Annotated in this window: 160 protein-coding genes and 2 pseudogenes; 69 read left to right on the top strand and 93 right to left on the bottom strand. The window is 64.5% G+C overall.

Annotated features, from left to right (window positions below):
- Both AC5RT3_RS13285 and AC5RT3_RS13280 read right to left on the bottom strand, forming a co-directional pair.
- On the bottom strand, positions 1-265 hold a 265-nt coding region (locus tag AC5RT3_RS13285), incomplete at its 3' end, for a phage holin family protein (protein ID WP_494124380.1).
- Positions 262-1,122, bottom strand: a complete 861-nt coding sequence (locus AC5RT3_RS13280) for a hypothetical protein (protein ID WP_494124379.1) — start codon at positions 1,120-1,122, stop codon at positions 262-264. The genes AC5RT3_RS13285 and AC5RT3_RS13280, both read right to left, overlap by 4 nt.
- Positions 1,123-1,381: 259 nt before the next feature.
- On the opposite strand from AC5RT3_RS13280, the gene AC5RT3_RS13275 reads away from it, so the two are divergent.
- Positions 1,382-1,996, top strand: coding sequence for a MarR family winged helix-turn-helix transcriptional regulator (locus tag AC5RT3_RS13275; RefSeq protein ID WP_494124378.1), 615 nt, complete (start codon positions 1,382-1,384; stop codon positions 1,994-1,996).
- 52 nt (positions 1,997-2,048) lie between these two features.
- Here AC5RT3_RS13275 and AC5RT3_RS13270 read toward each other — a convergent pair whose 3' ends face one another.
- The 11 genes from AC5RT3_RS13270 to AC5RT3_RS13220 all read right to left on the bottom strand — a co-directional run bounded on the left by AC5RT3_RS13270 (position 2,049) and on the right by AC5RT3_RS13220 (position 12,889).
- A complete protein-coding gene (locus AC5RT3_RS13270) occupies positions 2,049-3,197 on the bottom strand; it encodes a baeRF2 domain-containing protein (protein ID WP_494124377.1) in 1,149 nt (382 codons plus the stop codon).
- Positions 3,194-3,412 carry a hypothetical protein gene (locus AC5RT3_RS13265; protein WP_494124376.1) on the bottom strand — a complete coding sequence of 73 codons (219 nt, stop codon included), beginning with the start codon at positions 3,410-3,412 and terminating at the stop codon, positions 3,194-3,196. The genes AC5RT3_RS13270 and AC5RT3_RS13265 overlap by 4 nt, the downstream gene beginning before the upstream one ends.
- A 105-nt stretch (positions 3,413-3,517) precedes the next feature.
- Positions 3,518-3,853: a hypothetical protein gene (locus tag AC5RT3_RS13260; RefSeq protein WP_494124375.1), complete on the bottom strand. Its 336-nt coding sequence runs from the start codon at positions 3,851-3,853 to the stop codon at positions 3,518-3,520.
- A 47-nt stretch (positions 3,854-3,900) separates the two neighbouring features.
- A complete protein-coding gene (locus AC5RT3_RS13255; RefSeq protein ID WP_494124374.1) occupies positions 3,901-5,157 on the bottom strand; it encodes a D-arabinono-1,4-lactone oxidase in 1,257 nt (418 codons plus the stop codon).
- 53 nt (positions 5,158-5,210) lie between these two features.
- Positions 5,211-5,441, bottom strand: a complete 231-nt coding sequence (locus AC5RT3_RS13250) for a pentapeptide repeat-containing protein (RefSeq protein ID WP_494124373.1) — start codon at positions 5,439-5,441, stop codon at positions 5,211-5,213.
- A 159-nt stretch (positions 5,442-5,600) separates the two neighbouring features.
- On the bottom strand, positions 5,601-7,361 hold the full coding sequence (locus AC5RT3_RS13245; RefSeq protein ID WP_494124372.1) for an amidase: 1,761 nt from the start codon (positions 7,359-7,361) through the stop codon (positions 5,601-5,603).
- Complete coding sequence (locus AC5RT3_RS13240) at positions 7,358-8,440, bottom strand: agmatine deiminase family protein (protein ID WP_494124371.1); 1,083 nt, start codon at positions 8,438-8,440, stop codon at positions 7,358-7,360. The genes AC5RT3_RS13245 and AC5RT3_RS13240 overlap by 4 nt, the downstream gene beginning before the upstream one ends.
- A gap of 45 nt (positions 8,441-8,485) precedes the next feature.
- Entirely contained in the window at positions 8,486-10,192 is a 1,707-nt protein-coding gene (locus AC5RT3_RS13235) for an amidohydrolase (RefSeq protein WP_494124370.1), read from the bottom strand.
- A complete protein-coding gene (locus AC5RT3_RS13230) occupies positions 10,192-11,418 on the bottom strand; it encodes an MFS transporter (RefSeq protein WP_494124369.1) in 1,227 nt (408 codons plus the stop codon). The genes AC5RT3_RS13235 and AC5RT3_RS13230 overlap by 1 nt, the downstream gene beginning before the upstream one ends.
- Before the next feature lie 105 nt (positions 11,419-11,523).
- Positions 11,524-12,147: a TetR/AcrR family transcriptional regulator gene (locus tag AC5RT3_RS13225; RefSeq protein WP_494124368.1), complete on the bottom strand. Its 624-nt coding sequence runs from the start codon at positions 12,145-12,147 to the stop codon at positions 11,524-11,526.
- 28 nt (positions 12,148-12,175) lie between these two features.
- Entirely contained in the window at positions 12,176-12,889 is a 714-nt protein-coding gene (locus tag AC5RT3_RS13220) for an alpha/beta fold hydrolase (protein ID WP_494124367.1), read from the bottom strand.
- A 111-nt stretch (positions 12,890-13,000) separates the two neighbouring features.
- On the opposite strand from AC5RT3_RS13220, the gene AC5RT3_RS13215 reads away from it, so the two are divergent.
- Both AC5RT3_RS13215 and AC5RT3_RS13210 read left to right on the top strand, forming a co-directional pair.
- Positions 13,001-14,575 (top strand): sodium-dependent transporter, encoded by a 1,575-nt coding sequence (locus AC5RT3_RS13215; protein WP_494011349.1) that lies wholly within the window; start codon positions 13,001-13,003, stop codon positions 14,573-14,575.
- Complete coding sequence (locus AC5RT3_RS13210; protein WP_082978922.1) at positions 14,572-14,709, top strand: methionine/alanine import family NSS transporter small subunit; 138 nt, start codon at positions 14,572-14,574, stop codon at positions 14,707-14,709. Before AC5RT3_RS13215 ends, AC5RT3_RS13210 begins: the two co-directional genes overlap by 4 nt.
- 54 nt (positions 14,710-14,763) lie before the next feature.
- On the opposite strand, the gene AC5RT3_RS13205 is transcribed toward AC5RT3_RS13210, so the two are convergent.
- Positions 14,764-16,221, bottom strand: coding sequence for an arabinan endo-1,5-alpha-L-arabinosidase (locus tag AC5RT3_RS13205; protein ID WP_494011348.1), 1,458 nt, complete (start codon positions 16,219-16,221; stop codon positions 14,764-14,766).
- Positions 16,222-16,519: 298 nt separating this feature from the next.
- Here AC5RT3_RS13205 and AC5RT3_RS13200 point away from each other — a divergent pair, with 298 nt between their 5' ends.
- The 7 genes from AC5RT3_RS13200 (at position 16,520) to AC5RT3_RS13170 (ending at position 24,410) form a co-directional block, all read left to right on the top strand.
- Positions 16,520-17,851 (top strand): ABC transporter substrate-binding protein, encoded by a 1,332-nt coding sequence (locus AC5RT3_RS13200; protein WP_494052679.1) that lies wholly within the window; start codon positions 16,520-16,522, stop codon positions 17,849-17,851.
- A 17-nt stretch (positions 17,852-17,868) separates the two neighbouring features.
- Positions 17,869-18,777, top strand: coding sequence for a carbohydrate ABC transporter permease (locus tag AC5RT3_RS13195; protein ID WP_494011346.1), 909 nt, complete (start codon positions 17,869-17,871; stop codon positions 18,775-18,777).
- An 11-nt stretch (positions 18,778-18,788) separates the two neighbouring features.
- Positions 18,789-19,742 (top strand): carbohydrate ABC transporter permease, encoded by a 954-nt coding sequence (locus AC5RT3_RS13190; protein ID WP_494011345.1) that lies wholly within the window; start codon positions 18,789-18,791, stop codon positions 19,740-19,742.
- Positions 19,743-19,745: 3 nt separating this feature from the next.
- Positions 19,746-21,104, top strand: a complete 1,359-nt coding sequence (locus AC5RT3_RS13185; RefSeq protein WP_494124366.1) for an arabinan endo-1,5-alpha-L-arabinosidase — start codon at positions 19,746-19,748, stop codon at positions 21,102-21,104.
- The gene (locus AC5RT3_RS13180; RefSeq protein ID WP_494011343.1) at positions 21,097-21,738 is read left to right on the top strand and encodes a YesL family protein; all 642 of its coding nucleotides are present in this window, start codon (positions 21,097-21,099) and stop codon (positions 21,736-21,738) included. Before AC5RT3_RS13185 ends, AC5RT3_RS13180 begins: the two co-directional genes overlap by 8 nt.
- Positions 21,739-21,859: 121 nt before the next feature.
- Positions 21,860-23,365, top strand: a complete 1,506-nt coding sequence (gene arfA, locus AC5RT3_RS13175) for an arabinosylfuranosidase ArfA (protein WP_494011422.1) — start codon at positions 21,860-21,862, stop codon at positions 23,363-23,365.
- Position 23,366: 1 nt separating this feature from the next.
- Positions 23,367-24,410 carry an arabinan endo-1,5-alpha-L-arabinosidase gene (locus AC5RT3_RS13170; protein ID WP_494011421.1) on the top strand — a complete coding sequence of 348 codons (1,044 nt, stop codon included), beginning with the start codon at positions 23,367-23,369 and terminating at the stop codon, positions 24,408-24,410.
- A gap of 2 nt (positions 24,411-24,412) precedes the next feature.
- Here the strand turns inward: AC5RT3_RS13170 and AC5RT3_RS13165 are convergent, their stop codons facing one another.
- The 3 genes from AC5RT3_RS13165 to AC5RT3_RS13155 form a co-directional block, all read right to left on the bottom strand.
- Positions 24,413-25,441, bottom strand: coding sequence for a LacI family DNA-binding transcriptional regulator (locus tag AC5RT3_RS13165; protein WP_494011342.1), 1,029 nt, complete (start codon positions 25,439-25,441; stop codon positions 24,413-24,415).
- A gap of 95 nt (positions 25,442-25,536) precedes the next feature.
- Entirely contained in the window at positions 25,537-26,700 is a 1,164-nt protein-coding gene (gene rsgA / locus AC5RT3_RS13160; protein ID WP_494124365.1) for a ribosome small subunit-dependent GTPase A, read from the bottom strand.
- A 236-nt stretch (positions 26,701-26,936) separates the two neighbouring features.
- A complete protein-coding gene (locus tag AC5RT3_RS13155; RefSeq protein WP_494011340.1) occupies positions 26,937-27,173 on the bottom strand; it encodes a zinc-ribbon domain-containing protein in 237 nt (78 codons plus the stop codon).
- 149 nt (positions 27,174-27,322) lie between these two features.
- Here AC5RT3_RS13155 and AC5RT3_RS13150 point away from each other — a divergent pair, with 149 nt between their 5' ends.
- Positions 27,323-28,474 carry a GGDEF domain-containing protein gene (locus AC5RT3_RS13150; RefSeq protein ID WP_494011339.1) on the top strand — a complete coding sequence of 384 codons (1,152 nt, stop codon included), beginning with the start codon at positions 27,323-27,325 and terminating at the stop codon, positions 28,472-28,474.
- A 34-nt stretch (positions 28,475-28,508) separates the two neighbouring features.
- On the opposite strand, the gene AC5RT3_RS13145 is transcribed toward AC5RT3_RS13150, so the two are convergent.
- Positions 28,509-29,615 carry a LacI family DNA-binding transcriptional regulator gene (locus tag AC5RT3_RS13145; protein WP_494011338.1) on the bottom strand — a complete coding sequence of 369 codons (1,107 nt, stop codon included), beginning with the start codon at positions 29,613-29,615 and terminating at the stop codon, positions 28,509-28,511.
- A gap of 173 nt (positions 29,616-29,788) precedes the next feature.
- Between AC5RT3_RS13145 and AC5RT3_RS13140 the strand changes: the two genes are divergently transcribed.
- From AC5RT3_RS13140 to AC5RT3_RS13120, 5 genes are all read left to right on the top strand, one after another.
- A complete protein-coding gene (locus AC5RT3_RS13140) occupies positions 29,789-30,646 on the top strand; it encodes an ABC transporter substrate-binding protein (protein WP_494011337.1) in 858 nt (285 codons plus the stop codon).
- 79 nt (positions 30,647-30,725) lie between these two features.
- Complete coding sequence (locus tag AC5RT3_RS13135; protein WP_494011336.1) at positions 30,726-31,514, top strand: amino acid ABC transporter permease; 789 nt, start codon at positions 30,726-30,728, stop codon at positions 31,512-31,514.
- Entirely contained in the window at positions 31,511-32,290 is a 780-nt protein-coding gene (locus AC5RT3_RS13130; protein WP_494124364.1) for an amino acid ABC transporter ATP-binding protein, read from the top strand. Before AC5RT3_RS13135 ends, AC5RT3_RS13130 begins: the two co-directional genes overlap by 4 nt.
- Positions 32,290-33,333, top strand: a complete 1,044-nt coding sequence (locus AC5RT3_RS13125; RefSeq protein ID WP_494124363.1) for a Gfo/Idh/MocA family protein — start codon at positions 32,290-32,292, stop codon at positions 33,331-33,333. The genes AC5RT3_RS13130 and AC5RT3_RS13125 overlap by 1 nt, the downstream gene beginning before the upstream one ends.
- Before the next feature lie 87 nt (positions 33,334-33,420).
- Complete coding sequence (locus tag AC5RT3_RS13120) at positions 33,421-34,542, top strand: NAD(P)/FAD-dependent oxidoreductase (protein WP_494124362.1); 1,122 nt, start codon at positions 33,421-33,423, stop codon at positions 34,540-34,542.
- Positions 34,543-34,588: 46 nt separating this feature from the next.
- Here the strand turns inward: AC5RT3_RS13120 and AC5RT3_RS13115 are convergent, their stop codons facing one another.
- Positions 34,589-36,115: a SulP family inorganic anion transporter gene (locus AC5RT3_RS13115; RefSeq protein ID WP_494103653.1), complete on the bottom strand. Its 1,527-nt coding sequence runs from the start codon at positions 36,113-36,115 to the stop codon at positions 34,589-34,591.
- Positions 36,116-36,404: 289 nt separating this feature from the next.
- On the opposite strand from AC5RT3_RS13115, the gene mptB reads away from it, so the two are divergent.
- Entirely contained in the window at positions 36,405-37,988 is a 1,584-nt protein-coding gene (gene mptB, locus AC5RT3_RS13110) for a polyprenol phosphomannose-dependent alpha 1,6 mannosyltransferase MptB (RefSeq protein ID WP_494124361.1), read from the top strand.
- A 16-nt stretch (positions 37,989-38,004) separates the two neighbouring features.
- On the opposite strand, the gene AC5RT3_RS13105 is transcribed toward mptB, so the two are convergent.
- The gene (locus AC5RT3_RS13105) at positions 38,005-39,264 is read right to left on the bottom strand and encodes a glycosyltransferase 87 family protein (RefSeq protein WP_494124360.1); all 1,260 of its coding nucleotides are present in this window, start codon (positions 39,262-39,264) and stop codon (positions 38,005-38,007) included.
- A 28-nt stretch (positions 39,265-39,292) separates the two neighbouring features.
- The gene (locus AC5RT3_RS13100; RefSeq protein WP_494124384.1) at positions 39,293-40,615 is read right to left on the bottom strand and encodes a glycosyltransferase family 87 protein; all 1,323 of its coding nucleotides are present in this window, start codon (positions 40,613-40,615) and stop codon (positions 39,293-39,295) included.
- 330 nt (positions 40,616-40,945) lie between these two features.
- Between AC5RT3_RS13100 and AC5RT3_RS13095 the strand changes: the two genes are divergently transcribed.
- Entirely contained in the window at positions 40,946-41,149 is a 204-nt protein-coding gene (locus AC5RT3_RS13095; RefSeq protein ID WP_494124359.1) for a hypothetical protein, read from the top strand.
- Positions 41,150-41,198: 49 nt separating this feature from the next.
- Here the strand turns inward: AC5RT3_RS13095 and AC5RT3_RS13090 are convergent, their stop codons facing one another.
- The 8 genes and pseudogenes from AC5RT3_RS13090 to AC5RT3_RS13055 all read right to left on the bottom strand — a co-directional run.
- Complete coding sequence (locus AC5RT3_RS13090; protein WP_494011328.1) at positions 41,199-41,456, bottom strand: DUF3072 domain-containing protein; 258 nt, start codon at positions 41,454-41,456, stop codon at positions 41,199-41,201.
- A 1,405-nt stretch (positions 41,457-42,861) separates the two neighbouring features.
- A complete protein-coding gene (locus AC5RT3_RS13085; protein ID WP_494011327.1) occupies positions 42,862-44,178 on the bottom strand; it encodes an ATP-binding protein in 1,317 nt (438 codons plus the stop codon).
- 122 nt (positions 44,179-44,300) lie between these two features.
- Complete coding sequence (gene aceB / locus AC5RT3_RS13080) at positions 44,301-45,947, bottom strand: malate synthase A (RefSeq protein WP_494011326.1); 1,647 nt, start codon at positions 45,945-45,947, stop codon at positions 44,301-44,303.
- Positions 45,948-46,019: 72 nt separating this feature from the next.
- Positions 46,020-47,351, bottom strand: coding sequence for an isocitrate lyase (aceA, locus tag AC5RT3_RS13075; protein WP_494011325.1), 1,332 nt, complete (start codon positions 47,349-47,351; stop codon positions 46,020-46,022).
- Between the two features lie 247 nt (positions 47,352-47,598).
- Positions 47,599-49,044, bottom strand: coding sequence for a dihydrolipoamide acetyltransferase family protein (locus AC5RT3_RS13070; RefSeq protein ID WP_494011324.1), 1,446 nt, complete (start codon positions 49,042-49,044; stop codon positions 47,599-47,601).
- A gap of 2 nt (positions 49,045-49,046) precedes the next feature.
- On the bottom strand, positions 49,047-50,153 hold the full coding sequence (locus AC5RT3_RS13065; protein ID WP_494011323.1) for an alpha-ketoacid dehydrogenase subunit beta: 1,107 nt from the start codon (positions 50,151-50,153) through the stop codon (positions 49,047-49,049).
- The gene (pdhA, locus tag AC5RT3_RS13060; protein WP_494011322.1) at positions 50,150-51,355 is read right to left on the bottom strand and encodes a pyruvate dehydrogenase (acetyl-transferring) E1 component subunit alpha; all 1,206 of its coding nucleotides are present in this window, start codon (positions 51,353-51,355) and stop codon (positions 50,150-50,152) included. Before pdhA ends, AC5RT3_RS13065 begins: the two co-directional genes overlap by 4 nt.
- Positions 51,356-51,730: 375 nt before the next feature.
- Positions 51,731-51,896, bottom strand: a pseudogene (locus AC5RT3_RS13055) (3-hydroxyacyl-CoA dehydrogenase family protein); the annotation flags it as partial.
- A 26-nt stretch (positions 51,897-51,922) separates the two neighbouring features.
- Here AC5RT3_RS13055 and AC5RT3_RS13050 point away from each other — a divergent pair.
- From AC5RT3_RS13050 to AC5RT3_RS13040, 3 genes are all read left to right on the top strand, one after another.
- Entirely contained in the window at positions 51,923-52,102 is a 180-nt protein-coding gene (locus AC5RT3_RS13050; RefSeq protein ID WP_494011321.1) for an IS1096 element passenger TnpR family protein, read from the top strand.
- A gap of 314 nt (positions 52,103-52,416) precedes the next feature.
- A complete protein-coding gene (locus AC5RT3_RS13045) occupies positions 52,417-53,643 on the top strand; it encodes an NAD(P)/FAD-dependent oxidoreductase (RefSeq protein ID WP_494011320.1) in 1,227 nt (408 codons plus the stop codon).
- A gap of 28 nt (positions 53,644-53,671) precedes the next feature.
- Positions 53,672-54,055: a RidA family protein gene (locus tag AC5RT3_RS13040; RefSeq protein ID WP_494011319.1), complete on the top strand. Its 384-nt coding sequence runs from the start codon at positions 53,672-53,674 to the stop codon at positions 54,053-54,055.
- A 91-nt stretch (positions 54,056-54,146) separates the two neighbouring features.
- On the opposite strand, the gene AC5RT3_RS13035 is transcribed toward AC5RT3_RS13040, so the two are convergent.
- Positions 54,147-55,133 (bottom strand): Lrp/AsnC family transcriptional regulator, encoded by a 987-nt coding sequence (locus tag AC5RT3_RS13035; protein WP_494011318.1) that lies wholly within the window; start codon positions 55,131-55,133, stop codon positions 54,147-54,149.
- Between the two features lie 121 nt (positions 55,134-55,254).
- On the opposite strand from AC5RT3_RS13035, the gene AC5RT3_RS13030 reads away from it, so the two are divergent.
- The 6 genes and pseudogenes from AC5RT3_RS13030 to AC5RT3_RS13005 all read left to right on the top strand — a co-directional run.
- Entirely contained in the window at positions 55,255-56,574 is a 1,320-nt protein-coding gene (locus AC5RT3_RS13030; protein ID WP_494011317.1) for an Nramp family divalent metal transporter, read from the top strand.
- Positions 56,575-56,597: 23 nt separating this feature from the next.
- On the top strand, positions 56,598-58,034 hold the full coding sequence (locus AC5RT3_RS13025; RefSeq protein WP_494011316.1) for an amidase: 1,437 nt from the start codon (positions 56,598-56,600) through the stop codon (positions 58,032-58,034).
- Positions 58,035-58,311: 277 nt separating this feature from the next.
- The gene (locus tag AC5RT3_RS13020; protein WP_494011315.1) at positions 58,312-59,571 is read left to right on the top strand and encodes a CaiB/BaiF CoA transferase family protein; all 1,260 of its coding nucleotides are present in this window, start codon (positions 58,312-58,314) and stop codon (positions 59,569-59,571) included.
- A 2-nt stretch (positions 59,572-59,573) separates the two neighbouring features.
- Positions 59,574-61,106: a carboxyl transferase domain-containing protein gene (locus tag AC5RT3_RS13015; RefSeq protein ID WP_494124358.1), complete on the top strand. Its 1,533-nt coding sequence runs from the start codon at positions 59,574-59,576 to the stop codon at positions 61,104-61,106.
- A gap of 292 nt (positions 61,107-61,398) precedes the next feature.
- On the top strand, positions 61,399-61,830 hold the full coding sequence (locus AC5RT3_RS13010; RefSeq protein ID WP_494011313.1) for an acyl-CoA thioesterase: 432 nt from the start codon (positions 61,399-61,401) through the stop codon (positions 61,828-61,830).
- A gap of 162 nt (positions 61,831-61,992) precedes the next feature.
- Positions 61,993-62,535 (top strand): annotated as a pseudogene (locus AC5RT3_RS13005) (saccharopine dehydrogenase NADP-binding domain-containing protein); the annotation flags it as partial.
- Here the strand turns inward: AC5RT3_RS13005 and AC5RT3_RS13000 are convergent.
- Entirely contained in the window at positions 62,470-62,697 is a 228-nt protein-coding gene (locus tag AC5RT3_RS13000) for a hypothetical protein (protein WP_494011425.1), read from the bottom strand. The pseudogene AC5RT3_RS13005 and the gene AC5RT3_RS13000 overlap by 66 nt on opposite strands.
- A 314-nt stretch (positions 62,698-63,011) precedes the next feature.
- On the opposite strand from AC5RT3_RS13000, the gene AC5RT3_RS12995 reads away from it, so the two are divergent.
- Positions 63,012-63,383, top strand: coding sequence for a hypothetical protein (locus AC5RT3_RS12995; RefSeq protein ID WP_494011424.1), 372 nt, complete (start codon positions 63,012-63,014; stop codon positions 63,381-63,383).
- Positions 63,384-63,424: 41 nt separating this feature from the next.
- On the opposite strand, the gene AC5RT3_RS12990 is transcribed toward AC5RT3_RS12995, so the two are convergent.
- The 8 genes from AC5RT3_RS12990 to AC5RT3_RS12955 form a co-directional block, all read right to left on the bottom strand.
- Positions 63,425-63,991, bottom strand: coding sequence for a recombinase family protein (locus tag AC5RT3_RS12990; RefSeq protein WP_494011312.1), 567 nt, complete (start codon positions 63,989-63,991; stop codon positions 63,425-63,427).
- A gap of 374 nt (positions 63,992-64,365) precedes the next feature.
- A complete protein-coding gene (locus tag AC5RT3_RS12985; RefSeq protein WP_494011311.1) occupies positions 64,366-64,572 on the bottom strand; it encodes a hypothetical protein in 207 nt (68 codons plus the stop codon).
- Between the two features lie 98 nt (positions 64,573-64,670).
- Positions 64,671-65,861, bottom strand: coding sequence for a 4-hydroxybenzoate 3-monooxygenase (locus tag AC5RT3_RS12980; protein ID WP_494011310.1), 1,191 nt, complete (start codon positions 65,859-65,861; stop codon positions 64,671-64,673).
- A gap of 145 nt (positions 65,862-66,006) precedes the next feature.
- Positions 66,007-66,999: a fumarylacetoacetate hydrolase family protein gene (locus AC5RT3_RS12975; RefSeq protein WP_494011309.1), complete on the bottom strand. Its 993-nt coding sequence runs from the start codon at positions 66,997-66,999 to the stop codon at positions 66,007-66,009.
- Between the two features lie 11 nt (positions 67,000-67,010).
- Positions 67,011-68,081 (bottom strand): amidohydrolase family protein, encoded by a 1,071-nt coding sequence (locus tag AC5RT3_RS12970; RefSeq protein WP_494011308.1) that lies wholly within the window; start codon positions 68,079-68,081, stop codon positions 67,011-67,013.
- Between the two features lie 34 nt (positions 68,082-68,115).
- On the bottom strand, positions 68,116-69,162 hold the full coding sequence (locus tag AC5RT3_RS12965) for a cyclase family protein (RefSeq protein ID WP_494052693.1): 1,047 nt from the start codon (positions 69,160-69,162) through the stop codon (positions 68,116-68,118).
- Positions 69,159-70,121, bottom strand: coding sequence for a fumarylacetoacetate hydrolase family protein (locus tag AC5RT3_RS12960; RefSeq protein ID WP_494052694.1), 963 nt, complete (start codon positions 70,119-70,121; stop codon positions 69,159-69,161). Before AC5RT3_RS12960 ends, AC5RT3_RS12965 begins: the two co-directional genes overlap by 4 nt.
- A 6-nt stretch (positions 70,122-70,127) precedes the next feature.
- Entirely contained in the window at positions 70,128-71,147 is a 1,020-nt protein-coding gene (locus tag AC5RT3_RS12955; RefSeq protein ID WP_494124357.1) for a VOC family protein, read from the bottom strand.
- Between the two features lie 456 nt (positions 71,148-71,603).
- Between AC5RT3_RS12955 and AC5RT3_RS12950 the strand changes: the two genes are divergently transcribed.
- The gene (locus AC5RT3_RS12950) at positions 71,604-71,780 is read left to right on the top strand and encodes a hypothetical protein (RefSeq protein WP_494124356.1); all 177 of its coding nucleotides are present in this window, start codon (positions 71,604-71,606) and stop codon (positions 71,778-71,780) included.
- Between the two features lie 104 nt (positions 71,781-71,884).
- Here the strand turns inward: AC5RT3_RS12950 and AC5RT3_RS12945 are convergent, their stop codons facing one another.
- The 6 genes from AC5RT3_RS12945 to AC5RT3_RS12920 form a co-directional block, all read right to left on the bottom strand.
- A complete protein-coding gene (locus AC5RT3_RS12945) occupies positions 71,885-72,181 on the bottom strand; it encodes a hypothetical protein (protein WP_494124355.1) in 297 nt (98 codons plus the stop codon).
- A gap of 121 nt (positions 72,182-72,302) precedes the next feature.
- Positions 72,303-72,956, bottom strand: coding sequence for a TetR/AcrR family transcriptional regulator (locus tag AC5RT3_RS12940; protein ID WP_494052698.1), 654 nt, complete (start codon positions 72,954-72,956; stop codon positions 72,303-72,305).
- Positions 72,953-75,394, bottom strand: coding sequence for a beta-glucosidase family protein (locus AC5RT3_RS12935; RefSeq protein ID WP_494124354.1), 2,442 nt, complete (start codon positions 75,392-75,394; stop codon positions 72,953-72,955). Before AC5RT3_RS12935 ends, AC5RT3_RS12940 begins: the two co-directional genes overlap by 4 nt.
- Positions 75,395-75,405: 11 nt before the next feature.
- Positions 75,406-76,542 (bottom strand): LLM class flavin-dependent oxidoreductase, encoded by a 1,137-nt coding sequence (locus AC5RT3_RS12930; RefSeq protein ID WP_494011300.1) that lies wholly within the window; start codon positions 76,540-76,542, stop codon positions 75,406-75,408.
- Positions 76,543-76,586: 44 nt separating this feature from the next.
- Entirely contained in the window at positions 76,587-77,561 is a 975-nt protein-coding gene (locus AC5RT3_RS12925) for a LysR family transcriptional regulator (RefSeq protein ID WP_494011299.1), read from the bottom strand.
- A gap of 115 nt (positions 77,562-77,676) precedes the next feature.
- A complete protein-coding gene (locus tag AC5RT3_RS12920) occupies positions 77,677-78,879 on the bottom strand; it encodes a flavin reductase family protein (RefSeq protein WP_494011298.1) in 1,203 nt (400 codons plus the stop codon).
- A 266-nt stretch (positions 78,880-79,145) separates the two neighbouring features.
- Here AC5RT3_RS12920 and AC5RT3_RS12915 point away from each other — a divergent pair, with 266 nt between their 5' ends.
- On the top strand, positions 79,146-80,723 hold the full coding sequence (locus AC5RT3_RS12915) for an MFS transporter (protein WP_494011297.1): 1,578 nt from the start codon (positions 79,146-79,148) through the stop codon (positions 80,721-80,723).
- A 92-nt stretch (positions 80,724-80,815) separates the two neighbouring features.
- Here AC5RT3_RS12915 and AC5RT3_RS12910 read toward each other — a convergent pair whose 3' ends face one another.
- Positions 80,816-84,169 carry a glycosyl hydrolase gene (locus AC5RT3_RS12910; RefSeq protein WP_494124353.1) on the bottom strand — a complete coding sequence of 1,118 codons (3,354 nt, stop codon included), beginning with the start codon at positions 84,167-84,169 and terminating at the stop codon, positions 80,816-80,818.
- Between the two features lie 260 nt (positions 84,170-84,429).
- Here AC5RT3_RS12910 and AC5RT3_RS12905 point away from each other — a divergent pair, with 260 nt between their 5' ends.
- The 4 genes from AC5RT3_RS12905 to AC5RT3_RS12890 all read left to right on the top strand — a co-directional run bounded on the left by AC5RT3_RS12905 (position 84,430) and on the right by AC5RT3_RS12890 (position 88,620).
- Complete coding sequence (locus AC5RT3_RS12905; RefSeq protein WP_494124352.1) at positions 84,430-85,746, top strand: ABC transporter substrate-binding protein; 1,317 nt, start codon at positions 84,430-84,432, stop codon at positions 85,744-85,746.
- Positions 85,747-85,779: 33 nt separating this feature from the next.
- Positions 85,780-86,736, top strand: a complete 957-nt coding sequence (locus tag AC5RT3_RS12900; protein ID WP_494011294.1) for a carbohydrate ABC transporter permease — start codon at positions 85,780-85,782, stop codon at positions 86,734-86,736.
- A gap of 7 nt (positions 86,737-86,743) precedes the next feature.
- Entirely contained in the window at positions 86,744-87,580 is an 837-nt protein-coding gene (locus AC5RT3_RS12895; protein WP_494011293.1) for a carbohydrate ABC transporter permease, read from the top strand.
- 203 nt (positions 87,581-87,783) lie between these two features.
- A complete protein-coding gene (locus AC5RT3_RS12890) occupies positions 87,784-88,620 on the top strand; it encodes an aldo/keto reductase (RefSeq protein WP_494124351.1) in 837 nt (278 codons plus the stop codon).
- A gap of 221 nt (positions 88,621-88,841) precedes the next feature.
- Here the strand turns inward: AC5RT3_RS12890 and AC5RT3_RS12885 are convergent, their stop codons facing one another.
- From AC5RT3_RS12885 to AC5RT3_RS12855, 7 genes are all read right to left on the bottom strand, one after another.
- Positions 88,842-89,408: a recombinase family protein gene (locus tag AC5RT3_RS12885; protein ID WP_494011291.1), complete on the bottom strand. Its 567-nt coding sequence runs from the start codon at positions 89,406-89,408 to the stop codon at positions 88,842-88,844.
- Positions 89,409-90,329: 921 nt separating this feature from the next.
- Positions 90,330-91,997, bottom strand: coding sequence for a hypothetical protein (locus AC5RT3_RS12880; RefSeq protein ID WP_494124350.1), 1,668 nt, complete (start codon positions 91,995-91,997; stop codon positions 90,330-90,332).
- A gap of 134 nt (positions 91,998-92,131) precedes the next feature.
- The gene (locus AC5RT3_RS12875; protein WP_494124349.1) at positions 92,132-96,757 is read right to left on the bottom strand and encodes a hypothetical protein; all 4,626 of its coding nucleotides are present in this window, start codon (positions 96,755-96,757) and stop codon (positions 92,132-92,134) included.
- Positions 96,758-98,300: 1,543 nt separating this feature from the next.
- On the bottom strand, positions 98,301-99,110 hold the full coding sequence (locus AC5RT3_RS12870; RefSeq protein ID WP_494011289.1) for a hypothetical protein: 810 nt from the start codon (positions 99,108-99,110) through the stop codon (positions 98,301-98,303).
- 800 nt (positions 99,111-99,910) lie between these two features.
- On the bottom strand, positions 99,911-100,759 hold the full coding sequence (locus AC5RT3_RS12865; protein WP_494011288.1) for a TRADD-N-associated membrane domain-containing protein: 849 nt from the start codon (positions 100,757-100,759) through the stop codon (positions 99,911-99,913).
- Positions 100,760-102,214: 1,455 nt separating this feature from the next.
- Entirely contained in the window at positions 102,215-102,739 is a 525-nt protein-coding gene (locus AC5RT3_RS12860) for a DUF6119 family protein (protein WP_494011287.1), read from the bottom strand.
- Positions 102,740-102,961: 222 nt separating this feature from the next.
- Positions 102,962-103,903 carry a LysR family transcriptional regulator gene (locus AC5RT3_RS12855; RefSeq protein ID WP_494124348.1) on the bottom strand — a complete coding sequence of 314 codons (942 nt, stop codon included), beginning with the start codon at positions 103,901-103,903 and terminating at the stop codon, positions 102,962-102,964.
- A 122-nt stretch (positions 103,904-104,025) separates the two neighbouring features.
- On the opposite strand from AC5RT3_RS12855, the gene AC5RT3_RS12850 reads away from it, so the two are divergent.
- The 4 genes from AC5RT3_RS12850 (at position 104,026) to AC5RT3_RS12835 (ending at position 107,637) form a co-directional block, all read left to right on the top strand.
- Complete coding sequence (locus AC5RT3_RS12850) at positions 104,026-105,018, top strand: DUF1852 domain-containing protein (protein WP_494011285.1); 993 nt, start codon at positions 104,026-104,028, stop codon at positions 105,016-105,018.
- 20 nt (positions 105,019-105,038) lie between these two features.
- Entirely contained in the window at positions 105,039-106,085 is a 1,047-nt protein-coding gene (locus tag AC5RT3_RS12845) for a methionine synthase (RefSeq protein ID WP_494011284.1), read from the top strand.
- Between the two features lie 2 nt (positions 106,086-106,087).
- Complete coding sequence (locus tag AC5RT3_RS12840; RefSeq protein ID WP_494011283.1) at positions 106,088-106,660, top strand: flavin reductase family protein; 573 nt, start codon at positions 106,088-106,090, stop codon at positions 106,658-106,660.
- A gap of 212 nt (positions 106,661-106,872) precedes the next feature.
- Positions 106,873-107,637 carry a YoaK family protein gene (locus AC5RT3_RS12835; protein ID WP_494011282.1) on the top strand — a complete coding sequence of 255 codons (765 nt, stop codon included), beginning with the start codon at positions 106,873-106,875 and terminating at the stop codon, positions 107,635-107,637.
- 650 nt (positions 107,638-108,287) lie between these two features.
- Here AC5RT3_RS12835 and AC5RT3_RS12830 read toward each other — a convergent pair.
- Together AC5RT3_RS12830 and AC5RT3_RS12825 are read right to left on the bottom strand one after the other, a co-directional pair.
- Positions 108,288-108,866: a hemerythrin domain-containing protein gene (locus tag AC5RT3_RS12830; RefSeq protein WP_494011281.1), complete on the bottom strand. Its 579-nt coding sequence runs from the start codon at positions 108,864-108,866 to the stop codon at positions 108,288-108,290.
- A 247-nt stretch (positions 108,867-109,113) separates the two neighbouring features.
- Positions 109,114-109,572, bottom strand: a complete 459-nt coding sequence (locus AC5RT3_RS12825; protein ID WP_494011280.1) for a hypothetical protein — start codon at positions 109,570-109,572, stop codon at positions 109,114-109,116.
- Between the two features lie 353 nt (positions 109,573-109,925).
- On the opposite strand from AC5RT3_RS12825, the gene AC5RT3_RS12820 reads away from it, so the two are divergent.
- From AC5RT3_RS12820 to AC5RT3_RS12810, 3 genes are all read left to right on the top strand, one after another.
- Complete coding sequence (locus AC5RT3_RS12820) at positions 109,926-112,142, top strand: catalase (protein WP_494011279.1); 2,217 nt, start codon at positions 109,926-109,928, stop codon at positions 112,140-112,142.
- Positions 112,143-112,330: 188 nt separating this feature from the next.
- On the top strand, positions 112,331-113,530 hold the full coding sequence (locus tag AC5RT3_RS12815; RefSeq protein ID WP_494052759.1) for a pyridoxal phosphate-dependent aminotransferase: 1,200 nt from the start codon (positions 112,331-112,333) through the stop codon (positions 113,528-113,530).
- Complete coding sequence (locus tag AC5RT3_RS12810; protein ID WP_494103612.1) at positions 113,527-114,486, top strand: 2-hydroxyacid dehydrogenase; 960 nt, start codon at positions 113,527-113,529, stop codon at positions 114,484-114,486. The genes AC5RT3_RS12815 and AC5RT3_RS12810 overlap by 4 nt, the downstream gene beginning before the upstream one ends.
- 153 nt (positions 114,487-114,639) lie before the next feature.
- Here AC5RT3_RS12810 and AC5RT3_RS12805 read toward each other — a convergent pair whose 3' ends face one another.
- Both AC5RT3_RS12805 and AC5RT3_RS12800 read right to left on the bottom strand, forming a co-directional pair.
- Positions 114,640-116,919, bottom strand: coding sequence for a beta-L-arabinofuranosidase domain-containing protein (locus tag AC5RT3_RS12805; RefSeq protein ID WP_494124347.1), 2,280 nt, complete (start codon positions 116,917-116,919; stop codon positions 114,640-114,642).
- Between the two features lie 135 nt (positions 116,920-117,054).
- The gene (locus AC5RT3_RS12800; RefSeq protein ID WP_494011275.1) at positions 117,055-118,113 is read right to left on the bottom strand and encodes a TerC family protein; all 1,059 of its coding nucleotides are present in this window, start codon (positions 118,111-118,113) and stop codon (positions 117,055-117,057) included.
- 249 nt (positions 118,114-118,362) lie between these two features.
- Here AC5RT3_RS12800 and AC5RT3_RS12795 point away from each other — a divergent pair, with 249 nt between their 5' ends.
- Positions 118,363-119,028 carry a GntR family transcriptional regulator gene (locus tag AC5RT3_RS12795; protein ID WP_494011274.1) on the top strand — a complete coding sequence of 222 codons (666 nt, stop codon included), beginning with the start codon at positions 118,363-118,365 and terminating at the stop codon, positions 119,026-119,028.
- The gene (locus tag AC5RT3_RS12790; protein ID WP_494011273.1) at positions 119,025-120,200 is read left to right on the top strand and encodes an MFS transporter; all 1,176 of its coding nucleotides are present in this window, start codon (positions 119,025-119,027) and stop codon (positions 120,198-120,200) included. Before AC5RT3_RS12795 ends, AC5RT3_RS12790 begins: the two co-directional genes overlap by 4 nt.
- 122 nt (positions 120,201-120,322) lie before the next feature.
- Here AC5RT3_RS12790 and AC5RT3_RS12785 read toward each other — a convergent pair whose 3' ends face one another.
- From AC5RT3_RS12785 to AC5RT3_RS12770, 4 genes are all read right to left on the bottom strand, one after another.
- Complete coding sequence (locus tag AC5RT3_RS12785) at positions 120,323-120,895, bottom strand: MOSC domain-containing protein (RefSeq protein WP_494124346.1); 573 nt, start codon at positions 120,893-120,895, stop codon at positions 120,323-120,325.
- A 34-nt stretch (positions 120,896-120,929) separates the two neighbouring features.
- Positions 120,930-123,320 (bottom strand): ATP-binding cassette domain-containing protein, encoded by a 2,391-nt coding sequence (locus tag AC5RT3_RS12780; RefSeq protein WP_494124345.1) that lies wholly within the window; start codon positions 123,318-123,320, stop codon positions 120,930-120,932.
- A gap of 76 nt (positions 123,321-123,396) precedes the next feature.
- Positions 123,397-123,816: a VOC family protein gene (locus AC5RT3_RS12775; RefSeq protein WP_494011270.1), complete on the bottom strand. Its 420-nt coding sequence runs from the start codon at positions 123,814-123,816 to the stop codon at positions 123,397-123,399.
- Positions 123,804-124,193 (bottom strand): helix-turn-helix transcriptional regulator, encoded by a 390-nt coding sequence (locus AC5RT3_RS12770; protein WP_494011419.1) that lies wholly within the window; start codon positions 124,191-124,193, stop codon positions 123,804-123,806. Before AC5RT3_RS12770 ends, AC5RT3_RS12775 begins: the two co-directional genes overlap by 13 nt.
- Before the next feature lie 280 nt (positions 124,194-124,473).
- On the opposite strand from AC5RT3_RS12770, the gene AC5RT3_RS12765 reads away from it, so the two are divergent.
- Entirely contained in the window at positions 124,474-124,902 is a 429-nt protein-coding gene (locus AC5RT3_RS12765) for a CBU_0592 family membrane protein (protein ID WP_494011269.1), read from the top strand.
- 24 nt (positions 124,903-124,926) lie between these two features.
- On the opposite strand, the gene AC5RT3_RS12760 is transcribed toward AC5RT3_RS12765, so the two are convergent.
- The 12 genes from AC5RT3_RS12760 to AC5RT3_RS12705 all read right to left on the bottom strand — a co-directional run bounded on the left by AC5RT3_RS12760 (position 124,927) and on the right by AC5RT3_RS12705 (position 136,842).
- Positions 124,927-125,175, bottom strand: a complete 249-nt coding sequence (locus AC5RT3_RS12760) for a hypothetical protein (protein WP_494124344.1) — start codon at positions 125,173-125,175, stop codon at positions 124,927-124,929.
- A 117-nt stretch (positions 125,176-125,292) separates the two neighbouring features.
- Complete coding sequence (locus AC5RT3_RS12755) at positions 125,293-126,279, bottom strand: 3-hydroxyacyl-CoA dehydrogenase family protein (protein ID WP_494124343.1); 987 nt, start codon at positions 126,277-126,279, stop codon at positions 125,293-125,295.
- A gap of 2 nt (positions 126,280-126,281) precedes the next feature.
- A complete protein-coding gene (locus AC5RT3_RS12750) occupies positions 126,282-126,770 on the bottom strand; it encodes a ribose-5-phosphate isomerase (RefSeq protein ID WP_494011266.1) in 489 nt (162 codons plus the stop codon).
- Positions 126,767-128,551 (bottom strand): dihydroxyacetone kinase family protein, encoded by a 1,785-nt coding sequence (locus tag AC5RT3_RS12745; protein WP_494124342.1) that lies wholly within the window; start codon positions 128,549-128,551, stop codon positions 126,767-126,769. The genes AC5RT3_RS12750 and AC5RT3_RS12745 overlap by 4 nt, the downstream gene beginning before the upstream one ends.
- A gap of 52 nt (positions 128,552-128,603) precedes the next feature.
- Positions 128,604-129,605 (bottom strand): sugar phosphate isomerase/epimerase family protein, encoded by a 1,002-nt coding sequence (locus AC5RT3_RS12740; protein ID WP_494011264.1) that lies wholly within the window; start codon positions 129,603-129,605, stop codon positions 128,604-128,606.
- A gap of 2 nt (positions 129,606-129,607) precedes the next feature.
- A complete protein-coding gene (locus AC5RT3_RS12735; protein WP_494011263.1) occupies positions 129,608-130,726 on the bottom strand; it encodes a Gfo/Idh/MocA family protein in 1,119 nt (372 codons plus the stop codon).
- Positions 130,711-131,412, bottom strand: coding sequence for a ThuA domain-containing protein (locus AC5RT3_RS12730; RefSeq protein WP_494011262.1), 702 nt, complete (start codon positions 131,410-131,412; stop codon positions 130,711-130,713). Before AC5RT3_RS12730 ends, AC5RT3_RS12735 begins: the two co-directional genes overlap by 16 nt.
- Positions 131,413-131,433: 21 nt before the next feature.
- Positions 131,434-132,438, bottom strand: a complete 1,005-nt coding sequence (locus AC5RT3_RS12725) for a sugar phosphate isomerase/epimerase family protein (protein WP_494052772.1) — start codon at positions 132,436-132,438, stop codon at positions 131,434-131,436.
- A gap of 31 nt (positions 132,439-132,469) precedes the next feature.
- Positions 132,470-133,660, bottom strand: a complete 1,191-nt coding sequence (locus AC5RT3_RS12720) for a Gfo/Idh/MocA family protein (protein WP_494124341.1) — start codon at positions 133,658-133,660, stop codon at positions 132,470-132,472.
- A 14-nt stretch (positions 133,661-133,674) separates the two neighbouring features.
- Positions 133,675-134,502, bottom strand: coding sequence for a carbohydrate ABC transporter permease (locus AC5RT3_RS12715; RefSeq protein WP_494124383.1), 828 nt, complete (start codon positions 134,500-134,502; stop codon positions 133,675-133,677).
- A 79-nt stretch (positions 134,503-134,581) separates the two neighbouring features.
- A complete protein-coding gene (locus AC5RT3_RS12710) occupies positions 134,582-135,517 on the bottom strand; it encodes a carbohydrate ABC transporter permease (protein WP_494011259.1) in 936 nt (311 codons plus the stop codon).
- Positions 135,514-136,842 (bottom strand): extracellular solute-binding protein, encoded by a 1,329-nt coding sequence (locus AC5RT3_RS12705; RefSeq protein WP_494124340.1) that lies wholly within the window; start codon positions 136,840-136,842, stop codon positions 135,514-135,516. Before AC5RT3_RS12705 ends, AC5RT3_RS12710 begins: the two co-directional genes overlap by 4 nt.
- Before the next feature lie 232 nt (positions 136,843-137,074).
- On the opposite strand from AC5RT3_RS12705, the gene AC5RT3_RS12700 reads away from it, so the two are divergent.
- Complete coding sequence (locus AC5RT3_RS12700; RefSeq protein WP_494011257.1) at positions 137,075-138,169, top strand: LacI family DNA-binding transcriptional regulator; 1,095 nt, start codon at positions 137,075-137,077, stop codon at positions 138,167-138,169.
- Here the strand turns inward: AC5RT3_RS12700 and AC5RT3_RS12695 are convergent.
- Positions 138,132-139,238: a GTP pyrophosphokinase gene (locus AC5RT3_RS12695; RefSeq protein ID WP_494052773.1), complete on the bottom strand. Its 1,107-nt coding sequence runs from the start codon at positions 139,236-139,238 to the stop codon at positions 138,132-138,134. The genes AC5RT3_RS12700 and AC5RT3_RS12695 overlap by 38 nt on opposite strands.
- 302 nt (positions 139,239-139,540) lie before the next feature.
- Here AC5RT3_RS12695 and AC5RT3_RS12690 point away from each other — a divergent pair, with 302 nt between their 5' ends.
- Positions 139,541-140,929 carry an APC family permease gene (locus AC5RT3_RS12690; protein ID WP_494124339.1) on the top strand — a complete coding sequence of 463 codons (1,389 nt, stop codon included), beginning with the start codon at positions 139,541-139,543 and terminating at the stop codon, positions 140,927-140,929.
- A gap of 66 nt (positions 140,930-140,995) precedes the next feature.
- Here the strand turns inward: AC5RT3_RS12690 and AC5RT3_RS12685 are convergent, their stop codons facing one another.
- Positions 140,996-141,652, bottom strand: coding sequence for a cyclodeaminase/cyclohydrolase family protein (locus AC5RT3_RS12685; protein ID WP_494011254.1), 657 nt, complete (start codon positions 141,650-141,652; stop codon positions 140,996-140,998).
- 52 nt (positions 141,653-141,704) lie between these two features.
- The gene (locus AC5RT3_RS12680) at positions 141,705-142,025 is read right to left on the bottom strand and encodes a hypothetical protein (RefSeq protein ID WP_494011253.1); all 321 of its coding nucleotides are present in this window, start codon (positions 142,023-142,025) and stop codon (positions 141,705-141,707) included.
- A 99-nt stretch (positions 142,026-142,124) separates the two neighbouring features.
- On the opposite strand from AC5RT3_RS12680, the gene AC5RT3_RS12675 reads away from it, so the two are divergent.
- Together AC5RT3_RS12675 and AC5RT3_RS12670 are read left to right on the top strand one after the other, a co-directional pair.
- Positions 142,125-142,925, top strand: coding sequence for an alpha/beta hydrolase (locus tag AC5RT3_RS12675; RefSeq protein ID WP_494124338.1), 801 nt, complete (start codon positions 142,125-142,127; stop codon positions 142,923-142,925).
- 42 nt (positions 142,926-142,967) lie between these two features.
- Positions 142,968-143,906: a carbohydrate kinase family protein gene (locus AC5RT3_RS12670; RefSeq protein WP_494124337.1), complete on the top strand. Its 939-nt coding sequence runs from the start codon at positions 142,968-142,970 to the stop codon at positions 143,904-143,906.
- Positions 143,907-143,993: 87 nt separating this feature from the next.
- On the opposite strand, the gene AC5RT3_RS12665 is transcribed toward AC5RT3_RS12670, so the two are convergent.
- Positions 143,994-145,175: an ABC transporter substrate-binding protein gene (locus tag AC5RT3_RS12665; protein WP_494124336.1), complete on the bottom strand. Its 1,182-nt coding sequence runs from the start codon at positions 145,173-145,175 to the stop codon at positions 143,994-143,996.
- Between the two features lie 213 nt (positions 145,176-145,388).
- Between AC5RT3_RS12665 and AC5RT3_RS12660 the strand changes: the two genes are divergently transcribed.
- The 8 genes from AC5RT3_RS12660 (at position 145,389) to AC5RT3_RS12625 (ending at position 153,703) form a co-directional block, all read left to right on the top strand.
- Complete coding sequence (locus tag AC5RT3_RS12660) at positions 145,389-145,931, top strand: TetR/AcrR family transcriptional regulator (protein WP_494124335.1); 543 nt, start codon at positions 145,389-145,391, stop codon at positions 145,929-145,931.
- A complete protein-coding gene (locus AC5RT3_RS12655) occupies positions 145,928-146,281 on the top strand; it encodes a DMT family transporter (RefSeq protein ID WP_494052779.1) in 354 nt (117 codons plus the stop codon). Before AC5RT3_RS12660 ends, AC5RT3_RS12655 begins: the two co-directional genes overlap by 4 nt.
- Positions 146,278-146,607 carry a DMT family transporter gene (locus tag AC5RT3_RS12650; protein ID WP_494124334.1) on the top strand — a complete coding sequence of 110 codons (330 nt, stop codon included), beginning with the start codon at positions 146,278-146,280 and terminating at the stop codon, positions 146,605-146,607. Before AC5RT3_RS12655 ends, AC5RT3_RS12650 begins: the two co-directional genes overlap by 4 nt.
- A 67-nt stretch (positions 146,608-146,674) precedes the next feature.
- Complete coding sequence (locus tag AC5RT3_RS12645; RefSeq protein WP_494052781.1) at positions 146,675-147,268, top strand: TetR/AcrR family transcriptional regulator; 594 nt, start codon at positions 146,675-146,677, stop codon at positions 147,266-147,268.
- Positions 147,269-147,632: 364 nt separating this feature from the next.
- Complete coding sequence (betA, locus tag AC5RT3_RS12640) at positions 147,633-149,336, top strand: choline dehydrogenase (RefSeq protein WP_494052782.1); 1,704 nt, start codon at positions 147,633-147,635, stop codon at positions 149,334-149,336.
- 30 nt (positions 149,337-149,366) lie between these two features.
- Positions 149,367-150,917 (top strand): aldehyde dehydrogenase family protein, encoded by a 1,551-nt coding sequence (locus AC5RT3_RS12635; protein WP_494124333.1) that lies wholly within the window; start codon positions 149,367-149,369, stop codon positions 150,915-150,917.
- A gap of 120 nt (positions 150,918-151,037) precedes the next feature.
- Positions 151,038-152,642 (top strand): APC family permease, encoded by a 1,605-nt coding sequence (locus AC5RT3_RS12630; RefSeq protein ID WP_494124332.1) that lies wholly within the window; start codon positions 151,038-151,040, stop codon positions 152,640-152,642.
- A gap of 101 nt (positions 152,643-152,743) precedes the next feature.
- Positions 152,744-153,703, top strand: coding sequence for a lipid kinase (locus tag AC5RT3_RS12625; protein ID WP_494124331.1), 960 nt, complete (start codon positions 152,744-152,746; stop codon positions 153,701-153,703).
- 6 nt (positions 153,704-153,709) lie between these two features.
- Here AC5RT3_RS12625 and AC5RT3_RS12620 read toward each other — a convergent pair whose 3' ends face one another.
- Both AC5RT3_RS12620 and AC5RT3_RS12615 read right to left on the bottom strand, forming a co-directional pair.
- The gene (locus AC5RT3_RS12620; RefSeq protein ID WP_494124330.1) at positions 153,710-155,008 is read right to left on the bottom strand and encodes a Y-family DNA polymerase; all 1,299 of its coding nucleotides are present in this window, start codon (positions 155,006-155,008) and stop codon (positions 153,710-153,712) included.
- A 24-nt stretch (positions 155,009-155,032) separates the two neighbouring features.
- Entirely contained in the window at positions 155,033-155,464 is a 432-nt protein-coding gene (locus AC5RT3_RS12615; protein ID WP_494053745.1) for a LexA family protein, read from the bottom strand.
- A 116-nt stretch (positions 155,465-155,580) separates the two neighbouring features.
- Between AC5RT3_RS12615 and AC5RT3_RS12610 the strand changes: the two genes are divergently transcribed.
- From AC5RT3_RS12610 to AC5RT3_RS12600, 3 genes are all read left to right on the top strand, one after another.
- Positions 155,581-156,399, top strand: a complete 819-nt coding sequence (locus AC5RT3_RS12610) for an HAD family hydrolase (RefSeq protein ID WP_494124329.1) — start codon at positions 155,581-155,583, stop codon at positions 156,397-156,399.
- 111 nt (positions 156,400-156,510) lie between these two features.
- Entirely contained in the window at positions 156,511-156,759 is a 249-nt protein-coding gene (locus AC5RT3_RS12605; protein WP_494011238.1) for a hypothetical protein, read from the top strand.
- A 46-nt stretch (positions 156,760-156,805) separates the two neighbouring features.
- Positions 156,806-157,618 carry a glycerophosphodiester phosphodiesterase family protein gene (locus tag AC5RT3_RS12600; protein WP_494124328.1) on the top strand — a complete coding sequence of 271 codons (813 nt, stop codon included), beginning with the start codon at positions 156,806-156,808 and terminating at the stop codon, positions 157,616-157,618.
- Positions 157,619-157,636: 18 nt separating this feature from the next.
- On the opposite strand, the gene AC5RT3_RS12595 is transcribed toward AC5RT3_RS12600, so the two are convergent.
- Positions 157,637-158,092, bottom strand: a complete 456-nt coding sequence (locus AC5RT3_RS12595; RefSeq protein WP_494053742.1) for a hypothetical protein — start codon at positions 158,090-158,092, stop codon at positions 157,637-157,639.
- Positions 158,093-158,228: 136 nt separating this feature from the next.
- On the opposite strand from AC5RT3_RS12595, the gene AC5RT3_RS12590 reads away from it, so the two are divergent.
- A complete protein-coding gene (locus tag AC5RT3_RS12590; RefSeq protein WP_494011235.1) occupies positions 158,229-158,450 on the top strand; it encodes a DUF6480 family protein in 222 nt (73 codons plus the stop codon).
- Positions 158,451-158,516: 66 nt separating this feature from the next.
- On the opposite strand, the gene AC5RT3_RS12585 is transcribed toward AC5RT3_RS12590, so the two are convergent.
- The 3 genes from AC5RT3_RS12585 to AC5RT3_RS12575 all read right to left on the bottom strand — a co-directional run bounded on the left by AC5RT3_RS12585 (position 158,517) and on the right by AC5RT3_RS12575 (position 163,023).
- Positions 158,517-159,581 carry an EAL domain-containing protein gene (locus AC5RT3_RS12585; protein WP_494053741.1) on the bottom strand — a complete coding sequence of 355 codons (1,065 nt, stop codon included), beginning with the start codon at positions 159,579-159,581 and terminating at the stop codon, positions 158,517-158,519.
- A 214-nt stretch (positions 159,582-159,795) separates the two neighbouring features.
- Positions 159,796-161,331: a putative bifunctional diguanylate cyclase/phosphodiesterase gene (locus AC5RT3_RS12580; protein WP_494053740.1), complete on the bottom strand. Its 1,536-nt coding sequence runs from the start codon at positions 161,329-161,331 to the stop codon at positions 159,796-159,798.
- 21 nt (positions 161,332-161,352) lie between these two features.
- Positions 161,353-163,023 (bottom strand): sensor histidine kinase, encoded by a 1,671-nt coding sequence (locus AC5RT3_RS12575; RefSeq protein ID WP_494104411.1) that lies wholly within the window; start codon positions 163,021-163,023, stop codon positions 161,353-161,355.
- 82 nt (positions 163,024-163,105) lie between these two features.
- Between AC5RT3_RS12575 and AC5RT3_RS12570 the strand changes: the two genes are divergently transcribed.
- From AC5RT3_RS12570 to AC5RT3_RS12545, 6 genes are all read left to right on the top strand, one after another.
- Entirely contained in the window at positions 163,106-163,492 is a 387-nt protein-coding gene (locus tag AC5RT3_RS12570) for a SpoIIAA family protein (protein WP_494011231.1), read from the top strand.
- 170 nt (positions 163,493-163,662) lie between these two features.
- The gene (locus AC5RT3_RS12565; RefSeq protein ID WP_494124382.1) at positions 163,663-164,421 is read left to right on the top strand and encodes a class I SAM-dependent methyltransferase; all 759 of its coding nucleotides are present in this window, start codon (positions 163,663-163,665) and stop codon (positions 164,419-164,421) included.
- Between the two features lie 135 nt (positions 164,422-164,556).
- On the top strand, positions 164,557-165,006 hold the full coding sequence (locus AC5RT3_RS12560) for a hypothetical protein (RefSeq protein WP_494124327.1): 450 nt from the start codon (positions 164,557-164,559) through the stop codon (positions 165,004-165,006).
- 91 nt (positions 165,007-165,097) lie between these two features.
- Complete coding sequence (locus AC5RT3_RS12555; RefSeq protein WP_494053737.1) at positions 165,098-165,514, top strand: hypothetical protein; 417 nt, start codon at positions 165,098-165,100, stop codon at positions 165,512-165,514.
- A gap of 41 nt (positions 165,515-165,555) precedes the next feature.
- Positions 165,556-166,365: an SDR family oxidoreductase gene (locus tag AC5RT3_RS12550; protein WP_494124326.1), complete on the top strand. Its 810-nt coding sequence runs from the start codon at positions 165,556-165,558 to the stop codon at positions 166,363-166,365.
- Between the two features lie 64 nt (positions 166,366-166,429).
- Positions 166,430-167,554: a glycerate kinase gene (locus AC5RT3_RS12545; protein ID WP_494124325.1), complete on the top strand. Its 1,125-nt coding sequence runs from the start codon at positions 166,430-166,432 to the stop codon at positions 167,552-167,554.
- A 34-nt stretch (positions 167,555-167,588) separates the two neighbouring features.
- On the opposite strand, the gene AC5RT3_RS12540 is transcribed toward AC5RT3_RS12545, so the two are convergent.
- The 4 genes from AC5RT3_RS12540 to AC5RT3_RS12525 are packed head-to-tail and all read right to left on the bottom strand — an operon-like array spanning position 167,589 to position 169,566.
- A complete protein-coding gene (locus AC5RT3_RS12540; RefSeq protein ID WP_494053734.1) occupies positions 167,589-168,332 on the bottom strand; it encodes an MBL fold metallo-hydrolase in 744 nt (247 codons plus the stop codon).
- A gap of 38 nt (positions 168,333-168,370) precedes the next feature.
- On the bottom strand, positions 168,371-168,715 hold the full coding sequence (locus tag AC5RT3_RS12535; RefSeq protein WP_494053733.1) for a LuxR family transcriptional regulator: 345 nt from the start codon (positions 168,713-168,715) through the stop codon (positions 168,371-168,373).
- Between the two features lie 25 nt (positions 168,716-168,740).
- Positions 168,741-169,046, bottom strand: a complete 306-nt coding sequence (locus tag AC5RT3_RS12530; protein WP_494053732.1) for a DUF6766 family protein — start codon at positions 169,044-169,046, stop codon at positions 168,741-168,743.
- Positions 169,030-169,566 carry a DUF6328 family protein gene (locus AC5RT3_RS12525; RefSeq protein ID WP_494053731.1) on the bottom strand — a complete coding sequence of 179 codons (537 nt, stop codon included), beginning with the start codon at positions 169,564-169,566 and terminating at the stop codon, positions 169,030-169,032. The genes AC5RT3_RS12530 and AC5RT3_RS12525 overlap by 17 nt, the downstream gene beginning before the upstream one ends.
- Before the next feature lie 219 nt (positions 169,567-169,785).
- Here AC5RT3_RS12525 and AC5RT3_RS12520 point away from each other — a divergent pair, with 219 nt between their 5' ends.
- From AC5RT3_RS12520 to AC5RT3_RS12510, 3 genes are all read left to right on the top strand, one after another.
- On the top strand, positions 169,786-170,685 hold the full coding sequence (locus tag AC5RT3_RS12520) for an SDR family oxidoreductase (protein ID WP_494124324.1): 900 nt from the start codon (positions 169,786-169,788) through the stop codon (positions 170,683-170,685).
- A gap of 59 nt (positions 170,686-170,744) precedes the next feature.
- Entirely contained in the window at positions 170,745-171,107 is a 363-nt protein-coding gene (locus AC5RT3_RS12515; RefSeq protein ID WP_494053730.1) for a hypothetical protein, read from the top strand.
- A gap of 189 nt (positions 171,108-171,296) precedes the next feature.
- Positions 171,297-172,166, top strand: coding sequence for a glycosyltransferase family 2 protein (locus tag AC5RT3_RS12510; RefSeq protein WP_494011220.1), 870 nt, complete (start codon positions 171,297-171,299; stop codon positions 172,164-172,166).
- Positions 172,167-172,289: 123 nt separating this feature from the next.
- Here the strand turns inward: AC5RT3_RS12510 and AC5RT3_RS12505 are convergent, their stop codons facing one another.
- The 6 genes from AC5RT3_RS12505 to AC5RT3_RS12480 form a co-directional block, all read right to left on the bottom strand.
- A complete protein-coding gene (locus tag AC5RT3_RS12505; RefSeq protein ID WP_494053729.1) occupies positions 172,290-174,242 on the bottom strand; it encodes a BCCT family transporter in 1,953 nt (650 codons plus the stop codon).
- Positions 174,243-174,585: 343 nt separating this feature from the next.
- A complete protein-coding gene (gene fdhD, locus AC5RT3_RS12500) occupies positions 174,586-175,461 on the bottom strand; it encodes a formate dehydrogenase accessory sulfurtransferase FdhD (protein ID WP_494053728.1) in 876 nt (291 codons plus the stop codon).
- A complete protein-coding gene (locus AC5RT3_RS12495) occupies positions 175,458-176,783 on the bottom strand; it encodes a molybdopterin molybdotransferase MoeA (RefSeq protein ID WP_494124323.1) in 1,326 nt (441 codons plus the stop codon). Before AC5RT3_RS12495 ends, fdhD begins: the two co-directional genes overlap by 4 nt.
- Positions 176,784-176,976: 193 nt before the next feature.
- A complete protein-coding gene (locus tag AC5RT3_RS12490) occupies positions 176,977-177,852 on the bottom strand; it encodes a bifunctional 5,10-methylenetetrahydrofolate dehydrogenase/5,10-methenyltetrahydrofolate cyclohydrolase (RefSeq protein ID WP_494053726.1) in 876 nt (291 codons plus the stop codon).
- Positions 177,849-178,505, bottom strand: coding sequence for a cyclodeaminase/cyclohydrolase family protein (locus tag AC5RT3_RS12485; protein ID WP_494124322.1), 657 nt, complete (start codon positions 178,503-178,505; stop codon positions 177,849-177,851). Before AC5RT3_RS12485 ends, AC5RT3_RS12490 begins: the two co-directional genes overlap by 4 nt.
- A 3-nt stretch (positions 178,506-178,508) precedes the next feature.
- Positions 178,509-178,663: glycine cleavage T C-terminal barrel domain-containing protein (locus tag AC5RT3_RS12480; RefSeq protein WP_494124381.1), on the bottom strand; the 155-nt coding region annotated here is incomplete at its 5' end.

Genomic DNA, 178,663 nt, shown 5'->3' with positions numbered 1-178,663 from the left:
GCATCAGGGCGCCGAGGGCGAACATCAGGGCCAGGGACAGGAAGAGAAGGACGAAGTGTCCGGCCACGCCGGCGCCGGCGAGCATCCCGCCGCCCTTCCCGGCGCGGGTGGCTGACTGCTTGGCTTCGGCCTTGGCCAACTCCACTTCCTGGCGCATCAGCGTGGACAGGTCCCGGGTCACATCGCCCAGGAGCTCGCCAAGGGAGGCGTTATCGGCCTTTTGATGCGCCGCACTCGGCGGCGGCTCAGGAATCTGGCTACTCACAGCTGCCGTCCTTCCGTTGACCGGTAGGTGCCGTCGGCAGCACGGTAGCTGCCGTCCTCATCCCGGTAAGGGTCATCCTCGAAGCGGAGCGGAGTGTCCTCTGTGGTACCCGCCGGCAGGGTGGAGGTGGATACCGGCGCCCCGCTGCCCACGGTCGGTTCCGTAAAGAGATCATCGGTGCCCGCGGCGTAGACCGTCTCCTGGCGGAGCCGAGCTACGGGCGGGGTGCCGGAGTACTGCCCGGAAAGGCCGGCGCTGGGGCGTGTTGTCGACGAGGTTTCCGGGGCGCCTGCGGTCAGGCCACGGGTGAGGCGGCCGGCCAGGACGCCGGCACCGGCTGCCAGCAGCAGGAAGGTTCCGGGGCGGTTCCGGGCAAAGCGCTGGACTTCGGTCAGAAGGTCCCCCGGTTCCTTGTTCTCGAGCCAGGTGGCCATGGAGGAGGTGCGTTCAGCGGCCTGCCGGATGAGGTCGCTGGCCATGCCCTGCTGGTCCGGGGCGTCAGCCATGCTCTGCAGCTGGCCGGAGATGGTGCGGATCCCCTCGGCCGCCTTCTGCTGCTGCGTGCCGGCCTGGCTGCTCAGGCCTGACTTGGCCTGGTGCAGCAGGTCCTGCGCGCTGTTCTTCGCCTCGGCAGCCACATTGGCAGCCTCACTCTTGGCCGTCTGGGCCACGCCCTGGGCTGCCGCTGCTGCGTCGCCTGCAACGTGTGAAGCCTCCTCCTTGGCCGCTTGGGTCTTGGAGGTGCCGGAGGCGTCCGCGGCAGTAGTGGTGAAGCTGGCGTCAGCTCCTGTGGCCGGTGTGGCGTATGGATCGGCCGGCGTGGTCTTCGGGGTCTGGGGCCATTGGTTCTCTGTCATCGGGCTCTCTTTCTCAAGGGTCAGCTGGCGATCAAGAACCAGCAGTGCTGGCGATTAGTAAGCATGGTTACTAACTAGATACTAAGCACACTTTGCTTTTGATGCGCAAGGGGCATTGGTTGCCACTTCTGATTTTCCGAAGCCGGCACATGGGAGGATAGTAAGCCTACTTGCGAATATGATGCTAAGCATGCTTATTGTAGGAGCGTAGAGAAGCAGGCTCACCCGCCCATTGCCACCTACAGGAAGGCCACGGCCGATGACGAGCAACCTTGATCCCGACGCCCGGAACAGCTACCGCCTCATTACGTTGGCGGCGCGCCTGGTCCAGCGGCGGCAGGATGATGCGCTGGCTCATCTGGGCTTAACCCGGGCGGCTGTCATTGCGCTGGAAGGGCTGGCCGCGGGTCCCCTGAACCAGGAGCAACTGGCCGAGGCTATCCGAGTGCAAAGCCAGACTCTTGGCCGGATCCTTGCCCGGCTGGAAGCAACGGGCCACATCACCAGGAAGCGGCAGGCAACGGACCGCAGGCAACTTAAAGTGGAACTTACCGAAGCCGGCTTCGCGGCCTTGGAAGCTGCCCGGCACGCCGAGATCAATGCCTACCCGGATGACCCCAGCATTGGCTGGAAAGTGCTGCAGGACGAGTTGACCAAATTCGTCACTGCCCTGCCTGCAAGCCGGCACCCGGAAGTAGTCCCCTTCGTGGCACCCGACCACCGGACGCGCAGGCCGCACACGTCCAGGCCGGGGGGCCGGCGGGGTCCTGACCAACCGCTGCCGTCGGAAGCGGGCCAGCCAATGGAGCCGCACCAGCAGCAAAGTCCGGACCAGCAGCATGGACATGCCGCCGGTCCGGAGGAAAAGGCCTAGCGCTGGTTGCCGTCCTCTTCCTAAGGCTGCCCGCTATGCTGGTTCAGCCCGGCTACCCGGTGGGTACGCCGGTGGGTACGGCCGGTCCAGTGGACCAGCGAAGCAGTGCGGCAACGTCCACGCCGTCCGGCAGGACGGGGCCGGGGACCAGCAGGACCCGTGCATCCGTGAATGCGGCTGCCCTCAGCAGCGCCGCAGGTGCGGGAACCTTCCCCAGCACTCCAGCAGCCAGGGACTCCTCTTCGGCAGTGGCCACCCAGGGTTCGGCATCAAGTGCCAGCAGGGTCCGCTCCGACAATGCGGCGTCATCCAGGATCAGGACATCCACCTGGGCCTGCTGCAGGGCATGGACCACAGCCCCGATGCCGGTGGCCGACTCCGGATTTGCCTGGCCTTCCTGCGTGGCCAGCCGGTCCATAACCTCCTGCTGCTCGGCAGCCCAGAGTTCCGCGACGCGCTGGTTCACCTGATCGGTGAGTTGCTGTTCATCGGCCCCTGCCGTGTGCGTGTGGGAGTCGACCATCGAAACCAAGGCCTGCGTGGATTTCGAGAGCTGGTCCTGTACCAGTCCGCGGGCCCGGATGTCGCCTGCCAGGACCACCAGCCTGGCCCCGCTGTCACCGACGATCCTGTCGATCTCGCCGGCAACCTCGTCCGCGTTGCGGCGCCAGACGTCCTCCGTGTGGTGCTGGAACCGGAGATGGGCCCAGCCCCCGCCCTGGAACTTGCTCACATGCTCTGTCTCGCCCTGCACTTCCTGGGTGCTGGCAGGAGCGCCAGAACCGGCGTGGTACAACCTGATCTCCCCGTGTTCGCGGCTTACTTCCGCAACCACGTAAGGGAACTCTTCGGGCCGGTGTTTTACCAGCGGCAGCAGATCGGGAACCGGGTCCACGGAGATCCGTTTCGGTAGGACCAGCTCGCCGGGGAGGACCTCGTTAACCGCCGCCTTGCCCTGGTTGACCAGGACAAACCGTGCCACCGGGGCCGGAACGCCGGCCGCAGGCGTCACGGCCTGTTCAATGGCGTCCAGACCCTGCGCCGCGGCTCCTTCAGACTGCAGCCGGGTCCGCAGATTGCCGGGCAGGACGTCCCCGGCTTCCAGGGTGTCCACCGTTCCAGTTCCCGCGTTGACGTAGGCGGTGCACCATGGCCCGGGCAGCCGGTACAGGTCAGCGTAACGCTTGAGGCTTCCCGTCACTGTTCTCCCTCCTCATCATCATCGAGGGGGTCCGGTGCTGCGACGGGGTTCAGTGCCTCCTGGACCTCGGAAGGATCCGTGCTGTCCGGAAACGGCTCGGTCTCGCGGAATTCTTCCGCGTGGGCCGGCTGGTTCCCCCGGACGGCCCCTTGGGTCTCGTGTTGCATCTGGTCATCCAGATTGGAACCGTGTTTGGCGTTGCCTCGTTCGGCCATGACGATCTCCTTCGCGCGTGATTAGTATCACAGGCTTACTAGTTCGTCATTTCACGGTAGCACCGCCATGCGGGCGACTGAAGGGGGATCCAGCGGGCAATTCGCCTAAGCCGGGCAGGCGTCCTTCAGTGCCCGGACTGACTCTTCCGGCACCTGGTCGCCGGCCTGCGCAATCTCGCCCAGCGGCGTCGTAATTTCCGCGGAAACACCTGCCGTACGGGCTGCGGAGACCAGTCCGGCCAGGACCTGCTTGTCCTCCACGCTCACCAGTCCGTCCTGGACCACGGCACAGATCTGCCGGTTCACTTCGTCCGCGGCCGCCGTGGCAACCTTGGACGCGGCGTCACTGGCGGCATTGGTGGCGGCCTCCTCCACGGCGCCGCAGCCGGCAAGCAGCAGCATCAGGGGGACGGCGGACAGGGCGGCAAGGCGGCGTTTCATTCTTCCAGCCTAGCCGCTGCTCCACCGCCGTCCCGGGCCGGGGCGTGTCAGCGCGAACTGACCGCCGGCACACCGAGGACGCTGTCCAGCAGCCCGTTCCGGAACTTGCCGTCCGGGTCATGTGCTGCTGCCAGCGAGCGGAATCCGGCAAATCGGGGGTACAGCTGCTCCCAGTCGTGGCCGCCAGGTGAGAACAACTTGCCCCAGTGCGGCCGGGCCCCGAAGGGACGGAGCCGGTCCTCAAGTTCGGGAAGCAGGGCTTCCACCTCCGGCTGCAAGGGCTTCCAAGTGAAGTGCAAGGCGACGCTCTGCTGGCGGTAGAACGGGCTGAGCCAGAAATCGTCGGCCGCACCGGTGCGGATCTCCGAGACAAACAACAAAGGTGCCAGCTTGTCCGCCAGCCCCCGCAGCGCGTCGATGGCGGCGGGTGCGTGTTCCAGCGGAAGGATGAATTCGCTTTGCAGTTCCTCGCCCTTGCTGGGCGTGAACTCGTGGCGGAAGTGCGGCAACCGGTCAAGCCACGGACCGGCCTCGTCCAGCTGCTGTGTGCAGTTCTCTGCGGACATGTCCGGCAGCGGGTGCCGGGGCCGGGTGGCCGCCGTCGCGCCGAAGAGGTCGGCCAGGGGCGGTTCGTCATCGAGTGCCTTAAGCCAGACCTGGCTGATGGCATCGCCGGCGTAGTTGGTGAAGAGGCTTACGCTGTAGGCGCTGGACACCAGGGCGGCGAAGTTTTCCAGAGCCCGGTCCCACGGCAGGTCCTCGAATACCCGCTGGCGCATCCGGAAGCTGGGCTGGACGGACAGCTCCAGGCCCGTGACGACGCCGAATGCCCCCAGTCCCACCACGGCGGCCAGGAACTCGTCGCCGTCCGCGCGGGACAGGGTGGCCACGTCACCGCCGGGCCGGACCAGCTCGATGGCCTGGACGGCGCCCGCCAGGGACTGGTTGCCAACGCCGGACCCGTGCGTGCCGGTCTGCACCGCGCCTGCCACCGATATGTGGGGCAAGGAAGCAAGATTATGGATGGCCATGCCCTGCCCTTCCAGGGTGCGGCACAGCTCGCCATAACTGATGCCGCCGCTGACCCGGACTGTGCCTTTCGCGGAATCGGGCTCGATCTGCCGGGGCAGGGCATCCAGCACAACGTGCACGCCGTCCGTGTCGCCCACCCGGTTGAAGGAGTGCCGGGACCCCAGCGCCTTCACCCGGGGCGAGCGGGCAACAACCTCGGCCAGTTCGGCCACGGACCCGGGCCGCTGCACCTCGCGGGATGAGTAGTGGAGGTTTCCTGCCCAGTTCTTCATAAAGTCGGCTTTCGGTCGGCGGGGATGGCTCCCTCCACTGTCAGCGCTAACAATCATGGTGTCAAGGCGAACAGCAGTCCGACCTGCCCGTGATTAAGACCCAGCCTGAGGCTTCCAATGCTCCGGATGGGCCAACGCCCGCGGCAGCCGCGTGGCCGAGGTTCCCCGGTTGCGCTGACCTGCGCCTGCGTGAGGAACAGTGCCCCGGCGAGGTTGGCGCCGTCCAGCCTCGCATGGCGCAGGTCCGCCCCGCACAGCTGGCGGTTGCGCAGACCGGCGCCCACCAGGTCCGCACGGCATGCAGGCTGCCGGCATCACCGCGCCGCAAGGTTGGGGCACGGCGAGGCCGGCGGTTTGCGATGGCAAAGTCCACCGAGCGGGTAAAGCCGAATGCTGTGCAGCACAGCGCGAAGCAGTGTGAGCAGTGAGGCCGCAGCTGGTCCTCAGGCGTCCGTGGCAGGGGTGCGCGGCGGCGGGACGCGGCGGCTTCCGGTGGCCTCGAAGGCTGCGGCCAGGTGCAGCAGTGCCGAATCGCTGTACGCCTTGCCGGCGAAGGTGAGGCCAACCGGCATTGCAATGTCCGGGGCCAGCCCCATGGGCACCGTGACCGTGGGAATGCCAAGGTGCCGGGGGACCAGGTTCCCGTTGGCCACCCAGACGCCGTTGCGCCAGGCGAGGTCAGCCGAGGCTTCGTTGACGTCGGCATCCGCCGGGCCGATGTCCGCGGCTGCAGGGAAAACGACGGCGTCCAGGCCAAGCCCATCCATCCACTCCTCCAGGTCCACCCGCCGCGTTTCCTCCAGCCCCCTCAACCCTTCCTCGAGGTGCGGAATGTCCACGAGGGAGGGAACCCCATGCTTACGGATCCAGGCGGGGTAGTCGCTGATGTCGTCGTCGAACCCGTCGTACCGGTCCGGCAGGGAACCGTCCGGAGCGGGGAAGATGGCGGCACCGTCGACGTCGGCCAGCCGGTTGAGGTGCGGGTCCCCGTTGGCGTCGAGGAAGTCGTTCCATGACCAGGCGGAGAGGTCCACGATCTCGCGGCGCAGGTACTCCGGCGGTACCAGGCCGCGGGTGGCGATGGTGGGCGCGCCGGGACGGTCGCCCTCATAGTTGGACACCACCGGGAAGTCGACTTCGACGACGTGGGCGCCCGCGGCTTCGAGATCCCGCCGCGCGGCATTCCACAGCTCGATGAAGGACTGCCGTGTTTCGATGCGCTGGCCGGTGGGGCCACCGATCCCGCCGTCCGGTGCTGTTCCGGCCTCCGGGTCCGCGTTGATGTACATCCGCGGGATCCCCAGCCGCTTGCCGGCGAGCACACCTCTGGCGGCGGCACTGTCCCGTACCGCGAGGTCCAGGTAGGAGGCCGGGCGGATCTCGGAGGCCTTGGGAATCGGCACCCACTGCTGGACCCGCCAGAAGTCGCCCCGGGTTTCCGCGTCGTCTGCCACCACGGCGTCCAGGACCTCGAGCAGGTCATTCATGGTCCGGGTGTGCGGCACCACTACGTCCATGGTGGGGACCAGCGGCCAGTTGCCCCGGACGGAGATTACACCGCGGGAGGGGGTGTAGGCGCAGAGGGCGTTGTTCGACGCCGGCGCCCGGCCTGATGACCAGGTTTCCTCCGCAAGCCCGAAGGCGGCGAAGCTGGCGGCCGTGGCCGTGCCGGAACCGTTGGAGGACCCGGAGGCAAAGGCGGCGGTGAGGTAGTCCGCGTTGTAGGGGCTTTCGGCGCGGCCGTATACGCCGCGCTGCATACCTCCGTTCGCCATCGGCGGCATGTTGGTCAGCCCGATCAGGACGGCACCCCCTGAGCGCAGCCGCTCGATGGTGAAGGCGTCCTTCTGCGCCACCAGGTCCTTGAAGGCGGCGGATCCGGCGGCAACAGTGAGGCCCCGCGCCTGGTAGCTGTCCTTCGCGGTGTAGGGGATACCGTCCAGGGGGCCCAGGGTGGCGTTCCGGGCGCGGCGTTCGTCGGATGCCCTAGCGTCGGTGAGGGCGTCCGGGTTCATCACCACCAGCGCATTCAGATGTATACCGGAGGGGTCATACTTCTCGATCCGCGCCAAATACAGCCGCACCAGCTCCTCGCTGGTGACCTCTCCCGCCTCAAGCGCCGCACGGAGATCGCTGATGGAGGCCTCGACGACGTCGAAGCGGCCCTTGGTGCCCGGCGTGCCGGCTGTTTCGGCGAGCCTCATGCCGCACCTCCCCGCGTGGCCGGCTGCTGCTGGGTGATGCAGTGGATGCCGCCGCCGAAGGCGAAGATGTCGCGTGCGTCCACCAGTTCCACGGTGCGGCCGGGATAGGCCCGCTCCAGGATGCCGGCGGCGATGGCGTCATTGGGGTCGTTGAAGGCGCACAATACCACCACGTTGTTTGCCACGTAGTGGTTGATGTAGGACCAGTCCACGAAGCCTTCATCGTCCTTCAGCGTGGTGGGGGCAGGGACGTCGATGATCCGCAAGGGCCGGCCCTGTGCGTCCAGCTGGCCCGTGAGGGCTGCCTTCAGCTGCAGGTAGACAGCGTGGTCCGGGTGGGAGGGGTCATCCTGGCGGTGCAGCAGGATGGTGCCCGGGCCGGCGAAGGCGGCCACGATGTCCACGTGCCCGCGGGTGCCGAACTCGTCGTAGTCGCGGGTGAGCCCGCGCGGCAGCCAGATGGCCTTGGTGGTGCCCAGCGCGGCGTGGACCTCGGCTTCCACCGATTCCCTGGTGGCTCCCGGGTTGCGGCCAGGATCCAGCTGGACGGTCTCGGTCAACAGCACGGTCCCGTCACCGTCCACATGGAATCCCCCACCCTCGTTGACCAAGGCGCTGGACCTGACGGGAACGGAACTTTCAGCCGCGATGATGCGGGCAACGTCCTGGTCCTTGTCCCACGCGGCCCACTCCTGCGCGCCCCACCCGTTGAAGATCCAGTCCACGGCAGCCAGCGAGCCGTCCTGCTGGTGCACGAAGGTGGGCCCGCTGTCCCGGAGCCAGGCGTCATCGAGGGGGACTTCGAGCACCGCGATGCCGTCGCCGAGCCATTCCCGGGCTGCGGTGGCATCACGGGGATCGGCCACCACAGTAACGGGTTCGTAGCGGGCGATGGTCTGGGCCACCTTCGTCCAGGCGGCGCGGGCGCGGTCCAGGGTTGCACTTCCTACTTCGCCGAAAGTGTCGTTCGGCGGCGGGAAGGCCATCCAAGTGCCCTGGTGGGCGTCCCATTCAGCGGGCATGGAGGTTGCCGGTGCGGGTTTCGCTGCGACTGCGGTGGGGGCGGGAGCGGGTTTCATCGGTATTCCTGGGTCTTTCGGTCTGGCTTGTGGAGGGAAAACGTCTTAGGCGGGCTGGCCCACGCGGGCACTGGTTACGGCGGGACGGCCGGCCGGGGAGGCTTCGGCGTCGTATGCCACCTTGCCGCCTACTACGGTGAGCCGGCTGGAGTTGGTGAGCAGTTCGGCGGCGTCTGCCTGCAGCGGGTTGGTGTCCAGGACGGTGAAGTCCGCCAGGTAGCCGGCGGCGATCCTGCCCTGGCGGTCCTCGGCGCGGCAGGAGTAGGCGGCGTCCCGGGTGGCGTGGCAGAACGCATCAGCAAGTTCCAGGGCGTAGTGGGGCAGGTTTGCTTCCAGCGCGGGGTCAAGGGCGGAGCGGCGGGTGGCGGCAACGTACATGTTGGGCAGCGGCTGGTGCGGTGCCGTCGGCGCGTCGGTGCTCAGTGCAAGCGTGGCGCCGGCCTCCGTGAACTCGGTCCAGGGGAAGGCCCGCTCGCAGCGGTGGTCGCCCAGCATGCTGCGCCAGTTGTCCTGGATGGCAGGGTCGGCGTGGACGGGCTGCATGGAAGCCACGACGCCGAGGGCGGCCAGCCGCTTTACGTTCGCCTCGGTGACCGTTTCCAGGTGTTCGATGCGGTGGCGGCGGTCCCGCGGACCGTTGCGGCGGTACGCCTCTTCCAGCGCATCCAGGGCGATGTCCGACGCTTCGTCGCCGATGGCGTGCAGGGCGATCTGCAGCCCCGCAGCATCCGCCGCAACCACGACCGGGGTCAGGGATGCGCGGTCCCAGACAGGCTCGGCGCTGCTGCCGTCGGCGTACGGCTCCTTCATGGCGGCGGTGCAGCTGTCGATGACCCCGTCCACCATCAGCTTGATGCCGCAGATCTGCAGCCAGTCATCGTGCAGTTCGGCCGCCAGCCATGCCGCCTTGGCCACCTGTGCCAGATTGTCGGACGCCGCTTCGTGGCGGGCCACCAGGAGGTGTCCCTTGACCCGAATGGGCAGCGTGCCGTTCCGGCGTTGCATGGCGCGGCGGAAAGCGGCAAGGTCGTCGTCCTGCACGGCCATGTCCACGGCACTGGTCACGCCAACGGCCAGGTAGTTGGCGAAGGCCTCCTCCAACTGGGCGTCGCGGTCCTGGTCCGTGGCATGCGCCGCAAGGGCGGGCCAGATTATTTGCTGTACTGCCGTTTCATACAGCACCCCGTCAGCCTCACCCGTCTCAGGGTCCCGGCCGATGCGTCCGCCGATGGGGTCCGGGGTGTCTCCGTCGATGCCCAGTTCAGCCAGGGCAGCGCTGTTGACCCAGACGGAGTGCAGGTCATTGGCGTCCAGGTAAACGGGGCGGTCCGGGACCGCTGCGTCCAGCAGCTGGCGGGTAGGGGCCTGCCCGTCGAGGGCGCTGTGGAGCCAGCCCGCGCCGAGGATCCGCGGTGCATTGCTGGCCGCGGCAGAATCCCGGAGGCGCTGCTGCAGGTCGGCGAGGCTGGCGGCGTCCCGCAGCTGGACCTTCTGCAGGGCCTGGCCCGTCATCAGCAGGTGGGTGTGCGCGTCGACGAAGCCGGGCAGGACAAAGCGGTCTTCAAGGTCCACTTCCACAGCGCCTTTCCCTGCCGCGCTGCGGGCACCGGCTTCGTCTCCCACGTGGATGAACTGTGATCCTTCCACCACGAAGGCTTCCGCGGGAGTGCCATCGGCCGTGAACACGGCGGCGTTGGTATAGAGCGTGCGTGCAGGCAAGGGACTGCTTTCCTTCAGGTCGGGGAGGGACATTAGACGATGACCGCCTTGTTGATGTTGGTCGAAGGGTTGCCGGCCGCCTCCCGGTCCATCCGGACGGACAGGCGGGAGATCAGGACCAGCGGAACCGCCAGGACCAGGGTCATGCCCGCCAAGACGTAGCCGAGGACGTCATACCCTGCCGAAGCCGAGACGAACGTTCCGAAAAACGGGGCGAACGAGGAGCCGATCAGGTAGACGCCGAGCACCGGGGCGGACCAGCGCCCGGATGCGTCCAAAGCGGCCGCGGTGGCCACAATGTAGATGAAGGCCAGCATGTAGATGGTGTTCCAGGCGATGATCACGGCCATGTACAGGCTCGGATCGGTGACGGTTCCGGACAGCATCTTCAATGCTGCCCCCGCTACCAGCGCCACGGCCAGCGGCGCTGTCCTGCCGAGCCGGCGCCCGGCGAGCCCGATCAGGCCCGAGGCGAGGAGCCCTCCGAGGGTGGAGAGGCTGAGGACCAGGCCCATGCCGGTTTCGTCGAGCTGCGCCTGGTCGGCTCCCATGGTGGCGGCCACAGCCCAGAGGGAGTCCTCACTGAGGGCCCACAGGGCGAAACAGGCCAGCAGGCCGACTCCGGCGAGGGTTGTGGATCGGGAGCCCTTGCCCGGCGCGGCGGCTTCCCGTGGTCCGTCTGTGCTACCGGCAGGGTTGCCCGGCAGCCAGGCCGTGGTGAACAGGGCGGCCAGGGCAAGGCCCGCGAGCAGGCCGAACGCGCTGCCCATGCCGGCGCCCACGGCCGGGATGACGAAAAGAATCACGGAAACGATCACGCGGTTGGCGAAGCCGCTGAGGCCCGAGGCGCGGTCCGGGTTGCGAAGGGCGCCCAGTGCGGCGCCGCCTGCCGAGACGGCCCCGCCCGCGCCGAGCCCGCCGAGCAAAATACCGGCGACGACGACGGGAACGGACGGGATGAAGGCCGCGGCTGCGAAGCCTGCCGCAGCAAGCCCCAGGCCGGCGCGTGCCACCAGGTATCTTCCGTTTCCCGCTGCCAGCCTGGACGTCAGCAGGCATGCCACGGCACAGGCGAGCAGCGAGCCCGTCATCAGGGTGCCGGCTTCGGTGTCCGAAAAGCCGAGGTCGCCGGTCAGGGCGACGATCATGACGGGAACCAGGTTGGCGGTCATGAAGCCGACAACGCTGATGCCGAAGACGGAAATTGCCCGGCGCGGCGTCAGGGGTACGCGCCCTGTGGTGGGGTCGTCCTGGGACATGGACTTCTCCTTGCTGGGGTGGAGTGAATGCCGTCACAAAATGAATGGCCTTCATTTATTATGAAGATGCACCCCGCCCAGCACAAGTGTTTTAGTGAAAGCCTTTCAGAAACTTATCTTTGTGACCTGTCTTATCCCGGCCACGATGGTCTCCAATCCGAAAGCGAAGGCGGCGTCGGAGCGCTCCGCAGGGGAACCCAGTCCGGCGATGGCTGCCGTCAGCGCAGGAAATTCCCCGGGCGGGGGAGACCAGACGACGTCGGGGGCAGTCAGTTCCAGTGCCGAGCCAAGGACCAGGTAGTCCACGGTGGTGATGGCCGGGACGATGACCGAAGGGTCAAGGCCTGCCCTGCCCAGGACGATCGCCATATCCTCGTAGATCCGCATCACGCCCAGGTCCTGAACGGTCTGGGTTACCAGGAGCGGCACCAGGCGCGGGTGGTCCACCAGGCAGTCACGGTATTCGTGGGCCAGCGTCCGGAGTGCCTCGTCCCAGGGCAGGCTTGCAGGATCAAAGTGCCTCCGCCCGGCGAACTCCGAGAAGACGAGCCCGCGCATCAGCTCAATAATGTGCTCGCGGTTGTCGATGTGGTTGTAGAGGGAGGCCTGGCTGACGCCAAGTTCCCTGGCCACTTTCGGAAAACTGAAATCTCCGGTGGCATCAACCAGGGACAGGGCGGCGCGGATGATGCCATCCACGGACAGCAGCGGTGATCGCGGGCGCGGCATGGGAACTCCTAAGCACAGGGCGGTCCGTTCAATGTAGCTGGCCGTTCCGGTCCACGGCGGCAAGGATGGCCCCTGCCAGTTCCGCCGGCCTGGTGAACTGCGGCCAGTGGCCTGTGGGCAGGTCCACGTATTCCACGTCCCGGATCCGGGCAAGCTCTGCCACGAATGGATGGCCTGCCTCGATCCATTCGCGCAGCATGGCAGAGGGAAATTCGCAGGCGATGACTGTGGCGGGGACGTCGTAGCGCCGCTCGTCGTGCAGGTGCTGCGGATCGTAAGCCACGCCCCTGGGCTGCGGAATGGCCCCTGCGCGGAACTTCCGGCGAAGGCCGTCGTCGAGGTCCACCAGGTCCGCGTCTTCGAATCCTTCCCAGGGCGGAAGCAGAACGTCCTCGCCGTCTGCCGGCAGTTCATCGTTGATCACGCCGCCCTCACCAAGGGGGCCGCTGTCCACGTAGACGGCCCGCGCAATCCTGTCCGGGCGGGCATCAACCACCCCGTGGATGATGGCCCCGCCGCCGGAGTGGCCCACCAGCACCACCTTTCCCTCGGTGGCGTCCACTTCCGACACCACGGCGTCGATGTGCTGGCGCAGGCCAATCCCGGCACGGTTGGCATCCACAGACTCCAGGCCGGGGAGGGTGAGGGGATGAGTGCGGTGTCCCGCAGCCTCGAGCGCCGGCGTCACCTCCTCCCAGGAGGAAGCGTCCAACCAGAAACCGGGAACCAGGATGATGTCCATGACGGAACCCTACTCTCCGGGGGCGACAAAAAGGCCCCGGCCAGGCCTCCCCGGGTGCGCAAACAGCAGAGGGGGCTTTTGCAGGCGGAAGGGCAGCAGTAAAGTCCGGACATGACTGCTTCCTCCCCAGCGCAGCCCGCCAGTCCGGCCAAGCGCGAAACATTCTCGTCCCGCCGGCTCTTCATCCTCTCCGCCATCGGCTCGGCGGTGGGGCTGGGCAACATCTGGCGCTTTCCCTACATCGCCTACGACAACGGCGGCGGTGCGTTCCTCATCCCGTACCTGGTGGCCTTGCTCACGGCCGGCATCCCGCTGCTGTTCCTCGACTATGCCGTGGGCCATAAGTTCCGCGGCTCGGCGCCGTTGGCCTACCGGCGGCTGCACCGTGTCGCAGAGCCGCTCGGCTGGTGGCAGGTGCTGGTCTGCTTCGTGATTGCTGCCTACTACGCAGTGATCATCGCCTGGTCACTGATGTACACGGTTTTTTCCTTCACAGAGGCGTGGGGTGACGACGCCGAGGGCTTCTTTTTCGGGAACTTCCTTAGCGTCGCCGAGGCTCCCGGCCTGGGCTTCGAGTACGTGCCGTCCGTGTTCTTCCCGCTGCTTTTGATCTGGGCCGCCGTCATCTTCATCATGGTGGCCGGGATACGGAAGGGCATCTCCCGCGCCAACGCCGTCCTGCTGCCGCTGCTGATGGTGATGTTCCTCCTCCTGGTGGTCCAGTCGCTCTTCCTTCCGGGAGCGGCTGAAGGCCTAAACGCCTTCTTCACCCCTAATTGGGCGGCGCTCGCGGATCCTGGCGTCTGGGCGGCAGCCTACGGGCACATCTTCTTCTCCCTTTCCGTGGGGTACGGCATCATGGTCACCTATGCCTCCTACCTGAAGCGCCGGACGGACCTGACGGGCTCCGGCATGGTGGTGGCCTTCTCCAACTCGGGCTTCGAGATCCTGGCCGGAATCGGTGTCTTTGCCGCCCTGGGCTTCATGGCCCAAGCAGCGGGTACTGCGGTGGACGAAGTGGTGACGCAGGGCATCGGGCTGGCGTTTGTCGCGTTCCCCACCATCGTGTCCCAGGCCCCGTTCGGAGCTCTCATGGGCGTTCTGTTCTTCGGGTCGCTGGTTTTCGCGGGCATAACGTCCCTGATCTCGGTTCTGGAAGTCATTGTGGCGGCGGTCCAGGACAAGCTCGGCTGGGGCCGGGTCCAGGCGTCGCTGGTGGTCAGCGGTCTGGTGGCGGCGGTCTCGCTGGGACTTTTCCCCACGGCCACCGGCCTCTACCTGCTGGACACCTCTGATGCATTCGTCAACAGCTTCGGCATCACGCTCGGGGCCCTGGTCACTGTCGTGGTGCTCGCGTGGTTCCTGCGCAAACTGCCTCTGCTGTCCGCGCACCTGAACAGGATCTCCACCGTCAAGATGCGGCGCACGTGGATGATCCTGGTGGCCGGCGTCGTTCCATTGGCGCTGATCTACATGGTGTCGAACGAGTTCATCAGCAAGATCACCGCCACCTATGAGGGTTACCCGGAATGGTTTGTGGGCATCTTTGGCTGGGGAATGGCCGGGGCCTTGGTGGTGCTGGCACTGGCACTGACATTCATCCCTTGGAGCCACCGGTCCAAGGCCCACCACGACCCCGAATACGACGCCGTGGTGGCCGAAGAGGAAAAGGAGAAGGCACTGTGACGCCGATAGCCATCACTATGATGATCATCGCTATCCTCACCGTCTGGGGCGGCCTGGCCCTGGCCCTGCTGAACCTGAAACGGCACCCGGAGGACGAGGGCGCGCTGCCTGAGGAGCACGCCCCGGAGCTCTGATGGAACAAGGTTACGGGGGAGTGCAGCACCGTTGAATGGCGCTGCACTCCGCCTTCACCTGCCGGGAGGAGCGGGGAAGCCGACGGCGTCAGTGGCAGCCTTGCCGTGGGCGTTCTGGAACACTGCCCGGACCAGAAGGCCGGCATGGTCATTTGCGTTAAAGGAAACTTCGAGCACCGAGCGGTAGGTGCCTTCGTCCGTGCGCTTCGTCACGGGCTGGTGGTCCGCTGGGCGCCAGCTTGCGCCGCCGTCGTTCGACAATTCCCATACTGCTACCGGACCCGGCGTGCCGCCCGCGGTGGCTGTGATAGTGGCGGCACTGCCTGCTGCGGTGGCCTTTGGCTGCTTCAGGATCGACGGCGTTTCCACGCTCTGGTTGAACACCGGCCAGCCGTCAGCCCAGTCAATTTTCTGGATGCCGAGGGTGGGGAAGTACGGAAGGTCCCCGTTGGAACCGTCGTAGTAGTGGAAGGCCAGGTAGTCGCCAAAGACGGATTGACCACCCGGGCCGGTGATCGCGCCGTGCGAATCAAGCACCACGGATCCGCCACCGCCGAACATGTCGCGCCCTTGTTTGTCCAGGTACGGCCCCTTGACAGAGGTGGAACGGCCCACGGCCACCTTGTACGTCGAATCAGCGCCGCGGCAGCAGGCGTCAAACGAGACAAAGAGGTAGTAGTGGTCCCCGTGCTTGGTGATGTACGGCGCCTCGATAGGGTTCCCGGGCATGAACCGGTCCGCAATATTCACAGTCTTGGACTCCCATCCGGCAACCGGCTTTCCGCTCGGCCACTCAATGGGGAGCAGGAAGATGCCGTACCAGAACGAGCCGATGGCCATGTAAGGGGTTCCGTCGGCGTCCTCGATGATGCCGGCGTCGATGGCGTTGAAGGTCTTGGCGGGATTGCTCGGGTCGAGGCCGGTGGCAGGTGAGGAGACCACCAATCCCTGGTCAACCCATTCATAGTCAGGATCGCTTGGGTCAAGGGTGGTGTTGGTGGCAACGGCCGTCAGTGACTTGTTGCCGCCGAATCGTGACGCCGAGTAGTAAAGGTAGTAGGTGCCGTTGTGTTCGGTGATTTCCGGTGCCCAGAGGTTGCCGGGCAGTTCGCCGTCGGAGAAGTGCTCGTCGATCCACGCCGGGATGCGGTCCCAAACCGTTCCGGTGTACTCCCAAGTTGTCCCGTGGTCGCGGGAACTCCACATCTGAATGGTGCCGCCGTTCTCCCGGTTCACCAGGCCGGTGGAATAGACATACCAGGTGCCGTCGTCGGCAATAATCAGCGCCGGATCATGAATGGGCGAGGTCTGTCCCACCACCGTTTTCCCGCCGGGGGGATCGAAAGGGAGCTTCTGCTGGCCCGGGGGCTTTTCGGACTGGCTGACCTGGCTTTGGGCAGCCGGGGTAAGGGCGGGGCCGGGGGCGGCCGCCGTGGGGAGGGCTGCTGCCAGGGCAAGGGTTGCAGCGGCTGCCAATCCTGCGGCGCGCAGCACCCAGGGACGTGACTTCATCACGTGGTCCTTCCGGGAGAGAGGGCTGGTCGGCAGCAGGGATGCGCGGCACCGGGGTCTCTTGCAACGTTGTAAGAAAAATATGGCATGGATCACGTTGCCCGTCAACGACGGCGGAGGCTGGCCCGAAAACAAATCCCCCGCCTCCTCTTGACGGCGCAGGAAACGCTGTGTGAAGGTTCTTACAACGTTGCAAGAAATCGCCCCGGATGCCGGTCCGCCACCGCGGACAGTGGGGCTTTCCGTACCACCCCACCAATACACTTGTGTGCTCCACTCAACCCGGAAGGACTGCGTGATGATGAAGTCACGTCCCATGGCCGCGACCCTGGCGCTCTTTACCGCCGCCGGCCTGATGCTTGGCGGTTGTTCCGCCCCCTCCGCCGAGGACAGCGGCGAAAAGAAACTCACGTTCATGTTCCGGGGAGGTGAGGACGAGAAAAAGGCCTACGAGAAGGCGGTCTCCCAGTTTGAAGCGGACAACGGGGTGGACGTGGAAATCATTGTCACCACCGCAGACCAGTACGCCACCAAGCTGAAGGCAGCTATTGCCGGCAAACAGGTTCCGGATGTCTTCTACATCGGCCCCGGCGACGTCCAGGCCTATGTGCAGAACGGCATCGTCAAAGACATCACTGAGTACGTTGAGGGTTCGGACACCATCGACCTGGACAACATCTGGGAATACGGCGTGGACAGCTACCGGTATGACGGCAAGCGCGTCGGCGAGGGTGCCATCTACGCCCTGCCCAAGGATGTGGGCCCGTTCTCCTTCGGCTACAACAAGACCATGCTGGAAAAGGCAGGAATCCCGCTGCCGGACAAAGACAAGCCATACACGTTCGACGAGTTCGTGGCCGCCGCCAAAAAGCTCACCCAGGACACCAACGGCGACGGCACCCTTGACCAGTGGGGCACCGGCCTGAACGTCCAGTGGAACCTGCAGCCCTTCGTCTGGTCCAACGGCGGCGACTGGCTCAACGAAGACCGGACAAAGGTGACGGTGGATACGCCCGAGTTTGCCGAATCCCTGCAGTGGTTCGCGGACCTGCAGAACGTCCACGCCGTTACGCCGTCCGTGGCTGAGGCGCAGACCTTGGATACCTACCAGCGCTGGATGAAGGGTGAAATCGGGTTCTTCCCCATCGCCCCCTGGGACCTGTCCACTTACCAGAAGCTGGGCTTCGAATGGGATGTCATTCCGTACCCGGCCGGTGACAGCGGGGAAACCGCCAGCTGGATCGGCACCCTGGGCATCGCCGTCTCCGAAAGCACCAAGCACCCGGAGGACGCAGTCAAGCTCGTGGAGTACTTGACAGCCAACAAAGAGGCCCAGCAGAGCCTGGTGGATGCCGGCATCCAGATCCCCAACCTCAAGGACATGGCCGAGGCCTGGGCTGCGGACACCAGCACCAAGCCGGCCAACAAGGAAGAGTTCCTGCAGATCGTGAAGGACTACGGCCGCGCCCTGCCCGGCGGCAATACTTTCAACGCCGAGTGGTACGACGAACTGTTCACCAACATCCAGCCCGTCCTGGACGGCAAGCAGACTGCCGCCGACTACCTGAAGGAAGCGCAGCCCAGGATGCAGGAATTCCTGGACGCCGCCAACCAGCAGGCCGGAAACTAGCGGGAGGGATCACCGGTATGACAACAACCATCACGCGCCCGCGCCGCTCGCGGCTCCACCGGAAGGAACACCAGGCGGCCCTCGCTTTTGTTGCCATACCGGTGATCGGTTTCCTCCTCTTTACGCTCTTCCCACTTCTTTTCTCGGTGTATGCCTCCTTCACCAACTGGAACGGCATCTCGGCACCGGTCTTCAAGGGTCTGGACAACTACACCAAGATGTTCGGTGACCGCTACTTCCTTCAGTCGCTGTGGAACACCTTCTACATGATGATCGGGATTCCCATCGGGCTGGCCATCTCGCTGGGCCTGGCGCTGGCGATGAACCGGAAGATGCGCGGAACCACCTTCTTCCGCACCGTCTACTACCTCCCGGTGATCTCCTCGATCGCCGCCGTCGCGATTCTTTGGCAGTGGGCCTTCAACGGCGACTTCGGTCTGATCAACCAGGGCCTGGCACTGGTGGGGATTGACGGCCCCAACTGGCTCCAGGACACAAACACCGTAAAGCCGGCCCTCATCATCATGGCCATCTGGAAGGGCCTGGGATATTCCATGCTGCTCTACCTTGCCGCCCTCCAGTCAGTGCCCCGGTACCTCTACGAGGCAGCGGCCCTGGACGGCGCATCGGCCTGGCAGCAGTTCCGCCACATCACCATCCCCATGGTCCGGCCGGTCACGTTCTTCCTGATCGTCACCAGCATCATCGGCGGCTCCCAGATCTTCGTGGAAATCAACATCATGACTCCCACGGGCGGCCCCGAGTTCCAGTCCGCTTCCATTGTTTGGTACATCTGGCAGAAGGCCTTCGACAACCTCCAGATGGGGTACGCCTCCGCCATGTCCGTGGTCCTGGGGCTGCTGGTTTTCGCCATCACCTTCATCCAGTTCCGGCTCAACCGCCGCAACCAGTTCTCCATCGATTGAGGCAGGCAGCCATGTCCGCACAGAACGTCATCACCACCCCTCCGCTGGAACCCACGCAGGAACTTCCGGGCGCCGGCGGGGGCGCGGGCTCTACCGCGTCCCGCACCAAAAGCGGCCGGCCGCGCTCCACAAGGGAAACGCTCCGCCTCGGCAACGTCATCACCACACTGATCCTGAGCGTGGGCGCGATCGTCATGATTGCCCCGCTGGCGTGGACCTTCTCCACCTCCCTCAAGACGAAGGACGGGGTGTTTGCGCTTCCGCCGCAATGGATTCCGGACCCCTTCGTCTGGGAAAACTACGCCCGCATCTGGACTGCCGGCCCGCTCCTCAGCGGCATCCAGAACAGCCTGATTGTGGCCTGCTCGGTGACCATCGTGGGTTCATTGACGTCCGCGCTCGCAGCCTTTGCCTTTGCGAAGATGCGGATGCCCTTCAAGAACGTCCTGTTCCTGGGGCTCCTGTCCGGCCTCATGATCCCGTTCCCCACCCTGATGATTCCGCAGTTCACCATCTTCGCCAGCATCGGCTGGGTAGACACACTCCTGCCGCTGATCGTGCCGGGACTCTTCGGGAACATCATCATGATTTTCTTCCTGCGCCAATTCCTGAACAGCATCCCCGATTCCATCGTGGAGGCGGCCCGCATTGACGGGGCCTCCTACCTGCAGATCTTCTGGACCCTCATCATGCCGGCCATCCGGCCGGCCCTGGCCGCGCAGTTCATCCTCTGGTTCATGGCCATGTGGAACGACTATCTGGCGCCCATCATCTACCTGAATTCGCCCGGCACCCAGACGCTGCAGCTGGTGATCGCGAATTTCAATGCCCAGTACGCCATCCAGACGGACTACCCGTTGATCATGGCGGCGTCCTTCGTGGCGCTCCTTCCGGTGCTGATCGTCTTTGTGGTCTTCCAGCGCCAGATCATCGAGTCCATTGCGCTTTCCGGATCCAAGGGCTGAGCCGTGGCTACCGACACTGATCTTTCCCGGGAACTGCTTCCGCTTCCCGCGGGTGCCGCCTCGCCGTCTGCGTCATGGGGCTCACGTCACGCCCACGACCCTACGGTGGTGCGGGACGACGACGGCACCTACTTCATGTTCTCCACCGACGCCATTGCCAATTCGCAAGACATTCCCGCAGGGGTACATATCAGGACCTCCACCGACCTGGTGGAGTGGACCTACGCTGGTACTGCCTTAGGCGGCGTCCCGAAACCCGCCGCAGCCTGGTCCGGCGCGCAGGGGCTGTGGGCGCCTGACGTGGTCCGCTGGCCCGGCGGCGGATGGCACATGTACTACTCGGCGTCGACCTTTGGCTCCAACACCTCCGCCATAGGCCTTGCTGTTGCTTCGTCACCGGCCGGCCCCTGGGAGGACCGCGGTCTTGTGGCGGCCACCCGCTCCGGCGAACATTCCCAGAACGCCATAGATGCGGCGGTCACCTTCGATGCCGACGCAAAGCCATGGCTCACGTACGGGTCCTTCTTCTCGGGCATCTATACCCTGCCGCTGGACGCCGAAACGGGCCTGGCCCTGGTGGAGGGGGACCTCGGAACGGTCATCGCCCGCCGCCCCAAGTCGGTGGAGGGTGCCGTGGAGGGTGCCTTTGTCCTGTACCGCCCGGAGGAAGATGCGTACGTCCTCTTTTGCTCCTACGACTCCCTGTTCAGCACCTACAACATCCGGGTGGCCCTGGCGGACTCCATCACCGGCCCCTACTGCGACTTCCTGGGCAACCCGATGACCGACCTGGATTCCGCGCCTGCCTCAGTGGGCACCAAGGTCCTGGGCAGCTACCAGTTCGACGGCGGCACGGGCTGGCTCGCGCCGGGCCACAACTCAGTCCTGACCCAGGAGGGGCCGGACGGGCGGGCCGAGCATTTCGCGGTCCACCACGTCCGCTTCGCGGCTGATCCCAGCCAGCATGTGGTCCAGCTGCGCCGGATCCTTTTCACCGCATCCGGCTGGCCTGTCGTCTCGCCCCAGCCCTTCGCAGGGGGAGAGCGTGAGGCGCTGTCCGCGTCCGTTCCGGTGCAGGGAACCTGGCAGGTCCTCCGCTTCGCCCCGGAGACATCAGACCTCGTCCCGGCGGTGGCCCTGGGCGTCGAGTGCATTGACGCCGCCGGCGCAGTTTCCGATGGTGCCCCCGCACGGATGAGGCTTCGCGTTGCTGCTCCTGGCGGGTCCGATGGTGCCGTTGAACTTGATGCCGTGGTTTTCGCTTCATGGGACTGGTCCCGCAACCGCCCGGCCCTGTCCTTCAGCGGCCTGGACCAAGACGGGGTGGTTTGGAGCGGAACCCGGGAGTCAACGCATGAATGAGCTGCCGCTGGGGTGGGCCGGCCGCGTGATGGGCTGGCTCCGCTTCTGCACGGCTCTGGTCCTGGTCAACGTGCTCTTCGTGGCCGGGACCCTGGCCGGACTCCTGGTCCTGGGCTTGTTCCCTGCAGCCGTGGCCGCCAGCACGGTCCTGGCCAGGCTGCGGGACGGTTCTGCCGGGGGCCACCTGGCACGCGACTTCGTCACCGCCTACCGGTACCAGTTCCGGCACGCCAACCTGGTGGGAGGCGCCTTCTGGATCACCGGCGTCGTACTGGTCCTCAACTTCTGGACCCTGCTGGGTCCGGCAGGGACCACGATGCCCCACGTGGTGCGGGCAGTCCTGCTGGTACTGTCCGCCGTGGCTGCCGCCGTGACCGTTGCTGCAGCCGCCACCGCGGTGTCCATCTGCACCCGTTACCGGGACACCGTCAGCAAGACATGGCGGGCGGCGTTCATGCTGCCGGTCATCTCGCCCGTCATGAGCCTTTCCCTGCTGGCCACCCTGGCAGCGGCCAGCGTCATCTTTTCCGGAATGACGGTGCTGGTGCCCCTGGTCGGCGCGTCGCTTCCCCTGCTCCTGTCCGGATGGCTTGTGGGCCGCAGGCTCGGCGGACTGGAACCCGCAAGCCCATAAGCCAGCCTGCTCCCCAAGCATTCTTTCCATCTTGTCCTTCGCTAGTTATACAACGTTATAAAGAATAGGAACCCCCGTGACCATCACCTCCGCCGCTGCTGAACAGACCGACCTGGCTGTCGTGGCACCAACTGTCATCACCGTGAACCGGGACGCCGTGGTGGCCCCCGTCAACCGCCGGATCTTCGGCTCCTTCGTGGAGCACCTTGGCCGCTGCGTCTACGACGGAATCTACGAGCCCGGACACCCCACGGCCAATGAGGACGGCTTCCGCCTGGACGTCATTGAACTGGTGAAGGAACTCGGCTCCAGCACCATCCGCTACCCCGGCGGCAACTTCGTCTCGGGCTACCGCTGGGAGGATGGCGTGGGCCCCCGTGACCAGCGCCCCGTCCGGCGGGACCTTGCCTGGCACTCACTTGAATCCAACCAGGTGGGCCTGGACGAGTTTGCCCGCTGGTGCAAGCTCACCGGCTCGGAACTCATGATGGCCGTCAACCTGGGCACCCGGGGCATCGAGGCCGCCCTGGACCTGCTGGAGTACACCAACCACCCGTCCGGCACGGCACTCAGCGAGCAGCGCATCGCCAACGGCGCCAAGGACCCCTACAACATCCGCATGTGGTGCCTGGGCAACGAGATGGACGGGCCCTGGCAGATCGGGCACATGTCCGCCGAGGACTACGGGAAGCTGGCCGCCCGTACCGCGTCGGCCATGAAGACGGCGGACAAGAACCTGGAGCTGGTGGTCTGCGGCTCCTCCGGGTCCTCCATGCCCACGTTCGGCGAGTGGGAGCGCGTGGTTCTGGAGCACAGCTACAACTACGTGGACTACATCTCCTGCCATGCCTACTACCAGGAGCGCAACGGCGACCTGGGCTCCTACCTGGCGTCCTCGCTGGACATGCAGTATTTCATTGAGACAGTGGTGGCCACGGCCGACCACGTCAAGCACAAGCTCAAGAGCAAGAAGACCATCCAGCTGTCCTTTGACGAATGGAACATCTGGTACCTGGACGAGCACCAGGCTTCTGACGAGGTCAATGAAGAATGGACGCACGCGCCGCGCCAGCTGGAGGATACCTACTCCGTTGCCGACGCCGTGGTGTTCGGCAACCTGCTGATGACGCTCCTGAAAAACCACGACAGGGTTGCCGCAGCCTCCCTCGCCCAGCTGGTCAACGTGATCGCGCCCATCATGACCGAGCCCGGCGGTGACACCTGGCGCCAGACCACGTTCTTCCCGTTCTCCGTCACGTCCCGGCTTGCCAAGGGCGAGGTGCTCCGTCCCCGCATTGAGGCCGGAACCTACACGACGGCGGTGTACGGCGAGGCCCCGCTGGTGGACTCCGTGGCAACCAACGACGCCGCCACCGGAGAGTCTGCCCTCTTCCTGGTCAACCGCAGCCAGACCGAGTCCATCGACGTGACCATCAACGTCGCCGAACTCAACGCCACGGTGGTCACTGAGGCAGTCACCCTGCACGATGAGGACGTCTACGCCAAGAACACCCTCCAGGACCAGGACCGCGTTGGCCTGAAGCAGCTCGACGGCGTTGTCCTGGACGAGGGAACGCTCACGGTGACGCTTCCTCCCGTGTCCTGGTCCGCCGTCGCGCTTGGCTGACGTGCCGTTCCACGCCAAACGCGCCGCTGCCCGCCGCCCGCCCAGGACATGGCCCGGGGCCTGGCTGGCAGCGGCGCTCGCCGCCGTCGTCCTTCTCCTCGCCGGATGTGCGGCACCCGGCACGGCGACCGAGGCGAAGCCCGCCGGGCTCACGGGCGATTTCTTCACCCACGATCCTGCGCTGGTCAAGGGGGAGGAGGGGGAGCCGTGGTTCATTTACTCCACCGGCAACGGGCAGGTGGCGGACGGCAACATCCAGGTGAGGCGGTCCGCGGACGGCGTGGACTGGGAGTATGCCGGTGAAGTGTGGCAGGAAAAGCCTGCATGGCTTACCGAGGCGGTGCCGGGGGTGGACAACCTGTGGGCGCCGGAACTCTACGAGCATGACGGGATCTGGTACCTCTACTACTCCGCCTCGACGTTCGGCAGGAACCTTTCTGTCATCGCCCTGGCCACCAACACCACGCTGGATCCCGCGGACCCCGACTATGAGTGGGTGGACCGGGGCCAGGTGATCTCGTCCAAGGGGGAGCATTTCAATGCGATCGACCCGGGCATTGCCGAGGACCAGGACGGCACGCCCTGGCTGTCCTTCGGCTCCTTCTGGACGGGGCTGCAGCTGGTGGAGCTTGAGTGGCCGGGCGGCCTGCGGGCAGGGACGGAAGAACCGGTGGCCATCGCGGACCGGAAGGCCCCGCCCAACGCGATCGAAGCGCCCTACATCCTGCCGCATGACGGCGCCTACTACCTCTTCTTCTCCCGCGACTTCTGCTGCAAGGGGCTGGAGAGCACGTACAACATCGCCGTGGGGAGGTCGGACAACATCACCGGCCCCTACGTGGATGCGGACGGCAAGGACCTGCTCGACGGCGGCGGCACGCCTTTGCTGGCATCCGAGGCCGGGCGCGTGGGGCCAGGCGGGCAGTCCGTTTCCGGGAACGTCCTCGCCTTCCACTACTACGCAGAGGAACTGGACGGCGCCTTCCGGCTGGGGCTTGCCGAGCTGGAGTGGAAGGACCGCTGGCCAACGGTGCGGTGGGAGTAGGCCTACGCGGGGATGGCCTGTGCGCGTCCCACAGTTGACTCCCGCGGCACCACCTGGAATGCCGTCTCGACCTCTCGGGGCGGCATTCCGGCAGGGTCCTTGATGCGGTCCATCAGCATCCGGATGGCAGTCTCCGCAATCTCCGTGCGGCCCGGGTCCACGGTGCTAAGGGTGGGAAGGGAGTACCGGGTTTCATCGAGGTCATCGAAGCCGATCACCGCCACATCGTCCGGCACGCGGAACCCGGCCTCCTGAAGCACCCGCACGGCGCCTTGGGCGAGCGTGTCATTCAACCCGAAGACAGCATCGAACCCGGCCCCGCGGTCAAGGAGGTCGTGCATGGCGGCGGCGCCGTTGGACCGGTGCCAGTCCACGACGTAGGCCACGATGCCGTCGTCGTACGGAATGCCCCTCGCCTCAAGGGCCTCGCGGTAACCCCGCAGGCGGAGGCCGGCGGAACCGATGACCTCACCCTCGTGGGCGCCCACCACGGCGATCCGCTTCCTGCCCAGGTCCAGCAGGTGCTCGGTGGCGGCGCGGGCCGCCGTCACGTTCTGCATGGTGACGTGGTCGGAAGCGCTGCCGAAGATCCGCTCTCCAAGGAGCACTATGGGCACCTCGGCCTTGATCAGGTCCGCGTCCTCCTGCCCGAGCGCCAGAGGGCTGAAGATCAGGCCGTCGGACATCTTCAGCCGTGGGCTGGCCATGACCTCAAGCTCCCGGTCGCGGTCCGCGCCGGTCTGCTCGACCAGCACCACCAGCCCGCACTTGGCCGCCGCCTCGATCACGGCGTCGGCCAGCTCGGCGAAGTACGGAAGGCTCAGCTGGGGCAAAGCGAGCGTGATGGCGCCGGTGTGTCCGGAACGAAGGCTGCGGGCCGTGAGGTTGGGCCGGTAGCCCAGTTCACGGATAGCCTGCTGGACCTTGGCCCGGGTGGATTCCCGGACATGCGGGTGGTTGTTGATGACGTTGGACACCGTCTTGAAGGACACGCCCGCAACCCGGGCAACATCGTGGAGCGTGGCCGCCATGGATCCCCCTGCAAAAGGTCTGAGGCCCGGAGGCCGGTTACGCTGATTTTACAACGTTGAACGCCTTTAGCGCGCTCCTCCCGGCCCCCGGACCCTCACCGCAGCCGCTTCCGGTCCTTCCCGCCGGCGCGGTCCTGCCGTTCCGCCAGGTCCCGCTCCGCCCAGCGCTGCGACTTCCCGGCTGACACCACCTTCTGGTGCCACTCCCGGTGGTACGCCCGCTGGGCGGCCACGCTGCTGCGCCGGGCCAGGGCGGCAAGCTCGCGCTGCAGCTTCCGGTAGCTGTGCCAGCGCCGCTCGGGAAGGGTGCCGTCCGCGAGGGCCTGCTGCACGGCGCAGCCTGGTTCGCCCTGGTGGGAGCAGTCCGAGAACCGGCATCCCGCAGCCAGTTCCTCCACGTCGCCGAACATCTCCTCCAGGCCGTCCTCGGCGTCGAACAGCCCGAAGCCGCGCACCCCCGGCGTGTCCATCAGCACGGTCCCGTTGGCAAGTGGCACCAGTTCCCGGGACGTGGTGGTGTGCTTGCCCTTGAAGTCGCCGGAGCGCACCGGACCGGTGTGCTGGACCTCGCGGCCGACCAGCGCGTTGATCAGCGTTGACTTGCCTGCGCCGGACGGTCCCAGGAGCACGATGGTGCCGCCCGCAGGGATGTGCTGCAGCAGTTCGTCGATGCCGTCGCCTTTTTCTGCGGACGTGGTCACCACGTCCACCCCGGCGGCCTGGAGGATGACTTTCCCGACGACGTCGTCCGCCACGGCGGCGAGGTCGGCCTTGGTGATGATCACCAGGGGAGTGGCGCCGGAGTCCCATGCAGCCACAAGGGTCCGCTCCAGCCGGTTGTGGGTCAGGGGCCGGTCCACCGGCACCACCACACCCACCACGTCCATGTTCGCCGCCAGGACCTGTTCCGCGGACGAATCCTCGAAAGCGCGCTTGCGGCTGAGTTCGGACAGGCGCGGCAGGACGGCCAGGATCTGGCGTTCGCCGGCGCGGTTGGGGCCGGTCCACACCCAGTCGCCGGTGACGGGAACGCCGCCGGCCAGGGGGTAGGGAAGGCGCAGGAGGCCGTTGCCGACGGCGACCAGCAGCCGGTTGCGGTCCACCCGGACCACCCGCCCTCGTCCGGTGGCGCCGGGGCACGGGTGTTCGTTGAAATGCCGCGCTACTGGCGCCGCATAGCCAAAGGCGGTGGGGCCTTCGAAAAGTAACTTGTTGCTGATTCCAGTACTGTCCAGGGCGTTGCCTGAAGAAGTGTTCACTGTGGTTTCCTCGGGAAGATCTCCCGATGCACCAGGGCGCGTCAGGCGACGCTGATGCAGGCGGGGGAGTGGGGCTGGTTGATGGATGCGGGGCGCTCCGGGCGCGCGGCAGCTGCAGTCATCAAAACCACCTCCATTCCCTCCAGGGGTCCTCTCCGCTCTGCCGGGGACGGCAGGGGCGACCGTGTCCCACTCTAGCCGCGGCCGCCGTGGCGGGCCAGAGCCAAACGGAAAGCTTAGCGCTGCAGTTCCAGGGCCCGCTTCTGCCGGCCGGAGATGGACGAGACGTAGCCGCAGTTTGAGCAGGTGATGTTGTATTTCCGGGACGTGGTGAACACCGGGATGAAGAACAGCGTGAACTTGGTGGCGCGCTCTTCCAGGTGGTGGTGGACGAAGGAGCGGCAGTACTGGCAGGTTGCAGGCTTGCCGGGGAGCGCCTTGAGTACCGTCTTGAAGCCGAAGAGGAGGAGCATGGCGGGGCCTTTCGTGGTCCTGTGCTTATCGAACCACCTTAGGCGGTTTCGCCGCGGTTGTTCATGGGTACGACTGCTGATGCGCGTGCCGTTGCGGTGCAATACTGAGGGTCGGCACAGGCATTCGGCGTTGGGGGGACTTCGAAGACATGGTTCTGGACACCACCACGCTCAGGATCGCCTTCGGCCTGATGGCGCTGGTCCTGGTGGTGCTCTTCTACTTCTCCGCTTACCGCATCACGCGCTCGCCGTACAGCGGCTGGTGGTGCCTGGCGCTCGTGTTCTTCCTCGCCGGATCCGCGTGCTTCCTGCTGGACGGGACGGTCCACCAGGTGTGGGCCAACCCGCTGGGAAACGTGATGCTGGTACACGGCGGGGTAGCGGTGTGGGCGGGTGCCCGGTCGCTGCGGACTGTGCCGCCGCCGAAGTGGGCGTTCACCGGGATCCCGCTGGTAACGCTGGTGGCCTCCGTGGTGGACAGCCCGGCCACGAATACCTGGTCCGGCGGTCCGGTGTTCCTCGCCGCGATGAGTGTCAGCATTGGGCTGGCATCCCGGGAGCTGTGGCGCCTGGAGCCCGGCTACTCGAGGGTCCGGATTCCCATGGCAGTGGCGGCCGGGGGCCTGGCCGCCTTCTACTTCCTCCGGTGGATCGCGTTCCTGGTCGAGGGGCAGAACGGGCCCACGTTCACCACCGTGTTCGGCTCGGCGGTGACCACTCTGGTGACCATGGTGCTGCTGGTAGTGGTGTCTTTCAGCATGGCCGCGCTAAGCAGTGAACAGCAGACCCGCGCCCTCCGCGTGGTGGCCTCCCGTGACGACCTGACCGGGCTGTTGAACCGCAAGGCCTTCATCGACCTTGCCGCCGAGCTGCTCTCCGACCGGGCCATCACCCGCGGCTCCGGCGCCCTGATTCTGGCAGACCTGGACCACTTCAAGGGTGTTAACGACACGTACGGCCACGCCGCCGGGGACAGGGCGCTGCAGCGGTTCGCCCAGTCCTGCACCGAGACGGTCCGGTCCACCGACCTGGTGGGCCGCTATGGCGGCGAAGAATTCGTGCTTTTGATCCCCGGTGCCAGCGCGGAGCGCGCCGAGCTGATCGCTAAGGAGATCAGCCGCCGGCTCGCCGCCGGACCTGCCGCGGACGGCATGGAGATGCCCACTGTCAGCTACGGAATTTCCATGTACGACGCCGATACCTCCGACGTGGAGAGCGTCATCGCCGCCGCCGACGCGGCTTTGTACGTGGCAAAGTCAGAGGGCCGGAACCGCACGGCCCGCAGCGACCGGCTCCTGTAGGGAGAGCCAAGCGGGACGCCGCCCCCGCCGAGGCCTAGTTCAGCCTGGCCGCGAGCTGCTCCTGCGGGGGTTGCCCCACAGCCGGGCAGGGTCCCACCGAACCGCGCCGGACAAGAGTTGCCGTGAATTGTGCCGGTGGGGCAGGTGCAAGGCCCTCCATCTGGCGGATCAGCGCCTTGGCTGCAGCCACACCCATGTTGTAGACCGGCTGGGCGATCACGGTCAGGGGTGGTGTGGTGAGCCGGGTCCAGGGGAAGTCGTCGTACATGAGGAATGAAACATCGGCCGGAATGGACAGCCCAAGTTCCTGGATCGCCTCCACCACGCTGAGGGCGATCAGGCCATCGGAAGCGACCACTGCAGTGGCCTGCTCCGGCCCGCGAAGGACTTCCCGGGTGATGCTGCGGATGGAGTCAGCGTCGCCGGCATTGAGCCGGACGAGGTCCTCCGGAAACGGAAGGCCAGCCGCCAGGAATGCCTTCCGCATTCCCTCCAGCCGGTCTGCGATCTGCGACGAATCCAGCGCCATTTCCGGGGTGTAGGGAGCCTCGGTCCGCAGCGTGGAAACGAAGGCAATCCTGCGGTGGCCGGCGTCGAGAAGATGCTGCGTGGCTTCCAGCGAAATCTTCACCATATCCACCGCTACCGTCTCCACGCCCAGGTCTCCGCCGGTCCGGTCAATGAAGACCAAGGGGCGGCCTGACTGGTGCACCTGCTGCAGGTGCCCGGTATCCACCGATGATGCGGGGGCAACGATCAGGCCGTCCACGCGCTTGTCCAGCAGGACCCGGACGGCGTCAACTTCAGCCCCCCGGTCTTCGTCAGTGTTGACCAGGATGACGTTGTAGCCAGCCTTCTTGGCGGTGTCGGTAATGCCCCGGGTAGCAAGTCCGAAGTGGGGGTTTTCGATATCGCCGACCACCACGCCGATGGTGTGGGATTTCCCTGTATTCATGCTGCGTGCAAGCTCGTTCGGACGGTAGGACAGTGCCTCGGCTGCGGCGAGGACACGTTCACGGACGTCATCGCTGACAGCACCGTAGTTGCCCAGCGCCCTCGCGGCCTGGGCCTTGGACACCTGGGCTGCCTTGGCGACGTCGGCAACGGTTACGTCCCGCCGCCTCGTTCCTTCACCGTTCATCTTCACCTTTCGACGGGCTGTTGACGGCCCCTGTGACTTAGGCTACATTTCTATCAATCGATGTGAGTCCGGTCTCAATCCTAGGTGGTGAGACCGGACTCAACAAGAAACATCGGCCACTTTCTTTGGCGGCCCTGACAGCACCGCCTCCCCATCAACGATTGGACAACGCTGTGAAAAAGCTGAACTTCCGTCCCGCCGGCATCGCCGCGGCTGCCTTGGCCGCAGTCCTGGCGCTCTCCGGCTGCGGCTCTACCACCGCCGCCTCCACCACGGAGGACAATCCCTACGGCCTGATCCAGCCCGGCACCATCCGCGTGGCGAGCCTGGGCGACTCGAAGCCCTACACATTTGCCGATGCCTCTGGCAACTTCACGGGATTCGACGTGGAACTCTTCAAGGACGTGGCCCACCGCGCCGGCGTAGACAATGTGGTCTTCACCGGGCAGGACTTCTCCGGGCTCCTGGCCGCCGTGGCCAACGGCCAGTTCGACGCCGGCGTGGCCGCAATCGGCATCACGGACAAGCGCAAGGAGACCGTGGACTTCTCGGATGGCTACCTTGCCGGCTACCTGACCGTCATCACCACGAAAACCTCCGGCATCACCGGCGCCGACGGCCTGGCAGGAAAGCGGCTCGGCGTGGTTCAAGGCACACTTCAGGAAGCCTATGCCGTGAAGAACTTCACGTCCGCCAGCCTGGTCCGCTTCCCGGACAACAACACCGCCATCGCAGCGGTCAACAGCGGCACCGTGGACGCACACTTCCTGGACTACGAGGCCGCGAAGGCCTACCAGGAACAGCACGGCCTGGTCAGCGCGGCTGACATTCCGTCCTTCGACGCCCCGGCCGGATTCGCCGTGGCCAAGGGCAAGACGGCCTTCAAGGAGGCCCTGAACAAGGGCCTCGCCGAAGCGATGGAAGACGGCACCTGGAAGGAGCTCTACCAGAAGTGGTTCCCGGGCTCCCCGATGCCAGAGCAGTACCTGCCCAAGGCCGAGCAGACCGCCGCAGCTGAGCCGGCCAAGTAGTCCCACGGACATCTGACCGGGCGGGCCGCCTCAAGCGGCCCGCCCGGAACCTCCAAACAATCTACGTCTGAGAGCAACCATGGACTGGTTCAACACCATCATCCGTACCTTCTTCGACTTCGGCGCAATGGCCGAGGTCCTGCCCCAACTCCTGGCGGTCGGCCTTCTCAACACGCTGATCATCTCCATCGCCGCAACCGTCCTTGGCACGGTGCTGGGAATGGTGGTCGCCGTCATGGGCATTTCACCGTCCAAGTGGCTGCGGGTTCCGGCCAGGATCTACACGGACCTTTTCCGCGGCCTGCCCGCCATCCTCACCATCCTGCTGATCGGCCAGGGCTTCGCACGCCTCAGCCAGTCGATTTTTGGTCCTTCGCCCTACCCCCTGGGGATCATCGCCCTTAGCCTGATCGCCAGCGCATACATCGGCGAGATCTTCCGTGCCGGCATTCTCAGCGTGGACAAGGGCCAGGGCGAGGCCTGCCGGGCCCTGGGCATGAGCTACGCCAAGTCCATGGCACTTGTTGTGGTGCCCCAGGGCATCCGCCGGGTGCTTCCGGCGTTGGTAAACCAGTTCATCGCAATCGTCAAGGATTCCTCCCTGGTCTACTTCCTGGGGCTGCTCGTCACCGAACGCGAACTCTTCCGCGTGGGACAGGACGCCGCCGTGCTGTCCGGGAACCTTTCCCCGCTGGTCGCTGCGGGCATCCTGTACCTGGTGATCACCGTTCCGCTGACGCACCTGGTGAATTACTTCGACAACAGGTTCCGCACCGGCCGCCGTCGTGCCGCACCGCCCACCAGCGGTTTGAACGAAGTCAAGGAACTCGATGCGGCCTCGCCGCTCATCACCGGGAGCAACACATGAACCTGCCAACCACCACCAGCAACAACGCCTCCCAGGACGTCCAGACGTTCCACGGCTCGAGCCTGGAGCTGCGCAACCTGACCATGGCCTACGGGGACATCGAGGTCCTGCGCAACGTCAGCCTCACGGTTGCCCCGGGCACCACCACCTGCATCATCGGCCCCTCGGGTTCGGGCAAGTCCACCCTGCTGCGCGGCGTCAACCGGCTGCACGAACCCAGGAGCGGCGACGTGCTGCTGGCCGGCGAAAGCACCCTCACCGCCAATCCGGATACCCTTCGGACCCGCATCGGTATGGTGTTCCAGCACTTCAACCTTTTCCCGGACCACACCGCCCTGGAGAACGTGGCACTGGCGCTATGGAGCGTCAAGGGCATGCCCAAGGCCCAAGCGATGGAGCGCGCCCGCCGCGGACTGGCCGAAGTGGGACTTGCGGAGCGCGCCGACCATCGGCCCAGGGACCTGTCAGGCGGCCAGCAGCAGCGCGTTGCCATCGCCCGTGCGCTCGCCATGGAACCCGAGGTCATGCTCTTCGATGAAGCCACCAGTGCCCTGGACCCGGAACTGGTCAAGGGCGTCCTGAACCTCATGGCAGGGCTTGGCCGCCGCGGGATGACAATGCTGGTGGTCACCCACGAGATGGGCTTCGCCCGCAAGGTCGCGGACCAGGTGGTCTTCATGGACGAAGGCGAAGTGGTGGAGGCAGGAACACCCGCCCAACTCTTCGACAACCCCCGCAGCGAACGCCTGCAGCGGTTCCTCTCGGAGGTGCTCTGATGCGGACCGTTGGAGCGGCACCCATCCGTACTGCCGTCGTCGGCTTTGGAATTTCCGGCCGCGTGTTCCACGCGCCGCTGATCGCCGCCAATCCAGGCTTCTCACTCGACGTCATCGTCACCTCACACCCGGAACGGGTGGCCGAGGCGGCCAGGCTCTACCCGCAGGCCCGGATCCTGCCCACCCCGGAGGAGCTCTTCGCGGAGGCGGGAAACCTCGACCTGCTGATCCTTGGCACTCCGCCGGACACCCACTTCGGGCTGGCCGCCACGGCCATCGCCCATGGACTGCACGTAGTGGTGGACAAGCCGTTCGTGCCCGCGTCGCACCTTGGCGAGGAACTGATCAGCAGGGCAGCCGACGGCGGCGTGCAGCTTACTGTGTTCCAGAACAGGCGCTGGGACGCCGACTTCCTGACCCTCCGGAAGGTCCTGGCATCAGGAGCCCTCGGGGAAGTCAGCAGCTTCGAATCACGGTTCGAGTGGTGGCGTCCCGAAGGGTTCGGCAATTGGCGGGACACGGTCTCCCTCGCCGAAGGCGGCGGCATCCTGCACGACCTGGGGGCACATCTGATCGACCAGGCCATCCGGCTGTTCGGCCCGGTGGACAGGAGCTACGGGGAGACGGCAAACCGTGGACCCCACCCGGATGCCGCAGACACCGAAGCCTTCGTGTCGCTGCTGCACGCGTCGGGTGTCCGCTCGAGGCTGTGGATGAACGGCATGGCCGCCCAGGCCGGGCCGCGCTTCCACGTCCTCGGCTCCCGCTCCGGCTACACCAAGTGGGGACTGGACAGCCAGGAACCCGCCCTGGCTGCCGGCCTGCCGCCGTCGGACACCGCCTATGGGGTTGAACCCCAGGAGCGTTGGGGGCTCCTGGGAGTGGACGGCGAAGCAAAGCCCGTACAACCGGAGCGCGGCGCGTACCCGCAGTTCTATGTGCAGCTTTCCGCAGCCTTGCGGGGGGAGGGCCCACTGCCCGTGGACCCGGCCGAACCACTTGAGGTGCTGAGGGTGATCGAGGGCATCCACGCCCTGGCCTGATTCCACCGTCCGGTTCCTTCCACGACTTTTCCTCCCTCAACGCCTAACAGCGTTCCCATCATCATGTTTTTCACAGAAAGGGACACCATGTCCTCTGCAGCATCCGCCAAGCGCGTCGCCATCATCGGCGGCGGCATCCTGGGAGTCTCCACCGCCGTGCACCTGCTCCGCGAAGGCGCCTCCGTGATCCTGCTGACCGAACGCGGCCTGGCCAGCGAAGCCAGCGGGCGGTCGCTGTCGTGGCTCAACTCCGCAGGCGAGCGGTCCACCCCCTACCACCAGCTGCGGATTGCCGGCGTGGACCGGTACCGCACCCTGTTCGCATCCGATCCCAGCCGGGAATGGCTCCAGTTCGGCGGCGGCCTGATGTGGAACGCGGACGGACAGCAGGCTGACACCGAGGCCCGGCACGCCTACGAGAAGTCCATCGGCTACGACTCCAAGCTCCTTTCTCCCGGTGACATCGCGTCCGTTACCCCCGGCATCGACGCCGCCGCTGTACCGGACAACGCCATTTTCAACCCCGGCGAGGGCTGGGTCAGCCTGCCCGACCTCATCGACTTCCTCATGGAGGAATTCCACTCCCGCGGCGGTGAACTCGTCCTGAATGCGGGCAAGACTTCCGTGATGGTGGAGGAGGGACGCGCCACGGGCGTGAAAACGGCCGCCGGCGGGACCTACCCGGCCGACGCTGTCCTGGTTGCATGCGGCGCGGCGACGCCCGCCGTCGTCGCACCCCTTGGCATCCGGATCCCCAACGGGTCACCGGTGTCCATGCTGGTGCTGACCAAGCAGGTGCAGCACGACGTCGCCGCGGTGATGAACACCCCCCGCGCCGCGCTCCGGCCCAACCCCGGCGGCACCTTCGCGCTGGACCACGACTGGTACGAGGAGCGCATCACCGAGCACGGGGACGGCTCCTTCAGCATCCCGGATGAGGTGGTACAGGAACTGGCCGACGAGGCGTCGAAGCTGGTTGCCGGCAACCCGGAACTCAAGCCTGCATCCTGGAAGATTGGCTACAAGCCGATCCCCGGCGACGGCGAGCCGGTCCTTGGCGAACTGGGGCAGGTGCCCGGCTGCTTCGTCGCCTTCACCCACTCCGGCGCCACCCTGGGCCTCATTGCCGGTGAGCTCCTGGCCGGGGAGATCCTGACCGGCAGGAAGCACCCCATGCTCGCCACCTTCCGGCCCGGGCGGTTCTCCTAGTCCAGGACGGCCGGCGGGGGAGCCGCAGGGCCCTTTCCCAGGGTTCCTAGTTAAGCTTCCCCGCCAGCCGCTCCCGCATCGAGACGCTCGCAGCGTTCAGGCCGATCAGCTCCACCTCGCGGCCGTGGCGCCTGTACTTCTCGGTGACGGCGTCCAGGACGGCGATGGTGGAGGCGTCCCAAAGGTGCGAGGCGTGCAGGTCCACCACCACGCGGTGGATGTCCGGTGCCGCGTCCAGGGCGTACTCGAACTGCGTGTAGAGGTCATTGGAGGAGGCGAAGAAAAGCTCGCCGTCCACGGTGTAGGTGGCCACGTTCTGCCCGTTGACCTCAAGCACCGTGCGTTCCACGGTGACGAAGTGGGCCACGCGGCGGGCGAACATGGCCATTGCGGCCAGCACGCCCACGCCCACCCCGATGGCCAGGTTGTGGGTGGCCACCACCGCGGCCACGGTGATGAGCATGACGGCGGTTTCGGACTTGGGCATCCGCCGGAGGGTCCGCGGCGCGATGGAGTGCCATTCGAACGTGATGGCGGAAACGAAGATCATCACCGCCACCAGCGCGGCCATGGGGATGAGCCCGACGACGTCGCCCAGCACCACCACGAGCAGCAGCAGGAAGACGCCGGCCAGGAAGGTGGACACCCGGCTGCGCGCGCCCGACCCCTTCACGTTGATCATGGTCTGGCCGATCACGGCACAGCCGCCCATGCCCCCGAGGAATCCGGTGACGATGTTCGCCACGCCCTGGCCCCACGATTCGCGGGTCTTGTTGGACCGGGTGTCCGTGATGTCATCCACCAGCTTGGCGGTCATCAGGGACTCCAGCAGCCCCACCAGGGCCATGGACAGCGAGAACGGGGCCAGGATCTGGAAGGTCTCCCATGTCAGCGGGACGTTCGGCACGAAAAGTGACGGTAGGCTCTCCGGAAGCTGGCCCTTGTCCGAGACCGTGGGCACGTCCACGCCGGCCAGGACGGCAAACACGGTGAGCAGGACGATCGCCACCAGCGGCGAGGGCACCGCCGTCGTAATCCGTGGCAGGCCCACCACGATCACCAGGCCCACCGCAACCAGGGGGTAGACCATCCAGGGGACGTCAACCAGCTCCGGGAGCTGGGCCATGAACACCAGGATGGCCAGCGCATTGACGAAGCCGACCATGACGGACCGGGGAATGAAGCGCATCAGCCGGGTCACCCCCGCGGCGGCAAGCAGGATCTGGAACACTCCGGCCAGGATCACCCCGGCAATGAGGTAGTCCAGCCCATGGCTGCGCATCAGGGGTGCGATCACCAGCGCCACGGCCCCGGTGGCTGCGGAGATCATCGCCGGGCGTCCGCCGACGAACGCGATGGTCACGGCCATAGTGAAGGACGCGAACAGGCCGATCCTCGGGTCCACGCCGGCAATCACGGAAAAGGCGATGGCCTCCGGGATCAGGGCAAGGGCAACAACCAGGCCGGCAAGGGCCTCTGTCTTCAGTCGGCGCGGTGAGCGGAGCGTGGCCCGGACCGATTGCAGCTGCTGGGGCGGAGGCGCTGCAACCGGAGAAGCGGGAGATACGGCCATGGCGGGCTCCGTTCAGGTTGGGAAGGCGCGTGGGAGCCTTCAGGTGGTGGGAAAGGGGCGCCGCGGTGCGCTCGAAACTGGGGGCACGGGCGGCGCAAGCGTGCTGCCGGACCGAGCCCCTTCAACCTTACGCGGAACGCACAGCCCGCCCTGTTGCCAAACTGTGCCTTGCCGGCCGCCCGCAGCCCGGGGGCGGCCGGAAGGCCTGCTGATAAAATGGCCGGGTTGCAGGGCGGCCTTTCTGCTGGTCCAACCAGCGCCGTATCGAAGTAGGGGACCAGACACAATCATGACGGCAGGCGGGTCACATCTCGGGACTTCGGAGAGCCAGCCGGCAGCGCCGGTCAAGGCCTCCGCGCCGGCCGCCGGACGCGCCTACCTGGCAATCATTGAAGGGTTCGTCGGCGCTCTCATGATGTTCGTCGGTTCCATCGGAACCGGCTGGATCGCCAACGGCTCGCCCATGATCCGCCAGCCCGTGGTCATCGCGCTCCGCACCGAGGGCTGGGGCGTCACCGTCTCCACCGTCCTGCTGACCGTTGGCGCCATGGTGCTGATGCGGTCCTGGCTGCGGCTGGGGCAGCGTCTGGCCGAGTGGGGGAAGTCGTCCCTGCGGTCAGTGGTGATTGCCATTTCCGCCTGGTCCCTGCCCCTGCTGTTCTGCGTGCCCGTGTTTTCCCGCGACGTCTATGCCTACACCGGCCAGGGGCGGCTGGTGCAGGAGGGCCAGAACCCCTACGAAGTGGGCATCTCCACGCTCAGCAACTGGTTCGCCCTCGGCGCCGACCCCGCCTGGGCGGAAAACCGGACCCCCTATGGGCCGTACTTCCTGTGGCTCGCGCGCGGGGTGGTGGGACTGACCGGGGCGCAGCCGGACGTCTCCGTCCTCCTCTTCCGCCTGCTGGCCGGCGTCGGGGTCCTGCTCTGCGTCGTCTACGTGCCCAAACTGGCGGAGCTGCACGGCATCAACGGCGCACGGGCACTCTGGATCGCCGTGGCCAACCCGCTGTTCCTGATCAGCTTCATCGCCAGCGCCCACAACGATGCCCTGATGGTGGGCCTGGCCGTGGCCGGCGTCTACTTCGCGGCCACCCGCCGCTACATCCTGGGGATCCTCCTGGTCACCGCGTCGATCGGGATCAAGCCGATCACTGTCCTCCTGCTGCCGTTCCTTGGAGTGATGTGGGCGGGGCCGTCCGCCACCTGGCCGCGCAAGTTCCTGATGTGGGGCGCGACGGCGGGACTCAGCTTCGGCGTGCTGCTCCTGAGCGGCATCCCCTACAACCTGGGCATCGGCTGGACCTGGGCCATCATGGACCCCACCCCCGGCTACACGGGGTATTCGCCGTCCGGCTTCCTGGGCCAGCAGGTGGAAATGCTCGCCAACGCGCTGGGGCTCCCGGGCGGCACGCTCGCCACCTGGTTGCGGACCGGCATGAAATGGGCCGCCATCGCGCTTGTCCTGCTGCTGATGTTCCGCGGCGACTACTCCCGTGCGGTGCGCCGGATGGCCCTGGCGTTCACCGCCGTCGTGATGCTCTCACCCATCATCCAGCCCTGGTACATCCTCTGGTTCCTGCCGTTCCTGGCCGTCACCGGGATCCGCGACGACTGGCAGATCCGGTCCCTGTACGTGGGCGTCACTTTCTTCGTGGTGTTCGGGGCGCAGGACCAGCTGTCCGTATGGTCCTTCGTGGAGCTTCCCATCGATGCGTCCACCCTGGCGTTCTTTACCGCGCTCGCCTTTACGTTCTACCTGCTGTTCCTGGACGTGCACACCCGCAAGCTGCTGATCCAGGGCAAGCCCTGGGACCTCGCCCGGCGCGGCTGGCAGTGGCTGCTTGCTTGGCGGGGACGCGCGGTCAGCCGCTGACCCCTGGGCCTGAGCCCTAGGCGTTCGCGGCGGGAACCGGCACGGCCTTCTTACGGCCAAGCTCCGCCGTCCGCTGCACCGACCACCAGAGCAGCACCACCAGCAGGACGTTGCGGGCCGTAAGGATGGCCGCCATGACCGGGTGGGCGTGGATCAGCGGGGTGTAGAACAGCGGGTAGATCACGAAGGTGGTCATGGCGATGCCCATCAGCAGCGCTGCCGGAACTTTCCAGCGTTCCCAGTCGTGTGTCAGCCCGGCAATGACCACCGGGGCCAGCCAGATGATGAACTGCGGCGAACCCACCTTGTTGAACACGATGAATGCGGTGACCATCATGAGGGAGCCTTCGAGGAACAGTTCCTCGCGTTCGGCCCCTCGTTTCATGGCGCGGACCAGCAGGATGGCCGCTCCAATGGCGGCGAGGATGAGCAGCGGCTGCATCAGGAACGCGGCGGTGGCGGCGCCCGGACCGTAGACCTCAGTGGAATTGATGGCGGTGTTGTCCGCCATCTTGGAGCCGGCAATATTGAAGACGCTCAGCCACACCCACGGTGTGGAGAAGGTGGCTTCGAGCTGCATGCCGCGCTCGCCCTGGTTCAGGAGGAAGTCCAGAATGTGCGGCAGGCCGCCGGACAGCCACGTGCCCAGGGTGACGACGGCGGTCACGGCAACGCCGGTCAGGACCACCTGGATCCGCTTGTGGCTGGCGATCACGATCGGCGCCAGCACAGCCGCCGGCCAGACCTTGATCCAGGTGGCGATGCTGAGCAGGACGCCGGCCACCACCGTCCGCTCGGCTGCATAAAGCAGTGCGATCAGCACGATGGGTGCGGTGATGCCCTCCACCCGGGCGAAGCTGAGGTAGCCCATGAAGACGGTGAAGAACAGCCACCACCAGGCCGGGGCAGTGCCGGTCACCTTCCGCGGGCCGCGGGTCAGGTAGAGGAGCCCGACGGCGTTGAGGGCAGTGATGATCAGGAACCAGGCCAGCAGGTAGAGGTCCGGCCCGGCGATGTTCGCCAGGAAAATGGGGATCTGCGCCAGCACCGGGTAGACCCACGGGCTGATCTTCCCGTCCAGGTCCGCGGGGTTGTACCCGTCCAGGGCCCACTGGCGGTACTGCTCCGTGTCGCTGAACGTGTCGCCGTGCAGGAAGAAGGACGCCATCCAGCCCAAAAAGTAGAGATGGACGACGGCGAAGCCCCACCACACGCTGGACGGGCGGGCGAACCAGTCCACCACCCGGGCGGGGAGGACTTTGCTGCGGACCGTCACCAGGCGGTCAAAGAACCTCGCGGAAATCTCAGGACTCCTTGAGCGCAGGGGCGGCGGCCGGAGCCTTTTTGCCCAGCAGGTATAGGCGCCGGACGCTCCACAGGAACAGGACCACCAGGAGGACGTTGCGGATGGTGAGCACCAGGGCCATCCAGGGGTTGTTGTGGCTGAGCGCGTCGTAGAACAGCGGGTAGATGAAGTAGGTGGCGACCGCAATAACGATCAGCATGGCAGCCGGGACGCGCCAGTCGCGCCAGCTGTGGGCCAGGCCGACGGCGACGGCGGGGGCGAGCCACACCATGAACTGCGGCGAGCCCACTTTGTTGAAGACGACGAACGCGGTGGCGAGGGTGAGGGCCCCGGCGAGGAGCAGCTCGGTACGGTCCACGCCGCCGCTGACCTTTCCGTTGTGCTGCTTTCCATTGTGGAGGGCCCAGAAGGTCATGCCGGCCACGAGCAGTGCAGCCAGGATCAGGAGCGGCTGCATAAGGACGGACATGACGGCGGTGCCAGGCCCGTCCACCTGCATGGAGTTGATGGCGGTGTTCATGTACATGCGGGAATCGCCTATATTCAGGACGGAGAGCCAGAGCCAGGGCGTGGTGAAGGTGGCCTCGAGCTGCATGCCGCGGTCGCCCTGCTGGGTGAGGAAGTTCAGCAGCTTGGGGACGCTGCCCACTGCCGCTGCCAGCGCGACGACGCCCGCCGTCGTCGCAAGCCCTGCCAGTACCACCAAGATCCGGTTCCTGACGACGGCGAAGAGGGCCAGCATGACGGCCGCCGGCCAGACCTTCACCCAGGTGCCGATGGCCAGGAGGACAGAGGCGATGAACGGCCGGTTGACGCCGTAGGCCAGTGCCACCAAGACCAGCGGGGCGGTGAGTCCGTCCACGCGGGCGAACCCCAGCCAGCCCATGAGGAAGGTGAACACCAGCCACCACCAGCCGGCGGGGATTGCTTCCAGATGGCGGCCGCGTGCCGTGAGCTTCAGGAGCGCCCAGCCGTTGAGGAGGGTGGTCATCAGGACCCAGAGGAAGAAGAACGGTCCCGGCCCGGCGATGCCTGCGATGGCCATGGGGATGAGCGCGAGGATCGGGTAGACCCAGGGGCTGGGGCCGCCGGTAAGGTTGGCGTCGTCGAACCCGGCCATAGCCCAGTCGCGGTAGATGAAGGTGTCACTGAACGCCTCGCCGCGCAGCGAGAGTGACGCGGAGAAGATGAGGAAGACAAGGTGGACCACGATGAATCCGCCCAGCAGTCCGCGTCCCGTGTTCAGCCGGGCCCGGACCGGTGCGGGAAGGATGACATTGCGGATCCTGGTGAGATTGCCGAAGAGAACGTCGGTGGAAATGGCGGGATCCTTGTCAGTTGTGGCACACGTGTGGTGTTGCGCTGGTGCTTGGTTCTGCCGCGTGGCGGTGTCTGCTGGCATCGGAGCCGGCTGGAATCAGCGTTCGCCCCGGGTTTAACTTTAGTTGACCGCCCATTGGACGCCGTAATCACCATGCGACGGAAAACGCTATCCGCTCTGACCTGCGGTTATTTTTCTCCAGTTGTTGGCGTTCCGATGATCCGGCATCATGATTGGACGGCACCCAGGTGCCTTTTGTCGTCTGCAGCCTTGGGGAGCGCAGGCGGTTTGCCCTGCCCCTCTCCCCGCGATCTACCTAAGGCTCTACCCATGAACTTCCCCCTGACCCTCACCGTGGCCGACCGCCAAAGCATGGACAGCGAACTGGACGCTGCCGTCTCCGCCGCAAAGGCTCGTGCCCTTGCCGACCGGCGGCACGGCATTTTGGTCACGCGGCATGCCGCCAACACGTTCACGATTTCCCTGAGCGAGTCCGTGCCCTTCGGCCTCACGCGGGAACAGCAGGCCTGGTAGGCCCCTTCCTGGATGCCGGCGTCTTCCACCGGCGCTCCAGGTGCTGCCGCTAGCTCGCGGCGCCATCCCCGTCACCCGACACCCGGCCGCTGCGCTGCTGCAGCCGGTCGATGTGCTTGGACGCCTCCGCCTTGCTGAGATCCGCGGGTAGCTCTTCCCCTGCCTCCCGTGCGAGCGTGTCGAGGTAGCTGCGCTGTGCCGCGGTCATGGGCTCGTCACCGGTCACCCAGTCTTCGGGATCGCGGTTGAGCCCTGCATCGGGCTCAGGTGTGGAGCTGCCGATGGTGTCTTTCCCGTTGTTGTCCATGGGTTGAAGTCTAGAGGCGGGGTGGGACATTTTGGGAAGCATGCTTGCCTTTTGATGCGGCGGCGCCCCCTGGGCTGCAGCGTGATTCGTCTGTCAGATATAGATCTCAGACCTGCCTACGACGGCGTCCGGAAATGCCGCAGGGACCCTATCCCGACGCGCTGTACGTAGCTACCTGACGTCAGGTTGGGGTGTGCCGTACCTTACAGGAGCAACGCCCCCAAAGGCTCCTAGCCCCTACGCCCTGAAACTGCAGCTAAGGAGTGGTGCTCGTCACCGGTTGGGTTGGCCCATCCTGGCAGACAGTACGAACCTGCCGAGCGTCCCTCCAGCGGTACGTTCGTCTACCTCTTCCATAAGAGAGCTTGAGTCGGATGATGCCTTGATCCGAAGACAGGTATTCAATTACCCCACGTGCAATAACCAGACCGTCGTCGAGCACCTCAACCTCATGACCCAGTCTGAGCCCTTTCCAATCCGCTCCTTGAATAATGTCCTCGTGAGTAGCGTCTGAATGTGATGGCAGCTGAGAGCTGGTGTTGGTTACCCGCGTTTTCGCCAGAAAGAGCAACGTCAGATCGCGGGCAACAGCTTTCTGGGCGTCCGCATGATTTTCGTACCCTGTGCCCTTGTGTTTCTTTCCATACTTCAAGGCTAGGGAAGCCTCGTCACCGTTTCGTTGGGAAGAGAGCGGATCGTGAAAGATTACATCCGCGCTTTGCCGAGCGGTGTCTAGTCCGAGAGATGGAAGTGGCAGATCAAGGTGGGTGGTAGCGTCGACAGGCTGGGGGAGGACACTTGGATACATCACGCCAAGGACCACCACAACAATTTCCGGCGGGAAGTGCTGCGGCGGCCCAGGGCAAGGGAGAGGGGATCGCTTGTCCTCGCCCGCGTGCTGCCGTCGTTGAGTACGGGGTTTCATTGTTCTGCTCCTGAACCATACTGTCCCAGCATCATCGGACGGGACATTAACTTCCTCCGCACGGAGCGGTTTCCTTCTTCCAGCTACCTCCGCGCGCTGGGTGGAGTGTTCTCACCTTTCTCATAAAGCAGCGGGCAAGGAATTCCTTCACCTCCAGCTGCTTCATGATGCTGCCTAACCATAAGGAATCCGTTTCGTCCGTTGGGTGTGGCCAACGTGACTAACTCGCATTTGAAGGTGCGGCTGGGCCGGAAGGGGATGGCGGGACGGTGTGCAACAACTCTTGCCGCTGTCCGTACCGGAGCCACTGACGGGCAGTAGATTCATCGCCTTCCACCTCAGCGTGAAGCGGGGGATCAGTCTCGGTGCCGCCATGCAGCACGCGCTCCGCTATCACTCCCCGCGATGGCGGACGGGGAGTGTCGGACGGTTGGCCACCGGATAAATGCAGCGGGGATTTTCCGTCCTTTTCTGTGACCATCACACCCTCCCGAGCGCCTCAATATCCTCCAGGAACTGCTCGTGAACATCCGGGCTGACCGTTGTTCGGGTTTCGCCGATGGCGTCCAGGTAGTCCTGGGTGGAGGGACCTTTGCGTACCGCCTCACGGACGGAAAGCTGGCCCCCAAAGGCCAGCCCGCCGTCGTCGTAGACTGCCTTTTCCAGAGCGCGCTGGGAGGCGCTGCGGGCGGCGTATTCGATGTCGGCCGGGGAGAAGCCCTCGGTGCGTTCCACAAGAAGTTCCACGTCCACGGAGTCGGCAACGGGCGCCGGGATGAATCGTTGCCACATGGCTTCGCGGGCCTGGCGGTCGGGCAGCCCTATGGGGATGACGTAGTCGAAACGGCCATGTCGCAGGAAGGCGGTGTCCAAGGCGCGGATGAAGTTGGTGGCGCAGACCAGAAGGCGACCCGGCTGTTCGCGGAAGGCAGGGATGATCTTGAGGAGCTCGTTGGTAACGCCCTGCAGCGGCGAGGGCGGCTCACCGGAACGCTGGGATGCGATTTCTTCCACCTCGTCAATGAACACCACGGCGTGCTCCAATTCCGAGATTTCCAGGAACGTTTCGCGGAGCGCGCCGGCAAGGCCGTGGGGATCTGCGGCGAGCCGGGAGGGGAAAACCTCAACGAAGGGCCACTCCAGGCGGGAAGCGATGGCCTTTGCGAACGTGGTCTTGCCTGTGCCGGGCGGCCCGAAGAGCACCACAGCCCGCGGCGGGACCACGCCGAATTCGTCGGCAAGGTCGGCTTCGGCCAGGGGCAGGACCAGACGGCGTTCCAGCAGTTCCTTCTCTTTACGCATTCCGGCTACGTTTTCCCACAAATCCCTTGCTAAGACGCGTCCGCCCAGCTGGCCGAGTGCACCGAGTTCCTGGCGCTGGACCGGTATGGTTCGCTCGAAGTAGCGAAGGTTTTTCTTCAATGCGAAACCGCGGTTAAGGAAGCCCTCGACGCGGGTTTCGGATTCGGGCATGAGTGCTGAGAGCTTGTTCAGCCCGTGTGGCGCCATCCGGTTTTCGACGGCGGCCAGCAGGGAGGTTCCAATCCCGCGGCCGCGGTACTTCGGCAGCGTGGTCAGGAAAACGATCCAGCCCTGGTCGTGCGCGGCGCGTCCGACGGCGGCACCAATCACTTGCTCGCCTTGCACCGCCACAACGGCGTGGTCCTTCTCGCAAGATGCAAGGACTTCGGACAGTGCGTATACCGGATCGACGTTGGAGGCTTTGAGGGCTTCCCACAGATGCAGAATCCCGTCGAGGTCCGCTGAATGGAAATCCCTGATCCGCCAATTAGTCATGCCGTACTCCCAGTGGTTCTTCGTTGAATGGGTTTTGATGTGGTGCGGCGGACAGTACGTTCAGTTGACGTGGGTCAACTGAACGTACTGTCCGCTCGCTCTCTGCTCATGGGTGGCGTTGGCTAGCGGGCGGCCGCCAGCTCAGTCTCGTTGCACTCCTTCAGGTAGAGCGCGTAGGCGGGGAGGGTCAGGAAGGTAGGGAAGTCCCGGCCCAACGTCACTTGGGTAAAGATTTCGCGTGCGTCTTCAAAGCGGTCCCCGTCAAACCTCTCCAGTCCATCGAATTCGTCCTCCAGCAAATCTTCTACCCATTCCTTGGAGATAATGTCTCCCTCATCGGTGATGGCGCGGGCGTAGATCCACTGCCAGAGCTGGGAGCGGGAGATTTCGGCGGTGGCGGCGTCTTCCATGAGGTTGTGGATGGCCACTGCGCCGTTGCCGCGGAGCCAGGATTCGATGTAGCGGATGCCCACTTCGATGTTGTTCCGGATGCCCTGCTCGGTGATATTGCCCCTTGTCGAGGCAATGTCCAAGAGCGCGCGGTCGTCTGGAGTGACGTCCTCGCGGAGCCGGTCCAGCTGGTTCGGGCGGTCCCCGAGGACGCCGTCGAACACCTCGCGGCAGACCGGTACCAGGTCCGGGTGGGCTACCCAGGAGCCGTCGAAGCCGTCGTTGGCCTCGCGGGTTTTGTCCGCACGGACTTTCTCGAGCGCGTTGGTGTTCGCGGCTTCTTTGTCCTTGCGGTTGGGGACGGCGGCTGCCATGCCGCCGATGGCCATGGCGCCCCGTTTGTGGCAGGCGCGCACGAGCTGTTCGGTGTAGGCGCGCATGAACGGCTGGGTCATGGTCACCTGGGCGCGGTCCGGCAGGACGAACCGGGGGCCGCGGGTGCGGAAGTTCTTGATCAGGGAGAAGATGTAGTCCCAGCGGCCGGCGTTCAGGCCGGCGGCGTGGTCCCGCAGCTCGTAGAGGATTTCCTCCATTTCGAAGGCCGCGGTGATGGTCTCGATCAGCACGGTGGCGCGGACGGTTCCGCGCGGGATGCCGAGGAGGTCCTGGGCGAGGATGAAGATGTCGTTCCAGAGCCGGGCTTCGAGGTGGTTTTCGATCTTGGGCAGGTAAAAGTAGGGGCCCTTGCCCTGGGCGAGGAGGCGGCGGGAGTTGTGGAAGAAGAACAGGCCGAAGTCCACGATGCCGCCGGCAACCGGGGCGCCGTCGATGAGCATGTGCTTTTCGGGCAGGTGCCAGCCGCGCGGGCGGACCACGATGGTGGGCAATTCGCCGGCGGGGCGGAGCTTGTATTCCTTGCCCTCAGGAGAGGTGAAATCGATCCGGCGCTCGAGCGCGTCGGTGAGGTTCAGCTGGCCCTTGATGACGTTCCGCCAAGAGGGGGTGGAAGAATCTTCCATGTCAGCGAGCCACACGTTCGCGCCGGAGTTCAGGGCATTGATGGTCATCTTACGGTCCACCGGCCCCGTAATTTCTACGCGGCGGTCCTCCAAGCCCGGAGCCGGTGGGGCGACCCGCCACGACATGTCCTTGCGAATCCACTCCGTTTCCCGGAGGAACCGAAGGTCTTTGCCAGCACGAATTTCGCTCCGCGTGGTTTGCCTGGCTTTCAGTAGCTCCTGTCGGCGCTCTTCGGTCGCCCAATGGAGCGTCGAGACAAATTCCAAGGCTTCCGGCGTCAAGATCTCATCCTGCCGACGAATCGGCTGGGCAGTAAATCGAATTCCGTTTATGGTGAAGCTGTCTATCAAGCTGTTCATGGCAGTGTTTCCTCAGGAAGTGTGACGCGCGGTCCCACCGCTTTTCCTGCAGTAGGACCGCCGTCGGAAGTTTTAGTGGAACTGGCCCTCTTCGGTCGATCCGACCAGGGCGAGGGTGGATGCGTTCGGGTTGAGCGCGGTGGAGATGGTGTCGAAGTAGCCGGTGCCGACTTCGCGCTGGTGCTTGGTTGCGGTGTAGCCGCGGGACTCGGAGGCGAATTCCTTTTCCTGGAGCTCGACGTAGGCGCTCATGCCGTCGCGGGCGTAGCCGTGGGCGAGGTCGAACATCGAGTAGTTCAGGGCGTGGAAGCCGGCCAGGGTGATGAACTGGAACGTGAAGCCCATGGCGCCAAGTTCACGCTGGAACTTGGCGATGGTGTCGTCGTCCAGGTGCTTGCGCCAATTGAACGACGGCGAGCAGTTGTAGGAAAGCATCTGGTCCGGGAACTCGGCCTTGACGGCTTCAGCGAACTTGCGTGCCAGCTCCAGGTCCGGGGTGCCGGTTTCCATCCAGATGAGGTCGGAGTAGGGGGCGTAGGCCTTGGCGCGGGCGATGCAGGGTTCGATGCCGTTGCGGACCTTGTAGAAGCCCTCGGCAGTACGGACCGGCTGGCCGCCTTCGCGGAGGATGAATTCCTGGTCCCGCCCGTCAACGTCGGAGGTGATCAGGGTGGCCGCCTCGGCGTCGGTGCGGGCGATGATGACGGATGGGGTGCCGGCGACGTCGGCTGCCAGGCGGGCGGCGTTCAGGGTCCGAACGTGCTGCTGGGTGGGGATCAAAACCTTGCCGCCCAGGTGCCCGCACTTCTTCTCCGAGGCGAGCTGGTCCTCCCAGTGAACACCTGAAGCGCCGGCGGCGATCATGGATTTCATGAGCTCGTAGGCGTTCAGCGGCCCGCCGAAACCGGCCTCGGCGTCGGCGACGATCGGGACCAGCCAGTCCTCAACGGTCTGGATGCCCTCGGAGAACTCGATCTGGTCAGCGCGGAGGAGGGCGTTGTTGATGCGCCGCACCACGGTGGGCACGGAGTTGGCCGGGTACAGGGACTGGTCCGGGTAGGTGTGCCCGGAGTTGTTCGCGTCCGCAGCAACCTGCCAGCCGGAGAGGTAGATGGCACGCAATCCGGCCTTGACCTGCTGCACGGCCTGGTTGCCGGTCAGGGCGCCCAGGGCGTTGGTGTACTTGCCTTCCCAATGCTCCTCGGTGAGCTGCTTCCACAGCTTCTCCGCGCCGCGGCGGGCCAGGGTGTGTTCTTCGGAGACACGTCCCCGGAGACGGACGACGTCGGAAGCCGTGTAGTCCCGGGTCACACCTTCCCAGCGGCGGTTGGCGGCCCACTCGAGCTCCAGGGCGGCGGCCTGCTGATCGGATGTCTGCGGGGTAGGCTTCGTTGCTTCAATCATTCTGTAAATCTCCTTATGAGGCTCGTTCTCGTCTGCTTCCTCGCAGCGAACCAGCCAATTGAAGTGGATCTGCTCTCCCTCGGTCCGGTTTTTTGGGCGCAGCGGAATGGGACCGGGGTGGGCTCCTCTTGCTCTTGAGCAGGAGGGATATGGGGACTCGCTTCATCGCCCTGTTGGGCGCGTCAAGCAAAGTTCTTTGCCTTCTTTTCGAAGGCTGTCTAGGTTTGCCCGTGATGGGGCTCGTTGGCTACAGGTCGGCCAACGCTGAAGTGGGGTTCTCGATGGCGTCGGCGACGTGGCGTAGGAACCCGCCTGCCGCTCCGCCGTCACAAACGCGGTGATCAAATACGAGCGTCAGCTCGACGACTTTTCGGACGGCTATTTCTCCGTTGACCACCCACGGTTTGTCGATGATGCGTCCTACGCCAAGGATTGCTACTTCGGGGTAGTTGATGATTGCAGCTGATCCGTCTACCCCGAAGACGCCGTAGTTGTTCAGTGTGAAGGTGCCGCTGCCTAGTTCAGCCGGTGTTGCTTTACCTTCGCGTGCGACCTTGCTGAGGCGGCGGATTTCGGTATCCAGTTGCCGGGCGCTGAGTTTGTCGGCGTTTCGGATGGAGGGAACTACGAGTCCCCTGTCGGTTTGCGCGGCAAACCCCAGGTTTATCCCGTCGAAACCGATAATTTCCTTCAGCTCACTGTCTTCCGCTTCGTGGGCGGTTTGGAATCGGGTATTCAACTCCGGGTACTTCTTGAGGCCGGAGGTGACGAAACGGGCAATAAAGGCAAGCAGCCCAGGGGTGCTGTCGGCATTCTGTTTCTTCATGCCCTCCCGCAGCTCTACCAGTGCCGTTGCATCGGCATCAACCCAGACTGTGGCTTCGGGAATTTCTGTTCGGCTGCGGGACATGTTGGCAGCCACCGCCTTGCGCACGCCCTTGACCGGCGTCCTTGCTGCAATACGAAGTCCAGTACGGGAGTCAATGTCTGTATCGCGGGTAGTTGGATCGGCCCCGGCCGCCGGCGCTTCTGCCGGCGACTCTTTTGTGGGCGCGAGAGCGGGGGTTGTTGGCAGGGAGGGAGCTGAGATGGCCGTTTCCACGTCACGCCGTGTTATCAAACCGGCTGTTCCTGTGCCGATAAGCGAGTTTAGGTCGATTCCGTTTTCTCTGGCCATCCTGCGAACGAGGGGCGAGCTGACGGTTCCGGGTCTTCCCTGGATTGGTGGAGTGGATGCCGGTGCCGACGCGTTAGCACCGGCTGTGGTAGCAGCGGCCTTACGGGGTCGGTTGCGGCGCGCCTGGCCATACCCTCCCGGGGTGCCGTAGCCGATCAGGACGTTCCCGGAACCGGCCTTTTCTTCTTCCCGATAGGCAGTTGCGGCGGCGTCTGCGGCTGGTGTGGCGCTTTCGTCGAACAAAGGGATGCTGGCAGACACGCCTGGAGTGCCGGCAGCCGTCACGGAGATCAGAGGCTTGCCCACGTCAAGTGTCTGGCCCGGTGCGCCATGGAGGATCGCTACCGTGCCAGCGTAGGGCGAGGGTACTTCAACCATGGATTTCGCTGTTTCCACTTCGGCAATGGGCTGGTCCACGCGGATTTCGTCGCCCACGGAAACGAGCCAGTTGACCAGTTCCGCCTCGGTGAGGCCCTCGCCGAGGTCAGGGAGGAGGAATACGTTTGGTTCGCTCATGATTAGTCTTCCCACTGGAGGTCGTCGACGGCGTCGAGGATGCGGTCCACGCCGGGCAGGTAATAGTGCTCTAGTTTCGGGGCCGGGTAGGGAACGTCGAACCCGGTGACACGGCGGATGGGTGCTCTCAGGTGGTGGAAGCAGCTTTCCTGGACCCGGGCTACGATCTCGGAGGCCACGGACGCGAAACCGTGGGCTTCGGCAATCACTACGGCACGCCCCGTCTTGCGTACAGATGCGCTGACGGTTTCGTCATCGAAGGGGACGATTGAGCGGACGTCAACGACTTCCAGGGAACGCCCTTCTTCGGCGGCTGCAGCAGCTGCCGCCAGAGCCGTTGGAACGGATGGGCCGTAAGCGATGAGGGTAGCGTCAGTCCCGGCGCGGGCGACAGCCGCCCGGCCCTCACTCGAGGTGCCTCCTTCGGTGTTGGATGCATGCTGATCGCGCAGGGCCTGCAGGTCTACAAGGTCCTTGGACCAGTAGAGCTTTTTGGGCTCCAGGAAGATGACGGGGTCATCGGAATCGATGGCTTCGCGCAGCATGCGGTACCCGTCAGCCACCGTGGCCGGTGCGTACACCTTCAATCCGGCGGTGTGGGCGTAGTACGCCTCAGAGGAATCACAGTGGTGTTCGACGCCCCCAATGCCTCCGGCGTACGGGATCCGGATCACGATAGGCAACTTCACCGCGCCCTTGGTGCGGTTATGCATTTTGGCCACGTGGCTGACGATTTGTTCAAACGCGGGGTAAGCAAAAGCGTCGAACTGCATTTCAATTACAGGCCGCATGCCGTTCATGGCCATGCCCACGGCCATACCCACGATGCCTGATTCTGCCAAAGGAGTGTCGAAGCACCGTTGGTCACCGAAAGTCTTGGTCAAACCGTCGGTGATGCGGAAGACTCCGCCTAGCGTTCCGACATCCTCGCCGAAAACGATGACTGACTTGTCGGTGTTCATCGCATCGACCATGGCTGTATTGATTGCCTTGGCGAGGGTCGCTGACTGCGGTCCGTTTTCAGGTGCGGCAGCGCGGGCAGCAGCCGTGGCGGTGGCGGCACTGACGTTGCCGTTGGCCTCGGAGGAAGCTGTGATGGTGGGGCTCATTTGGTTGCTTCTTCCCGGGAGATTTCGTCGGCGAGCAGCGCAGACTGTTCCTTCAGTTGCGGTGTGGGGGAGGAGAAGACGTACTTGAAGAGGTCCTGGGGGTCCACGGCGACGTCTTCGTTGAGCCCGTCCCGGAGTTGGGCAGCGACTACTTCTGCCCTTTCGGCTATCTGCGTTTCAAGCTCGTCGTCCAACAGGCCTTTATCAGTGAGGTAGGTCATCATCCGGCTCAGGGGGTCTTTCGCTAGCCATTCGGCGACCTCACTGTCCTGGCGGTAACGGGTGGCATCATCGGCGTTGGTGTGCGCCTGCATTCGGTACGTGTGTGCCTCGACGAGAAGTGGACCTGAACCTTCACGGGCCAGTTTCACTGCTCGGCCCAGTACTGCCATGAGAGCGACGAGGTCATTGCCGTCCACGCGTTCTCCTGCCATCCCGTAGCCCACTGCCTTGTGCGCTAGAGACGGGGCGACGGACTGCTGCGCCAAAGGCACGGATATGGCGTACTTGTTGTTTTGTACGAAGAAGATGACGGGGAGTTTGAAAACAGCCGCGAAGTTCAATGCTTCGTGGAAGTCGCCTTCACTGGTCGCCCCGTCCCCGCACATAGCCAAGACGACAGTTTCCTCACCGCGCAGCTTGGCTGCGTGGGCTACGCCGACGGCGTGAAGCAGCTGAGTGGTCAGGGGTGTGGACTGGATACCCACTTTGTGGTCGTTAGGGTTGTACCCGCCGTGCCAGTCACCTCGGAACAAGGTCATTACCTGTACGGCGTCGACACCTCGGGCCATTATTGCCACGGAATCGCGGTAGGTGGGGAACATCCAGTCCCCGTCCGAGAGGCAAAGGGCTGCTGCTACTTGGCAGGCTTCCTGGCCGTGGCTGGACGGGTAGACAGCCATACGCCCCTGGCGGACCAGGGCCGAGTTTTGGTCGTTAACCCTGCGTCCAATTACCAGCTGCTCATAGGCAGCTACCAGCTCCTGGTCTCCAGGAACGGGATATTCGTGGCCGGGTTGGGCGCCCTGATCGTCAAGGGGGATGAGCTTGCCGTCCGGATCTACCATCCGAATCGGGTGGTGCGCGGGGAGCATGTAGTCCTCCACCGTGATGCCGAACTTGCGCACCGACTCCGGAATGGAGCCCTCGGCGGGCGTAACCGGAGCCTCTTCGGGTGCCTTGGGGTTGGCGGAGATCGTCATTGTTCCGTCCTCGATAGATCAATATTTCCAACAAAGTATCCTTTCAGACTAATTCTTGAATACCGTTCCGATGAAAGCGTGGACAATAGTCTGCTTTTCGACCTATTAGGAAGACATGTTGAAGATATGGTTTGGCTTACGCACTGGTACAGAGACAAATAGAAACCTCCGGGAGCTGAGGTCCGTGGACGCCGCTAACCGGAGTAGGACACCAAAGGGGGGCAATGCTCTGGGAGCTGTTTTCCTGGCAGAGGTACTTCTGGTTGTCGTAACAGCCTCGGTATTCCTGCGCGGGCTGGATACCCGCCAAACAGAGGTGCCGGGTCACGGTGGCCAAACTAAAGGAGCGGAGGTAGCCCTGACGTGCAGGTAAGATCAGGTCCAGTCGAAGAACCCCTTATCTGACTTGCGTCCAGGGCCGCCGCGGGCCACATTTTTTCTCTGAAAATTGCGGCGGGGCAGATCGTTCGCCCAGGGTGGCATGTAAGTACTCGGCGATCCCCAACCGCACGTCGAGACCCACGAGGTCGGTCGTTTTCAGAGCCCTGCAGCTCAAGCTGGTATCCCGTGGGCCCGCAGACGGGAGACAGTCCGCAAGCCCAACTGATCGAGCGCACTCGGCACGACCCGCTGGAAGACTCCGGAGGTTTTCCCGGCTATGAGGAGATCATGGATGCCTTGGCCGACCCGTCGCATCCTGACCATGCCGAACGCTCCGCAATGGGTGGCCGACATAATCGGCTCTGATGCGCCGTTTGACCTTGCCTGAGCCAGCAGTCTCCTTCTCCAGCTCTTTGGTCCGCTTAGACGCTTTGGGCTTTGGCGTTCTTCTCGGACGTGTACTGGTTCAGGCACCGGTACCAGGACGCCCTCGGGGATCTGCAGTCCCAGGGGGAGAATCTGCCGGAGTAGGAGAGTACGATAGGGACACTTTTGCCTCGCGAAGGGCGACTTTCGGTCATTGAGATGGCGTTTTTCGTTGTTTCTGCCATTTCGCCACTGTTTCCCGTGGGTCTTGAGATGCTGGAGCAGCTCCTTATTCAGCAAGACAGGAATAGAAAATGAAGCATGTGGTAGTAGTTGGCGGCGGCATCGTCGGCCTGTCGGCGGCTTGGTTTCTGATGGCAAAGGGCAATCGGGTCACTGTGCTGGAGAGGAAGCAGATAGGATCTGGGGCATCGTGGGGCAACGCCGGGTGGATTAGCCCGGCCTTTTCGGTGCCCCTGGCCGAGCCGGCAGCGCTCAAGGTTGGTCTGTCGGCATTCTTCTCCAACACCTCTCCTGTTTCGGTCCCGCTCCGTGCCGACCCAAACCTCTTCCGGTTCCTGATGGCGTTCGTGGGCAACTGCCGGGCGGACAAGTGGGAGGCAGGCGTCCAGTCCCTTACCCCACTTAACCTGCAGGCGCTGCGGGCTTACCGCGAATTGGAAGCCGCAGGTGTGCAGGGCGGCCCCGTGCGAATGGATCCGGGACTGATCTTCACCGCCAGCGCACAGCAACTATCGGGCATCGAGCACGAATTGAAGGTCGTTCGAGCTGCAGGCCAGGATGTCGACTTTGACCTTCTCGACGGGCAGGCTGCCAGGCGCTTGGCACCCATGGTCTCGGAGGACCTTGGCGGGGCGCTAAGACTCAACGATCAGTATTACCTGGACCCACGAGTTTTCGTGAGCTCTTTGGCAAAGAGGCTCGTGGCCAGCGGCGCCGTCATTAAAGAGGGTGTCTCCGTGCTCGGTATGGAGCATGATGGCGGCCCAGTCCTTCACACCAGCGCGGGACGTATGCCTGCAGATGCGGTCGTCATGGCGAATGGGGCGTGGCTTGCCGAATTCCGAAAAAAGCTTGGCATCCGGCAAGCCGTCCAGGCCGGCCGGGGATATAGCTTCAGTGTAAAGACCGACGCCCTGCCATCTGGGCCGCTCTACTTCCCGTCCCACCGGGTGGTCGCCACGCCCATGGGACAGACATTGCGCATCTCAGGAATGATGGAGTTCCGCCACCCTGACGCTCCTCTCGATCACCGGCGCCTCGATGCCGTTGTCCGGACCATTAAGCCTTTACTTCCATCCATTGATTTCGACCGCCGCAGCGAAGAATGGGTGGGATCGCGCCCGTGCACGGCGGACGGATTGCCGCTTATCGGCCGCAGTCGGATCCCGGATGTGCATGTCGCTGGTGGGTACGGCATGTGGGGCTTAACCTTGGGCCCCGCCGGAGGCCAAATGCTCGCAGAGCTGATCTCCGGAAACAACGTTCCTGAAGCCGCCGACTTTGACCCCCTGCGTTAACATCCGCAACAGCAACGAGGAGAAAAACATGAACAAGACAGCACGTATTATCAGCACACCGGAGGCATTGTCGTCCCCAGCGCTGTCACAGGCCGTACAAATCGGCGATTTCTTGTTCGTCTCCGGCCAAGTGGGCATCACGCCTGGAGCTCCAGGCGCTCCGGTGCAGCTGGAGGACGAAATCGAGCTGGCCATCAACGCGCTCGAGGCTGTTTTGGCCGCGGCCGGCTGTGGTTTGGAATCCGTTGTGAAAACTACTTGTTACTTGCGCAACATCGAGGATCTGGATCTGTTCAATGCCGTGTACGTGACCAGGTTTGCTGAACCCCGTCCGGCCCGCACTACCGTCCAGGCAGCTCTGGCAATGAGTCTGCGTTTCGAGATCGATGCCATAGCTGTGATCGGTCCCTAGATTCCGCTGGATGGGGTCCATGCGGCAGACGCGAGTCTTAGGGCGTCCCGGCGGCCGGCAATCTTTGCCCGCAGCCCGGTGGCGAACGCTGTCAGCGCAGGGCGTCGCTGAGCAAGCCGCCTCGTTTCCCTGTCGCTACCACGACTCCCACATCCATACTGTCGGCATGTTGTGCCCATTCTGCATGGCTAATAAAGTCATCCAAGTCAGAACGTGACGCCAGGTCCACCGCGATCAAGACCTGGTAAGGTCCAGTGATTCGGCTGGCGTATCGGATGCGGGGGGTGCCCTCAATGGCAGCGACCAACTGGTCGAGCTCCCGGGGCGCAGTCCGCGCCCAGATCAACGCCTTGATGGGCAAACCGAGCACCGCTGGGTCAACCACGGCGCGCACGACCAGCTGCCCGTCCTGCCGCATTTGATCGATGCGCCTCCTCGCAGTGGCTTCCGATACACCGGCAAGCCGGGCCAGTTCCTCGTAGGTCCTGCGCCCGTTCTCCATCAGGGCGGAGTGCATGATTCGGTCACCGGGCGAGACGCCTTCCAATTCACCGATATGCAGTCTTTGATCCACGTGGGCTCCGGACTCCAACTCCTCGCACTCGGCGTCACTAAGCACCCCGGGGCGCCATTGGTGAGCGGTTCTTAGGTACCGCAGGACCGGATAGGTACTGCTTGATGTAAGCCCGGGAATAGCCGGCAACTCTTCGAACAGGAAGGTCAGCTCTTCGGCCCGGGAGTGACTGACCTCCGCGACGATGTCGTGAGAACCGGCGACCATGTGGGACCACATCGTTTCGGGTCGGGCACTAACGGCCCGGGAGCACATCCGTACGTGTCCTGGGCCGCACTTCAGGGCCAGAATCGTGCCGTTGGCCTTGAGCTGCATGCCCGTGACCCGCATGATGCCACTGTCCAGCAGGCGCATTCCACGGCGGGCCACTGTCCGCTCGTTTTCTCCTAATGCCCTTGCGACCCGCAACCAGGAAGCGCGCCCGTCAAGCTGCAGGGCGCCGATGATCCTACGGTCCAGATCATCGATGAGGTGCGTCACTTCGGGGCGAGAAACTGAAGTCATTGGCCGATCGTATGTCAGATTCCGTCGAATTACACCAGCCCATTGACCGTGCGAATCAGCGTGACCAATATCAAATATGCCCTTCATTCGAGGAAACACCATCCCGGGAAGCCAGGTCGCTATGACAACTCACCCCTCTCAGCAGACAGATCAACAGCGCGATGCCCAGCACTCGCCGCGACCTCCGCGCACCGTGGCCACCCGCATCAGGGCCATGGGTCCCGGCATGGTTCTGGCAGTTACCAGTGTCGGGGCCGGTGACATGGTTACCACCTTGAATGGATCCTCCGCCTACGGCATGGCTCTCGTGTGGACGATCGTGATTGGAGTGCTGATCAAGTTCGCACTTACGGAGTGCGTGGGGCGCCTCCAGCTAAGTTCCCGGCGGACCATGCTCTCACAGATGGCCGACATCAGCGGACCAGTGCTTCCTGTGGTTTTCTTGCTTTTCATGGTCGTCATCGGCCTCTTCTACGGGGCGGGCCTGAGCTCAGTGGCGGCACTCGCCGTCGTGGAACTTCTTCCCGCCGCTCCTGTGGTCCCCGTGACCATCGCCATTGCCGTCACCGCAGGAGCTATGGTAGCGCTGGGACGATATTCCCTCTTCGAACGAGTCATGGTCGCCTTGGGGTTACTCATGTTCGTGACCGTCCTCGTCAGCGCCGTCATGGTCGTGGCGGACGCTGACTCGCCTGAGGTCACGTTCAAAACCATTGTGCCCCAGTTGCCCACAGGATCCATCCTGGCCGTCCTGGCACTGATTGGTGGCGTGGGTGGGGCCGCCGGTATCCTCGCCTACGCATACTGGGTGCGGGAAAAGCGGTGGCAGGGACGAGAATGGTTGCCCCACCTCCGGGTTGACACGGCAGCCAGCTACATCGGGGTAATTGTGTTCGCGGTCGCAATGAGCATCCTCGGTACAGGTCTGATCTACGGCACCGGTAAGAGCATCGCCGGCAATGCGGGCCTGGCCACGATCGCTGGCCCCATGGCCGACATGGCCGGGGAAATCGGTCGGATCGGCTTCCTTCTGTGCCTACTGGCGGTTGTCTTCAGTTCCATCCTTGGAGGTTTCAGCGCCATGGGCTATCTCATTGCCGATGCCATCCGTGTTCTGCGGAAGGTTCCCGACGAGGATGCTGACGCCCACATGTCCAGTTCTACCCCCGTATTCCGCTCGGTGATCCTCTACTGCGTACTGAGCGCCATCGCCTTCCAATTCGTCGGGCGCCCCGTGACCCTGGTGGTGATCTATGCGACCCTGTCGGCGTTCATCCTGCCTGTGCTTTGTGGCAGCCTGCTCGTGCTGCTCAACCGTCGCAGCCTCAACCGAGGTTTCCGCAACGGCATGCTCAGCAACTGTGCTCTCGGGCTTGGGCTCGCGTTGTTCGGCAGCCTGTGCGTAAACCAAGTCGTTCAAGTCCTCTCCGGTTCAAACTGACCGAGATTACCGAAAGAGCAGACATGTCCGACATCCCATTCATGACCGCCACTGACCTCACCACTTCCATGCGCAACGGAACCTTATCCGTCACCGAAGTCCTAGCGGCCCACATCGACCGCATCGAACAGACCAATTCCAAGGTCAACGCCCTCGTCGCCATGGACCTGGACCAGGCCATGGACCAGGCCGCGCAGCTCGATCGACAGTGGAGCAGGACCACCGACAAGGGACCCTTATACGGGCTACCCACCGCACATAAAGACATCCTGCCCACAAAGGGGATCCGCACCACCCGCGGTTCAAAACTCTTCGCCACGGACGTGCCCGACGTTGACCACATCGTCGTCGAACGCATGAAGAAGGCCGGGGCGCTCACGCTGGGAAAAACGAACGTGCCCGAATTCGGGTTAGGCTCCCACACGTACAACGACGTCTACGGGCTCACCCGCAACCCCTATGACCTGGGGAAGAGCGCTGGCGGGAGCAGCGGAGGTGCCGCCGCAAGCCTCGCAGCTGGCATGATCCCCATCGCGGACGGCAGCGACACCGGTGGTTCTTTACGCAACCCAGCCTCCTTCTGCAACGTGGTCGGGTTGCGGCCCACACCCGGCCGTGTACCCTCATGGCCCGAGAGCGCTGCATGGGGGCGGCTGTCCGTCAAAGGCCCTATGGCCCGCACAGTACAGGACACTGCGCTGTTGCTTTCCGTGCTCGCCGGACCGGACCCCAGGAGTCCAATGTCTCTGGAAACCCCGGGGCAGGCCTTCGCCGGTCCGCTCACCACAGATCAGCACGGTACACGCATTGCATGGTCGGCAGACCTGACCGGCTCTGTCCCCGTCGCCCCGGAGGTGCTCGACTCGCTGCGTCCCGCACTTCAAGCCTTCACGGATCTGGGCTGCCATCTGGAAGAAGCAGCCCCGGACCTCGCAGGTGCCGACTCAGTATTCAATACGCTGCGGGCATGGCAGCTCGAGTACACCCTCGGGCCCCTGCTGGATCGGAACCCGGGCCAATTCAAGAGCGATGCAGTGTGGAACATCGAGCAGGGGCGGCGTCTCACCGGGAATGACATAGGAAAAGCTGAAATAGCGCAGACAACGCTTCACCACACCATGCGCCTGTTTTTCCAACAGTATGACTTCCTCATCACCCCGGTCAGCCAGGTGGCACCATTCGACGCTGAACTTCCCTACCCGCAGGAAATCAATGGTCACGTCATGAACAACTACCTGGAATGGATGAGACTGCCATCCATAATCTCGGTAACCGGCTGCCCCGCCATATCGGTGCCTGCCGCCTTCACACCCACCGGGCTGCCCATCGGGCTACAGATCATCGCATCACCCCGGGCAGAAAAGGCTCTTTTGCAGATCGCCTACGCATTCGAGCAGAGGAACGGTGCCGGGGCGCGTCGCCCTGATGCCCGGTCTTTGGAGATGACCACCACCCTTTGAAAGAACCCGCACGGAAATCGAGCGATCAGCAAAGAAAGCGCCACAACCACGTCCTCGAACAAATGGTGCCCGCATCTTACGACCGGACTTCGCCCGGAACTAAACAAGGACAACGCAATGACCACCGCAGCGACCACTTTGCTCCCGACCCATGCCCTCGGCTCCGGCCCGAGCGTCTCGACGGCCGTCGCCGGCTGAATGCTGGTGACAAAACAGGGCAACGAACAGCAGCATCGCATGCGCAGCCTGCAAACCAAGCAACAGAAGGAAGATCCCTATGAGCGCAGAATCCACCCTCCGCACCGAAGGCCCGCTGTCGGGCTACCTCGTGGTGGACCTGAGTCGGGCCCTCGCCGGGCCCCATGCCGGCATGATGCTGGCGGATCTCGGGGCGCGCGTCATCAAGGTCGAGAGCCCGGACACTGGCGACGATACGCGCGGCTGGGGGCCGCCGTTCGTGGGTCCCGAGGGTGATCTCCAGGCCACATACTTCCTGTCCTGCAACCGCAACAAGGAATCCATCGCCTTGGACCTGAAGAGCGATGACGGCCGGGCGGTCCTGCGGGAGCTGTTGGAACGGGCGGACGTGGTGATCGAGAACTTCCGCCCAGGCGTACTGGACCGGCTTGGATTCTCGGCCGCGGAAATGCACGCCCTCAACCCGGCACTGGTAGTCCTGTCCATAACCGGCTTCGGGCACGACGGGCCCGAATCACGGCGCAGCGGCTATGACCAGATCCTTCAGGGCGAGGCCGGCCTGATGTCCCTGACCGGATCCGGTCCGGAGGATCCGCAGCGGGTGGGAGTGCCCATCGCGGACCTGCTCTCCGGCATGTACGGGGCGTTCGGGACGCTCGCCGCGCTGCTGCAGCGCGAACGCAGCGGCCAGGGGCAGATCGTCCGCACCTCCTTGCTCGCCGCACTGATCGGGGTCCACGCCTTCCAGGGCACCCGGGCGACGGTCGCCGGCGAGGTCCCGAAGGCCCAAGGCAACCACCACCCCTCCATCGCCCCCTATGGCCTGTTCCACTGCCGGCGGGGCCGGGTGCAGATCAGTGTGGGCAGCGAAAAACTATGGGCCACGTTCGCCGCGGCATTCGGGATCAACGCCGCCCGGCCTGAGTTCGCCAGCAACGCGGACCGGGTGCGCAACCGGGAGAAAGTCATTGAAGAGGTGGAGCGGGTGTTCTCCGACTTTGAGGCCGAACCCCTGCTGGCCAAGCTCAACCAGGCCGGCATTCCGGCGGGCAAAGTCCGGACGCTGGACGAAGTGTATGCCTGGGACCAGGTTCACTCGCAGGGACTCGTGATCGACGTCGACCACAAGATCCTCGGCAATGTGAGCCTGCCCGGCCCGCCGCTGCGGTTTTTCACCGCCGCGGACACTGCCGAAACGACGCTGAAGACGCATACTGCCCCGCCGCTGCTGGACCAGGACGGGGAGCAGATCCGGCAGTGGCTTCTGGTCTCCGAAGCCGGCGCCGGACGCGCCGGGCGCGCAGCCGCCGGAACAGGCCAGGATGAGGAACGCCGCTGAGGATGCCGACACAACAGAAGGTCCGTCACCTGAACGCCACTGAACTCATCGCTACGGTGCTGGATCCCGGCTCCTACCGGAGCTGGGACGGCACGGTCGTGGACCCTGACCCGGGTCCCGAATACCGGCAGGAGCTGGCGGCGGCCCGGGCTAAAACCGGCGTGGATGAATCCGTCCTGACCGGTGAGGGCCTCATCCGCGGCCGCCGAGTGGCCGTCATCGTCAGCGAGTTCCGTTTCCTGGCCGGCTCCATCGGGCTCGCGGCCGCCGAACGGATCGTAAACGCCGTCGAACGGGCAACACAGGAAGGGCTTCCGCTGCTGGCTGGACCTGCCTCCGGCGGCACGCGTATGCAGGAAGGCACCATCGCCTTCCTGTCCATGATCAAAATCAGCGCGGCCGTGCGGGCACACCGGCAGGCTGGGCTGCCCTACCTGGTCTACCTCCGCCATCCCACTACTGGTGGCGTCATGGCATCCTGGGGATCCCTCGGGAACATCACAGTGGCCGAACCTGGCGCCCTGCTGGGATTCCTGGGACCCAGGGTCTACGAGGTGCTCTACGGCATCCCCTTCCCAGAGAATGTCCAAGTGGCAGAGAACCTCTTCGACAAGGGGCTCGTGGATGCCGTTGTCCCGCCCTGGCAGCTGTCCGACGTCATTGACCGGGCTTTGAGCATTCTGGTCACCGGCCCAAATCTGCAGGTCGCTCCGCCTCGGACGCTGTCTGTGAAACCGTCGGAGGCCGGCGCTTGGGCGTCGATTGAAATCTCCCGCAATCCGCGGCGCCCGGACTTGCGCCAGTTGCTGGCGCACGGGGCCCGGGATGTGCTTCCGCTCAACGGGACGGGACAGGGCGAGAAAGACCCGGGCCTGCTTCTGGCACTGGCCCGCTTCGGCCAAAAGTCCTGCGTGGTGATCGGCCACACCCGGCCGCGGCCCTCCCAGCAGACGGCGATGGGTCCGGCGTCACTTCGCGAGGCACGCCGTGGCATGCGGCTGGCTGAGGAGCTCGGCCTGCCACTGCTGACAGTCATCGATACCGGTGGCGCTGCGCTGTCCAAGGAAGCCGAGGAAGGCGGCCTTGCAGGCGAAATCGCGAGGTCCCTGCATGATCTGATCGGGCTCAGCTCGCCCACAGTTTCCGTGCTGCTCGGTCAGGGTGCAGGCGGCGGTGCGCTGGCCCTGCTGCCGGCAGACCGGACCATCGCGGCCCAGCACGCGTGGCTGGCTCCGCTCCCGCCCGAAGGCGCCAGCGCCATCGTTCACCGGAGCACCGACTTCGCGCCGGCCATGTCCGAAGCCCAGGGCGTCAACGTTGCGTCCCTCTTCGCCAACGGGCTTGTCCAGCACGTCATTGACGAGCGCGGGGACGCAGCACTGGAGGCCAAGGCCTTCTGCCAGCGGCTTGGGCAGGCCATCGAGTACGAACTTGCCACCTTGTCCTCAGCCGACATCGGCGAGCTACTGCCGCAGCGGCTCGACAAGTACCGCAACCTCGGCGTGCCCACCTCCGCTACCGGAGCTCAGGCATAGCCGGTGCGCAAGGTCATCCGTCGCTCCGCCTCGAGGGGACAATACCCGGAGCTGGCTGCCACAGCATTGCCACCCACGCGAAGAGCCGGGGCAAGCGATGTCTCCCCACGCTGTCCTGGAACCTTCGCTTTGTTAGGGCCTCCATGAGTGGCCGGTGGACCTGCAGCCAAAGCAGAAACGTGCAGAGAGCCAAATCCCGGCAGACCGCCCGCTAGGCCCGCCGCTAAACGACGCACGTTCTGTCAGACAACATAAAACCAAGTCAGGTCCGCCTCAGAAGTAAGGTCCCACCATGGAACCCTCAGATATAACTTTCCGCACTCGAAAGTGGGTGCGGCCAGAAGACTTGAACGCGAACGGCACCTTGTTCGGTGGGAGCCTTCTCAAATGGATCGATGAGGAAGCAGCAATCTATGCCATCCTCCAGCTCGGCAATGGCAGGGCCGTGACGAAGTACATTTCGGAAATCAACTTCGTCAGCTCCGCTGTGCAGGGTGACCTCATAGAAATGGGACTCACGGCAACTAAGTTCGGTCGGACCTCACTGACCATGCGAGCAGAAGTCCGAAACATGATCACGCGGCGAAGCATTCTCACAATCGAGGAGATCGTGTTCGTGAATTTGAACAGCGAGGGCAAGCCCGAACCTCACGGCTACAAAGAAATCACTTACGACAGAGACAGAATTCCGACGCATCACTTCACAAAAACACTGCAAGGCTAGCGGAGAAAACTCACATTCGTTCCAGTTGGCTTGCAGGTTCTAGGCGACTCCCCAACCCGTTTCCAACGCGCCGATTATGAAGATTCTGTCAACCCGAGTCGGCCGGGCAAACGCGTGCTTGCTGATCACGCGGCCGGAAGTGGTGGCGACTCTGATCGGTCCATGGCTGGAGTAGGGAGCCGTCGGGGTAGCTCCCTGGCAGCAGTAGCGGTGGATAAACCTATGAGAATTGTCCCCGGCTGTGGGCGGGCGGACCTGACTTCTCGTTCAAACGTAGATCAGTTCCGGTTGTTGCTAGACCAAGGCAAGGGGCCGTGTGTCGGCTTGGAGTTGCCGCTGTGGAAGGCTGCAGTTATGGACAGCTCATCTCGGGAACATGACCTCGTTCTCTACGGAGTGACGGGTTTCGTTGGCCGACTGATCGCCGGCTACGTCGCGGAGCATGCACCGGCAGGTATGCGAGTCGGACTCGCGGGCCGGTCCAGGTCCAGACTCGGGGCGGTTCGGTCGCAGTTGCCGGTCGCGGCGCACGGATGGGCCTTAATCGAAGCCGACTCGGAGGACGCGGACTCGATCGCCGCTCTGGCCGCGGGCACACGCGTGCTTTTCACAACCGTCGGTCCGTACGCGAAACACGGACTACCAGTTGTCGACGCCTGCGCACGGGCCGGTACCCACTACGCCGACCTCGCTGGTGAGGTGTCCTTCATCAGGGAGGCGATCGATCGCTATGACGCTCTGGCCAGGACGAGCGGGGCCAGGATCGTGCACTCCTGCGGCTATGACTCCGTGCCGTCCGACCTCGCTGTACTGCTGCTTCATCAGGCGGCAGAAGCCGATGGCGCTGGTGGTTTGGGCGAGGTCCAACTCGTTGCTACGGCCAAGGCTGGCATCAGCGGAGGCACGCTCGAATCGATGCGCGGGCAGCTCGACGCGATGCGATCGAGCACCGCCCTGAGGTCATTAGCCGCGGACCCCTACGCTCTGAGCCCCGACCGCACAAGGGAGCCGACGACTCAACAGCCTCCTGACGCCGGCCCCGTGCGCCGTACCGATGACGGCACCTGGACCGCGCCTTTCATCATGGCCCCGGTCAACACTCGGATAGTGCTCCGCAGCAACGCATTGCAGGGCTGGGCCTATGGCCGCTCCCTTCAGTACGGCGAGGCATCGCCAGGGCAATGGCACTCGGGCTCCGGGCATTCACGGGCGCGATGGCGTTCCCGCCCACCCGGCGGGTGCTCGACCGCTGTCTTCCGGCACCAGGTACGGGTCCGAGCGCCAGCACGCAGCACGCGGGCTGGTTCCACTCCCAGGTGACCGCCCGCACCGAACACGGGCACCGATACCAGGCGATTGCTGCCGGCCCCGGTGATCCCGGCTATGCCGCCACCGCCGTGATGGCAGGCGAGACTGCACTCGCTCTTGCCCTCGACGGTGACCGGCTGCCGACAGCGCAAGGATCTCTGACACCGGCCACTGCACTCGGCAACGTGCTCATACAGCGACTCCGCACGGCCGGCCACACTTACGAGGTAACCAAACTCGTCTGAACCAGATCCTGCACTCGACGGCGCAGGCAGGGGAGCGTGGCTCACTCCACCTTGGCCTGGCGCAGGTACTGGTAGACCGTTTCCCTGCTGATCCCGTAGTCACGGGCAAGGACGGCTTTCGGGACACCGTTGCCGGCCCGCTGGACCAGCTCGGCGGCCCGTTCCGGCGTGAGGGTCTTTTTCCGCCCTTTGTAGGCGCCGCGCTGTTTGGCCAGGGCGATCCCTTCCCTCTGGCGTTCCCTGATAAGGGAACGCTCGAATTCAGCGAACGCGCCCATGACGGAGAGCATGAGGTTGGCCATGGGGGAGTCCTCGCCGGTGAACACCAGACTCTCCTTGACGAACTCCACCCGCACGCCCTTGCGTGTCAGGTTTTGGACAAGAGCACGCAGGTCATCGAGGTTCCGGGCGAGCCGGTCCATGCTGTGCACCACCACGGTGTCCCCATCTCGCGCGAACCGCAGCAACTCGGTCAGTTCCGGCCTGGCAGTGTCACTGCCGGAGGCCTTATCCGTGAAGACCCGGTCCAGAACCTGGCCTTCGAGCTGGCGCTCCTCGTTCTGGTCCAGCGTGCTCACCCGCACGTACCCGATCCGCTGTCCAGTCACCGGTGCCTCCAACCCCGTCCTGTCAGGTTGAGTCCTAGGCCCCTCTCAGAAAAAAGTCAAGGCATGCGCCCCGGTTCGTCAGGTTGGGGTGTGCCTTATCTGAATGACATGCGGGCCCGTGAGCCCGGTCTTCGGACCTATCAATTCCGGCTACCAAGGGGCCGTATTCAACCTCGCCCACTTTCCGGCAGGCTTCGGGCTCCAGTGTTTGGCGCTATAAACGATCGCCTGTGAACCAACCTGTATGCGAAGGGTAGTTGCCCTTCCTGGAAAGCGAACCGTTCGCCTGCCCGCTCGCGCGTACGCTCTAAACGCCAAGTCCAGCTAAAACTGGCGCCAGGCTTTATGCTCTGAGCTTCTCGGGGGTCGCAGCATCATGCATAATTCGGCCTGTCTGGCATGCTGACTGCCAGTTCTAGCGATTCGTGCTTGTAGTGCAGCAGAAACTCGTGCTTGTAGTGAAGTCCAAGCCAAGGCGAGGCAACAACGTCGTCGATGCCGGCAGCCAATTGCAACGAAGTTTTTACCGCTGCTGCTTCGAGTCTCGGCTTAGTAGTCGGGCGGGTGACGATGGGTTTCATGCGGCGCATCATCTCTTGACTGCTCGCATGTGCTGCGGCGGAGCGCTTACGTCGGCAGCACGTCCCATTTCGGTCCCGGTTCTTGGGTAGAGACAGCTTTACAAGGCGCCCGGCCAGCCGGTGTAGGCCTCTGCCAGGTAGGACAGTCCATGCCGGGAGGAGACCACGGAGCTGAGTTCCCCGAGCTGGCGGGCGCGGGAAAAATCGTCTGCGTCGGTGGGGGTGTGCAGCATGGTGGTCATCCAGTAAGAGAACTGCTGGGCCTTCCATACCCGTTCCAGGGCGCGGTCGCTGTACGTCTCCAGCAGTCGGCCGGACCCGGAGTTGTAGTGGCTGTCGAATCCTTCGAAGAGCACCTTGACGTCATGGATCGCGAGGTTCAGGCCCTTGGCACCGGTGGGCGGAACGGTGTGCGCTGCGTCGCCTGCCAGGAAGAGGTTGCCGTGGCGCATGGGGGCGTGGACGAAGCTGCGGAACGGCAGCACCATCTTTTCGATGACCGGGCCTTCCTTGAGTTCGAAGCCGTTGCCGTTTACCCGGCTGCGGAACTCGGCCCAGATCCGGTCGTCATCCCAGTCGGCCACGTTCTCCTTCGGGTCGCACTGGAAGTACATCCGCTGGACGGTCTCGGTGCGCTGGCTGATCAGGGCGAAACCGTAGGCGGAGTTGGCGTAGATCAGTTCATCGGAACTGCGCGGGGCTTCGGCCAGGATGCCGAACCAGGCAAACGGGTATTCGTGGAAGTACCACTTGCGGTGCGCCTCGGGGATCTGGAACCGGCAGTGGCTGCGGGAGCCGTCCGCACCCACCACGAAGTCGGCCTGGATCTCGAACTCCGCGCCCCCGGCGTCGGTGAACCAGACTTTAGGCTTTCCTTCCAGGTCATGCACGCTGGTGTCCGTGACGCCGTAGCGGACGTCGCCACCGTCGGCCTTCCTGCGGGCGGCGAGGTCCAGGAAGACGTCCGTCTGGGGATACAGCCAGACAGACTCCCCCACGAGGTCCTTGAAGTCCACGCGGTGGCTTTCCCCGTTGAAGCGCAGTTCGATGCCGTCGTGGCGGTCGCCGTCACGGAGGACACGGTCCGAAACTCCGCTGTCCACGAGCATGTTGACCGTGCCGTGTTCGAGGATGCCTGCGCGCACCGTTTCGGAGATGTCTTTGTGGCTGCGGACTTCGATCACGGTGGAGTCGATGCCCGATTTGGCCAGTAGGTGGGAGAGCATGAGACCGGCGGGTCCGGATCCCATGATGGCCACTTGGGTAGTGATGGTTTTACGTGTTGCCATGGTTCGTCTCGCTTCGTTGCGGGGCTCCGCAGTCGCGGCGCCTGAGTGTGTTACGTGGCGTGTGCCTCAACAGGACGACTGGCGCCTCGCTTACAAGAGTTTTTGGCGGTCCTGGGTACACGCCCTTTGAGGGCCGCGTTGGCACCTATCGGTGGGCCGGCGATTCTTCGCCCGTCCTTGGACGGGTACGGGCGGCCACACGGGTTACGGCCTCGCGTCGTGCGCCCACCGCGTTCTCGATGGTGCCTATTCCTTCCACTGTCATGCGGACCACATCGCCGGTCTTCACGGGCGGGGGAGTCTTTGCTCCGTTCCGACCCCAAAGTTCAGCCAGGCAGCCGCTGCCGCATGTGCCGGAGCCCAGCACGTCGCCGGGCCGCACCACGGAGTCCTGCGACGCGTAGGCCACCAGTTCGGCGAACGGCCAACCCATGTTGGAGAGCATGTCCTGCCCGATGCGCTGGCCATTAACCTCGACGGCCATGGAGATGGGCAGGAACCCTTCGGCGTCGTGGCGGTCCTCAAACTCGTCCGCGGTGACGATCCATGGGCCTAGTGTGTTGGCGAAGTCCTTGCCCTTGCAGGGGCCTAGGCTGACTTTCATCTCGCGGCGCTGCAGGTCCCTGGCGGACCAGTCGTTAAGCACGGTATAGCCGAAAATGTGCCGGTGCGCGTCGGCTGCGGATAGGTTGCGGCCGTCGCTGCCGGGAACATGCCCGACGACGGCCGCCACTTCGGTTTCAAAGTCCAGGTCCTCGCAGCCCGCCGGAATACCAATCACCTCGCCCGTTCCTGTCACGGTGTGCGGGTTCGTGAAGTAGAAGGTGGGCGCCTCGTACCATTCGGGCACCACACCGGCCACGCCGTCGATGCTCTTCCGGACGCCTTCCACGTGTTCCTCGAACGCGACGAAGTCCCGGATGGTGGCGGGCACCAGCGGGGCCAGTAACTGCACGTCCGCCAGCGAAGAGGCAACGCCTGAAGTCAGAACCTGCCGTGCAATGTTCAGCGTTTCTTCGAGACCGGCGTCCAGGAGCGTCTGGACGTCCTGGCCGGCGGGCAGGGCGTAGCAGTTCCCGCCGTCCACAAAGCCGGACTGGATCCCGTCGCCGTCATTCCAGCGAGCAATCTTGACCATATGAATCTTCCTTAGGCTGGGCGGGCGGCGGGGACTGAAGCGGGCGTGATGCCAAGGGCGGCAGCGTTGCCGGCCAGCACCCGGGCCTCGTCCTCTGCGGGAAGGCGTGCCTCGACAACCTCGTCCACGGGCAGGTCGGATCCCATGTCGAAGGGGTAATCGGAGCCGAGCAGCACCTGCTCCGGCCCGGCGGCGGTCACGAGCGCCCGAAGCTCAGCGGGGCTGTGGACCAGCGAGTCGAAGTACAGCTTTTTCAGGTAGGAGGACGGCGGCTGCGCGCAGCCGTGCGCCTCCGTCCGGACCTTCCAGGCGCGGTCGGAACGGCCCAGGGTGGTGGGAAGGTAGCCACCGCCGTGCGCGGCCAGGACCTTCAGGTCCGGGTGCCGGTCCAGTACCCCGCTGAAAATCAGGTGTGACAGTGCCACGGCGTTTTCCGCAGGCTGGGAGACGGTGTTGGCGAGATAGAAACGGTCCAGCCGCTCATCCAGGGAGCATCCGAACGGGTGCAGGAACACCAGGGCACCCAGCTCCTCGGCCCGGCTCCAGAACGGTTCCAGCCGGGGGTCGGACAGCTCAACAGTGCTGCGTTCCGCGTCGGCTGGAGTGGCGGCGAACGACCCGATTTCCACCCCGAGCAGGCCGCACTCGAGCACCGTGTGCTCCAGGGCCTCCACCATCAAGGCGGGGTGCTGGAGCGGGACCAGGCCCAGGCCGTGGAGCCGCTCCGGGGCGCGGTCAACGAATTCCCGCACGGCCTGGTTTGCGGACTTCGCTACCTGCAGTGCCAGTTCTTCGCCTGCGAAGTAGTAGAAGTGCGACGGCGACGGCGAGATCAGCTGCACGTCCACACCTTGGGCGTCCATGTCCGCGAGCCGGCGGTCCAGGTCGGTCAGCTGCGGCCAGCGCTCCTTGATCATCCGGCCCGAAGCTGCCATCGATTCGGGTCCGTTGCGCCGCACTTCCAGGGCCTGCTGGGCGCCGAAGCCCTCGGGATCAGCCTCCGCCACCAGCTGTTGAAGGGCCGGAAGCAGGATATGGGCGTGGACGTCCACCGTGGGGAATTCTGCGGGGCGGGTGCTCATGCGGGTTCCTTAACTGCTGGCATCGTTGACTCCACTACCGAAGTGCTATCGGGTTGACGGGTGATCCGACTGCCCCGGTGATGGGGAGCGGGGCTGCGATGAGCAGGAAGTCGTACCTGCCGTCCGCTGCGCAGGCTTGTGCCAGTCCGTCCGGGTCCCACATTTCGCCCAGGAACAGTCCGAGGTTGGGGATGGCGATCTGGTGGAGGGGCTGGAAGGCGGCGTCGAACTCGTTGGGCCGGACTTCGAAGCCCCACGTATCGGTGGCTATCCCGGCTATTTCCGTGCGGTGCAGCCAGGGCCCGGTGGTGAAGGACAGCCCGGGGGCTGAGCCGCCGGCGTAGTCGCCCCAGCCGTCGCGGCGGACCCTGGTGTGCTGCCCGGTGCGGATCACCACGATGTCGCCCCGGCCCACCTTCGAGCTGGGCCCCTGCAGGTCAATGGTCCGCTGGAGGTGTTCGGGGGTGATGGCGAAACCGTCGGGCAGTTCGCCGTCGTTCCGTCCAAGGTCCGGGCCGAGCGCACGGCCGACGTCGAGCAGGACGCCGCGGGTGACAATCTTGGCCGCTGCGGTTTCGATGCCGGTTACCAGGTCGCCTTCGGAGGTGACCACGTCCCCGGCGGCGCGGCCGTTCCAGGCTTTGCCCTGGTCGAAGATGTGGCCCAGGCCGTCCCACTGCGTGGAGCACTGCAGCGGCATGGCGATGACGTCGTCCGCGCCGCCGAAGCCGTGCGGGAAGCCTTGGTTGCCACGTTCGGCGTCCACTCCGGTGTCGGTCATGGTGTGGACGGGGTTGGTGCGGCGGCGCCAACCCTTCTGGGGTCCGTTGGTGTCGAACGGCTGGGACAGCGAGAACGCCTCGCCGGTTGTGACCAGGGCTGCGGCTTCGATGCGCTTGGCGGCGTCGATGAAGTTCAGGGTGCCGAGGACGTCGTCCTGGCCCCAGCGGCCCCAGTTGTTGTGCGCTGCGGCCATGGCACGGATGCTACCGAGTGGGTCTTCACGCCGGATAACCGGGGAATCAGTGGCTGATTCCCCGGTGCCGGTGGTGCTGGCAGGAGCCGTGTCCTGGGTGGTCACGGCTTGCTGCCTTCAATTGTCACTTCGTCCTTACAGTGGATCAGCTGGGTGCCCAGCCCGGTGATGGTGCCTTCCATCACGTCCCCGTTCCGGAGGAGCCGGCCCCAGTGCTGGCCGTTGCCGGCGGGGCTGCCGGTGAGAACCAGGTCGCCGGGGCGCAGCGGCATGATCTGGGACGCTTCGCTGACGAGCTTGGCGACGCCGAAGATCATGTCCTGCGTGGACTCGTCCTGCATGGCCTTGCCGTTGAGCTTCAAGGTCACCTGGACGTCCTGTGGGTTGCCGAAGAACTTGGCGGGCACCAGCAGCGGGCCGGTGGGCAGGAAGCCGGGGGCGTTCTTGGCGCGGTACCAGTCCGAGCCGATGGCGGGCATGTCCTTGCGGAAGACGTATTCACGGGTGGTGATGTCATTGACCATGGTGTAACCGAACACGTAGTCCAGGGCTTCCTCAGGGGTGACCCGGAATGCCGTCCTGCCAATGACTGCCGCCAGCTCCAGTTCCCAGTCGTGGGACTTGCTATAGGACGGGAGGGTGAGGTTGTCCGTGGCGGATGCGATCGCCGTCGGGAGCCCGATGAAAAAGTACGGCGTGCCCTGGCCTGCCCGCTTGTCCATCATGGCGGCTGTTCTGGCGCGCACTTCCTCCTCGTCCTCGCCGGGTTCGCGGTGGGCTGCGGCGAGGTCGATGACGTGCTTGCGGTAGTTCGCACCGGTCTGCAGGACCTGGGCCGGTTCCACGGGGGCAAGGACCTCGATGTCGGCCAGCGCCAGGCCGCTGTCGTCGCGGGCGGAGGCGGCGAGGCTGTCCAGCTGGGCTTCGGTGGTTTCCCAGTGCTCGATCAGGGAGTTGATGTCCCCGTCCAGCGGCAGGACCCGGCCACCGACGAGCAGGCCCGCGCGGGCCTTGCCGTCACCGGCTTCCTGGAACCGGATCAGCGCATAAGTTGCTTCGGTCATGGCGTCTTAGCCCCGGCCCTGCTTGGCGTAGGGGTTCAGGAGGGCTTCCTTCATTTCGGGGGAAGCACCTTCTTCGGTGGCCGTGAAGCCCTCGGCCGGCGGGAAGGATTCGGTCATGGAGAGCGGCATGGCGCCGTTCTTGTAGAAGTTGTTGGAACCGAGGGACGGCTTCCAGGTGTTGGCGTCCCAGTCCGGGACGTAGTTGCGGTAGCCGCCGGAGTTGAGCTCCACGCGAAGACCTGAGGGGTCGCGGAAGTAGAGGAAGTTCTGTTCGCCCACGCCATGGATGGAGGGGCCGTATTCCATTGGGGTGCCGTTTTCCATCATGACATCGGCGGTGCGGAGCAGGTCTTCGGTGGCGTCCACCCAGAAGGCGATGTGGTTGACGCGGCCGGCCCGGCTGGAAGTGTCCAGGACCACGCCGAGGTCGTGGGACTTTTCGTTGGTGGTCAGCACGGAGAACACCGTGATAGGTGCCTCGTCCAGGTCGACGAAGGCCATGACGCGGAAGCCGAGGGCCTCGTTGTACCACTTGGCGAAGCCGCGGACATCCGAGCAGGCCACGGTGACGTGGTCCAGGAAGCGCGGTGCGGCGGCGTGGCTGCTGCGGCGCTCCGGCCGGTCCGGGTAGGTGGATGCGAATTCGGGTTCAGCGACGAACTTTTCCACGTCGTAGAAGAGGCGCATGGGGTGGCCGTAGGGGCCGGTGAATTCGTAGGCCTTGCCGTAGCCGTGGCCGCCGGGGGTCCAGGTGCCCTGGACGCCGGTCGCTTCGATCCGCTGGGCAGCCGCTTCAAGGGCTGCCTGGGAGTTGGTGCGCCAGGCCATCCGGCCCAGGGACGCCTCGGGTCCTTCGGTGATGGCCAGGCTGTAGCGGTAGTAGTCGCCCCAGCAGCGCAGGTAGACGTTGCCGTCCACGCGGTCGATGATGCGCATGCCGAACTTTTCCTCGTAGAACCGTGCCGACGCTTCGACGTCCGGGGTAGTGATCTCGAGGTGGGCAAGATGCGAGAGGGGAGTTTCCACGTTGAAGTCCTTCAGAGTTGTTGGCTGCTATCGGTTTGGTGCAGGTCCTGTAACCACTGTGAAGGAGCTCATGTATCGGGGGAAGCGCAGTTTCGCTATGCCCACCATTCACGTTGCAAATAGTGAAACCACAACCAGGTCTCCCCGCGCGCAGCGCTGATTTCTTCAAGGCGGTACCGGCCATAGCGAGTGAAGATGCCGGGCATTGAGGATTCCTATTTCCGCTCATCATCGGCCGCTAGCTAGTTTGATTGCACGCTTCGAGCCGTGACCTGATGGAGGCCGATGAGATCCGCATGCATGGTTGCGTCGCGCACTCGTATCAGGCCAACTCCGCACACCAGAGAAGCTGGAAGGAAAGCCTTGCATCCCCTTACAAACATCTACCTCCCTGCGGAGGCACGACGTGAACATGAGGACGTCAGGGACGGTCCCCGGTTTCCCGGCATGTTAGAGGTGACAGACGCTGAAGGAGCTGACCTGCCCGGCGCCCTTGGGAACGCCATCGCCGTTGTCTCCCGGGCCGCTGACGAGCACCGCACTGGAATCCTGATCTCGCGTATTGGCATGGACCGTTACATCGTGCGCGCACATCCTGCAGTCCCTTACGGGATGATCAGGCAGTCCCTTTGAAGTGTTGGTGTTCCCGATCCCTAGGAGCCTTGGACCGGGTTGGACCAACGCAGAGGCCTCGGTGCAAAGTGCGCACCGAGGCCTCTTTCTGTTCTTCAGCTGGTTCAGAAGGTCTCGACGTGGGCTCTGACGTGGCTTCCGTCGTCGCTCAGCCAGCCTTTTCCGGCGGCGTAAACCAGCATGTTGGCGAAGCGGTAGTTCCAGCCCATCCCGATCCGGCCGGCACATTCGCTCTTGATCCAGTCCACAGAGACCATTACATCCGGGTCGTCCAGCTTGCCGGCCGCCGTGGACTCAAGCAGGTTAGGCAGGCTGTCCTTGGCTTCCTCCGACAGCAACACTTTGAAGGTGGTGCAATCATCCGGTTCATCCAGCGCAACGGATCCTGGGCTGACTCGCACGTGCACGGGAACTCCTTTTACATCAACAATGTCGGTCGTTTCCACTATGCCGAGAGCGCGCTGCACCCGGAAGCCGAACTTTTGGATAGCCGGTATCGTCCGAAGTTATGCCCGCAGGAAATTACGGGGGGACGGAATCTCGCTGTCCTGCCAAAAGGTAGGACGCCACCATGCCGGCGAGCTTTTCCGCGATTTCCCGCCATTCGAGGTTCCCGCTGCCTTCGACGGTGCTCCCGAGGCCCAGCCGGCGGGCCACGACGCTGTAGACGACGTTGAAGCTCCAGTCGATGTCCGCTTCGTGAAGGAAGCCTTCCGGCCACTTGTGCAGGACTTCTGAGAAGTTTTTTGCGAGGGCAGCATGCGAAGCTGCGCCGCGCTTGGAAATCGTTTGGTCCTGGGTTGCCCGCAACATAAACGGTCGAAGGATGTCCGCGTATCGTCGAAGTACTTCGATCGTCCGGTCTACGGCTTCCTGCGCAACGGATTCCAGTCCCGCATCTGGACGGGCCGGCAGGGCTTCGAAAAGATGGTTGGAGACGGCGTCAATGTCATCCATTTTTCGGCCGTGGGCGACCCGGATGAGTTCATCCTTGCCTTGGAACCGCGCGTAGATGGAACCGATTGACACGCCGGAACGAGCGCTGACATCGGCCAGCGTGAAGTCGTCGTTGCCCCGCTGCTGAAGCAGCGCCAGGGCCGCTTCAATCGTTTTTTCAAACGACTGGCGGCTCCTGGCTTGCTTAGGTTCGCGGGACTTCGTGTCCGGAAGCGTCACAACGTGATCCTACAGAGGATTCCTTCACCTGCGGCGTTTCGTGCCACCCGGAGCTCCCATTCGCCAGATGGAATCAGCCAACGGGATTTCGTCTGATCCCAGCGCCGGAAGCCGTGCGGGTCCACCGCGATTCTTGCTTCAGCCCTCTCTCCCGCGGCGACATCGACCGCACTGAATCCCATGAGACGGTAGCCGGTTTCTCCCACCGCCTTTCCATAAACCTGGACAACGTCGCGCCCGGCCGATTCACCTGTATTCCGGAGAGTCACGTGGACCGAAACGCCTCCCACACCGGCCCCCGCATCACCGGCACGCAGTCCTGCTGATGCCGCTACAGCGTCCACCAGTCTGAACCCCGTATAGCCGAGACCGTAGCCGAAGGGATAGCGGGCTGTCCGGCCGGACGCTTCGAAATGCCGGTAGCCCATAGGTTCACTGGCTGCGTAGTCCAGATCAAGGTCGGCGTCCAGCCCGGTTCCCCACCCGGGGATGTCCTCGTTCCTTTCCGGGAAGGATACCGGGAGCCTGCCGGACGGGGCGGTGTGGCCCGTGAGCACCGACGCGAGGCCGTGCCCGAACTCCTGTCCCGGGAACCACGCCATCAGCAACGCCTTGACCCTGTCCGCCCACGGCAGCAAAACAGCACGGGACGCGTTGACCACCACCACGGTTTCCGCATTGACCGCCGCCACCGCTTCAACCAGGCGGTCGCAATCAGGGTCCAAACCCGCCGTCGTACGGTCTGCGCTTTCGCGGGACGAGCCCTGCTCGTCCCCGACCACCACAATGACGGCGTCCGCGCGGGCAGCAAGCTTCACCGCGTCCTTCAGTGGATTGGTGGCCCGTTCAGGGACCGCCACAGCGGTGATGGCCTGGACCCTGCCGGGTTCGAACGCCATCTCCACCACAACCTCCACCTCACCGGCCGGCAGTTCGAGGGTGATTCGTTGTGTCTCGGCCCGGGCGACGACGCCCATAACGTCATCCGGTGCGGGAGGTGGCACCTCCAGCACCTGTTTGCCGTCCACCCAGAGCGAGCTGGTGCCCGTACCCCCGGTTCCCAGAGACCAGTGCGCTGCAGAGTCCAGTTTCAGCCGCGTCGTGATGCGCGCCCGGCCAGGGACGCCGGCACCCAGGCCGGGCACCGGTCCGAACCATACGAACGACGACGTCTTCCGGACCTCGCTGTACAGGACCGCATCTTCCCCGGCAGGTGCAAGGATTTCCAGCAACACCCCCGGCGTTCCGTCCGGCGCGGTACTGCCCAGTTCCGTCAGGGGCAGGGCCGACGACGGTACCGTCCCGGCCTCGTGGAGGACCTCAACGTCCGGCCCCATTGCCTCACGGATGGCGTCCAAGGGAGTGACGAGCTCACCCTCTGGCCGCACCGTGGCGAAGGTTCCGCCCTGAAAGCAGGGTTTGGCGGCGTTCGGCCCCACTACGGCCAGGGTCCGGATCCGGGCTGGGTCCAGAGGCAGGATGTTGTCTCTGTTCTCCAGCAGCACGAATGACTCGGCCGCAGCGGTGCGGAGGAGCTCGCGTTGCTCTTCCGGGCTCCGTAACCGGGCAGGTTCGGGAGCAGTGCCGCCGGTCCGTCGCCCGGTCCGGTCGGCAAGCCGGGTGATGCGTTCGACGGCGTCACGCAGCCGCCCCCCGGGAACGTCGCCTGCGGTCACGGCAGCCGCGAAACGGGAACCGAGGAACCTCGCCGGGCCTGGCATCTCCAGGTCCAGCCCTGCGTTGGCAGTGGCAGCGGTGTCATCGACACCGAACCAGTCCGAAACGACAACGCCGTCGTACTGCCAGTCATTCTTGAGGATGCTGATCAGCCCGGCGTGCTGGGAGCAGTGAGTGCCGTTAACACGGTTGTAGGCCATCATCAGCATCCAGGGGTTCGCAGTGCGTACCGCAGTCTCGAAGGGCCGGAGGTAGGTTTCACGCAGGACTGCAGGTTCAACGCGTGAGTTCATCCGGCGCCGTTCGGTCTCCGTATCATTGGCCACCACGTGCTTGGTACAGGATCCCAGGCCTTGGGACTGGACCCCTTGCACCCAGGCCGAGCCCAGCACACCGGTCAGGAACGGGTCCTCAGAGAACATCTCGAAGGCCCTGCCCGAGAGCGGAGTACGCGGCAGGTTCAGGTTGGGCCCCAGGACGACATTCACCCCGCGTTCGAGGCCCTGCTGGCCGAGCAGCTGGCCGACGTCGGAAACCAGCCCCGGGTTCCACGTGGCACCCAGGGCGGTTCCGGAGGGCATGATGAGGGAGGTGTCGCGTTCATCCATCGTCTTGCTGACGATGCCCAAGGGGCCGTCCAGCAACACTATTTCTTCGACGCCGGCCTCGGGGCTCGCTGTGGTGCTCCAGCCGTTGAGGCCGCCCGTGAGTTCGGAGCCTGTGAGGTCCGGATCCGTCACTGCTGCGTTAGCGCCTGTCACGGGGCCAACTGTCACGGGGCAGCGACCTTTTCGGCGCCGGCGGCGGCTTCCGAGGACTGGAGCAGCGGCTGGACCCGCTCGGAGAAGAGGCGCATGGACTGCTCTGTGAAGCGGCGGCGCTCTTGGGTGAGGGGGCCGCCCATGAAGGCCATCAGGACGTTGCCAATGCCGAGGTCAGCGTACTTTTGAAGTTCGGCGGCGACTGTTTCCGGGCTGCCGTACAGGCACCAGGTGCCCTTGAAACCTTCGGTTCGGGCGTCTGGAGCCGGGCGGAGGTTCACGCCGCTGATGGCCTCGGCGGCTTTGTTGGCTGCGTGCTCGCGTTCCACGGCCTCCTGGTACTGCTCAAGGATGATGTCCATTTCGGCGGCCGCCTGTTCGTCGGTTTCGGCGATATGCACATGCTGGTAGGAATGGGTGGTCCACTCAAGAGCTGCCTTAACGGCCTCCTCTGAGTGGCCGGCGGACTCCAGGGCGTTGCGGTAGTTGGTGAAGTTTTTCTTGACTTCCTCGTAGGCGTTGCCGCTGTCGATAACGGGGGGCGTGAATGCGAGGATGAATGCGGGCTGTGCCTTCTTGGCCGCGCGCTCCACGCTGGACGGCCTTGCGGCAACGGACATGACGCGGGGTTCAGGCTTGGTGTACGGGGCCGGAACGATCCGGGAAACGACGGATCCGCGGTAGTGGCCGTTGTCGAACGTAACGGGGTCATCACCCGGCTTTTTTGCCCAGAGCTTTTCGGCGATCTCAAGGTTTTCGTTGGCGAGCCGGGAGCTGTCCTGGAAGTTGACACCGAAACCGATCATTTCTTCCGGTGTGGTGCCGCTGCCGACCCCCACCAGCAGTTTGCCGTCAGTCAGCTGGTCGAGGAGGGCAAGCCGTTCAGCGAAGCGGACCGGGTGGTGCAGGGCAAGGGTCTGCACGGAGAACCCGAAGTGCATGCGCTCGAGTTTGCCGGCGAGGTAGGCGGAGAAGACGAAGGGGTCGCTGGCCGGGGGAGCGTACCCGGTGAAGTGGTGGTCCGGCAGGAAGACGGCGTCAAAACCCTTTTGCTCGGCGTCGACGGCGTGCTCAATCATTGCCTGCATGACCGGGCGGTCCTCTTCAGGGCCACGGGAACGGGAAGTGAGGAACAGTGAAAAGTGCATGGAAACTCCTGGTGAGTGATGAACGGGTAGTTAAGGCGGGTTGACTAGGCGGCAGGTTGGGCCGCTGCGGCAGAGTCGTCTGGGCTTGGTGCCGTGGAATCGCTGGGCGGTAAGGGTTCGAGTTGGGCGGCAGCTTTGACCACGAGGCGCCTGAACCACTGGTGGCCCGGGTCCCCGGATTTGGCCGGGTGCCACCAGGCGCACTCCACAAGAGTGGGAAGGCTGATAGGCAGTTGCATGATCCGGACGCCGGCCACTGCTGCCAGCAGGCGGGCCAGGCGCTCCTGGACCAGCGCAAGCCGGTCCGTGCCTGCAACGGCAAAAGGAAGCATCAGGAAGGTATCAACGATGACGTCTGTCTTTTCTCCCAGTTGCAGATCGTAGACCCGGCGATCGGCAAGGGTGGAATCGACCTCTGCCCCGAAAAGTCGCGCCCAGCGCGCATCCCTCATTTCCTCAATGGTCAAGCTGCGCTCCGGTGAATCTGCGCCAGTGACGCACACCCAGTTATCCGTAAACAGCTCCGTGTGGGGAAACCCGGAAAAATGCCCCTTGGGGATCAGCATCAGGTCCGCATTCTGCAGGGTCTCCTTGATGCGGTCCACCGCCAATGGCGTGACGGCGTCAAAGTGGATCTGCACACCGGGAGCTTCCTCCTGCAACATCGCCATCAACTTTCCGGATAACGCCGTAAGGCAGTAGTCGGAGGTGATGACCCGGAAACTCCTGGTGGAGGATGCCGGATCAAAGACCGCTTGGGCGTCGAAGGTGCGTTCCACAAGGCGCAGGATCTCGGAGACGTCCTCCTTAAGCACCTGCGCCAGCGGCGTCAGCTCATAGGCGGAGCCCACCCGCGTCAGCAATTCGTCGCCGAACTGCCTGCGCAATCTCTGCAGGGAGGAACTCATCGCCGGTTGACTGATGCCGATCCGCGCGCCTGCCCGGGTGACATTTCGCTCCGCAAGCAGAGCGTCGAGCGATACGAGCAGGTTCAGGTCGGCTGTCAGCAGATTAACCATGTTCTTCTCCACGTTGAGGGCGGTAACCGCCGAACGACGGAACCCGAATTAGAATACTGATACTAATTATGGGTCACGTCACAACTGCGGTCAATGAGCGCGAGCGACCGGCGGGCTACTGGGGAGGCTGGCCTCCAATTACTTCACTAATGGAGCGGGCAGCCTTCAGGAGGCGATCCCGGCACTCAGCGAGCCTCGCAGAGGATTCCGTACCGGAAAAACCGTTCAGGGTCAGGGTCACCGCCACCTGTCCCGTCGAGTCGAAAACCGGGGCATGGAGCGAGGTCACTCCTGACGGGTCATCGATCGAGGCGGGCCCGGTTGATGCAGTGCGTTCCAGCAGCTTGGGGAGGACACCACTCAGGTCCGGGGCGGCGGTATCGCTGGGGACCACAACCATCCGCTCAAACTCCGCCGCGGTGGCCGCTCCGGCGGACACGGCATAGCCGGTCTCACGGACATGCTGCAGTTCAGCGTGGGCGACTTCGGGGTCAACGTGGCCGATGACGTTGCGGGCGTTGGCGATCCAGCGGGATTCCGCGGTGTCACCGGCCCAGGCGACGTGCAGCGGCGCGAGGGGCGCTGCCAGGCTGAAGGACACACCTACCCGTGAGGGTGAGCCGCCAGGGGAGCTGTCCACACCGGCCGCCGTGAGGACTACTACTGAGTCATCAACAACGCCGCTCACCAGGACCTCAAGCTTGAGCTCTTCGGCCAGGGCCTCGATTTGGGGACGCGCGGCGTCCGCGGCTTTGACGTGCCGGGTAAGGGCTGTTGCGGGGGAAACTATCGACGGGATACTGAAGGAGCCATATCCGCCGCGAAGGAAGAGCAGAGGAAGATTCTTTGATTCCCCGACGCCAAGGGCCTTCACACGGCCGATAACGATGTCGTGGTCACCTGCGCGGATGACGTTCTCGATATCGCAGTCGATCCAGGCAGCTGCTCCATCAAGCCTGGGGCTGCCGGAGGGAGTGTCGCCCCAGCTGTTGGCGCTGAAGCGGTCCTCGGCCTTGCGGGAAAACGCCCTGCATACGTCCTGCTGTCCGGCGGTCAGGACGTTGGCGCAGAAGGAGCCGGCCTCCTGAATCTTGGGCCAACTGGTAGAGCGGACATCAGGCATGAAGGCCACGAGGGGCGGGTCAAGGGACACCGAGCTGAAAGTGCCTACCACCATACCCACGGGTTCATCACCGCGTGCTGCTGTGATGAGTGTGACACCAGTAGGGTACTGGCCCAGGACATAGCGGAACCAGGCCGGATTGTCCGGGCTGGTCTCTTGGGAATCAGCCGTGGAAGCAGGAATGGTCTGTGCCATCGGAAGCTCTCCTCTTCGTCGAGTTTCCATCCAGTAAACGCGCCCGTTGGGTGGCTGCGGAAATAGTTCCGAGGTATGCGGGCTATCGACAATTCGGATGCCAGCGTTTGCCCTCAGGGGGCAGTCCCGGGTGATAGGTTCGAGGGGATGCTGGGGCCTCCAAGGGCCCGTCGGTCGGGGTGAAGATTCCCCCGGACGCGCACCTGGCCGGCGTCGAGCCAGTCTCCTGGCTTTCCCAGAACGAGGTTGCGGTGCGCCGTTCAAACTTGTCCCAGACCACCAATCCTGACCCCGCCAAGGCGGATCTTTCCGCCGAGCCGTCCACCCCGCAGGCACCCCAGACGAGTCCGACCGGGAGCGACGGGAAGCCCGTACGTGCAGTGCGGATCGGCCGCATCTATGCAGCCCTGCTGATCATCGTTCTGCTGAGCGCGCTGGACCACACGATCGTGGCCACAGCTTTGCCCACGATTGTTGGGGAGTTGGATGGCTCCCGCCATATGGCTTGGGTGATCACGGCCTACACGCTGGCAATGACCGTCGGGATGCCCGTTTACGGGCGGCTGGGTGACCGATTCGGCAGACCGCCCCTGCTGATGATTGCCCTTGCGGTATTTCTTGGGGCCTCAGTGCTGTGCGGCTTTGCGCACGACATTTACCAGCTCTCGCTGTTCCGTGGCCTTCAGGGGCTTGGCGGCGCGGGCCTTGCCGTGCTGCCGCCGGCGATCATCGCGGACCTGGTCCCGCCGCGGCAGCGTCCAAAATATCTTGGCCCGCTGGGTTCGGTCTTCGGAATTGCGACGGTGGTAAGCCCTTTGGTGGGGGGTGCAATCACCGACACCGTTGGCTGGCGCTGGGTTTTTTGGATCAATATCCCCGTGGGTCTGCTTGCCCTGGCCATGGCCTTTTCCCTGCGCCGGCTGCGGTCCGTCCGCGCCTCACGGGGCGTGGACTGGGCGGGAACCGTCCTCATGCTGATCTTCACGTGTGGGTTGGTTGCAGTAATTTCGCTGGCCACGGAAGCAGACATACCCGTTGAAATGCTTCTGGGCCTGGGCGCTCTGGCGGCCTTGTCCGGTGTTCTCTTCGTGGTGGTTGAGGTCCGCTCGAAGCACGCCCTGATACCGATGCGGATGTTCCGTAGCTGGCCGGTTGTCAACGCAGCGGGCCTGGGACTGGTTATCGGCGCGGGACTTTTCAGTGTTGTGGCCTATCTGCCCAGCTACGTGCAGATGGTCTATTCGACGTCGGCTTCTGTGGCTGGGATGATCCTGCTCCCGCTGGTTCTGGGCTTGATGGCATCCAGCAATCTCAGTGGCTGGATGGTCAGCCGAACCGGCAGGTATAAGATCTTCCCGCTGGCGGGGTCGGCACTGGCCGCTGCCGTGGCCATCTGCCTTCACTTCCTTCAGCCGGAGACGCCATTGCCGGTGGTGGGGATCCTGCTGGCCTTGTTGGGGTTGGCGGTGGGCAGCTTTATGCAGATCACCGTGGTCGCGGCGCAGAATGCGATGCCTCACTCAGTCGTAGGAAGCGTAACGGCGTCGCTCGGTTACCTGCGGGAGCTCGGAGTTACGCTGGGGACGGCCGTTTTCGGTGGCCTCTTTGCCACGATGCTCGCTCGAGGTTCTGCAGGCAACACACTTGGGCTGCCGGCGTCGACCATTACCGACCCTGGCGCCGTGCAGCACCTGTCCGATGAGCTTCAAGCTGGCGTCGCCGTTATTTATTCAGATGCGTTCCTGCCGATTTTCGCCCTTCTGGCGTGCATCTTCGGCGTTGGCGTGCTGCTGTCCATCTTCATGCCGGAGCAGCGGCTCTCAGAGGCTTCGCCCCGCAAGTGACCTGAGGGAGCAGCAGGGGGACGTTTAGACAAGGCTTGTGGCCCTTCCAGATGGAACGGCCACAAGCCTTGGTGCTCTCCGTATTGCGCTACCTAGCCAGCTGCTGTCACCAGCAGCCGAACCGGTCCGCGCAGCCCGGCTGCCAGGGGTTGGGAATCTGCCTCGAAAACCTGGGAACCGGGCCTGGCACTCAGTCCTTCGGCGGCGTCCCCCATGAGCCGGTTCGCCCAGGCGTTGGTCACGGAGACTTCCAGCAGGTTCCTGCCAATCCTGGCAGCCTCGGTAACGTCAATGCGGAACGGGGGAGTCCAGAGAACCCCGACGTCCTGCCCGTTCAGGCGAATGCCTGCCAGGTCGTGAACTTCCCCGAGGTCCAAGACCATGCGCGCATCTGGCCCGCCTAGCTTCAGCTCCACGTTGAAGGTGGCGCTGTACGTCGCAGTGCCGGAGAAGTACGTCACGCACGCACCGTAGTCGCTGGTTTGAGGACCGCTCCATGGGGCCGGTGTGGCCATGACTATCGGCGCGGGGGATTGGCCGTCGCCGTCGAAGGTAACCTTCCACGGTCCTGCCAGCGGTAATTCCGTAGCCATTTCCTGCTGCGGGCTATGCACTAATGGTGCCGGGTCGCCAGTTGGTTGTGAGCGGCTATGGCGCAAAAGGATGAACGCCGACCCGAATGGTTCCAGGTGAAGGTTGACGGCGGTCCGGCCGGCTTCGACACGGATGCCCACTGCGGAGCGCGACACCTGCACCGGGTCCCATACTTCCGCGGAAACTGCCTCGCCCCTGAAGGAAGCAACCACCTTCTCGGGCCGTTCCAGTTGGTTGCTGAGGAAGTACAGATCGGCGCCGTTGAGGCGGCGGTGAATAGCTGGCAGCTTCGCATCTTCGGAGGCCATGACGGTCCAGTCCGGGTCCAGGCCCATCCTTGCGAAGGCGGTTGCTACGCCGTCAGATACTGCAACGCCTGCGAGATCCAGGAGCCCCGCGCGTTGAGTCCAGAGGGCTTCGACGGCGGCCGCCCAGGCGGCGGGGTCATCGCTGCGGCTGGGTGAGCTGTCCGGACGCCACCCGGCGACACTGGCCCCGGCCTCAAGGAGTTCCGTGATGCGGTGCACGGCCGCAAGCGTCATGCGCCGGCTGGATCCTCCGAGGTATAGCAGTCGGTAGCGGGTTCCGCCCGTGGTGAGCAGGCCGCCGTCGGCTGTCACGGTGAGGTGGTTGAGCAGGCCATCAAGATTGATGAAATCGAAGCCGTATCCGTCGGGAACCTCTGGGGCGGAGTCGCCGAATACCCCGGTGACAGGGGCCTCTTCGCCGTAAAAGTAGGCTACATCAGCACCGTGCGTTCCCTGCTGCAGCAGGTGACTGCACCGTGCCAAATAATCAAGCCAGGGCTTGGCGGCGTGCGCCCAGGTTTCGTTCCTAGAGAAGGATTGGCCGAGGTACGGTGACAGAGTGATGCCAGGTTTGGGAACGGCATCCGGCTGGTGCGGTGACGTGTGAATGTTGATGAGGTTGACGCCCAGCACGAACTCCATATCCACGATCGGCTTCAGTTTCCTTGGCGTAAAGGTGAAGGGCTTCCCAAAGGAGCTCATGGATTCTGCGCCGGTCGCCGCCTTGCCGTAAACATGGGCAACCGAGGCGGCACCGCGAAGATCAGCCACATAGGTCGGCTGAGGTCCGGCTTCGGGCTCGTAACACCACATGGCACCCATGGGAACGTCGGCATGCGATCGCATCTCTAGGTCATCGCCAAGCTGCGGCCGGTGGTCTTCCAGCGCCTCCGCATAGTAAGCCATACCCCGGCCCCGGGCAATGCCAGCAATGGTCCCGTAGTGGTTCTCGGCAAGGAGTTCGGCAATAGTCTTCCGGAGGTCCCAAAGGAACGCGTCGCTCTGTTGAGGATCGCCCACGACGATGCCGGCGACTGCAGGAAGCCAAGGCAAAAGGTCATAACCCCGGCGTTCCCGAAACTCCCTCCGCATGGCGCTGGTCCAGTTCTGCGGTCCGGACTCGATGCTGTCGCTGAGCAGGGCGGATACCCCTTTGGAGCCCAAGAGTTCACTGCCGAGTGCCTCCTCGAAGAAGCCGAGGTAGTGCTCGAAGTATTCGGTGACCAGTGCGGCGTCGAGCTTGTCAACCTCCAGTCCTGTGGCATCGACCGGTGCCGGGGCGTTGAGGTGGCCAGTCAGTGAGTATCCGAATCGAAGGACTGTCCATTCGCCCTCGTTGGGCGTCCAGTCCAGCGTTCCGTCCGTGCCCAGGTAGGAAGTGATTTCCACAACGTCCTGCGGCTGTACGGAATCTGATGTGGAGCTGGTACCGCAGTCGAGTGCGTAAAAATCAGGGACAGGGGCGTAGCCTGCCTTTTCCTCTGCCCGGGCAATGCGGGCTCCGGAGAAGAGCTGGAACGCGGAAACCTTGATCGTCGACGCGGCTTTGGCCGCGGGAAAAGCGGGGGGTTTAACGCCGGGCGCCACCGGGATCGTGCCCGTAGCTCCGGGCTCAAGGACCAGTCGGAAGTGCGTCGCGGTGACGGCGGGGAAGCTCGCGGAACGAACCGGCGAGGGGGACGCCGGAAGGTTGGCGACGGTCCTGAACGTGGCGCCGTCGTCACTGGCCTCCAGTCGTGCCCGGGGAGCGGGCGGCACACCGAAGCCGCGCTGTGCCGGCAACCCGACGCGCACTGACGCCACGGAGATAGGCTCGTTGAACTCGGCCACGAGCCAGCCGCCGTGTTCGTGCTCGGTCGGCTCAACCGCGAGTTCGAGGGCGGGCCAAAAATGGCCGTCAGCGAGCGATTCAAGGGAACGAACGCCTGCCACGGACCCGCTCGGGTTGATGCCTGTCGGGACAAGGGGAACATGGCCGTCCCGTCGCGGAAACGCGAGCACCGCAACGTCTTCGTAGTGGTCGGGGACGCCGACTGGATCCTTTCGGACTGCCGAGAATGGAACGTCCTGGTAAGGTCCTGACGACGATGGCGGGGCCTTCAATTTGATCCGTTCCACTTGGCCTGCCCTCACCTGAGTGGAGCTCCAGACGAGTTTCTTCATCCCGGCGGCCGGACGCACCCATGGTCCCCCGGTGGCGCTCCAGCCCGCCGACGTGGCGACGGCCAGTTCCAAACCCAAGTTGTCCGCCGTGGCAGCCGCGCACTTTATGGCGGACTGCCAGGCGGGAGAACCGAACGCCACCCGATCCTGTGTGTACTGGGGCGTGCCCATCGATCCGGTGAAGGCCTGCACGCCGCCCGCGCCCGATGTTGCCAGCCACTCAAGGTCTTTCACGATGCCGGCCTGGTCGACGTTGCCATCCATCCAATGCCACCATGCCCGGGGCCGGGCGGACATCGGCGGGTTTACGAAGCCGGTAAACAGCGGGTTTATTTCGGAAGGTTCTTCGGGGGAGTGGATGGGCACGACATCATTTGGCACGGGATCGTCCTTCAAGCAGGGAGACGGCACATACCGCCAAAACTAAATTCACCTTAGAACGTAAGACGGAACCCCGGGGGGAAAAGAGGCATGCGGAGAGAAGATGGTGAGCATAGACGATAACTATTTCCATGGCCGCTATCGCCTGACCTACCTTGAATGACAGGAGCCAGCTTGTGACCCAGGGAACAACTACCCCCTCACGGCTCGAACCCACTGATCGCCATGCGACAGGACAACGACGTCATGAAAGGCACACCATGAAGAAAGCAGCAAGCCAAGGCCGGAGGTTCCTCTCCGCCACGGTGCTCGCGTCCGTAACAGCACTGGCGTTGAGCGCCTGCGGCGGCGGTGATACGGCAAGCGAGCCAATTGTCGAGGAAACCGGGCCGGTTGAAATTTCGTTGGCAACTCCCGCTTACGCCGGCGGCGGGGCGGGCAACCCCTACCTGGCACTGATCGATGCCTTTAAGGCGGAGAACCCCAACGTTACGGTCAAGCTCGTGGAGTCCCCGGCCGACCAGCACGGTCAGACCCTGCGCACCCAGCTCCAGGCCGGCAACGCCGCGGACCTCTTTTACGTGACCGCCGGCCGCGGCAACAACCAGTCCTTCGCCTCGCTAGCTGAAGCTGGCTACCTTCACGATCTGACTGACCAGGAATGGGCTGCGGATGCCATCCCGGAATCCGCAAAGAACCTCTACTACGATGACGACAAGCTCTTCGCCGTCCCGGCAGACCTTGCACCGCTTACCCAACTGCAGAACACCAAGGTCCTGACGGAACTCGGCCTGGAGCAGGCAACCACACTGGACGAAGTCCTGGAACAATGCAAGACGGCTCGTGCAGCCGGAAAGTCCCTATTCGCCGTCGCCGGCACCTCCGCAGCTAACATGGGCCTGCACGCCATGCAGCTGGCAGCGGGCATCGTTTACGCCCAGGACCCCCAGTGGGACGCCAAACGTGAGAAGAAGGAAACCACATTCGCCGACTCCGACTGGACGAAAGTGCTCGAGCAGATTGTCGAGTTCAAGGACGCGGGCTGCTACCAGGACGGAGCGGCAGGCGCTGGCTTTGACCAGTTGTTCCCGTCTGTCGCCCAGGGCAAGGTAGTCGCGGCGTTCGCGCCGGCCGGGGCGGTGGCTGCGCTCCGCGGTCAGGTCAAGGACGGTTCGTTCGACGTCGCAGTGATCCCCGGTGAAAAGCCCGAGGACAGCCGTCTGATCGCCAGCCCCGGCAACGCCCTGGCTGTCAACGCCGCCGGAAAGCACAAGGGGACCACATTGAAGTTCCTCGAATTCCTGGCACAGCCAGCGAACCAGGATGCCCTTGCCAAAGCCAACGGCAACGTGTCCATCACGGCCGCAGTCTCGGGCACTGTCCCGTCCCAGTACCCCACGCTTGAACCGTTCTTCGCAGAGCCTGACAAGAAAATCGTCACCCAGCCCAACTACCTGTGGCCGAACAGCGGAGTGTACGACTCCCTGGGCACGGGCATCCAGGGCCTCCTGACCGGACAGGCCACACCTGACCAGGTCCTGAAGACGATGGACGAGCAGTACGACCGCGGCGCCTAGCCAACGGCGACGCAACCTGATTGGAAAACACCCATGACCGCACAACTCGAGCAGAAAACGGAGGGCGCCCGGGCTACCGGGCGCCAGCCCCGCTCCACCAAGTCCAACGGCAGCAAAGACCTCCGCACCGAGCGCCGCTTCGCTGCCTGGTGGTGGTTCACACCCGCGCTCCTGGCCCTTCTGCTCATCCACTACGCGCCGAGCGCCATCGGCGCCTTCTTCGCCTTCACAAACTGGAAAGGCATCGGAAAGTGGCAGTTCGTCGGCTGGGATAACTTCGCTGCCATAGCCGAGGGTGGCCCCACCACTACGGCGCTCACCAACACCTTCATCATCGGCATCTCGTTCGTGATACTGACCAACGTGCTGGGTCTGCTGTTGGCGCTCGGCCTCAATCGGACCGTGAAGTCCCGCAACGTTATCCGCACCCTGATCTTCGCGCCCGTAGTCCTTAGCTCCCTGGCAACGTCCTACATCTGGAAGTTCATCTTTGAGCAGGACGGACCACTCAACGAGTTCCTGGCCTGGGTTGGCCTGGAGTCGATGCAACGGACGTGGCTGGGCGATCCGGCGACAGTCCTTCCGGCAATCATCATCGTGATGGTGTGGCAGAACGTCGGACTGGTCATGGTCATGTACCTGGCCGGACTCGCCACTGTTTCCCCGGAACTCGAAGAAGCTGCCGCGCTGGACGGTGCAACGCTGTGGCAGCGGTTCAACTATGTGATCCTTCCCGCCATCATGCCGTCTGTGGTCATCGCCATGACACTCATGCTCATCAACGGTCTACGGGTCTTCGACCAGATTCAGGCACTGACGGGCGGCGGCCCCTACGGGGCTTCGGAAACCCTCGCCGTCACTATCTACAAGGAGACGTTCGTTATGGGCCGCTTCGGCTTCGGCGCCGCGTTGGCCTTGGTCATGTCCGTAATCATCATCATCCTTACCGTGGCCCAGCGCCTCCTCCTCCGCACGAACTCCAAAGGTTAGTCAGCTCATGTTCCGTTATACGAAGAAGACCCTCCTCCGCGAGGCACTGCTGATCCTGGTTGCCCTAGTTTTCCTGTTGCCGTTCTACTTTCTGCTTAACCTCGCCTTCAAGAACGGCAACGATGCCCTCACCACATCGGCAATGCAGCTCGTCACTAACCCGACGTTGGATGCCTTCGGCCAAGCCGTCCGCGGGGGACGGCAGGCCACACTGATGGACGGCATGCTGAACAGCATTATCATCACCGCCGGCAGTGTTTTGGTCCTTGTCTTTATCGGCTCCATCTCGGCATACACCCTGAGCCGCCGGACCGGAAAGCTGAGCAAGGTGGCTATGGGCTTGATTCTGGTGACCATGGTCCTTCCGGCACAGGCGGCAATCATTCCCATATACGTAGGGATGCGCAGCGTGGGCCTCGTGGGCACGCACACCGGCACCATAATCATGTACGCGGGAGCGTTGCTTCCCATTTCGATCTTCCTGTACATGGGCTTTACCAACGGGATCGTCAAGGACTACGAGGAAGCAGCCCAGATCGACGGAGCCTCGCGCTTCACCGTGTTCCGGAAAATCATCTTTCCGCTCCTTTCTCCGGCCACAGGCACTGTGGCAATCTTCACCGGCCTCATCGTGTGGAACGACTTCTTCACCGGCCTGATCTTCCTCAACGGCTCAGACGCCGTCACGCTGCCCGTCGTGATCTACAACTTCGTCGGTGAAAGCGTGTCCCAGTGGAACGTGATCTTCGCGGCCATCATCATCTCGATGATCCCGATTCTGGCGTTCTTCCTCGTCGCCCAGAAGCAGTTCATCCAAGGCTTCACCGGCGGCGTCAAGAGCTAACAGGCCATGAACTGGGCGATGGAGATAGCCCCATGGTCCGATCGTCGTAGACAGCGTCGGTTACTGGGTCCGCCAAAATTTAGGGCCCCTTTCTGAAAGGCTTTATACGCTCGCTAGATACCCTTCAAACCCCACTGAGAGACCGCACAGGTGCCATGTAGTCCTGGCTACGATATCGATTTAAGTGAACTTAGGAGCAATACGTGGATTCGACTAAGATCGCCGACCGGTGGGTCTTCCCGGTCGCGCTCGGCACAGCGAAGTTCGCTTTCAGCGGTATAGAGCGGTCAGAGGCCGTGAGGGCTTTGGTAGACGCTGTGAACGGCGGGGTGACGCTTGTGGACACCGCGCTGGCTTACACGCGGCCCGGCGTTGAGTCTTATGCAGAGCAAGTCGTCCGTGATGTGATCGCCAAAGTGGGCCGAGATAGCCTGACCATCGCAACAAAAGGCGGCCATTGGCGTAGGGGAAATGAATTTCCGATTGATGGAAGCCCCGAAGCCTTGCGTCGGCATTGCCAGATCAGCTTGCGGACACTAGGTGTTGAGCGGATTGATTTGTACCAGCTCCATCACCCCGACCCTGGGCTGCCTATCGAAGACAGCGTAGCCGCGCTGGAAGAACTGCGCTCGGAAGGACTAGTCGCAGCGATCGGACTCTCCAATGTGAGCGCAGAGCAGCTCGAACGCGCGCGACTAGTGACGACAATCGATACTGTCCAGAATCGCCTCTCAGTGACGTCGCCCGAAGATCTTCCTCTAGCCACCGCATGTGCACGAGCGGGAATCCCATACCTTGCCTATCAACCTCTGAACGGGGGTAGCATCCCAATACCGGCTGTGCTTCGAGTCGCCCGGCGACACAAGGTATCGCCCCATCAAGTAATGCTCGCATGGGTCATCGCACAAGGCCCCGGAGTTATACCCATCGTTGGGGCGACCACGACGCAGAGCATCGAAGATTGCCTGCAAACCGTCAATCTTCACCTCGACACTGCGGACCTTGCTGACCTCGTTGATCTCACTGGCGCCAAGTCCTGAAGGGCTGGCGGGACGCTTTTACGTCGCCACCACCGTTTCTCCGCCTAGCGGACAAACGGTAGCTGCCTCCCGCCCATGCCGAACACTCGGCCATAACGCAGACCCAACTCGACGGACAGCCCCTAGGGAGGCACCCCCGCCCATTTTCAAACTCCGATAATGGATATTCTGTAAAGCTAGTGAGTCGACAGGATAGGCGTGTGCATCCGGGGAAGGGATCCTCACGCCAGCCTTGCATGGCGCAGGTACTGGTAGACAGTCTCCCTGCTGATTCCGTAGTCGCGGGCGAGAACGACTTTTGAAACCCCACTGCCGGCACGCTCGACTAGTTCGGCGGCACGTTCAGGTGAAAGTGTCTTCTTGCGTCCCTTGTAGGCTCCGCGCTGCTTGGCCAGGGCGATTCCCTCCCGTTGACGTTCCCGGATGAGGGAGCGTTCGAATTCTGCGAAAGCGCCCATAACCGAGAGCATGAGGTTGGCCATGGGGGAGTCCTCTCCAGTGAAGAGCAGGCTTTCTTTGATGAACTCGACGCGCACTCCTTTGCGGGTTAGCCCCTGGACGAGAGCACGGAGATCGTCCAGGTTCCGGGCAAGCCGGTCCATGCTGTGCACCACGACGATGTCCCCGTCGCGGGCGAATCGCAGCAGTTCGGTTAGTTGGGGTCGGGCGGAGTCCCTTCCGGAAGCTTTGTCCGTAAAGACCCGGTCCAGAATCTGGCCTTCGAGTTGGCGTTTCTCGTTCTGGTCCATCGTGCTGACCCGCACGTACCCGATCAACTGTCCGTTCACCGTATTCCAAACCTCGCCTGTGAGGTTGAGTTCTAGGCTTGTCTAACAACGAAGTCAAGACGTTTATGTGAACACCGACAAGATCGATCCGATGAGGGTGAATGATGCCGCTAGGACTTTTAGTCCACCTAAGGTTGCGGGCCGGTCTCGGTGCCGTCTGAAGCCGGTGCTGTCCGACACATATCGGAAATCTGATCGAGTAAACGGTGACAGCGGATGAGGGCGTTCTGAATGGACCGGTTGAGGGGTTCTGAATGCTGGAGTTCCTCCACGGCGTCGATTATGTTCGTGCGAATAGCCACGGGCTCACTTGAGATCTCGTTGTTTGCCGCTGGTCCAGCTACCTCAGGTGATTCAGTCGCTTCGGCCCCAACCGCCCCTGGGCCGGCAGTGTCCTCTGTACGATATCCGAGGCGACGCACCAGTTGCTCTAGAGTACGGACTGCATTGTCCTCCTCCGTTTTGGCCGCGTCCTTGCCGACCATGACCCAGGGCTCTTCACATGACATAGCGTCCCGAGCCGTAAGTGCGACGATAAGGCGGATCAATTGGCCGACCTCCCGATCTATGTCGCATGCGACCGGTAGGAGCGGGTAGGTTGACATGGCTTTTACACTCGGTTCTTGTTCCTCGAACGGGCGGTAGTACGCCCACGGGGCGGGATTCGGGTCTAGCCTTTCAATCGCCCGCAGAATGGGTCGCACGTGGGCGTAGGGCTCGCTCTTAAAGGGCGCCCCAGACTTGTGTTCCCAAAGGTTCAGGACGACCCCTCGCGTGGTTGCAAAAAGCTCCGTGTCGCGCGGATTTTCCTCGCATTGGTGGATCAGTTCAGCTAGGTGGTGCGACATCCAACGGCCGACGATGTCGCTGGGGTCCAGCGCGTCCGCCAAGTCGCGTCCAAGCTGCAGGACGGGGTCAGTGTCAGAACTCATGGGCATCTCCCGTTACGTCGATCAAAAAGTACTTCGTGTAAGGAGATGAGAGGCTGAGGCGTTCGTCGTAATCAGCCAGTTTTGAGCGGCTCCGCGAGGTTTCGTTCGAACGCCTTTGAATTTCAACTTCCAGGATGAGCCAACGATCGAGTTTTTCTAACATCCCGGTAAGCCAAGAACGGTCAAAGACCAGGGTCTGGCCAGAAGATCCGATGCTTTGCCTCTTATCGGAGTCGTCCCATGCGGTTGAGGTAACGGCAATGGTCTCCCCTTCACGCCAGAGGCGTAAGTCGGCGTCGGGGACCAGCGAGTCGAGGGGAGGAATGGAAGTCATAGGTCGGATGGGCGGGTACTCAATCGACTTGGCGTAGGGATCCTGGCGGTCACGCCCGTAGTCGTACCCGTGCGGTTTGATCCAGCCGGTGAGCTCGAATCCAGGGACCGTGGAGCTGTAAGTTTCATCCGTTGTGTCAGGAATTCTGTAGGCGTGTTTGTCCGGGGACGTTTGCAGTGCTCTGAGTAGAGCATGAGCGCTGCCTGGAGAAACGAGGGCTGAAGTGATGCTTACCCTTTCGTTTCGGGAGAAGTGGTCGACACTTCTATAACCCCATACCATGATTTGCGTTGGTGAGGGGAACAGTTCCTGCCTGAATCGGTCGACGCTTATTCGGTAAATCCAGTGCTCGTCATCCCTGTCGGTTTCAAGTCCCATAGGATCGTTCGAGTCGATTTGGGCGTTTGCCGGAGCGGGATCGCGCCGATCGGACAGCCAGCGCCCGTCATCGCGAGTGGGCATGTGCCATTTCAGGAACCTGGTGTATTCGGACTCACCAGTTTCCTCGTCTTCGTCATACCGTTGAACAACGGGTCGAGTCTGGAGAAGGGTACCCGCGACCTCACAGAGTCCCTGAATAGCGAGGTAGAAGTCCAGATCTTCCTCCTCGGGCCATTCTCCGTGACTGGAGTAATTGTCCCCGGGATAAAGCCTAAGTGCGTGGCGGCGGTCGTCCTCGGTGCGGCCCCTTGATGAAACCTCCCATTCATCGATCAACACTTTGGCGACAAGTCGTTCGACTGAATGGGCGTTAATGCCGAAGGCGTCGCCAAGGGGATCGCACCAGTACTGGCGGAAGTCGAAAAAGAACCTGAATCGTTCACCGTCGGCATCATCTTCTACGGCTTCGGACCTTGTCGCTTCTTCCTTTGGAGCGCCGGATTCGGAATCCACAGGACTGGTTGAACATTGGATCGACTCCCCGGTTGAGGAGGCATCAGCCTCGTTCTGTTGGGGGATCTCGCTGTGGGTTGTGACGTTTTCTAAGTCAGTCTCCCGGTCGTGCCGCCTTGTGCTGATGGGCCTGCCGGATTGTTCGATTTTCTGCTTCTCGCTGGAATCGAGGGTGATCAGACCGGCAGCGTGGAGTCGCAGCAAAGAGTCGCGGGCCAGTGGCGTGTTCACGGCGTGTGGCGTTCCGTTGACGGTCATTGTGAGTAGGTTCTGGCAAAGTGCCGCTGTAGTCAGGCCTGCGGCATCGACTGACGCGCGGTTGATGCCGAACAGCATCCACTGGTGTGCATGCTTGTCGTAAAAATCGAGCCTAGCGTCGAGGAAAGCATCGGGCCTTAGTCGTCCGCAGGCTAGGTCAAGCAGTCGCAATACAACACCTGTATGACCGAGCCTTAGAGCCATGTGGACGCTGTGAGCGGCCTGCCATCGAGTTTTTCCGGCGGGATCTCCGAGTGCGGTCCAGATTACTGCGGCTACGGCTGACTCTGCGTCCCAGGTTCCTGTCATGCCATTGGCGTGGTGTCCATCGTAGGAGTCAAGGGGGGCGGTGTGTCGTTGAAGTATGAAGACGCGGCGTCGAACAATTGGAGGGCCTTGTCAGTGGTGAGCCGGCGCCCGAGATGCGACGCCAGTGCATAGGCCTGATCGGCGGTGAAGGACTGCTCTTCCGCTAATGCGCGGCTCGCGATTTGCTCGTAGTTGGTGTCGTGACCGGTTAGGGAGCGGGCGTCCTCGTAGTCGAAAGTACGCCACGAGATCAGCAATATGTCTGGCGCAAATCGAGCGAGTTGGGTAACAAGAAGCTCATCAAGCGTTGCTTGGGTACCCATCGAAAGTGTCTGATCCTGCAACGACTCGAGAAGGCGGCAAAGGTCCCAGTAACTAACAGAGGGGCATGCCCCGAATGCGCGCAGGATGCTCGGTGAGGCGCCGGCGATGGTAGCAACGTAGTAAAAAAGGTCGTTACGGCTGCTTCCGTGGCCGGAAGAGGCAAGCGCCTCGGTCCATCCTTCGACCGTAGTCAGGTCGAAGTTCTCGAAGGCTTCATCTGGTCTCTTATCGGACTCATGATCGAAAGAGCGCCTGTCTTTAGTGGGGATAGAGGTCCACAGTAAAGTGGGATCAACCTTTTCGATGGCTGCTCGTGAGATGCCTGTCAGGCTGAGGAGTACGTCGAGGTCAGTGGGTGAAAGTGGCGTCGGCCGTAGAAATTGGAGATAAGCGATAACGGCGGACGTTGAGTCTGGCGTCTGCGTAGCAAGCGCCGAGGCTAGCACCTCGCAGTCTGGGAAGTTATCTCCGAGAGGGAGCAGGGCGAGAGCGGCGTTCGGATCATTTTTCAACAGTAAATCCGGGCTGGTTAAGACGCTGTTGGCCAAGTCCCGGATGGGGGAGATGCGGCGGTCCCTCCATCGCGATCCGGCCGCAAGCGCTTCAGGCACTGAGAGGCGGCCCGCGGCGGCAAGCACGTCAGGGTGCTGCAAATGATCCCCGAGGTAAGGTTCGAGGCTCTCGGCTACTTGGCATAGCCGGTACGCTCTGCCGGGGTGATTGGTCGTGCCTTGCCCCGCGTGGTTGGCAATGGCCAAGAACGTCTCCCAGCGACTCCAGGCGTCATCGCCGATGGCATTCGTGATGTCCATGGCTGCTTGGAAATGGACAACTGCTTCGTCTGGGGATATTCGGTACGTGGCGCGGGCCAGCTTAACGAAATCGGCCGCAAGTTCGGCTGCATCCTCGCGTGCATTCGCGGTGTGCTGGTGGCAGCGCTTCGCAAGCTCGGAGGAAAGTCTGTGGACTGACGGGTTCGTGGCTGTTTGTCGGATAACGTTCATTAGAGTTCGCCGGGCGATTACATCGTCATTTTCAGCTTGGAACTTGAGCAGCGCCGTCTGATCGGCGATCTCGGGAAAACGGGCAAAGGCGCGCCCTAGGAGGATCAAGACGCAGTTGATCTTGGTCCCATCGACCCGTTCCTGCCGCCATTCGGGTGGTGCTTGCCGTAAAAATTCGGAGACCTGTTGGGAGAAGGCGGCTTTGGTTACGGCGCTGGGATTGTGTATGAGATCCAGCCACGCTACGGCCCAGGATACGAGTGGCTCAACGTTTTCGCGGTAGCTACGCAGTTCGTGGGACGACTCATACTTCTCGCGTTCTCTGGCTTTTCGGATTCGCGGACCTTGGATATCTAGGGGATCGATGGAACGACCCTCAAGGCCGGCACATAGGGCGAGCCCGAGGATTGGATACCATATGTCCGAGTCGTACCAGGAACCGGTCAGGTGACCGAGGTCGTCAGGGAGGTATAGGCGCAAGATTTTGGCGGCTTCGGCAGGACTGAGAATCTTGTGCACTACGGCCTGGTTGATCAGCCAGGTAGCGGCGGTTAGACCGTTGTGGAGCGGGTCTCCGGACCGCGTGTATCGGTAATGGTCGTTGTGGCTGCTGAATTGGGAAGTTCTCTTCCCTTTGAGGATAGGTCGAAGGAGGTGCGCCACAATTTCTGCGTCCATCTCCAAGTCACGTTCTGCGGAGGCGTGGGCGATGGCGAGCTTTAGGTACCGACCCTTCGCAGAGCGGGCCAATTCGAAAAAGTCAGAAAGTCTTCCTGCATCAAGAAGACGACGGGCAATCCTTATACCCACGTCGAAAGCCAGGGTCGGTGGACGCCAGCTTCGAAGAAACCGAATACAGGCGGCGGGTCCATCAGTGTTCAGTAGTCCCCAGGCTACTTGGAGGAAATCCAAGTCATTCAAATTCGACGGGGTGCCATTTCGCCGTGCTTGGCTTGTCCATGCGTACATCCAAGAGGTCGCGCTTCGGAGTCGGTTCCGAGCCTGGTCCGTCTGCCCTGCGGCGCCTGACAGCAATGCGCCTTCAATCGGAAGGTTAGAGTTTGGCCAGTCGGCCTTGATGCTCCGGGTAGCAATAAGCTGCTCGAGCACGCTTGGGTCCAGGAAGTTTGGGGCCAGGTCCGTATTCTCCCGGATCAGATCAAGGCGGCGGGTGCGACCGGCAGTCAAAGCTCCCAAGTGCAATGCGAGTTGCGCAGCTTCATATTCACGGTCCGCCCGCAGCGCCGCTGTCAAAGCGAATTGTGTGCGCTGTTGTGCTATCTCCCGACGTTGTACCTCATTCCGCTGGGAACTTGGGAGCGCGTTGTCAGGAAGCGACTCGTCGGACAGCGCCAGCTGAACAAGGTCATCGAACCGGTTGGCCTCGAATAGCAGTGCGGGCAACGAGGCCGCGACGTAGGCATCCTGGTCAGCGAAGGGAGAAAGTCGCTGTATGAAGATATCCAGGTTCGGTCCCACGGGACGGTAGCGGTCCCGGAACCAGGTTTCAGTAGGCTCATCTCGGAACTGCACGGTATCACCGTCAATAAGGAGCGGGCGCCCCAGATCCGAAATAAAGCTGAGCACGACGGAAGGATGGACGTTGGCCAAATCGGCCAGCACTCGAACGGGGATCATCGGGCGCAGGGCGGCGAGGCCTACGCAGATTGCATCAATTTCTGGTGCAGATCGGTGCTGTCGGTCGCGGATCTCCGCAACTTGCCGCTCGATGAAGGTATCAAGTGCCTGTCCAGGTGAGCTGGGGTTTGGCGCCAGCCATGCCAGTGCTTCCTTGAAATCGTTGGTAGCGCCCAAGACGGCGGCTTGCACTCTGGGGTTATGGCTCGTCCTGGCGTGGAACTCGGAGACATCGGCAGTCGATACTTCCGGATAGATCGTTTTCACATGGGAGCAAGTCTCGGCTAAGTCGAAGCCTGCAAGCGGGATGTCTTGGTAGTCGGCGGGAAGCCCCAGTCGGTCGATGCGTTCGGTGCGGCACGTCAGGACGAGCCGGACATTGGGGGGAAGCGGCTCGCGAAGAAGACCGCGGACAAAGGAGTGTTCCCCCATCTCATCGGCAATCATGGCGGCATTGTCGGCAGCGTCGACGACGATTGTAAGCAGTGCATCCGGGTCTGTGGTTGCCACCGTTTCGGCTGCTTTGCTAAGTCTGCGCATGAAGGCGAGGGCGTAGTCCGCTTCATCAGCGGTTGAAGATGGGATAAGGGGATCGCATAAAGCACGTCCGGCGAGCTCGTTAACAAGCTGAACGAAGCCCTGTTTGGGGCGGTGACGCGGTGCGCTCGGACGCCTATAGGAACCATTGCCGAAGCAGTCAAATACAACCGTTATGGAACCGTCCGGCAAATGGCGCTCCAGAACGCCGGCGAGGACGCTTTTGCCCACCCCTCCAGGGCCGTGAACAAGTGTTGGTGCGGTGCGAAACCTCTGGATCTTCTCAGCGATTTGGGCAAATTGGCGCCTGATGATCGGGTTCGTTGGAGGCTCAATTAAATTGGGCGCCGGAAGCAGTTGGTCCTCGGACGTTTTCAGGGAGGCCAACACATCTGTGCGGCGAACCATGGGATTATCCCCGGATATCGAAGTCGCCCGGCTGGAAATCATTTCCCGCAGCAGGAGGGCTTGTTCGCCCGGCGCTCCAGGGAGCAGATCTGCGACCTCCAGATCAAGGAGGTGGCGGAGCTTGAGAAGAGAGGGTGCGCGTTCATCGACGACAAGTCGCTGGCAGAGAACCGACAGGTCGCCCTCGGTAATGATGTTCTTGACCCGCTCCCGGATACCTTTGGTCGCCGATGACGGGACTCCGGTTCGGAGGTCGTCGAGCGCCTCGATGGCGGATACTGCGGGAGGTCGGTTGCTAACGAATTCGAAGCGGACACGGTCCAGCACTTCTGGGTGGCTGGTCGCTAACGCCCGGTATTTGCGGGCGAAACCGATCAAAGTCTTTGTCAGGAAAGACAGCGTCCACGGTGAGTCTGCGTAGCGAGTGGAGTGTTTGAACTGGCGATAAACGACCCGATCAGTCTGGGTAATGTCGCTCGAGCCCCAGTACTCCGCTAGGTCGATGACCTCGTCTCCGGTACCGACAGCCGCCTCATTACTGAGGCTGTCCGATTGGGACGAGGGCGGCTGCTCGCTGGGATCAACTGCTTCGACAAATAGCGAATGAAGACCGGAGCCTTTGTCGAGGAGTCGCAGCGACTGACGCGCTGCCCACGTGTAGTGGAACTGATCACCGTCACGACTAGGACGGAGAAGATCGGGTTCGGTCATGCCGAGAACTTCGCGCACCTAAACGGGTGTGTAGCTTGCAACTGTGCTGGGTCGAGCTGCCCCGGCACTAAACTCTCCGCGACGAGGATCGGCTCAGGCCCTCTCGTAACGTCCAAGCTAAAGTCCAGCAAAACCGCCGCCACTGACGTGCCCCCTGTTGTCCACCTCGTCTTGTCCTACAGGTCATAATGATGCCATCCCGAGGGATCGGTGAAGTCCCGGGGTGAAGGATTGGCACGGGAAACGTTCGGACGGGGCTTTGGGGAACTATTACCTGGGTGACCAATCCACCAACACGTGCAACGTCAGAATTGGAGTTGATTGACGTTACCGATAGAACCTATTTCAGCCCTACCGTTTACTGTCGCGCCCTCAGGCTATCCTCCAGTTCATGACCTGGGATCCAGTAATTGCAGAAGTTTCACCTTGGGTGGCACATGGGAGTGGGAAGTGGCCACAGGTGTCGTCGTCGCCGTCGTGTGTGCCGCGGCGCAACTGTTGTGTCGGGCCATAAGGAGAATCTGTTCCACTCCAGAGCGGATGCTGATAAGTACCTTGAATCTCATTGGTCGAAAGACCAAGTCCGGGTCACATTTCCTTCTTCAAACGTCGCTGCACAGTGCGATTTGGTTTCTGGAGCAACCTCCCCTGAGCGCCGGGGGAGTGCCTTTTCCGGCCCCTTCCGACCTCAGCTTTACATAACGCCGGCTATCGGCGCGATAAAAACAGGCTTAGAGCAGGATCTACCGCGGCCTGGTCAACTCGGTTCCGCCTGGGGGAGTGGTTGCCTTCCATGAGGCGAAACAGCGCTACGGAGTGGGCACTGCCGACAAGGAGATCGTCGGCAGCAGTGGCTAAGAACAAACCATAGCCGTTAGCCGGGCGGCGTGGTTAGCTGATGCCAGTCATGCCCTGAGTAATCACCGTATTCAAGGCATCAACGACTCTCTGGACTGTTAGCGGCAAGCTCCAAGAGCTTCTGTCCCAAGGCCTTCACAACAGAAGGTTGCGGTGCCGGTGACGTGCTCTCGGTCATGGGAACCTTCGCCCAATTCGAACGTTGCCTCATCAGCAGCCGAGAAACGGTATACCGATAAATCCGCCTCGCGAACGGTCTCTATCCAAAGCCTCATTGAGCGACGGCAATGGAGCCATTTGTAAAATCGACGCATACGCAAAGCTGCCAAGCACCTAGGCCGGCCCGCCGGTGCCACAGTCATCGATGGGTACGACCCAAATTCCGCGTATTCTCAAGGAAGTCAGGGACCTCTTTGCGGATCCCAGGGATCGGGGCGATTGATTCAGCTGATGCGATACGCAAAGTACAGCTTTGTATTATCGGCTCGGCGAAACGCCCAGGGAGAGGTGTCAGCAATCAGCTGCGCCGGTACGTCACTGACTGGAATGGCATGCAGTCTTTTTTTACACTACTTTTCCAGTCAGCTAAGGGCAGTAGCGCACCTAGCGGATCGGACCATAATGAAGTCCTTTCCGGCAACTGGTGATCGCAGTTGGCTTTCGTGGTCTCCGGGTTGTCTGAAGGCTACACCTCCAAAAGGACAGCCCACTTCAGCGCTTGTTCAGCGGGTTCCGCGCCAGGTCGTACCCCCTCATCAGTACTATTTGTGAACTGTTTGTAGACTGCCCGAATTACCTCGGCTAGGTCGGGCCAACTCCGCACATCGTCGAGCGCTTCTCGTAGTGGGCGGCGGCGGGCGAGATAATAGAGTGCTCGCGCGGTCCCCACAGACTTGGTGAGCTGAGTGTTGGAGCTATCAGGTTTTCCTGCACTTTTTAGGATGACTGGGATGATGTCTGCACTGCTCTCGCTAATGAGGTCTCTGATCTTGTCGGAGGCTCTCGTGTACTCGCCATAGCTGTTTACATCCATTGCCTCGAATCGGGGTAGCAACTTACCGACCTTATTGTTTCGAAAGCCCAGCACCTGGAGTTCGGCTGACGTATTAATCATGCCAAGTTGCGCCTGAGCCGCGACCATCGGCAACGTTAGCTTGCCCTCGACTTTGCCTGACCAGACGGTGACCACGAGGCGGATAGACACTCCCCATTGCCGCACGATAGGTCCATCGGTGCGCTCTGTGTACCGAGCGATGTCACGGATTACTACTCTCCGTGAAAAGCTCGCGTCGACATCCGCGACGGGCAGATTCGCGCTCACGGCCGCGTCGAAGGTGAGTTGGTCGTCGCGGACTCGCCAGCTATCAAGGTCGCTTTCAGACGGTGTCAACGGATCGGACTCAAGCTTCTCCGCCTGCTCCAAAGCCTCCTCCGTCAAATTTCTGTCGCGCGAGAGGACAAGCACCGAATCCGAAGCAGCGTAATCAAACATCATGACCACCAGCCCTTTAGACAATTAGCCGGTCGTCGGTGACGCGGCTTATGGAATATCGTGGAGTGGCCGACCTCGCGAGTCAATAGCGCAGTTGACACCCACTTCTCAGCGTTGCCTTCGAGCCTCCAGCGGTTGGGACTCCAGATGCGCCGAGGTTTCCCGCCCGGTTTCGCCGCGGCGGCGATGAGGCGCTGAAGCACGACAGCCGTCATAAGAGGCGCCGGAAGCCTTCAGGGAAGCCATTTCCCGCAGGCTGTATATAAGGCCGTTTATTCAGCGGACTGGGTCGAATGACGCGGGAGAGTGCCAATGGTCAGTATTGAAGAACGAATATTTTAGGCTCCCAGCAAGTTCTGAGGCAGCGAGGGGCATATTGTACCGAAGCTCCGATCAACCGCTATTGATCGGAGCTTCACCGCTGTCGCCCAAGAGCGATAGTCCTGGCCTGCCTGCCGGTTTATGTTGCTCCTTTTACAGTCCTCTAGACCGAGCGCGAAGGCCAGGGCCAGGCTCGCTTGGAATACGGATACTGGGCATCGGGTCTGCAGAGAGCATCGCTCTAGTGCTCAACGATGCTGCAGCGCCGCATTCAGCAATTCGTCACTTAGGCTGAGACCCTAATGAGGCAATAGCTGCCCGGATTTATGGGGCAAACCGTATGAGCAGGATTCGACTCGTCCTCAGCCACGCAAGGGTAACTTTCCCGAAGCTGCTACGGGACTATGCCGGGGAGGTGGCCTGTAGGCGCATGGCAAGTGGCCACGGCCCGTTGCGTCCACGGTGCCGCTGCACGCTGCTTGTTAGGGATTAGGCTCATCCCTAGGAGTTCCATCGTTGCCAAGTGGTGTCATCATGCTCTTAACTATGGCGCTAACTGCCTCAGCCCGCTGTTCTGGTTGCAAGCTCTGCAGGAGCCGTTCCGCGCCGAGCAGTCTGGCCGACTCAACCGGCTGAAGGAAGAATTGGCTCAGTTGCTTAGACGCCTGGGCTTGCGTCTTCATGAAGGTGGCACCGATGTAGCCACTCATGGCAGCACCGGCTACGCCAACAACGCTTGCTGCAATTGCAGCGGTTCCATCAGCAAATGATGCCATCACGCCGAGGACGATAACAGCTCCAAATCCGGAGATTGCAGCAACTATGCTAACTCGGAAGCTTTGTTCTGCCTGACTGGTTGCTATGTCATGGTAATAGTTGATCCGGGTCTGAGTGGCCGCCCAGAGGCTTGGTAGGTCTAGCTGCCCATCTGTTGCCTTAGCTGCCACTTCTTTGTCTTCTTCTGCGAGTTCATTTGCTTGTCCGAGCAAATACCGGTCTCTGAAGACGCGCCTTTTTGCAAGGTGAACCCATTGAGCGCTGACAGCTGCGCACACCGCGATCGTGAGCGTAGCGAGCATAGAAAAAGTTCCTGTTCCCCTGGGCATCTGGTCACCCATGTAAAGAACGTAGAGAAAGATTGTGGCCAGCAGGAACACTGCGACAAACACCAACAAGACATTGCGGACTTTACGGTACTGCTTGTGCTCTTTTGACTCCACCCAGCTAAGGCGGTAATGCGCTGCTCCCATTCCATAGGGAAAAATATCTGTACCCGCAGGCACTTCGATAGGCGAGGCCCCTACTGGAGTCCGGTTATCTTTTTGACTCATGCTTCCAACCTGCCTTCGTCCCGAGGCCTACACGCACTGCCTTTGTATCTGCTGTTATTGCATCGGTCAATGCGATGGCAAAAGAGGCCGAGGTGCTCCGTCTCGTTAGGCGCCTCGGGAGTATCGGCTCATCGAGGCTGGTGGGGGTCCGTCGGATCCGCATTGAACGCGATTTGCTCGACGCTAACTGACAAATGGTCGAGGCCCGGGAGTGCTGAACATCTCGCAGAAATTTTGTCCCAAGAACCGTATTCGGCACCTGAATCACCTACACCAAGAGGGTCTGGAACCGTCGGCCCGGGTGATTACTACTCCGGAAATCCCGGTGAGCCGTGCTGATGGGGAAGTCCATCGACGTAGCGGCCCACTAAGGAATCCTTTTGCAGGACGCGTTAAGAAATGCTGAGCACCACCCATACAGATTATTGCCGGGCGCGGTCCCGTACCTCGGCATCACGGTTGCCGAGGACCGTCCGCAACTCTTTCTAGAATCCACGAGGGGTTAGATGCCCAATGGCTGTGCCCGCACAACAAAGCCGCAGGTCAGCGGCACAAGCAGCATATTGTTGTTAGTAACAGGTGTTATGACGATCGCCACGGGGCAGCTGGTGACTGAACTAGAAGTTGGGGACATGTGACTCGTGTATGGAGCAGTTCTCCCTGCCTTGCTACACGCAAAGCGACCACGGAGGCTTCCTGCGCCTGAATGGACGCCCGGGGTCACGATCGAAGCTGACGACATCGAATCAATGATCACCGCCGTCACTGCTGCATCCTCCCAAGGCAAGCGGCCGTTACTGGTGCATATCGGACCACTTGAGCGAATCACCCCGGAGGCAAAGCAGCTGCCTATCGATGACACCTGCTCCGCTCGCACCGCGGTCGTAGGCGTCGATGACGTCGGCAGGGTGATTACCGCTTTTAACTACAGGTCCACCACACCCAGCAGGTACTTCACGAAGAGGCCGACGCGGTCGCCTGGCTTACGGATGACATCCCTACAGATGATGCCTCCGGCCGCCGAGCCTGACCGGACTCAGCGGGCGAAGACAGGACGCGCGGACGTTAGACCGGAAACAGCAAGGGGCTCCTTTGCAGCTAGCTTTACATAATCTTTATTATCGGCGTTAGAGTGGGACGAGTAGAAGTAGGGGACCCGTCCCAGTCAATCTTTTAGTGTTTGCGCAGTTGAACAAACGCAGTCATAACTCGGCCGATACATCTCATCAGAGCGTGATAACTGTCACCGGAGTTTTGTGAGGCCTGCGGTTTCAACCCCGCCGATGCCTTCCATAGATCAAGGACCCTCTAGAGCCAGGTCGCAAGGCATCCCTGGTGATGCGAAAATTTCGCTTCATCCTACATGGGGCGTTCTGGTTCAGGCGGCAGCACTAACCCTCGATGCTGAAACACCGAAACCTAGGTTCAACAATTGTTGTCCGTTCTGCATGAGGTTCAGTTTGCTAAAGAATGGCAGCCAATCGGTCCCCGAGCGCTAGAGTTTGCTATTACCACGTAGGAAACGGAGTACTTACATCGGTCGACAGATTGACTGCCGTCCGGAACCACGCTCAGCCACCGCAGTGTGTGCGGATGTTCTGTCTCATTTTCGATGATGCAACGGATCTCATCCCTGAAACTCCCGTCTGCAACGAAAATTGTAGCCGACACTGTGCCTTGAGCGAACAGACGGCTCAGGGTCGATGAGCGCGATTTTCTCTTGACGTGGATGAACTCGCCGTTGGACGCCAAAACATCGCAAACCTCAATTCCGCTTGTGGCACCCCCAGGCCTCTTGATTTTTGCATTCAAAAGCAGAAGTTCATCCGGTGCCGTAGATGCCACGCGTGAGTTGTAGTCACCTTCAACTTCATCATTTCGTGAGGCGATGAGCGACGTAATGGAAGGTTTCAGCGAAGCCGCAAACTGATCAACTTTGGTGACCAGAGAATCGCGCCAACATCCCAGTTTGCGGCTCAATGGCCTCCACAGGTGGCGGCCAGTACGGCACCGCGGCCTTACAAGCCCTGCGTGATGTCCCCGGGCTGGATCGTCACCACCTGGAACAGGCCGGTTTCCTCGCTGGCGTCCGCCCCGGCCATGCCAACGACGGCGACGGGCATGTGCGATACCAGCAACCCGCTCGGCTGCAACAAACACGTCCAATCACCGAAGGGGTAAAGACCGCCCGCTCAACTGCAGTCAGTCGAGTAGCGCTACGCCGAACTCAGCGACGACGGCCCGCAATTCCCTGAGGTAGCGCTGCGCTTGGTTGGTAAGCGGAATCGCGGCGTGGCCGATCCAGCCGATCTCGATGCGTTCGTCAACGTCGAGCGGGATGGCGACGATCTCCGGGTCGAGCTGCCCGCTGATGATGCCCGTCGAGATCGTGTAGCCGTGGAGCCCGATCATGAGGTTGAAGATCGTCGCACGGTCAGAGACCCGGATCTCCTGCTTACTGGACAAGGTGGAGAGAATCTCCTCGGCGAAGTAAAAAGAGTTGTTCGCACCTTGATCGAAGGTTAGCCGCGGCAAGCCGGCGAGATCGGCGAGAGTCGCACGCTCTTTTGAGGCGAGCGGGTTGTTCCGTGAAATGAAAATGTGCGGTTCGGCGAGGAAAAGCGGAGTGAACGCGAGCCCGGATTCCCGGAGTAGCTTGTCGATGATCTTCCGGTTGAAATCGTTCCGGTAGAGGATGCCTATCTCGCTGCGGAGCGTCCGGACATCCTCGATGATGTCCCAGGTGCGGGACTCACGCAGCGAGAACTCGTATTCGGCCACCTCAGTGGCCTTGACCATCCGGACGAAGGCGTCCACCGCGAACGAGTAGTGCTGCGTTGACACCCCGAGCAGACGTCGCGTCGGTGGCCTACCAAGGTAGCGCTGCTCGAGGAGAGCGAACTGCTCGACGACCTGCCTCGCATAGCCGAGGAACTCTACCCCGTCGGCGGTGAGGGTGACCCCGCGGGCGGAGCGAACCAGGAGCGCACGGCCCAGCCGGGCCTCAAGGTCCTTCATCGCTGCGGACATTGTCGGCTGCGCTACGTAGAGAAGATCGGCAGCCGCGGAGATCGACCCCTCAGCTGCAACTTCTATGAAGTAGCGGAGCTGCTGCAGGGTCAGTCCGCTCGAAAGCTGTGGCATAGGAAAATTCTATATGAGTGCATAGAAACCCCTGGTTACTCGATACCCCCGGAAGGCTGCAACATGGATACATCCCCTTCTGAAAGGCCGTCTCCGGCCCATCATCAACGGATTGGCAGCGCATGGCGGACGACTTCACCTTCAGCATCACCACGACCCGCTTCAACGAGGACTACTCCCCGTCGGAAGGCTCCCGGATCACGACGAATTTCGCCAACCTGGCACGGGGCGAGCACCGCCAGGAGAACCTCCGCAACGCCTTGACCATGATGCGGCGGCGCTTCAACGATCTCGCAGGCTGGGACAACCCAGACCGGGACCGTTACACGCTCGAGCTTGAGATCGTCTCCGTGCAGATACAGTTCACTGCGGATGGCACGGATCAGCAGTTCCCGCTGTTCGAGGTTCTCGACATCCAGATCGTCGACCAGCTGAACGGGGTCCGCCACCACGGGATCGTCGGGAACAACTTCTCCTCCTACGTCCGTGACTTCGACTTCAGCGTCGTACTGCCAGCGGCAGCAGGGGACTCAGGCAAGCCCACCGTTCCCGAGGACTTCGGCGATCTTCACGGCAAACTGTTCCAGCACTTCCTCGATTCCCCGGAATGCCAGGAACGCTTCCCGCAGCCGCCAGTGGTGTGCATCAGCGTCTCCACGAGCAAGACGTACCGGCGAACGGGGAACCGTCATCCGGTCCTGGGCGTCGAGTACCAGCAGGACGAGTTCTCGCTGACGGACGGGTACTTCGGAAAGATGGGGCTGCAGGTTCGCTACTTCATGCCACGCGGCAGCGTTGCGCCGCTCGCCTTCTATTTCCGCGGCGACCTGCTCAACGACTACTCCAACCTGCAGCTCATCGGCACGATCAGCACCATGGAGACGTTCCAGAAGATCTACCGCCCGGAGATCTACAACGCGAACTCCGCCGCCGGCCCCGTCTACCAGCCGAGCCTGGGAGAGCAGGATTACTCGCGGACCCAGATCGCTTACGACCGCGTCGAGCGCAGTCAGCTCGCGATCACGCAGGCGAAGTACACGGAGGAGCACTTCATCACGCCCCACAAGGATCTGTTGGACCAGTGGACCGCCAACTACCCCGCTCTCGTCAACTGACCCACGGAGAATCGTCAATCATGAACACACTTTTGCCCACCACCGTTGTCGGAAGCCTGCCGAAACCTTCGTGGCTCGCACAGCCGGAGACTCTTTGGTCCCCTTGGAAGCTGGAGGGAGATGCGCTGATCGAGGGCAAGCAGGATGCTCTGCGCATCGCCATCCACGAGCAGAGCCGACGCGGCATCGACATCGTCAGCGACGGCGAGCAAACCCGCCAGCACTTCGTCACGACCTTCATCGAGCATCTCAGCGGGGTCGACTTTGAACAGCGCAAGACCGTGCGCATCCGCGATCGCTACGACGCGAGCGTGCCGACCGTCGTCGGAGCGGTGCGCCGCGAGCGGCCGGTATTCGTCGGAGACGCGAAGTTCCTCCGCGCAGCCACCGACCGGCCGATCAAATGGACTCTTCCCGGTCCAATGACGATGGTGGACACGCTCTACGATGACCACTACAAGAGCCGCGAGAAGCTGGCCTGGGAGTTCGCCACGATCCTGAACCAGGAGGCGAAAGAACTAGAGGCGGCCGGCGTGGACATCATCCAGTTCGACGAGCCCGCGTTCAATGTCTTCCTCGATGAGGTCAAGGACTGGGGCGTGGCTGCGCTTGAGAGAGCGGCAGAAGGGCTGCGTGCGGAGACCGCCGTGCATATCTGCTACGGCTACGGGATCAAGGCGAATACTGACTGGAAGGCGACGCTCGGCTCACAGTGGCGGCAGTACGAGGAATCGTTCCCGCTGCTGCAGAGCTCCAGCATCGATATCATCTCGCTGGAATGCCAGAACTCCCACGTGCCCATGGACCTCATCGAGCTCCTCCGCGGCAAGAAAGTCATGCTCGGGGCAATCGACGTCGCAAGCGAGACCATCGAGACCCCGGAGGACGTCGCCAACACCCTCCGCAAGGCCCTGCAGTTCGTTGATGCGGACAAGCTCATACCCAGCTCTAACTGCGGCATGGCACCGTTCCCCCGGGACGTCGCACTGGCCAAGCTGAGTGCTCTCAGCGCAGGGACGAACATCATTCGCGAGGAACTTGACCGCTCCGCACCCAGGGTGTCATAGCGATGTTTCACGCCTACCCCGCAGACACTTGGCTCGAAGCTCCGAAGCAAAGCTTCCCGCCCTCCCTCTCGGCCGACGAATTCAAGGCACTGTTCCGTGGCCACCCAGGAGGAGTCGCCGTCATCACGGCGGATGCCGGCGAAGGACCGGTGGCACTGACGGTATCGTCGGTCGTGTCAGTGAGTGTGGAACCTCCGTTGCTGATTTTCTCGGTCTCGGCACTGTCCTCTGCGTCCGAGGTGCTTTCGCGCGCCGAAACCGTCGTCGTGCACCTGCTGGACGCGCACGACGTCCACTTGGCGAAGTTTGGAGCGACCCCCGGCGCCGACCGCTTTGACCAGACGCACCGCTGGTCGGCCCTTGCAACCGGCGAAGCGGTGTATGACGATGTCCGCGCCTGGGTGCGCTGCGCCGTCATCAATCGCACGGAGATGGGGACCTCCACAATCATCGCCGTTCACGCCCTAGAGTCCCGCGTGATGCGTGACGTCCAAGCGGGCGAACCCGGCGACGCTCTGGTCTACCACAACCGTTCATGGCACCGTCTGGGCGAAGATTCCAAGCTTGAAGGCTGAGCGCCGCGCCAAAAATGCCAGGCAGCAAGCCGAACGGCTCACGACGGCGGGTGCACAACTGCCGCCGTCGTCCTCGTCAACATCGGAGCGTCCATCGACTTCCTGAATGGCTCGGATGCAACCCTGTTCTACACGCATGCGACGCTTCGGTTAACGACGGTCACACCTCCCGCCAGGCTGCAGCCCTTCAGAATCATTCAGGAGATTCAAAAATGACCACATCCCCATATACCCCATCTGCCGCACCCAATGCCGGACTTGGTAATCAAGCAGACGAAGCACAGGTCCTGGCCGAGAAGCGCTGGAATGTGCAGTTGCTTGGGCTACTAATGGTCCTGACTTTTGGGACTGGGATCGTCGATGCAGTCGGTTATCTCGCCCTTGACCACGTCTTCATCGGAAACATGACGGGGAACGTGGTGATACTGGGCATGGCCATGGCGGGAGCAGATGGCCTTCCAGTGCTAGGTCCTCTGACAGCGATGGTGTGTTTCTCAATCGGCGCCGCGGTGACCGGGCTGGTACTGAGAAAACGATCTGCGGAATGGCGCCTGCCAATCACGGTGCTGCTGCTTGTCGCAGGGCTCCTTCTTTGCTCCGTCGGGGCCCTAGCCTCCCTGGTCGATAATAACCTCACCACCGACGTCCGAGTGATCATCTCTTCATTGGCGGCAGCTGCTATGGGAATTCAGGCATGTGTAGCCCGAAAGCTCGCGGTCCGGGAAATGACAACCGTGGTCGTCACCTCCACCTTAACCGCGTTGTCGGGTGAGCTTTTCCTCGTAACGGGGCACAAGGGATTGCTGAACAGGAGAAGTGCTGCGATTGTTGTGCTTCTTCTTGGGGCGGCTCTTGGCGCGCTGCTTGCCGGCGCCGGAGCCGGCCCTGCTTTGATCGTTTCCGGAGCCCTGATAGTTGTTGTGGCATTGCTGGGGCAATGGGGAGCCCGGATTCATCGTTCCCGTCTATCTACCTGAGCGGAGGCGCCGAAGAGGCAAAGAACGGGTGGCCTCCCCCAAGCGAAGCCAGTAGCCTCTGGTAAGGGTAAGTCGAAGCGTATTCGACTGCGACCTTTCCTGCCTTTTGAATCACTGTTGGGGCCTCGTTTGGTCGAGCCCACACCGTTACCGCCTGAACTCGTTAAGTCCGGAAACCTGGCAGACGGGCGGAATATCCTCCGCTTAGAGCACACCCTAACCTGACGTCAGGTTCTGCTCAGAAATCTAGTCAGAATAGGGCCCGATTGATCAGTTTCGGGCGCAAGCGATGGAGCGTCTATGTTTGATCCGGACATTGACTGGCGCCAGCCAAGACGCAGGAAGCATGCTGCGCAACCTACCGCTAGTTAAAGTGAAAAGCCTCCCCACTCCAAAAAGCGCGGCTGGGCTAACCCCTCCGCGACGAACGGATCCCCGCCAATAACCGTTTAGCTTCCTCCCGGGACTTGCAGATCCCCATCGGGGCGCCGGCCGATCTTCAGCCAAAAACGGCCCCCCAGGGCGATGAGCCCGCCGCCATTAGCGTGGAAGGCTTCGAACTAGCCTGATGGCGGGGTACGTCTCGTAAACACGTAACGGCGATGCCGTCAGCGAGGCTGTACAAAACCACGCACTCCACTCGGCATGCCCTACGCGCTCGTGTTCCTGCCTGTGAGCTTGTCCAGTAACCGGTCCACCATCCCAACGCCCGGGCCAATCGTCTTGTGGAACAGCTCCGAATGGGGCGCGCTTGGGTGCGGGCGGGTGGGCGCCAGCTTTTTCGCTTTTCCTACCTTCTCACCCATGGCCACGAGCTTCTCCCGCGGGATGTGCTGGCGCAGCTTCGGGAACTGATCCGACTCCTCGTCACCGGCGTGATGCGTTAGCTGTCCTTCAAGCTCGCGAACAAGATCCATGAAGGAGGCATCTGATGGCTCGGCTTTCTCCAGCTGTTTCATCAGTTTGACGATGTCGTCGTGCTCCTTCTTGTCGTGCTCAACTTCCTCCTTGCCGTTGGGCACGTGGTCCTCAATGGCGGGGTAAACGTACATTTCCTCCGCCACGGCATGGCGCATGACCTCTGCAATCAGGGTGTCCGCAAGGTCCCTGCGCTGGCTTACATCCGGCGCGGTGTGGATCTGACCAATCAGTGCAATCATGTCCTGGTGGTCAGCGGTCAGGATGTCCACGACATCCACGTCCGCGCGGGCGGAATTGGTATCACTCATGACTCGGCCTCCTCCTTGAATCGCTTCTTGTTAGCGCGGTGGAACGGTCAAAATACCACGCGGAAACAGTGGGATAAAGAGGCGTGGGACTCCTTACATCTGATATCTCCTCCGCCAGGTAGCAGCATGATTTAGTTGTGACCTAGACGATCCATTCTTGCGCGAGCTGACCCAGGTCCGCCGCCTGGAGGTCTTCTTTTTGTCACCTAACCACGCCGCGTGTTCCTAACCTCCGTGGTCAATACATCTAGGTGGCGTGGCCGAAACGCTCCTGCGCAGTTCGGGCGGACGTGCCGAGGGCAGCGCCGATAGCCTCCCAGGAGTCGCCCTTCGCGCGGGCAGCCCGGACGGCGGCTTCTAGCTCGGCCTCGGCCTTCGCAGCAGCCGTACGGGCAGCGGTGATTCGGCGGAAGTCCGTGGCGTCCGTGTCAACGTGAGGGACCGGGTTCAGGCGAAGGAGCGTACCATCCACCCGCAGCGGTGCGGTTAGGTGCTCGATGTGCAGGACGTAGCCTTCTTCCGGTTGGTGCTGTACGTAGGCGGTGAGGACGGTCTTTCCATCGCCGTCATCAAAGTCCACTTTCCCGTAGCTCTCACTCGGGCCAACAGGCCATGGACGCGGTCTCAACCGCCCTGAAGCTTCGTACTGCGCCAGCTCGTCCTCCCCGACCCTGACCTCGGGGACGCGTGCTTCGCGTGGGGTCATCCTGATCGTCCTCCTTCAACTTGTCTAGCCACCGCACCCGGCACTTCGCAGCGGCATTTGGTCAGTGCTCGAGTACAGATACCAGTACAACTCACCGCGTATTGAAACTCACGAGTACCGGGTACTCGATCCTTCCCGCTCTGAGCACGGTCCGGACCCGTTCGACGAGTCCGTTGCAGACGTATTTACGCAGGAACCCGTTCCATGACAGGAAGGCTCGCCACCGGGCCGCGTTTGCCGGTTCGTGTGAAGGATTTGTGGCATGAAGCATCGTTGCCTAGGGTACTAAGCACGCTTAGTATCTTGGTTTCGACAGCGGACTGCCAGATTTCCCATCCTGAGGAGAAGAATTCGTGCCAGAAGAGAGCAACATCCACATCCCCGGCGTCCCCGCCAGCGAGCCCGCCAGCCTGGGGGAACCGACAACTCCGCGGGAGCCGCTGCCGCCAAAGCCGGACCAGCGAGGACCTGAAGCGGTCTCGCCTACTGGAAGCCCAACAGGGGCGCCGGCCACGGCACGGGCCCAGTCCGGTCAGTACCTGACTACCGCCCAGGGGTTGCGAGTTCGCGACACCGACCACTCCTTGAAGGCCGGTTCGCGCGGCCCAATCCTGCTGCAGGACCACCACCTGCGGGAGAAGATCACGCACTTTGACCACGAGCGCATTCCCGAGCGCGTGGTGCATGCCCGGGGCGCCGGGGCCCACGGTGTCTTCCGTTCCTACGGCACTGCTGCAAACATCACCCGCGCGGGCTTCCTGGCCAAGGACGTGGAGACCCCGGTCTTTGTCCGCTTTTCCACCGTGCTGGGTTCCCGTGGTTCTGCTGACACGGTCCGCGACACCCGGGGCTTTTCCACCAAGTTCTACACGGATGAGGGCACGTACGATCTGGTGGGCAACAACATCCCCGTCTTCTTCGTCCAGGACGGCATCAAGTTCCCGGACATCGTTCACGCCGCGAAGCCGCACCCGGACCGGGAAATTCCCCAGGCGCAGAGTGCCCATGACACGTTCTGGGATTTTGTCTCCCTGCACACCGAGGCCCAGGCGCACACGATGTGGAACATGTCCGACCGGGGAATCCCGCGTTCCTACCGGACCATGGAAGGCTTCGGCGTCCACACCTTCCGGTTCATCAACGCCGAAGGCCGCACCACCCTGGTGAAGTTCCACTGGAAGCCAAAGCAGGGCGTCCACTCACTGGTGTGGGAAGAAGCGCAGATCATCAACGGCATGGACCCGGACTTCCACCGCCGGGACCTCGCCGACGCCATCGAAGCCGGCGCCTACCCAGAGTGGGAGCTCGGCGTCCAGACCTTCCCGGACACCGAGGACCAGATGTTTGAAGGCATCGACCTGCTGGACCCCACCAAGTTCGTTCCCGAAGAACTGGCTCCCGTCCAGCCCATCGGCGTCATGACCCTCAACGCCAATCCCACCAACTTCTTCGCCGAAACCGAACAGGTGGCGTTCCACCCCGGCCACCTCGTCCCCGGGATCGACGTCACCAATGATCCCCTGCTCCAGGTGCGACTCTTCTCATACCTTGACACCCAGATCTCCCGGCTGGGCGGGCCCAACTTCGGCCAGATCCCCATCAACCGCCCGCAAGCCCCGGTGAATGACATGCTGCGGGACGGCATGCACCAGCAGGCGGTCCACGGCGGAGTGGCTCCCTACCAACCCAACTCGCTCGACGGCGGCTGCCCCTTCCTCGCTGGACAGGATCTTGGTGCTTTTATCGACGTGCCGGAGGAAGTGGCTGCCGCCATCAAGGAGCGGAAGAACCCGGCATCCTTCGATGACCACTACAGCCAGGTGAGCCTCTTCTTCCGCAGCCTGAGCCCGGTGGAGCAGGACCACGTGATCCAGGCCTACACCTTCGAGCTCGGCAAGTGCTACGAAAAGTCCATCCGCGAACGGCAGCTTGCAGCCCTGGCCAACGTGGACGCCGGCCTGTGCGCAGCAGTGGCCAAAGGCCTGGGCGTGCCCGCCCCGCAGGCCACAGAGCAGGTTCCGGAATCCGATCCCAGCCCCGCCCTGTCACAGGTGGGCAAAACCTGGCCCGTTGCTGGCCGCATCGTCGGGATTCTCGCCGATGAGGACAGCGACCTGGCTGCCGTGAACGCAGCACGAAAGGCGCTGGACGCCCAGGGCATCGTCCCCCTGGTCATCGCCCCCCAGGGCGGCTTCCTGGGAACAGGGAACGACGGCGGGGTTCCCGTGCAACGGACGTACCTCACCGCCCGCTCCACCGAGTTCGACGCCGTCATCGTTGCGGCTTCTGCCGCACCGGCACCCGACGCCGAACCTGGACTCGACGCGAAAGCCGGAACCCCCGGGAGCGCACTGGATCCACGGGCGGTCCTGCTGCTTACCGAAGCGTTCCGTCATGCCAAGGCCATTGGCTCCTTGGCCACCAGCGCGGATGTCTTGACGGCCACGGGCATACCCGAGGATGCACCCGGGATCGTTACCGGGGAGAACGCTGAAGCCTTGGTCACGGAATTGACCGGGCTGCTGGCAGCCCACCGGGTCTGGGAACGGTTCCCGGTTACGTCCGCCTAGGCACGCCCGAGGAAAGCTGGCCACTAGAGGGGAGCGCCGCCGTCGTTCCGCCGGCAGGCGCTCCCTTCCCTGCCGCTGCCTGCGTATCCATAAATTTTCGAGCAGGTCTATATATCAAAGCTCGCATTCTGATATATTAGCCAGGGATCGGCAGTACCGATTATCAACTCGATGAGGAGTGGAACAGCATGCAGCAACTCGCACACCGGCTCGACCGGCTGGGCACCGAGACCGCCTTCAGCGTCGCGCAGGCCGCCGCGTCCTGGAAGGCGCAGGGGAACCGGGTATACCCGTTCCATCTCGGCGATATTAACATCCCTACCGCCCCGCACATCGTCGAGGCGATGAACAAGGCTATTGCGGACGGCTACACGGGCTACTGCCCGGGCCCCGGCATTCCGCAGCTGCGGGAGGCCCTCGCCGATGACCTCGGCTCGCGCCGCGGCATCCAGTTCTCACCGGACAACGTGGTGGTCATGACCGGCGGCAAGCCCGTCATCACCAAGTTCCTCCAGGCGGTCATGAACCCCGGCCAGGAAGTGCTCTACCCGAACCCCGGCTTCCCCATCTACGAATCGCAGATCGAATACCTCGGCGGCACGTCCGTTGCCTACCGCTACGTGCCCACCTCCACGGGCTTTGCCATCGACCTCGACCAGATCCGTGCATCGATCACCCCTAACACGGTCGCCATCATCTACAACGACTTGCAGAACCCGATTTCTGCTGAGTCCACTGCCGCAGAACGCGAGGCCATCGCTCAAATCGCCATCGAGCACGATCTCTGGGTGCTCTCCGACGAGGCGTACTTCGAGACCCGCTACGAAGGGGTTTCCCACTCGATTGCGTCCCTGCCTGGCATGGCAGAGCGCACCGTGATCCTCTACACCTTCAGCAAGAAGTTCGCCATGACGGGCTCCCGGCTGGGTTGCGCCGTCGCCCCGGTCGAGATTGCCAAGGTGCTCAGCACGCTCAACACCAACGATGAGTCCTGCACCACGCACTACGTGCAGTGGGCCGGCATCGAAGCACTCCGCGGCCCCCAGGAACCGGTGCAGCAGATGCTCGACATCCTGAAAACACGCCGGGATGCAGCCTGTGAACTCCTGAACGGCATCCCCGGCATGCACGTCGCCGTCCCGCAGTCCACGTTCTACCTGTTCCCGGACGTCACGGACGCCATGGAGCGCATGGGCTTCACTGCAGTGGGCGATTTCGCCACCGAGGCCCTGTACAAGACCGGCGTCTCCTTCTGTACCCGTGAGCACTTCGGCCGCCGCCAGCCCGGCGAAGACCGGCAGTACATTCGGCTCGCGTACTCGGGCATCGACGTTCCGGACATCCGCGAAGGCCTCGGCCGCCTGCGGGAATGGATCGAAACCGCATGAGCCGCGTCGTCGTCACGGGACGTATCCCCGAACCAGCACTCGAGAAACTCCGCGCCGAGCATGAGGTCGACGCCTGGGCAGGCCCGGAATCCATCAGCCGTGAGGAACTGCTGCGCCGGGTCGCCGGCGCAGACGCCGTCGTCAGCCTGCTCACCGAACGCATCGACGCCGAACTGCTCGACGCCGCCGGCCCGCAGCTCAAAGTCGTCGCCAACGTAGCCGTCGGCTACGACAACATCAACGTCCCGGCCTGCACAGAGCGGGGCGTCGTGGCCACCAACACCCCGGGCGTGCTCATCGACGCCACAGCGGACATCGCGCTCAGCCTCATCCTCATGGCCACGCGCCGGCTCGGCGAGGGCGAACGGCTCATCCGCTCCGGCGAGGCCTGGAAGTGGGGCATGTTCTTCCTCCTCGGCAGCAGCCTCAAGGGCAAGACCCTCGGCGTGGTCGGCATGGGCGGCATCGGCCAGGCCACCGCACGCCGTGCCAAGGCCTTCGGCATGGAAATTGTCTACCAGTCCCGCAGTGAAATTGATCCCGCCATTGCATCTGAGCTGGGTGCCCGGCGGGTGGACCTCGACGAGCTGCTGGCCGTCTCCGACGTCGTTTCGCTGCACTGCCCCTACGGACCTGCCACACACCACCTGATCGGTGCGGAGCAGCTGGCAGCGATGAAGGACTCGGCGTACCTGGTCAACACAGCCCGCGGACCTATCGTCGACGAAGCGGCGCTTGCAACCGCACTGCGCGACGGCGTCATCGCGGGAGCCGGCCTCGATGTCTACGAGCAGGAGCCGACGGTGCATCCCGGGCTGCTGGACCTCGACAACGTGGTCCTGCTGCCGCACCTGGGCTCTGCCACCGTGGAGACGCGCACCGCCATGGCGATGCTCGCCGCGGACAACGCACTCGCCGTGCTCAGCGGGGAACAGCCGCCTGCCCCGATCGGGTAGCAGGCCACAGCCGCCGTGCCGCAGATTTCCGGGGGAACGGATCTGCGGCACGGCCATCCTTAAACGTGCGACGGCGGTTCCGCAGCATCCGGCGCAGCAGTACGACGTCGGGACGCACCAAAGCGGGCAACTCCGGCTGGGCGGATCCCAGGGTCAGGCTCCCCGCCGGAGCAACGCAACGGAGAGCAGATCGCCGGACGTGCGGCCGGGCAGGGCGTGGACACTGAAGACCAACCGTCCGTCTGCTTCGTTGCCGGGGGAGGCCGCCGGAATTTGGTAGTCGAGCACCACCGTGTCGCCGTCCTGGCGCTCCAGCGCGGGCCGGTCCAGCACTGCGCCGTTCAGCCGCAGCTGATGGCCGCGCCCTTCGGCAGCCCGAAACCGGACGCGCAGGGTTCCCGCCTCCTGCCCAGGGTCCCAGAGGACGTAGGAGAACCACCCGGTGGCACTGCGCCAGTGCAGCCCGTCCCCGCCGCCGGCGCGTGTGGACTTCCCGGCGAAGCCGTGGTCGGATTCGGGCTGTTGTTCCCCGGCCATGACCTCGTCCACCACCGCCGTGCGTTCCGCGGCGGCCTGGTCCAGGAGCCGCCGTTCGGCGGACCGCCGGGTGGGATCGCCCGTTGGCCAGTAGACGGTGTAGCGCTCGTCGTGGATGCCGGCGAACGGCTCCAGCAACACAGTGCCCGCGCGCCCGGATGCGTCCACCACGTCGATTTGGGCACGCAGCGCCTCCCGGTCCACCAGCCTGATGGCACCGCAGTCCGGCACCACGGGAGCCTGGCTGAGCGGCAGCATGGGTCCGGAGGCGACGTGCCCCATCCGTTCATCCGGCGCCTCAAATACGGGGGCATCTCCGGTTCCAGCCCGGGCACCCAGCACCACGGGGCCGTACCGGAACGAGATCCAGGGGGACCCGTCCGGCAGGGCCTCGGCAGCGAAATGGGCCCGCAGCCGGATGAGCACAGTTGAGGTGCCCTGCCAGGTGCGGCTGATGCTCACGTACTCGCCGTCGTCGTCCGCGCTCCCGCCCGGCCCTGTACCGGCGTCGACCTCCATATCCGCAGCCCAGGAGGGCCGGCGGAGCCGGATGGTTGCCTCCACCGGTGCTTCCGCGCTGACAACCAGGGCCACGTGGTCGGAGAACGGAAACCCGGTTTCCAGCCGCACGCGCAGGCCGTACTCCTGCCAGTCGAGGGTGGACGGGATGTACAGGTTGACCAGGAGGTCATTCCCGGCGCGGCTGTAGATCAGCTCCCCATAGCGGGCGTGGTTCTCCAGGCCGGACCCCACACAGCACCACATGGACTCCTGCGCCCGCGAGTACACGCGGTAATGCCCCGGCCGCATGGGCGTGAAGTACACCAGCCCGCCCGTCCCGGGGTGCTGCGAGGACAGGATGTGGTTGTACGTGGCCCGTTCATAGAAGTCCATGGCGGCCGCGTGACCAAGGGCCTCAAAGCGCAGCTTGGCCAGCTTGAGCATGTTGTACGTGTTGCAGGTTTCCGGTCCCTGCGGGTCCTGGACCATCGGGGAGAAATCCGATGCCGGATGGAAGTGCTCGCGTACGCTGTTCCCGCCGATGGACACCGACCGCCGGGACACTACTGACTCCCAGAAGATATCGCACGCATGTGCTAAATCCGCGTCATCCGTCGGGCCGGCCAGCCGCGCGTAACCCACCACCTTCTGGATCTGGGTGTTCGCGTGCAGGCCGTCGAGCAGGTCCTGCCCGGCAGCCAGCGGATCCAGCAGTGCACGGTGCGAGAAGCGCCGGGCCTCCCGGAGGTACTCCTCCCGGCCGGTCAGCTCCCACAGAATGGCAAAGGCCTCGTTCATGCCGCCGAATTCGGCGTGGAGAACTTCCTCGAACGCGTCATTACCGAGGTGCGCCGAGACCCGCAACCACCAGCCCGCCAGACCGGCGGCAACGTCCAGCGCTTCCGTAGACCCAGCGAACACGTGGGCGTCCAGCAGCCCTGCCAGCGTTTTGTGCAGGTTGTACAGCGGAACCCACCGGCCATTGAGCGTGAACAGGTCTGCATCCACCTCACCGCGGGCCAGTTCCTTGCCGAGGTCCCGGCCTTGGGGCACCCCACCCACGTAGCCGTCACCGTGCGCGGCCTGGCAGGTTCCGAGGATTACGACGGCGGCGCGCACCTTCGCCAGGAGTTCCGGGTTGCCGGTCGCTGCATACAGCTTGGCGCAGCCGGACAGGTAGTGTCCGCCGATGTGGCCGCGCAGGCCGTCCGATTCCCAGTTGCCGTAGGGTTCCGCGGCGGACTCCAGTCCGGCCTCGTGCAGATAGGGTGCGAACAGCCGGTCGGCGTCGAGGGACAGGATGTAGCGGACGGAGGTCTCCTGCGCCTGCCGGAACCTGCTGTCCAGGAGCCGGATCCGGTCCAGCGGGAAGGAGGTCGTCCTTGCATTCGTCACGCCACTCCTCTTCGCCTAAACCGCCAGCCACAGTTTTCCTACAACGATGTAGATTATGCGGGCAAACAGCGGGGACAGCAAGCCCCTGTGCCGCGCCTGCTGTCCCCGCTGCGTCTTTTGCCTACCTGGCAGCGGCTACCGGACGGACTCTTCGGCGGGCGGGACGTCCTCCTTGCCCTGAAGCCGGGAGCTCCTGCCCCACAACGGCTGCAGCGCTTCGAGCTCCTCCGCTGTGGCATTGCGGAAAGGCGGTACTGCCGGCGCGGGCGGCTCTTGCCGCGCCTGGCCGCGGGTGGCGATCAGGCTCGCGGCGATGGAGACCCCAAGGATGGCGGTGATGACAGCGAGGGAGACCGGCGTCGGGATGTAGTAGACGTCGATCTTGAGCGCCATCTTGATGCCCACCCAAACGAGCACCAGCGCCAGGCCGGCCTTCAGGTACACGAACCGGTGGATGAGGTCCGCCAGCAGGAAGTACATGGCGCGCAGGCCCAGGATGGCAAAGGCGTTGGCCGTGAACACCAGGAAGACCTCGTCTGTCACGGCGAAAATGGCGGGGATGGAGTCGACGGCGAAGATGATGTCCGTGACCTCCACCAGGACAAGGACCGCCAGCAGGGGAGTGGCGAGCAGGACACCGCTCCGCCTGATGAGGAGCCGCTGGCCATGGAATGCGTCCGTCATCGGCACATGCCGCCGGAACAGCCTCAGGGCCCGCGATTTCTCCGGGTCGATGTGCTCGTTTCGCTGTTTGAGCATCCGGTACCCGGTGAAAAGCAGGAAAGCGGCGAACAGGTAGAGGACCCAGCCTGCACTGGCGATGATCGCCGATCCGGCCGCGATGAACAGGCCGCGGAACACCAGCGCCCCCAGGACGCCGAAGAACAGGACCCGGTGCTGGTACTCGCGCGGGACGGCGAAGAAGGTGAAGATGATCGCCCAGACGAACACGTTGTCCACCGCCAGCGACTTTTCGATGAGGTAGCCCGCGAAGTACTGCTGCCCGAACTCCGCGCCGTACATCACCCAGACAAGGCCGCCGAACGCGACGCCGCACAGCACCCACAGCGTTGACCATGCCGCCGCTTCACGTACGGAAATGACGTGCGCATGCCGGTGGGCGACGAGGTCGACGACGAGCATGAGGAGGATGAATCCGATGACAGCGAACCACATCCACAGGGGAATACTCATGGAGCACCTGCTTCCAGCCAGTAGTTACCAACTGGAGGTCTCTCCCGGGCCATAAGCTGGCCTGTCCACCGGAAGGCGCTGGGGCCTACGTACTGACGATGGACGGAGTGGGGGATACTCCCCTCCGGAGAAACTAAGTTAACTGCTTTCCCGCGCGCTGGCAACTGCCAGGGCCCGCTCGCCGGCTGCAATTCCCCCAGTCTGCTGTATAGATGTATACATGTATGATTCTGGATGGAGGTCGCACCAATGCCAGAATCACCGGCTCGGAACACCGGAGCCCACGTTGTCTACGCCGAACTGAAGCGCCGTATCCTCACCCTGGAGCTCAAGCCGGGGGAGCGTATCTACGAACCGGCAATGGCCGCAGCGCTCCAGGTGAGCCGAACACCCCTGCGTGAAGCGGTGCGGCGGCTCATTTCCGAGAGCCTGCTGGAGCAGCAGCCAACCGGCGGCGTGGTGGTGCCGGGGCTGGACGAGGCCGCAATATCCGAACTCTATGAGGTACGGGCTGCCATGGAGTCCCTCATGGCGCGGAACGCCTGCATCAAGGCGACAGAGGCCGATATTGAAGCGCTCCGGGGCATCCTTGCGCGCAACGCCGCCATGGTGGAATTTGCCGATGACGCCATGCAGCAGGGCATGGCCCTGCATGCCAAAATCGCGGACATCGCCGGGAATTCCTGGGCCCGCCGCTTCCACGAGCAGATTTCCAGCCAGATGGAACGGTACCGCCACTTCACCAACAGCACCCAGGAGCGGCGGGACCAGGCCCTGGACCAGCACCGGACGCTGGTGGATGCTGTGGCGGCCGGCAAACCAGAGAAGGCCGCCAAGGTCGCCTTTGACCACGTGATGGGTGCCCGGGACGCCGCCCTGCGCACCATCACCGGCAACGGCCTGGCCATCCCGTGATCGGGGAACTTGGACGCCGCTCCGCCACAGCCCTGCTGATCCACTCCACCCTGATCCAGGCCGTCACCTTCCTTGTCCGGCCGGCCGCCACTTACCGTGCGCTGGAGCTGGACGTTCCCAGCTTCGCCCTGGGGCTGCTCGCCGCCAGTTATGCCGTCTTTCCCCTGCTGCTCGCCGTCCCCACGGGCAGCCTGGTGGACCGCCTGGGTGAACGCAGGCTGATGGCGGCCGGGTCCGCCGTCGTTCTGCTGTGCTCCGCGTTTCTGCTGCTGTGGGGTTCATCGATCGTGGCGCTGGTGGCCGGAACGGCGCTGCTGGGCGCGGGACAGCTTGCCTGCGTGGTGGGGCAGCAGGCTGTGGTGGCCAACAACGCCGCCGCAACCCGGTTGGACTCCGCCTTTGGCTACCTGACGTTCGCGGCGTCCCTGGGGCAGGCTTTGGGGCCGCTGGCAATTTCGCTCGTGGGCGGCGCTTCTGTCCGCCCCGATACCCAGGCCATCTTCTTCCTTTCGGTCTGCATGAGCCTGGTGCTGTTCGCAACAACCTTCGTCATCGCGGCGAAATTCGGGGGAGGAAAGAAGAAGGCAGTTGCCGCAGTTGGCGGTAAAGGCAGCGCCCTTGGGCTGTTGAGGGCCCCCGGGGTAGCCAGAGCCCTGGCCACCAGCGCCACTGTCCTTGCCGTCGTGGACCTCACCATGGTCTACCTTCCCGCGCTTGGCGCCGACCGCGGATTCACCGCCGCAACCGTCGGCGCCATGCTGACCGTCCGGGCCGTGTTCTCCATGGCCTCCCGGATCCTGCTGGGGCGGATTGCCCGGAAGATCGGCCGCATGCGGCTGCTGGTGGTCAGCCTTGCCCTGTCCACCGCCGCCTTGGCGGCCGCCGCAATCCCCATGCCGGCGTGGCTGCTGTTCGTCGTTATGGCGCTGCTCGGACTGGGGCTTGGCATCGGCCAGCCCCTCACCATGTCCTGGCTTTCGTCGCAGGCTCCGGCAGGGCAGCGCGGGCGGGCCCTTGCCCTGCGGCTTGCGGGGAACCGGATGGGCCAAGTGGTGCTGCCCAGCGCCATCGGCGTTGTCGCGGCGGGCCTTGGCACCGCCGGCGTCTTCCTTGCCTCGGCGGCAGTGGTGGGCGGAACGCTCGTGCTGCTCCGGGGCGTGCGGCTGGACTGACCCGTGCCTGGATAGTTCGCCCACACTGGCCCAGTTTTTGCCTGGCAGCCGGGATAGTCACCAGCACCGGGCACGAAAAGGTGCCAAAGTTGGGCTGGTTTGGGAGGCTGCCCGCCGGAGCGTTAGGGCAGCCGCGACGGGCGCAGCACGGTGGGCACGCCGGCCTGCAAGGGGTCCAGCGGTACCGGGCTGACCAGGACTGCCGGGCCGCGGTGCAGGAAGCCGCCGGACAGGGCGCGGCAGCGGATGCCCCCGCGCCCGCGCATCGCGGCGTGGGCGCCCGGGGCGAGCATCCCGTCCATCCACGCGCACGGCTGGGCGTGCCGCCCGGCGTGCAGCGTTACCGCCGAGCCGCCCGACTCCACCACGAAGTCCTGCCCCAGCAGGGGAGCCAGTTGCGCCCCGCGGAGCACCACGTTCCGCCGGGTCAGCAGCGGATCGAAGGGCCCGGCCCCCAGCTCGGCGGCGATCGCCTCCAGGGATTCGACGGCGAACAACGTCACAGCGGCATCCATGTGGGCCGCCTTGCCGAAGAAGCGGTCTCCCACGATGCCCTTGCCCGCCACCACCTCAGCCTCTTCCGCGTCCACCGTGGGCACGGCGGCGGACCCGTCCCGGGCACGGCCAAAGTAGGCATGCCCGGGGGACACCAGCAGGTGCAGGATCTCGACGTCGTAGCGGTAGTTTTCGGCCATGCCTCCACCGTAGGCGGTTGCGCGCGGGAGCGGACTACGGCCCCACGTAGGTGGCCAGGTGCTGCCCGGTCAGCGTGGCCCGCTTGGCCACAAGGTCAGCCGGGGTGCCCTGGAAAACGATCCTGCCGCCGTCGTGCCCTGCTCCGGGTCCGATGTCGATGATCCAGTCGGCGTGCGCCATCACGGCCTGGTGGTGCTCAATGACGATCACTGACTTGCCCGACTCCACCAGGCGGTCCAGCAGGCCCAGCAGGTTCTCGACGTCGGCAAGGTGCAGGCCCGTGGTGGGCTCGTCCAGGATGTAGACGTCGCCCTTCTCCGCCATCTGCGTCGCCAGCTTCAGCCGCTGGCGCTCGCCGCCGGACAGGGCGGTGAGGGGCTGGCCAAGCGTGATGTAGCCGAGGCCCACGTCCGCCAACCGCTCCAGGATTTTGTGGGCGGCCGGTGTCTTGGCTTCGCCCTGGCTGAAGTAGGCCAGTGCCTCCTCGACGGACATTGCCAGCACTTCGGCGATGTTGCGGCCGTCCAGCGTGTACTCCAGCACGGCGGCCTGGAACCGGCGGCCCTCGCAGTCCTCGCAGGTGGATTCCACCGTGGCCATTACGCCGAGTTCGGTGAAGATCACGCCGGCGCCGTTGCAGGTGGGGCAGGCGCCCTCAGAGTTGGAGCTGAAGAGTGCCGGCTTGACCCCGTTGGCCTTGGCGAAGGCCTTGCGGACGGGTTCCAGGAGCCCGGTGTAGGTGGCCGGGTTGCTGCGCCGGGAGCCCTTGATGGCGCCCTGGTCGATGGTGATGACGCCTTCGCGTTTCGCGAGTGAGCCGTGGATGAGCGAGCTCTTGCCGGAGCCAGCCACGCCGGTGACCACGCACAGGACGCCCAGCGGCACGTCGACGTCCACGTTGCGCAGGTTGTTGGTGGACGCGCCGCGGATTTCCAGCGCCCCGGCCGTTGTGCGGACTGACTCCTTGAGCCGGGCCCGGTAGCCGATGTGCCGCCCGGTGACGGTGTCGCTGGAACGCAGCCCGTCGACGTCGCCCTCGTAGACGACCTCGCCGCCGCCGGAGCCGGCCAGCGGTCCGAGGTCGACGACGTGGTCGGCAATGGCGATGGTCTCGGGTTTGTGCTCCACCACCAGGACGGTGTTGCCTTTGTCGCGCAGCTGCACCAGGAGGTTGTTCATCCGCTCGATGTCGTGCGGGTGCAGGCCGATGGTGGGCTCATCGAAGACGTAGGTGACGTCGGTGAGGGAAGAGCCCAGGTGGCGGATCATCTTGGTGCGCTGCGCCTCGCCGCCGGAGAGGGTGCCGGCGGGCCGTTCAAGGGACAGGTAGCCCAAGCCAATCTCCGCGAAGGAGTCCAGCAGGTCCCGGAGCCCGGCGAGCAGCGGCCGGACGGAGGGCTCGTCCAGGTCGCGGATCCATTCGGCGAGGTCGCTGATCTGCATGCTGCAGAGGTCCGCGATGTTCTTGCCCTTGATCTTCGAGGACAGCGCCTCCGGCGTCAGCCGCGTGCCCTTGCACTCCGGGCAGGTGTCGAACGTGACCGCCCGCTCCACGAAGCGGCGGACGTGCGGCTGCATGGCCTCCACGTCCTTGGACAGCATGGATTTCTGGATCTTGGGGATGATGCCCTCGAACGTGAGGTTGACGCCTTCCACCTTGATCTTGGTGGGCTCGGCGTACAGCATGGTGTCCAGCTGCCTCTTGGTGAAGGACGCGATGGGCTTGTCCATCGGCAGGCCCATCCCCTCGAACAAACGCCCGTACCAGCCGTCCATGGAGTAGCCCGGCACGGTCAGGGCGCCCTCGTTAAGGGACCTGGAATCGTCGTAGAGGGCCGTCCGGTCGATGTCGCTGATGTTGCCCATGCCCTCGCAGCGCGGGCACATCCCGCCCAGGTACGTCACCTGCTGGACGACGCTCTTCTCCACGCGGCCGCCCTTCTCCGTGCTCATCACGCCGCTGGCCTTGCGGGTGGGGACGTTGAAGGAGAAGGCGGTGGGCGGGCCCACGTAGGGCTTCCCCAGCCGGCTGAACAGGATGCGCAGCATGGCGTTCGCGTCCGTGGCGGTGCCCACCGTGGAGCGCGGGTTGGCGCCCATCCGTTCCTGGTCCACGATGATCGCCGTCGTCAGGCCCTCCAGCCGGTCCACGTCGGGACGGGCCAGGCTGGGCATGAACCCCTGCACGAACGCGCTGTACGTTTCGTTGATCAGCCGCTGCGACTCCGCGGCGATGGTCGCGAACACCAGCGAGCTTTTCCCTGACCCGGAGACTCCCGTAAAGACCGTCAGCCGGCGCTTGGGCAGTTCCAGGCTGACGTCCTTGAGGTTGTTCTCCCGCGCGCCCTGGACACGGATGGTGTCGTGGCTGTCGGCGACGTGCATTCCGGCTGTGGGGGTGCTGGTGCTCGTGTCCGTGCTCATGAGGTCTCCATTTGTTCGGCCGTTTGGGCGGTGGGAGGCCGGGTCGGAGCCTCCCTTGGCGTCGCTGGGTTCAAGCTTAGGGCTGCTGGTTGATCCGAACGGTGTTGCCGGCGGGGTCGCGGAAGGCGCAGTCCCGGATCCCGTACGGCTGGTCGATGGGTTCCTGGACGACGTCGGCCCCGCTCGCCTCCACCTTGGCGAAGGCGGCGTCCACGTCCGGGGAGGACAGGACCACCGTTGCGAAGGTGCCCTTGGCCATCATTTCGGCGATGGTGCGGCGCTCGTCGTCGGTGACGCCGGGGTCCGCCGCGGGCGGGTAGAGGACGATGGAGACGTCAGGCTGGCCTGCCGGGCCCACGGTGATCCAGCGCATGGTGCCGCGGCCAACGTCATTGCGGATTTCGAAGCCCAGGGCGTCGCGGTAGAACGCCATCGAGGCGTCCGGATCGGTGTGCGGAAGGAAGCTGGAGGAGATGGTGATGTTCATGGCAGCCATGCTAGTTGCGGCTCCGCAAGCGGCGCTTCTCGATTCCTGACCGGTCTGCTGACCTGCTTTTCAACGCAGGCGGGGATGCCCGCCGTCGAGCGTTCCGCCTCCTGTTTGTAGGTGCTGGGAGGCATGCCCACCAGCTCGCTGAAGCGGGTGCTGAAGGTGCCCAGCGAGGAACAGCCGACGGCGAAGCACACCTCAGTGACGCTGAGGTCGCCTTTGCGGAGCAGCGCCATGGCGCGTTCAATCCGCCGGGTCATGAGGTAGCTGTAGGGCGATTCGCCGTAGGCGAGCTTGAAGCGGCGGCTGAAGTGGCCGGCGGACATATGGACGTCCCTGGCCAGCGATTCAACATCCAGCGGTTGGGCGTACTCCCGGTCCATCCGGTCCTTGACGCGGCGAAGCTGGGTGAGTTCGCGGAGGTAGGGGTCGGAGGTCACACCTCAGATCGTGCTACGGGGCAGGGGAGTTGTCCAGAGGTGTGCAGCATCACGGTTCAGCAGTGAAAATGGCCGGTTCCCCGCGGGATATGATTGTGCCGCCGGCCAGTATGAGGCCCTCGCCCGGACAGGGCTCGAGAAAACGCAGCACCGGCAAAACCGAACCTTCATTGCTATCGAAACCCCTGCCCGGATACTGTCCGGGACATCTTGAAAGGACGCCATGGAACTGCTGTGGGAAATTGCCGGCTGGGCAGGCGCGGCTGCGATTCTCAGTGCATACCTGGCCGTGTCCATGGGCTGGTTGAAGGCCGGCAAGGGTTTCCAGGTGGCGAACCTGTTCGGTGCCGTTGCCTTCATTATCAACGGCACCTTGCACGGGGCCTGGCCCTCGGTGTTCACCAACGTGGCGTGGTTCCTGATCTCCGCGGTCGCACTGGTCCGTATGCGGGCAACGGACGGCCCCGCTGCCGCTGCCGCCGAAGCTTCCCAGGTGCAGTACCCCGGCGTCCCGGACACCACCGGCCAGATGGCGGTGGTTGAGGTCCTGACGGGCGCCATCCCCGTGGTGGCTCCCCGCCCCACGATGGCGCCGGCACCGGCGGCGTGTTCCGCACCTGCCCTGGCTGAGGGGCAGCGGCTGGCCGTCTAGGCTCGTGCGCTGGTCCACCCCGCGCTAGGGGCGGGGTGCCTCCACCCGGACCTCACGGTAGCGCGGGGGAATGCGCACAATCTCAAGTTCGGCCAGGTCGAGGAGCAGCCTGTCGCCGGTCAAGGTGTCGAGAATCCAGACGAGCCCCTGGTCCGGGGCAGTGCCCGTCACCGGGCCGCGGTGAACCAGGGTGTTCTTGTAATACGCTTCGACGGCGTCGCCTGACGCGAGTTCGCGACAGAAATCGACGTCGATGTGGTCACTGCTGGCCATGACCTTTCCCCGCCTCTCGCATGGGAGTTTTCCTGGTTCGATTCTCCCGGGCGCAGGTGTCCGCAAGGTGTCTTCGGGGTGATCTTCTGCTGACGCGATCGGACACCCACGAAGTGCTCAGTTGATCGGTGCCGGACCCAGCTCGTCAAGCAGCTTCTGCATGGCTACGTACGCCTTGTTGCGGTAGGCGATCAGCTCGGGGATTCGTTCGGCGGGGACGTTGAGGAACCCGGCGCCGGTTTTGGTGCCAAGCTTTCCGGCGTCCACCAGGTCACTCAGGATTTTCGGCGTGGCGAACCGCTCCGGAAAATCGGTCTGCAGGGACTTGTAGCAGAAGTCGTAGATGTCCAGCCCGGCCATGTCCGCGATCGCAAACGGCCCGAAGAAGGGCAGCCGGAAGCCGAACGTGGTGCGGACCAGGGTGTCAACGTCGTCCGCGGTTGCTATGCCCTGCTCCACCAGCTGCGCGGCTTCATGGAACAGCGCGTACTGCAGGCGGTTGAGGACGAAGCCGGTGGCGTCCTTGACTACTGCTGTTTGCTTTCCGGCTGCGTGGACAAGGCCGCGGACAGTCCCCACAACCTCCGGCGAGGTGCCCGCATGCGGAATGATCTCGACGCCGGGGATGAAGGGTGACGGGTTGGAGAAGTGGACGCCCAGGAACCGTTCCGGGTTGCTGACCGGCCGGGAGAGTTCACCGATGGAGATGGTGGAGGTGTTGGACCCGATGACGGCGTCCGCCCGGGCCGCCTGGCTGATGCGGGACAGCGTCTGGTGCTTGACCGCAATGATCTCGGGGACCGCTTCCTCGATGAAATCAGCGTCGGCAACGGCTTCCTCGATGTCGCTGGCTGCCCAGAGGTTCTGCTTGAGGGTTTCCGTGGAACCGGCGGGGAACAGCCCGTCGGCCACGAACTGGTCCGACTCCGCCAGGAGCCGGTCGTAGTTGCTCCGCGCCACTTCGGCGGACACGTCGGCGAGTGCCACGCGTGCTCCACCGAGCGCCAGGACCTGGGCGATCCCGCCGCCCATGTACCCCGATCCGACGACGGCGACGTGCCGGGTAACGTTCGCGGGGCTTGGGCTGTTTGCTGCTTCAGGCATGTTTAGACTGCTTTCGTGGATTCGGGCTCGTAGGAGCAGATGGCGTCCACCTTGGCGGCGGAAGGTGACGTTGTGTCGAAGCGGTGGCTGAGCCACTCGCCCACGAGCTTCTTGGCCAGTTCCAGGCCGATGACGCGCTGGCCCATGGTGAGGACCTGCGCGTTGTTGCTCATGACGGATCGTTCCACGGAGTAGGAGTCGTGGGCGGTGACGGCCCGGATGCCGGGCACCTTGTTGGCCGCGATGGCCACGCCCAGTCCGGTGCCGCAGATCAGCAGGGCACGGTCCGCCTCGCCGTCTGCCACCTTCCGGGCGGCGAGGACGGCGACGTGCGGGTAGGCGGTGGAGTCGCCGGAAGCGACCCCCACATCCAGCACCGACTCAACACGGCTGTCAGCTTCGAGCAGCGCCTTCAGCGCTTCCTTGTATTCGACGCCGGCTTCATCGTTGCCGATGACGATCCTCCATCCTGCCCCGGCAGCGGCGCTCATGCGTGAGCTCCATTTCCGGACATGTAAGCGACCTGCCTGGGATAGGACAGCGGCTGTGAAGAATCGAAGTAATCGGAAACCCGCGTAGCGATCAGGGCAAAGGACACTGCTCCGGGATCCGGGTGGCCCAGGCTCTTTTCGGCCAGCGGCCGTGCCCTCCCCTTCAGCGGGCGCAGGGATGCGGTGGCGTCGGCAGCCTGGCGCGCGGCGGTCACCGCGGAGGCCAGCGCCCCGGTCACTGGCGCCCCCACTTCGAACGTGGCCAGGAAGGCCTCCCGGAAGGGAAGCAGCGCGTCCACCATTGTCTTCTCGCCCACATCAGCCTTGCCCAGGCTGGTGACGGCCTCCACGAAGGCGTTCACGGCGGCCGCCGCGTCCCCGCCGCTGTACGAGTCCTTGTTGCCGAGGGCATGCCCGGCCGCCGCGAGGGCAGATCCCCACAGTGCCCCCGACGTTCCGCCTGCGCGTTCACTCCAAGCCTCCCCGGCCGCGGTCAGCACCCGCTGCACGGAGGCGCCGGCAGCCGTGGCGTGCAGGGCGGCTGCCGCTGCCGCTTCCGCGCCGCGTCGCATGCCGATGCCGTGGTCGCCGTCGCCGGCTATCGCGTCCAGCCTGCCCAGCTCTTTTTCATGATCGACGACGACGGCCCGCGCCTGCGCGAGCACGACGGCTGCCAGCCGGCCCAGCTCAGCCGCTGCCGCCGTCGCAATTTCCTCCTCAGCAGCCGCGGTGCCCTCCTGTTCGCCCCGATCCAGGGTCCGCAGTGCCCGGCGTTCCCGCCCTGCCATACTGCCCTTGCGGAACCCGGGCGTATCGGCCGGGGCTGCCCAGTAGCGCTCCAGTTCCTCGTCCAGCCACAGCAGCGTAAGGGACAGCCCGGACATGTCCAGGCTGGTGACCAGCTCTCCGCACTCCGGCTCCACGATCGTCAGTCCCGCAGTGGTGAGGAGTTTCTCGATCTTGCCGAACAGCAGGAACAGTTCCTCGTACTTGACCCTGCCCAGGCCGTTGAGGATGGCCACCACGCGGTCGCCTGCATCTTCCGGCTTGTCCTCCAGCAGCCGGGAGACCAGCAGTTCCGCGAGCTCGGAGGCCGTAGGCAGCGGATGCTCGGAAATCCCCGGTTCGCCATGGATGCCCAGGCCCAACGACATCTGGCCGGCGGGCACGTGGAACAGCGGTTCCGCAGCCCCGGGAAGCGTGCAGCCGTCGAAGGCGACGCCGAGCGTTCGGGTGCAGTAGTTGGCGCGGATGGCCAGCTGTTCGACGGCGTCCAGGTCCAGTCCCGCTTCCGCCGCGGCGCCGGCGATCTTGAAGACGGTCAGGTCACCGGCAATTCCACGGCGCTTATCAATTTCATCCAGGGGGGCGCTGGCGATGTCATCCGTGACCAGGACCGTCCGCGTTTCGATGCCTTCGGCGTTAAGCCGCTGCTGGGCTTCGCCGAAGTGGATCACGTCCCCCGCATAGTTGCCAAAGCTGAACAGCACTCCGCCCCCGGTGTCCGCCGCCTTGGCCACGCGGTAGGCCTGGCCGGCGGAAGGTGAGGTGAAGATGTTGCCGCACACCGCACCTGCAGCCAGGCCGGGGCCCACCAGGCCGGCAAACGCGGGGTAGTGACCGGAACCGCCGCCCACCACCACCGCCACCTGGCGGTGCGCCATTTCGGTGGAACGCACAACGCCTCCGTCCACGCGGGCCACGTACCCGCGGTTGGCGGCCACGAAGCCGTCCAGTGCCTCCTCCACGAAGTCGGCGGGGTCGTCAAAAATCTGGGTCATGGTTTCCTCGTTTGGATCCTTGTAGGAAGGCCGGCCTTCAGGCCCTGGGCAGTCACGCGTTGACGAGGTCCGCCGTCGGCTGTTGCCGTCCCTGCGCAACATGGCTCTCGCCCAGCGCATAACCGTCCCGCTTGGGAAGCACGTGGCGCCGGAGGTAGTCCTGGTTGCTGGCGGAGACGCTCAAGCCGTCCCCGCCGTAGTGCTCGGTGCAGAGGATGCCCTGGAAGCCGGCGGACAGCGCCAGCTTGAAGGCCTCGCGGTAGTTAATGAGGCCGCTTTCCATCGGAGCCGGAATGGTCACATACGTGCCGCGCGCGGCGTCTTCGTCCCGGAAGTAGTTCTTCATGTGCCAGTAGTTGGAGTAGGGCAGGGTTTTGGCCACCATCTCACGCCAGTCCTCCACCGGCCGGTGCAGCCGGACCAGGTTGCCCAGGTCCGGGTTCAGGCCCACGTTCGGAAGCCCGATGTCCTGGACGAGGCGCACGGACGAGTCCGCGGTGCCGAGGTAGGTGTCCTCGTACGTTTCAAGCGAAACAAGGACACCTACCTGCGCGGCGTGCCGGCCGAGTTCGCGAAGGCGGGCGACGGCGTCACCCCACGCTTCCTTGTCTCCCGACGGGTCCTTGTGCCCTTCCACCGTCCAGAACCACAACTGCTTCTGCTGCTCCGGGGTGATGGCCTGGTGGAGCCCGAAGGAGACAACCTCGCAGCCCAATTCCGCAGCGGCGTCGATGGTGCGGTGGCTGTAGGCCAGGTTGGCCTCCCAGTTGCGCAGATCGATCACGCTGCGCCGGATCGCGGAAATGGCCGGGATGCCAATGCCCACCTCCTCTGCCGCCTGCTTGAATTCGGCGAGCCGGTGCCGGCTCAGGTCGCCGGGCCGCAGCCAGCTGTCCGTCAGGTCCGCGTTGGCAAACCCGGCATCCTTCACCTCAGCCAGCGCCTCGGCCCAGGCGGATGGATCCGCGTCGTTGACGTGGGTTCCGTCGGGGCTGGTACCCGGAAAGGGAAGCATCGCCGCGGCGACGGGCCAGTTTTCCGCTGTGTAGGCCATACCTAGGATGCTTCCTGGGCCTGAAGCGCGTCCTCCGCCAGGACAGTCAGCTCCACGCTGTCCGGCCGCTCCACCGTGCTGGTGATGCGGACAGCCGAACCGCTGTGCGCTGATTCGAGCACGGATTCCATGACCTCCAGGGCGTGGTAAGCCATCGCACCGCCGGCGCGGGGCTCAGTGCCGGGCGCCGTGGAGGCGAGATCCGCGATCCCAAAGCCGCGTCCGGAGTCCACGTAGCCAGCCGACACGGGGAGCGTCTGCCAGTCCTCTGCCCCAAGGGAAAACAGCTGGACATCGCCGTCAAAATGGTTGGGGTCAGGGACCACCAGAGATCCGCGCTCGCCGTGGATCTCGATGTTCGGGGACTTGGACTTCACGGCGTCGAAGCTCATAAACAGGGTGGAGAGCGCACCGGACGCATGGGTCAGGACACCGGTCACGTGCGAGTCGATGGTGACGGGGATCTTTTCACCCTGGCGCGGCCCCGAGCCGATAGTCCGCTCGTTCCGGGTGTGGCTCGCCGCGCCCACCACCGACACCACCGGCCCCAGCAGGGTCACCAGGGCGGTCACGTAGTAGGGGCCCATATCCAGGAGGGGCCCGCCGCCGGGCTGGTAGTAGAAGTCCGGGTTTGGGTGCCAGCGCTCGTGGCCGGGGGTCACCATGGTGGCGCTCGCGGAGACGGGTGCGCCGATGAGGCCGTCGTCGATCGCCTTGCGTGCCGTCTGGATGCCGGTGCCAAGCACGGTGTCAGGAGCACAGCCGACGACGACGCCCGCCTCCCGCGCGGCGTCCAGCACCTGCCGCGCCTCCCTAGTGGTGGCAGCAAGGGGCTTCTCGCCGTACACGCTCTTGCCCGCCGCGATCGCCTTCAGTGCCACCTCGGCGTGCGCCGCAGGGATAGTAAGGTTCAGGACCAGTTCGACGTCGTCCGCGGCCAGGAGTTCGTCCACGGACACTGCGCGGACGCCATCGTACTGCTCCGCCACCGCCTGCGCCCGCGCCGGATCCAGGTCGGCCACCGCCACGAGTTCGATGTCATTGAGCTTGCGGAAGTTGACGAGGTACTGCGCGATGATGGCTCCGCAGCCAACGATCCCTACTTTCAACGGCTTGCCCACAGCAGGCCCCTTTCGATGATGGTGCGGACGTTCTGGTCCTGGAGGATTTCCACCCGGTGGCCGGGGGTGGCGACGAAGATCCGGCCTTTGCCCCACTGGCGGGTCCAGATGGCCGGGGACGTGACTTCACGGTTCCAGGGGTCCCACTCGCGGACTTTCTGGGTGGTGGTGGCGAGGACGTCGATGTAGTCGTCGGAGAGGACCCAGTACTGTTCGGTGACCAGGTCGAAGTCCTTGATGCCTTTGGTGATGGGATGCTCGGCGGCTGCCGGCAGCATGTTGACGGTGTAGGGAACGTAGTTGTCGGACTGTTCTCCACTGCACTCGTCCGGGTGCTTGCCGGGGTGGCAGGCGAACTGGCCGCCGATCAGGTGCAGGTAGTCCGAGTTGTTGCGGTAGGAGTCGGCGATGCCGCCGTGCCAGCCGGCCAGGCCGGTGCCGTTTTCCACGGCTGCCCGCAGTCCGGCGAACTCGTCCTTTTCGATGGTGGACATGGTCATGCACTGCATGACCAGGTCCACCCCGGCCATGTAGTCGGCGTCGGCATAGATCTTCGGGGATTCCTCGACGCGGACATCGTAGCCCTGCTCCTTGAGGTAGGGGATGAACTCTTCAGTGGCTTCGACCGGCTGGTGTCCGTCCCAGCCGCCGCGCACCACCAGTGCTGATTTGTTCTGGGTTGTCATTTTTCCTCTTGAATCGTCTGTTCAGCGGGTGGCGAAAGCGGCGTCGAACGCGGCTGCGGGCGGGGCGATCCGGGCAAGTTCCTGGACCATCGCCAGGGCCTGCGGTGCACCGATGAGGCGGTCCATTCCGGCGTCCTCCCATTCGATGCTGGTGGGGCCGGTGTAACCGATGGCGTTCAGGGTCCGGAAGATCCGGTTCCATTGCACATCCCCGTGCCCTGCCGTGACGAAGTCCCAGCCGCGGCGCGGATCTGCCCAGGCAAGGTGGGAGCCCAGGCGCCCGTTGCGGCCGTCCAGCTGGCGGACGGATTCCTTGACGTGGACGTGGAGGATGTGTTCGGCAAAGTCCTGCAGGAACATCACGGGGTCCAGGTCCTGCCAGATGAAGTGGGACGGGTCGAAGTTCAGCCCGAAGCTCTTGCGGTGCCCGATGGCTTCGAGGGTTCTCTTGGCGGTCCAGTAGTCGTAGGCGATTTCGGACGGGTGGACCTCCAGGGCGAACCGGACGCCCTCTTCCTCGAAGACGTCCAGGATCGGGTTCCAGCGGTCCGCGAAGTCCCGGTACCCGGCGTCGATCATTGCCTGCGAGGCGGGCGGGAACATGGCCACTGCCTTCCAGATGGACGAGCCGGTGAACCCTGTCACGGTCTTGACGCCCAGGCGCGCCGCTGCCCGTGCCGTGTCCTTCACCGACTCCGCTGCACGGCGGCGGACTCCTTCGGGTTCCCCGTTTCCCCAGATTTCCGGGGACAGGATGCCCTGGTGGCGCTCATCGATGGGGTCGTCGCACACTGCCTGGCCGGTGAGGTGGTTGGCGATGGCGAAGACCTGCAGGTTGTTCTTCTCCAGGATGTCCAGCCGGCCTTCGAGGTAGTTGTCGTCCTCCGCCGCGCGGCGCGGGTCCAAGTGGTCGCCCCAGCAGGCGATCTCAAGCCCGTCGAAGCCCCACTCGCCGGCGAGCCGGGCCACCTCCTCAAACGGCAGGTCGGCCCACTGGCCGGTGAAAAGCGTGATTGGTCGTGTCATCAGGTTTCCTTCGTTGCGTGCGGAAGCATGCTCAGACTTTTTGCCACTGGCTGGAGTTGGCGGCGCTGGATTCCACGGCGGCGAGGATCCGCTGCACCTGCAGGGCGTCCGCGAAGGACGGTTCCGGCTGGCGGCCTTCGCCGATTGCCGTGACGAGGTCCACCACCTGGTGGGTGAAGCCATGCTCGTACCCGAGCCCGTGCCCGGTGGGCCACCAATTTCCCACATAGGGGTGCTCGGGTTCGGTGACGAAGATCTTGCGGAAGCCGGCGTCGGGGGATTCAGCGGCGTCGTAGAAGGACAGGACGTTCATGTCCTCGAAGTCGAAGGCCAGGGAGCCCTTGGTGCCGTTCACTTCCAGCCGCATGGCGTTCTTCCTGCCAAGCGCGTACCGCGTGGCCTCAAAGACGCCGATGGCACCCGTGGAAGCAGCGCCGTCGAACTTTGCGCTGAAGATGGCTGCGTCATCGACGGTGACCTTCCCCCGGGGCGCGTCGCTGCTGAGGTCGCCGTGCCCGCCCAGTCCTACCAGGTCGCCCGCCAGGGGGCGTTCAGGGACAAAGGTTTCGAGCAGTGCCGACACCCCGGTGATGTTCCGGCCGGTGACCCACTGGGCCGCATCGATGCTGTGGGCCCCGATGTCGCCCAGGGAACCGGACCCGGACTTGCTCTTGTCCAACCGCCAAGTCATGGGGGCGTTGGCGTCGGACAGCCAGTCCTGGAGGTACTGGGCCCGGACGTGGCGGATCTCGCCGAGCCGGCCCTGTTCCACGAACCGCTTGGCCAGGGCCAGGGCAGGCGTGCGGCGGTAGCTGAAGCCGCACATGGAGGCGATGCCCTGCTTGGCGGCGGTTTCAGCTGCCAGGGTCATCCGTTCGGCTTCCTCCACGGAGTTCGCCAGCGGCTTCTCGCACAGCACATGCTTGCCCGCCTCAAGGGCGGCAATGGCGATCTCGGCGTGGGTATTGCCCGGCGTGCAGATATCGATCAGGTCGATGTCGTCCCGCTCGATCAGCCGGCGCCAGTCCGTTTCAACCGATTCCCAGCCGAACTTGTCCGCTGCCGCGCGTACGCCCTCGGCGTTCCTGCCGGCGACGGCGGTGAGTTCCGGCTGCAGCGGCAGGTCGAAGAACCGGGGCGCGGTGCGCCAGGCGTGGGAGTGGGCGGCGCCCATGAAGGCGTAGCCCACCATGCCTACCCGCAGGGGTTTCGCGGTGGTCATAGGAGAAATCCTTTCTATTTGCTGAAGCCGGCGGTCAGGCCGCTGAGCAGCTGGCGGCGGCCCACGACGTAGAGCACCAGGATGGGCAGCGTGCTCAGCATCACGGAGGCGAGCACGGCCGGGATGTTGACGCTGTACTCGCCTTGGAAGGTCCACAAAGCGAGGGGCAGCACGCGTAGCTCCGGGCTCTGGGTGAGGACCAGCGGCAGCAGGAATCCGTTCCAGACGTGCAGGCCGTTGTAGATGGCGACGGTCACGATGGCCGGACGGGTCAGCGGGAGGGCCAGCCGCCACATGATCTGCCATTCGCTGCAGCCGTCCAGCCGCATCGATTCGAACAGTTCGTTCGGTACGTCGCGGATGAAGTTGGACAGGATCAGGACCGTCAGAGGGATGGCGAAGGCAATGGACGGCAAGATCAGTGCCAGCAGGCTGTCGTACAGGTTGAGCCGGATGATCATCAGGTAGATGGGGATGATCGTCGCCTGGAGCGGAATCGCCAGGCCCATCAGGAACATGCCGTTGACCAGTTTCAGGAACCTGCCGCTGCCCCGCACAATGGCGAAGGAGGCCATGAAGGAAATCAGTACGGCGGGTGCTACGGCACCGATCGTCACGATGGCACTGTTGATGAAGTACCTGGCGAAATCCGCCTCAAGGACCAGCTGGTAGTTTTCCAGCGTGGGCGAGGTGGGGAGCGCCAGCGGGTTCTGGCCGAAGTAGCCTTCCTGTGTCTTCAGGCTGGTGATCACCACGTAGTACACGGGAATGATGATGATGGCCAGCCAGAGCCAGCCGCCCAGCCCCGCGGGGATGTTGAGCCGCCGGAACCTGGAGCCCAGGCCCGGTGTGCGGCCTGACGAGGCTGCAGCGGCGCCGGCCCTGGTTTCCTCCGTGCTGGTGTTCAAGACGGTGCTCACGCTACAGCCCTTCCAGTTGGCTGCCCTGCTTGTCCTTGCCTCCGAGGCGCTGGAGGAGCAAGGCAAGGGCAAGGCCGATGATGACGAGGATGACGGCGATGACGCTGGCGGGGCCCATCAGGTTGGCCCGGAAGCCCCGCAGGTACATGTCCAAGGCAAGGATCCTGGTGGAGTTGCCCGGGCCGCCGCCGGTGAGGACGAAGATCAGGTCGAAGTACGTCAGCGATCCCACCACCATCAAGGTGGATGAGGTGATGATGGTGTACTTCAACTGGGGCAGCGTGATGTGGAAGAACTGCTTGATGACGCCCGCCCCGTCGATCTCGGCCGCTTCGTAGAGGGACTTGGGAATCTGCCGCACGCCGCCCTGGTAGATGAGCGTATGGAACGGTACGAACTGCCAGGCGATCACGAAGATGACCAGTCCCAGGGCCAGGTGCGGGACACCAAGCCAGTCCTGCGCAAGGAACGGCAGGCCGAGACCCGTGGCCAGGCCGAAGTTCGGATCCAGCAGGGCCTTGAACGCAATGGCTACCGCCGCTGAGGAGAGCAGCAGGGGCAGGAAGTACAGCACTGCCAGGGCTGCGCGGTAACGCTGGCTTCCTGCTGTGAAGACCCCCAGGAGGAGGCTGATCGGAGTCTGCACCAGCCAGGAGGCGATCATGATCAGGAAGGTGAGCCCCAGGGCGTTGTACAGGCCGGGGTCCGCGAGGACGGAGAACCAGTTGGCCATGCCTGCCAGACCGATGGCGCCGATGCCGTCCCAGCTGGCGAAGCTGAGGATGAAGACGCCGGCCAGCGGCACTACGGCGAAGACCAGGAAGAAGAACAGCGCTGGCACAGTCAGCCACGCAAGTGCTGCCTTGCGCTTCCCGGTTTGTTCGGACTCGCCCCTGGTGACAGCGGTCCGGGGCGCGGTGGAGACGGTGTTACTCATTTTCCGAGGGTGGCGTTCATGTTCTCGGCGAACTGCTGCGGCGTAATCGACTTCAGGAACAACTGGTCGATGTTGTTCAGCAGGGCCTCGGCTGCGGTGGGGCTCAGGGCCTGGTCCCACGACTGCTGGAAGTTCGGGGCGTTCTTGGCGAGGTCGTAGACGAAGTTCAGGAACTCCTTGTCCTCGGACTTGTCCAGCTTGTCCTCGATGCCGTTAACAATGGGTACGGACCCGGAGTTGATGTAGGTGTCAATGACTGTTTCGGTCAGGATGCCGTCCTTGAAGAACTTCTTCGCGGACTCCTTTTCCTGTTCGTTCGCCTTGGAGGAGATCGACATGTACTGGGCCGGGTTTCCGACGCCGTTCTTGGGGTCGCCCTTTCCACCGGGAACCGTGGGGAACTGGACGAAGCCCAGTTTCCCGTCCTGGACGAAGTTCTGGCCGTTTTTCTTCATGCCGCCGTAGGTCCAGGTGCCGTGCAGCATCATGGCGGCCTTGCCTGTGAACAGGAGGGCCTGGTCGGCGTTGGAGTCTGCGGTGATCGAGGAGAATCCCTTGATGAAACCTTCAGCGGAGACGAGTTCCTGGATCTTAGTTCCGGTCTCAATCACAGCCGGGTCCAGCCAGGAATTCGGCTTGCCCTCGAAGATTGCGTTGAAGACCTCGTGGCCGCCGATGCGGTCCAGCAGGTATTCCAGCCACATCATGGAGGTCCAGCGGGACTGCCCGCCGAGCGAGAAGGGTGCCACGCCCATGTCGTTAAAGGTCTTGACCAGCGACATGACGTCATCCCAGGTCGCGGGCGGCTGGACGCCGGCTTTCTCGAACAGTTCCTTGTTGTAGAACAGGACGATCGGGGCTACGTACTGGTTGGGCAGGGCGTAGATCTTGCCGTTCACGGTGGCTGCGCCGAAGGAGGAAGGGAAGAACTTTTCCTTGAGGTCCTTGTTCTCCTCGAACCAGCCGGTCAGGTCCTCCACCTGGCTGGCTTCCGCGTAGGTCTTCAGCGTGCCGCCGCCCCAGCCGTAGATGATGGTGGGTGCCTGGCCGGCTCCGATAGCGGTCTTGATCTTGGTCTTGTAGGCGTCATTCTGGAAGTAGGTGACCTGAATCTTGTTGTCCGCGTTCGCCGAATTGAACGCGTCAACGGCCTTCTGCATGGTTGTCTGGTTCGGCTCGCCGGACAGGTACCACATGCTGGCACCCCCGCCTGCGCTCGAGGTTCCCGGCCCGGAGGTGCCGCACGCGCTGGTTGCGGCGACGGCGAACGGAGTGAGGGCTGCAAGGGCGAGGAAAGAGCGGCGGGAGGTCTGGGGCTGCTTCATTGCTTCTCCATCTGAAATTGCTTCTTCGCAAATATTGGGGGTGGCTCAGAACGACCTTGTTCGAAATATTTCGAACGCGTGATTTAGATCACGCTCTAAACTAAAGGGCCGGATAGGCCTAGGTCAAGATGTTCTGGGCGGAATTATCTCGCACCGCGAGCGGCTCTTGACGGTGTTGCGGCTGCATCTGCAGAATGAAGCTCACGAAAATTTCGAAAGGTTGCGAGCCTCGATGTCAATGAAGATCCCGGAGAGGGCCAAGCCCACGCTCGCCATGGTGGCAATGCAGGCCGGCGTCTCGGCACCAACCGTTTCGAAGGTGGTGAACGGCCGTGAAGACGTGGCGCCGGAAACGCGTGCCCGCGTCCTGGCCGCGCTGGAGCAGGCCGGATACCAGTCCCCGCTGCAGCGCCGGTCCGCTGCGGAAGTAAGAACGGTCATCGAGGTGGTGATCGACGTGCTCGACTCTGCCTACATGATTGAGGTCCTCAACGGCATCCTGCAGTCCGCCGCAGCCGCCGACGTCGAGATCCTGGTCAGCGTCACCGGACCGTCACCCTCGAACCTGCAGAGCCCGGAACGCCGTGCCCAGCGCATGCTGGAAGAAGGCAGGGCAGGGATGATCGTGGTCACCTCTGCATTCAGCACCGGGCAGCTGCAGGCCTTCCGGCGCCGAAAGATTCCCGTCGTCGTTATCGACCCGCTAAACCCGCCGTCGGCCGATGTCGTCAGCGTAGGGGCAACCAACTGGGCCGGCGGCAAGGCCGCAACCGAACATCTGCTCGAACTGGGGCATCAGCGCATCGCCTACATCGGCGGCATCGAAAGGGCCGAATGCAACCAGGCCAGGCTGCACGGCTACATGGCCGCCCTGATGGCCCGTGGCCTTACGGTGGACCCCCACTACATTGTCTCCGGCGGCCGGTTCCGCAGGGAGAGCGGAGTTGCCGGGCTGAAAGCGTTATTGCAGCTGGAAAAGCGCCCCACCGCCATCTTCGCCGGAAGCGACGCCATCGCGCTGGGGGTTCTAGGCGAGGCAGGCCGCCATGGCATCCGCGTTCCGGAAGATATGAGCCTGATTGGCTTTGACGGCACGAAGCAGGGCGAGGAATCCGTGCCTGCCCTGAGCTCCGTGGCCCAGCCGTTGGAGGAGATGGGGCGTGCAGCGCTGCGGTCGTTGCTGCGCCAGGCGCGCGGGGAAGTCCTGGATTCCCACCGCGTTGAACTTGCCACCCACCTGATAGTCCGGGACTCCACCGCCCCTCCTGGCACCCCGGCCCGCCGCGGCCCTACTTCTTCGTCAGCCGGTAACGCTCGATCTGTTTGAGCCGGCGCAGGAGGCTGTCGCGCCGGGGGTGCGGGACGACGTCGGAAGCCTCGGCAGTGAGGTCGATGTGCTTCGTGCCGTACTGCCACAGCAGAAGGTCATCGAGGAGGCGGTCCGGGCCGGGGGAGTAGCGGTGATCCAAAGCCTTGCGGACCTCGGTGATGCGGTTGGCGCTGAGCAGCCCGGCCAGCTGCATGGTCTGGTTGAGCCCGTGCGCGGCGAGGAGTTCGGCAGCCCAGCCCCAGTCGTCGTCCACCTTGCGGTCAACGTGCGGAAGCAGGGTCCGCCAGACGTCGCGGATCCGGTTGGGTGTGAGCGGGGCGGCACCCTCGCCGTCCATGTCCCAGAAGCTGCGGACTTCCTCATAGCGTTCATGCAGGTCCGCGAAGGCCGTCTCCACCGTTTCCAGCATGGCGGCGGTGGCAGTGAACTGGCGGTCGAAGTGCGGCGTCCAGGCACGCGGGTCCTCGGCCTTGAAGCGGATGTCGTGCTCGATCTCGCTCCAGGCATGCGCGAAGATGGTGCGGATCTGGCACTCGAAGAAGTAGCTGCCGTTGGGCTGGGCATCCGGGTTGAAGACCTGCTGGTACTCCTTGACGGCCTCGTTCTGGATGGTCCGCAGGATCAGGTGCCGGCTGGAGTACCCGTAGGTGCCGGATTCGATGGAACCGATGTCCTTCTCGCGGTCGCCGCGGCAGTCGAACAGCTGGCGCTGGCGCTTGATTAGGTTGGCCACGGTCGCGTTCTCGGCCGGCAGCCTGGTGATCACCCGGATCCCCACCATGTCATTAAGCGTCCGGAATGGGTCCGGGAATTTCAGCACGCGGGGCCCGCCCGGCTCCAGGGGCTCCTCGGTCCGGGAGATCTTTTCCTTGAACGATTCCACCGTTTTGGTCCGGCCGGTGACGAAGAGTGGGGTGACCTCGGTGTCTTTCAACATGTCCCGCATGATCAGCAGGACGTCCTTGGTGACAAGCTTCAGGGCGGGGCGGACGCGCTCGTAGATCTCCACGTTGTGCTGCACGGAATCACGCAGCGGCGCGTCAAGGCTTTCCCAGTTACTCGGCATGCTCCCAGCTTACGGCGGGGGTAAGACAGAGGACGGGAATGCGACTTGGAGGCCTTGGCTGGCCCCGCATGACGCGGACGCAACACGACGCAGGCTCTTGACTCGTGACCGGCGTCACTGGTTTACTAAATGAACCCCATTCATTTATGGAGTGCCGGTTGGACTTTCGCAAGCATCGAAGTCAACAGAAGGAAAGTGGCCACCTACGGCGCGGCCAGAATCCCGGGCGCACCGTCCTCCCCAGATCGTTCCCGTTCCCTGTACCGCCCCGACTTCGCAGGCCTGAACCTTTAGGACCCCCCATGACCTCCGCCTTTGATATCCAGAACCCCGCGAAGGGGAGCCCGCCCGAAACTGAGGCCGAAAGAAACGGAACCGGCTGGCGCCGCGTGCTGGGGGTCCCTTCGCTGGTGCTGCTCGGCCTGGTGTACATGGTTCCCCTGACCATCTTCAGCACCTACGGCATCGTCGTCGAACTGACCGGCGGGCGCCTCTCGGCCGCCTACGCTGCCGCGCTGGTGGTTATGCTCTTTACCGCCCGTTCCTACGGGCGGATGGCCAAGGCCTTCCCGTTTGCCGGCTCCGCCTACACGTACGCCACGAGGTCATTCGGTGCGGGGCTGGGCTTCATGGCCGGATGGTCCCTGCTGCTCGACTATCTGCTCCTGCCAATGATCAACTACCTGCTGATCGGCATCTACCTGAACGCTGCCTTCCCGGGCGTGCCGGCCTGGCTGTTCATTGTTGTCTCAATCGTGGCCGTCACCGTGCTGAACATCGTCGGCATCACCGCCGTGGCCCGGGCCAACTTCGTGGTGGTGGGACTTCAGGGCCTGTTCATCGTGCTGTTCGTTGTCCTAGCCTGGGTCTCGGTCAGCGGCTCGGGAACAGTTGACCTCCTGGCCCCCTTCACGGGAGTGGACGGTGCGGGCGGACTGTCACCCATCCTGGCCGGCGCCGCCATCCTGTGCCTGTCCTACCTGGGCTTTGACGCGGTTTCCACCTTCGCCGAGGAGACAAGGAACCCGCAGCGGAGCATCCCCCGGGCCATCATGCTGACCACCGTCCTGGCCGGCCTGATCTTCCTGGGCCTTGCCTACATCAGCCACCTGCTTCTTCCGGTGGGCACCTTCACCAGCCCGGACTCCGCGGCGATTGAAGTAGTGGGCACTGCGGGTGGCGACTTCCTGGTGGCATTCTTCACCGCCGCATACATTGCGGGCAGCCTGGGGTCAGCGCTGACGTCCCAGGCGTCGGTTTCCCGCATCATCTTTTCCATGGGCCGCAGCCGCGTCCTGCCCGCAGTCCTGGGACGGCTCCACCCGTGGCTGCGCACACCGGTGGTCCCGATCGTCCTGACCTCAGCGGTGGCACTGCTTGCCCTGGTGCTCGACCTCGCCACTGTTTCGTCGCTCATCAGTTTCGGCGCCCTCGTTGCCTTCTCGGTGGTCAACCTGTCCGTCATCAAGCACTACTTCATCAACCGGAAGGAGCGGGGACCCAAGGGCCTGGTCAACAACCTGGTGCTGCCCGGTACCGGGCTGGTGCTGACCGTCTGGCTCTGGACAAGCCTGAGCAGCCTGTCCTTCTCATTGGGCCTGGCCTGGGCAGGGCTCGGGCTGGTGTACCTGGCGTTCCTTACCCGCGGGTTCCGCCGGCCCACACCGCACCTGCAGCTCGAGGACGCCTAACTAGTTCAACACCCACGCCGCCCCGAGCAGCAGGCAACAGCAAGCGCCAAGGTGACCACCGCCGTCTCAGATGCTATCGGTGGGGGCGGCGCGGTCATCAATCCGGGCGGCCAGGCCGTCGATCCGGTCCAGGGCGGCGGTGAGGCGTTCCACATTGGCCCACAGGTCCGGGTGCTGCTCCCGGACATCCTCCAGCGAGGTGCCGGCGGACCGCAGCGACCCCAAGTCGAAGCTGACGTTTGTCCGCGCCCCGGCCACCGCCGCGCGGAGGGCGCCGAACGCGACGACGACGTCCGCGACCAAGGCAGGGTTCCCCTTGTCCGCCAGCCAGGCGAGGTCGTCAATGGCTTCGATGGCGCGCTCGCCGAGGACGGCCGAGGCTTTGGCAGCGTCCACGGATGCGTTGCGGATGGCCTCGTCCCGCTCCGGTCCCGGGTCCAGCCGGAACGCGGCGCCGAAGGCCCGGGATGCCGCGGAGTCGTCATCGGCAAGTTTGAGGGCCTCCCGGCGGAGCTGCTGGGCGCGTTCCCTGATGGAGGCGACCATGCCGCCGTCGTCCTCTTTCTCCGAGTAGCCGGCCACCATGGAGGTCAGGGACGCAGCGATGGCCAGCATGACGCCCGTGCCGGCGCCGCCACCGGGCGAGCCGGTGGACTCGGCCAGGGCGCGGGTCCAGTCGTCGACCGTCGAATCGTGGGTGGTGACCGTTTCAGAGGAATCCATGACAGAAACGTGCCCACAAAGGTCCCCTGCCAAACGCTAAAGAACGACGGCGTTACTCGCCGTTGCCGTCGGGCACGCCTTCGCGGCCGGCGGCCGGTGCGGGCAGTCCATGGCCGGGCAGCCGGAGGTCCAGGAACCGCATCACCAGTGCAGCGGAAATAAGCGCGGCTGAAAACGGCAGGCACGCCAGTGCCAGGAACCCGTACAGCTGGGCGAGGAAGGCCGCCACGGGGTTGCCGCTGTTGAGCGCGTTGATGCCGATTCCCTGCATGAACCAGTTCGAGGACAACATGATGAGAACGGCGAGCACGCCGAGGGCGATGCCGCTGAACAGCGTGCGCGTATACAAGGACGAGGTGCGGACCTGGCTCATGATTCCCCCAATGATGTGCCGGATGGACCCCAGCTAACCATGCGGGGCAGGCCCCGGCAAGGCACGGCGGAGGTGCCGCGCCCGCTGTAGTCTCGGCTCATGATCGAGCGCCACCGCTACCAATACGGCCCGGACTTCAGTCAATGGGGCGAACTTTTCCTGCCAGCACGGCCGGCCGGAACGGGGCCGCGGGGCGTGGTGGTGGTCATCCATGGCGGCTACTGGCGCTCAACGTACGGCGCGGAACTGGGCGAACCGCTGGCCCTGGACCTGGCCGAGCATGGCGTCGCGGCCTGGAACCTGGAGTACCGGCGGGCAGGCAACGGCGGCGGTTGGCCGGGTACCTTCCAGGACATCCTGGCCGGCATCGACAAGCTGCGTGAACTGGCGGGGCCTCACTCGCTGGACCTCGGAAAGGTGGTGGCGCTGGGCCATTCGGCGGGCGGGCACCTCGCGGTCTGGGCGGCGGGAAGGGACAGGCTGGGCTTTCTGGGCCTGCCGGGGGAGGACCGGGAGGTCCGGGCGGACCACGCGGGCGTCCGGCTCGCCGGCGTGGTGAGCCAGTCCGGCGTCCTGGACCTGGCCGGGGCCGAAAGGCTCCACCTGAGCAACGGTGCGGTGGTTAACCTGCTGGGCGGGCCGCCGTCGGACCTTCCCGGCCGGTACCGGTACGCGGATCCGGTGGCCGCGCTGCCGCTGGACGTCCCCGTTTTCGCCGTCCATGCCGAGGATGACGACGACGTCCCGCCGGCAATGTCCGCAGCGTATGTTGACACGGGCCGCTCCGGCAGGGTGCCCCCGCAGCTGGTTAGCGTCCCCGGCGACCACTTCGCGCTGATCGATCCCGGCGCGGAGGCCTACCGGACGTGCCGGGAACTGGTGGCGGCGCTGCTGCGCTGACACGAACTGCTGGCAGCGGCCCATGTCTGGCAGAGTATGACCATGCTCACTGTTATTGGCGAAGGCCTTGTTGACGTTGTCCAGCGCGCCTCGGGGATCGAGGCCCACGTGGGCGGCAGCCCGCTCAACGTCGCGGTGGGCCTGGCCCGTCTGGACCACCCGGTGCAGTTCATCGGCCGCTATGGCCGGGACGCCTACGGCGATTCCGTGGCTGCGCACCTGCGCGCCAGTTCAGTGATGCTTCCGCTCGGCCCGGATGACCTGCCTACCAGCGTGGCCACCGCCCTGGTGGACGACGACGGCGCCGCCACCTACACGTTCGACCTCGCCTGGGAGCTTCCCGGCATCGCCGACCGGCTGGGCTTCATGCTGCAGGGCACCACCTTGCTGCACACCGGGTCCATTGCCACGATGCTGGCGCCGGGCGCAACCGACGTCCTCGCCGCCGTCGAATACGCGCACCCGTCCGCCACCATCAGCTTTGATCCCAACTGCCGGCCCAGCATCATCAGCGACGTGGACTACGCCCGCCGCCATACTGAGAAGTTTGTGTCCCTCGCGGACGTGGTCAAGGCCTCTGACGAGGACCTGGCCTGGCTGTACCCGGGGGAGGATGTGCTGGAATCAGCCCGGCGGTGGATGACCCTCGGCAGGACCGAAAGGCCGGCGATGGTGGTGGTCACCCGCGGCGAGGCCGGGCCCTGGGGCATCACGGCGGCCGGCGAGTCGGAGTGCCCGGCCCCCAAGGTGGACGTGGCAGACACCGTGGGCGCAGGGGATTCCTTCATGGCCGCGTTGCTGTCCGGCATCGTGGATCGCGGCCTGGACGGTGCCCAAAACCGCAAGGACCTCCGCGAACTGCCTGCCGAAAGCCTCGCCGAGCTGCTTGAGCACGCTGCCCGGGCAGCCGCCGTTACCGTCTCCCGCCGCGGAGCCAATCCGCCCACGCGCGCTGAGATGAACGGGGGCCTGGCCGGGTAGGGCGGAGCGGCAAACGCCCGCTTCAGCAAAGACGGCTTACCGTCCTGCCAAAGCGGGCGCTGTTCGGGTAACGCTGTCTTGCCGCCGCTACTCCTTGCCGAGGCCGGCCGCGGAGGTCTTCCCGTCCGTCACCTCGTTGAGTGCTGTGAGGTCAAAGATGCTGTTGATGTCAGCCTGCTTGGTGGTCCCGGCAGTGACGCCGTCGGCCAGGAGCTTCTGGTAGGTTCCGGCCAACGGGTCCACCGTGAACACGATGTTCTTCAGCGAGCGGTCGATCACGTCCGCCTTCAGCTCCGCGCCGGCCGCCTCCTTGAGGGCAGCGTTGATGACGCTGGCCTTCTCGGCGCCGGACGCGCTGTTCAGCCAATCCACCGACTTCGCGTGGCCCTTGAGGAGCGCCTTCACGGTGTCCGGGTGCTCGGCCGCGAACTTCTGGTTCACGATGAGGATGGTGGTGGGGAACTCGCCGGGCTTGCCGGAAAGGGAACCGTCCCAGAGGTCCTTTTCGTCAACCAGCACCTTCGCTCCGGCGGTCAGCACGAGCCGCGACGCCCACGGCTCCGGCAGCCACGCGCCGTCGAGCTTTCCGTCCTGGAACAGCTTGAGCGTCTGGGCGTTTTCGGTCGGGTTGATCGCGACGTCGCCGCTGCCGTCCACGTTGGTCTTGTAGCCCTGGGAGGAGAGCCAGGCGCGGAGGGCCACGTCCTGCGTGCCACCGAGCTGCGGCGAGGCGAGCGTCTTGCCCAAGAGGCCCGCCGCGGAGTTGATCTCCGGCTTGACCACCAGCTGCGCCCCTCCTGCGGCGGCGCCGGCGATGATGTGGATCGACTCGCCCTGGCTCTTGACGAACGAGTTGATGGCCGGGTTGGGGCCTATGTAGGTGGCGTCAATGGCTCCGGCATTGAGCGCCTCGATCGCTGCGGGGCCCGCGTTGAACACCTGGGTGCTGAGTTTGGTGTCCCCGAGCTCCTTGGCGATGTGGCCCTGGCTCACGCCCACCAGTGCGGGAGCGTGGGTGACGTTGCCGAAGTAGCCAAGCTTGAGTTCGGCTGCGGGGTTACCGGCGGGGGCGGCTTCGGCGGCCGGGGCAGTGCCGGAGTTGTTGCTGTTGACGGCGGAGGCGACGGCGGCGCCTCCGCCAACGAGGGCGAGGACTGCTGCCGCGATACCGATCTTCAGCCCAAGGGGCCGCTTGGGGGCTGCCTGGCCGGCGACAATGCGGGTGGAGTTTCCCGCGTTCTGCGGGCTGTTCTCTGTTGGTTCTGACATTGGAATTCCTTTGCTGGGTCTGATGCTGAGTTGAGAGTACGGAGCCCCCAGCGGGGCCACAATCGTTCCTGTAGCAGGCGTTCACGGGACGACGCGGAGGCTCAACACGGCGTAGTGGAGCGTCAAGAACCGTCGCGCTGCGTCTTTTTGGGACGGCGTGCAGAGGGCGTGAACGGCGCTCAAACTTTACCGTCTGGATGGTAAAGTTTGAGTGTGAGAGAGAGCCAGCGTCCCCAAATCCTTGAAGCGGGCTTGCGCGTGGCCTCGCGCAGCCAGGGTGCCGCCATCACCCTCGATGCAGTGGCTTCGGAGGCAGGCGTCACCAAGCCCGGTCTGATGTACCACTTTCCAAACCGGGATGCGTTGATGGTCGCCCTGGTCGAGTACGCTGCCTGCCAGCTGGAGCGCAGAATGGCCGCGCTCGTCGGCGGCAGTGAAGGAACGGTGGAGGAACGGTACCGCTCCTATGTCCAGGCGGCGGCTGACGGGCAGAACATGCGCGCGGAGTGGGCCTTGTGGTTCCACTCATCATGCCGGGCTGACCTGCAGGAGGCCTGGGCCCGGCATCTGGATCACTGGCTCCTGATCCCTGACGGGACGCCACCTGCACAGCGGACGAGGCTTCTGACTGCCCGGCTGGCGGCGGATGGACTGTGGGCTGCCCAGGCCAGCGGCGTGGGTGCGCCCGGGAAAGCGGACAGGGCGGCAATCGTGGCCCACCTCCTCGGCCTGATCGGTGAAGGGGGAACGGAGTGAAGCGCTGGCTTTACCTCGGCGGGGCCATCGTCACGGAAGTCAGTGCCACCCTTGCCCTGAAGGCGGCCCTTGAAGCGCCGGGCTGGTATGTCCTGGTTGTGGCCGGGTATGCCGCCGCGTTCTTCCTGCTGACCGTCTGCCTGCGCCTGGGAATGAGCATCAGCGTCGCCTACGGCGCCTGGGGCGCCGGCGGCGTCACCGCGACTGCGGTGCTGTCGGCGGCGATCTTCGACGAGCCGCTGACCTGGCTGATGGGCTTCGGCATCGCGCTGATCCTGGCGGGCGTCATCACGGTCGAAGCCGGGTCGCAAAAAGCGCACCGTGCCGCCCGCGGGGAGGAGCAGGCATGACTTGGTTTTTCCTCGGCCTGGCCATCCTCACCGAAGTTGCGGCAACCATGTCCCTGCGCGCCTCGGAGGGCCTGAAAAAGAAGCTGTGGCTGGTTCCCATCATCCTGGGTTATGTTGCCGCTTTCGGTTTCCTAAGCCTGGCGCTTGACCATGGGATGCCCCTTGGCGTGGGGTATGGCATCTGGGTGGCCTGCGGCGTGGCGTTGACAGCGGCGGCCAGCCGTGTGCTGTTCAAGGAGCCACTGACGCCCACCATGGCTTTCGGGATCCTGCTCATTTCCGCCGGCGTTCTTATCGTCGAAATAGGCGCCGGCCAGGCGCATTAGTGGCAGGGGGGGTCATCACCAGGCACGGCGAGGTGCAGCAGCCGCGGTTTCCCCATATTCTGGCCGGGTGGACACAAGCACCGTGAACTCCCGTGAACAGGGCGAGCAGGTTGACCGGCAGCAGCGCATTCTTGAAGCGGCGCTGGACCTGCTGTCCCGCCATGGGATTTCGGGTGTGAACATGCGTGCCGTGGCCCGGGAGGCAGGGGTCGCCCTCGGGCTGGTGAACTACTACTACGAAGACAAGTCCAGCCTGATCCGTGCCGTGCTGCACAGCGTCGACGAACACGACCTCGCGCTCGTTGCGCCGGACCCTGCATTGCCTCCGGACGAGCAGCTCCAGAACGCCCTTCGACGCGTTGCCGGCCCGGAACTCCTGACCACACGGTACCTGTCCCTGCGCCTTCACCTGTGGGCGCTCGCGAGGGCGCACGAAGACTTTGCCCTGATCAACGCGGCGGCCTTTGACCGCTACCTGGACGGGCTCGCAGCCCTGATAGCCAATGCCAGGCCGGAGCTGTCCGGCAAGCAATGCAGGGAACGTGCGGCCGATATCGTCGTTGTGCAGAACGGCATGTGGCTGACTGCGCTCCTCGGCGTGGACAAGGAATCCATCCGGCGGAGCATCACCCGCACCGAAGAGATCGCCTTCGCCGCTTAGCAGCCTCTACGCGGCACCGTCACCTGGAGAGGCCCGGCCTCCATGCCGTAAGTCGGCGCGCCCTTTTGCCCCCGCCACAGCGCTGTCACATTCGGGCGGAAGTCCGACATACGCGACATCCCGCCACCCTCTTTCCGCCCCCAAACGCAGCCGGATGTTTCGGCGCCGTAAATTTTTGAACAGATGTCCAGTTTTCCTATTGAACACTTGTTCAAACTGCATTACTCTCCTTGGTTATGACCTACGCCACACCAGGGAATACCGCGGATTCTCCGGCTAACACGGTCAACCTTTCGTATTCGGAAGAAACGACGACCCGCCCTGGGCCACTGAACCGGCGCCAGGTAGAAGGAGAGTTTGCAGCATGACAAAAACCCACTACGACTACGTCATCGTCGGCGGCGGAAGCGCGGGCTCCGTGCTCGCCAACCGGCTGAGCGACGGCGGCCAGGCCAGCGTCCTGGTCCTCGAGGCCGGACGGAGCGACTACCCCTGGGACCTCTTCATCCAGATGCCCGCCGCGCTCACCTTCCCCAGCGGCAACCCGCTCTATGACTGGCGCTACGAGTCGGACCCCGAGCCCTACATGGGCGGCCGCCGCGTGGCACATGCCCGCGGCAAGGTCCTGGGCGGCTCAAGCTCCATCAACGGCATGATCTTCCAGCGAGGCAACCCCCTCGACTACGAGCGCTGGGGCGCCGACGCCGGCATGGAAACCTGGGACTTTGCGCACTGCCTGCCGTACTTCAACCGGATGGAAAACGCGCTCGCCGCCGACCCGGACGACGAACTCCGCGGTCATAACGGCCCGCTGGTCCTGGAACGCGGTCCGGCCACGAACCCGCTCTTCCAGGCGTTCTTCGCCGCCGCGCAGGAAGCCGGATATCCCCTGACGGACGACGTCAACGGCTACCGCCAGGAAGGCTTCGCAGCCTTTGACCGCAACGTGCACAAGGGCCAGCGGCTCTCGGCGTCGCGAGCCTACCTGCGGCCCAATTTCGGCCGGAACAACCTGACCGTCCTTACCCGGGCTCTGGCCACCAAGATCAACTTCACGGGCAACGTGGCCACCGGCGTCACCTACCGCCGCAACGGCAAGACCCACCAGGTGAACGCAGGCGAGGTTATCCTGGCCGGCGGTGCCATCAACACACCGCAGTTGCTCCAGCTCTCCGGCGTGGGCGACGCCGCCCACCTGAACTCCCTGGGCATCAACTCCGTGGTGAACCTGCCCGGCGTCGGACAAAACCTCCAGGACCACCTCGAGGTCTACATCCAGCACGCCTGCACCCAGCCGGTGTCCATGCAGCCGGCCCTGGACGTCTGGCGCATGCCGTGGATCGGCATGCAGTGGCTGTTTGGCCGGAAGGGCCCGGCAGCCACCAACCACTTCGAGGGCGGCGGCTTCGTCCGCTCCAACGAGGACGTGGCTTACCCCAACCTGATGTTCCACTTCCTCCCGGTGGCCGTGCGCTACGACGGCCAGAAGGCGGATGCCAAGCACGGCTACCAGGTGCACATCGGGCCCATGTACTCCGACGCCCGCGGCACCCTCAAGATCAAGTCCACGGACCCCACGGTGCACCCCTCCATGGTGTTCAACTACCTGTCCACGGACCAGGACCGCCGTGAGTGGGTCGAGGCGATCCACGTGGCCCGCGACATCCTGGGCCAGTCCGCCATGGACCCCTTCAACGGCGGGGAGCTCTCGCCCGGGCGTGCGGTCCAGACCGATGCCGAGATCCTGGACTGGGTGGCCCGCGACGCCGAGACGGCGCTGCACCCGTCCTGCACCGCCAAGATGGGCCCGGATTCCGATCCGATGGCCGTGGTAAACCCCCTGGACATGACCGTGCACGGCACCCGGGGCCTCCGCGTGGTGGATGCCTCCGCCATGCCCTACGTCACCAACGGCAACATCTACGCGCCCGTGATGATGCTCGCGGAAAAGGCCGCCGACCTGATCGCCGGCAAGGCACCTTTGGCGCCGCAACACGCGGAGTTCTACCGCCACGGCATCAGCCCGCTGGATCGCAACGCCGCCGCTGTCCCGGCAGGCAGGGCCTAGGCATGATTAATGCACAAAAAAGGAGCAACAATGACAGCCACCGTTGAGCAGGTCCACCAGGCCGGGCAGGGGCACGACAGTGTCAAAGGCCTGTACATCGACGGCGCCTGGCAGGAGGCGTCCGACGGCAGCACAACTGTCGTGCGCTGCCCTGCGGACGGCAGCGAGGTGGCAGTTGTCGCCAAGTCGACGGCGGAGGACGCGGAGCGGGCCATCGCCAGTGCACGTGCAGCCTTCGATGGCGGCCCCTGGCGGCGGCTCACCGACCTTGAGCGCGGGGCGGTCATGCTCCGCGTGGCCGAACTGCTGGAGCGGGACAAGGCCGCCTATGCCCGCGCCGAGGCGCTCGATACCGGCAAGCGCCTCGTCGAAGCCGAATACGACATCGACGACATTGCCGCGTGCTTCCGGTACTACGGAAAAGTCGCCGGCCTCGACGCCGGCCGGGTGATCGACACCGGCCGCCCGAACGCCATCAGCCGTGTGGTGTACGAGCCGCTGGGCGTCTGTTCCCTCATCGCGCCGTGGAACTACCCGCTTCTCCAGGCCGCCTGGAAGGTGGCCCCGGCGCTCGTCGCGGGCAACTCGTTCGTGCTCAAGCCCAGCGAGCTCACGCCCTCCACCGCCATCCTGCTCATGGAGACCCTTGCGGAAGCCGGGGTTCCCGCCGGCGTCGCAAACCTGGTGACCGGAAGCGGGTCGAAGGTGGGCGGCCCGCTCAGCTCGGACCCGCGCGTCGACCTCGTCTCCCTCACCGGAAGCCTGGCCACCGGCCAGACAATCATGGCCGCCGCCGCGGAAACCGTGAAGCGCGTCGCCTTCGAACTCGGTGGAAAAAACCCCAACGTCGTCTTCGCGGACGCGGACTGGGACGCCGCCGTCGACAACGCCCTGACCGCCGTGTTCCTGCACTCCGGCCAGGTCTGCTCGGCAGGGGCCCGGCTCGTCGTGGAAGAGTCCATCGCGGAACGGTTCGTGGCTGAGGTGGTGGAACGGGCGAAAAAGATCCGGATGGGCGGGCCGTTCGATCCCGACGCCGAGACGGGGCCGCTCATCTCCGCCAAGCACCGCGACCAGGTCCACGCCTACGTCCAGGCCGGCATCGCGGAGGGCGCCGAACTGTTGTGCGGCGGCTACATCCCGGACGAGGGCCCACTTGCCGACGGCTTTTTCTACCCGCCCACGGTGCTGGGCAACTGCCACTCCGGCATGAGCGTGCTGCGGGAGGAGTCATTCGGCCCGGTGCTGACCGTCGAGACATTCCGGACCGAGGACGAGGCCGTGGCCATCGCCAACGACACGGAGTACGGTCTGGCAGGCGCGGTGTGGACCTCGGACGGGTCAAAGGCGCAACGTGTTGCGGGGGGCCTCCGGCACGGAACAGTATGGATCAACGACTATCACCCGTACGTCCCGCAGGCGGAGTGGGGCGGCTTCGGGAAGTCCGGCATCGGCCGGGAGCTTGGCAGCGCGGGACTCAATGAGTACCGCGAGGCAAAACATATCTGGCAGAACATCCAGCCCGCGCCCAGCGGCTGGTTTGGCCCATCTGCCGGCGCCGGGGTGGGGACCGCCGGCTAGCAACAGCATTTGGGGGGAACGGCCGGGCGCTGCAGGCGTGGCGCCCGGCCACCGATATCACCCGCGTCCAATGGCGGCCGCGGGGCATCACCATCGTGCTTTTCTCATCTAGGAGTTCGGATGTTGGAACCCAGCAAGAGTACTGATTCAAGTGGCATGGACGAGTTCGGCTATGCCCAGACCCTGGACCGCAGCATCGGCAAGTTTGCCAGCTTCGCGGCCGGCGTCAGCTATATCTCCATCCTCACCGGCGTCTTTCAATTGTTCTACTTTGGTTTCTCCATGGCCGGGCCGGCCTACGCATGGTCCTGGCCCATCGTCTTCGCCGGCCAGCTCATGGTGGCCCTCTGTTTCGCCGAGCTGGCCGGCCGCTATCCGGTGGCCGGATCGGTCTACAACTGGGCCAAACAGCTTTCGTCGGGGACATTCGCGTGGCTGGCGGGCTGGCTGCTGCTCATTTCCTCGATCGTGGCGCTCGGGGCCGTGGCCCTGGCACTCCAGCTCACCCTGCCCCAGATCTGGTCCGGTTTCCAGATCATCGGAGACGGCACCGGGACCTACGATTTCGCCCTTAACGGAGTGCTGCTCGCCAGCATCATGATCTCCATCTCCACGCTCATCAACGCGTTCGGCGTGAAGTTGATGACCAAGATCAACAGCATCGGCGTCTTCGTGGAGCTCGCCGCCGCCGTGCTCCTCATCCTGGCCCTTGCCTGGCACGTGGTGCGGGGCCCGGAAGTCCTCTTCAGCACCGAGGGCTACGGCATGGACCACGACCTTGGCTTCTTCGGGGTGTTCCTGATCGGCGCCATGGCTTCCGGGTACGTGATGTACGGCTTTGACACCGCCAGCTCCCTCGGCGAGGAGACGAAGGATCCGAAGAAGACTGCCCCCAAGGCCATCCTGCGGGCAATCACGGCGTCCTTCATCCTCGGCGGCCTGATTCTCCTCGGCGGACTCCTGGCGGCCCCCGACCTGAACGACCCCAAGCTGGGCAGCGCCGACGGCGGCCTGCAATACATCGTGCTCTCCGTGCTGGGAGGCCCGTTCGGCAAGGCCTTCCTGGTGTGCATCGTGGTCGCCGTGTTCGTCTGCACCCTCGCCGTCCACGCCGCAGCCATCCGCATGATGTTCGCCATGGCCCGGGACAACAACCTCCCCTTCAGCCGCCAGCTCAGCAAAGTGCACCCGGAGCGGAAGACGCCCACGGTGGCGGCCATCGTCATCGGACTCCTCGCCATCATGCCCCTGATCGTCAACGTTTCCCAGCCCGCGATCTTCACCATCCTGTCCAGCATCAGCATTGTCCTGATCTACCTCTCCTACCTGCTGGTCACCGTGCCCCTGCTGCGGCGGCGCTTCCTGAAGAAATGGCCGCTGTCCGACGAAAGCCACGGAAAAGCCGGATTCAGCCTCGGCAAGTGGGGCCTGCCCGTGAATATCCTCGCGGTCCTCTGGGGCGGCGCCATGACGCTGAACCTGGTCTGGCCGCGGCCGGAAATCTACAACTCGGTGCCGCCCTTTGAGTGGTACCTGCAGTGGGGCGGGGTGCTCTTCGTGGGCGCCGTCGCTGTAGGCGGGACCCTGCTGTACCGCCTGAAGATCCGGCACCAGACAGGTGTCCTGGCAGAGCATGCCGCCGCCGCCCGGCCCGCCGCAGACGTCCGCGATCCGGATGCTCCGTCGGAACCCCAACTGGTGACAGCGCCCCTCTCCAACCCGTAGCACTGTCCAACCCGGGAACGTAACTGGGACGGGCGCCCCTCCACCATGGCGGAGGGGCGCCCGCAGGCATTCCCCGGCCAGATGGACCTAACATGTCCCACATGAAGGTTGCCCGAGAGGCCCGCTCCGCTGCCGTGATCATCAACTCCGGATCACGCCGGGGGGCCGCCGCGCGCGAACTGGCGGTGGATGCCCTGCACAAGGCAGGCGTGCCGGTCTCCGCCGTGCATCACGTGCATTCGGGGGCCGAGTTGGCCGGGACTCTGGACCGGGTGGTTGCGGACGGGCATGACCTGGTGGTCGTGGGTGGCGGCGACGGGACGGTTTCCTACGCCGCCGGCCGGATTGCCGGCACAGAAGTGATCCTCGGAGTCCTTCCGCTGGGCACCGCCAACGACCTCGCCCGCACCCTGGAGATCCCGGACAACCTGGCGCAGGCGTGTGCCGCCATCGCGGACGGGAAGGTGGTGGACATCGACCTTGGGCGGGCAAACGGCCAGCCCTTCCTCAACGTCGCCTCCGCCGGACTGTCCGTCCGGGTCACTGAGGCACTCAGCCCCGGCCTTAAACGGCGCCTCGGGCCGCTGGCGTACGGCATTGCCACCCTGCGTGCGTATGCCCGGCACGAGCCGTTCCGTGCCCGGCTTGAGTTCCCGGACGGGGACCACGAGCCATTGCAGCTCGAGGGCCTGCTCCAGGTGGCCGTCGGCAACGGCAGGCACTACGGCGGCGGCAACACGGTTTCTCCCACGGCCGGGATCGATGACCACATCCTCGACATCTACGCCATCCTGGCAGCACCGCTTCGGGAGCACGTGAAGATCGCACGGCTGCTCCGGGATGGAAGATTCGTTGAGCATGACCGGGTGTACCACCTGACCAGCCGGTCCGTCCGGCTGGTTACCGAACCGCCGATGCCGGTAAACCTCGACGGCGAGATTGCAGCCGTCACCCCCGCTGACTTCACCATCCAGCGGAACGCGGTCCATGTCGTGGTGCCGCAGGCCAGCGCCGGCGCCATGTTCGACGGACCGCCCGCCCCGCCGGTGCTCCCGGCCTAAAAAGCCTCAGGCAGCCTTCACCAGCGGGAGCTCGTCCCAGTGCGTTGTGTACCGGGGGGACTGCATGCCGCGCTTCATGGACCAGTCCACGCCGCCTTTGATGCCGCCGTGGCCGAGCCCGATGGAGCCGCGCCCGAAGCGGCGGCTGACGTCCTCCAGGAGCGGGCCGATGCCGCGTTCTTCATGCCGGTTCTCGAAGGGCTCCAGGGGAGACTGGTTTCCGGTGGGCCGCAGGTCCGTGAGCATGAGTCCGGCCTTGGCGTACTTCAACCCGTCGCGGATGAGGGGCAGCAGGGCATGGGTGGCCTTGGTCAGCAGGAGCGGATCCGCCGTGGGCATGGGAAGGGACAGGCACACCGAAGGGTAGGCCTGTTCGTGCTGCCTGAACGGGGAAGTGGCCGCGAACGCCGTCAGGACTTTCGCCTGCAGGCCGTGCTTTGCGAGCCGGGCGCTCGCCTGCTGGCCATAGATGCTGAGCACCTGCCGCATGCCGTCAACGGTGGTGACCGGCGTGGAGAAGGAGCGGGAAAAGATGAGCTGGTCCCGGCCAAGGCGCTCCTCCTCCATGGGAATGCACGGGATGCCACGCAGCTCCAGCACCGTTCGCATCAGCACCACCGAGAACTTGTCGCGGATGACTACAGGGTCCGCGCGGACCAGGTCCAGCACCGTGAAGATGCCCAGGACATTCAGGCGCCTGGTCAGCCGGGCCGCGATGCCCCACACCTCGTCCACGGGGAGCCGGCCCAGCAGGGCCTCCCGAACCGGTGCCGGTACGGCCTCCCAGTGGCAGACCCCGCCGAAGGAGGCGTTGTTCTTCGCCCACTTGTTGCACAGCTTGGCCAGCGTCTTGGTGGGCGCTATCCCCACGCAGACCGGGACACCCACGTTCCGCCGGACCGCGGCCTTCATGTCCCGGCCGAGTGCCAGCAGCTCTTCGGGCCGGCCCTTCACGCCCAGGAAGGCCTCGTCGATGCTGTAAACCTCCAGCCACGCCGAATGCCTGCCGAGAAGCTCCATCACCCGGGCGCTGATATCGCCGTACAGCTCATAGTTGCTGGACTTCGCCACCAGGCCCCACTCCTTTGCCCGGGGCGCGAGCTTGAACCAGGGATCGCCGGTCTTGATTCCCAGCGCCTTCGCCTCCGCGGAGCGGGTTACCGCGCAGCCGTCGTTGTTTGACAGCACGATCAGCGGACGTCCTTCAAGCGAGGGATCGAATGCGCGCTCGGCCGAGGCGTAAAAGCAGTTCACGTCCACGTGGGCGATCTGCGGCATCTGCCGCATCAGGACCGGTTTGGGCATGGCCCTCCTTCCACAATCGGCAGGTCAAACATGGTGCAGGCACCTGGTGGCCACGCCCCACACGGTCAGCTCGGATAACGCGGGGACCCGGATGTCCGGGTACTTCGGGTTCTCCGCCTGCAGCACCACCCCCGTGGACGTGATGCGCAGCCGCTTGACCGTCAGCTCTCCATCCAGCACGGCGACCACCACCGAACCGTCCTTGGGCTCAAGGGCCCGGTTGACGATTAGTTCGTCGCCGTCGCTGATGCCGGCGCCCTCCATCGAGTCCCCGGTCACGCGCACCACGAACGTGCTGGTGATGTCCTTGATCAGGTGCGCGTTCAGGTCGATCCGGCCATCGAAGTAGTCCTGCGCGGGCGACGGGAAGCCGGCCGCAACGGCGACAGGAGAGATCAGGACCGACAGGTACGAGGCGCCCGCATCTATCACGCGGGGACCAACTATAACGCCCACAACACACCCTTATTCGAAAATATGTTCGATTAGTTCAGTGTAGCGCCGCGGGCTGACAAGCGGACCTCCCGGCTGCCGGAATCATCCCGCTGGCCGCCGCCACGTAGACTTGCAGGATGCGGTTGGTGGCAAGCGATATTGACGGAACGATCCTCGGGCACGACGGAAAAATCAGCGACCGCACCGTCCGCGCCTTCCACGCCTGCCGGGACGCCGGCGTCGAACTCGTCTTCGTGACCGGACGGCCGCCCCGCTGGCTGCATCCGCTCCAGGACCAGCTGGGCCATACCGGGACGGTCATCTGCTCCAACGGGGCGGTGGTCTGGGACCTCGAAACGGACAAGCTGGTTTCGGCCCGCACGCTTAGCATCGCCGCGGTGCTGGAAATCCGCCGCATCATCAAGGACCTCCGCCCGGCTGCACTGTTCGCCGCGGAAACGCTCACCGGCTTCCACCTCGAGCCCGGGTTCATCGAAAACGAGTCAAGCGAACTCCTGTCGCAGTTCCCCCCGGCGCCGCTGCGGGAAACCCTGGTTGACGATGACAGCGTGGTGAAGTTCCTCGCCATCGTCCGGGACGGCACTCCGGACGAGTTCCTCGCCGAGGTGCGCCCCGCCGTCGAACACCTCGCCGCCGCCACCCACTCCTCGCCGGGCGTGCCCATGCTGGAACTGTCCCTGCCCGGCGTGAACAAGGCCGTCACCCTGGCCGAGTACGCACGGGCGCTGGGCATTGACGCCTCCGACGTGGTGGCCTTCGGTGACATGCCCAACGACATCGAGATGCTCCGCTGGGCGGGCCACGGCTATGCCATGGCCAGCGGCCACCCAGAGGCGATCGCCGCGGCAGGGCAGCGGGCACCGCATTTTGATGACGACGGCGTGGCCCAGGTTTTGGAGGTGCGGCTTGCTTCGCTGGGTGCGCCGCGTTCGTGATTTCCGCGCCCGCCGCTGTTTTCTCAGCTGGCGCTCACCTCGCGTTCACCTTTGCTCCGTAGCGTGAACCCCGGAGAGCAGGCTCCTCTCCTGCAGGCTGAAGGGGTAGGGATGGCACGGAATACCAAGCGGGACATCGCCGATGCACCATTGCGCAGGGCAACGCCTGCGCCGCACTGGAAGAAGCTGCGGCAGGGCGACCGCGTCCGGGTCCTGCTGACCCCCGGGTTCGAAGCCGGAGGCGTGGTGGACGCGGTCACGCCGGACAACACCGTGGTGTGGATCAATCTCGACGGCGGCCGCGGCCGCACGCTGCTGCACTGCGGCGACGGCGTCGAAATCCTGCCGCACGAAGACTGACCCGGGTGTCCGCCAGCGGCCCGGCCTGCTCCGGTACGCTCACTTTGTGACCCTGCCGTTCTTCACCAACCCGGATGCCGCCGGCAACCAGCTGCCCATCGCCATGGCCCACCGTGGCTTCTCCCTTGAAGGGCTGGAGAACACAAGGGCCGCCTTCCGGGCAGCCGTCGACCTCGGCTACCGCTACCTGGAAACGGATGTCCACACCACGTCCGACGGCGTGCTGCTCCTCTTCCACGATGACACGCTGGACCGGGTGACGGACGGCCGGGGCAGGGTTTCGGAGTTGACGGCCGGCGAAGTTGCCAAGGTGCGCATCGGTGGCCGGGAGCCCGTCCCGACGTTTGACGGACTGGTCCCGGAACTGCCGGGCATCCGGTTCAACCTGGACGTCAAGGACTGGGGCTCAGTCACCAGCACCGCGGCCGCCATTGAGCGCCACCGGGTGCATGACCGGGTGCTGGTCACCAGCTTTTCGGACCGGCGGCGGCGGGCGGTGCTGAAGCGGCTCAGCCGCCCGGTTGCGGCCTCGGCCGGGGTTGCGTCGATCGCCCTATTCACTTTCCTGGGCCCGGTGCTGCCGGGGCCTGCGTTCCGGTGGTTGATGCGCCGGGTCCTGTCCGGCGTCCACGCACTGCAGGTTCCGGCGCGCCGCGGCCGCATTGAAGTTGTCACCCCCGGATTTGTCCGCCGGGCGCACGGCCTTGGCCTGGCGGTACACGTCTGGACCATCAACGAACCCGCGGAGATGCGCCGCCTGCTGGACCTGGGTGTGGACGGCCTGGTCACCGACCGCGCCGACCTGCTCAGGAAGGTGCTTACGGAAAGAGGCGGGTGGCCGCCGGGGCCACCCGCCTGATCCCATGTTCGGCCGGTGCTAGCCCCGGCCCGTGCTGGTGGACGGGTCCTGGTCGCCTTCCGTCGGGTCGGCGCGCAGCTCATCCGGGTTGCTGTCCGGCAGTCCGCCCGCAACGCCGCTGGGGCCGCCGCTTCCTGCCGCCCCCGCTCCAGCCGGGGCGGCTGCACTGCCTGTCAGCCCGTCGTCGCCCGTTCCACGGCCGGCTTCAGCCCGGTCATTGTTCGTTTCGTCAATATCCCCGCCAAAGGGGTTCTCGGAGACCGGCCCGGGCGCCGGCCCGGTCTTCAAGCCCGGTGCCTTCTCCTTTTCAGCCTCCATGGCGTTGGACCCCTCGCTGATGGAGGAGTGGACCTCCACGTCGTCATTGGGGTCCGTGGGGTCGGGAACGTTCATCTTTTCCGTGGGCTTTGATGTACCCGCCAGGTCCTCCATGGCGTTCTCCGCTGCCTTGCCGATGCTGTCGCCGATTCCCATCTCTGTTCCTCCTGACATCGTGTGTGCCGGACGCCCCAGCGGCCGCCCAGCCCTACCCCTCCAGAATTATCAGCATGCTTACAATTAGTCCAGAGCTGGGGCGAAGAACCACGGCCGGGAAGGAAGGACACGCACCATGAGCAGCTACCATCCGGAAAATGATCCGGCCAATCCTGACCAGCCGGGCAAGGGCAACCATGGCACCGAGGCAGCCCGAGGCAGGGATTCGGCGGGCTCAGCGAACCCGGATCCCGCCGAAGGCAATGTCACGGGCCTGGAGCCGGGCGGGGGAGTACCGCCCGGTGAGACGCCCCCGGCCGAGGACCAGATGAGCGGCGACCAGGGCCACGACGAATAGGGCGCACAACAAAAACAGTGGACCGGCGGCACTCATGCCGGCCGGTCCACTGTCCGAAGATTCACCTCAGGAGGCGTCTTTTCCCTGGGGATTGGGCGTGGCCTGTTCGGGCCCCACAAGCTGCCGGTTCAGGCCGTCCGCGTCCAGCCGGGTGTTCCAGGAAACCCAGTCTTTCGGCCGGACCGACGGGCGTCCCAGCAGGTAGCCTTGGCCGGCGTCGATCCCCAGTTCTGTCAGGACCTTCAATTCCCCCACCGTTTCGATGCCCTCCGCTACGAGGGTGGTGCCGATCTGCTGGCCGAAATCCACCAGGCAGGCGGTCAGGGCGCGCTGCAGGCCGTCATTGTCCACGTCCCCGATCACATCGCGCCCCACCTTGAGGAAATCAGGGCGCAGGTGCACCATGCGGCTCAGGGCGCCGGCGCCGGAGTGGGTGTCGTCGACAGCGATCCGCAGGCCTTGGTCACGCAGCGGGTTGATGGCGGCGATGAACTGCGCATACTCCTCATCCGGAATGGTCTCTGTGAGCTCGAGGACAATCCGGTTGACGGGAAGGTCAATGTGCTCGAACAGTTCCGGCAGCCGCGGGTCCAGGCAGGACGTGGGGGAGATGTTCAGGGACACGAACAGGTGCGGCGGAAGGTCCCTGGCGGCCGCTGCGGCCGAGCCGAGCGCCGAGAACTCCAGGTTGGCGCCCAGGCCCACAGCGGCGGCCTCCGCGAACCACAGTTCGGCCGCGGCGCCGTCGTCACTGACGAAGCGCGACAGCGCCTCCACGCCCACCACGTTTTTATCGCTGAGCCCATAGATCGGCTGGAAGGCCGTCATCAGCATCTGGTTCTCAAGCAGCGCGCTGATCCGCGACATGCTGCGGATGGCATCGATCTGCTCGGCGAGTTTGGGCGGGATGGCGGCGGGAGTGAGGCGCATCTCCCGTGCGGTTTCCAGCGTTTCCACGGTATTGGCATCGCTGCGCCGCGTTTCAAGAAGGTATTCCAGCAGGGCCCGCTCGGGCACTCCCGGATTCTCGTCGAGGCTGTTGCTAAGGCGCTGCCGGACGGCCGCGCCGGACGGATCTGTCTCCGCCAGTACCGCGGCAATAATTCCCCATGCCTGTACACGAACCGACATTAGCTACGCCCCCAGTTGACGAAGTAATGACCCAGTGGCCCAATTTATTTTCAATTTCTAAACGCCTTTAATTCCGGTGCTTCTGTGAATCCCCAGCTCAAGCGGCAAGGAAAACCAGACACCGCAGGATGATCGTATATCGGCAGCACCAAAAAACGCAGTGGTTTGCGGGAGTTTTAGGACTAATTCGGGTACGTTGCGGTAACTTCCGGTGCTAGGGATTGGCGCCTTCGGGCTGGTCGGCCAGGAGCAGCGGGATCTGGTCGGGCGGCACCGGCCTGCTGAAGTAGTAGCCCTGTGCGCTCAGGCAGCCCAGCGCCCGCAGGATTTCGGCCTGCTCCGCGGTTTCGACGCCCTCCCATACAGCCTCCAGCCCGCACGCGCGGACCAGCTGCAGGACGGCTGCCACCAGCGCGGGCTGGCTCGGATCCGTGCCCAGGCCTGTGATCAGTGAACGGTCAACCTTCACACGGTCCACCGGGAGCCGGCGCAGGTAGCTGATGGAGGAGTAACCGGTGCCGAAGTCATCGATTTCGATTCCCACCCCCAGGCCGCGCAGCCCGCCCAGCGAATAACGGTCCAGTTCGTTGCCCTTGACGATTGCCACCTCCGTCAGTTCCAGAACAACCTGCTGGGGCCGCACCCCGGTTTCCTTCAGCACATTCCGGACGTCCTCGATGAACTGCAGGCTCTGCAGGTCTGTAGCGGAAATGTTGATGCGGATGGAGAACCGGTTATCCACCAGGGAAGCTGCAACCCACGACCGGAGCTGGTGCACTGCCGTCCGGAGCACCCAAAGGCCAAGCTCGGAGATCAGCCCGGCTTCCTCGGCCAGCGGTACGAACTCATCCGGCATGATGAACCCGCGGGTGGGATGGTTCCAGCGGACCAGCGCCTCCACTCCCTCCACCCGCCCCGTGGCGAGCTCCACCACAGGCTGGTAGTGCAGCGTCAGTCCGTCGCTCTTGATTGCGGCGCGCAGGTCCTCCACAAGCTGGCTGCGGAGCCTGCGCATCAGCAGCAGGGCAGGCTCAAAGTGGTGCAGCCGGTTCTGCCCCTCCGCCTTGGAGGCATACATGGCGACGTCGGCCTCCATCAGCATGTCCTCGGGGGTCTGTCCCTCGCCGCCCGCGCTCAGGCCGATGCTGGCGCCGCAGCGCACGCTCCTGCCGGGCAGTTGGATGGGCTCCTTGAGGGCCGCGAGGATCCGGTGGCCCACCACCGTGGCCTGGTCCGGGGTGGCGGAGGGCATCACGATGGCGAACTCGTCCCCGCCCAGCCGCGCCACGACGTCGTCGGCGCGCACCGCGCCCCGGAGCCGTTCCCCAACGGTGATGAGGACCTGGTCGCCCGCCGTGTGGCCCATGCTGTCATTGATGGATTTGAAAGCGTCGAGGTCCATGAGGAGGAGCACCGGGCCCTCCCCGGGAGGTGTCCCCGACTCCAGTGCCGCCTCCAGCGCGTGGATCAGGGCAGAACGGTTGGCCAGGCCGGTGAGCGGGTCCTGCATGGCCATCTTCTGCATCTCAAGGTGTGCCTCGTGCAGGAGCTGTGTCCTCACCTGGACCCGCTGCTCAAGCTCTTCGTAGATGATCTGCAGGTCTTCAGCCAGCAGGTTGGTGCCAGTAATGATGGCGTCCAGCTCGTCCCGGGCGGGCGACACCTCGATCCGGGAGCTGAGGTCTCCCGATGCAAGCCGGACAATGCCTTCCAGCAGCTGGGAGAGCCGGGGATCGTTTTCGGCGAACATCAGGTTCCCTCCTTCCCCCGCTCAGTTGGCCCGGGACCGGTCGGCATCCAGGGGGAGGCTGACGGTGACGGTGGTACCGGCGCCCAAAGTGGACGCCACGTCTATTTTCCCCCCATGCCGGGCCACGATGTCCTTGGTGATGGCCAGCCCCAGGCCTGTCCCCGGGATCGCCCCGGACATGGCGTTGGACGCACGGTAGAACCGGGTGAACACGTGGTCGATTTCGTCGCTGGAGATGCCGATGCCGGTATCCGCCACGCTGACCGTTGCCCAGCGGGTTCCGTCCTCGGCGGCGTGCGACTCGCTGCCCACCTCGATCCGTCCGCCGCTGGGGGTGAACTTGATGGCGTTGGACACCAGGTTGGTGAAAACCTGCTGCAGCTGCACCTCGTCGGCCAGGATCTCCGGGTCCTCCGGCACCGGGTCCACCTCGATGGTCACGTTCTGCAGCTTGGCCAGCGGCCGCAGTGCCGCCGCCACCAGGTCAAGGGTCTGCCCCAGGCGCACGGGGGTGAAATGCATCAGGCTGTCATCCAGGCCATTGCGGGAAACGCTCAGCATGTCCTCGATCAGTGACCGGAGCCGCTCCGTGTTCCGCACCACGATGTCAAGCATCTGGTGGACCTCGGGGGAAACGGGTTGCTCGGTGCTTTCCTGGATCATGTCCAGGTACGCCATGATCGATGTCAGCGGCGTGCGCAGCTCATGGTTCACGGTAGCCAGGAAGTCCGTCTTGGCCTTGTCCAGCTGCTGGAGCTGCTTGACCACTTGCTGCTGGCTGCTGATCAGGTGGCTCTGGATCAGCCCGTAGGCAGCGTTGCCTGCCACATGCTGGATCAGGCCAAGCTCCGCCCGGGACCACTGGCGCGGCCGGTCACGCATGACAATCCAGATGATCCCGAGCGAGGAACTTCCTTCGCCGATGGGCACCGCGAGGGTGGAGAGCGTGCTGTAGATGCCCGACGCCGTTCCCCCACCTTCGCCTGTCCGCCGCCCGTCGCCAGTTGGTTCGTCCGTTTCGGGTCCGTACGAGGACATGGTTTCCGCGCCGGCCCACAGGAGGTCCGCCGTCCGGTGCGCCTCTTCGCCGTCCGGCAGGGCACCGTCAGGCAGCGGCTGCAGCCCAGGAGCGTCCCAGGCGGCGGTGATGCGTGGAACCCGCTCGTCCTCGAAAGTGGCCAGCAGGACATGGTCGGCTTTGAAAGTCCGGCCGAAGCCTGCCACCACGTGGTTCGCGATCTCCTGGGGATCGTTGGTGGCGCGGACAGCCGCGGATACCAGCCGGAGCTGTTCGCGCAGTGCCTCGGCCCGCTGCCTGGACGCGCTCCGCCTGGCTACCAGGTCGATCAGGGCCGAAGTCCGGTGGACCAGCTCCCGCGGGGCGGGCGGCTTGGTAATGCAGTCGTGGATACCGGAGGGGCGGGCGGAGGTTTCGGCGGGATTGTCCAGGTCCACCATCAGCAGGACGGGAGCTTCGGCGTCAATGGCAGGAAGCAGCGACGCGTCGGCGACGATGACCGTCGGTTTGCTGTCCTCCAAAAGTGCTGCCAGCCCCGGTGCGTCCGCCGCTGAAGCCACGCAAAAGCCCGCCTCCTGCAGTGCGGAAGCGTTCCGCGCGAGCCGAACAGCGTCGGGGTCTGCCACCACGGCGGTGCGTGGCACGCGCAAGTCACCCGGCGTATCAGCCGCCACAATGACCCCTTCCCTCCCAGTTGAGTACATTGTAGGGGGATGCGGGACTCGTGGCTCCAGAAAAACCATGTGGAGGGACAAAGTGACGGACCAGCCGGAAGGATCCACCAAGGGAGACCTGAGCCTGGATGAGGACGGGATCCTTCAATTGCGGTGGCCGCGCGGCGCCTCAATCAGCGAGGCCGACGCCGAGAACGCCATGAGCAGGGTCAATGACCTGTGCGGCGAGAGCAGGCGGCCCATGCTGGTGGACATGGCGACGACGGAACGGGTAAGCCGGGGCGCTCGTGCAGTGTTCGGCCGGCCGTGCCAGGCCTCCCGCATTGCGCTGCTGGGTTCCTCACCCGTTGACAAGGTGATGGCCAACTTCGTCCTGGGAGTCAGCAAGCTTCCGTGCCCCACCCGGTTCTTCACCTCCAGGCAGGACGCCATGGCATGGCTGAGGCTCGACGGCGGCCAGTCAGCCTGACGCCCGCTCATGGCTGGCGGGCGGCGAAAGGGAGGCTCCGGCGTCGTAAAATCGGTCCTGCCCGCCCGGCAAAAACGTGCGATTTGTGCTGTGGGACATATATTTGACCGGTGTCCTCCCGAGCGAAGTCCTCACCCGTCAAGTCGGTACTGTCTGCCCTGCGGAAGTACATGCTGATTCCCAAGCTTGTCCGGCTTTCCCGCTCGGCCCCCAAGGACCGGCCGCTTGCGTGGGACCGGTACTGGGCAGGCATCAGGGCAACTGGTGCAGGTGGTGAGGTCCTGTGGGATGCCGGCACGGACGACGAATTCCTCGGTTACAAGGATGTCCTCCTCCGCCACCTGGACCCGGCGCTCCCTGTGGTGGACGTTGGGTGCGGGCACGGCAGCTTCACCCGTGCGCTGGCGGGTATCTTCCCTGAGGCCGTCGGCGTGGACGTTTCCGAACACGCTGTCCGGCGGGCAGCGGCCGATTCCCAGGAGATCGGGAACGTCCGGTTCGAGACGCGGGACATGACCGCGCCGGGAGCCGAAAAGGGCTTCGAGGGCGGCGCGAACGTCTTTATCCGTGGCGTCCTCCACGTCCTTGACCCCGGGGACCAGGCGGCCCTGGTCGAAAATCTCCGCCTCATCACCGGAAACCGGGGCACCCTGTTCCTGGCTGAGACCAACTTCCAAGGCAAGGCGGTGGATTACGTGTCCCACCTGGGCGCCACCATGCAGGGCATTCCCGCACCGCTTGAACGTGCCATTAGGGGCCTGCCAATACCCGGACACTTCGGCCCTGAGGAGAGGCAGCAGGTACTGCCCGCCGCATCCTGGGAGCTGCTGGAGGACGGCGAGGTAGCCATCGAGACCAATCCTGCAACCGGTGTAGACGGGCGAAGCCGGGTACCCGGGTACTACGCGGTGCTGCGGCCGCGGGATTAGCCCCGGAAAAGCCGGTCCTTCCACGGTTGTGGAAAGCCGCTGAAACCACTCCATCCCCTTGACACGGGGCCGGATCGGGAGGCTACATAATAAGTAGACTTACTAGTTCCAGCCTCTGGGGAAAGGAAGGCCACTATGGCGGAGGACAAAGGCAACAAAACCCGGGACGCGGACACCGACCGGGACGAGCAGGATCTGGGTGCCGGGCCGGACGGCGGGAAAATCCGCCAGGGACCGGAATCGTCCAAGTCGCTCAAGTACTCCCAGGAGGTCACCTCGCCGGAGGATGAGCCGGAACGCGAGGGCCGCAGCCTGGCCACCACGCACCATGAGGTCATCCGGCAGTGGGCGGAGGAGCGCAGCGGCGTGCCGGCCACCGTTGAGGGCACCGAACACGGCGACCACCTGGGCGTGCTGCGGATCGACTTCGGCGGGGACAATGACAAGCTCCGCCACATCAGCTGGGACGAATGGTTTGAGACCTTCGACTCCCGGCGCCTCAATTTCATCTATCAGGAACAGCGTAGCGACGGGCAACAATCCACCTTCTTCCGGCTGGAAAACCCCAACCGGGAAGACGCCTAAGCCGCACCGGCGCCCCTAATCGTTTCAGCAGCACCGAGCACATCCGGCGCCGCTTCGGCGACCGCGGACGCAAGACCACCAGGAACCAATAATGCGAGAACTCATACCGTCAGGCTCCCTCCGGGGCATGCTGCTGCCACCCACTTACGGAAGCCACGTCACGGAATCCACCGAATTCACCGTCCTGTCCGTCGAGATCTGGGCCACCGGGCTGGTGGTCAATATCCAGATGGCGTCCGAGGGGGGCCCGCAGCCGAACATCATCCTGCAGGACCACTTTGGCACCGAGTACAGGTTCAGGAACTCGGCGATCCTAGGATCGCGGAACCTGCAGGTCTTCACCCCCTCCGTGCCGCCGGGCACCCGGAGCCTGACAGTGAGGTCCGCAGACGACGCCGACCGCCCTGTGGTCACTTTCGCCGTTCCGCTCATGGCCGTCAAGGACGAGCCGGACGAAGCAGCCGCCAGGCGCTACCCTCCCGAGCCGGAACTGCGCCGCCCGGCGTAACCCCACTTTCCGGCACCCGACCCACCGAAAGGCTTGCCACGATGCAGGACACCAGCAACTTCGCGCCCGCTACCGCCATCGTTACCGGATCGGACTCCGGAATCGGCAAGGCCACCGCGGTGGCCCTTGCCAGGGCGGGCATGGACGTGGGAGTCACCTGGCACTCGGACAAGGCCGGGGCGGAGGAGACGGCTGAAGAAATCCGGGCCGCGGGCCGCAAGGCTGTCATCCGCCAGCTGGACACCACCGAACTCCGGTCCGCTGGGGCCGTGATCGACGAGCTCGCGGATGAGCTGGGCGGCGTGGACGTCTTCGTCAACAACTCCGGCACCGGTGAAAGCACCAAGTTTCTGGACATGGACCTGGACCGCTGGATGCAGACCCTGGACACCAACCTCAACGGCGCTTTCGTTTGCCTGCAGGCCGCCGCCCGCCGCATGGTCCGGGCCGGCAGGGGCGGGCGGCTGATTGCCGTCTCCAGCGTGCACGAATTCCAGCCCCGCGTGGGCTCCTCCGCCTATGATGCGTCCAAGCACGGGCTGGGCGGGCTCATGAAAACTCTTGCCCTGGAACTGGCCCAGCACGGAATCACCGCCAACACGGTGGCGCCCGGTGAGATCGCCACACCCATGACGGGGCAGGAGGACGAGGATCCGACGGCGAAGGACCGCCCGGGCGTGCCCCTGGGCCGGCCCGGCGATGCGCGGGAGATTGCAGCCGTGATTGCGTTCCTGGCCTCGCCTGCCTCCAGCTATGTGAACGGGGCGGCGTGGGCTGTGGACGGCGGCATGCTCCAGATGGGGCCGCAGGCCGGTTCGCACATCACCAGCCACGAGTGGCGCGAGGGATAGGTACTGCTGTTCGTGTTACGTCCGGGCAAGCGCTTTCCCTCGCGTTGCTGGCATGATGGAGCCCATGCGCATCCTTATTGCTCCGGATAAGTTCAAGGGCTCCTTGACGGCTGCCGAGGCCGCCGCGGCCATAGCGGAAGGGGCCTTGCGGGTTTACCCCGACGCAGTGGCCACCCAGTTCCCGATTGCGGACGGCGGCGAGGGCACCCTGGAGGCGGCAGTTGCTGCCGGCTACGAGGAACGCCTCAATGCCGTGGTGGGGCCCATCCTCGCCCCGGTTGGCGCCGCCTGGGCCATCCGGAAGTCCGGCGACGGCACGGTTACCGCCGTCATCGAAACCGCGCAGGCCTCCGGTTTGGCGGACATGGAGCCCACTCCGGACAATGCCCTCCGCGCGCACAGCTACGGGTGCGGCCAGCTCATCGCTGCCGCCCTGGATGCGGGCGCCACCGAGATTGTGCTCGGGCTGGGCGGCTCCGCGATGACCGACGGCGGCAGCGGCGCCCTGCGGGCCCTCGGCCTCAAGCCGCTGGACTCCGCTGGCAACGTTGTGCCGCTGGGTGGCGGCTCCCTCGCCGACGTCGTTGCGCTGGATACCAGCGCGCTGGACCCGCGCCTTGCAGCCACCACTTTCCGCATCGCCGTGGACGTCCGAAACCCCCTCTTCGGCCCCGAGGGGGCCGCCCATGTCTTCTCACCGCAGAAAGGCGCGGACCAGGACGGCATCGAACTGCTCGACGCCGGGCTCCGCAACTGGGCCTCGGTGCTGCGGGAGGCAACCGGCCGGGACGTTAATGTTCCGGGCGCGGGCGCCGCGGGCGGGTTCCCGGCGTCGTTCCTTGCCTTCACCGGTGCCGCGCTGGAGGGTGGCTTCGCGCTGGTGGCCGGACTCACCGGGCTGGCCGACCAGCTGTCCGGCGCCGACCTGGTGATCACCGGCGAAGGGTCCATGGATTCGCAGTCCCTCACGGGCAAGGCTCCCATCGCGCTCGCCAACGCGGCTCGGGAGAAGGGCATTCCTGTGATCGTCGTGGCGGGCCGGATCCTGGTGACCCTCGAGGACCTTGCCGGGCATGGCGTGGTGGCCGCGGCGCAGTTGCTGGATGTGGCCTCCAGCCCGGCAGACGCCGTCGCCAATGCCGGAAAATACCTGACCTGGGCAACAAGCCAGGTGCTCGAAGGAGCCTAAGTTCCGCAGTTGCCCGGCCGGGGCTTGGGCTGCTTCAGTGCGCCCCCACCCGCAGCGCGTGGTCAACGGCCGCCCCGGCACCCCCGGTCCAGGGCTCCCCGTGGCCCGGGAGCACAGTGTCGACGCCGGTAGCCGCCACTGCATGCAGCGATGAGAGTGCCTGCGTGGTGTCCTTGGTGGCCGCCGAGGCAACAATCTGCGGCCCCCGGTTGCCGGTGTAAGGGTCCAGGGTCACCAGGGCATCGCCGCTGAAGACGGCATTCCGGCCGGGCAGGGACAGAATGCAGTGCCCGTCCGTGTGACCAGGAGTGTGGACCGCCATGGGCCGGCCCGGGACATCCAGCGCTTCGCCGGCGTGCAGCGGACGCGTGCTGGAGACACCCTTGACCTTCAGGGCCCCGGCTGCCGCCATGCTTCCCAGGAGCGGCAGGGACCGGGGATGGGCAAAGGGGTAGAGGAACCTGTTGCGCTGGGGCTTGTACCGGTAGGGGTGGGCCGCCAGGTGCGAGTCGCCGGGATGGACCAGCACCGGGACGTCCCACTCCTGCTGCGCCCGAACCGCGAACCCCACATGGTCAAAGTGGCCATGCGTCAGCACCAGGGCCTTGATGTCCTCCGGGCGCCGGCTCCGGTCCTCAAGCAGCTGCAGCAGCATGGGCCACATGGCCGGAAGGCCGGCGTCCAGCAGGGTCAGTCCGTCGTCATCCTCGATGACGTAGCAGTTGACGTGGGCCTGCGTGATGAGGTGGATCCCGTCCGCCACGTTGGGCCTGATCATGGAGCTCCCCCCAAACAAACGCGCCTGGATCGCGCCCATCAGCCGACGATGGTGGTGTTGCGGCGGCGGCGCCAGATCAGGATCAGGACCAGGACCACCACAGCAATGGCGCCAATCACCCACGGCGCCCAGTCCAGCCGGGTGGCCTCATTCTGTGCGGACTCGCCGGTTCCGGGGTTGGCCGGGCCGCTGGAGGCGGTGTCACCGGGGGACGGCGTGGGAGTGTTGCCGGCCGGCGCCAACACCCCTCCAGAGAATTCCGTGCCTGCTTGGATGACGCTCTCCTGGCTGGCGGGCGCTGCTGCCGGGGACGCGCCGGCCGGCAGGGCCGGGACAACCAGGAGCAGCAGGGCAAGGAGGATGGTTTTCGCAATGGTTCGCATGGATTCCTCTCGTTATCGAGCCGGCTCAGGCGCCGGTCTCGTAGTGTGGTTCAGCAACGGGTTTGGACTCGGGGGAACCCTTCTCCCGAAGGTAGACGGACGCACCCACCAGGACGGCGAGGGCCAGGAACTCGCTCTGCCAGTTCTGGAAGGACTCGAACCAGAAGCGGCTGGTCCCGATGTATTGCAGGAACGTGACCGTGGCCTGGCCATGGCCTTGCTGTTCCTCGTTGTACGTTGCGGCTCCGGACAGGATCATCCCGCCAAAGAAGATGAGGAACAGTGCCAGGTTTGCGAGCAGCAGCCCGTGCTCTTTAGCCCATTTCGCCATCGCGGCTTCTTTCGGTAGCGGTTTTGCCGTTCGCCGCGGCGCGCCTGTTCAGGTGCAGGGGGACATAGACCAGCAGGACCAGCAGTACGCCCAGCAGCGCGCCTCCTGCGGTGAAGCCGGCGGACCGGTTCAGCGTTACGTCGAAGACCAGCGCCGCCGTCCCGGTGCTCAGGAGGGCAACGCCGCCCAAGGCGATTTTGGTGATGGTGTCCGCGCTTGAGACGAGGGTTTCCTTGAGCCGCTTGCGGAAGAGGCGCCGGTGGACGCTGACAGGGAGGAGGATGAATGCCGTGGTCAGGGCTGCAATCACCACGTTGACCAGGTACAGGTTCACCTGGAAATCGTCCAGGTCCTCAAACCGCTCCTGGAAGGGGAGTGTGAGCAGGAAACCTGCCAGGATCTGGACGCCGGTCTGCAGCACGCGGAGTTCCTGCAGGAGTTCCGCCCAGTTTCGGTCCAGTTGTTCCTCGCGGGTCTCGTTCCGCCCCGTTCTGCCGGTGTAATCCTCCACCTCTGACATTGCCTCTCCTTCCTGCGACAGCCAGGCCTTGGTCCCTCTCTACTCCCCAGATACCCAGAAACAAGGCAAGCATTGCGTCCGGACCATCATTTGATAAGTTTACTGATTATTCGTACCAATCGGTGGACTTGTTCCTCCGGCCGGGATAGCTTCGAATGGCCGGTGCCCCGGCAGGGCCATTCGAGACCGGCACAGCGGAACCGAAACAGGGAGCGCACTATGAGCGGCAGCGACAAGCAGACAGACCAGCCAAAGGACCCCCGGGGCGGCTACCACACGGGCCCGTTCCCGGAACAGGAACAAAAGCAGCCCGGCCTCACGGCGCCCATGGACCCCAAGCCAGACCACGGCGAGCTCAGCTATGAGGGGCATGGAAAGCTGGAGGGAAAGGCCGCACTCATCACCGGCGGCGATTCCGGGATCGGCAAGGCAGCGGCCATCGCGTTCGCCCGCGAGGGGGCCGATGTCGCTATCTCCTACCTGCCCGAGGAGGAGGACGATGCCCAGGACACAGCCGACTGGATCCGGAAGGCGGGCCGGCGCGCCCTCCTGTTTGCCGGTGACGGGCGGGAGGAAGAGTTCAGCACCCGGATCGTGGAGGAAACGGCGTCCGAGTTCGGACGCCTGGACATTGTGGTGCTGAACGCGGCTTACCAGAAGAACCGCGAAAGCCTTGACACCCTGCCCACGGAGGAATTCGACCGGGTCTTCAAGACCAACCTCTACTCCCTGCTGTGGAGTGCCCGGGCGGCCGTGCCCCACCTGAAAGCCGGCGCCTCCATTATCACCACCGCATCGATCCAGGCATTCAACCCCTCACCCGGCCTGATCGACTACGCCATGACCAAGGCGGCACAGGTGGCGTTCACGAAGGCCCTGGCGCAGGAACTTGGCCCCAAGGGCATCCGGGTCAACGCGGTGGCCCCCGGCCCCATCTGGACGCCGCTGATTCCCGCCACCGAATGGCCTGACAAGCTTCCCAAGTTCGGCCAGGACACGCCCCTGGAACGTGCGGGCCAGCCCGCCGAGTTGGCGGCTGCCTACGTGCTGCTGGCCTCCGAGGACGGATCCTACATTTCAGGAGCCGTACTTCCGGTGACCGGCGGCAAGGGACTCTGAGCAGACCCCGGGAGCCAGGCCCCAAACCCTTTCAAACCGCAACCCCAACAGGAGGAACCATGACGGAAAACCAGCAGGCCCGGCCCGAGTCGGATCCTGGCGGATACGGAACCCCGACCGCCGAGCAGGAAATGGGCGGAAGCCAGGGCGCAGGCGGCGCACCCGCCGGCAGCCAGGCAGCAGGCGGCGCCGAAACCAACGAGCCGCAGGGCGGGGCCGGAACGGAGCCTGTTCCGCACGACATGGACCTGCCCTCCAGCGCCGCGGAGATCGACGAGTCCAACGATGATTCACAGGGCTCTGCGCCGGTCTCTTCCGAGTCCGGCCAGGAAGCGGCCGGCATCCCAGACGGCAGCGGCAACGACCTTCCGCAGGAGAAATCTCCCAAGGACGATGGCGGCGAGAGCTTCGACGCCGGCTGATCCGCTGTGAACGCGGCCTGCGCGAAGACAGCCGCACAGGCAAAGGCCCCCGTCCCCGTTCCTCGAGGCTTCGAGATGCGGGGACGGGGGCCTTGCCGTGCCGCCGGCATACATGCCCGCGGTCTGGGTAAGAACATTCGGAACCCATTCACCAGTTGCCGGCACTGTCCACCGGCACTAGGAGGAACTGTGAGCAGGAGATCGTCAGAACAGTGGGCACGTCCGGCAGGCCTGCCCGGCCAGGTACCCGTCGACGTACTGGTGCCAACCTGCAACCGCCCGGCTGAGCTCGCTGTCACCCTCGCCGGGCTCGCCGGACAGGCTGACCCCGCGTTCGCCGTCGTCATCAGCGACCAGTCCACCGGGGACCCGGGATGGGAGCATCCCGCCGCTGCCGCCATGGTCCGGGTCCTGGAGGCGCAGGGGAGGCCGGTCACGCTGCTCCGCCACCTGCCGCGGCGCGGGCTGGCCGAACACCGCCAGTTCCTGCTGGAGCAGTCCAAGGCGGACCAGTGCCTCTTCCTTGACGACGACGTCTGGCTGGAACCGGGTGCCCTGGAGCGGCTGAGCGCGGCGCTGGATGAGCTCGCGTGCGGCTTCGTGGGAATGGCGCCCCAAGGGCTGTCCTACCTGAATGACAGGCGCCCTGACCAAACCGCCAATTTCGAAGCCTGGGAGGGGCAGGTAAGTGCGGAGCGCATCCGCCCCGGCGCCCCCGGCTTCGAGCGTTGGCCGCTCCACAGCGCAGCCAACCTTAGCCACCTGAGTGCCGAGCTGTCCCTGCAGCCCGGCCAGTGGGTGCCGTACCGGGTGGCGTGGCTGGGTGGCTGTGTGCTCTACCGGCGGGAAGCACTGAACGACGCCGGCGGGTTCACGTTCTGGACGGACCTGCCGGTTGACCACGCGGGGGAGGACGTCCTGGCCCAGTGGCAGGTCATGGAGCGGTTCGGCGGGGCCGGCATTTTGCCGTCGGGGGCAGTCCACCTGGAGTCACCCACGACGGTGACGGACCGGCGCGTGGAGGCCTACGACGTGGTGCTGAACCGGGAATCGGCGTAGATCAGCAGGGCGAACCAGGCCACGGTCAGGACGCAGTAAGAGTCGCCGTCCAGCAAAAGTCCAGCAATAAAGAGTTAAAAGAATCCGGCCCCGGTGGTGTCCACCGGGGCCGGATTCGATCGGCTATTTCTTCTCGTTGTCCACCACGGAGCTGCCGCCCGGGCAGGCTTCAGGGTCGGGGCATGATTCGGCGCAATCGTGTTTGGTCACGAGCTCGAACTGGGCGCCGCCGTGCTGCTCCACACCGGTGCGGATGGCCCGCTCCACCACTGACGTCGCCAGTCGGCGGTGCAGGGCGAGGGGATCCCGGCGCAGGTCCTTGGCCAGGGCGAAGCACAGCAGCAGCATAACGATGATGAACGGCAGGGCCGCCACAATGGTGATCCGCTGCAGGCCGGACAAGGCCTCAGCGGGCTCGTCACCGCCCGCCAGCAGCATGACCGCAGCCACCGCACCGGTCAGCGTTCCCCAGAAAACGATCACGCCGCGGTTGGGCTCGGTCGAGCCATTGGAACTGAGCGAACCCATGACGAGGGAGGCGGAGTCCCCACTCGTGACGAAGAAGATCGTGATCAGCAGCATGGCCAGCGCGATGACGGCCGTGATGGCCCAGACCGGCAGGGGCAGGTGCTTGATCAGTTCGAACAAGCTGCCGTTGAAATCGACGGCGAGTGCGCCGTCGACGAGCTTCGCAACGCCACCGTCCGGGTTGCCGGACGCGGCTGCTACTTGCTGGAGGTTGATGGCCGTCCCACCAAAGATGCCGAACCAGGCGATGCTGACGACACTCGGGACCAGGATCACGCCGGTGACGAACTGGCGGATGGTGCGGCCGCGGCTGATCCGGGCGACGAACAGGCCCACGAAGGGCGTCCAGGAGATCCACCATGCCCAGTAGAAGATGGTCCAGCCGGACATCCAGGTGCGCAGGGCTTCGTCGCCGACGGCCTCGGTACGGGACGACATCTCGGCCAGGTCGCGGACGTAGTCGCCGACGGCGGACGGGATGAGGTTAAGGATGAACAGCGTGGGGCCAGCGACGAACACGATGAGTGCCAGGGTGACGGCCAGGACCATATTGATGTTGGAGAGCCACTGGATGCCGCGGCTGACGCCGGATACGGCGGAGGCCACGAAGCAGAAGGTCAGGATGGCCACGATCACCACAAGGATGGGGGTGCCGATCTCGCCGGCCCAGCCGTTGGACGTGAGGCCGCTGCCGATCTGCAGCGCGCCCAGGCCCAGGGACGCGGCGGTGCCGAAGAGGGTGGCGAAGATGGCCAGGATGTTGATGAACTTGCCGATGGGGCCCTCGACGGCGCGCACGCCGAAGATCGAGGTGAAGGCCGCAGAGATGAGTTGGCGGCGGCCAAGACGGTAGGTGCCGTAGGCGAGAGCGATGCCGACCACGGCGTACATGGACCAGGGATGCAGGGTCCAGTGGAAGATGGAAGTCGCCATGGCTGTCTGGATTGCTTCGGGGGTCTGGCCGTCCACGCTGCCTGGCGGGGGCGAGATGTAGTGGTAAAGCGGTTCCGCCACACCGTAGAACATCAGGCCGATGCCCGTGCCGGCAGCGAACATCATGGAGATCCAGGAAATCGTGCGGAACTCCGGCTTCTCGCCGTCCTTGCCCAGGGGGATGTTGCCGAACTTGCCCAGCGCCAGCCACAGGACGAAGACCACGAACAGCGAAGCCAGGAGCATGAAGAGCCAGCCCGTGTACTCCATGACCCAGTTCAGGGCGGCCGTGGACGTAGTGGACAGGCTGTCCCGACCCGTGAAACCCCAGATCACGAAGGCGACTGCGGCGGCGCCTGTGATCCCGAAGGTGACCTTGTCCAGGACGAGCTTGCGGTTGCGGCGCTGGGAGACAGCTTGCTCGGTTTTGCTCTGGCGCAGTTCCTCGAGGATTTGCTCGTACTCCTCGTTCTCCTGCGGGAGGGTAGTTTCGGCCTCGGCGGGGTCTGTGGGGGACGCCGTGGCGGAGTCCGGAAGGGCGGGATCGGTCAGCGGGTCTGTGCCTGCTGCCGGTTTCTTGGGTTGGGGAGATTTTGTTTCACTGTTGATGGCCATGAGCGGGTCCTTTGCTCGGCGAGTCATGGGCTTGCGATTTGGCGTGGAGTATCAAGCCGGAGAGTCCCGTGGGAAGGCTTGGGGGGCAGGCCTTGTGCATGATGCACCTCTTAGGTTGAGAAACGTGGTCGCATTCGGGCCGGTGGCCCTTTGGGGAGGTGTTCCGCATGAGTCAACAGAACTCGCGCTAAGCAACAGAGTGAATCACGCCACATTTAAAGTCAAGGTATTTCATCGCATGACGAGGGTTTCTTGACAGCTGCCGTGGCGTGGGTCACACTGTTGCTTATCGCGAGCCGCGTTGCGCATGCAGATACGAGGCACCCCAGTACAGCAGGCTGCGCTAGGCAATGCTTTCCTGCCGCACCGCCGTCGCTGGCCGTCCCACCCGTTCCCGGCCGGCGTAGACGTTGAAGCTGTGGCCCCTGCTGAAGCCCACAAGCGTCACGCCCGTTTCGGCAGCCAAATCTGCCGCCAGGCTGGAGGGTGCACTGACCGCGGACAGGACCGGAATCCCCGCCAGCGCGGCCTTTTGGACGAGCTCGAAGGATGCGCGCCCGGAGACCTGCAGCACGGTGCCGCTGAGCGGCAGCTGCCCCCGCCGGAGGGCCCAGCCCACCACCTTGTCCACGGCGTTGTGGCGGCCAACATCCTCGCGGAGGCAGAGCAGCTCCGCGTCCGGGCCGTCAACCCTGAACAGGCCGGCGGCATGGACGCCGCCGGTCTTGTCGAATACGGCCTGCGCTTTCCGCAGCCTGTCCGGCAGGCCCGCCAGGACGTCGACAGGGACCTGCAGGCCGTCCTGTTCCGGGTGGAAATGGATAGCCTTGCGGACCGCGTCGATTGATTCCGTGCCGCAGATGCCGCACGAGCTTGAGGTGTATACGTGCCGCATAGTGTCCGGCATTGGTACGTCCGGCGCCAGCTGGGCATCCACCACGTTGAAGGTCTGGGTTTCCCCGTTCCTTCCTGCGCAGAACCGCAGTGAGACCAGGTCCGCCTGGCGCCGGATGACGCCTTCCGAGACGAGGAAGCCCGCCACCAGGTCGAAATCGTCTCCCGGGGTGCGCATGGTGACGGCGAAGGAGCGGCCGTTGAGGCGGATCTCAAGCGGTTCCTCGGCGGCCAGGACATCTTCCTTGTGCCGCACCGGGTACTCGGTGTCTGACCCATCCAGATGGAAGCGGTGGATTTTGCGGCGCCGGGTCATGCGGGTCATGGTGTGCTCCATCCTTGGGGGTTCGTGCCGGTAAGCAAGGCCGGGGCCGGGGTCCAGGGAAGCGGAAGTACCGGGACGGGCTGCCCCGCGTCCACGCCGTCCGGCGGCACCACCATGACTCCGTCCGCCCAGGCGAGCCCCCGCATCATGCCCGGGCCCGTGTGCTGGACAGGAAACGCCAGCCCCGACAGGAACCTGCAGGGGACCAGGCGGGTCCGGCCCGGGTCCGGTGCCATATCGCTGCCGGACAGCACGTCCGTCGCGGCGGGCAGCGGGCGGCCCGCCAGTGCGGCGAGCAGCGGCGCCCCCACGGTCAGGAGCGCCATCATGGCCGCCAGGGGATTACCCGGCAGCCCGACCACAAACCGCCCGTCCGGGAGTTCGGCCAGGACGGCAGGGTGGCCGGGGCGCATGGCGATGCCGTCGAGCAGGATGCGGCCGCCCAGGCAGCCAATGGCGGCGCGGAAATGGTCTGTACCGGACCGTCCGGTCCCGCCTGTGGTGATGATGACATCGGCCTGCCCGCCGTCATGCGCACTGGCGGCGTCGAGGGCGGACAGCCACTCGTCAAAGGAATCGCCGATCCTTACGGGACTCCCGGCAATGCCGCCCAGCTGCGAAAGGACTGTGCCCAGCTGCGGGCCGAAGGTATCCCTGACCTCTCCCGCCACGGGGACTCCCCGCGTCACCACTTCGGAACCGGTGAGCACGACGGCCACCGAAGGCAGGGCGCGGACCTGGACTTCATCGTGCCCCGACACAGCGGCCAGGGCGATGCGTGCCGGGTTAAGGACGGTGCCGGCGGGCAGCAGCACATCGCCGGCCAGGGCCTCCTCGCCTGCAGGACGGATGTGTTGTCCGCGGCGCGGTTCGTCCGGCCGGGCGCCGGGCCGGACGGTGAGGGTCGGGCTGCCGTTGGGCCCTTGTACCACCTCGCCGCTCTCCTTGCGCAGGATGGCCTGGGCACCGGCAGGGACCAGTCCGCCGGTGGCAATGACCCTGGCATGGTTGGGTGCCAAGCGTCCGTGTGCTGCCAGGCCCGGGTACGCCGGCGGCTGCTCCGGATTGGGAAGCAGCCAGGGGCCTGTACCGTTGACGGCCCAGCCATCCATGGCCGAGGACGCGTAATGCGGCAGGTCCTGCAACGCCGTGACGTCGCGGTGCAGGACCCGTCCGTCAGCGTCCGCCAACGGAACCCAAACGGGCGGAAGCGGCCGGGCACACTCGTACGCCAGCTGCCGGGCCTCGGCCCAGGAGGGGGCCGCATGGCAGGGCTGTGCGTGGGCGGCCGGCGGACCGGCCTCAGTTTCAGAGGTGAGCATCGTTGCTCCTTCCCTTTCGGATGGATGCCGGAACCGGCCGGGGTACGGCAATGGCCCCGTTATCCGAAAACGGTGCTTCGATGAGGAATACCTCCCCAGGTTTTAGGCCCACCGAAGCACCAGTTACGGATAACGGGACCATCAGGCCCGTGTTGATTGGGTTTATCTGCCCATCGTTCCTTCCGCGGCTGCCCTAGCCCGCAGCTTCAAGGACGAGGGCCGGCGACTGTTGCCGCGCCGCCTCCACCGTGTGGAGGAGCAGCAGCGCCGTGGTGACCGAACCCACCCCGCCCGGGACGGGGGTGAGGGCGGCAGCTACGCCGCTGACACTTGCCGCATCAACGTCGCCCACCAGGGAACCGTCGGGAAGGACGTTCGTGCCGACGTCGACAACTACGGTCCCGGGGGAGATGTGGCTGCCGGTCAGCAGGCCAGTCCGCCCTGCCGCGACCACCACCACGTCCGCCTCCTTGGTGTACTTCCCAAGCGGTCCGGACCTGGAGTGGCAGACCGTGATGGCGGCGTCACGTGCAAGCAGGAGGAGGGAAAGCGGCTTCCCCACCACGGCAGAGCGGCCTACAATCACGACGTTCCGGCCTGCCACCGGGATTGCGTAGTGGTCAAGGATTTCGACGACGGACCGCGCGGTGGCGGGTGCGAAGGCCGGCTGGCCCACCGCCAGGCGCCCCAGGCTGAGCGGGTTCGCGCCGTCGATATCCTTTTCGGGCGCGATGAGTCCCACGAGGGAATCCGTGCGCACGCCGTCCGGCAGCGGCGTCTGCAGGATGATGCCGTTCACCGACGGTTCAGCGCTCAGGTCCCGCAGGACACTGGCCAGGACCTGTTCGGTGGCGTCGTGCCCGAGGTCGATGATCCGGCAGCCAATTCCAGCACGTTCGGCTGCCCGCTCAATCGAACGGACGTACCACTTGGTCGACTCGTCGTCGGTGGCCATGACCACGGCCAGGACGGGACGGACGCCGTCGTGCTCCAGGGACTTGATGTCCTGCTGGACCCGTTGCCCGATGATCCCGGCAAGCTCCTTGCCGGACAGGGTGGCAGTAGTCAATGGAGGATCCTTTCACGTACGCGGGCTACGAGGGAGTCGGCGGCGAGCACCACTTTGTCCTCGAGGCCGTCCGTTTCCTGAGCGAGCTGTGCACGCGCACCGGGGTCCTTGACGGCCACCACATTGATGTCGATATTGACCCGTGCGGTGGTTGCCGCCGCACGGGCGGCATCGGCGGCGGCGGCAACATCGCTGATCACGTTGGGATTGGCCACGTCGAACAGCTCGGTTGCGAGCTCCACCACGGACCCAACAACACCGATAAGGTTTGCCGGTGTCCTGGCTGCCTGGACGAGGGCTTCCTGGATGGTGGCGGCACGGGCCGCCTTGAGCTCCGCTGTTTCCGAGGGGAGCTTGTAGGCATCGATGACTCCCTGGAAGGCAGCTTCATCTGCATCCGCCAGGCCCAGTGCTTCGAGCACCAGGCCTTCGGCGGCCTCCGTGACGCGCTGCACCAGGGCCGCGTGCTGCTCATACTTCGCGCCGGTGGAGTAGCGGGCCACCATTGCCACAAGGGCCGCACCCTGGGCGGCGTGCAGCGCGGCTGCCGCACCGCCGCCCGGGGTGGGCTGGCGTGAAGCCAGCCGCGTGAGGTAGCTGCTGATGGTCTCCGAGCCGATGGTTGCGGTCCCGGCCGTTTCCGTTCCGGTCATGGCTTAGCCCCGGAGCCTGGTCATGGTGGGGTCGTAGAGGGGGTCTTGGGTGATGGTGGCGGGGATGCGGCGGCCGAAGTATTCGATTTCGACGGAGTCTCCGATGGAGACTTCGTTGGGGAGGTAGGCGTAGGCGATGGGTTTTTGGACGGTGTAGC

It is taken from the genome of Arthrobacter sp. Y3221159, assembly GCF_059089885.1.
Note: the sequence above shows the minus strand (reverse complement) of the source record. Positions and strands in the feature narration are given on the sequence as shown.

Excerpts from the sequence above, each read along its gene's own strand:
- AC5RT3_RS13280 (WP_494124379.1), bottom strand. The coding sequence starts at position 1,122 with ATGACAGAGAACCAATGGCCCCAGACCCCGAAGACCACGCCGGCCGAT.
- AC5RT3_RS13275 (WP_494124378.1), top strand. The coding sequence starts at position 1,382 with ATGACGAGCAACCTTGATCCCGACGCCCGGAACAGCTACCGCCTCATT.
- AC5RT3_RS13265 (WP_494124376.1), bottom strand. The coding sequence starts at position 3,412 with ATGGCCGAACGAGGCAACGCCAAACACGGTTCCAATCTGGATGACCAG.
- AC5RT3_RS13260 (WP_494124375.1), bottom strand. The coding sequence starts at position 3,853 with ATGAAACGCCGCCTTGCCGCCCTGTCCGCCGTCCCCCTGATGCTGCTG.
- AC5RT3_RS13255 (WP_494124374.1), bottom strand. The coding sequence starts at position 5,157 with ATGAAGAACTGGGCAGGAAACCTCCACTACTCATCCCGCGAGGTGCAG.
- AC5RT3_RS13245 (WP_494124372.1), bottom strand. The coding sequence starts at position 7,361 with ATGAGGCTCGCCGAAACAGCCGGCACGCCGGGCACCAAGGGCCGCTTC.
- AC5RT3_RS13240 (WP_494124371.1), bottom strand. The coding sequence starts at position 8,440 with ATGAAACCCGCTCCCGCCCCCACCGCAGTCGCAGCGAAACCCGCACCG.
- AC5RT3_RS13235 (WP_494124370.1), bottom strand. The coding sequence starts at position 10,192 with ATGTCCCTCCCCGACCTGAAGGAAAGCAGTCCCTTGCCTGCACGCACG.
- AC5RT3_RS13230 (WP_494124369.1), bottom strand. The coding sequence starts at position 11,418 with ATGTCCCAGGACGACCCCACCACAGGGCGCGTACCCCTGACGCCGCGC.
- AC5RT3_RS13225 (WP_494124368.1), bottom strand. The coding sequence starts at position 12,147 with ATGCCGCGCCCGCGATCACCGCTGCTGTCCGTGGATGGCATCATCCGC.
- AC5RT3_RS13220 (WP_494124367.1), bottom strand. The coding sequence starts at position 12,889 with ATGGACATCATCCTGGTTCCCGGTTTCTGGTTGGACGCTTCCTCCTGG.
- AC5RT3_RS13215 (WP_494011349.1), top strand. The coding sequence starts at position 13,001 with ATGACTGCTTCCTCCCCAGCGCAGCCCGCCAGTCCGGCCAAGCGCGAA.
- AC5RT3_RS13205 (WP_494011348.1), bottom strand. The coding sequence starts at position 16,221 with ATGAAGTCACGTCCCTGGGTGCTGCGCGCCGCAGGATTGGCAGCCGCT.
- AC5RT3_RS13200 (WP_494052679.1), top strand. The coding sequence starts at position 16,520 with ATGATGAAGTCACGTCCCATGGCCGCGACCCTGGCGCTCTTTACCGCC.
- AC5RT3_RS13195 (WP_494011346.1), top strand. The coding sequence starts at position 17,869 with ATGACAACAACCATCACGCGCCCGCGCCGCTCGCGGCTCCACCGGAAG.
- AC5RT3_RS13190 (WP_494011345.1), top strand. The coding sequence starts at position 18,789 with ATGTCCGCACAGAACGTCATCACCACCCCTCCGCTGGAACCCACGCAG.
- AC5RT3_RS13180 (WP_494011343.1), top strand. The coding sequence starts at position 21,097 with ATGAATGAGCTGCCGCTGGGGTGGGCCGGCCGCGTGATGGGCTGGCTC.
- AC5RT3_RS13165 (WP_494011342.1), bottom strand. The coding sequence starts at position 25,441 with ATGGCGGCCACGCTCCACGATGTTGCCCGGGTTGCGGGCGTGTCCTTC.
- AC5RT3_RS13155 (WP_494011340.1), bottom strand. The coding sequence starts at position 27,173 with ATGCTCCTCCTCTTCGGCTTCAAGACGGTACTCAAGGCGCTCCCCGGC.
- AC5RT3_RS13150 (WP_494011339.1), top strand. The coding sequence starts at position 27,323 with ATGGTTCTGGACACCACCACGCTCAGGATCGCCTTCGGCCTGATGGCG.
- AC5RT3_RS13145 (WP_494011338.1), bottom strand. The coding sequence starts at position 29,615 with ATGAACGGTGAAGGAACGAGGCGGCGGGACGTAACCGTTGCCGACGTC.
- AC5RT3_RS13135 (WP_494011336.1), top strand. The coding sequence starts at position 30,726 with ATGGACTGGTTCAACACCATCATCCGTACCTTCTTCGACTTCGGCGCA.
- AC5RT3_RS13130 (WP_494124364.1), top strand. The coding sequence starts at position 31,511 with ATGAACCTGCCAACCACCACCAGCAACAACGCCTCCCAGGACGTCCAG.
- AC5RT3_RS13125 (WP_494124363.1), top strand. The coding sequence starts at position 32,290 with ATGCGGACCGTTGGAGCGGCACCCATCCGTACTGCCGTCGTCGGCTTT.
- AC5RT3_RS13120 (WP_494124362.1), top strand. The coding sequence starts at position 33,421 with ATGTCCTCTGCAGCATCCGCCAAGCGCGTCGCCATCATCGGCGGCGGC.
- AC5RT3_RS13115 (WP_494103653.1), bottom strand. The coding sequence starts at position 36,115 with ATGGCCGTATCTCCCGCTTCTCCGGTTGCAGCGCCTCCGCCCCAGCAG.
- mptB (WP_494124361.1), top strand. The coding sequence starts at position 36,405 with ATGACGGCAGGCGGGTCACATCTCGGGACTTCGGAGAGCCAGCCGGCA.
- AC5RT3_RS13095 (WP_494124359.1), top strand. The coding sequence starts at position 40,946 with ATGAACTTCCCCCTGACCCTCACCGTGGCCGACCGCCAAAGCATGGAC.
- AC5RT3_RS13090 (WP_494011328.1), bottom strand. The coding sequence starts at position 41,456 with ATGGACAACAACGGGAAAGACACCATCGGCAGCTCCACACCTGAGCCC.
- AC5RT3_RS13085 (WP_494011327.1), bottom strand. The coding sequence starts at position 44,178 with ATGACTAATTGGCGGATCAGGGATTTCCATTCAGCGGACCTCGACGGG.
- aceB (WP_494011326.1), bottom strand. The coding sequence starts at position 45,947 with ATGAACAGCTTGATAGACAGCTTCACCATAAACGGAATTCGATTTACT.
- aceA (WP_494011325.1), bottom strand. The coding sequence starts at position 47,351 with ATGATTGAAGCAACGAAGCCTACCCCGCAGACATCCGATCAGCAGGCC.
- AC5RT3_RS13070 (WP_494011324.1), bottom strand. The coding sequence starts at position 49,044 with ATGAGCGAACCAAACGTATTCCTCCTCCCTGACCTCGGCGAGGGCCTC.
- AC5RT3_RS13065 (WP_494011323.1), bottom strand. The coding sequence starts at position 50,153 with ATGAGCCCCACCATCACAGCTTCCTCCGAGGCCAACGGCAACGTCAGT.
- pdhA (WP_494011322.1), bottom strand. The coding sequence starts at position 51,355 with ATGACGATCTCCGCCAACCCCAAGGCACCCGAAGAGGCTCCGGTTACG.
- AC5RT3_RS13045 (WP_494011320.1), top strand. The coding sequence starts at position 52,417 with ATGAAGCATGTGGTAGTAGTTGGCGGCGGCATCGTCGGCCTGTCGGCG.
- AC5RT3_RS13040 (WP_494011319.1), top strand. The coding sequence starts at position 53,672 with ATGAACAAGACAGCACGTATTATCAGCACACCGGAGGCATTGTCGTCC.
- AC5RT3_RS13035 (WP_494011318.1), bottom strand. The coding sequence starts at position 55,133 with ATGACTTCAGTTTCTCGCCCCGAAGTGACGCACCTCATCGATGATCTG.
- AC5RT3_RS13030 (WP_494011317.1), top strand. The coding sequence starts at position 55,255 with ATGACAACTCACCCCTCTCAGCAGACAGATCAACAGCGCGATGCCCAG.
- AC5RT3_RS13025 (WP_494011316.1), top strand. The coding sequence starts at position 56,598 with ATGTCCGACATCCCATTCATGACCGCCACTGACCTCACCACTTCCATG.
- AC5RT3_RS13020 (WP_494011315.1), top strand. The coding sequence starts at position 58,312 with ATGAGCGCAGAATCCACCCTCCGCACCGAAGGCCCGCTGTCGGGCTAC.
- AC5RT3_RS13015 (WP_494124358.1), top strand. The coding sequence starts at position 59,574 with ATGCCGACACAACAGAAGGTCCGTCACCTGAACGCCACTGAACTCATC.
- AC5RT3_RS13010 (WP_494011313.1), top strand. The coding sequence starts at position 61,399 with ATGGAACCCTCAGATATAACTTTCCGCACTCGAAAGTGGGTGCGGCCA.
- AC5RT3_RS12995 (WP_494011424.1), top strand. The coding sequence starts at position 63,012 with ATGGCACTCGGGCTCCGGGCATTCACGGGCGCGATGGCGTTCCCGCCC.
- AC5RT3_RS12985 (WP_494011311.1), bottom strand. The coding sequence starts at position 64,572 with ATGAAACCCATCGTCACCCGCCCGACTACTAAGCCGAGACTCGAAGCA.
- AC5RT3_RS12980 (WP_494011310.1), bottom strand. The coding sequence starts at position 65,861 with ATGGCAACACGTAAAACCATCACTACCCAAGTGGCCATCATGGGATCC.
- AC5RT3_RS12975 (WP_494011309.1), bottom strand. The coding sequence starts at position 66,999 with ATGGTCAAGATTGCTCGCTGGAATGACGGCGACGGGATCCAGTCCGGC.
- AC5RT3_RS12970 (WP_494011308.1), bottom strand. The coding sequence starts at position 68,081 with ATGAGCACCCGCCCCGCAGAATTCCCCACGGTGGACGTCCACGCCCAT.
- AC5RT3_RS12960 (WP_494052694.1), bottom strand. The coding sequence starts at position 70,121 with ATGACCGAAGCAACTTATGCGCTGATCCGGTTCCAGGAAGCCGGTGAC.
- AC5RT3_RS12930 (WP_494011300.1), bottom strand. The coding sequence starts at position 76,542 with ATGCACTTTTCACTGTTCCTCACTTCCCGTTCCCGTGGCCCTGAAGAG.
- AC5RT3_RS12925 (WP_494011299.1), bottom strand. The coding sequence starts at position 77,561 with ATGGTTAATCTGCTGACAGCCGACCTGAACCTGCTCGTATCGCTCGAC.
- AC5RT3_RS12920 (WP_494011298.1), bottom strand. The coding sequence starts at position 78,879 with ATGGCACAGACCATTCCTGCTTCCACGGCTGATTCCCAAGAGACCAGC.
- AC5RT3_RS12905 (WP_494124352.1), top strand. The coding sequence starts at position 84,430 with ATGAAGAAAGCAGCAAGCCAAGGCCGGAGGTTCCTCTCCGCCACGGTG.
- AC5RT3_RS12900 (WP_494011294.1), top strand. The coding sequence starts at position 85,780 with ATGACCGCACAACTCGAGCAGAAAACGGAGGGCGCCCGGGCTACCGGG.
- AC5RT3_RS12895 (WP_494011293.1), top strand. The coding sequence starts at position 86,744 with ATGTTCCGTTATACGAAGAAGACCCTCCTCCGCGAGGCACTGCTGATC.
- AC5RT3_RS12875 (WP_494124349.1), bottom strand. The coding sequence starts at position 96,757 with ATGACCGAACCCGATCTTCTCCGTCCTAGTCGTGACGGTGATCAGTTC.
- AC5RT3_RS12870 (WP_494011289.1), bottom strand. The coding sequence starts at position 99,110 with ATGATGTTTGATTACGCTGCTTCGGATTCGGTGCTTGTCCTCTCGCGC.
- AC5RT3_RS12865 (WP_494011288.1), bottom strand. The coding sequence starts at position 100,759 with ATGAGTCAAAAAGATAACCGGACTCCAGTAGGGGCCTCGCCTATCGAA.
- AC5RT3_RS12855 (WP_494124348.1), bottom strand. The coding sequence starts at position 103,903 with ATGCCACAGCTTTCGAGCGGACTGACCCTGCAGCAGCTCCGCTACTTC.
- AC5RT3_RS12850 (WP_494011285.1), top strand. The coding sequence starts at position 104,026 with ATGGCGGACGACTTCACCTTCAGCATCACCACGACCCGCTTCAACGAG.
- AC5RT3_RS12845 (WP_494011284.1), top strand. The coding sequence starts at position 105,039 with ATGAACACACTTTTGCCCACCACCGTTGTCGGAAGCCTGCCGAAACCT.
- AC5RT3_RS12840 (WP_494011283.1), top strand. The coding sequence starts at position 106,088 with ATGTTTCACGCCTACCCCGCAGACACTTGGCTCGAAGCTCCGAAGCAA.
- AC5RT3_RS12835 (WP_494011282.1), top strand. The coding sequence starts at position 106,873 with ATGACCACATCCCCATATACCCCATCTGCCGCACCCAATGCCGGACTT.
- AC5RT3_RS12830 (WP_494011281.1), bottom strand. The coding sequence starts at position 108,866 with ATGAGTGATACCAATTCCGCCCGCGCGGACGTGGATGTCGTGGACATC.
- AC5RT3_RS12825 (WP_494011280.1), bottom strand. The coding sequence starts at position 109,572 with ATGACCCCACGCGAAGCACGCGTCCCCGAGGTCAGGGTCGGGGAGGAC.
- AC5RT3_RS12815 (WP_494052759.1), top strand. The coding sequence starts at position 112,331 with ATGCAGCAACTCGCACACCGGCTCGACCGGCTGGGCACCGAGACCGCC.
- AC5RT3_RS12810 (WP_494103612.1), top strand. The coding sequence starts at position 113,527 with ATGAGCCGCGTCGTCGTCACGGGACGTATCCCCGAACCAGCACTCGAG.
- AC5RT3_RS12800 (WP_494011275.1), bottom strand. The coding sequence starts at position 118,113 with ATGAGTATTCCCCTGTGGATGTGGTTCGCTGTCATCGGATTCATCCTC.
- AC5RT3_RS12795 (WP_494011274.1), top strand. The coding sequence starts at position 118,363 with ATGCCAGAATCACCGGCTCGGAACACCGGAGCCCACGTTGTCTACGCC.
- AC5RT3_RS12785 (WP_494124346.1), bottom strand. The coding sequence starts at position 120,895 with ATGGCCGAAAACTACCGCTACGACGTCGAGATCCTGCACCTGCTGGTG.
- AC5RT3_RS12780 (WP_494124345.1), bottom strand. The coding sequence starts at position 123,320 with ATGAGCACGGACACGAGCACCAGCACCCCCACAGCCGGAATGCACGTC.
- AC5RT3_RS12775 (WP_494011270.1), bottom strand. The coding sequence starts at position 123,816 with ATGGCTGCCATGAACATCACCATCTCCTCCAGCTTCCTTCCGCACACC.
- AC5RT3_RS12770 (WP_494011419.1), bottom strand. The coding sequence starts at position 124,193 with ATGGACCGGGAGTACGCCCAACCGCTGGATGTTGAATCGCTGGCCAGG.
- AC5RT3_RS12765 (WP_494011269.1), top strand. The coding sequence starts at position 124,474 with ATGGAACTGCTGTGGGAAATTGCCGGCTGGGCAGGCGCGGCTGCGATT.
- AC5RT3_RS12760 (WP_494124344.1), bottom strand. The coding sequence starts at position 125,175 with ATGGCCAGCAGTGACCACATCGACGTCGATTTCTGTCGCGAACTCGCG.
- AC5RT3_RS12755 (WP_494124343.1), bottom strand. The coding sequence starts at position 126,279 with ATGCCTGAAGCAGCAAACAGCCCAAGCCCCGCGAACGTTACCCGGCAC.
- AC5RT3_RS12750 (WP_494011266.1), bottom strand. The coding sequence starts at position 126,770 with ATGAGCGCCGCTGCCGGGGCAGGATGGAGGATCGTCATCGGCAACGAT.
- AC5RT3_RS12745 (WP_494124342.1), bottom strand. The coding sequence starts at position 128,551 with ATGACCCAGATTTTTGACGACCCCGCCGACTTCGTGGAGGAGGCACTG.
- AC5RT3_RS12740 (WP_494011264.1), bottom strand. The coding sequence starts at position 129,605 with ATGGCCTACACAGCGGAAAACTGGCCCGTCGCCGCGGCGATGCTTCCC.
- AC5RT3_RS12730 (WP_494011262.1), bottom strand. The coding sequence starts at position 131,412 with ATGACAACCCAGAACAAATCAGCACTGGTGGTGCGCGGCGGCTGGGAC.
- AC5RT3_RS12725 (WP_494052772.1), bottom strand. The coding sequence starts at position 132,438 with ATGACACGACCAATCACGCTTTTCACCGGCCAGTGGGCCGACCTGCCG.
- AC5RT3_RS12720 (WP_494124341.1), bottom strand. The coding sequence starts at position 133,660 with ATGACCACCGCGAAACCCCTGCGGGTAGGCATGGTGGGCTACGCCTTC.
- AC5RT3_RS12710 (WP_494011259.1), bottom strand. The coding sequence starts at position 135,517 with ATGAGTAACACCGTCTCCACCGCGCCCCGGACCGCTGTCACCAGGGGC.
- AC5RT3_RS12705 (WP_494124340.1), bottom strand. The coding sequence starts at position 136,842 with ATGAAGCAGCCCCAGACCTCCCGCCGCTCTTTCCTCGCCCTTGCAGCC.
- AC5RT3_RS12700 (WP_494011257.1), top strand. The coding sequence starts at position 137,075 with ATGTCAATGAAGATCCCGGAGAGGGCCAAGCCCACGCTCGCCATGGTG.
- AC5RT3_RS12695 (WP_494052773.1), bottom strand. The coding sequence starts at position 139,238 with ATGCCGAGTAACTGGGAAAGCCTTGACGCGCCGCTGCGTGATTCCGTG.
- AC5RT3_RS12690 (WP_494124339.1), top strand. The coding sequence starts at position 139,541 with ATGACCTCCGCCTTTGATATCCAGAACCCCGCGAAGGGGAGCCCGCCC.
- AC5RT3_RS12685 (WP_494011254.1), bottom strand. The coding sequence starts at position 141,652 with ATGGATTCCTCTGAAACGGTCACCACCCACGATTCGACGGTCGACGAC.
- AC5RT3_RS12680 (WP_494011253.1), bottom strand. The coding sequence starts at position 142,025 with ATGAGCCAGGTCCGCACCTCGTCCTTGTATACGCGCACGCTGTTCAGC.
- AC5RT3_RS12675 (WP_494124338.1), top strand. The coding sequence starts at position 142,125 with ATGATCGAGCGCCACCGCTACCAATACGGCCCGGACTTCAGTCAATGG.
- AC5RT3_RS12670 (WP_494124337.1), top strand. The coding sequence starts at position 142,968 with ATGCTCACTGTTATTGGCGAAGGCCTTGTTGACGTTGTCCAGCGCGCC.
- AC5RT3_RS12665 (WP_494124336.1), bottom strand. The coding sequence starts at position 145,175 with ATGTCAGAACCAACAGAGAACAGCCCGCAGAACGCGGGAAACTCCACC.
- AC5RT3_RS12650 (WP_494124334.1), top strand. The coding sequence starts at position 146,278 with ATGACTTGGTTTTTCCTCGGCCTGGCCATCCTCACCGAAGTTGCGGCA.
- betA (WP_494052782.1), top strand. The coding sequence starts at position 147,633 with ATGACAAAAACCCACTACGACTACGTCATCGTCGGCGGCGGAAGCGCG.
- AC5RT3_RS12635 (WP_494124333.1), top strand. The coding sequence starts at position 149,367 with ATGACAGCCACCGTTGAGCAGGTCCACCAGGCCGGGCAGGGGCACGAC.
- AC5RT3_RS12630 (WP_494124332.1), top strand. The coding sequence starts at position 151,038 with ATGTTGGAACCCAGCAAGAGTACTGATTCAAGTGGCATGGACGAGTTC.
- AC5RT3_RS12625 (WP_494124331.1), top strand. The coding sequence starts at position 152,744 with ATGAAGGTTGCCCGAGAGGCCCGCTCCGCTGCCGTGATCATCAACTCC.
- AC5RT3_RS12620 (WP_494124330.1), bottom strand. The coding sequence starts at position 155,008 with ATGCCCAAACCGGTCCTGATGCGGCAGATGCCGCAGATCGCCCACGTG.
- AC5RT3_RS12610 (WP_494124329.1), top strand. The coding sequence starts at position 155,581 with ATGCGGTTGGTGGCAAGCGATATTGACGGAACGATCCTCGGGCACGAC.
- AC5RT3_RS12605 (WP_494011238.1), top strand. The coding sequence starts at position 156,511 with ATGGCACGGAATACCAAGCGGGACATCGCCGATGCACCATTGCGCAGG.
- AC5RT3_RS12595 (WP_494053742.1), bottom strand. The coding sequence starts at position 158,092 with ATGGGAATCGGCGACAGCATCGGCAAGGCAGCGGAGAACGCCATGGAG.
- AC5RT3_RS12590 (WP_494011235.1), top strand. The coding sequence starts at position 158,229 with ATGAGCAGCTACCATCCGGAAAATGATCCGGCCAATCCTGACCAGCCG.
- AC5RT3_RS12585 (WP_494053741.1), bottom strand. The coding sequence starts at position 159,581 with ATGTCGGTTCGTGTACAGGCATGGGGAATTATTGCCGCGGTACTGGCG.
- AC5RT3_RS12580 (WP_494053740.1), bottom strand. The coding sequence starts at position 161,331 with ATGTTCGCCGAAAACGATCCCCGGCTCTCCCAGCTGCTGGAAGGCATT.
- AC5RT3_RS12565 (WP_494124382.1), top strand. The coding sequence starts at position 163,663 with ATGCTGATTCCCAAGCTTGTCCGGCTTTCCCGCTCGGCCCCCAAGGAC.
- AC5RT3_RS12560 (WP_494124327.1), top strand. The coding sequence starts at position 164,557 with ATGGCGGAGGACAAAGGCAACAAAACCCGGGACGCGGACACCGACCGG.
- AC5RT3_RS12555 (WP_494053737.1), top strand. The coding sequence starts at position 165,098 with ATGCGAGAACTCATACCGTCAGGCTCCCTCCGGGGCATGCTGCTGCCA.
- AC5RT3_RS12550 (WP_494124326.1), top strand. The coding sequence starts at position 165,556 with ATGCAGGACACCAGCAACTTCGCGCCCGCTACCGCCATCGTTACCGGA.
- AC5RT3_RS12545 (WP_494124325.1), top strand. The coding sequence starts at position 166,430 with ATGCGCATCCTTATTGCTCCGGATAAGTTCAAGGGCTCCTTGACGGCT.
- AC5RT3_RS12540 (WP_494053734.1), bottom strand. The coding sequence starts at position 168,332 with ATGATCAGGCCCAACGTGGCGGACGGGATCCACCTCATCACGCAGGCC.
- AC5RT3_RS12535 (WP_494053733.1), bottom strand. The coding sequence starts at position 168,715 with ATGCGAACCATTGCGAAAACCATCCTCCTTGCCCTGCTGCTCCTGGTT.
- AC5RT3_RS12530 (WP_494053732.1), bottom strand. The coding sequence starts at position 169,046 with ATGGCGAAATGGGCTAAAGAGCACGGGCTGCTGCTCGCAAACCTGGCA.
- AC5RT3_RS12525 (WP_494053731.1), bottom strand. The coding sequence starts at position 169,566 with ATGTCAGAGGTGGAGGATTACACCGGCAGAACGGGGCGGAACGAGACC.
- AC5RT3_RS12520 (WP_494124324.1), top strand. The coding sequence starts at position 169,786 with ATGAGCGGCAGCGACAAGCAGACAGACCAGCCAAAGGACCCCCGGGGC.
- AC5RT3_RS12515 (WP_494053730.1), top strand. The coding sequence starts at position 170,745 with ATGACGGAAAACCAGCAGGCCCGGCCCGAGTCGGATCCTGGCGGATAC.
- AC5RT3_RS12505 (WP_494053729.1), bottom strand. The coding sequence starts at position 174,242 with ATGGCCATCAACAGTGAAACAAAATCTCCCCAACCCAAGAAACCGGCA.
- fdhD (WP_494053728.1), bottom strand. The coding sequence starts at position 175,461 with ATGACCCGCATGACCCGGCGCCGCAAAATCCACCGCTTCCATCTGGAT.
- AC5RT3_RS12495 (WP_494124323.1), bottom strand. The coding sequence starts at position 176,783 with ATGCTCACCTCTGAAACTGAGGCCGGTCCGCCGGCCGCCCACGCACAG.
- AC5RT3_RS12485 (WP_494124322.1), bottom strand. The coding sequence starts at position 178,505 with ATGACCGGAACGGAAACGGCCGGGACCGCAACCATCGGCTCGGAGACC.